The following is a 230,686-nucleotide window of genomic DNA, read 5'->3' as shown; positions in this document are numbered from 1 at the left end:
AGCTGCGGCTGATCCCCACTTTTTGCGTTGGGGCAGGGAGCCGTTCCATATTTCGACCCCCATCGAATAGTCAAGCTCGTAGGCTGGGGTCATGAAGCAGCACAGCTACGAGACTCAACTCCGCTGGAGTGGCAGCACAGGCAGCGGCTACCGCGGTTACGACCGCAATCACGAGCTGGTTGTTGCTGGCACCACACTGCGCGCCAGCGCGGATCCGGCGTTCCTCGGTGATCCGGCCCTTCCGAACCCAGAGCAACTGCTGCTGGCCGCAGCCAGCTCTTGTCAGATGCTGTCATTTCTGGCTCTTGCCGCACTCGCCAAAGTTGACGTCGTGGGCTACGCCGACGATGCTCGAGCGGTGATGCCCGAGACCGGAGTGTTAACGCAGATTACCGAGATCGAACTGAACGTCACGGTCACCGTGAAGAACGCTGACGAGCAAGAGGTTTTGCGGCTTATGGAGCCCGCTCACGAGCAGTGCTACATCGCCAACACGCTCAAAGCCGCAGTGACCGTGCGCACAACCGTGACGGTGATCGCATGAAAGACATCGCGATCCCCGCACCGAATGGGGCGCAATCTGTGGCAAAACTCGCGCGGGTTCTTGGTGACGCGGGTGTTGGGCTAGAGGGTGGCGGAATGTGGTCTGGTGTCGCCCACTATCTCGTTGATGACGGGGATGCTGCCCTGAGCGCGCTCACCGCAGCTGGGATCGGTGGCGCTCAACAGCGGGACGTGGTGATCGCCGAACTCGAGGCAGACGTGCCCGGTGCTCTGGGCCGAATGATGACCAAACTCGCTGACGCGGGTGTACAACTTGAAGGACAGTACAGCGATCACGACAATCGCAAGATTCTGCTCGTTACAGATGTGAGTGCGGCAGAGGCGGCGCTCGCGTGACAGAGCGACCGAGCCTGAGCGAGGTTGGCGCGGCGATTGCCGAGCCGGCGAGACTCCGCATACTGCAAGAGCTTCTTGCGGGCACACCGCTTCCGGCGGGCGCTCTCGCCGCACGGCTCGGTCTCTCACCGTCGACCGTGAGTTCGCACGTGGCGCGACTGCTCGACGCGAAACTGGTGTCGGTGACGTCGAGGGGGAGAACTCGGCTCGTCACGATCGCGACCCCTGAGGTCGCGGAGGCCGTCGAGTCCTTGCTCAGGCTCTCTGCTGAACCCGCGGTAACCTCTCTCGCTAAGCACACACAGAGAGCTGCGCTGCGCGAAGCACGCACTTGCTATGACCACCTCGCGGGGCGGTTGGGTATCGCGGTCGCCGATCTCGCCTTTGAACGGCAGTGGGTCATCGAACACGACGGATCCCTGCAACTGATAGCACAGAGCGACCTCGAATCAGGGTTGGGGATCACGCTCGAACTTCCCGCTGGTAGTCGCCCCGAAGTGAGGGGCTGCATGGACTGGACCGAACGCAGGCCACACCTCGCGGGAAAGCTTGGGGCGGCATTGCTGACCGCCATGCTGCGCGCGGGATGGCTGCGCACCCAGAGCGGGGGCCGGTCCCTGAACATCACGACCCTGGGCAAGGAGCGCTTCGCAACGCTTGGAATCGACTGCTGAGCTGGCAGCATCTAAGCTGATCCGATGTCGTTCACCGCTTTCACTCGCTATCTGAGGCTTGCAACCGAGCAGATCTCGAGTTACGAAGGCCCATGGCCAGAGGAGCAGCGCGGCGAGTACGAATCCGGCCTTGTGAACATCAACGGTGAACGATGGCGGATTCGCACGGCCCGCGTTACACCCACAAAGCCTGGCGCGTTTGTGGCGGTGTGGAAGCGCGACGAGAGTGGTGAAACCCGCCCGTTCGCTCGAGAAGAGGCTGAGACGGGGCTGCTGCTGTTTGTCGAGGACGGGGACCGTTTCGGTGTTTTTCGGTTTGGTGCCGCCCATCTTGAAGAGCTGGGAATCTCGAGCTCCGCAACGAAGCCCGGTAAGCGCGGTTTTCGTGTCTACCCGAGTTGGTGTACCGAGCTGAACCCCCAAGCATCACGAACCCAAGCGGCGCAGTCCCGCGCGTTTGCCGCTCTTGCGTAGCCCCGGCAGGTCTCAACTGACAGCCGCCAGCCAATAGGCTTAGTGCATGAACATTTTGCGGGTCACCTGGGGCATGAGTGCCTTCGTTTGGGCGGGCGTACTTCTGCTCAGCTGTATCTGGTGGGGCTGGCCCGCGGCGATTGTTGCCGTTGTGTTCTTGCTCGCGCCTGATCTCTCGCTGATCGGTGCGTTCGCAGAAAAGGGACGTCTGAAGACGAACTACGTGCGGCTCTACAACTCCCTGCACAACATGACCATGCCGGTCGTTTTGCTCGGGCTCGGGATCCTGCTGTTTTTCCTCACCGGTGGTTTCAGTGACGGGCTGTGGCAGCTCGCGCTTGCGGGGCTCGCCTGGTTCGTGCACGTTGCCGCGGATCGTGCCCTCGGGTTTGGTCTTCGCGCGCCCGACGGCAGCATGATTCCGGTGGGATACACGCTGTAGTTCGCTATTTCGTCGCGTCCGCCCGGTCAACGGCAAACGCGAGGTGAGGCATGTCTATCCCTCGGTAGTGCTTCACGAACCGCCCGCGAACCGTCATGCCCAGCCGGATCGCGACGTTCATCGAGGCAGTGTTTGTGTCGCGAATCTGAGCGTAGAGTCGGTCGACCTTCAACGATTCAAATGCGTAGTCGCGACAAGCTGCTGCCGCCTCAAGAGCAAATCCTCGATGCCAAAATGCTCGGTTGAACAGGTATCCCACCTCGACAACATCCTCATCCAGGATGTGCTGTACGGTGAGTCCACACTGGCCGATCATCTCGCCGGTGTCGCGGAGCACCACGGCCCAGAGGCCAAAGCCATCCTCGCGGTAGCGCGTCATCATACGCTCAAGCCACGCGTCCACCATCGCATCGTCGAACGCACCCTCGTACGCGACCATGGTTTCTTCGTCCTGCAGAATCGCGCTGAGCTGAGGCCGGTCACCCGGGGTCATTTCGCGCAGGATAAGGCGCGGAGTCTCGATGAGCATGGCACTATTCTGCCAATGCATGGTTGCACATGCGAAAGTGATGATGTCATCATTAGAGCATGTCCATGATTCAAGTGCGAAACGTTCCCGAAGAGTTGCATCGTCAACTTAAGATTCGTGCTGCCCGCGAGGGGATCACACTCTCTGATCTGGCACTGAATGAGTTGCGTCGACTGGTCGAGGTTCCTAGTCACTCTGAGCTGAGTGAGCGGCTCGCGTCGCGGAAACCGCGAACGTACAACGGAGAGACCGCGGCTGAGTCAACAAGGGCTGAACGAGAAGCACGTTGATAGTTCTTGACGCGTCGGCCGCGGTCGAGTTGTTGCTGGCATTACCTCTTTCGCGGCGGGTTCAAGATCGACTCGACCAGGGACACTGGCAGCTTGCCGCTCCGCAATTGCTTGTTGTTGAGATTCTGCAGGTATTACGGCGTCGAGTAGCGGCCGGGTCGACCTCGCTAAGTGATGCCGAAGAAGCCTTGGAACTCTTGCAAGAACTTGGCATCCGTTACTTTGACCATCAAGTACTTGCGGAGCGCGTCTGGCAGTTGCGAGGAAATTTGTCGGCGTACGACGCGAGCTACGTTGCGCTTGCTGAAGCGCTCGGTTGGCAACTCGTGACGACGGATGCGCGACTGGCCAACGCTCCTGGACATTCCGCTTCGGTATTGCTGGTGAATTGAGCGGACGTGCCTCGGCAAGATCTTGCCTGCAATCCGGTAATCTTGCGAGGGGCATTCGTTCTGTAGACCCGTAAAAAGAAGAAGGAGGCGGCGTGCATCTCAAGAGCCTCACGCTCAAGGGCTTCAAGTCCTTCGCACAGCCGACGACCTTCCAGTTCGAGCCCGGCGTTACCGCAATCGTTGGGCCCAATGGCTCGGGCAAATCGAACGTCGTTGACGCGCTTGCCTGGGTCATGGGGGAGCAGGGGGCAAAAACCCTCCGCGGCGGCAAGATGGAAGACGTCATCTTTGCCGGCACCTCAACCCGCGGTCCCCTCGGCCGTGCCGAGGTAAAACTCACGATCGACAACAGCGACGGGGCTCTGCCAATCGAGTACGCCGAGGTAACGATCAGTCGTACCCTCTTCCGTAACGGCTCGAGCGAGTATGCCATCAATGGCGAGAACAGCCGTCTGCTTGACGTTCAAGAACTCCTCAGCGACTCTGGACTCGGTCGAGAGATGCACGTCATTGTTGGCCAGGGGCAGCTCGACAGGGTGCTGCGGGCGACCCCTGAGGATCGAAGGGGTTTTATTGAGGAAGCCGCTGGCATCCTCAAACACCGCCGCCGCAAGGAGCGCACGCTCCGCAAGCTCGAAGCGATGGAGACAAACCTCACTCGCCTCAACGACCTAGCTGGCGAGATTCGACGCCAGTTGAAGCCACTGGGGCGCCAGGCCGAGGTTGCTCGCGCGGCCCAGGGGATCGCCGCCGAGGTGCGCGACGCGAAGGCGCGTCTGCTCGCCGACGACGTTGCCCGCCTGCGTGCCGAACTCGACGAACTCGCACGAGACGAGTCTGAGCGACACTCAGAACGTATTGTGCTGCAGGAGCAGGTCGAGCAGAAGCAACTGCGCATCCAACGGCTCGAACAAGACCAGCAGAGTGATGAGCTCGATACCGCGCGCCGCGTAACCATCGGCCTCGAATCAGCGCAATCGAAACTGCGTGGTCTCTACGCCCAGACACAGCAGCGGCTCACGTTCCTTGCTACTCAGGCCGAGGCCCCCGAGCACGCAAACCGCACGAGCCAGACCACCGTCGACGAAGCCGGAGTCGAAGCAAAACGCCTCGAGGCGCTCATTCCCGAGGCCGAGGCGCGTTGGCAGCAGGCCGGTAATGTCACCCGCCAGGCGCAGCAGTCGCTCGACGCCATCGATGAGCACATTGCCGCGCAGAGCGCCCTCGTCTCAAAGCACGACCTCAGGCTTTCGCAGCTGCGCGGTCGCACGGAGACCGCTGTGCAGAAGCGTGACACCGTTGCGCAAGAGATCTCGCGCCGCGAGCAGGCCGTTGCTCAGGCGGTCGCGCGTGCCGAAGAGGCCGACGAGGAGCTTGCCGACTTTACAGAGCAAGCCGAAGTTGAGACTCTGCCCGAGGCTGGCCTCGACGATAATTATCGCGCCGCCCAAGAAAAGCAGACCACCGCAGAGCAGCAGCGTGATGAGGCTCGCGAGCAACTACACGAGCTTGAGCAGGAACGCGCTGGGCTCGACGCTCGTGTGAGCGCCCTTACTCGCTCCCTCGACCAGCGTGATGCCTCCGCTGCGCTGCTTGCCGAAGCGCCTCGTGGCATCAGCGGTCGAGTCTCCGACCGGGTACGGGTGGCGGAGGGATATGAGGCCGCAGTTGGTGCAGCGCTGGGTGCGTTCGCCGAGGCTCTTCTCGCCGACACGGCGCAAGACGCGGAGGTCGCTGTTGAGGCGGCACGAGAGCAGGATCTCGGCAGACTGCGAGCGGTTGTAGCCGCGGCAGGATCCTCAATTGACGCTCCTAAGATCAAACACGCGGTTCGGGCTGGTGACGTCATCGAGGAGGCACCCGAAGGGGTGCGTGGGCTGCTCGCGACGGTCTATGTTGCGGATGACCTGACGGCGGCTCTCAACGCCGCTGAAGAGCTGCGTGAGAGCGGTCTCGATTTTACGGTGGTCACCGGAAGCGGCGATGTGCTCACACCGCACACGCTGAGCGGAGGATCCACACTTGCACCGTCGCGTATCGAGCTCACAGCTGAGCTGGAGCAGGCTCGGGATCGCCGCGATGTTGTCGCGGAAAAGATCGCCGAGACGGAGGCAACGCTTGCAGAGCTGCGTGCCGCTACGGTCGCAGCAAAGGAGGCTGCGCAGTATGCGTACGCCGACCTCCGCGCGGCCGATGCTCAGCTCGCCGAGGTTGCGAAGGAACGGCATCGGCTGACCGCACGTGCTGAGGCCGCGCGGGCCGAGGCTGATCGTGTGCGCCAGGCGCTGCAATCGGTGGCCGAGTCGGCGGGTGAGGCCACCCGCGAGGCCGAAGCCGCGGCACAGGCGTTTGCTGAGGCCGAGGCTTCGCCGCGACCGATCCTCGACGCGAGTTCGCGCGAGGGAGTCTTTGTTGAGCTCGAGAAGGCGCGAGCCGAAGAGGTCGAACTGCGACTCGCACTTGAGACCGCGCGCGAGCGCGCACGTGCCGCGAAGGTACACCGCGAGACCCTCGCAGAGCAATACGAGGCCGACCAGCAGGCTGCCGAGGAAGCTGCGCGCAGAGCGGTACTTCGTGCGCGGCAGGTTTCGCAGGCGGAGCGTGTTGCCGGCCTGCTGCCCGCGATCCTCGACGCTTGCGACCGTTCGCTCACCGAGGCAAGGCTGCACCAGCAACGAGCCGAACAAGAGCGCGCAAAACACAGCCAGGAGCTGACCCTGCTTCGCTCGGAAGAATCGGAGTTGCGACAGAAACTCGGGACGCTGACGGAGCGCGTACACGGCGCCGAGCTGAAGAGCTACGAACGCAAGCTGCAGTTGTCGGCTCTGCTTGAGCGATCTGGCAACGAACTCGGCCTTGTTGAGGATGTGCTGATCGCGGAGTTTGGCCCGGATCAGCCAATCCCGGTGCCGCGCGCGGAAGAGGCAGAGGCCAACGAGGCCGAACCGGCGACCACTCCGTTCGTGCGTGCCGAGCAAGAGCGTCGCCTTGCCCGCGCCGAGAAGCGCCTTACCGAGCTGGGGCGCATTAACCCGCTCGCGCTCGAAGAGTTCTCGGCGCTTGAGCAGCGACACCTCTTTCTCTCTGACCAGCTCAAGGATCTCACTAAGACCCGAACCGACCTGATGTCGATTATCGAAGAGCTCGACGAGAAGATGCAGGGTATTTTTGGGGCGGCGTTTGAAGACACTCGAATCGCTTTCGCTGAGGTCTTCCCGATCTTGTTCCCGGGCGGATCCGGCGAGATTACGCTGAGCAACCCCGATGATCTGCTCAACACCGGTATCGAGATGGTGGTGAAGCCAGCTGGTAAGAAGGTCGAGCGCATGTCGCTGCTCTCCGGCGGCGAGCGCTCACTCGCTGCCGTGGCGTGGCTTATGGCGATCTTCCAGGCTCGCCCTAGCCCGTTTTACATTGTCGACGAGGTCGAGGCTGCCCTCGATGACGCAAACCTCGGCCGATTGCTGCAGGTGTTCGAGCGGCTGCGCGAGAACTCGCAGCTCATTATGATCACGCACCAGAAGCGCACGATGGAGATCGCCGACGCGCTTTACGGTGTGTCGATGCGGCAGGATGGCATCTCTGCGGTCGTCGGGCAGCGAATTGGGCGCGAGGAATAACGGTCACTTTGTAGAGTCGCACAGACGTAGTGTCGAAGAATGCTAACGGTTTCATCTCAGCGCACTGTGAAATGTGGTGTTAAGTACTGGGAACGTTAGGCTCTTCTTCAAGTCCTAAAAGTGGGACGTTTCGATGACGAAAGGCAGTTGCCAATGAAGGCCACCTCCAAAAAAGCAGTTGGCGCACTCGCGCTCCTCGCGAGCGCAGCGCTCGTGCTATCGGGCTGCAGTAGCTCCTCCGACTCCAGCGACTCGAAAGACACCAAGTCTGAGGGCAGCAGCGAAGCTCTTCGCATCGGCACCCTGCTTCCGCAGACGGGCTCACTTGAGCACCTGATCTACGGACCCCAGGCAGCCGTGAAGCTTGCGATCTCAGAGATCAACGATGCCGGCGGCGTGCTGGGCAAAGATGTTGAGGTTGTTGTCGAGGCAAACGAGCACGACCCCACTGATCCGACCATCATGGCGAAGAGCGTCGACGAGATTATCAAGGCAAAACCGGCATTTGTGCTGGGTGCCATGGGAACCGGCAACACCAATGCGGCGATGCCGAAGCTGACCGAGGCGGGGATCCTGATGGGATCGCCCTCGAACACCGGCATCGCACTCGCGGGCATTAACAAGCTGTACTTCCGCACCATCGCCTCCGACATTATTCAGGGCCGTGCTCTCGGCAACCTGATTCTCAAGGACGGCAACGCCAAGGTTGCCGTGCTCACCCAGAACAACGACTACGGCAAGGGTCTGCGCGACAACCTGCAGTCCACCCTTGAAGACGGTGGCGCCGAGGTCACCTACGGCGCCAAGGGCAAGGGCGAGGAGTTCCCCGAGGCACAGACCGCTTTTGCGTCTGAGGTCACGGCTGCGCTCGCAACGAAGCCTGACGCCGTTGCGATGGTGAGCTACGTCGAGGCAAAGCAGGCGATCCCAGAGCTCGCCGCGCAGGGATTTGATCTCTCGAAGCTGTACCTCGTTGACGGCAACGCGGTTCCGTACCCCGAGTTTGACGCAGGGCTGCTTGAGGGCGCCCAGGCGACGACCCCGGGCCGTATCGCCGACAAGGAGTTTAAGGCAGCGCTTGAGAAGGCTTCACCAGACGTGAGCAAGAGCCTGAACTTTGCTCCTGAGGCCTACGACGCGGTTATGCTCGTTGCACTCGCTGCCGAGCAGGGTGGCGCGACCGACACCGAAACCATCGTGAAGAACCTGCACTCGGTCTCGGGTAGCGAGGGTGGCGACGATTGCGACACCTTCAAGACCTGCGCCGCGCTCATCAAGGACGGCAAGAAGATTCACTACAAGGGCCAGGCTGGTGGCGGCCCTCTGAACAAGGACAATGAGCCCTCGACGGCGCTCATTGGTCTGTACAAGTACGACAACAAGAACAACCCGGTCGCGGTTGGTGAGATCGAGGGTTAATTCACTCGGCACTAGCGAGCCGCGGGATTCCAAGTGGGTCCCGCGGCTCGCTATTGTGTGTATGGAGCGAGTGTGATGTACAGAGGAGGTGAGTGGTGATGCAGATATTGATCGTTGAAGACGATGCGCGTATGGCCGACGCGCTGAGCGCGTATCTTCGCAGGGATGGCTACACCACTCGTCAGGTTGGTGATGGTGCTTCCGCCGTTGCCGCGGTTGGTCCCGAAACTGAAGCGGTGATCCTCGACCTTGGACTTCCCGATATGGACGGGCTTGACGTGTGCCGACGCATTCGCGGTATCAGTGGGGTTCCGATCCTCATCGCAACCGCACGCAGCAACGTTGAGGCTCGCATCAAGGGTCTGCAGGCGGGTGCCGACGACTTTGTGGTGAAACCCTACGATGTGCGCGAGTTGATCGCCCGCATTGAGGCTGTCACCAGGCGCACTCGAACCGCTCCGATCACGCTGGTCGATCAAGCCGTTATTGAGATCGACGGGGTGGCCATCGACCTCACGGCTCGCCTGGTTCACGCTGACGGCCTCCCCGTTGAGCTCACCCCGAAAGAGTTCGACATTCTTGCGGTGCTCTCCCGATACCCGGGGGTCACGACGCCGCGCGACCGCATTATTCGCGAGGTGTGGGAGACGGATTGGTCGGGGTTTAGTCGCTCGCTTGAGGTTCACGTCGCCTCCATCCGGCGCAAGCTCAATCGCCCCGAGCTCATTGTGACGGTGCGCGGTGTTGGATACCGACTGATGGGTGCCTGACAGTGCGTCGACGCCTTGTTGTGGTTTTCCTCTTACCCGCGATACTCATACTGCTTGTGCTCTGTGGTGCATACGGCTGGAGCGCGGCCAGAAGTATTCAGCAGCACACTACCGCGCAGCTACTTGGGGATCTCAGCTACTTTGTGCCGGGTGCACGCCAGGCGCTGCGCGCAGAGGATCCGAACCTCATCGAGAGCGAACTACGCAGGTTTGGTTCGCTCTACGACACGCAGATCGTCATTTACGACCGCTCAGGCACGCCCTGGGTCAGCACGGGTGATGTTGCGGTCAACGAAGAAGACATGGAGCAGGTGCGACTTGCGCTGTCTGGGCGACGGGGCGATCCAGCCGAATCAGCGCTGCCGTGGGACCTCAACGAGACCGTGATTGTCGAACCCGTATTTGACGACAACAGCGTGATCGGTGCGGTGAGGATCTCTGCCGGGATCGAAGCTTCTCAGCGCGCCATTTTTACGCAGTGGGCGGTGCTGTTGCTCGGGGGAGCGCTCTGCGTAGCCCTCCTCATTTGGGCTGTGTACCGACTTGCAAGTTGGGTGCTCAAACCACTGCGCCGTGTCGACGCGGCCATGGCCGCCATCGAGAGCGGAGAGATGGGAGCGAGGATCACGGGTGACACCGGTCCGCCCGAGGTACAGCGTATGGTTCGTATGTTCAATCAGATGGCCGAAGAGATTGAGCGAGTGATGACTCGACAGCAGGAGTTCGTGCTGAACGCCTCTCACGAACTGCGTAACCCGCTTGGGGCCCTGCTCTTGCGGGTGGAATATCTCGCAACGGGGCTCGAAGAGGGATGGGACGAAGACATCGAACGGACCCGTGAAGAGGGCAAACGCATGTCCCGTATCTTGGACACACTGTTGAATGTCGCCCGAGTTGGCAAGACCGACTCCACCTTTGCGGCGGTCGATCTGCAGATGATGGCGGCAGATAGAGCCGCGGCCTGGCAAGACCGTGGAGCCGAGCAGGGGGTCGAGGTGCGCGCGAGTGAGGGGCCAGTGATGCTGAGTGTGACCGACCGCACAGGGGTTGAAAGCGCGCTCGATGCCATCATCGACAACGCTCTCAAGTTTGCCCCTGAGGGCACCGCGGTCGACGTAGCCGTTGCCGAGTTAGATGGTGAACATGTCATCACTGTGCGAGATCGAGGCCGCGGTCTCAGCACCGAACAACTCGAGCTTGCAACCGACCGCTTCTGGCGCAGCTCTCTCGACCAAAACCTGGCGGGGTCGGGACTTGGGCTCGCGATCGCCTCAGACCTGATGGACTCGCTTGGCGGCAGGATCGTGCTCGACTCGCCTCCGGGCGGAGGGCTCCGGGTGGCGCTCTGCCTGCCCGCGGAGAGCTCCCACCCGGGTCTCGCACCCGACACATCGGAGGCGGCGCGTGCGTAGTCTCAAACACACCCAAAAGTCGCGACTGCTCGCCCGGGCTGCGGCTGGCGTGCTCGTCTCCCTGCTTGCCGTCTCCGCGCTCGCGGGCTGCAGCGGTGTTGCTCGCAGCGCGGGGCCCCAAACGATTGCTGGGGGAGCCTCCACCGGCATCTATTACGCGTACAGCTCGGGTCTCGCGAAGCAGATGCGCGACGCCGGCTTTGACATCGTTGCTGAAGAAACCGGCGGCTCCGTCGATAACCTCAAGAGAGTCGGACGGGGAGAAGCTCTGCTTGGGTTTGCGCAGGCAGACACCGCCGCTGACGCCGTTGCCGGAGAAGGCGCCTTTGACAGCCCGCTTCCAATTACCGCGGTCGCCCGAGTCTACGACGAATATGTTCAGCTGGTCGTTCCCGCGAACTCGAAAGCTACCCGGGTGTCTGACCTTGCGGGTCTTCGCGTCTCCGTGGGGGAGGCGAACTCGGGGGTCATGGTGATCGCGGATCGTGTGCTGTCGGCGGCAGGGGTCTCGGAGAAGAGTTACGAGCGTCGTGAGTTCGGCCTGCACGGCTCCGTCGCGGCACTCGAGCAGGGCGAAATCGACGCGTTCTTTTGGGTTGGCGGTGTGCCCACCCCCGGTATCGAGACGCTCTCGAAGACCACACCGCTACGCATGATTCCCATCGGTCCCGAAACCGTCGAGCGCATGGATCTCGGCAGATCCAGTGTCTACCGGGTGTCAGACTTGCCGCTTGGCGCCTACGGCACCACGGGTAACGTGGAAACAATGATGGTTCCCAACTACCTGGTGACGTCATCGAAGGTTCCCGACGAGCTTGTGTACGAGGCCACAAAACTGCTGTTTGAATCGAGCGCGCAGATTTCTCACACGGTTCCCGCTGTTGCTCTTCTCGACCGAAGACAGGCCATTTTTACGTCGCCGGTTCCATTGCACCCCGGGGCTCAGGAGTACTACGTAGAGAGCCGAAACGCCTCTTAAACGCACAGAAATCTCGAACCTCAAGATTTGCTCAAGCCCAAACTCAAGATACCCTCAACACCCATGACCTCCGGCGGGTCGGCTCAGTAACCTGAGGCAGAACGGTTCGACGGTGAGCACACTTGCCCGAGCAACCTAGATAGTCAAATGGTTTGCCGAGGCAGCGCAGCACGCGCTCGTTCGCGGTCATGATCCAAAGGTGGAACAGGGATGAGTACGAGCGATCCACTGGTTGTCGTTGAGAACGTGCAGAAGCACTACGGTGAATTTCAGGCGCTAACGGATGTCAACCTTTCGGTCGAGCGCGGTGAGGTAGTTGTTGTCATCGGGCCATCTGGGTCAGGAAAGTCGACGCTGTGCCGATCCATCAACCGGCTTGAGACCATTACGAGCGGTTCGATCCGAATCGACGGCACCGAGCTTCCCGCAGAGGGCAAAAAGCTTGCGCATTTGCGGGCAGAGGTCGGCATGGTGTTTCAGTCCTTCAACCTCTTTGCTCACCTCACGATTCTCGAGAATGTGACGCTCGGCCCCATTAAGGTGCTCGGCTACTCAAAGGCCGATGCAAAGCGTGAGGCCCTGCAGATCCTCGCCAGGGTTGGCATCGAAAAGCAGGCCGATAAGTTCCCAGCGCAGCTGTCGGGTGGACAGCAGCAGCGCGTTGCGATCGCCCGGGCACTGGCAATGCAGCCCAAAGTGATGCTCTTCGACGAGCCAACGAGCGCGCTCGATCCCGAGATGATCAACGAGGTGCTCGACGTGATGGTTGGCCTCGCGAAAGAGGGCATGACCATGGTCGTCGTAACCCACGAGATGGGGTTTGCCCGCAAGGCTGCGGATCGCGTCGTGTTTATGGCGGACGGACAGATTCTGGAGACGGGCTCTCCTGAGGAGTTCTTCACGAACCCGAAGACTGATCGCGCACGCGACTTCCTCTCCAAACTCATTACCCACTAGTTAGACCCGGGGGTGCCCGTTTTGGCCCCCTAACCCCAACCGAAGGGAAACGCTTATGCGCTTCAAGAAAGTTTTTGCAACGATTGGCCTCGTGAGCGCCGCTGCTCTCGCCCTCACCGGCTGCACGAGTGGCAGCCCGTCTGACTCCAAGGACGGCGGTTCGTCGAGCGATAGCAAGAATCCGTGGACCGTGGCCGAGAGTGTATCTCTCGACGGCAGCCCGACGTTTGACGCGATGAAGAAGCGCGACAAAGTCATTATCGGTGTCAAGGAAGACCAGCCCAACCTCGGATACTTCGACAACGTCACCCAGGAGCGCAGTGGCTTCGATGTTGACATTGCCCGCTGGATCGCGGCCTCGCTTGGTTTTGACGAGAACAAGATCGAGTACAAGGCGATTGCCTCGGCAAACCGCGAGCAGGCCATCAAGAACGGTGACATCGACTACTACGTCGGCACCTACTCGATCAACGACAAGCGTAAGAACGACGTCGACTTCGCCGGTCCATACTTCGTCACCGGTCAGGGCCTCCTCGTGAAGAAGGGCAGCCCCGACTACCAGTCGCTCGAAGAGCTCAACGGCAAGACGGTGTGTTCGGCAACAGGATCGACGCCGATCCAGAACATCAAGGAAAACTTCCCCAAGATCAAGACGCAGGAGTTCGACCTGTACTCAGCGTGTGTCGAGAACCTCAAGAACGGTCAGGTTGACGCCGTCACCACCGACCAAGCGATTCTCATTGGCTACGCGGCGCAGGATCCTGACAACCTGATGGTGACGACCGGCCCTCTCCTCACGAAGGAAGAGTACGGCATTGGCCTTCCCAAGGGTGACGACGTACTGCGCGCTCACATGAACAAGACCTTGACCGACGGTGGCGACATCTGGACCAAGATCTTCGAGAAGAACCTGGGCGGCTCCGGCATTACGGTTGACCAGCCGAAGGTCAACGCTTACTAAAACCCCTAGTGCTCGGGAGCGGTCAAGCCGCTCCCGAGCTCCTACAGCACAGAAGGCAGACGAATGGACGTCATCTTCGGAAACCTGGATCTCTGGGGAACCGCGATTCAGAACACCCTGATCGTCTTTGTGGGTGGCGGCGTGTTTGCGCTCATCTTGGGAATCATCATCGGCGCGATGCGGGTTTCACCCGTACCGATTGCCCGCGGTGTGGGCATGGTGTACGTCAACATCATTAGAAACACCCCGTTGACGCTCGTTTTCTTCTTCTTTGTGCTTGGGTATCCGGCTCTCGGCTTGCCACGGCTCAGCCCGATGGTGCTCGGGATCATCGCCATCGGCATCTACACCGCAACCTATGTTGCGGAGGTGCTGCGAGCTGGCATCAACACGGTTCCCGTCGGTCAGGCAGAGGCCGCACGCGCGATCGGGTTGCCGTTTGGTCAGGTCATGACCTTGGTGGTGCTGCCGCAGGCGTTCCGTTCGGTTGTGCCTCCGATGATGAGCGTGTTTATTGCACTGCTCAAGAACACCACGATCGCGGCGGGCTTCTCTGTTTCGGAGCTTGCCGCCCTTCGCGCCACCGTCAATGACTCTGCCGGTCGCCCCGGTAGCCCCATGGAGGTCTTGCTGTTGGTCGCACTGGTGTTTGTGGTGTTGGTGTTGCTGCTGAGTGCGGTGCAACACCGCCTTGAGAAGAAGTGGAGGATCGTGCGATGAGCACCTCAGTTCTGTATGACGTGCCCGGCCCAAAAGCGATCGTGCGAAACCGCTTCATCGCGGTCGCCACAGTCATTGTTGTTGCCGCAGTTCTCGGGTTAATTGTGTACCGCTTTGCACTCTCGGGCCAGTTCTCGGCGGCGAAGTGGGGCATCTTTACCTACTCGGCAGTGTGGAACCAGATCCTCGTGGCCCTCGGCAAAACGCTTGCCGCGTTTGGGCTCGCAGCGGTGCTGAGCCTGGTCCTCGGCTTTGCGCTGGCGATCGGGCGTCTCTCAGAGCACCGCTGGGTTCGTGCTCCGATCACCACCGTGACGGAACTCTTCCGAGCGGTTCCCGTGCTCGTCATGATGATGCTGCTCTACTACGGGCTTCCCTCTGTCGGAGTGAAGATGGATCCGTACTGGGCCGTCGTTATCGCGCTCGTGGCGTACAACGGCTCCGTGCTTGCTGAGACCCTGCGCGCCGGTATCGAGTCGCTGCCGCGCGGACAGAAAGAAGCCGGCTACGCAATCGGTCTGCGTAAGAACGGTGTCATGCGGCTGATCCTTCTCCCGCAAGCCGTGAGAGTCATGCTGCCCGTGATCGTTGCCCAGCTCGTGGTCACTATGAAAGACACGGCGCTCGGCTTTATCATCACCTACCCCGAGCTGTTGTACTTAGCAAAGCAGCTGAGCAGCAATGGGCAATTCCAGCAGCCACTGCTGCAGTCTGCGTTTGTTATTGGCGGCATCTACGTCGTCATGTGTCTGATCCTGTCGGGTATTGCTCGCATGCTCGAGCTGCGGCTTCGACGCAGCAACAAAGCGCTCAGCACCCGCGGCTCACATACCGACCCCGCGCCGGTCGAGCCGGGAGACCCGCGCTTGCACCCGGAGGGTACGATTACCGAGGTTATCTCGGTGCAAGACCGGGAGTAGTGGGGCAACCTAGGCCTGATTCCCTAGCCCCACTACTCCCACCGAAAGCCGTTCTGATTGAGCCCGTTTTTCACATCGTTTGCGTTTGCCCCGGAAGGCCTTGACTGGCAGGGCATTATTCTCATCGTGCTCGCGGCGTTTGCCGCGGGCTGGATCGATGCGGTGGTCGGCGGAGGCGGCATGTTGCAGCTGCCGGCACTGCTGCTCGTGCCCGGGATCACACCGCTGCAGGCGCTCGCGACGAACAAACTTGCCTCTGTGTTCGGCACTGCGACGAGCAGTGTGAGCTATTACAGGAGCGTGCGGCCCAGCCTGCGCACCGTTCTTCCCATGGCCGGGATCGCCTTGGCGGCGGCTTTTAGCGGGGCATCGCTTGCGGCGTTTCTCCCGCCCGCGGTGTTCAAACCAATTATCTTGATCGCACTCGTCGGTGTCGCGCTTGTCACGATCTTCAAACCTTCACTGGGTGCGGTCACCAAGCTGAAGTACCACGGCGCCAAACACGTTGTTATCGCCGGTGCGGCCGGTGCAGTTATTGGGTTCTACGACGGCCTGATCGGGCCCGGCACCGGCACCTTCCTGATCATCACGCTGGTCGGGGTGCTGGGCTACGACTTTCTGATGGCGAGCGCCCAGGCAAAGATCGTGAACTTCGCGACGAACCTCGGTGCTCTTCTGCTCTTCATCCCGCTCGGGGTTGTACTTTGGCCTCTGGGGTTGGTTATGGGCGCTGCGAACATCGTGGGTAGTTATCTCGGATCGCGGATGGCGATTAAGCGGGGAGCAGGGTTCGTGCGTGTGCTCTTCCTCATCATTGTCGCGGGCCTCATCACAAAGCTCGGATTTGAGCTCTTCTCAGGGCCGAACTAGAAGTCAACTTCGGTTCATCAGACATGGTTATCTAGTCGACCAGTTACACGGGCCGAACTGCAGAATTTCGGTTACAGGGATCTGTAGAGAGCGGTTTTTACGTTCAGGATCGGTTCATCAACGGCGAGCCATGAAATGACTGAATCTGGATCAGGATCCCACGCAATGATTACATGAAACTCTACGGAGTCGTTCGGGTTCAAAGTTGGCAAATCCCAAATCATGCCTGGAGTTGAAGCCAGATATGGTTCAAAAGGCGAAGAATAGCCACTCAATGGTTCCTTCCAGTGGTCTGGCAAGGGGGGAAGTAGTGTCTTACTTACTCGATATTGAAGAATCTCGAGGTCGGCGGTGCCTATTGAGACGTTTGTCGTGGGATCGGAATAACGTGCCGCGACTAAATGCTCGCCTGAATTGTGTCCCCCTTCCCATTCGGGACCGATTGGCGGCGCCTGAAAAGTAAGGCGTAAGCCTGTAACCACCTGTTGAGCTTCAACCCGCCAGATTCCTGCCCAGCAGTCAGATACCTCGTAGGAAGTGGGGATCCTTCCCCACTCAAAACTGATTTGAGCTGCTTGAGGTGACTGCCATACCACGTGAGAAGTGAGCGCATCAACGCGCGACACGACCGGCCAAGGAGTAGCAAGCCCGTTCAAGGTCCAAGTTGCCTGAAATTTCCCCAACGGACTTGGGATCGTTTCGATGCCATTATTTGGTTCGAATATGTCCATATGTGCCACTATGGCATAGCCGTCTAATCATGCCAAGGTGGTGATTTGGGAACGCCCGTGCCTGGATTTACTGTCTCACTGGCCCGAACTAGTCCTTCGCTTTCGCCTCGACGTCTTGGGCGAGCGTACCGAGGTAGAGCTCGATGACTCGAGGATCGTTTGCGAGCTCGCGTCCCGGGCCCTCGTAGGCGTTGGTGCCCTGGTCGAGCACGTAGGCCCGGTCACAGATCTGGAGGCAGCGACGGGCGTTCTGCTCGACCATGATGATCGTGACACCGGTTTTGTTGATCTGGCGGGTGCGAATGAAGGTTTCGTCCTGTCGCACGGGGGAGAGGCCTGCACTCGGCTCGTCGAGCAAGAGCACACTCGGCTTCATCATGAGGGCGCGAGCCATGGCGACCGACTGCCTCTCGCCACCAGACAGCGATCCCGCGAGCTGCTTCCGGCGATCCGCGAGCATGGGGAACAACTCCCACATCTCGGCAGCGCGATCCACAAACTCCTTGGGCTTGAGAAAGAGGCCCATCTGCAGGTTTTCCTCGATGGTCAGCGAGGGGAACACGTTGTTGGTTTGCGGCACAAAACCGACACCAGCGCGCACAAACTCGTTCGTCTTGAGACCGGTCACGTCGCGATCCTCAAGCAGCACACGACCGCTGCGAATGTTGACGAGCCCAAAAAGCGCCTTCAACAGGGTCGACTTGCCGGCGCCGTTGGGGCCGATGATGCCAACGAGTTCACCGCGGCGCGCCTCGAGCGAGCAATCGTTGAGAATGTTGATACCAGGCAGGTACCCGGCGTCGAGGTGATCCGCGCGCATCACAATGTCAGTAGTCTCATTCATCGCGCTTCCTCCGCATCGTCCTGTGCCACTTCGTCGGCGATCTCGGACTCAATGGCGCGCATCAGCCCGGTTGTCAGCATGTCGTCATCACCGAGGTCACGATCGTGGTGAGCGCCCAGGTAGGCGTCAACAACGGCCTCACTGCCCATGACGTCTTCGGGAAGGCCCTCCGCGATGAGCTGACCCTGCGCCATCACCACGACCCAGTCCGAGATGTGGCGCACCATGTGCATGTCGTGCTCCACAAAGAGCACCGTGGTGCCCTCGTCGCGCAGCATCTGAATATGATCGAGCAGGCTCTGTGTGAGCGCAGGATTCACGCCAGCCATGGGCTCATCGAGCATAATCATCGACGGATTCGCCATGAGCGCACGCGCCATCTCGAGCAGCTTCTTCTGGCCGCCCGAGAGGCTGCCGGCCATGTCGTCGCGTTTCGCATCGAGCTTGAAGCGCCGCAGTAGCTCTTCAGCGCGCTCGATGTTCTCGCGCTCGCGTTTGATCCAGAGCGGCTTTATGAGACCAACAAAGAGGTTTTCGCCCGGCTGATCCCGAGCCCCAACCAGCATGTTCTCAAGCACCGTCATGCGACTGAGCGCTTTGGTGAGCTGGAAGGTGCGGATCATGCCCGCGCGTGCAACCTTGGTCGCGTTAGTGCGGCCGAGGCTCTGGCCCTCGAACGACCACTGCGCCTGGGGTGCACCACTTGTCTTCGAGGGGTGGTCAAAGCCCGTGAGCAGGTTGAAGAAGGTCGTTTTACCCGCTCCGTTCGGCCCGATGAGCGCGGTGATCGCGCCGCGCTGCACCTCAAGGTGCTTCACATCGACCGCCGTCATGCCGCCGAACTTGCGTTCGATGTTGTCGACGGTGAGGATCGCATCGGGTTTTGATACGCCCGGGGTCTGATCAAGCGTGCGCAGCGTCGAGCGCAGCGCCTCGCGGTCGTACGGGTAACCGGGAATGGTCTGCTGTGCGGAATCCGAAATGCTAGACATTGAACGACAGCTCCTTTTTGTTCCCGAGTATGCCTTGCGGTCTAAATATGACGAGCAGCATCAGCATGAGACCGATGAGAATCCACGACACGATCTCAGTCTGCTGCGCGCTCAGAATGGTGGAGGGCACGTACTCGGTGGCGAGGCTTGAAATGACGAGGCGCACAACAAAAAAGAGGATCGAGCCGAGGAGCGGGCCGAAGATGGTGGCGGCACCGCCGAGCAGCATGATCATCCACAGGTTAAAGGTTGTCGCGCGGCCCATACCGTCGGGATTGATCGCCGCGGGCATTGCCATGATGATGCCGCCAATGCCGCCCATCACGCCGCCGATCATGAGCGCCTGCATCTTGTACGAGAAGGTGCTCTTGCCGAGGCTGCGCACGGCGTCCTCGTCCTCGCGAATGCCCTTGAGCACGCGGCCCCACGGGCTGCGTATGAGCAACCAGGTCACCAGCAGGAAGAGTGCAACGAGGCCCCACGCTACGATTCGGGACCACCAGTCATCGACCCCGGTGTTGTTGTAGTCGAGGATCCCCAGCCCAAACAGGTCGGTGCGACCCTCAGGCAGGGGAGAGAGCGCATTGAATTCGATGCGGAACTTCGGGCTCTGGATGCCGCTCGGGCCGCCGGTAATGGCCGAGAGGTTCGCGAGCCTTGCGACCATACGCACGATCTCGGCGGCACCGATGGTCACAATAGCGAGGTAGTCGCCGCGCAGTTTCAGTGTCGGGATCCCGAGCAACAACGCAAACAGCATTGAGGCGATCACCGAGATCAGAATTGCGGGGAAGAACCCGAGACCGTTCATGACGGAGATGACGAAGCCGTAGCCGCCGATGAGCATAAAGCCCGCCTGGCCCATGTTCATGAGTCCGGTGTATCCGAAGTGAATGTTGAGGCCGATAGCGGCGATCACAAACGCGGCGGTTACCGGAGAAAGCGCGGTCTGCAGAATTGCCTGCAGGAGTTCGAGTGGGTAGCCCATGATTGTCCTTAACCGATCCGCTCTTTACGACCGAAGATGCCCTGTGGCCGAACCAGCAAGACGATGATGAGGATGAAGAGTGCCGCGGCGTGCTTAAGATCACCGGGCAGCCAGATATTCGCCATCTCGACGATCAGGCCAATAATCATGGCGCCAACCACGGCGCCGAAGGCGGTGCCGATGCCACCGAGCACAACCGCCGCGAAGAGCAGCAGCAAGAACTGCCAGCCTGTGTTCCAAGAGATGCCGTTGAGTACAAGACCGAGCAGCACACCGGCAAGACCCGCGAGCGCGGAGCTGGCGATCCACACCACTCGCACCACGCGGTTTACGTCGATGCCCGAGGCCTCGGCGAGGGCGGGATTATCTGACACCGCACGGGTTGCTCGACCAAATCTCGAGTACTTGAGCGCCAGACCGACACCGATGATTGCGACGAGCGCGATTCCCATGGCGATGTAAGACTGCACAGTTAGCGTGACGCCAAACAGCTGGACGGTCTTTGGTGTGCTCGGGTCGATACGCAAGACGTTCGCGCCAAAGAAGAACTGGAACACGTTTTGCAGCACGATCGAGAGGCCGATCGAGACGATCATGAGCTGCATGAGGCTCAGTCGTTTTCGCCGCAGAGGTTTCCACAGCACTGCATCCTGCAGCCAACCAAAACACGCCATGAGCAACACGGCGATGCCACCGGCCAGCCAGATGTTGCCGGTGAGAGACATAAAGAGGAAGGCGAGGATCCCGCCCATTGAGACCATCTCGGCGTGGGCGAAGTTGCTGAGACCCGTTGTGCCGTAGACGAGTGAGAGGCCCACCGCCGCGAGCGACAGCAGCAACCCCATGCGGATACCTGAAGCCGCTTGTTGCCACAGACGAGGCCACGAGAACTCGCCCGAGGCGGAGGTGGTTGCAGCGCCAGTCTCGGCCTGAGACGTGTTTGTCGAAGGCTTCGTAGTTTCCTTTGTGTCGTCGCCGCCCGCGGGAGCGGCGGCGGAAGCATCGTCCGTCAGCGGGAACAGGGCGCTGCCCGTGTTGAAGAGTTCGATTGAGATGGTGCGGGATCCCTGACCCTTGAGAAATTGCCCCTTCGGAAGGGTCGCGGGGTCAACCGTTACGACGTACTCGCCGGCCTTATCGATGGAGAACGACCAGCTGCCAGCCTCATCGGTCGTGACCTGCTGGGGGCCGGGTGCCTTCGTTGCTTTCAACTCCAGCTTGACACCGGCAGCAGGCACCCCCGCGCTCGTTTTGATGACACCCTGCAGACACGCGGTCGTGGGATCGGGTGCGCAGGTGACGGCGTGGGCCGCGGGTGAGGCCAACGAAGATAAACCCCAGACAGCGAGCAATCCGGTGAGAAGTAGGAGTATGAGGCGCCTGTATGGCGCCTGACTACCTGACACGGTGCGAATCACTAGACCTCCATCGGTCATTTCGAACTGTTCGAAAATCTCTGTGCCAACAAATTATCGTGCTTCCAGAAGAAACACATATGTTCAGAGAATATAGCGGAGCTTGGAGCCATCATCGTGCACAACTGACGGAATTGTTTGAACCGACACCAAAGTGCAATGTCGCGGCTGTGTCGTTCGCGCAAGATGATGACTCACCGAGGACGCCGGTAGGATCGAGGCATGGCAGAGCGATCGTGGTCCTTTTCGAACGTGTTTCGAGGCATTTTTAGTGGTTCCGAGCAGATCACAGACGACACCTGGGATGACCTGGAGACCGCGCTCATTACAGCAGACTTCGGCCCCGACGTATCCGAGTCGATTCTGGATCAGCTCCGCGCCGACGTGACACGGCATCGTGTCACCGAGGTGAAGGAGATGCGGCGCATGCTGCGGGACGCTATCGAAGAGCGGCTTGCGGCCTACGATCCGACGCTGAAGCTGTCTGAGCGGCCCGCCGTGATCCTTGTTGTTGGTGTGAACGGGGTTGGCAAAACCACCACTATCGGCAAGTTCGCGAACTACCTCAAGTCGTTTGACAAGCGGATCCTCGTGGGCGCCGCCGATACCTTCCGTGCCGCTGCCGTTGAGCAGCTGTCAACCTGGTCAGAGCGTGCTGGCGTCGATATCGTGAAGCCCCAGCAGCAGGGTCAGGATCCCGCGTCGGTTTCATTTCAGACCGTGCAGAAGGCGGTCGAAGAGAACTACGACATCGCCATTATCGACACCGCGGGGCGGCTGCAGACAAAGGGTGGGCTCATGGATGAGCTCGGCAAGATCCGGCGTGTGATCGAAAAGCAGGCACCTGTCTCCGAGGTGCTGCTCGTGCTCGACGCGACAACCGGTCAGAATGGGCTCGCGCAGGCGGAGGCATTCATTGAGCACGCCGGTGTCACCGGTCTTGTGCTGACGAAACTTGATGGCTCTGCAAAGGGCGGTTTTGTGCTGTCGGTGCAAGAGAAGACCGGACTGCCAATCAAGCTTGTCGGTCAGGGAGAAGGGATCGGGGATCTCACCGGTTTCACCCCGCACGTATTTGCACAGCAGCTTGTTGGCTAGCCGGGTAGACTGAACTCGCTATGGCTACTTTCGGAACTCTGTCTTCGCGGCTCACAGACACCTTCAAAAACCTTCGGGCGAAGGGCAAACTCTCGGCGTCTGACGTCGACAGCACGGTGCGTGAGATTCGGCGTGCCCTTCTCGAGGCTGACGTTGCGCTCGACGTTGTGAAGCAGTTCACCGCGACGGTGCGCGAGCGTGCCCTCGGTGACGAGGTCAACAAAGCGCTGAACCCGGCGCAGCAGGTCGTGCAGATCGTCAACGAAGAACTCGTTGCGATCCTCGGCGGCGAACAGCGTCGCCTGGAGTTTGCGAAGAACCCACCGACCATCATCATGCTCGCGGGTCTGCAGGGTGCCGGTAAGACCACCCTGGCGGGCAAGCTCGCGAAGTGGCTGAAGGACCAGGGGCACACGCCGCTGCTGGTCGCATGTGACCTGCAGCGACCGAACGCGGTCACCCAGCTGAGTGTCGTTGCGGATCAGGCAGGCGTTGCAGTCTTCGCCCCCGAGCCCGGCAACGGCGTCGGGGATCCCGTAAAGGTCGCCAAAAACGGTGTCGCCGAGGCCAAGAACAAGCACTACGACTTTGTGATCGTTGATACCGCGGGTCGTCTCGGTGTTGATGAAGAGCTCATGCGCCAGGCTGCGAACATTCGCAAGGCCATCGACCCCGACGAGGTCTTGTTTGTCATCGACGCCATGATCGGCCAGGACGCGGTTACGACCGCTCAAGCCTTCCAGGAGGGCGTCGACTTCACGGGTGTTGTACTGACCAAGCTTGACGGTGATGCCCGTGGTGGTGCGGCGCTGTCGATCCGCAGTCTCACCGGGCGCCCGATCCTCTTCGCCTCTACAGGCGAGGGGCTCGGTGACTTCGAGCCCTTCCACCCGGACCGTATGGCCAGCCGAATTCTTGACCTCGGCGATATTCTGACGCTGATTGAGCACGCGCAGCAGAACTTCGACGAAGAAGAAGCGCGCAAGGTTGCCGAGAAGATCGCGAAGGATCAGTTCACCCTCGACGACTTCCTCGGCCAAATGCAGCAGCTGCGCGGTGCCGGATCCATCAAGAAGATGATGGGCATGCTTCCTGGCATGGGCAAGATGAAAGAGCAGCTCGACAACTTTGACGAGCGCGAGATCGTGCGTACCGAGGCGATCATCCAGTCGATGACCAAGGACGAGCGCCAAAACCCGAAGATTCTGAACGGTTCGCGTCGTCTGCGCATTGCCAAGGGTTCCGGCATGACCGTGACCGAGGTCAACAGTCTGGTGCAGCGTTTTGAGCAGGCCGCCAAAATGATGAAGACCGTCGCACGCGGCGGAGTTCCCCAGGTGCCCGGCATGGGCCCCGTGCCCGGCATGGGTGGCCACGGCGGCAAGAAGAAGCAGCAGGCAAAGGGTAAGGGTGCCAAGCGCTCAGGAAACCCGGCGAAGCGCGCTGCAGAGATTTCGCAGGCTCCGGCTCCCGCCGCGGGTGGTTCAGGATTCGGGCTTGGTGGTGGCGCGGGTGCCGCACCGAGTGAAGAAGAGATGGCAAAGCTGCAGAAGATGCTTGGCAAGGGTCTGCGCTAGGGATTCTGCTTGACTCTCGGCGCGTCGGCCGGTGCTGGCAGTTCAGCCGGTCGGAAATGCAGGTTTCCGACCGGCTGACGTGTCTCCACCGGCTGACATGCTCAGGTTTTTAAACAAAACCCCTGGTCCCAACAAGAATTGTATTTTTGGGCGCAGTGTGGCAAACTTAATAAGTTCGCGCGAACCAGCGCGTCTAGGCTTTTGTGTCGTTCACCAAGAACGGCGCGACGTCAAGTTTCCCACTACATAGGAGTCACTCATGGCTGTCAAGATCCGTCTGAAGCGCTTTGGCAAGATCCGCGCACCTTACTACCGCATCGTCGTTGCTGACTCGCGCACCAAGCGCGACGGCCGCGTGATCGAGGAGATCGGTCACTACGATCCCACTCGCAACCCCTCACTCATCCAGGTTGAGTCGGAGCGTGCACAGTACTGGCTCAAGGTTGGCGCTCAGCCCACCGAGCAGGTTGCTGCAATCCTGAAGCTCACCGGCGACTGGGGCAAGTTCAAGGGTGAGGGCGAGACCGAGTCGCGCGTTCTCCAGCCCGAGGCAAAGGTTGCATTCGAGGCAGACGCTGCCAAGAAGCCCGTTCTGCGCCCCAAGGTAGAGAAGAAGGCTGAAGAGCCCAAGGCTGAGGAAGGTGCTGAAGCTCCCGCTGAAGAGGCACCGGCTGAAGAAGCTGCTGCCGAGACCACCGAAAGCTAATTGCCTTGGCTGAGCAGTCGCTTGTAGAAGCACTCGAGCATCTCGTAAAGGGGATCGTCGAGCACCAAGATCAGGTTCGAGTTGACACTCGCGAAACCGGACGCGGTGAGGTGCTTGAGGTGCGCGTGCACCCGAGCGATCTTGGCCGCGTGATCGGTCGCGGCGGACGCACGGCTCAGTCCTTGCGCACGCTTGTCTCCTCACTCGCGCTCGGCGATCGTGTTCGCGTCGATGTTGTCGACACCGACGACGCCGGCAGCGGCGCCGAGGTGAACGGCTGATGGCCGACGCTCCAAAGCGCGCAGAAGCTCCCCGTCCCGCTAGCGGGGCGGGGAGCTTGCGTGTTGGCCGCCTCACCAAGCCTCACGGCCTTAAAGGCGGTATGAAGCTTGAGATGTACACCGACAACCCTGAGCTGCGGTTCACGCCCGGGGCGGTTTTCCACCTGCAGGTACCCAAAGACTCGCAGTGGTTTGGGCGCACTCTGACGCTGCGCGAGCTTCGCTGGTTCAATTCGGTTCCCGTCGGTTTCTTCGATGAGCTCATCGACAGGACCGCAGCCGAGAGCATCGTGCGCGCGATCCTCTGGATTGACGAGGATGCTGTGGCTGAGGGCAAAGAAGACAACGCCTGGTATCACCACCAGCTCGTTGGTCTCGACGTGGTGCGCGAGGGTGTAAAGGTCGGCACGGTTGCTGAGATTCAGCATTTCCCGGCTCAGGATCTGCTCTCGGTGGCGACCCCTAGCGGAACAGTTCTTGTTCCGTTCGTTGAAGCCATTGTGCCGAGTGTTGACCTCGAAGCGGGCATCGTGCAGATCACGCCCCCGGCCGGTCTCTTCGAAGAACTCGAGCCCGACGCGTGAGAATCGACGTTGTCACGATCTTCCCCGGGTACTTCGACGCGCTTGAGCTCTCACTGCTCGGTAAAGCGAAGTCCCGGGGCTTGATTGACGTGCGTGTTCACGATCTTCGTGACTCCGCGCACGACAAACACCGCACGGTTGATGACACTCCGGCGGGCGGTGGCGCTGGCATGGTCATGAAGCCGGAGCCCTGGGGTGAGGCCCTCGACGGCATCCTCGAGGATGCCGATTCGGGTGCAGGAGCCGATCCCGTCATCATCTTCCCGTCACCCGCGGGCGAGGTTTTTAACCAGCGTATGGCGCGCGAGTTGGCCGAAGAGAAGCACCTTGTGTTCGGTTGTGGCCGCTACGAGGGGATCGACCAGCGCGTCTTCGACGAGTACTCCGCGCGTGGCCGAGTCAGGCTCGTGAGCATTGGCGACTACGTGCTGAACGGGGGAGAAGTCGCTTCCATCGCCATGATTGAGGCCATCGCTCGTCTACTTCCCGGAGTCGTTGGTAACCCCGAGAGCCTGGTCGAAGAGTCGCACGAAGAAGACGGGCTGCTTGAGTACCCGAGCTACACCAAGCCCGCAAACTGGCGCGAGCGTGAGGTGCCGCCGATCCTGCTCAGCGGTAACCATGCCGCGATTGCAAAGTGGCGCCGCGAGCAAAGCATCGAGCGCACCAAACGCGTGCGCCCGGAACTGTTGCCACGCGAACTGGATGAGGCTCCCCGTGGCCGCCACGCCGCACCCTAGCCGCATCGGCTCTACCGGCACGCCACTAGGCTTGTCGCATGCGTGATTTTTTCTCCGCCGTGACCGGTAAGACCGTGCGGCAGGTGGCCCGATTGCGCGGGGGTGGATCTGCGCTTCCGGGTCTTGTGGTTGAGCGTTTAGACCCGGGGTTCCTCGCCAGGGTGCTGCAGCGTTTGCCCTACGGCGTTGTCGCCGTGAGTGGCACAAACGGCAAAACCACCACCACCAAGATGATCGTTGAGATGCTTGAGGCGCGTGGGCTGCGTGTGTTCACAAACCGCACGGGATCCAATTTCTCTCGCGGGGTCATCGCTGCCGCGGTGCAGGAGTGCAGTATCACCGGCAAACTCGACGCCGATGTTGCGGTGCTTGAGCTTGATGAAGCCCACGCCATGTACTTTATTGAGCGCGTGAAACCACGATTTACCCTGCTGCTGAATGTGCTGCGTGATCAGCTCGATCGTTTTGGCGAGATTGACACCACCGCAAAGCTGCTGCAGCGCATTGCCGATGCCACGACCGAGGGTCTCGTGGTGAACCGCGAGGATCGGCTCATCGCTGAGATCGGTGAGCGCACGCGTGCTCGTACGGTGTCGCCGCCGAGCGTTCGCGAGTTCGGACTTTCGAACGCGCTGCTCTCGACCTTTCCGAGTGACGACGACTTCCACGCTGGTGCAACGGAAGTCGCGGACTCCGAGGAACGGCCCGACGCAGACGTCACGCTCATTGAACTTGGGGATCACGAGGCCGTCTTCCGCATTGACGGTCAAGACTTCCGCACCGAGCTGAAGCTCGAGGGGCTCTACAACACGTTCAACGCGGCGGCGGCGCTTTCGACCGTGCGGATGGTGACTCAGGCACCGGTTCTTCCGGGCCACCCCTCGAAATACAGCACAGAAACCACAAACGAAGACTTGGTGCAGGCGCTCGCGCAGGTGCGCCCGGCATTTGGTCGCGGCGAGCAGCTGATCCTCGATGGACTCCCACTCGACCTGGTGCTCGTGAAGAACCCTGCAGGGTTCCGTCTCGGACTGGCTTCATTCGATCCAACCGGGGTCGCGGTCATGATCGCGATCAACGACCAGTACGCTGACGGCCGTGACATGTCTTGGCTGTGGGACGTTGATTTCACCTCGCTCGCTGCGCAAGGAGTTTCCACGGTAAGTGGCACCCGTGCTTGGGACATGGCGTTGCGCCTTGAACACGATGATGTTGAGGTCGGAGCTGTTCACGAAAACCTGAGCGAGGCTCTGCGGGCATTCCGAGAGACGAGCCTGAACCAACCGCGCCGCATTTACTGCACCTACACAGCCATGCTTGCCCTGCGCAAAGAACTTGCCGAGCTGACCGAAGTGGAGAACGTCTGGTGAGTGAGACCCCTGAACTCCTGATCGCGTCGCTGTATCCGCGCGACATGAACATCTATGGCGACCGCGGCAACGTGCTCTCACTGGCACGACGCGTTCGTGCTCAGGGGTTCGCGCCGCGCGTCGTTGACGTAAACCCCGGCGACCCGTTGCCCGACGAAATCGACATCGTCATCGGCGGCGGCGGCCAAGACTCGGGGCAGAACCGTGTCGCGAAGGATCTGGCGCAGCGCGCTGACTCGATCCGAGCTCTCGCGGCAGACGGCACACCGATGCTCATGGTGTGCGGCCTGTACCAGCTCTTTGGGCACCGTTTCGTCACCCACACGGGCGACGAGCTCGTCGGCATCGGCGTGCTTGACGTCGAGACGCGCGGGGGAGCAGAGCGCATGATCGGCAATATCGTGCTCGACTCGGAAGAGTTCGGCGAGATTATTGGTTACGAGAATCACAGCGGCGACACAACCCTTGGTTCAGGATCGCGACCGCTCGGAAAGGTGAAGCAGGGCGCGGGCAATAATCCGCGTGACGGGGTGGAAGGTGCCCGATCCGGCAATGTGATCGGCACCTACCTGCACGGCTCTCTGCTGCCAAAGAATCCCGCGCTCAGCGACTTCTTGATTGGTGAGGCTGCGACGAGGCGCTACGGATCCTTCACCCCAATTGCGGGCGCGAACGAGACTGTTCTGCTAGCGCGAGAGAGCGCAAAGCGGCGGCCACGATAAACCGTCAAAAACTTTTTTAGAAACGCGGGAATATTCGCGCGCATGTATTAGTTGTGTCCTATTGCAAGTAACCACTCGTATGAAAGGCACAACATGACTATCACCGCTGAGCAGATCCCCGGCTACCGCGCAGGCACCTGGACCATCGACCCAACCCACTCCGAGGTTGGTTTCTCCGTACGTCACCTCGCGATCAGCAAGGTGAAGGGCAAGTTCGAGAACTTCGACGCAACGTTCGTGACCGGCGAGAACCCTCTCGACTCGTCAGTGACCGCCAAGGCTGAGGTTGCTTCTGTAACCACCAACCAGAAGGATCGCGACGCACACCTGCGCACCGGTGACTTCTTCGCCGCAGAAGAGCACCCTGAGCTCAGCTTCGTTTCCACCGGAGCACGCGCAGACGGCGGAGACTTCCTCGTTGATGGCGATCTGACGATGCGCGGTGTGACAAAGCCTGTCACCTTCAAGCTTGAGTTCGGTGGATTCGGCGAGGATCCTTACGGCAACTACAAGGCTGGATTCACGGCCTCAACCGTTGTTAAGCGCGAAGACTTCGGTCTCACCTGGAACGCACCCCTCGAAAAGGGCGGCGTGCTTCTCGGCTCCGACGTCACGATCAACCTCGACGTACAGGCTGCGCTTCAGCAGTAACGTGCCCGGGGGCCTACTCCAATTCGCCCGTGATCCTGCCGCGAACGCGGCGTAGATCTTCCATGAGGGATCCGATCAGCACCCAGTGATCTGGGTGCGGGCGAAGAATGATGTAGGGAGTGGTGAGTGCCGCCGGTTCCGTGGGCGTTTCGTCCGCGGAACCGGGGCGCACCAGCAATTCGAGATCGTGTGCCGCACGCCGCATCTCCTCAACCATGCCGATGACGGCAGGATCGGTTGTGAGGTCGGCCTGGTACAGATCGTAAATCGCACGAGACATGCCAATCACCTGCGTGACGATGGGCTGGAGGCGCTGGAACAGCGCGTCATCCTCTGCAAGACCCTGCCGGTGTCGATTGCTTCTGGGATTGAGCCGCAGGCTCTCCCGAGCTTGACGCAGCAGGCCGTGAACACGTTCGCGCTCCGCCTGCAATTTACGCGCGGAGGCGTGCATCTCTGTGAGCCACGCTCTATCGCGGGGCTCCGCGAGGCTGTCAGCCAGCGAGCGTAACACCTGCGCCGAGTGCTCCGCGAGATTCGTAATGGCTTCACGAACCGCCGAGGTGCGCACCGGAGCGACAACCAGAGCGTTGATGGCGAAGCCAATTGCCGCACCGATAGCGGTCTCGATCAGGCGCTCAAAGCCGTAGTTGAGCTGCAGCCCACCGAGCGCGATCATGAGCAGTGCACTAATTGCGACCTGGTTGGTGGACGTGGGGCTCATGCGCAGCATCCAGCCCACACACATCGATACGATGATCGCGGCGATGAACAGCCACGGTTGCGGGCCGAAGATGGCTCCAGCACCGAGTGCGACCGCGACACCGATCAAGACTCCGACCACACGCTCGATGCCGCGGGTGAGCGACTGGTCGACGTTGTCTTGGATCACGATGAGCGCGGCAATGGCCCCAAAAATTGGGAGCTGCTGCGGAAAGATCGCAAAGCACACAAACCAGGTAATGATGGCCGAGGCCGCGGCCTTCAGCAGCTGCAGCAGAGACGGCCGCATCGACACCGTAAACCTGCCTGTGAGACGTCGCTCGACACGACGCCACTGGCGGGTTGGTGGACTGCTCACAACAGATCCAGTTTTCGGAGTTCTTCTCGAAGCGTTGCGCCGTCTGGCCCGTACACCCACGGCACACCACTGGTGCTGCGGTGGAGGCGTGCCTTCGAGCGGCCGCCCGCGAGTACCGCCTCGCCGACAGAGAGCTGACGGATCGCCACCGCCGCCACGTTATTGGGGTGAGCGGTCGCAAACTCGTGGTATAGATCTTCGTCGTGCTGGCCGTCGTCGCCAAAGAGCACCCAGCGGATGTTGGGGAACTCGTTGACCAGGCGCTTGAGCTCGCGCTGCTTGTGTTCCCGACCGCTTCGGAACCAGCGATCGTGCGTCGGACCCCAGTCCGTGAGCAACAGCGGGCCCATCGGGTACAGGTTGCGCGCGAGGAAGCGGCTGAGCGCCGGGGCAGCGTTCCAGGCACCCGTCGACAGATAGATCACGGGTGATCCGGGGTGCTTCGACACGAGGTGGTCAAGCATGACCGCCATGCCGGGAGTCGCGGATCGCGCGTGCTCGTCGAGCACAAAGCTATTCCAGGCGGCCACAAACGGCTGGGGTAGGGCGGTCGTCAGAATCGTGTCATCGACATCTGAGATCACGCCGATGGTGGCGTTCGGATCGAGGATCTTCACGGGCGCATCGGCCGCTTCACTGTCGCCCGCCTGCAGTGTGACCGTGTGCCAGCCGGACGTGAGCTGTACAGGGACGATGGCGTCAATGACGCCGCCGCGATCCGCGACAACCTCGGTTACGGGTTTGCCATCAATGAGTACTCGAACTGGTTGGTGGGGGACCGGCAGGCTCGTAAAGGTGCGCCAGCCGCGCACGCGCGATACCTCTGCAACGTCCGGTCGAAAGCGCGTGTGCTCGCGGGTTTCGGGCTTGAGGTAGAGCACACGACCCAGGACCCTGACCCACTCCGTCGTGCCGTAGCCGATGTAGGGAATGACCGCGGGGGCCTTGCCTCGAGAGACGGCTCGCCGAGCGCGGCGTCCGTGAAACCAGTCCTCGAGTCGGGCAGCGAGCCGAGGACGGGTGTCTGGATGGTCTAGCGAGGTCACTCAGCCAGTCTAGAGGTGCAAAGCGGGGATTCACTCTTGATCTTGCCGTGAGCTGTGGTCTGGTCAAAATCATAAAAGTAGCTTCACGTCAAGAGGAATTCGCAGGTTATTCTCAGAAAGCGTAGAATTGGGTCAGCCGGTCGCCGACCGGTAGCTCCTGCGAGAACTACGTTTCGCGACGGAGCTCACTAAGGGAGTGTCGCCCCTCTTAGTGAGGAGCGGCGTTCTTCGTTCAGGAGCAACACATGAACGAAATTCTGGACCCGTTGGTCCTCGCCCGATGGCAATTCGGGTTGACCACGCTCTACCACTTCATTTTCGTGCCGCTCACGATCGGACTGAGCTTGCTCGTCGCGATCCTGCAAACCGTTTGGGTTCGCACCGGCAAGGTGAAGTACCTCAAGCTCACGAAGCTGTTCGGAAAGATCTTTCTGATCAACTTCGCAATGGGCATTGTGACCGGCATCGTGCAGGAGTTCCAGTTCGGTATGAACTGGTCCAACTACTCGCGCTTCGTCGGTGACATCTTCGGAGCGCCGCTCGCGATGGAGGGCCTGATCGCCTTCTTCTTCGAAGCGACCTTTATCGGCTTGTGGATCTTCGGCTGGGACAAACTGCCAAAGCGCCTGCACCTGATGACCATTTGGTTCACCTGGATTGGCACAACGGTCTCCGCGTACTTCATCCTCGCTGCAAACGCGTTTATGCAGAACCCGCAGGGTTTTGAGATCAACGCTGAGAAGGGGCGCGCAGAACTCCTCGACATCGGAGCGGTTCTGACGAACCCCATTGCGCTGAGCCAGTTCCCGCACACCATCTTCGCCGCGATTATGTTTGGCGGCACGGTCATGGTCGCGGTCGCCGCTTGGCACCTGAAGCGCAACCAGTACGTTGACGAGATGCGCACGGCACTTCGCTTTGGCGCGTGGACAAACATCGTTGCGTTCCTCGGTGTTGGCCTCACCGGCCACACGCTGGGCATGACGATGACTCAGGCGCAGCCAATGAAGATGGCGGCAGCTGAGGCTCTCTACAACAACGCCTCGGGCGCAGACGCATCGTTCTCGCTCTTCAGCTTGGGAACACCTGACGGTGCCCACGAGATCTTCTCGGTGCGAATCCCGTACCTGCTGTCATTCCTTTCGAACGGCACCTTTGACGGGTCGGTCGAGGGTATTCGTAACCTGCAGTCCGACTACACCGCTATGTACTGCAGCGGGCCCGACACGCTTCTGACCTGCCCGTCTGATGGTCAGTTCGCTCCTGTCATATGGATCACCTACTGGACATTCCGCTGGATGATCGGTCTGGGCGCCCTTGCCACGCTAGTTTCTGCAGTGGGACTGTGGATCACCCGCAAGAACAAAGAGCTGCCCAACTGGGTATGGAAGGTTGCGATCTGGACCGCTCCGATCCCGATGCTCGCATCGCTCGTCGGCTGGACCTTCACCGAGATGGGCCGTCAGCCCTGGATCGTGTTTGGGGTGATGACTACCGAACAAGGGGTCTCGCCGGGAGTGCCCGGCTGGGCGGTGCTCACATCGCTCATCGTGTTCACCCTGGTGTACGGCGGACTTGCCGTGGTCGAGTTCAAGCTGATTTTCAAGGCCGCAAAGGCTGGCTTGCCTGAGATCGAGCACCTCCCCGGTGAGGGCGGCGATGGCACCGGCGAACCGGACCCGCAAAAGCTGGCGACGGTCTACTAGGAGGACTTGATCATGGATTTAACAACTGTCTGGTTCTTGATCGTCGGAGTGCTGCTTATTGGCTACTTCGTTCTCGACGGCTTTGACTTTGGCGTCGGTATCTCGCTTCCCTTCCTGGGGAAGGACGATACTGATCGTCGGGTTCTCATCAACACAATTGGCCCGGTCTGGGATCTCAATGAGACCTGGCTGATCGTTGCTGGTGCGTCGCTGTTCGCGGCATTCCCTGAGTGGTACGCCACGATGTTCTCCGGCTTCTACCTTGCCCTGCTGCTGATTCTCGTCGCTCTGATTTTCCGTGGAGTTTCGTTCGAGTATCGCCACCAGAACAAGGGACAAAAGTGGACGCGCTGGTTCGACCAGTTCATCTTCTGGGGCTCAGTGCTTCCTCCCGTACTGTGGGGCGTTGCATTCGCAAACCTCGTGCAGGGTGTGCCGATTCGTCCGATGGACGGCGGCGGCTGGATCTACGAGGGAACGCTGCTCACGCTGCTGAACCCCTACGGTCTGCTCGGTGGTATCTGCATGCTGCTGCTCGTCTTCAACCACGGACTCGTGTTTGTCTCGCTGAAGACCATCGGTGACATTCGTGACCGCGCACAGGCCCTCGCAAAGAAGGTCGGCATTGCGACAATCGTCGTTGGTGCGGCCTTCCTGGTGTGGACCATCATCATGCGCCTTGAGAGTGAGAGCCTGCTGCTCATCGTGATTTGTGCCGCGGTCGCTGCGGTGGCACTGATCGGTGCGTGGATCGCGAACGCGGTCCGCCGCGAGGGCTGGGCTTTCGCCGGCAATGCGGTGGCAATTGCCTTCGCCCTGCTCGCGATCTTCATGGCGCTGTTCCCGAACCTGATGCACTCGAGTCTCGATCCCGCGTACTCGATGTCAATCGAGGGAGCTGCAAGCTCACAGAAGACGCTGGAACTCATGACCTGGGTCGCAGTGTTCACCCTGCCGCTTGTTCTGGCTTACCAGGCCTGGACATACTGGATCTTCCGCAAGCGCCTGTCGCGCGAGATGATCCCGGCTGCCGCACACTAGTGCTGCGATAGATTAGAACCTGGGCCCCTTCCGTTTCGGGACGGGCCCAGGTTTTTTCGTCCATAAAAGGGGACCCGAATGAAGCCGCTCGATCCGAGGCTGCTGCGCTATGCGAAGGCGGCCCGCGGAGTCTTTACTCTTGGCGCACTGCTAGGACTGCTGCGAACCGTTGCCATCGTGGCCTGGTCGTGGAGTCTGGCCCAGATGATCACGGCGGCGGTACTGCCGATCATCGGGAACCCCTCGGGGCGTGTGAGCGAGGGTGGGTTTGCGGCTGCGGATCTGCCCTGGTTGGCGCTGGTTGCCACCGCCGCGCTGATCCTGCGCTCATTCTCGGCCTGGGGTATGGACGTTGTTGCCGCCAGGGGAGCCGTGCGGGTGAAGGCTCAGCTGCGTGATGCGGCGCTGAACCGGCTTGATGCGGGATCACCGGAGCGTGGAGACGGCAAATCTGATGCGGAGCTTGCGACCTCGCTCGGTCGTGGTCTCGATGCCCTCGACGGGTACTTTTCTGGATACGTGCCGCAGCTGATCCTGACCGTTATCGCGACGCCGCTGCTTATCATCGCCGTGTTTCTCGCGGATCCGGTGAGCGCGATCACCGTATTGATCGTTTTCCCCGTGATTCCGCTCTTCATGATTCTTATTGGGCTTGCCACACAGGCGGTGCAGGATCGCCAGTGGTCGCAGTTGCAGCACCTGTCGGCGTCATTCTTAGACGTCGTATCGGGGCTCACAACGCTGAAGATATTTGGGCGCGAACAACGTCAAACCGAGCGTATTGCCCGCGAGACCGAAGAGTACCGCTCGCGCACAATGAAGGTGCTGCGGGTCACGTTCCTCTCCGGATTTGTGCTCGATCTGGCGGGCACCTTCTCGATTGCGCTCGTCGCTGTGACCGTAGGTACACGACTTGTGAACGGAGAGTTTCCGCTCTCTCTGGGGCTGTTTGTGCTTTTGCTGCTGCCAGAGGTGTTTATTCCGATTCGGCAGGTGGGGGCTGCGTTCCATGCCTCGACCGAGGGACTCTCTGCCTCAGCTGAGGTATTCGAGATCATCGAGAGCGACAATGCGCCCACAGATCGAGCCGAGCGAGCAACGGGCCGCAGTATTACCTTCAACCAAGTCGAGATCATGCGCGACGACCGCTCCATCGTGGAGCCCGTGAGCTTTGCGGTAGCCCCGGGCGAGGTTGTTGCCCTCGCGGGTCCCTCCGGGGCGGGTAAATCGACCCTACTTTCGGTTCTCCTGGGTTTTGTCGCCCCGAGCTCGGGCGCAGTTTCTCACCCGGAAGAGCTCGCCTGGGTCGGGCAGAAGGCGGGACTGCTGCAGGGAACGGTGGCGTCAAACGTCTCGCTCGGCGATCCTGAGCCTGATCCCGAGCTCATTTCTCGTGCTCTCGCGGCCGCCGCGCTGCCCGGGCTTGATCCCACTACCGCGCTTGGTGCCTCCGGCGCGGGACTCTCTGGTGGACAGGCGCAGCGAGTGAGTATCGCGCGATGCCTGTATCGCGCGTGGCGTCATAACGCCGGTGCAGTGCTTCTCGACGAACCAACCTCGGCGCTCGACGCGGGTAGCGAGGCCGTCGTGTGTGAAGCGCTGCGAGCGGAAGCAGCCGCGGGTCGCGCTGTGCTGGTCGTCAGTCACCGACCCGGTGTGTTGGAAGCCGCGGACCGAGTCGTCAGAGTAACGGCAGCAAGAAGCGGGGTGACGGCGTGAGCGAATCCGTGACGGTGCAGCCGAGTGCCAGGCAAGCCGTGCTGCAGCGAGCCATGCCGAGCAGGCGGCGCAGGTTTCCGGGGCAGAGCCTGGGTGTGCTCGCGGACGCGTGTGTTGTCGGGCTGCTTGCGCTGAGCATGTGGCTCATTGTGCGGGCGGGGGATCAACCGCCCATCTTGCACCTGACATTTGCGATCGTCGGCGTGCGCGCGCTTGCGATTGGTCGCGCGGCGTTTCGGTACACCGAGCGGTTGTTTAGCCACGATGCCGCGCTCGGGCAGCTCGCAAAGCTTCGGGCGGCCACGTTTGAAGCGCTCGTGCCGCGAGTGCCCGGCGCAATTGAGAGCCGGCGCCGTGGCGAAGTTCTCGCCGCGTTCGTCGATGACGTCGACCAGTTGCAGGATGAGCCTCTGCGGGTGCGACAGCCGATCGTGGTGAGCGCGGTGGTCGTTGGTCTGAGCCTGATCCTGGTCGGGCTCGCATCAATCCCAGCTGCGCTTGTGCTCGCAGCCTTTGTTGTACTGGGTGGCGCGCTTTCGGTTTGGCTCGCGAACAGGATCGCGGGCGCGAGCGACAGAGAGCTGAGTGCGGCGCGAGCCTCGCTCGTCGACGCGCTGCTCGAGCGTTTTGCGGCGTCTGAGGTGTTGGCTGCATTTGGTGCGCTCGACGTGCAGCGCGCCCGCATCGCTGACTGTGAGGATCGCCTTGCGCGTGTGCAGACCCAGCGCAGCCGTGCGGCAGGACTGACCGGAGCGATTCTGGCGTTGGCCTCGGGCGCGGCCTCGCTGCTGGTGCTGCTGGTGCTGCTGCCCGGTCTCGGTGAATCAATGACAACCGCACTGTTCGGCGCCATCGTCGTTGTTCCCGCGGCGGTCTTTGAAGTGTTTGCGCAGTTTCCTGCCGCGATGGCGGCGAGGCGAACGGTTCAGGCGAGCGCTGATCGAGTCGCTTCGCTCACCGAGGACACGATCCCCGCAGAGATTCCGTTTGACGTGTCCGGGCTTCATGAATCAGCCGCGGAAACACCGTTTGATCCTGAGGCCCCCGTGCTCTCGGTTGAAAACCTCTCCGCGCGACACCCCGGCGCTGCCCGCAGTGCGTTTTCTCACGTCAGTTTTGAACTGCGGCACGGCGAAACACTAGTCGTGACGGGGGAGAGCGGATCCGGCAAGAGTACCCTCGCGTTTGTGCTCGCGAGGTTCCTGGAATACCAGGGAAGCTATCGCTTGCGAGGTGTCGAGGCTCGTTCCCTTTCGGGTCGAGCGCTGCGTGAAACCGTTGGTCTGTGCGAACAAACCCCGCACCTGTTCGACGCGGATCTGCGCCAGAACTTGAAGTTTGCGCGAGACACCGCGAGTGATGAAGAGCTCGAGGCCGTGTTAGATCGAGTTGGTCTTGGAGATTGGGCTCGTGAGCGTGGTGGTCTTGATGCCCGGGTGGGGGAGCACGGATCGCTCGTGTCAGGTGGCCAGGCCCAGCGAATCGCGCTGGCACGTGCTCTGCTTGCAGATTTTCCGGTGGTGGTGCTCGACGAGCCGACCGCGGGAGTCGACCGCGAGCTCGCCGACAAGCTGCTCACTGACCTGATGGGGGCGGTTCCCGCGGACCGCGCGGTTGTGCTTATTACGCACACGGAGATACCCGCGGGGATCAACAGCGCTCGACTTGAGTTGCCAGTGCCCTCCGGCGCTGAGTGAAAGAGTGCCGCGTGGTTTACGCGGATACGGGTTCCCAGTAGCGGTCGAGCGCCTCTCTAAACCGTTCGAGCCGGGTGCTGTTTGGCTCTTGTGTGGGGAAACCATCGATCGCGGTGACGACGCGTATGCCGTGGAGAGCATTTACGGCCCACACCTCGTGAGCAGTGAGATTGCCGGGAGGGATGCGGCCCGGGGTGAGGCTCGTTTCGTTGAGCAGCAAACTCTCGGTGACTGAGCTCACGCGGCTGGCCCGATCCTGAACGACATGACCAGCTCGGGTAGCGCTATCCCACCAGACAAGGCTCGTTGTGGCGCCCTCCAGCACACGGCCTGCGCGGTCCACAAGCAGTGCTTCCGCACCGAGCCTGTGGTTGATCTCTGTGAGCCGGGCAATGTTCGGGCCCTTTCGGGCGGCATGCTCGAGAGTTACTCCCGGTGCGGTTGCTAACTCGAGTTCTGTCTGGAGTTGTGGCAACGGTCGCAGCGTGAAAGATAACTCCGGTGCCCGGTTTGGCTCGTGCCACAGTTCCAGACGCGGAAACCCTTCGCCGTAGTCGCGGATGGCGTGGGAGGCCTCGGACAGGAACCCTTCGACAACGGGCTGCTCTAGTTCGGGGGTCGCGTCTTCAACTCCCCTTCGAAAGCGGTCCAGATGCCTGCGCCAGCCGCGGACCTCGGCGCGACCGGTCGTGGCGTTCACCCGCACCCGAAAGGAGTCGGCCACGAGCAGCGCACGAGGTGCCCCGTTCACGCAAGCACCGAGTAGTTTGCGCTGAGTGATCCTCGTCCCGTCAGGGCAAAGAGTAGCTGCGTGCCGTCACCTCGAAGCACCGCCAGATGTTGGGCGATGGTGAGCGCTTCAGACAGAGCGGCCTCGGGAGGAGGGATTTCTTCTGCGGCGCTCACCCTTGTGAGTGCCGTTTGAATATCGAGGCCGTGTACAACGAGTTCGAACACGCGTGTGCGCAGGTACTGGCTGAGAGCGATGCCCCCGGCAACCGACATAACGGCCGGATCAGAGACGGACTGCACCGAAGCGAGGGCCTCAGCGTATAGCTTTCGGAACTGAGCCGCGGGATCCTCACCGAGCTCTCTGCCCGCGGCTATTCCGCGATCCCGAACCGAGTTTGCATCGGCCTCAGCAATTTCAGACACGGCACGGAAGTAGGACTCGGCGCTTGCGAGCTCGACGGTGTCGGCGGGTGCCCCAATAGCGCGCACGACGGTCGAGAGGGCGCGGCTGGTGTGGCCAACGAGTGCTCGCAGATCCCAGTCACCGAGAGCTTGCTCGTTCCAAGCGGTGCTGGGCACCCGCGAAACGGTGTCGACGCACCAGGCGGCTGCCTGCGAAAAGGTCTCTGTGATGGTGCGCTTTTCCATGCCGTGAGCGTATCACCGCCTTTGCAGGGCGCACTACGCTTGAGGGGTGAGCGAGGGGGATGGCCGCGGTGGCGGGCGCAGTGCAGAGACGCGAGTGCGGCAGATTCCGTTTCCGCGAAACGTTGAGGCTTTAGCGCGCTCGCTCGCTGAGGCCTGTCGCGACGCACCCGGCTGGTGCTGGCTCGATGGTGAAGCAGAGAGTGGTTGGAGCTACCTGGGCGCTGCCACGGAGGTGCGCCTTGCTGAGCCCGGTCGCGAGAGGGAGTTCTTGGATTCCCTGCGAGCAGATCACGTGTCGACGGAGTCCGGCTTTTCCGGGGGTTGGGTCGTCTCTTTGGGCTACGAGCTCGGTGTGGCGCTGCTTGGGGTTGAGCCCGCCTCGGACGAAGCGGCACCTGGTCTGGCCTTGCGGCTTGACGTGGTTCTGGCAATCAACGAAGCCGAGCAGCGGGCGGAACTGCGAGGGTTGAGCGAGGCCGGGCTCGATGCGTGGATCGAACGCTTTGGTGCGAGCCTGTTCTCTGGCTCGGAGATTTGCCCGAGTGTTCGCGAGACAACCCCGAGCGCTGCGAGCACAAGTGCGAGGTGGAGGCAGAGCGACGAGGCCTACCTGACCCGGGTCGAACAAGCGAAACGCTCGATAGCCGAGGGTGACGCCTACGTGCTGTGTCTCACCGACACCGCGACCGTGGTGGGCGAGTTCGATCCACTGGAGCTCTACCTCGATCTACGGCAGCGCGGAGCGGCAATTCGCGGTGGGGTTATCGTTACGAAGGAACGCGCACTCGTGAGCGCGAGCCCCGAGCAATTCTTGAGCGTGCGAGGCGGGACGGTATCAACTCATCCGATCAAGGGAACCCGCCCGCGTGGTGCGGACCGCGAAACAGATCGGGCGCTTGCTTCCGAGCTGGCTACTGATCCTAAAGAGCTGGCGGAGAACCTCATGATCGTTGACCTGATGCGAAACGATCTCAGCAGGGTGTGCGATCCGGGCAGCGTGCGGGTCGATGGATTTCGGCGGGTTGAGCAGCACCCGCACGTGCACCAACTGGTGAGCACCGTCTCGGGCCAGCTCAAAGAGGGGCTGGGGGCAAACGACGCCATTTTGGCATGTTTTCCGGGTGGATCAATGACGGGCACACCGAAGAAGCGTGCGGTTGAGATTCTCGCCGATCTTGAGTTGGGCCCTAGAGGACTGTATTCGGGCTGCTTTGGATGGCTCAGCGATGCGGGGAACGCGGAGCTTGCCATGACCATTCGTGCGGTTGAACTGCGGGATCGACACGGCGCGTGTTTTCGAGAGGCTCGTGTGGGTGCTGGTGGCGGCATCACAGTGGATTCGGACCCCGAAGCTGAACTGAAAGAGAAACAACTGAAAGCTGCTTCGCTGCTCTCGGCGCTCGAAGCGCACCGGCCTGGCGCGTAAGCGCCGGGCAACTCAGCACTGTATTCTTGAGGGATGTGTGCGTGTCCGCTAGAGCGGCGCGATCCCGAACCAAAATGAGGTGTGTGTGACTGAGCAGCAGGGACGCGAGTCCGAGGGCTACGACTTTCAGGCGATTCAGGATCGTTGGCTTCCCGTCTGGGATCAGATGAAGCCGTTTGAGGTGAGTGATGCCGACTCGGCTAAGCCGACGAAGTACGTTCTCGACATGTTCCCCTACCCCTCGGGCGACTTGCACATGGGACACGCGGAGGCTTTCTGTTTCGGCGACGTGCTCGCTCGTTACTGGCGCGGCCGTGGATACGACGTGCTGCACCCGATCGGATGGGACTCGTTTGGGTTGCCGGCGGAGAACGCGGCTATTAAGCGCGGCGTCGATCCTCGCGAGTGGACCTACGCGAATATTGCACAGCAGAAGGCATCGTTCCGTGTCTACGCACCCTCCTTCGACTGGAGCCGTGTATTGCACACGAGCGACCCCGAGTACTACAAGTGGAACCAGTGGATCTTCCTGAAGATGTACGAAAAGGGCCTCGCGTACCGCAAGGCCAGCTGGGTGAACTGGGACCCGGTAGATCAGACTGTGCTCGCGAACGAGCAGGTTCTTGCAGACGGCACCTCCGAGCGCTCGGGTGCGATGGTCGTGAAGAAGAAGTTGACCCAGTGGTACTTCCGCATCACCGACTACGCGGATCGCCTGCTCGACGACCTCGATCAGCTTGAGGGCAAGTGGCCCACCAAGGTGCTGAACATGCAGCGCAACTGGATCGGGCGCTCACGCGGTGCCGAGGTCGAGTTTGAGATCGAGGGCCGCGACGCAAAGGTGCCCGTTTTCACCACGCGCCCCGACACACTGCACGGCGCGACCTTTATGGTGGTCGCACCCGACTCTGATTTGGCGGCCGAGCTGGCCTCCGGCGCCTCGGCTGAGGTGCGCATGCAGTTCCAGGCTTACCTGGAGCAAACCCAGAAGCAGACTGAGATCGAGCGGCAGAACGCTGACCGCGAGAAGACCGGTGTGTTCCTTGACCACTTCGCCGTGAACCCGGTGAATGGCGAGCGTATTCCCGTTTGGGCATCTGACTATGTGCTCGCGGATTATGGTCACGGCGCGATTATGGCTGTGCCCGCGCACGACCAGCGTGACCTTGATTTCGCGCTGAAGTTCGGGCTCGCAGTGCGAGTGGTTGTCGACGTGCTTGATGAGGATGGTGTGTCGCTGCCCGATCCCGCAACGAGCGGTGTTGCCACGACCGGTGACGGCACTCTTGTGAACTCTGGTGAGCTTGATGGGCTCGGCAAGCAGGCTGCGATTGCGCGTGCCGTCGAGGTGCTCGAAGACCGTGGAACAGGACGAGCTGCGACGACCTACCGTTTGCGTGACTGGCTGATCTCACGCCAGCGTTACTGGGGCACGCCGATCCCGATCCTGCACGCTGAGGACGGTTCGATGCAGCCGGTGTCGGAAGCCGCATTGCCTGTCGTTTTGCCATCGACTGAGGGGCTTGACCTGAAACCAAAGGGCACTTCGCCCCTTGGTGGTGCCGAGGCGTGGTCGACCGTGGTTGATCCTGAGACCGGCGCCGAGCTGCGTCGCGACCCCGACACCATGGACACGTTCGTGGATAGCTCGTGGTACTTCTTCCGGTTCCTTTCCGCGAACGACGATACACAGGCCTTCGATCCTGCCGCCGCCAAGAAGTGGGCGCCCGTTGACCAGTACGTGGGCGGCGTCGAGCACGCGATCCTGCACCTGCTCTACTCGCGGTTCATCACGAAGGTGATGCACGACCTTGGCTACATCGATTTCGAAGAGCCTTTCATGGAGATGCTGAACCAGGGCATGGTGCTGCTCGACGGTGCGAAGATGTCGAAGTCGAAGGGCAACCTCGTCGAGTTTGCCTCGGAGCTTGAGGCACATGGTGCCGACGCGCTGCGCGTGACACTGGCGTTTGCGGGGCCGCCAGAGGATGACATTGACTGGGCAGATGTGTCGGTGCAGGGCTCGGCGAAGTTCTTGGCGCGTGCGTGGCGCATTGCTGACGACGTTGAGGCTTCGGGGGCCGCGAAGGGCGCCTCGTTCGCCGACGGTGATAAGTCGCTGCGCAAACACACGCATCACCTGCTTGCGGATGCACCGGGGCTCATCGAGTCTTACAAGTTCAACGTGGTGGTTGCTCGCCTGATGGATCAGGTGAACGTCACACGCAAGACGATCGACTCTGGTGCCGGGGCGGCGGACCCCGCAGTTCGCGAATCGGCCGAGGCGATCGCCGTGATCCTCTCGCTGTTCGCCCCGTATGCTGCTGAAGACATGTGGTCAAAGCTCGGCTACGAGCCGACGGTCTCACTGGTTGAGTGGCCTGTCGCTGATCCCTCCCTGCTGGTCGAGGACGAGGTCACGATGGTTGTGCAGGTCGATGGCAAGGTTCGGGATCGGCTCACGCTTTCCGCCTCCGTAACCGAGGCAGAAGCCGAAGCTGCTGCGCGCGCCTCGCAGGCGGTGCAGCGCTCGATCGGCGATCGCCAGGTTGTCAACGTGATCGTTCGACTACCCAAGATCGTGAGCATCGCGACAAAGCCGGCCTAACGATTCGCTCACAACGAGCCAATTTTGCCTAGAGCTGTCTGACTTATTCACATTCACCGGAATTGTGGGCGGGGGCCTGCGCGTGCGACTTAGCGTATGTGCATGCTCCCCATCACAGACGACCAGTCCATCCCGGAATCAGAATTTGATGCGCTCATTTCTGGGCCCTCTCGGCATGCCACGCTGACCTCAGAATCGTTGCTCAACAGCGGTTCTTGGCGTGCTCGCTCGGCGGCTCAGAAAGCGAGTTCAGAGCCAGCGCCGGCGGAACCTCTTGAATGGCACCCAGAGGTCACACTGCGGCAACGGATCATAAAGGCGGTGTCCGTGCCGGCCTTTGCTGGCGCCGCGGTGTTTGTGGTGGCCGTTATCATCGCGATCATCATGACGGTGCTGCAAAGCGGTGCTGCAATCGATACTCCGGCAGCATCGGCCCTGAGTGAAGACGGAAAAAGTGCGGGTGATACGAGTGATTCGCCCGCGCACATGCCGAGCGGCACCCGCGCTGCCTCACCAGCGGATACACCCGCCTCACAACCAACACCCGCCAAGATCTTCGTTCACGTCGTCGGGGAGGTGGCAAAGCCGGGGTTAGTGGAGCTGGCGCCAGGAACTCGTGTGGCCGAGGCAGTGACGGCGGCTGGTGGCGCGACACCTGCTGCTGTTTTGGACGCGGTAAACCTTGCCAGAGTCACCTCCGATGGCGAGCAGATAGTTGTGCCCAACGCCGAGCAGGTGGCGGCAGGCATACAAACTTCTCCTTCCGCAGTGCAGAGCACCTCAGAAGGGGCGAGCCAGGGCCCATCTGGCTCCCTCGTTAACCTCAATACGGCCGATGCTGCGCTTCTGGAAACCCTCCCACGCATTGGGCCGTCTTTGGCGCAGCGAATTCTTGATTGGCGGCAGGCAAACGGAGCCTTCGCAACGATCGATCAGCTCATGGAGGTGTCGGGTGTCGGAGCGAAAACCTTCGAGGGTCTTCGCGAGCGGGTGACAGTGTGAGCCTGCCGCCGCCCGGGCTCTGGCGGCTCCTTGTGCCCGCACTCATCGGCTGGGCTGTGGCCGCTTGGGCCGTGACCACCCCGGGAACCGGGCGCTGGATCTGGATCATGTCTCTGGCGCTGGGGTGTGCCGCGGGGCTAGCCGCGATGCGTAGCCTTCGATCCCGGAAACGTAATCGTGCGTATAGACGAGGCTGGGGCACGCAGTGGAGTTTGATTGCGGTGGCCTGTGCAACGCTGGTCGTGCTGGGGTCCCAAATCGACACTGGTGAGTGGCGCCGAGCCGATCCGGCCGTGGTGACCGCCGCCGAACAGAGTAAACAGCTTGAGATGCGCGTTACCGTTGTGAGCTTTGCGGCTGACGCTTCAAAGGGGTTTGGTGATCGATTCTGGGTTCGTGCGACCCTGCACGCCGGGAGGGGCGGCATTCCGGTGCTGCTGTGGCTCGAAGGCAAGGCAGACGAGCGCTGGGTTCCGGGGGCGACCCTTGAACTGACAGGTCGACCAGAGCTGCTGGACGCGGGTTCTTCAGCAGCATACGGCGTCACTGTGAGTGATACCTCGGGCGCAAGGTCGGTTGCCCCGGCGAAGGTTTCAATTGCCGAGCACGCAGGAAGGGTGGCGAGCGCGCTGCGTTTGAGGCTTCGCGACGCAACGTTGCGGATTGAGGGTGCGGAACTGCTGCCGGGGTTTGCGGTGGGTGACACATCCCTTGTCGGGGAAGACCTTCAGGACAACATGCTTGAAAGTTCGCTCACCCATTTGACCGCGGTTTCCGGGTCCAACTGTGCGTTGGCGACGAGTTCGGTTCTTTGGCTCAGTTCAATGCTGGGTGCGGGAAGGCGGGTCAGGCTTCTGCTGGCGGCCGTGGCGTTGACAGGGTTTGTGTTTGTGGTTGGGCCAGATCCGAGTGTGCAGCGTGCGGCAGTCATGGCGGCCGTGGTGCTGATCTCTGGTTACGGGGGTAAGCGCTCACACGCCCTGCCGAGTCTGGGAGTCGCGATATTGTTGCTGCTCGCGATAGATCCTTGGCAAGCGCTACAGCCCGGTTTCGCACTTTCGGTTGTTGCAACGGGCGGCATTTTGGTCGCGGTACCGACGCTTTGCGGGGGACTCAACCGGGTGCTGCGGATACCGCGCCCCCTCGCGCTTCCACTAGCGATGGCCTTGGCCGCGCAAATAGCCTGTGGACCGTTCCTTCTACTTCTACAACCGGGGCTCCCGGTAGCGGGCGTCCTGGCGAACGTCATCGCTGCGCCCGCCGCGCCGCTTGGCACAGGGATCGGTTTGCTCGCGATGCTGGTGCTTCCGGTCTCTGAGCCACTGGGGATGATGCTGATGCAGGTGGGGGCCGTGTCTGCACGATGGGTGGCGGCGACGGCTGAAATCTGTGCGGGCCTGCCGATGGCGCGGTGGCCATGGCCCGAGGGCTGGTCGGGAGCCGCGCTGCTCACCGTTGTGCAAGCGATTCCCGTGCTGGCCTGGGCTCTCCACACAGGGCGGCTGAAGTGGCCGTGGGGAGCTCGCTCAACACCGAGATCTCCCTGGCACAGAAGTCCAAGTGTTCCCCGAGGGGTGAGGCTCGGAGTCGCCGTTTTGCTGTGCGGGGCGAGTGGGGTATTTCTCGGACCGACTCTCGTAGCGCCACTGGCGCAGCGCGCGAGTGCTCCAAGCGACTGGGCCATCGTTGCCTGTGACGTCGGCCAGGGCGACGCGATCTTGCTGCGGGATCCGAGGACCAGCGGCAGCACCATCCTCGTAGACACGGGCAACGAGCCAGAACTCCTTCAAGAGTGTCTCGCCCTCTTTGGTGTGCAACGAATCAGCCTCCTAGTACTCACCCACGACGACGCAGATCACATCGGGGCATTAGGCGTGGTCATTGATCGGGTCGATGCCGCACTCGTGTCACCACCGAGCGTTGGGAACGGTGACAAGAGCCAGAGTGTCGATGGTCGCGAAAGCCGTGCGGTTTTGCAGGATCTCGAACGAGCTGGTGTCTCATACCGTGTAGTTGGCGCAGGGCAAACGGGAGAAATCGGGGGAGGAGCTTGGGAGGTGCTCTCTCCGCAACAGAACCTGATCCCAGCGAGCACAAATGCGGCGAGCATCGTGATGCGTGTCGACACAGGGGCTATCTCGGCGCTCTTGCTGGGCGATACGGGTGAGCAAGAGCACCGTAAGTTGCTCGCCAACGGAGATGATCTCAAGGTGGACGTCATTAAGGTAGCTCACCACGGGTCTCGCGACCAGGACCCCCGACTCGTCGCGGCGGCTAGCGCGATGATCGGGCTCATTTCGGTGGGGGAGAAGAACCGCTATGGCCACCCCACCGATGCGGCTCTCGGTGCGCTGCGGCGCGCGGGCACGACGGCACTGCGCACAGACCAGCTTGGTTCGATCGCTCTCAGCGGGAAACACGGAAACATTCGCGCCTGGAGCGTGCGGGCGCCTGCCGATGTCGGAGGTGAGCAGTAGGGTTAATGCGTGGCAACTGCACGAAGCACCAAAACGAAGATTCCTCAGCTGAGCTGGACCGAGGCTCAGCCGGCACCTGTGGTCCTGATCTCCGGGCCAGAGGGGTTTCTCGCCGATCGCGCCGGACAAATGATTCGCGAGGCCCTCAAACAAGAGCGGGCCGATCTTGAGGTGCACGATATCGATGCGGCCTCTTACAACGCCGGTGAGCTATTCACCTTCGCGAGTCCCTCGCTTTTTGCGGAGCCGCGGCTCATTCGTGTGGATAGCGTCGAGAAATGCTCAGATGCCTTCCTAGAAGACGCAAAAAAGTACGTCACGCAGCCCGCCGAAGACACAACCCTCGTGCTGCGGCACGGCGGGGGTGTGCGAGGGAAAGCCCTGCTCGATCTCATTCGTGGTGGCAACGGTGTTGAATTTGTCTGCGCTGAGGTAAAGAAAGATCAGGATCGCCTGACGTTTGTACAGAGCGAGTTCCGCCGGCTCGGCGCCCAGATTAGCCCGAACGCAGCTCGGATGCTGGTAGCTGCCTATTCGGGTGGCCTCGGAGAGCTCGCTGGAGCCTGCGAGCAACTGGTGTCAGACGTGGGCACACGAATCGATGAAGACGATGTCAACCGGGCCACCGAGGGTCGTGTCGAAACAAACGCCTTCAAGGTGGCAGACGCGGCAACGGCTGGTCGGGCCGCGGACGCACTGGTGCTGCTGCGGCAAGCTTTTTCGACGGGAACCGATCCAATCCCAATGCTCGCCGCACTCAACTTCAAAATGCGCGGGATCGCCCGCGCCTACGGTGCCACTGGCAGTGGCGGTCAACTCGCCAAAGACCTTGGCATGGCGCCCTGGCAGGCGGATCGCGCTGTGAAAGACGCTCGAGCCTGGCGCGAAGAAGACCTCGCCCGCTGTATCGAAATGGCGGCAGAGACCGAGTGGCTCCTAAAGGGCGGCAGCCGCGACCCCGAGTACGCACTTGAAAAGTACCTGCTGTTTATTGCCCGAAGAGGGCGAGAGCGGTAACTCTGGGCCACCGGTAACCCGGTAACTCAAAACGCGCGACCAAAACAAAGGTCCCCTGCTCCGAAGAGCAGGGGACCTTGTAAAGCTATGAACTCAAAGCTTAGAGTGCAGCAACCTTTGCAGCGATCTTCGACTTGCGGTTTGCAGCCTGATTCTTGTGGATAACACCCTTTGAAACGGCCTTGTCGAGCTTGCGCGTTGCAACCTTCAGCTTGGCCTCAGCGGTGGCCTTGTCGCCAGCGGTGATTGCCTCGCGTACGGCGCGGATGACGGTGCGCAGCTCGCTCTTGTAAGCGCGGTTGCGCTCGGTTGCCTTCTCGTTGGTCTTAATGCGCTTGATCTGCGACTTGATATTTGCCACGTTGGGTTGTGTCCTTAAAGTGTACGTATCTAACGGGATGTTCCGCGCGGCGGGTAGAGGGCACCTTGCGGGTTGTGTGGAGTAATCCACACGCAAGCCAAGAGTCAACTTTAGCAGATTCTCGCCTCACATGCGCGCCAAGAGGTAGTAAAGCTTACGTGTCGTAAAAACTGCGCAGCCCCGCCACGTATTCGGTGGGGGAGAGTGGGCCTTGCAGGGCAGTGTTGGTAATGAATCCCTGTGCCAGGGCCACGATAACAAAGGAGCTGCGATCCGCGAGGCTCTCGGCCTGCTCCTCGGAGGTGGAGCGCAGTCGTGCCCAGGGTAGAACGGCCTCTCGCATGGCCAGCCTCATTCGCAGGAGAAGATCTTGAATCACCACGCCGAGTGTTGGCTCCGTAATCGATTCGCTCCAAATCTGCATCACCACATCGAACAGCACGTTCTGGCTGAGCGCTCCCGTGAGCATCGCCTCGAGTAGATCCAGGGGAGCAGGTGTGCCACCGAGCGCTGCTATTTCCTGTAGCTCGGCCACCCGGGCTTCGAGAATGACTCCCGCTACGTAGTGTGTCATCTCGGCCTTGTTCTTGAAGTTTGAATACACGGAACCCGCCGAGGAATCGAGTTCCGCGATCACATCGGCCATGGTTGTCTTCGTGAATCCGCGGCGCCTCGCAACGGCAAGGGCCGCGAGCGCAATCTCCATGCGGCGCTCTTCGCGATAATCATCCGAAACCTTGGGCATGACAAACAGAATACTCGTTCTGTATAGTGAACTCAAAAGGTAAACAGAATACGTATTCTCTTTGGAGGCATCATGTCAATCTCAGTTTCCCCAGACCCGCGCACACGCTGGGGCAAAGGTGTGCTTTTTGGGCTGGGCGGTTCGCTTATTGTGAGCCTGATCGTGCTCGCATTTCTCTGGCCAGTTGCGACTTCGTCGCCGCGCGATCTTCCGCTGGTGATTGCGGGGCCGTCGGAGCAAACTGCTGCGGTTGAGCAGGCGCTTGATACGCAGAGCGACGGACTTTTTGCGTTCACCGAGGCGAAGGATCGGGCCGAGGCTGTCAGCGCGATTGAAAAACGCGAGGCCTATGGCGCAATTGTTCTGGGGCAAAAGCCTGAGGTGCTCGTTGCGTCCGCGGCCAACTCCGCCGTGGCGCAGCAGCTCACTGGCGTTGGCGCTAAGTTGCAGCAGATGCTGGCGCAGCAGGTCAAAGCGGCGGGTGGGGATCCATCCCAGCTTCAGGTTGCCGTGACCGATGTGGTGCCGCTCGCTGACACCGACCCCAATGGTGCAGGGCTTGCGGTTGCCTCGTTCCCGCTCACCCTCGGCGGCATCATCGGCGGCATGCTCGTTTCGTTCCTGGTGGTTGGTTCGTGGAGAAAACTCACCGCGCTCACGGTGTACGCGGTTGGTGCGGGGCTGCTTGTCGCCGCAATCCTGCAGCCCTGGTTCGGGGTTCTGCAGGGCAGCTTCATACTGAATGCCCTCGTTATTGGCCTGTCCATGTTTGCCACGGGCTCGCTCATCGTTGGGCTGCACAGCTTTCTGGGGCGCGGGGGCGCAGTGCTTGGGGCGATCCTCACCCTGTTTGTTGGCAACCCAATCTCGGCCGCCACCATGCCCCACCAGTTCCTTGCGGGAGCGTGGGGCGACATTGGTCAGGGTTTTGTGCCGGGAGCTGCCTCGACCCTGCTTCGCAGTGTGAGCTACTTCCCTGAGGCAGCAACGTCTGCGCAGTGGTGGACGCTTGTGATCTGGTCGGCGGCAGGCATCGTTCTGCTCACGCTGGGACGGCTCCGTCGCAGGGCAGCGGAAGCAAAGGGGGTCGTAACGGCCACCAGCGCCGCCTAGGCCGCCAAAATAAAAGCCACGGAGCGCCTGAATGGGCTGGTCAGCGAAGTAGTGAGATAATGGCAGGCAATGTCTCCACGCAGCGTAAACCCACAGATCCCGGCGTCAACCGACCCCGAAAGGATCCGCAACTTCTGCATCATCGCGCACATCGACCACGGTAAATCAACCCTGGCCGACCGCATGCTGCAGATCACTGGTTCGGTACCGGATCGCGAGATGCGCGCGCAGTACCTCGACCGCATGGATATTGAGCGCGAGCGCGGTATCACCATTAAGTCGCAGGCAGTGCGCATGGGGTGGGATCACGACGGCAAGTCGTACGCCCTCAACATGATTGACACTCCTGGCCACGTCGACTTCAGTTACGAGGTGTCACGCTCCCTCGCCGCGTGCGAGGGAGCGATCCTGCTCGTTGACGCGGCGCAGGGGATCGAGGCTCAGACGCTTGCGAACCTATACCTCGCGATGGAAAACGATCTTGAGATCATCCCGGTGCTCAACAAGATTGACTTGCCCGCCGCCGACCCCGAGCGGGTCTCGCGAGAGATCGCCGACCTGATCGGTGGAAACCCCGAAGACATTCTGAAGGTGTCGGGTAAGACCGGCATGGGTGTCGAAGAGTTGCTCGACAGTGTGGTTGCCCGTGTGCCCGCGCCGAAGGGTGACGCAAACGCGCCGGCCCGAGCCATGATTTTTGACTCGGTCTACGACTCCTACCGCGGTGTTGTGACCTACGTTCGAATGATCGACGGCAAACTCTCGCCGCGTGAACGCATCCTCATGATGTCGACCGGCACTGAGCATGAGGCGCTCGAGATCGGTGTTTCGTCTCCTGAGCCGAAGCCAACCAAGGGCCTCGCGGTTGGTGAGGTCGGCTACCTCATCACGGGCGTAAAAGACGTGCGCCAGTCGAAGGTCGGTGACACGGTCACGACCAAGATGAAGCCAGCGACCGATGCGCTGCCCGGTTACACGGATCCGAAGCCCATGGTGTTCTCAGGTCTGTACCCGATCGACGGCTCGGATTATCCCGTGCTGCGCGAAGCCCTCGACAAGCTCAAGCTCTCTGATGCGGCCCTTCAGTACGAGCCGGAGACCTCGGTTGCCCTCGGCTTCGGCTTCCGCTGCGGATTCCTCGGCCTGCTTCACCTCGAAATCATCACGGAGCGTCTGCGCCGCGAATTTGACCTCGACCTGATTGCAACAGCGCCAAGCGTTGTCTACCAGGTCACGACCGAAGACAAAAAAGAGATCACCGTCACGAACCCGTCGGAGTACCCGACGGGCAAGATTGGCAGTGTGCGCGAGCCCGTGGTGCGCGTTGCGATCCTCGCCCCGAAAGACTACGTCGGCACCATCATGGAGCTCTGCCAGTCAAGGCGCGGCAGCCTGATGGGCATGGAGTACCTGGGTGAGCGCGTCGAACTGCGCTACAGCATGCCGCTCGGCGAGATTGTGTTCGACTTTTTCGATCACCTCAAGAGCCGCACGCAGGGGTACGCCAGCCTCGACTACGAGCCCATGGGCGAGCAAGAAGCCGATCTCGTGAAGGTCGACATTCTGCTGCAGGGTGAGCAGGTTGACGCGTTCAGCGCGATTGTGCACCGCGACAATGCCTACTCCTACGGCACGATGATGACGGAGCGGCTGCGCAAGCTGATTCCGCGTCAGCAGTTCGAGGTGCCGATTCAGGCCGCAATCGGTTCAAGGATCATCGCGCGCGAGAGCATCCGTGCGATCCGCAAGGACGTTCTTGCCAAGTGCTATGGCGGCGACATTAGCCGTAAGCGTAAGCTGCTCGAGAAGCAGAAAGAGGGCAAGAAGCGCATGAAGATGGTCGGCCGGGTTGAAGTGCCCCAGGAAGCCTTCATTGCTGCCCTCTCAGGGGACGTTGAGGGTAAGGACGCGGCCAAGAAGTGAGCTCGACCGAAAACAACCGGCGCAGCAGTCACGTTGAGATGCCGGTGACCTACGCTGCCGTTGGTGCATCAAAACTTGCCGATGTCGTGCGCTTTCCCCCTGAGGGCACCGAATCGTACTTAGAAGCCCTGCAGCTTGGCAGCGGTCAGGAGCGCTTCGTCGCGGCATCAAGCCTGCTGATGACCTGGGGTGCCCAGCGCGGCGCGGGCATCGAGGTCAGCGAGATCGTTCGGGGAACCGACGAGGCCTATGTTGGGCCCGAGTTTGATGAGAGTGGTCAGGCCCAGGGTATTCGGGTTCGAGAAGAGCAGTTTGGCCCTGACGGCGAACCCTACATCGTGCCCGGTACCTCGGCCGTGTTTACCCTGTCCGGGCAGACACCGCGCAGTGTTCTCGTTGTGTACACCGTTGACGAGGATCAGATGGCGGGCTTCGCCTGGGGCACTCGCGACGAAGACGGCGTTGTGGGAGAGCAGCGGTTTACCGTCGAGATTCGCGAGGATCAAACAGTGTGGGCCGTCGCCCGCGGTTTTCTCGCCTCCCCGAAGAGCGGCCTGTTGGGACTCAAGGGTAAGGCGCTGATTCGCGAGGCGGTAGAGCTGGCCAAGGATCAGCTCGAAGCGTTGGCGCCGGGAGCTGCGGATCGTGCCCAGCGTTCTTCCTGAGGGTGACCCGGCCCCCGAAGACGGATCCCTCCCCGCGAGTGTGCTCGAGGGGGCTGAGGATCGCCGTTTCTGTGTCTACGTGCACGTGCCCTATTGCCGGGTGCGCTGCGGGTACTGCGACTTCAATACCTACACCGCGAGTGAACTCGGTGGCACTAGCCAGGCGGACTACGCCAGTCAGGTGCAGCGGGAGCTGAGCTTTGGGGCTGGTGTGCTTAAGGATGCTGGCCTGCCGGAGCGGCCGGTGTCCACCGTGTTTTTCGGCGGCGGTACACCAACCCTGCTGCCCGCTGGTGATCTTATCGGGATGCTCGACGGGATCCGGCGCGAGTGGAGACTGGCTGACGGCGCTGAAGTGACAACGGAGGCGAATCCCGACTCGGTCGACGAGGCCTACCTGCACGCACTTGCCGAGGCGGGCTTTACCCGAGTGAGCTTCGGTATGCAGTCCGCCGTGCCCCATGTTCTTCGCACGCTTGACCGGACGCACTCGCCCGAACGCGTGCCGCTCGTCACACGGTGGGCGCGCGAGGCGGGTTTGCAGGTGAGCGTGGATCTCATTTACGGTACGCCGGGGGAGAGTCTCGCTGACTGGGAGCGCTCAATCGAAGCCGCGCTTGCGACCGAGCCGGATCATATTTCGGCCTATGCGCTCATCGTCGAGCAGGGCACAAAACTGGCGGCCCAGATTCGACGTGGTCAGGTGCCCGAGCCCGATGAGGATCTGCACGCCGAGATGTACGAGCTTGCAGACGCACGGTTTCAGGCCGCAGGCATGAACTGGTACGAAATCAGCAACTGGTCTCGTTCGCCCGAGACTCGCTCGCGCCACAACCTCGCCTATTGGACTGGCGAGGACTGGTGGGCCGCTGGGCCGGGTGCGCACAGCCATGTCGGCGGAGTTCGCTGGTGGAACGTCAAACATCCACGCCCCTACGCGGAACGCATCGCAAAGGGTGTCTCGCCCGCCCACGCGCGCGAGATCCTCAAGCCAGAGGCGAAACGCGCCGAGCGGGTGCTTCTGGAAACGCGTATCGCGGATGGTCTACCCGCAGATGTGCTCACCGTAGACGAACGACGGGCGATCCCCGAGCTGATTGCTGAGGAGCTTATTGATGGCCGCGCGGCCATTCGCGGCAGGATCGTGCCAACGCTTCGCGGGCGTCTGCTTGCCGACACCGTGGTGCACCGCCTGCTCGGGTGAATTCGCTGGGTGAATGCGCAGAGTGTCTGCGTTCACCCTGCGCTAGACTTGGCACTCAGTAGTGTCGAGTGCCAATGAACTCGCGAGGTGTGGAAGGAGTTGCCGTGGTTTCCGAGCGAAGTCTTGCGGTGCTCCACGCCATCGTGAGCGATTATGTCTCGTCGAACGAGCCTGTTGGGTCGAAGGCAATCGTTGATCGACACAGCTTTGGTGTGTCGGCCGCGACCATCCGCAACGACATGGCGCTGCTTGAAGAAGATGAGCTGATCGCGCAGCCCCACACCTCGTCGGGCCGTGTGCCAACAGACAAGGGCTATCGCCTGTATGTTGACACCCTCGCGAAGATTCGCCCACTCACCTCGGCCCAGCGCGCCGCGATCGAGCGTTTTCTGGGGGAGTCGGCCGACCTAGACGACGTGATGTCGCGCACCGTTCGTCTGCTTTCCCAGCTCACAAACCAGGTCGCGGTAGCTCAGTACCCCTCTCTTCGGCGCACGATGGTGCGACACATCGACCTGGTCGCCGTCGCTGAGGATCGTATTCTGTGCGTTCTCATTCTTGGCAGTGGGGTTGTCGAGCAGCAGCTCGCGCAGCTCCCCGCGGCGAGAGTGACGGAGGCGTGGACCCGCGGGCTTCGCGACCGGATCGCCGGCGCAACGGTTGGCCACGACGTTGACACAGCCGCCGCGGGAATCACGGAGCTACTGAGCAGCATCGACAGCTGGGCGCAACCCGGCGAGACCGAGCTTGTCAGCCAGGTTCTGGCGGTCGTGAGCACGCAGCTGCAGGCGAACCGCAGCGACCGCATTGCGATCGCTGGGGCCGCAAACCTTTCGCGCTCGGGTGAACTCGAGGGATCACTCGGATCCGTGCTCGAGGCGATCGAAGAGCAGGTCACACTCCTGCGGCTCTTTGACGAGCTCGTGCAAGACGGCCGCGATGTGTCCGCCTCAATCGGTCGCGAGAACGAGCCGTATGGCCTGGCTGCGACCTCGGTGATTGCCTCCAGCTACGAGGCTGAGGGCACCTCGGTTTCCCGTCTGGGTGTGCTCGGCCCGCTCCGCATGGACTACGCCAGCAACATCGCAACCGTGCGCGCTGTCGCAAGGTATCTCAATCATTTACTCGGTGAGGATCAGTAGATCCCCTGTCCGATACACACTTTCTCAACCTGATCATCCACCCTGTGAGGAGCTAACCCGTGGCCGACCACTACGAGACCCTCGGCGTGACCCGTGAGGCGACACCCGAAGAGATCAAGAAGGCCTATCGCCGTTTAGCGCGTGAGCTGCACCCCGATGTCAACCCGAGCGAAGAGGCCTCGGAGCGCTTTAAAGGTGTGACCCATGCCTACGACGTGCTGAGCGATCCCGAACAGCGGCAGCGCTACGACATGGGTGGCGGCCAGTCCGACATGGGCGGCTTTGGTGACATCTTTGAAACCTTCTTCGGCGGCGGTGGGTTCGGTGGCGGCCAGCGCGGCCCTCGCTCGCGCGCCGAGCGCGGTGACGACGCCATGATCCGTGTCGACGTCAGCCTTGAAGAGGTCATCTTCGGCGTACAGCGTGAGGTCACGATCAACACGGCCGTGCTGTGTGGCGCGTGCCAGGGAAGCTGCTGCCAGCCCGGCACCCAGCCCGTCACCTGTGACGTCTGTAATGGCCAGGGACAGGTGCAGCGCCAGGTTCGTTCGCTGTTCGGCAACGTTGTGACGATGCACCCCTGCGGAAGCTGCCACGGCTACGGAACAGTCATCGAGCACCCCTGCGTCGAGTGTGCCGGTAAGGGTCGTGTGCGTGAGCGCCGCACCCTTCCCGTAGACATCCCGTCGGGCATCGACACGGGCACACGCATGCAAATGCGCGGTGGCGGCGAAGTGGGCCCCGGTGGTGGGCCCAACGGTGATCTCTTCATCGAGTTCAGGGTCACGCACCACGACATCTTCAGCCGTGATGGCAACGACCTGCTGTGCACGATGCAGCTGTCGATGACCGATGCCATTCTGGGTGTCGAGTCGACGGTTCCCGGCCTCGACGGCGATATCAAGGTTGAGGTTGAAGCGGGCATTCAGTCCGGCGACATCATCACCATTCGCGCACGCGGCATCCAGGGCCTCCGTTCAACCAACCGCGGTGATCTGAAGATCGCCGTGCAGGTAGCGACACCCGAGAAGCTTTCAAACCGAGAGAAAGATCTCGTTCGTCAGCTCGCCGCTCTTCGCAAAGACGAGGCTCCGCACCTGGGTGAATTCCAGCAGAGCTTCTTCGGCAAGATTCGCGACCGCTTCTTCCGCCAGGGCTAGTCTGTCGTGGCCAATCTGTACTTTGCCGAGGGACCCAGCTCTGAGGGTTGGGTTCCTGGTGCGCTCGTCACTATTACGGGTGACGAAGCACGGCACGCGGTGCGCGTGAGTCGTCTGCGCGTCGGGGAACAGATTCTGGTTGGCGACGGTGCCGGTGTGATCGGTGTAGGACCGGTGGCGAGTGTCACCAAAGACTCGTTTGCCGTGCAGCTCGACAGTGTTCGGCGCGATCCCGAGCCCGCGGCTCGTGTAGTGCTCGTGCAGGCCCTAGCCAAGGGCGATCGTGATGAGCGGGCCGTGGAACAGGCGACCGAGTTTGGGGTCGACGACATCGTGCCGTGGCAGGCGGAGCGCTCGGTTTCGCGCTGGAACGATCCCGATAAGGCCGCCAAGGGGGTCGCGAAGTGGGCGAGGATCGCGCGCGAGGCTTCAAAACAATCGCTGCGGGCGAGGATCCCGGTTGTTCAGGAGCCCGTCTCGCTCGACGGGCTGTGCGCGATTGCCGGGCGCGAGTCCTCTCGTGTTGTTGTGCTGCACCCGCGCGGGTCCAGTGCGCTGAGCGCGTGGAACCATGACACGGACGGCGACATTTATCTTGTGGTCGGCCCCGAGGGTGGCCTCTCTGATGCTGAACTAGATGCGCTCGAGGCTGCTGGCGCCGAGATTAAGGTGCTGGGCGACACGGTTCTGCGCACGTCCTCTGCAGGCCCGGCTGCTCTCGCGGTGCTCAACGTGGCTCTTGGCCGCTGGTAGCGAATCCCTGCCATGTTGTCTGACGGCAGCGCTAGACTTGCCTGCATGGCAGAAGAGACGGTATTCGGCAAGATTGTGTCGGGCGAAATCCCAGTTGAGATCCTCGCGGAGACCGACCGTGTGATCGCGTTCCCCGACATTAACCCGCAGGCGCCGGTGCACGTGCTGGTGATCCCGAAGGCGACTCAGTATCGCAATGTTGCTGAACTCGCTGCGGGCGATCCAGAGACACTCGCCGATATGGTGGCTGTCGCACAGCGTCTCGCAGATGAACTCGCAGATGGCGAGTTCCGTCTTATCTTTAATTCTGGCGCGGGCGTCGGCCAGACGGTTTTCCACGTGCACGCGCACGTGCTTGCCGGTGATCTCAAGGAGAATGCACTCGTTGGAAGCTGAACCAACACCCACCCCGCAGTCGGGAGTCGTCGACGATCCTGAGCTGCAACGCACCGTGCTTCTTGCCGGTGTTGATCTCGCTTCCCTGCTGGGGCATCGGGACCAGCTCATCGCTGACCTTGAATCGCAGCACCCCGGTGTGGTGTTCCACGTTCGCGACGAAGTTCTTACACTGCGCGGGCCCGCTCTCGAGGTCCGTGCCGCTGAAGAGGTTGTGCGCGAGATCCTTGAGCTGGCCAGACGCAGCGGCACGGTCTCACGACGTGACGTGAGCGAAGTTACTCGGATGGTGCACGAAGGTAACGGTCCGACAGCCGCCCAGGTGCTGAGCGAACCAATCCTTACTGTTCGCGGTCGTGCGGTTCGCCCGCAGACCGCCGGGCAGCGGGCGTACATTAACGCCATCGAGGCGAACACGATTGTGTTCGGCATCGGCCCGGCTGGCACGGGTAAGACCTACCTGGCGATGGCCAAAGCGGTGCAGGCCCTGCAGCGGCGCGAAGTGTCAAAGATTATTCTGACGCGCCCGGCTGTCGAGGCGGGGGAGCGACTCGGATACCTGCCCGGAACACTCGAAGAGAAGATCGATCCCTACCTCCGTCCGCTCTTTGATGCGGTGGGTGCCATGATGGATCCTGACCTGGTGCCGAAGCTGCTCGCGAGTGGCACGATCGAGGTCGCACCGCTTGCCTACATGCGAGGCCGCACGCTGAACGAGGCGTTTGTGATTCTCGACGAGGCTCAAAACACGACTCCCGAACAGATGAAGATGTTTCTGACCCGGCTCGGATACGGCTCAAAAATGGTCGTGACCGGAGACGCCACTCAGGTTGACCTGCCCGCGGCTGTCAGCGGACTGCGGGTGGTGCGTCAGATTCTCAAAGACGTCGAAGACATCCACTTTGCAGAGCTGAGCTCAGACGACATTGTTCGGCACAGCCTGGTCGGACGGATCGTCGACGCATACCAAACCTACGATGAAGCAAAAGAAGCGAGAACCCAGTGAGCGTCGAGATTAACAACGAGTCGGGCATTGAGGTAGAAGAGGCCCGACTGCAGCGCCTCGCCGCTTTTGTGCTCGAGTCACTGCACGTGCACCCCGACACCGAACTGGGCGTGATGCTGGTCGACGAGGCCGCAATCGAGCAGCTGCACGTGCAGTGGATGAATGAACCGGGCCCAACTGACGTGCTGAGCTTTCCCATGGACGAGCTGCGACCCGGTCGCGCCGATGCGCAGACTCCCGCTGGTCTGCTCGGCGATGTTGTGATTTGCCCTCAGGTCGCTGAGGCGCAGGCCGAGGCAGCCGGGCACGATCTGCCGCAGGAGGTCTCAGTCTTGCTCACCCACGGCATGCTGCACCTCCTGGGCTTCGATCACGCGACACCAGAAGAAGAGGCGGAGATGTTCGGGCTGCAGCGCGATCTGCTGCTCTCCTTCGCCATGCGCGAGCGAAAACAGTGAGTGGAATACTGATCGCGCTGTTCCTGGGAGCAGCGTTCATTTTGCTCGCGATCGCCGGCCTTTTGGCAGCGGCTGATGCGGCCTTGGGGGTGCGTTCGCGCGCTGAGCTCTTGGCCCTCGCCGAAGACTCTCCTCGCCGGGGCAATGCGATTCGAGCGATCGCCGATGATGAGGCCGCACACCTGAATGCGCTCAGCTTTGCCAGGGTGTTCACTGAGACACTCGCCGCCGTGCTCATCACGCTCGTTTTGGCATACTCCCTCGACGAACTCTGGCTTGAACTGGTCATCGCGACACTCGTCATGACCGCCGTCACATTTGCACTCGTCGGATCGAGCCCGCGCACGGTTGGAACACACCACCCCGACGCGGTGATCCGCTTCGCTGCGCCGACCATGCGTGCGCTGCGTTTGATCCTCGGCCCCGTTGCGACCTCGCTGATTCGCATCAGCAACCGAGTGACGCCGGGCCGAAGCACCGGTGGTGCGAGGATTCGTGATGAGCAGCAGCTGCTCTCGATGGTTGATCAGGCCGCAGAGCAGTCACTGCTCGAAAACGATGACCGCGATTACATTCACTCGCTGGTCGAGTTTGGTGACACGCTCGTGCGCGAGGTGATGGTGCCCCGCATTGACATGGTGACCGTCAGCAGCGAGTTGAGCGTGCGCGAGACGCTCGAACAGATGCTTGCTTCGCGGCACTCAAGAATTCCCGTTGTTGGCGGCGAGATCGATGATGTTGCCGGTGTCGCCTATCTTCGCGACGCGAGCAAGTTCATGCTGCGCCGTGCCGACGAGGTTGATAGCTCGAGGGTGACCCGCATCATGAAGCCCGCGATCTTTGTGCCCGAGGTGCAGCGCGCCGACAAACTGCTGCGCCGCATGCAGAGTGAGTCGAATCACCTCGCGCTTGTTGTTGACGAATACGGTGGTATCTCCGGTCTCGTCACCCTCGAAGACCTGATTGAAGAGTTGCTCGGCGAGATCAACGATGAGCACGATCGCGAGGAGCTTGAGGTGACACCCGAGGCAGATGGTGCCTTCTTGGTGAGCGCGAGACTCGGCGTTGAAGAGCTAGGCGAGCTCTTCGGGATTGAGCTTGACGATGACGAGGTCGACACCGTGGGCGGGCTTGTCGCAAAGCATCTCGGGCGGCTGCCCGAACCGGGCGATACGGTTGTGGTCGCTGGAGTCGAGTTGACCGCTGTTGAGACCGAACGGCGACGGCAGCGCCTGCTCACAGCTCGAGCCCGCTGGATTGGTAACGAAGACACTGACGGAGTTGAGAGCGAAGATGGCGCTCAGCTTTTAGGCAAGAAAGAGGACGAATCATGACAGATCACACAGAAACCGGCAGCGGTGAGTTCCGCGCGGGATTTGTCTCATTCGTCGGGCGCCCGAACGTCGGAAAATCGACGCTCACAAACGCTCTGGTCGGCGAAAAGATCGCCATTACGAGCCCCAAGCCACAGACGACGAGGCGTGCGATCCGTGGGATTGCGCACCGGCCCGACGGTCAGCTGATTATCGTTGATACGCCCGGGATCCACCGCCCGCGCACCCTCCTCGGCGAAAGACTGAACGCGCTCGTAGAAGCGACACTCGGTGATGTCGACGTGATCGGGTTCTGTGTTCCGGCGAACGAAAAGCTTGGGCCCGGAGACAAATTCATTAACGAACGCCTTGAAGACTTTCCCCGCGCAAAGAAGGTCGCGATCCTCACGAAGGTTGATGAGGCCTCGAAATCTGAGATCATCGACCAGCTCACGCGACTCGGCACGCTTCGCGAGTGGGATGCGGTGGTTCCGATCTCGGCCGTAACGCAGGAGCAGCTTGATGTGCTCTCCGATGTGCTTCTTGGACTCATGCCGATCTCGCCGCCGCTCTACGATGCAGAGCAAACAACCGACGAGAGCGAAGACGACCGGATCGCCGAGCTGATCCGCGAAGCAGCCCTTGAAGGTGCACGCGAAGAGTTGCCACACTCGCTCGCTGCGACCGTTGACGATCGCGAAGTTCGTGATGACGGTTTGCTTGAGTTGTACGCGTCCATTTACGTGGAGCGCGACAGCCAGAAGGGCATCGTGATCGGCAAGGGCGGATCGCGGCTGCGTGATGTGGGGGAGAAAGCCCGTCACGAAATCGAGGCTCTACTTGGTCGCCGTGTGTATCTCTCGCTTCGTGTGAAGGTGCTCAAGGAATGGCAGCGCGATTCGAAGGCACTCGGCAAGCTGGGCTTCTAGTCCGGTTTCAATCCGCGTCAAGCCCTGTTCAGCCAGTTTCTGACGTGGCTAGAATCTGGTCATGGACTACATCACTGATCAGGCGCAACTGACAACGCTGTTTCAAACCTACGGTGTCTTTGCGATTGCCGTTTACGTCGTCATTGCGATTGCGCTGTGGCGAGTGTTCACCAAAGCCGGGTACCCGGGGATTCTGGCGATCATTCCGATCGTGAACACCTTCATTTTGGTGAAGGTGGCAGGGTACTCCGCCTGGATGACCCTGCTCTACCTCATCCCGATCGTCAACTTCATATTTTCGATCTTTGTGGCCGTGCGGGTGGCGCAGCGGTTTGGCAAGGGCGGCGCGTTTGCGTTCTTCCTGCTGTGGCTGCTGCCCGTCATCGGCTACTTGATTATTGGCTTCGGAAGCGCGCAGTACCGGCCACGCTACTAGCGACCGCCCGAGAAGCCGCCACCTCCGCCGCCACCGGAGAATCCACCGCCGGTGGAGCCGCCGGAGCTGCTTGAGGTGTAGCTCGCCGATGAGGTGAGTGAACTGGTGAAGTCGGAGAGTGTGCTGTTGAAGCTTGAGATTCCGTGCAGGCCAACGGCGGGGTACCAATAGGGCACGTAACCCGGGCTCTCCTGGTACCTCGTTTCGAGGGTCTTACTCCACTCTCTTTCGAGGCCAAAGAGCATTGCGTAGGGCAGCAGCTTCTCATAGAGGTGCACAACGTTGATGGTTCCGTCTGGGAATCGCTCTGCGCCCTCGTATGACTGCAGCACTCGGATTCTGTCAGCCTCAGCGACCCGGATGAACTCGCGAACTCCCTCAAGGTACTCGCGAGTTTCCGCACCCAGGGGAGTGTGCACTCGCTGCCGGATAACGCCGACAAGCCCGAGCACCAGTCCCACCGAAGCGGCGGCGATTGCAATGAAGGGTGTCACGGAGTTGCGAGTCATGATTCCGATTACCGCAAATACCACGAGAATCGCGGTGACACCGAGGGTTACAAAGCCGAGCTTTCGGCCCACCGGGCTTGCAACGTTTTCAAAGTAGCCTCGTTTGAGTGCTTGGCTGGAGCCGAGGCTCTTCAGAACCGACATGCGTCGTGCGAAGATCTCGCTCTTCTGCGGGATCTCAACGACTTCTCCGACGGTCTGGCTCGGGAAGAGATCGCGTGTGGTCTCTGCGTCGAGTTCGTCACCGATTCGCGTGAGGTCCATGAGCCGGATGGCAGGCTTCGATTTCTTCTTTGACTCGGCCTCCTCGATGCGGGTCACGCCGCTCACCGCGAGGTGCACAAACTCGGCGGGCACGGGAGAAGCCATTGCGCCGACAATCGGGCCGGCGATGAGTGGCGGCAGCGTCGCGGGAACGTCGTACTGGGCAACCACCACCCCGCGGCTGACCCTGCGCTTCCTGCGGAATAGCAGGACAGCGATACCGGTTGCGATTCCCGATGCCGCAGTGATGCCGCCGATATACAGGGGGAGCGTGTCGAGTGCGAAGTTGGGGAGACGCGCGCCGGGCTGTGTGACAGCGCCGGGTGCGAGCCCAATGGCGACAGTCACGCCCTCTTGCGGGGCGAGTGGAATCCCGGGAACCGTGAACTCGGTTCCCGAATCATTGCGATTCATGTTGCACTCGTTGTTGGATCCTGCGGCACCCGCATAGCAGCGATAGTTTCCGTTCAGCTTCGAAGCGAGCTCGGGTGACAAAGAGATGTTTGCGCTGAATTGCTTGATCGGTTGTTCGTGTTCGAAGTCCACGAGATCCCAGTAGAACTCGTCGGCGGAGCCATCATCTCGCGCCAAGATGGTATCGCTCAGGGTGTAACTGATGACGTACGTTTGCACTCCGCGAACGTAGTCGTCGTTGCCGGTGAGTACCGCGATGAAGGTGTCGTCTTTCTCAAGTTCGAACGGGATCGGCTTCCCTTCGAGGTCGGTAACGCTGAAATCGCGGGGATCCGTTGAGGTGCCCTCATAATCGATTGGTAGGCCGCGTACGAGACCGCGGTTCTGGTCGAAATCGGGGAAGCGTGCGGTCAGCGTCTCTTTGACGTGGGTGATCGATCGACCGTCTTTGTCAGTATCGAGCTGATAGTCGACGTGCCAACTGTCGTAGCTGAAGTCGGAGGTGTCGGCCTGCGCCGCAGGTGCGACGGCAAGAACCGGTGCGAGTGCGGTGAGGAGAACGGCGATCCCGGCCAGTATCTGAACTGTTTTGCCCATGGTTGCAACCCTATCGGGGCGTCGAAAGGACACCTGCTCTATGCAGTTGAGCGAATCAATAGGCGGTAGTGTGGAAACATGAAGCTCGAACCCGGAACCCCCATTGGAATCGAAGAGCTTGAGGGTCTCGAGGCACAAGAGGTCGCGGGCACGTCGTCCAAGGAAGTTCTGATCGGGAGCTCGTTGGGGGTTGCGACTCTCGCCATATTTGTAGGGCTTGGAGTGTTGCTGGTGGTTTTTGGCATCCCGTCTTTATACATGCTGTTCATTTACGCCTGCATGTCTGGAATCATCGGCTGATCCTTCCGGGTGATCGAGGGTGCGCCGACCCAGTGGTATAGTGATTTCATGCTGTTCGGCTCGCTTCTCCTTAGCTGCCGCGACGAGTCCTAATTTCAAGGCCTCCCTCGTCGCGGTGTTTGTGTTTGGCTGAGCAAGAGTTTTAGACGAGGAAGACGAGCCCATGAAGAACACGCAACAGCCCTCAGGTATGCCGATTCACCGCTACCGCCCGTTCCACGAGATCATCAACGTGGAGCTGCCGGATCGCACCTGGCCGACCAAACGTATCGAGAAGGCGCCCCGCTGGTGCGCCGTTGACCTGCGTGACGGAAACCAAGCCCTTATCGATCCGATGAGTCCCGAGCGCAAGCGGATCATGTTCGATCTGCTTGTCAAGATGGGCTACAAAGAGATCGAGGTTGGTTTCCCGTCCGCAAGCCAGACGGACTTCGACTTCGTGCGGCACCTGATTGAAGACAACGCGATTCCTGACGACGTCACGATCCAGGTGTTGACCCAGGCGCGCGACCACCTGATCAAGCGCACCTACGAATCGCTGATCGGAGCGAAGCAGGCGATCGTTCACCTGTACAACTCCACGAGTATCCTGCAGCGCGACGTCGTGTTCCGGCAGGATCGTGCTGGCATCAAGCAGATCGCCATCGACGGTGCGAAGCTCTGCGTCGCGAGCGAGTCCATCTGTGCTGACACCGATATTTACTATGAGTACTCACCTGAGTCCTACACGGGCACCGAGTTGGAGTACGCGGCCGAGGTCTGCAACGACGTGCTCGAGATCTTCAAGCCGACTCCGGATCGCAAGGTCATCATCAACCTGCCTGCGACCGTCGAAATGGCAACTCCCAACGTCTACGCCGACTCGATCGAGTGGATGTGCCGCAACCTGAATCACCGCGAGAACGTGATTGTCTCACTGCACCCGCACAATGATCGCGGCACCGCCGTGGCCGCCGCCGAACTGGGCTACCTGGCCGGCGCGGATCGCATTGAAGGCTGCCTCTTCGGCAACGGTGAGCGCACCGGCAACGTCGACCTGATCGCACTGGGCATCAATATGTTTACGCAGGGGATCGATCCTCAGATCGATTTCTCACGCCTCGACGAGGTGCGCCGCACGGCCGAGTACTGCAATCAGTTGCGAGTTCCCGAGCGCAGCCCCTGGGCAGGCGACCTCGTCTACACGGCCTTCTCTGGCTCGCACCAAGACGCGATTAAGAAGGGCTTCGAGCGCATGGCGCAAGACGCCGAGGCCGCGGGTGTGGCCGTCGACGACCTCGAGTGGGCAGTGCCCTACTTGCCGGTCGACCCGAAGGATCTCGGTCGCTCGTACGAGGCCGTCATTCGGGTGAACTCGCAGTCTGGCAAGGGTGGCGTCGCCTACCTGCTGAAGACCGATCACAATCTCGATTTGCCGCGTCGCCTGCAGATCGAGTTCAGCTCTGTTGTGCAGGGTGTCACTGACACTGAGGGTGGCGAGGTCTCAAGTGATGAGATCTGGAGCATCTTCCAAGACGAGTACCTGCCGGCTCAGGATCCCGAGGCAGACCGCTGGGGACGCTATGAGATCTTCCGCACTTCGTCGGTGAGCGCTGGCGACGGCGTGACCGAACTCACGGTTGACTTCCGCATCGGTGCTGACGAGCAGCAGTCAACCTCCCGTGGCAATGGCCCCGTTGATGCGTTCTTGAACGCCTTGAATGACGGCGGACACACGGTCACACTGTTCGATTACGTCGAGCACGCGATGAGTTCCGGTGGTGACGCGGTTGCGGCATCGTACGTTGATCTAGAGGTTGACGGCCAGCGGTTGTGGGGGGTCGGGATCGACCCAGACACCAGTCGCGCAACGCTCAAGGCCATCATCAGTTCTGTGAACCGCGCAGTGCGAAATGTTTCGTCTGAGGCAGAACTGGCAAACGCCTAGCCTTCTCGCTATGGCGACGGCGCCACACCGATTATTCGTAGATATCTTCGAATGATCGGTGTGGCGAGTCTGCCAATGTCGGTGGCGCAACCTAGGCTAAGCGTGTGATTGCTTCGATACATGGTGAGGTGCTCTCGGCGGGAGCCGGCTGGGCAGTAATTGGTGTGGGCGGGATTGGCCTGCGCGTCGAGGTTCCGAGCGGCAGGGTGGCCCAGGCCCACGTCGGCGAGACGCTGTTTTTGCACACCTGGCTCGTTGTTCGAGAAGACGCACTGACGCTGTTCGGGTTCTCCACGGAAGATGAGCTCACCGTGTTTGGTCACCTGATTGCTGTCTCGGGCGTCGGTCCTCGCAGCGCCCTTGGTGTGTTGTCTAGCCTGACCCCCGCTGAGATCGTGCGTGCTGTGGCCAACGAAGACGCGAAACCATTTCAGAAGGTTTCGGGTATCGGCCCAAAAACCGCGAAGCTTCTGACGGTTTCGCTCGCGGGCAAACTGAAAGAGTTGAGCTTTGCTGATGCGGGGGGAGCCCCGACCGCGGTTGCTGATCCTGATCTGGTTGCGTCCGAGGCCGTGCGTGACGGCCTTGTCGGGCTCGGCTGGGGTGAATCTGAGGCGTGGCAGGCCGTTCAAGATGCGCGTGCTGCGGGTGCGCCCGCTGAGAGCGCAGCGCTGCTGCGCGCCTCCCTTGCACTGCTGCAGAGCGCCCGGCCAAGTGGTCGGAGTGGCCGATGACGGGGGAGTTGTCGCCGCAGGCGTCACCCTCCGAGGTCGGTTACGAGGGCGCGCTGCGCCCCGGCACGCTTGATGAGTTCATTGGGCAGTTCAAGGTTCGCAGCCAAATGAATCTGCTTCTCAGTGCTGCAACCATGCGGGGAGTTGCCCCCGATCACATCCTGCTTGCTGGCCCGCCCGGGCTCGGCAAAACGACGCTCTCGATGATCGTGGCAACCGAGCTTGATAAGCCGCTGCATCAGACCTCTGGTCCCGCGATCCAGCACGCGGGCGATCTCGCCGCTGTGCTCTCCGCACTGACCCCAGGCGAAGTTCTGTTTGTGGACGAGATCCACCGAATGGCCCGCAGCGCCGAAGAAATGCTCTACCTCGCGATGGAAGACTTCAAGGTCGACATTATGGTTGGCAAAGGCGCTGGCGCGACTTCCGTGCCCCTTGAGCTAGCCCCGTTTACCCTTGTGGGTGCAACCACACGTGCTGGCCTGCTTCCCAATCCATTGCGTGATCGCTTCGGGTTTACGGCTCACCTTGAGTTCTACTCTGAGGATGAGCTCGCCAGTGTTGTCAGGCGCGCAGCGCGGCTTCTCAACTTCGATATCTCCGAGCAGGGGATTGAAGAGATCGCCGGCCGCTCCCGCGGCACGCCACGTATTGCAAACCGCTTGCTGCGTCGAGTTCGTGATTACAGCCTGGTTCACGAGACCCCGGCAGACACCGCGAGTGTTGAGGCGGCGCTCACGCTCTACGATGTGGACAAGCACGGGCTGGATCGACTCGACCGCGAGGTGCTGCGCGCTGTGGTTGAGCGGTTTAACGGGGGACCGGTTGGGCTTTCAACACTTGCCGTTTCGGTTGGCGAAGAGGCCGAGACGATTGAGTCTGTGGTCGAACCTTTCCTCGTGCGTGCAGGTCTTCTGACGCGTACTCCAAGGGGGCGTGTGGCAACCCAGCTGGGTTGGGAACACGTCGGCCTGCACAAGTGAGACACAGAAACCTCGCAAGACTCGCAGTCCCAGCACCCTATTTTCAGTCACAACGCGGTAAGGTGGCAGAGTCTATGCGCGCAATGTGCATGATCCCGCTCGCCCATTGAAAGGTCTACTGTGCCTCTGGATCCGATTACTATCCTGATGTTCGGCCTCATCGCCGTGCTGATTTTCTTCATGTTCCGCAACGGAAAGAAGCGTCAGAAAGCGATGCAGGAGCTGCAGTCAGGCCTGCGCCCCGGCGCTGAGGTTATGCTTCAGTCCGGCATCTACGGCACGGTTGTCGAGATGAACGAAGAAGAAAACCGCGCAACAATTCAGAGCGGCTCATCGACGCTTGTGGTTCACCGCAACGCAATCTCGCAGATCGTTACAGCGGTTGATGCTCCGGCAGATGCTGCTGTGAGCCCCGATCTGGCTCCCGACGATGATCCCGCGTTTGGCGAGCGCATCGCTTCCGAAAACTCCGACGGTGTCACCGACGTTTCAAACACTGACGTGTCAAACGCCGACGCTTCGAACGCCGAGGTCAAAGATTCCGACGGCGAAAGTGATCAGACGCCTAAGGCGTAATCACTTGCGGTGAGCTGGTGCCAACGGGCCCGGCTCACCTTCAACGATATAGAGAAAGCAGTACTGTTTTGGCGTCCACACCTGCGGTGCGGAGGGCTCGTCGCTCCCTCATCTTCCTTCTGGTCATAGTTGTTGGCCTTGTCGGTCTTATTACAATCGGGGTTTCCCGAGGCGAGGCAACTTGGACCCCCAAGCTCGCACTTGATCTGCAGGGCGGAACTCAGATTTTGCTCGCTGCGGAGCAGACCGATGGTAAGGCTGTAAGCGGCGAGCAGCTGCAACAGGCCGTCTCCATCATTCGCCAGCGTGTTGACGCCGCTGGTGTGTCAGAGTCTGAAATCACTACCCAGGGTTCGCGCAACATCTCCGTTGCGATCCCGGGCAAGGCGGACAAAGAAACGCTGCAGCGCATCGAGGCTTCTGCGAAGCTCGACTTCCGGCCGGTGCTCGCTGTCGACGTTGGCACCACGGGTGCAGACCCTGATAACGCTGAGGCAGACACCGCAAAGGCAGACACTGCTGACGGAAGTTCGGCCGACACAAAGACGACAGACTCGAAAGAGGCTGACACCAAGTCGACGGACGCTCAAAAGACCGACACCAAGACCACGGATTCTAAAGACGCGGCCAAGACAGAGAATGTTGATCCCAACCCGCTTCCCAAAGAAGCAGGGGACCAGGCCTGGCTTACCCCCGGTCTTCAGCAGGAATTCGCTGACTTTACCTGTAAGTCGGACAGTGCTTTGGATACCCGTGATGCTCCCGCAGATCGGCCGCTGATCACCTGTGACGACACGGGTGTTATGAAGTACATTCTCGGCCCGGTTGAGCTCAACGGTGACGTCATCACAAACGCTGTCTCGCAGAAGGCGACCGACAGCCGTGGCAACACAACCGGTGGCTGGAACGTACAGATCACCATGAACGACAAGGGTGCCAAGCAGTTTGGCAAGATCAGCACCCGTCTCTACGGCGCGCAGCCGCCCTTCAACCAGTTCGCGTTTGTGCTCGATGGTTCGGTACTTTCCGCACCGACGATGCAGGGCCAGATCCTCGACGGTCGCCCGTCAATCTCCGGTGACTTCACCCAGGAATCGTCGAAGGCACTTGCGGATCAGCTGAAGTTTGGCGCACTGCCCATGGACTTCACCGTGCAGAGCCAGGAAGACATCTCCTCTACGCTCGGCGCGAACCAGCTGCAAGCTGGTTTGCTTGCAGGCCTCATCGGTCTGCTGCTGGTTGTCATCTACTCGTTCTTCCAGTACCGCGCGCTCGGCACTCTGACGATCGCCTCGCTGGCGGTTGCGGCGATCCTTACCTACCTGCTGCTCACGTTCTTCTCGTGGCGACAGGGGTACCGACTGTCGTTGGCGGGTATCGCGGGTATTATCGTCGCCGTCGGCTTCACGGCGGACTCCTTTATCGTGTACTTCGAGAGGGTGCGTGACGCCCTGCGTGACGGGTTCCCGATCGAGGGCGCGGTTGAAAATGGTTGGAAGCGTGCGTTCAGAACCGTTCTTGCATCTGACGGCGTGAACCTGCTTGCGGCCGTCATTCTTTACATCGTCGCCGTTGGCAACGTGAAGGGCTTTGCCTTTACCCTCGGTCTCACGACCCTGGTCGACGTCGCCGTTGTCGCGCTGTTCACGCACCCGATGATGGCTTTGCTCGCGCGCACTCGCTTCTACCGCAACGGCCATAAGTTCTCGGGTCTGGATCCGCGAAGCCTCGGCGCCGTTTACCGTGGACGCGCTCAGTTCCGCGAGCCAGTGGTCACGAGCAAGGGCGCGGGCAAGAAGAACGCTCGCAGCCAGCACGAGGCAGAGCGTCGCCAGACCATTGCAGAACGTAAGGCCGCTGAGGCCTCCGGAACTGTGGCCTCCAGCGCCACCGGAAAGGAGAGCTAACATGGCTCGCCGCTCATTCTCAGAGTTCGGAAACGCGCTCTACACCGGTGAAAAGTCGATCAACTTTATCGGTCGGCGCAAGACCTGGTACCTCATCTCACTGATCCTGATTCTGGTGTGCCTGTTCGGTGCGCTTCTGCGTGGTTCTCCAAACCTCGGCATCGAGTTCACGGGCGGTAGCCAGTTCCAGGTGCACCTCACAGAGGGGCAGGATCGTGACTCGGGCGCCGCTGAAAAAGTTGTGACCGACGTGGTGCCCTCGAGCAATCCGCGCGTCACCGAACTCGGCGCTTCTGACATTCGAGTTCAGACGGGGTCACTCAAAGACGACGAGAACCAGGAAGTCATCGCTGCCCTCGCTAAGGCTTACAACGTCGATGAGAGTGAAGTGACCTTCTCCTACATCGGCCCTGCCTGGGGACAAGATATTACTCGACAAGCCATCGTGGCTCTGATCGTGTTTATCGTCTTTGCGGCAGTGGTGATGGCACTCTACTTCCGCACCTGGAAGATGTCGCTTGCGGCCATGATTGCCCTCTTCCACGACCTCGTAATCACGGCGGGTATCTACCTCATAACCGGGTTCGAGATTACGCCCGCCGCGATGATCGGCTTCTTGACGATTCTCGGATACTCGCTCTACGACACCGTTGTGGTGTTTGACAAGATTCGTGAGAACACGTCAGCCGGCGAAGTGAGCGATCATCGTACCTTTGCTGAGTCGGTGAACCTTGGTGTGAACCAGACCCTGGTCCGCTCGATCAACACCTCGATCGTTGCGCTGCTGCCGGTCGCGTCGATTCTCTTCATTGGCGCGTTTGTGCTCGGTGCTGGAACACTGCGCGATATTTCGCTCGCTCTGTTCATCGGTATCTTTGCGGGTGCTTACTCGACCATCTTTGTCGCAGCGCCCATCTACTCGCAGTTGCGCGAGGGGGAGCCCGCGATCAAGGAGCACGACGCCAAGGTGTTGAAGCTGCGTGCACGCGAGGCGGAGAAGTCCGACGACGAAGAAACTGTGGAGGCAGAAGCGACCAAGTAGTCGCGCAGCCCTCTCTAGAATGAGATGGTGCTTAAGAATGGCGGGTTCCAGACGAATCCAACGTTCTTAGGCACCATCTTTTTCTGTGTTGGCGCCGACGGTGCGGCCCGTTTAGTAGGAATAGCGCCGTGTGGTGTAACGTTCAGTTTGTCAAAGGAGGTTGAACGTGGCGGTTAACGAAACGGCTCAAAGCGGTACAACCTCGCTCAGGCGTCTTGTACCGCGAATCTTTTCGCGCGGTAGCGCTCCAGGAGCGGTCGATCAGCTCATCCGCACTGTGCGAGGCAATTACCCACGCGCAGATCTTTCGATCATCGAGCGCGCGTACACGGTGGCGGAGCGAGCACACCGCGGCCAGAAACGCCGCAGCGGTGAGCCGTACATCACTCACCCGATTGCGGTCGCTCAGATCCTCGCTGACCTTGGCATCGCGCCAGTGGCTATTGCAGCGGCGCTTCTTCATGACACTGTCGAAGACACCGACTACTCGCTCGAGCAGCTCACGGCTGAATTTGGCGAAGAGGTCGCCATGCTTGTGGATGGCGTAACCAAACTCGACAAGGTGAAGTACGGCGACTCCGCTCAGGCGGAAACGGTGCGCAAGATGGTTGTTGCGATGTCGCGTGACATTCGGGTGCTTGTCATCAAGCTTGCGGATCGCCTTCACAACGCACGTACCTGGGGGTTCGTCTCGGGCGAGTCTGCCAAGCGTAAGGCTCAAGAGACGCTCGAAATCTACGCGCCGCTCGCGCACCGGCTCGGTATTCAGTCGATGAAGTCCGAGCTCGAAGACCTCTCGTTTGCAGTGCTCAAGCCAAAGCTTTACGCGGAGATTGAAAACCTCGTTTCGCAGCGCAACCCGCAGCGGGATGAGGTTGTCGGAGCGGTGATCCAGTCGATCGAGTCCGATCTGCGCGACGCAAAGATCCGTGGCGAGGTGACAGGACGCCCGAAAGAGCTGTACTCGATCTATCAAAAGATGATCGTGCGCGGCCGCGACTTCGATGACATCTACGACCTCGTAGGTATCCGTGTGCTGGTGAACTCGATCCGTGACTGTTACGCCGTTCTGGGGGCCGTACACGCGCGCTGGACGCCGATTCCGGGTCGCTTCAAGGACTACATCGCGACCCCGAAGTTCAATCTCTACCAGTCGCTGCACACGACCGTGATCGGCCCCGATGGGCGCGCGGTCGAGATTCAGATTCGAACTGTTGAGATGCACCAGCGGGCCGAATACGGTGTTGCGGCTCACTGGAAGTACAAGCAGCGGCAGCAGGGCCAGCAGGCGCCGAGTTCGAACGACATGGCCTGGCTCGCGCACATCTCTGACTGGCAAGCGGAAACTGAAGATCCAAGCGAGTTCCTGGACGCGTTGCGCTTCGAGATCGGCGCAAAAGAGGTCTACGTCTTCACGCCAAAGGGGCGCGTAGTGGGCCTCCCCGCTGGTGGAACTACGGTGGACTTCGCCTATGCGGTCCACACCGAGGTAGGCCACCGTACGATGGGCGCCAGGGTGAACGGGCGGCTTGTGCCGCTTGAGACGGCGCTTCAGAACGGCGACGTTGTTGAGGTCTTCACCTCAAAAGACCCGAACGCTGGTCCCAATAAGGCCTGGCTCAATTTCGTAAAGAGCAAGCGCGCGCAGAACAAGATTCGCCAGTGGTTCACTAAGGAGCGTCGCGACGAGGCGGCGGAGACCGGCAAGGTCGAGATCACCAAGGCGCTTCGCAAACAGGGCATGCCTCTTCACCAGGTCATGAACTCTGCCGCGCTGCAGCAGGTTGCGCTGCAGCTGCGTTACGCAGATGTCACGGCCCTCTACGCTGCCGTCGGCGAGGGGCACGTGTCGGCCCAGTCGGTCATCGAAAAGGTGTCGGCGCTTGTATTTGACGATCAGGTATCGACTGAGCCTGCTCTCGCGACGATGCCAATCATCGATTCACCGCGCGCTCCCAAAGCCGGCTCCACGAGTGGAGTGGTGGTCAAGGGTGCCTCAGACGTGCTCGCAAAGCTCGCAAAGTGCTGCACGCCGGTTCCCGGCGACGATATTCGCGGGTTCGTCACGAAGGGGCAGGGTGTCTCAGTTCACAGGACCGACTGCCACAACTTTGCTCAGCTGGAGAAGCAGGCCGATCGTCTGGTTGATGTTGAGTGGGCGCCCACCGAGAAGACCGTGTTTCTCGTACACATTCAGGTGGAGGCCCTCGACCGTTCAGGGCTGCTCTCGGACGTGACCCGCACGCTCTCGGAGCACCACGTGAACATTCTCTCGGCATCGGTGAATACCTCCTCTTCCCGGCTCGCAATTAGCCGATTCATCTTTGAGATGGCGAACGCAACCCACCTCGAACACGTGCTGAACGCTGTGCGACGCATTGACGGCGTCTACGACGTGTACCGCATTACGAACTAACAGCCGTCGCGCTCACCCCCTCTGATGCGAGTGAGCGCGACGTTGCGGTATGCCTGCGGTCCCTCAACGAGTCTTGCCGTCACCGCGTCCGCTCCTCCCGCAATGAGTGGCAGCAGCAGGCGATAGGCGGCTCTGCTCCGCGCGTCGAAGCCCTCGGGGTCCCGCAGCAGGTCTAACGCGGTGCGCAGAGGCGAGGTCACCGCGAAACTGTCGCAGTAGACCACGTCGCTGTCTGCAAGACGCAACTGCTGCAGCGTCATGATTGACGTGGAAACCATCTCTGCGCGGCGCCCGCCAAGCGTCGCAAACCGAAGTGGTTTGCCCGGGTGTCGAGTGGCTCCCCAAATCCAGGCGGCGCTCATGCGCACTGCGACTCGATGTTCCGTGTACCAGGGCGCAAGGGCCGTGGCGCGTATGCGGCTGGTCTCCGGCCATCCTACGGGGCGAGATCCGGGTCCGCAGTGCACCAGGGTGCCTCGCAAGATTTCAGCAGATCTGACCGCGACGGGCCAGGTGTAGATTGCGGGGATCTTTGGGAGCGTTAGCGTGGATCGTTCTGGCATAAAACCAGATTGCACGAGTTCAAGCGGCCACGGTCGAGGTTTTACAAATCTGTGGATAAGTCAATGAGAAAGGCCGTCTACCGTCGCTGTGAGCGAAGGTAGACGGCCTTAATGACGTCTCGAGTGACTAGTCGCCCAGTGCCGCGAGCCAGGACTGCTGCGTCTGCAGCTTCGCCTCGGCATCGGATTGCGCCTTCTTATCGCCCTTAGTCTTGGCCGCCTCGATTTCTGCGGTCAGATCTGCAATCGAGGTCTCGAGCTGCCCGCGCAGGCCCTCGCTGCGAGCTTTGGTCTCGGGGTTCGTCTTTTGCCAGTGCTCTTCTTCAAGGCCCTTAACGTGATCCTCAACCTTGCGCAGCCGACCCTCGATATCACGCAAAGCCTCACGTGGCACACGACCGACCTCGTCCCAGCGGATCTGAATATCAGTGAGCTGCTTTCGGGCCGCAACCTGATCCGAGATCTTCAGAATCGGCTCTGCTTCTTCAAGCAGTGCCTGCTTTGCGGTCAGGTTCGCTGCGTACTCTTCGTTGCTCTGCGCGACCTCTGCGGCCTTTGCCTCGTAGAGCACGTCGCCAGCAGCCTTAAACCGAGCCCAGAGCTGGTCATCGAGCTTGCGGCTCGCGCGACCGGCTGCCTTCCACTCGTCAAGCAGTGAGCGGTACGCGGGGATCGCATCGGTGCCCTTGGAAGCCAGAGCTTCGGCGGCAGCAATGATCTTTTCCTTGCGCTGCTTCACGTCTTTGTTGTTGGCATCCATCTGAGCGAAGTGGGTGCGGCGAGCCGTGTCAAACGACTGCCTGGCAGAACGGAACCGCTTCCACAGTGCGTCAGCCTGAGATTTCGGGACCTGGGGGCCGCTGCGCTGAATGGTCTGCCACTCGGTGAAGAGCTTCTCCAGAGCCATGCTGGTGTCTTTCCAGCGAATGGAGGTCTCCGGCTGGGCAGCCAACCTTTCTGCCTCTACAACAATTGCCTCGCGCTGGGCGAGAGCTTCCTGCCGGGCAGCCTCTCGCTCGGCCTGCTGCTTCTCAGAGAGCTCAGCAGCCTTGCCACCAAGCTTCTCGACGCGCGCGCGTAGCGATGCGAGATCGCCCACAGCGGCTGGCTCAACGAGTGACTCCTGAAGTTTCGCGACGGTTTCGGCAACGGAACCCTCGGCGGTGCCGCGCGCAATGCGGGCCTCAAGAAGTGTGACCTGGCCCTCAAGATCCGCGTACTTGCGAGCGAAGTAGGCGAGTGCCTCCTCGGCAGTTCCGTCAGGGAAGGAGCCTACGGCTCGTTCAGAGTCGCCCTCGCGAACGTAGACCGTGCGGTCTTCGTCAACTCGGCCCCAGGGCGTTTCTTTGCTCGTTTCGCTCACAGTGCTACTCACCTGTCGGTAGTGGGGTTGACTCATAGCCAACCAGATTGGACTCTCCCACTATGCCACAGCTCGGCACGGATAGCATGGTGGGGTGACCACCTCAGCTGTTCCCGGGCATACCGCACCTCTCGCCGTGCGCATGCGCCCGCGCTCTCTCGACGAGGTTGTGGGGCAGCAACACCTGCTGAAACCCGGCTCACCGCTGCGAGTTCTCGCGGCTGAGGGGGAGGCGCAGCGGGGCGCTGTGTCAATCATTCTGTGGGGTCCACCCGGTACCGGAAAGACAACGCTTGCTCAGGCAATCGCCCAGTCGAGCGGCCGCCGATTCGTCGAGCTCTCCGCGGTAACCGCCGGCATTAAAGACGTGCGCACCGTCATGGAACGCGCTCTGAACGACCGAGATCTCTTTGACATCGCTACGGTTCTCTTTCTCGACGAGATCCACCGCTTTACCAAAGCGCAGCAAGACGCGTTGCTGCCCGGCGTCGAAAACGGCTGGGTCACGCTCGTGGCCGCAACAACCGAGAATCCTTCGTTCTCTGTAATCAGTCCGCTGCTGTCGCGCTCGCTCCTGCTCACACTCGAGCCGCTGCAGGACGACGAGCTCCGCACGCTACTCACTCGTGCGGTCGAGGATCCCCGCGGTTTTGACAGTGCGATCTCCCTTGAAGATGAGGCGTTCGACGCCCTCGTGCAGCTCGCCTCGGGTGACGCTCGTCGCGCCCTCACCGGTCTCGAGGCGGCAGGGGCATCTGCCCTCGCCGGTAAAAAGGGCGCTGAGACACCCGTTGTCACCGCCGAAATCGTGTCGGTCTCTGTTGATCGTGCACTGCTGCGCTACGACAAAAATGGCGATCAGCACTACGACGTGATCAGCGCCTTCATTAAGTCGCTGCGCGGCTCGGACCCGGACGCCGCCATTCACTACCTCGCCCGCATGATCGAAGCGGGGGAGGATCCTCGCTTTATTGCGCGCAGGCTCATGGTGCACGCTGCAGAGGACGTTGGGATGGCGGATCCTCAAGCCCTGTTGATTGCGGTCGCCGCCGCTGAGGCTACGCAGCTCATCGGGCTGCCCGAGGCGCGCATCCCGCTTGCCGAAGCGACGATATACATCGCAACCGCACCAAAATCTAACGCCGTCATTACTGCCATCGACAGTGCCATCGCTGATGTCAAAGCCGGCCGCTTTGGTTTGGTGCCGATCCACCTACGTGATGGACACTACCCGGGTGCAAAGCGCCTCGGCCACGGCAAGGGCTACAAGTATCCCCACAATGAGGCAATGGGCGTCTCGAAACAGCAGCACCTTCCCGATGAGCTCTTGGATCGCGAATACTACAAACCCGTGCCGCGCGGTCACGAACGCGAGATCGCCGACCGCCTCGAGAAGATACGCAAGATTACCCGCGACATCTGATAAGCTTTCCGTTGGCCTACACCACTTCTTGCTGCTGGCTGCAAGCGAGAGGCGGGTGGCAGTCGCCCTGTAGCCGGGTTTCTGCGCTGGTCGTTCCCTCACCGAAGACGGTGTGCTGTGTCGCGTGCATTGCTGCTTGATCCTTGGATCTGGCCGGTCAATGCGGACACAGCGTGGCCGAGAGAACACGCGATTTCGTTAGAAGTCGCAAGAAATGTCAGAAACTCGAAAGGATACACGTGTCTACTACGTCGCGTACCCGCTCACAGACCCGCCGCTCGCGGGCACTGGGCATTGCACTTACCCCCAAGGCCGCCAAGTACATGGAGCGCCGTCCGTACGGCCCCGGTCAGCACGGACGCACCAAGCGTAAGAGCGACAGCGACTACGCTGTTCGTCTGCGCGAGAAGCAGCGTCTTCGCGCCCAGTACGGCATCCGCGAGAAGCAGCTTGTTATCGCGTTCAAGGAAGCCCGTCGTCAGGACGGCCTGACCGGTGAGAACCTGGTTGAGCTCCTCGAGATGCGCCTTGATGCCCTCGTGCTCCGTGCAGGCTTTGCCCGCACCACCGCACAGGCTCGCCAGCTGGTTGTGCACCGCCACATTCTTGTTGACGGCAAGATCGTTGACCGTCCCTCGTTCCGCGTCAAGCCGGGTCAGCTCATCCACGTGAAGGAGCGCTCCGAGGCTATCGAGCCCCTCCAGGTTGCTGCTGCTGGCGGCCACGCAGAGGTTCTGCCGAACGTTCCCGGCTACATCGAGGTTGAACTCGACAAGCTGCAGGCTCGCCTGCTGCGTCGCCCGAAGCGCGCTGAGGTCCCCGTGACCTGTGAAGTGCAGCTCGTGGTTGAGTACTACGCAGCTCGCTAAGACAGCGTCTCAAAATGGGGTACCGGTTCGCCGGTGCCCCATTTTTTGTATCTCCCTGTCGATCCCTGCCAATCGGGTGAAGTCATATTGCGGGTTGGCAAGCTCCCAACTAGCAATTTGGCCACACTCGATTGGGAGGGGCGGGAGGGGCGGGGAGGGGGAGCCGCAAACAGAGCCGAACCGCGCCGACGCGAGGCTGTTTGCAGAGGATCGGCGGCTCGTCCACACGATTCGCATAGGATCATCTGGCTGACTTAGAGGCATGAGAACACAAACGTCGCGCGAGGTAAACACCGCACGGGATCAGAAACCGCGCGTGCTTGTGGTTGACGACGAACCCGCGCTCTCCGACCTGGTCAGCATGGCGCTGCGTTACGAGGGCTGGGAGACGCAGGTCGCGAGTAACGGCGCGGACGCTTTGGCGGCAATCCGGGAGTTTGCACCCGATGTGCTTGTGCTCGACATCATGATGCCCGGTCTTGACGGGCTCGAGGTGCTGCAGCGCCTGCGCGACGAAGGCGACGGTGTGCCGGTGCTGTTCTTGACGGCACGAGACTCCATGCAGGATCGCCTCACCGGCCTAGACATTGGCGGCGATGACTACGTGACGAAACCCTTCAGCCTTGACGAACTCGTGGCCAGGGTGCACGCGCTCGCGCGACGATCTTCCAGCAAGCTGCGCGTCACAGATGACGCCGTGCTGCGAGTGGGGGATCTCTCGCTGGATCAGAACAGCTTTGACGTGCGGCGCGGTGACGACGTGATCGACCTCACGTCGACCGAACTGGAAGTGCTGCGTGTGCTGATGGAAAATCCAAGCCGGGTTGTGACGAAAGCCCACATTTACGAGAGCGTGTGGCACGGCGAGTTCGACGGCAGCTCTACCGTCGTTGAGCTCAATATTTCGTACCTGCGTAAAAAGATCGAGGCTGCAAAGCCCCCGATGATCCGAACCGTGCGCGGGGTTGGGTACATGATCAGGCCGGCAAGCGATGACTAGTGCGCAGGCCGCTGAAGGTCCCACAAAAACTGCGCCGCGTAAGCACAGCTGGTCGCTTCGCACACGAATCGTAGCGGCCCTCGCATTCACGGTGATCCTGCTCTCGGGCACGATCGCCGCTATCGGGCTGACATCTCTGCAAGCATCGCTCATACAGCAGCTTGACGGTGGGCTGCGTGCGCTCTCCTCACGAGTGATGGTGACGAGCGGAATGACCGGCCCTGATACGCCCGGAGGCCCGGGTGGCGACCTCGTCCAGCTCATCGACGGTCCGGGTGTTGCAAGCGGAGCCGTGCTGGTGCACGTCGATGCTAGTGGCGCGAGTGGGGTGTTGCTGGAAGAAGACTTTTCGACAAAACAGCTCTCAGCCGAACAGCTCACCGCCATTACCAGTGGGTGGAGCGACACACCGACGCGCAACATTACCCCGGGAGACGGCCTCGGCGACTATCGGTTCCACATTGAGCAGCGCGGCGGAGTCGCAATGATCGTCGGCCTGCCCCTCGCGTCCGTCGAGCAGACGATCTCTTCGCTCGGGATCAACATGGCGCTTGTGGCCATCGCCGGTTGTCTGGTGTTCGGTTTTCTTGCGGCCTGGTACGTGCGGCATGAACTGCGCCCACTCGAAAAGGTCGCAGATGCGGCCGAGGGCATCGCAGAGACCCCGCTCGAGCGTGGTGAGGTGCACCTGCAACACGCAGAGGAGCCCGGACCAAACGCAGCGGGAGAGGTCACGCGGCTCGTGTCCGGCTTCAACTCAATGATCGACCAGGTGACCCAGGCATTCCGCGCGCGGCACGACAGTGAGGAAAAGGTTCGGAGATTTGTGTCTGACGCCTCTCACGAATTGCGCACTCCGCTTGCTTCGATTCGGGGATACTCAGAGCTCACTCGCCGCATGAGTCTCGAGCTTCCGAAAGACGCCGAGTACGCGCTCGGTCGAATTGAGTCCGAGTCGGTGCGCATGACGGATCTGGTCGAGGATCTGCTGTTGCTCGCGCGGATTGACGAGGGCCAGGAGCTCACGAGCCAGCCTGTCGACCTCACAACGCTTGTTTCCGATGCCGTGAATGACGCGGCCGTTGCGGGTCCGGATCACGAGTGGCTTTTTGATCCCGAACAGAACGGCGCTGGCGCAGTAACCGTAACCGGCGATCCTGCTCGGCTGCAGCAGGTGCTCGTGAATCTTCTTGCCAACGCGCGTATTCACACTCCTGAGGGCACAACGGTGTCGGTCTCGCTGAGCGAAGACACAAACTGGGCGACAGTTTGTGTGCATGATGACGGACCGGGTATTCCGGCGGAACAACTGCCAAAGCTGTTCGAACGCTTCGCCCGTGGAGACGCCTCTCGCACGAGAGCGACCGGAAGCACGGGGCTTGGCCTCGCGATCATCGACGCAATCGTCGGCGCGCACGGTGGTGAACTTCGTGTCACGAGCGAGCCCGGAGACACGTCATTCATCGTGCGGCTGCCCAAAAAGTGATCCACAGCAAGGACTCCGCCCGCTGAATACTCCTACCGCTAAGCTTGTCGGGTGCCTTCCCGTTGCTTCGGTGGGGGCTTTCAAACGAAGGGATGGGAAGTTATGAGCAAGTTTCGTTGGCTCGTGACGGGTGCGGTTTTGGGTTTTGTTGCGGCCCACTTCGTGAACCAGACAACCGAGGGACGCCGGTTCTTTGACCGGCTCAACCGCGGGTTCGAGGAGTTCAATCGTGCTTTCGACCGTGGTTACCACGAGGCTGAGCCTGGTAGCGAAGACGATGTTGAGTCCGCTCTCGGCTCACTGAAGGCCAAGAGCGACCGCTAACGCGCCCCCGTTTTATCAACGCCCGATTTCCACGAAGGACACACCCGGATGAAGACCGCTGAGATCCACCGCCGCTGGCTCGACTTTTTTGAGAAGCGTGGGCACACCGTAGTTCCCTCCGCCTCGCTGGTGAGTGATGATCCAAGCCTGATGTTTACGGTGGCCGGCATGGTGCCGTTTGTGCCCTATCTGTCGGGCATGGTGCCAGCGCCTTACCCGCGCGCCACGAGCGTGCAGAAGTGCATTCGCACGAACGATATCGAAGAGGTTGGCAAGACCCCGCGTCACGGCACGTTCTTCCAGATGGCGGGTAACTTCTCCTTCGGTGACTACTTCAAAGAGGGCGCCATTAGCTTCGCTTGGGATCTGCTGACCACGAGCGAAGAAGAGGGTGGGCTCGGCTTTCGGCCTGAGGATCTCTGGGTCACAGTCTACGAAGAGGACGACGAAGCACTCGCACTCTGGAAGCAGCACTCGACGTTGCCGGACGAGCGGATCCAAAAGCTCGGCAAGGACACGAACTACTGGTCGACCGGCCAGCCCGGCCCCGCGGGCCCCTGCTCAGAGATCTTCTTCGACATGGGTCCCGAGTACGGCATCGACGGTGGCCCGATCACTGACGATGATCGCTACGTCGAGATCTGGAACCTCGTGTTCATGCAGTACCAGGTCGCAGATGTGAAGTCGAAGACCGACTTTACGATCCTGGGCGAACTGCCGAAGAAAAACATCGATACGGGGCTTGGCCTCGAGCGCGTCGCCTTCATCAAGCAGGGCGTGCAGAACATGTACGAGATCGACCAGGTGCGCCCGGTGCTCGACCGCGCGGCAGAACTGGCGAAGAAGACCTACGGCGCCAACCACGAGGACGACGTACTGCTGCGTGTTATCGCCGACCACGTGCGCAGCGGCCTCATGCTGATCGCCGACGGGGTGACTCCCTCGAACGAGGGTCGCGGTTACATTCTGCGTCGCCTGCTGCGCCGCGTCACCCGCTCAATGCGCCAGCTGGGTGTTGAGGGCCCGAGCTTCGCCGAGCTGTTCCCAGTATCGCGTGACGCCATGAAGGCCGCGTACCCCGCCGTTGAGCACGACTTTGATTTCATCGCGCGTGCTGCGTACGCCGAGGAGAAGACCTTCCTGCGCACACTCGCATCCGGCAGCCAGACGCTTGATACCGCGGTGGCCGAGGCAAAGCAGGCCGGGGGATCGGTCTCGGGCGAAACCGCCTTCCTGCTGCACGACACCTTTGGCTTCCCGGTCGAACTGACCCTTGAGGTCGCCGAAGAAGCGGGTGTCTCCGTTGATGCTGAGGTCTTCAAGACTCTGATGCAGGAGCAGCGCGACCGCGCGAAGGCCGATGCGAAGGCGAAGAAGGGCCAGCGCGCGGATCTCTCTGTGTACAAGGAGCTGCGCGGGCTCGGCGAAACGCTCTTTACCGGCTATGACGAGCTGACCCACGAGAGCCGTGTGCTCGGCATCGTGGTCGACGGCGCACCCGCGCGAGAGGCACACGAGGGCCAGGTTGCCGAGCTCGTTCTCGCGGAGACTTCACTCTGGGCCGAGTCTGGCGGACAGGATGCCGACCAGGGTCTCATTCTCGGAGACGGTTTTGAGGCCGAGGTACTCGACGTGCAGAAGCCCGTGCAGGGACTGATCGTGCACACCGTGCGTGTGCTTATTGGCACGATCGCTGTTGATGCGCGCGCTGAGACCCAGGTTGACGCCGACTACCGCCGCGGTGCCACGCAGGCTCACTCGGGCACGCACCTCGTGCACGCGGCGCTCCGCGATGTGCTCGGACCAAACGCGCACCAGACCGGCTCGTACAACAAGGCCGGCTACCTGCGACTTGATTTTTCTCACAGCGATGCGCTGTCGACCGAAACGAAGAGCGAGATCGAAGAGATCTCAAACCTCGCCATTCGCTCTGACTACGAGGTTGTGACACGGGAGATGGGACTCGAAGAGGCGAAGGCGCTCGGCGCAATGGCACTCTTTGGCGAGAAGTACGGCGATCGAGTTCGTGTCGTGGACATCGGCGGTGCCTGGTCGCGCGAGCTCTGTGCGGGCACGCACGTGTCGAGCTCGGCTGAGGTCGGCATGATCAGCCTGGTGTCCGAGAGCTCCGTTGGCTCGACGAACCGTCGCATCGAGTCACTCGTTGGCATCGAGGCGTTCCGCAACTTCGCCGCTGAGCGCGCGATTGTGCAGCAGCTGACGAGTGGCCTGAAGGTGCCGCGAACCGAGCTGATTACCAAGGTGCAGGATCTTGGAGCGCAGTTGAAGCAGGCCGAGAAGAAGATTGCCGCACTCGAGGCAGAGAAACTGGGGCAGCGTATCCCGGAGCTGCTCGCGGGTGCTGAGCAACTTGGCGGATCGCGAGTTCTGCTCGCCTCGCTCGGCAGTGTGGGATCGGCTGACGACGTACGTTCCATGGCGCTGCAGCTGCGTGAAAAGCTCGGCAGCGATTCCGCCGTTGTGGTGCTCGCGGGTGAGGCGGCGGGCAAGCCGGTCGTCATCGCGGCGACCAACCCGGCTGCGCGTGAGAACGGTGTGAAGGCTGGAGCGCTCGCGAAGCTGGCCGCGCAGGTGCTTGGCGGTGGCGGTGGCGGCAAGGACGACCTTGCTCAAGGCGGCGGCACTGATCCCGCGAAGATCGGTGATGCCCTCGCCGAAATTCGACGGACGCTCGGAGCGTAACGCTTGCAGGGTGAGATGCGCAGCGGAGTGCGGCTCGGCGTCGACGTGGGCAAGGCCCGCGTTGGTGTCGCGCGCAGTGACAACCACGGTATGCTCGCGACCCCGGTTGAGACCGTGGCTCGGGATCTGCCCAGCGGATCCGTCGCGCGAGTAGTTGAGATAGCGAGTGAACTCGAAGCCTTCGAGATTATCGTGGGGCTGCCCCTCAACATGCGGGGGGAACGAACACTGTCGACCGATGATGCCCAAGCGTTTGCCGAAGAGCTGGCGACAGCGTGTGCACCGAGCGACGTCTCGGTGCGCCTTGTTGACGAGCGACTCTCAACCGTCTCGGCCCAGTCGCAACTGCGCCAGGCAGGCAAAAAAACCAAGCAGAGCCGTAACATTATTGACCAGGCCGCCGCTGTAGTGATCTTGCAGCACGCGCTCGATATCGAGCGTGCTCGTGGTGAAGCAGCTGGAACTGAAGTGGAGCCGCAGAGCGGGCCGCTGGGAGAGGGAACACCAGAATGAACGCCCGGAAGAATAAGGCGCCAAAGACACCTGAGCAGCGCGCACGCACGAAGAAGCGCGTGATTATCTCGCTCTCGGTTGTGGTGGTGCTGCTTGGCGGCCTTGTCGCCGGTGGCGCCTACCTCTGGTCGCAGTTCGGCGAGGGAATCTCGAAGGCCATGGGCTGGGTGGACGACGACTACGAGGGGAACGGGCACGGAAACGTGCTGATTACCATCACCTCGGGCCAGAACGGTGCCGACGTCGCAGACACACTCGCTGCAGCCGACGTGGTGAAAACCGCCGACGCGTTCTACGCACTGCTGCTCAAGCAGGATCCCGAACCCGACTTTCAGGTTGGCACCTACCAAATGAAGTCCCAGATGAGCTCGAAGGCGGCGCTCAAGGCGCTTCAGGATCCGGCTAACCGCAAGGAACTCACCGTCACCATTCCCGAGGGTATGGCCGCGACGGACGCGCTTGATCGGGCTTCAGAGGTTCTCGGCATTCCGAAGGCCGATTTTGACAAGGCGATCGCCGATCTATCTGTGTACGGCATTCCGAAGGAGTTCCCGTCGATTGAGGGGTTCCTGTTCCCGGCGACCTACACGTTTGAACCCGAAGACACCGCGCAGACCGTGGTGCAGACCATGGTCGACCGTATGAAGCAGGCGCTCGCTGAGCACGGAGTTCCCGCGGGCGAAGAGTGGCGTGTGCTGACGCTCGCCTCGGTTGTGCAGCGTGAAGCCGGATCTAACCTCGAAGACTTCCCGAAGATTGCACGTGTCTTCCAGAATCGTTTGGACCAGGGCATGCTGTTGCAGTCCGATGCGACTGTGGCCTACGGTACCGGAAACACTCACACCGTGTGGACGACGGATGAGGAGCGTGCAGATGCTTCAAACAAGTACAACACCTACGCCAACCCAGGCTTGCCAATAGGCCCAATCGGCAACCCCGGTGATGTCGCCATCGAAGCAGCGCTGCACCCGGCCGAGGGGTCCTGGCTTTACTTTGTGCCCATCGATCTTGAGACCGGTGAGACAGTATTCTCCACGACCAAAGAAGAGCATGATGCGGCCGTCGCCAAGCTTGGCGAGTGGTGCACCGCTCACAAAGCCGCGGGAGGAACACGCTGTGACTAAGGCCGAGCAGCGCCAGCTTGCGGTGCTCGGTTCGCCGATCGCGCACTCGAAGTCGCCGCTCATCCACCGGGCAGCGTACGAGCTGTTGGAGCTGCCCTGGAGTTACGGCTCTGCCGAGCTCACTGCTGACGGTCTTGAGACTTTTCTCAAGAGCTGCGGAGCGGAGTGGCAGGGGCTCTCGCTCACGATGCCCCTGAAGGAAGAAGCGCACAGGCTCGCCGTGGTTCGGGATCCGGTCGCTGAAGAGAGTGGCGTGGTCAACACACTGTTGCGCCTCGCGGGCGACGCGGGGTGGGCCGGGTTTAACACCGACGTGGCCGGACTCGCGAACGCGATCGAAATGGCCGGGCTTGACGCCAGGCACACGGTTGTGCTCGGATCTGGAGCCACGGCAGTCTCGGCTGTTTTGGCAGTTCGGCGCCTCGGCGCTGAAACGGTGCGGATCCTCGCCAGGAATACAGCCGCCGCCGCGGATCTTGCTGATCGATTCGATCTCGGCCTGTTTGATGCGGGGGAGTCTGCGCCTGCGACCCTCGTGGTTTCGACCCTGCCAGGCCCCGCCAGCGCTACGGTTGATCTACCGGGTGAGCTGATGCAGATCCCTCTCTTCGACGTTGCCTATGACCCGTGGCCCTCACCCCTTGCCCTTCGCTGGGATGCAGCGGGAGGATCAGCGCACTCCGGTCTGGAGATGCTCGTGGAACAGGCCATCATTCAAATCAGGATCTTTCGCAACGGCGATCCCGACACCCCGCTTCCAGGGGAAGAGAACGTGCGCGCGGTGATGCAGCAGGCGGTCTAGGTTTAAGGGATCTAAGTCGCTTGAGCCCCGACCGTTAGAGTGAGTGTAGGGAACATTACTCACGCGCAGGAAGGCATCAACATGACTCCGGCTTCTGACGGCAAGGGCACGTTTTCAGCGCAGGAACGCGCCTCGATGAAAGAACGCTCTGCTGAGCTCAAGGCAGACGCGAAGCGGGCCAAGAATGCAGAGAAGGCGGCGGCTGACGCGGCTGACGTGCTCGACAAGATTGCCAAGATGTCTGACGGGGATCCAGCGTCTGCACGACATCGTCACGGCGGTGGCTCCCGAGCTGAAAGCCAAGACCTATTACGGCCAGCCCGGATACGCTCTCGACGGCAAGGTTGTGTGCTTCTTCCGCAGCGGCGACGGTGACAAGCTGAGATACTCCACTTTCGGTCTCAGCGTCAACGCCGCGCTCGACACGCCTGACGGATTCTGGCCCACGTCGTACGCGCTACACGAGCCGAGTGAAGACGTGTGGGAGCGTATTTCGGCTCTGGTTCGGCAAGCAGCCGGGCAAAACGCCGCCTAACGACACGAGTTTGGTGCCGGTCTGCGACCCTTCGCTCTCTCAGATATGGGAAGATGGTCGGTATGCTGCGTTGGCTTACCGCCGGGGAATCCCACGGCCCTGAACTCATTGCTGTCCTAGAGGGACTGCCCGCCGGTGTGCCGGTGTCGCTCGAAGAGATCCAGAAGGATCTGGAGCGGCGCAAGCTCGGTTATGGCCGTGGCTCCCGAATGAAGTTTGAGCAAGATGAGCTCCACCTTTCGGGGGGCGTCGTGCAGGGTGTCTCCATTGGTGGACCAGTCGCGATTCGGGTGGGAAACACCGAGTGGCCCAAGTGGACCGAGGTCATGAGTGCCGAGGCGACCGAGCTCTCGGAGAAGTCTCGCGGACGTGGGGCCCCGCTCACCAGGCCGCGGCCCGGACACGCCGATCTCGCGGGCATGCAGAAGTACGGCTTCGACGAGGCTCGTCCGGTACTGGAGCGCGCAAGCGCTCGCGAGACCGCTGCTCGGGTTGCCCTCGGTGCAGTCGCACGAGCGTTTCTCGGCGAGCTCGGTATTACCCTCGTGAGCCACACGGTGGCGCTCGGCGAGATCGAGGTGCCCGCCGGATCACCTTTGCCCAGGGCCTCCGATGTAGCGGCCCTCGACGCTGATCCGCTGCGCTGCTTTGACGCGGAGACGAGCGCGCGGATGGTCGCCGAGGTTGACGACGCCAAAAAGACGGGCGACACGATCGGCGGAATCGTTGAGGTTCTTGCCTATGGATTGCCACCTGGGCTCGGATCGTACGTGCACTGGGATCGACGACTTGACTCGCGCCTTGCCGGCGCCCTCATGGGTATCCAAGCGATCAAGGGTGTTGAGGTTGGAGACGGATTCGAGACGACACGCCGTCGCGGCTCGGCTGCGCACGACGAGTTGCACGTGTCTGATGGTGTCATCTCACGCGAGACCGGGCGCGCCGGTGGCATTGAGGGCGGCATGACAACCGGCCAGATTCTTCGGGTGCGCGCCGGCATGAAGCCGATCGCGACGGTTCCCCGCGCACTGCCGACGGTTGACGTTGCAACGGGGGAGGCCGCCACAGCTCACCACCAGCGCAGCGATGTGTCTGCGGTGCCCGCCGCTGGTGTTGTAGGTGAGGCAATGGTGGCGCTTGTGCTCGCAGACGCAATCTCGGAGAAGTTTGGCGGAGACAGCGTTGCAGAGACCCGACGCAACCTGCAGGCGTACCTCGCGGCAATTCCGGATCGACTCACCACCGCTATCGAATCGTGACCGGATCGAGGCGGGTGCACCTAGCGGCGGGCGCGCCGCTTCCTGAGCCTGACCCGACTCTCTCAGCGGAACCGACGCCAAAGCCCAAGCCTCCTCCACCGACTTCGCCGATTCTGCTTCCAGGCAGTGTCGACGGGGCCGCACAAGAGGAGCCCGCCACCGGTGGTCGCAGCGGAAACAGGCGACGGCGGCGGCGCAAGCGCGGGCCGAAGCTGCCTGATCGTGTGATCGTATTTGTTGGCCCGATGGCGGCCGGGAAGACGAGCCTCGGTAAGCGTGTTGCGCGCGAGCTCGGGGTTCCCTTCGTCGACAGCGACGCAGTGTTTGTGCGCCAGCACGGACCCATCACAGCCTTTTTCGAGACCCACGGGGAAGAAGACTTCCGGCGCATCGAAGCGGAACTCATTGCGGCTGAACTCGCCACCCCCGGGGTGCGGGTGCTCGCGCTCGGCGGCGGTGCGGTGCTGACGGATAGCACCCGCGAGTTGCTGAGTGGTTTTCCGGTTGTGCTGCTCACGACCACGCAGGAGGCCGTGTTGCGCACCGCAAACATTCAGCGGCGGCCGCTGCTGCGCAACGATCCAAATGCCTGGAATCGAATTTTCGAAGAACGCAGACCTCTTTACGAAGAAGTGGCCGACGTGAGCTATCGAACGGATCGCGCCACCAAAGAACAACTTGCCCGGCGTGTGACGCAGTGGGCGCGCAGCTTTAGGAAGGACACCAAATGACGAGCACCGTCACCACCATCCCCGTTACCGGAGACACCGAGTATGAGGTGATCGTTGGCCGGGGGATTCTGGGTCGTGTGCCCGATGCGCTGGGTGACCGGGTCAATAAGGTGCTCATTGTGCACACGCCAACCGTTGGGCGCCTTGCGGAGGAACTCAGGTCTTCCCTGCAGGAGAAGTATGCTCAGGTGCTGCTCGCCGAGGTGCCCGACGCTGAGGCCGCAAAGCGCGTCGAGGTTGCGGCGTTCTGCTGGCAGATTCTGGGGCAGGCCGACTTTACCCGCTCCGACGCCGTGATTGGCCTCGGCGGTGGCGCCGTCACTGACCTGGCGGGTTTCGTGGCGGCCACGTGGCTGCGGGGTGTGAAGCTTGTGCAGATCCCTACCACGGTGCTCGGCATGGTTGACGCGTCCGTTGGCGGCAAAACCGGCATCAACACTGCCGAGGGCAAAAACCTCGTGGGAGCGTTTTATGCACCCGCCGCCGTGCTCTGCGACATCGAGCTGCTGGCGACGCTGCCCAAAAACGAGATTCTCGCGGGCTTTGCCGAGGTTGCCAAATGTGGCTTCATCGCTGAGCCAGAGATCCTCGATCTGTTGGAGGCCGACGTTGAGCGCGCGACCGATCCATCGACCCCTGAGTTTCAGCGGGTGGTTGAGCTCGCGATTGGTGTGAAGGCCCGTGTTGTGTCAGAAGACTTCCGTGAGGGAGGGCTGCGCGAGATCCTAAACTACGGGCACACCCTTGGACACGCGATCGAGCACGCCGAGCGTTACCAGTGGCGCCACGGTGTCGCAATCTCCATCGGCATGATGTACGCGGCCGAGCTTGGGCGAATGGCTGGTTCGCTCTCTGATGAAGTCGTTGAACGGCACAGGAAGATTCTGGGATCGCTGACACTTCCACTCGCGTACCCAGCGGGACGCTGGCAGGGGCTGCTCGCGGCAATGCAGCGCGACAAGAAGGCACGCGCGGGTATGCTGCGCTTTATTGTGCTCGACGATATTGCGAAACCACGGGTGCTTGCCGGTGTTGACGAGTCGATGCTGCAGTTCGCCTATCAGGAGATCGCAAACTAGGGGTATGGCGCAATTTGAGAATTGCGCGTAGCCTGGTGATATGAGTATTGCGGTTCCGGTTCAGTCGGGTTTCGAAGACGGCCTGCGCATGCTGCTTGGCGCCGCCGGGAGCGGGGCGCTGCTCGCTGAACTCGTTGGGGTTACGCCTGCACAGGTGACCCGGTGGAAACAGGGTAAGCAGGTGCCTTCTGCCGAGGCGGCACGCACGGTCATGGATTTTGCCTACATCGTGACCCGTGCAGAATCGACCATGCACACCAAGGTCGTGCCCATCTGGCTTGACTCACCGAACCAGTTTCTTCGCGGTTCGACGCCCCGCGAGTGCGTCAGAATCGGCCGTGTTGCGGAGGTCATTGCCGCGATCGAGGCCGAAGAAGAAGGCGCGTACGCCTAACCATGGCCGAGTCGCTGCGCCTGTTTCGGTGTTACCCACGGGTGTCGGGTGCCCGCAAGGGAAAACCCGGGCACTGGTCGTTTGTGCCGCCGCACCAGGTACACGGGCGCTGGGACAACTCGGATCTGTACGATTCTTGGTACTTCTCTCGAACGCAGGTTGGGGCGATAGCCGAGAGCTTCTATAACAAGCAGCGCTGGATTCCCGAGGTGTTTCTGACTCCCACTGGAAGCCCCCGCGCCATCGCAGAGTTCAGTTATCAGGGCGCAATGCCGCTGAACCTCGACGATGCGGCAACACTGCTTGAGCTGCGGGTGCGACCGAGCGAGGTCGTGATCCGCAACCTCAATAGAACCCAAGCTCTCGCGCGCAGCGTCTACCAGGGCGGCGACGAGGTGGGCGGCGGGCTCTCTTGGTGGTCGTCGCAGGTTCCCTCTGAAACGTCAGTGGTTCTTTGGGGCGCGGAAGGCGCACCCCCGCCCGGCCTCAAGCTGGTTGGTATCCAGGCTTTGAGCACAGAGCACCCCGCCGTTATTGAGGCTGCTGCCCAGCTGTATCGCCGCCTGGGGTGATCACAGCGCGACAGGCGAGCTGGAGGGCCAATCGCGTCTCTGGCGAGCCGAGATCGGCTCCAATGAGCTCCTGGGCGCGCTGCACCCGCTGCATGACGGTGTTGCGGTGCACCCCGAGCGCAGCCGCCGTCGCTTGCACGCCCGACTCGTTGTCTAGATATGCCGCGAGGGTTGCAAGTAGCTCCGGCGCCTGAGTGATGATCGGAGCGAGCATTGATTCCGCTGCCGGCAAGAACGTGTCGTTGCCGGTCCAGGCGAGCAGCAGCTGGTCCAAGCCGAGGGTGTCGACCCGCACGAGATAACCGGTCGCGGATCGTGAGACCGCAATCTTCGCGGCGTCCGTAGCCTCGCTTAGCGTGCGTGAAAGACCAACTTCTCCGCTCTGTAGCGAACCGATGCCGAGCGCGACGTCGCGGGTTGATCTCAGCCGCTGATGAGTGTCGTGCAGTGAGTTCGCGTAGTGTTCCACGTCGCTCGGTGTCGGCGGTTCTGAGAAGCTCAGCCAGGCAAGCACACTCTGGCCATTCAGCGCAGCGTGCGACTCCGCGGAAATCTCGCTGAGCTCATAGGAGACGGCTCGCAGCAAACCGACCGGATCAACGCGGCCCCGGGGAGTGAACTGAAAGCCGAGGTGAAAGCCGCCCGTGCGCCAGCCCTTGTCCGTCATTCGACGCTGCACATCGGGATCCCGCGCGCCACGCAGATCCATAAAGTTTCGCAGCAGATCGGCTGAGGCCGACGCATCATTGACCGATGCGAGTTCGTCTATGAGTATCCGCGCTGCCACAGCAGGCATCATGATTTCGACGACCGTTGTGAGTGCGCGCAACTGGGCGTCGCCAATGCCCTCGCCGAACGCAACAAGCCTCAGACCGGGCCGCGTTGAACTGTCGACGCGCACCGAGGCTGCGGCCTGCTGCTCAAAACGGGCTGTGCTGATCCACGGTGAAAACTGGATGTGTTTGTGCAGCTCCGACGTGAGCTCACCACCGGCCTGTTGAACCGGACCCGCGGTGTCGATGAGGGCGAGACCGTGCCCGATAGCTGCGCACAGGTGCCGAAGGAGGTCCGTGAGATCGGCAGCTGGATACTCGAAGGCCTGCGCCACCTTTCTGACGTAGTCGATCGTCAGTGCATCTCGGGCCTGCTGCAGCTGCCAGCTCGCTCGAGCGAGATCAAACGGGCGGCTCACGCTGAGGAGCGTCAGGCCCAATCGCGTCGCCAGTTTGCGGGTTCCCGATCCAGCATCTTCCGCTCGCCGGATCGCAAGTGCGGTAAATCCCAGGTCGCGCACCCTGCGAACAAGCGCGTCCTGTTGCCAGGTGGCCTCAGGAACGCTTGCGGTGAGAATGAGTAGCCCGCTGCCGGGCTCATTCATTTCGTCGACGGTTACCTCGCGCCAGCCATCACTTTCGGGACCGACGACATAGACGAGGCCCCCGTTGTTCGGGTGCGCCAGCAGTGCGGGGAGGTCGAGAGTGAACCTCGGAGTAGCCTCATGCCCTATCAAGTTGGATCCAATCCGGGAATGCCGTAGGTCGAAGGAACTAATCGAGCTGATCGATCAGGTGAGGATCGCCACCACGAATCCGCGGGGAGCGTGACAACGGCGATATGCCGATTGGGTCGGAGGTCCGTCGCCTCAACAATCTCTCGTGATCGCACATCGATCGCGGCGATGTAATCGGGCGCCGCTGAAACCGCGACGCCGTCGACAACAACCGCAAGAAACTCGGACCGTGCGATGAGCCGCAGCACCTCGCCGTTCTGGGCCTCAATTTCGGCCGCGTGCACGTGAGGATCGTTGCTGCTCTGCGTGAGCTCAAGAATGCGACCCTGCCCGATAAGGGTCGCGCCGATCCTGGTCACGAATTGCTCAAGCGGTTCGCTGGCGGTTTCGGCCAGTGCCTTGCCGATGTGAAGTGAACGGACAAGGTGCCCGTGCAATGCGTGCGAAATAAGGTCACCGGCCGTGAAGCCAGAGAAGAGCACCGTGCCGGTGCCGCCGGCCTGGATCATCGCGGCGCGCATGAGCTGGTCTACATCTTCAGCTCGCTCAGACTGAATAAGTGAGAACCCGCCAGCCCCCGTGCTGCAGACAGCAAACACACCCGGAACCTTATCGATATAGAGGCTCGTTCGGTCAACCGTTGGAACGGCACGGCCGCTGCAGTCCGCATCAATAATGGTGTGCTCCGCAGAGAACAGGAACGGTGTCAGCGCGTTCATGCCGCCCGCTTCAAACGAGCAGGCGGCCTCGAGGCGCGCACCGAGCCATCGCTCCGCGATCCTGACCAGAGGAGAAAAGAGCTCGAACCCCGGAAGCCGCTCGCTGAGGAGAAGCGTTGAGCCAGCAAACGCGGGCGCAAAGCACATCGTGTCTGGAGAAACCTCCGTGGGGAGAAGCGCCTGGACCGGCGACTCAAACGCGCCTCGCACGAGTATTTCCGTGAACCGGGTAGATCCGCCGCCACCCGAACCGCAGAACGAAGCCCCGGCAGCCAGCCGTGGAAGGTCAGCCGTTGTGAGGGTGAGGCCCATGGCTACCAGAATAGGGGATTACGGGCCGCTGAGCTGCTCGACAGGAACGAACGAATCACTCAGACCAAACGCCTGCGGGCCAAACGTCTCAAGTGCGGCCTCTGAGCGCATCAGGTCTGGAGTGGAAATACCCAAGACACGAACCCGCTGCCCGTAGCGCAGACCCTCGGTGGTGATGGGCTCGGCTGTTTCGTGATCGACGATACAGATAAGGTCAGGCACGATCGCCAACAGCTCGTCGCCGCGGCGAGCGACAAGGTTTTCGTTCTGAAAGTTAATCTCGACCGGCACTCCCGTGTCATCAAGATTGCTGATCGTGGCTTTGCCCCGGGCAAATCCCTCCGTTGTGCGACGCTCTACGTCGACCACCTTGCCCACGTGCAACTCACGCACGTGGGAGTAGAGCGTCTGGGCAAGGGTGTCTGCGATGGCGGTAAAGGGCGAACGATGCTGTTCCCGTGCAAGGCGGATTGCCCGGCCGAGATTGAGCGCCATTGAGAGCGTGCGGGGCACCGCGGTGCGCCGCACGTCCGCCCCGGTCATTGCGTACTCGGCAATGTGGCCTACGCCACCAAGCCTGATGGTGACGGCGCGTGCAAAGGACTCCATCTGGCGATTATCGGCACCCGTGTCAATGATGACCTTTTCACCGCGCTCACCGGCGAGTGCGAGGGGTGAACCCTGCACACCATACACGGCAAACGTTTCCATGGAGAGCTCAGGGAACGCTCGTCCCATGCCGTCTGCATCGACCACGGGCAGGCCCGACTCCGCGGCAACGATGAGGGGGATCATCGAGTTGATGCCGCCGCACTCGATCGGCATGGTCGCCTCCGCCGTTCGCCCGAGGTGTGCTTCGAGCGTGCGCAGCGCCAAGAGCGGTTCTGTGCCGGCGGGGATTTTTTCGACCATCACGGTCGGTGCGCCCATTTGTGCGGTGGGGATCACAAAGAGTTCGTCCGCGATCTCCTCAGGGTCGAGAATGGTGATCTCACCATCGCCGAGCACCTGCTGAACAAGCATCTGGCCGATGTAGGGGTCGCCACCGCCACCCGTGCCGAGGAGCGTTGCTCCGCGAGCCAGGTCGGGTAGGTCGTGTGCGGTGAGCGTCCAACTCATGAAGCGATCCTGACTTCGCTGATCGAACGCCCCGGGCGAACCTGCCCGTCGAAGCGATGCGGCTCGAGATCGTAGCCAAAGTAGCGTGGCCCCACCATTTCGATCGCCTCCGGTGAGTGCCAGCGTTCGTCTGCCGGAGCCGCAATGACACGAACGCGCTGGCCGTAGTGCAGGCGCTCAGTAGTGATCGGTTCGCCGCTTTCGTGGTCGAGCACCATGATGAGGTCGGGAGTTGTGGCAAGCACACTGCCGTCGAGCTCTGCGATGAGGTGTTCGTTTTGAAAGGACACCGTGAGCGAGTTGGCACCCTCGGTAATCGTTGCCCGGCCGCGGGCGAACCCGGCACTCGTTGAGCGCTCCACATCGACAACCTTGCCGCCAAAGAGCACACGACCTCCGAGCATCTCGGCTACGCGCGCGACGGCATCTTGCTTGTCGGCGCGCGCCTCAACAATGGTGCGACCGATGTTTGTGCAGGTTGAGAGGGAATCTTTGACGAGAGCCTTCTTTGCGGTGGCGCCAGTCATGTGGAACCCGGAGAGCATGATCGAGCAGCCCATTTCGACGGCCGCAACACGAATGATGCGTTCGCCCCACGCGTTGTCAACGGTTCGGAGCACACCAACGTTGCCCTTCTCGTCTGCGTAGGAGAGCGGTGAGGCGGAGACTCCGTAGAGTGTGGGCAAGACCATCTGAAGTTCTGGAAACGCTCTGCCCATGCCGTCACCATCGATCAGCGGCAGGTTGAGGGCCGCCGCGGCCGCAACCGGAATGGTCGAGTTCACCCCGCCAACCTCGATGCACATGATGTGGGTGATGGGCCGACCGTAGTGCTCGCTGAGCTCCTTGACCGGCCGCATGATCTCGTCAAGGCTCGGCAGCTTTTCGACCATGACGGTCGGCGCGCCGAGCATCGAAACACACGCCACAACCGCGTCATCGGGGAGTTCGTCAAGCGACACCACGGTCACATTGCCGTACCGACGAAGTGCTTCCTTTGCCAGGAGGCCGCCGATGTAGGGATCGCCACCGCCACCGGTCCCAAGTACGGCGGAGCCCCTCGCAAGGTCGTCGATGTCTTCAACTGAAATGATGCGGCTCATCGTTACGCCTCCATACCGAGGTCGCCCACGGCCTTGACTCTGATCCTGGTCGCGTTGCCCGGGAGATAGGGGATCGGCACCTCGTCGAAATCAATGATCGAGACCGAACTGGGTGTCGCGCCGGCGGCAACAGCCTTTTCGACCGCTTCCGCCCGCACCTCGGCGATTGTCTGCTCTCGCTGCCCTGGCGCAACCGAACATACCTTGTCGATCTCACCGCTCACCTGCGCGATGGAGGCGCCGATGGCGTTTGCGACGGCGTAGTTCAGCGGTTTGGAGACCGCACCAAAGAGAGGAAGCGTGTCTGGCAACAAGATGGAGCCACCACCAACCGCTACAACCTCAATGGGCTCCGGTGACGTGCGCATACGATCCACGGCCTCTGAAATACGCTCGGCAATGCGATCGAGCACACGCTGCACAAACGCGGGGTCGAGGTGGGCAACCTTTGAACGGTCGCCAACCTCGGCCCTTCCCGCTGCCACCGCAATATCCGTGGCGGTCAGTGTGGTGCCACCAAACACAAGTGCTTCCGTTGAGAGGTTGTAGCCAACCGACTCGGGCCCAACCTCCGCGGTTTCCTCGTTCACGATGCTGCCACCGCCGATACCGAGTGAGAGCACGTCGGGCATGCGGAAGTTGGTGCGAACACCCGCGACCTTCACCTCGTTCGATGTTTCGCGGGGAAACCCGTTGATGAGCAACCCAATGTCGGCCGTGGTGCCGCCGACATCGATGACCGCGCAAGTTTGCAGCCCGCTGGTGAGAGCCGCGCCTCGCATCGAGTTTGTCGGCCCGGAGGCAAACGTGGCGACGGGGTAACGACGAACGTATTCCTCATCCATGAGGGTGCCGTCGTTCTGGCTCAGGAAGATCGGCGCTTCGATGCCCTCTGCCCGAACGGCAGCGGTGAGCCCGTCGACGATCTCCGAGGCGAGCTCGCGGAGCGCCGCGTTAATGACCGTGGCGTTCTCGCGCTCGAGAAGACCGATGCGACCAATCTCGTAGGAGAGCGAGATGGCCACGTCGTTTCCGAGCACCTCGCCGATAATGCGAGCGGCCTCGATCTCTAGATCGTGATTCACGGGGCTGAACACCGAGGAGATCGCAACTGACCGGATCCCGTGCTCGCGCATATCGGCCGCGTGGGCGCGAAGCTCGTCGGGGTCGAGCGGGCTAATCGGGCGACCATCAAACTCGTAGCCGCCGTGCGCGAGATACGCACGCGCGTGGATGGCCGAGGTGAGCTCTTCGGGCCAGTCAATCAGCGGCGGAAGCGCCTGAGTAGCGGGGAGCCCGAGCCTCAGCGCTGCCGTTGGCGCGAGCCGCTTCGCCTGTACAAGGGCGTTAATGAAGTGGGTGGTGCCGATCATAACGGCACTGATCTCAGCGCCCTCGAACCCGTGCGCGGCGCGCAGGTCAGAGATGGCCTGGATAATGCCGGTCGTCACGTCGGGGGTCGTTGCGTGTTTCGTGCCCGCGAGAGTTCGGGTGCCGTCCATCAGTACGGCATCGGTGTTGGTGCCGCCAACATCAATTCCAATGTGCATGGTGCTCGCTTTCTGAGTGCTGAATGTTGAGGGGTTCGTTATGACTTAGTGGGAGCCGAGCCAACGGCTCTCACCCAGCCGAGTTTGCCCGCGACGATGTAGAGAACCATCGAGATGATGAGCGAGAACACGGCCGGTATGCCCCAGGTGATGAAGTAACCAGCCACCGAAGAAATCGCCCAGATAATGAGGGTCGCGGGGACCAGGCGAGGCGCGAAGGCGGGCAGTACCCCAGCCGCTCGGGTTTCTTCGAGCTCACCACGCCAGCGCTTCACCACGAAGTACTCAGCGACCATAATTCCCGCAATCGGTGGGAAGGCCACCGACAGCACAACGAGAAATCCGGTGAACTGGCCGAGAATGCCCGCGGCGGCGAGAGCCGAACCCACGATGCCGAGCACGATCGTGGTGGTGACCCGGTTCAGGTTCTTACCAAAGGCCGTGGAGATGAAGTTCACCAGCCCGAGCGACGACGAGTAGAGGTTCCAGTCGTTGATCTTGAGCGTGCCGGTGATCACGATAATAAGACCCACGAGCCCAACTGAAGACGTAATGATCGCAACCACGTTGCCCGATGCGGCGGCATGCGCGAGCAGCACACCCGCCAGGCCGATAACAAACTCGCCGAGGGTGACACCAACGACGGTCTGCTTGACCACGTCGGCGCTCGAGCGGTTGAACCGAGTCATGTCGGCAGAGATGATCGCCCCGACGATGAGGCCACCGGCGACAATACTCGTTCCGGCCCAGACGCTCATCGTGGGGCCGGGAGCCGGACCTGTAAATAGCTCACCAATGTCGTGCTGAGTGAGCTCACTAATGATCGCCCAGCCGACCAACACGAGGAAGAGTGGCACCGTGATGTTTGCGAGCCACTGCATGCCCTTAAAGCCAAAGGCAACGATCGCGGTCACCACAAGCCCAAAGATGAGGCTCCAGAGCCACACGGGCATGATTCCCGGCATGAGGCTATCCAGGGACTCGGCCGAGATCGCGGACTGAATGCCGAACCAGCCAATAAGGCTGATGCCAATGGCGAGGCCAACGAGTGATGCCCCGATCTCGCCAAAGCCCGTCCAGCGGGCGAGTAGTGCCGTGTTGAGGCCCTCTCGCTGTCCGATGATGCCAACGAACACGATCACGACTTCAAGGATGATGGATCCGAACAGAAAGGCGAGCGCGGCCTCACCGAAGGTCATCGAGTAACCGAGGGTTGCCCCGAGTAGAAACTGCGAGAGCGCCGATACCTGACCGAATCGCTGAACCGCGATTCCGAACCAGTGTTTTCGAGAGGCGGCATCAACTCTGGTGAGGGCGAAATCGTCGCCGTGCGAGGTTCGAGACATGAGCATCCTTGCTGCTGGGTTTGGAACACTTGGGGGTCCAGCAAGAATACGTGGGTGAGCGAAGTCACAATATGTGCAATATGCACTATTTATCTTAATTCAAGTGCAATCTGCACACTCAGGCTAGTGCAGTCGAAAACCTTGACCCTCAAGAATGAGCGCGAGCACACGACGATCCTCGCGGTGCATCACGCCCTCAACAAAGCGGGTGAGCGCACGCTCAAGCGAAACGGTGCCCGCACTGCCGGCTACCTTCTGCAGGATCGCAACGAGGGTTCGCGGAGCGAGCACGGATTCTTCGAGCCCCGGTCGACCATCAATCTCCCGCTCCGTCGACACGAAGCTATCAAAGCCCTCGCCGTGAGCTCCCGCAAACACCTGCTGGCTGATGAATGCCGCCCGCGACACTCGCTGCAACTCGCTCACGGTAATGCCGGGAGGCAGCTCACCGCGCCGATCCACAATGGCGGCCGCCGCAAGTAACGCGTTCTCGACCGGAAACTCGGTGTAGTCCCTTCCCGTATCGGGGTAATGAACTCGATAGCTGTTCGCCCCAAAGCGGTTGACGAGCTCTGCGCTGAGGCGGTCGAGCCCGCGGTAGCGGTGGGGAGTTTGCTCGTTTGCTGTGGCAAGGATCGCGAACCCCCTCGCGATCAGCACCGGCCGCCCGGCATCCTCCTGAACGTTGAGCGTGTCACCGGGGCGCAGTTGCAGAATGCGATTGAGGCGCTTCAAAAACTCAGGTGGCATCGCGTTGACCTCGTCGAGGATCACCGGGCGTCCCTCCGCCATGGCCCGCAGCAGCGGGCCGGGCACAAACACGCTCACCGTAGCGCCTCCCTCGGCGCGAAGCTCGTGGCTGCCGATCAGCTGGGCACTCGTGATGTCTCCGTAGCCGGAGATGAGTTCGGGTTCGGCAGACGGATCCTCAACAACCCGGCGGCACATGTGCTCGGCGAGCGCGGTCTTGGCACCACCCGTTTCGCCTACGAGCAGCAGCGGTTCGCCGCGCAGAAGTGCAGGGACGGCCTCCGCAATAATGTTGCTCATCTGCTCGGTCATGAGAAGCCCGGATCGCAACTGTGCACTTGCGTCGCGCAGCCGGACTGACCCAAGCGCGGTGAGCACACCGTCTCGGATGCGCGCGGACGTGATCTCAGCCTTCCAAGCGGAATGATCGGACCCTGAACTTCGCAGTTGCTGAATCTTCTTCGTCTCACCGCTTGTCAGTGAGCGTCGGTCGGCGATCGCCCGCGCCACGATACTGTCGGCGGCGGCGATCCTGCCCGCATTTTCATCGGCCTCGCGCCTCGCTTGTGCCACAACACGTAACACTCCAGCGCGCTCGGTGAGAGCCTGATTGAGCGTCTCGCGATGCGCCGGATCAGACCACAGCTCTTCTCGCCGGTTCTGCAGTTCACGGAACTCTTGCTGCAGCTCCGGGTTTGGGTGGGAACGCAACGCCTCGCGCACTCGGCGGGCTTGTGTCGTGAGCTGCTGAGCTTCAAACAGGATCGGGTCGGCATCGATCGGGAGCATGTCGTCACGCTACCATCTACCCGCGCGCCGGTAGTGTGAGGGCATGACTCCTCAACCGGCGAACAACCCGCTGCGTGAGCGCCTGCTCGCGGCTGCGGCGGTCGTCGGTGTACCGCTCACCCTCTCTGACGACACCGAGTGGCGGGCAACTCGGGATGGAATTCAAGTTGGGCTCGGGTACTACGCCGTGCGCGGCCACAGCGACCAGGAAGCCGTCGCGCTCGCGATCCTGCAGCTGTGGGAGAGTGTGCGATTCAGCCAAACGGCGCCGGATCGCGCGCGACGTCGAGACTCAATCGCACAGCAGAGCCCGGGTATGGAGCCGCTGCTTGACGCGATCTTGAGGCTGCAGGCGGCGTCAGAGCTGCTGAGCGCATTGCCTGCGCTGCGGGACGACCTCGCGGCCGCAGCCACGCGAAGTCTGCCGGACACCCTCGTAGAGTGGCCACGGCACCTGCAATGGATCGGCTTGTTGCTCAACATCGGGTTGGCGAGACAACCCGGTCTGGCGGTGGCGCCCGAGGTGACCGAGGAGTGGCGAGCGCTCACTCAGCTTGGCGGGTCAGGCACCGATCCGCTGCGTCGTGTGTTGGCTCCGGATCCCGAGCGCACGCCCCTGCAGCGGTTTGAACGGGCGCTTGCGCTGCTGTTGCCGGCATATGAGCGCCTCACCGCGCTTGATGCGGCGGAGCGGGGGCTGGTCGACGCGGCACAAGCAGGGAGTGCGGACGAGTCGGCCGAGGGCTTAGAGGGTGCCGCCGGCAGCGACTCAGCCGAGGCTCAGCAAGGTGAGGGGGAGTCGAGTTCCGAGGCCGACACGGCGGCACCCGACCCGGCGACCGAACGAGCGCGGCGCGGGGAGGGACAGGATCGCTCCGAGGGCTCCGACCTGTTTGCGGCGGAGCAGGCCGGATTCGTCACGACCTTTCTGTCGACCCCCATGCCGTCGCAAACCGCGCTGCTCGAGGCCGACATCGACCTCGCCTCCGAGGCGCAAGCGACCGCGAGCTCCGAGACGGCGCGGCCCTTGGGTGGGAGTACCGGATCCGCCCAGTCAGCCCGCCGAGAGGCCGACTATCGCGAGCGCGCCACAGAACTCGCCGAGGCAATTGAGCGGATGCGCGACGTATGGTCAAAGGTCATTGTCGAGCGCATCGCATATCGAGCCGCTCCGCATCGACTACCTCAGGAAGATGGCGACACGCTTCACCCAGAAGCACTCGCGAGTGTGATCGCCGATGTGCACGCTGGTGTGCCCAACCCGCATGCGTTTGTTAGGCGTCGTGCCAGGCCAAGACGCACCCGTCGCAGCGGGAGCACCGACTACGTGCTGCTTATTGATCGATCGGCCTCGATGCAGGGCGCAGTTGCTGAGGCGGCGGCGGATGCAGCACTGATTATGTTGGAGGCGCTCGCTGGCGCCGAGCGGGACATTGCGTTCGCTGAGTCAACCACCGGGATTAGCCTGGACCTCGACATTCGCACGTCACTTATTGTGTTCGACGCCGTCGCTGAAACGGTGAAGCCGCTGTCGCGCGGACTCGATGACGCGGTGCGCCGCCGCATGGTCGCGGCGATTCACAGCACTCGAGGATCCACAAACGACGCGGCCGCCCTCGCTGAGGCTGCGGAGCAACTGGGGCTTGGCCGATCCCGAACCGGTAACGCCGCCACAAGTGACGGCATTGAGCGCCGCCGCATCGTCATATTTGTGGGGGATGGGGGATCGAACGATCCCGTGTCGGCCGCGATCGAGCTGAGGCGGCTCCACGCTGCCGGTGTGCACGTGTACGGCATCGGCATTCGCAGTGACGATGTGGCGCAGCGCTTTGCCCCCAGCAGTCGCCGAATTGATGATCCGCGAGACTTGCCCGCGGTGCTGCAAGATCTTATTGAGCGCGAACGAGTAGCGTGGAACTGACCACGGGCGGAAACAAGGGCGGCGACATGGAAATCACTTCACCGAATGATCAGCTGAGACTGGTGCGCTCACTGTTTCCCAACTTTGCGGAGACCCTCGACGCGGCGCACACGGAGCACGGCCTCGCCGAGGCTATACCCGATCAGAGTGGCGCAGGTTTCGATGCCTGGCTCGACGACGAGGCGAGGCAGCTGCGCGAGGGAGCGCTCGCTGGGGCGCCTTTCGCGACGCTGCCCGCTGCGGAGTCATCGCGGTTCGAGCGCGCTTTTGCTGCGGCTCGCCTCGTAGCCCAGCGCTCTCACCTGACCCTTCCCGAACCCGAGGCCTTTGTTGAGGCGGGGGCAAACCTATTGGCTCTCGCGAGCAAACTTGCGGCGGATCCCGCGCTCGTCCCGGTCATTGCACCCTATGGGCTCGGCCCCGAGCGCTGGCGCGAACTGTTTCGGGCAGCCGCTGAACAACAGGGAAGCCCACTGTCTGGGGGCGAACCACTGCTACTTGCGGCGGAAGCTGTTGACGGTTTTGCGATCCTTGATTCGATTCCCGATGTCACGTCGTCGCGAGTTGAGATCGCACTGCCCGAGGGTGGTTCGGTTACCTGGACGCTGCGGCTGATTCCATCATCGCCGAAACCGCCGTTGCTTGGGCTCGGCTTTGCTCACGGGCCGCACGTCTCACTGCCCGAGATTCTGATGCTGCAGTTGATGCGGATCGCGAGTGGTGAGCGCCCTGTTGACACCGAGAGCTTCACGTGGCTTGCGGGTTCGCTGGCAGACGGGCGACTTGCCGCTCGACACGTCTTTGACGAGAGTGAAGCGGTGATCCGGATCAGCTGCCGTGAAATTGGCAATCAGGGGCCGCACCTCGGGGCGCGGCCGCCCGTCAGCTGACGAGGGCTACCAGATGCTCGCGGCACTGTCGCGAGTAGACGGCAGGCGAGTGGCCTGCCCCCACGCGAGAATGTCGTCGGAGAGCTGGAAGTCCTCGGCGCGTGCTCCGGTCTTTTCGAGGATCTCAGCGACCGGAACGACACCGCCGCCGCGGCGCAGGATCCTCGCCCGCACGTAAGCACGGGCGTAAATCTCGGGTTTGCGGTCTGCGTCCGGGCGCACGAAGCGCTGCTCCATGTAGACGGCCTGCTCGTCGAAGCCGATGATCTTCGACTCGATCCAGAAGCGCTGCCACGGGTTGAGTGACTTGCGGTAGGAAATCGTCTGGCCCACAACAACGGGGTACCAGTTCTCTCGCTTGAACACCTTCATGGTGCCGTTGCGCTGGATCAGGTCGAAGCGGGCAACGTCCATGACCGAGAGGTACTTGCCGTTGTTCATGTGCTGCAGAAGGTCGAGATCCGTCGGCCACACACGAAAGCGGGAGCGGGAAAAGTCGCCGAAGGCCAGCTTGGAGCCTCGCGGACCCACAAAGAGCATGTGCCAGATGGTGCGGAAGAGCATGTGCATGAGGGGCAGCTTACGCTGTGCCGCGAACGATATGGAGAACTTCTGTGTCTCGTCCACAACACGCCCGCAGTCATCACCCGCTAGTATGGGTGGGCGCGATCCCGCGATCGAACTTGAACGACAGAACCCGGAGAACCACCGCATGGCAACCTCGAACGACATCAAAAACGGCACCGTCATTAAAGAGAGCGGCCAGCTGTGGAGCGTGATCGAGTTCCAGCACGTGAAGCCGGGCAAGGGTGGTGCATTCGTGCGCACCAAGCAGAAGAACGTTGTCTCGGGCAAGATCATCGACAAGACCTACAATGCTGGTGCCAAGATCGAGACCGCTAACGTCGATCGCCGCGACTTCCAGTACCTGTACCAGGATGGCGCTGACTTCGTCTTCATGGATCAGACCGACTACGACCAGATCACCGTTTCGGCTGTGGTTGTTGGCGACGCTTCCAAGTACATGCTTGAGAGCCAGCAGGTGCAGATCGCTCTGCACGAGGGCGAGCCCCTCTACCTCGAAATGCCCGCGTCAGTTGTGCTCGAGGTGACCTACACCGAGCCCGGTCTGCAGGGTGACCGCTCGACCGGCGGCACCAAGCCCGCAACCGTCGAGACCGGCGCCGAGATTCAGGTTCCACTGTTCCTCGAGACCGGCACCAAGGTCAAGGTTGACACCCGCACGGGTGACTACCTCGGCCGCGTCAACGACTAGTCGCATAGGTGTCTGCACGCACTAAGGCCCGCAAGCGGGCCCTCGACATGCTCTACCAGGCCGACGTTCGCGACGTGCCCGTCTTCGACATTCTGCATGCGGAGTCGAAGCGAGCGGCGAACGAGCCCGACCGTGCTGCGTCTTGGGCGTATGCTCGCGAGATCGTTGACGGTGTCACCGATCATCGTGAAGAGATCGACGAACTGATCTCGAGCTACGCCCAGGCCTGGACGCTGGATCGTATGCCCAACATCGACAGGGCGCTTCTGCGCCTCGCGTCGTGGGAGATCCTGCACAACCCCGAGGTTCCAGTGGCCGTAGCGATCGACGAGGCGGTGGAGCTCGCAAAGGAGTACTCGACCGACGACTCGGCACGCTTCGTCAACGGTGTGCTTGGCCGGATCGCCGATCACGCGAAGGCCTAGCAGTAGGGCACGGAGGTCTGCGGCCTACGCTAGACTTTTCGAGAACATCAGCACTTCTTTAACTACCGTCCCGTGAGGCGGAGAAGGGGGGCTCGGTATGAAGGAAACGCGAACGGTGCTGGAAAGCGCCGATATATCGCGGGCACTGACCCGAATCTCGCACGAAATAGTGGAGTCGAACAAGGGAGTCGACGGCCTCGTTCTCGTCGGCATTCCGACACGAGGTACGATCCTGGCCCAGCGCATCGCAGAGATCATCTCGCGCATCGACGGCTCAACTCCGGTCGCGGTTGGCAGCCTCGACATCACGCTCTACCGCGACGATCTCGCGCGCAACCCGATGCGGCCCTCGCAGCCAACAGAGATGCCCGTCACAGGCATCGACGGCACAACCGTGGTGCTCGTTGACGACGTGCTCTTCTCTGGCCGCACCGTGCGCTCGGCGCTTGACGCGCTGAACGATCACGGTCGCCCCAAAGTGGTGCGCCTAGCGGCACTTATCGACCGAGGGCACCGCGAGTTGCCGATCCGCGCCGACTTCATTGGCAAGAACCTGCCGAGCGCAAAAGACGAGCGCATCTCGGTGCGGCTCGAAGAGCTCGACGGTGAGGATTCGGTGACGATCTCATGAGGCATCTGCTCGACACGCGCACGCTGACGCGCGATGAAGCGATCCTGATTCTCGATATTGCCGAGGACATGTCGGCAACACAGCAGCGCGAGGTCAAGAAGCTCCCGACGCTGCGCGGCAAGACGATCGTGAACCTGTTCTACGAGGACTCAACGCGCACGCGCATCTCGTTTGAGGCCGCCTCGAAGCGACTCTCCGCTGACGTCATCAACTTCAGCGCCAAGGGATCGTCGGTCTCGAAGGGTGAGTCGCTGAAAGACACAGCACAGACCCTTCAGGCCATCGGCGCTGACGGCGTTGTGATCCGGCACCCGGCTTCGGGTGCGCCAGCGATGCTCGCCTCGAGCGGCTGGATCGACGCCGGCGTGCTGAACGCCGGTGACGGCACCCACGAGCACCCCACGCAGGCGCTGCTCGACGCGTTCACCATGCGCCGCAGGCTCTTTGGTGAGAACAGCCGTGGCCGCGATCTGGACGGCATCTCGGTCGTGATTGTCGGCGACATCATGCACTCGCGTGTTGCTCGCTCGAACCTCTGGCTACTGAAGGTACTCGGCGCAAACGTGAGCTTTGTCGCCCCCGAAACCTTACTGCCCTACGGCACACGCGAGTGGCCCGTCACGATCTACCACTCGCTCGACACCGCCATTCGCGAGGCGAACCCCGATGTCATCATGCTGCTGCGCATTCAGACGGAGCGCATGCACGCGGCCTTCTTTCCGAACGAGCGCGAATACGCGCGCAACTGGGGCCTCAACGATGTTCGGGTTGCGGGGTTGCAGGATCGCACGATCATCATGCACCCCGGCCCGATGAATCGCGGGCTCGAAATTTCCGCGGGTGCGGCCGATTCCGAGAGGTCGACCGTGCTCGAACAGGTCGCCAACGGTGTTTCGGTGCGCATGGCCGCCCTGTACTTACTGCTTTCTGGAGAACGAGGAGAATCCGCATGACCGCGTCACCCGATCTACTCATACGTAACGTGCGCCTTGCCGCCGACCTGACCGAGCGCGGGGCGGATCACCAGAGTGTCACTCCGGTTGACCTGCGTATTGTCGACGGACGCATCGTAGAGCGCGGCACCGCGCTCGAAGCCCGCGAGGGCGAGCGAGTCATCGAGGCCGACGGACTCGTCGCCATGACGGGGCTTGTGGATCTGCACACCCACCTGCGCGAGCCGGGTGGCGAGCAGTCGGAGACGGTTCTCACCGGCACCCGGGCTGCCGCGGCTGGCGGCTTCACGAGTGTGTTCGCCATGGCCAACACCATGCCGGTCGCAGACACCGCCGGTGTCGTGGAGCAGGTGAAGACACTCGGCGATGCCGCAGGCTACGCGACCGTGCGCCCCATCGGCGCGGTAACCGAAGACCTCGCGGGGGAGCGCCTCAGCGAGATTGGCGCGATGGCGCAGTCGCGCGCCGAGGTTCGTGTCTTCTCTGACGACGGCAAGTGCGTGCACGATCCGCAGCTGATGCGGCGCGCGCTCGAGTACGTGAAGACATTTGGTGGTGTGATCGCGCAGCACGCGCAGGATCCGCGCCTCACCGAGGGCGCCCAGATGAACGAGGGTGCGCTGTCAAGCGAGCTCGGACTCAAAGGCTGGCCCGCGGTCGCCGAGGAGTCCATCATCGCCCGCGACGTGCTGCTCGCCGAGCACGTCGGTGCGCGCCTGCACATCTGCCACCTCTCGACCGCTGGATCAGTTGAGGTGATCCGCTGGGCCAAGGCTCGTGGCGTCGAGGTGACCGCCGAGGTTACGCCGCACCACCTGATTCTCACGGAAGAACTCGTTCGCAGCTACGACGCTCGCTACAAGGTGAACCCACCCCTTCGTCGCGACGAAGATGTGCGCGCCCTGCGCCAGGCGGTCGCCGACGGCATCATCGACATCGTCGCAACCGACCACGCACCGCACCCGGTTGAGGCGAAGGAGTGCGAGTGGGATGCCGCCGCATTTGGCATGGTCGGGCTCGAGTCGGCGCTGCCGATCGCGCTGCTCACGCTGATTCAAGAGGGTCACGCGAGCTGGGCCGAACTCGAGACGCTGCTCTCGCAGAAGCCGGCCGAGATCGGCCTGCTTGAGGGACACCCCGCATCGCTGGCGGCAGGCGAAACAGCCGACCTCGTGCTCATCGACCCGACGGGCAGCAGTGAGTTCAATCTCGGCAGCCTGAAGGGCATGAGCGTCAACTCGCCCTACCTCGGCATGGAACTGCCCGGTCGCGTTGCCTACACGATCCGTCACGGCTACGTGACGCTCGACGACGGCGAGCTGGTGGCCCCCGAGGTTGTTGCCCAGGCCGCGGCCCGGGCAATTGCAACCGCTACCGCAACCGCCGGGAGCGCCCAGTGAGCCGCACAGCCTTCGCGTTCCTCATGGCGGGAATCGCGGGAGTGGTGCTGATCGCGATGGTTGTAGCCTGGCGCGCCCGCGTTCGCCGTGAGCCCGCCGTGCAGGGTCTCGGTGCGGCACCCACGGGAGCCGTCATCGTGAACTTTCCCAAGGCCAGCTACGTGTCGACCACCCCGGTGGGCGCACCGTTTGAGCGCGCGGTGATCCCCGGCCTGCAATACAAGGGTTACGCGGCACTCACTGTGCAGCGCGATGGCGTGACCATCGAGGTAACGGGTGAAGATCCCGTGCACATTCCAAGCGAAAACGTGGTTGGCAGCACAACCGCGGGCGGCAGAATCGGCAAGGTTGTCGAACGCGACGGCCTGTCGCTGCTCGTGTGGCGTGCCGAATCGTCCGGCACAGAACCCCGCGAACTTGAATCCAGTTTCCGCTTCAGCAACCCCGGCGAGCAGCAGACATTTGCAGAAGCGATTGAAAAAATGAGCAACAACACCACCCAGGAGGATGCGTGAACACCAACTCGATCGAAGTAACGGCCCCGCCGGCCGCTGCAGTACCAACCGGTGCCGCAGTGCTGGTGCTTGAGGACGGCACCCGATTCGACGGTCGCGCCTACGGTGCGACCGGGCAGACCCTCGGCGAGGTGGTCTTCTCGACCGGCATGACCGGTTACCAGGAGACGCTTACCGATCCCTCTTACGCGGGCCAGATCGTTCTGATGACGGCCCCCCACATCGGCAACACGGGCGTCAACGACACCGACATGGAGTCGCGCAAGGTGTGGGTCGCGGGTTTCATCGTTCGGGATCCCGCGCGTCGTGTCTCGAACTTCCGTGCAGAGCGCTCACTCGATGAGGATCTGGTCGCCGACGGTGTCGTCGGCATCTGCGGTGTTGACACCCGCGCCATCACCCGCCGCATTCGCGACGCCGGTGCCATGCGCGCCGGTGTGTTCTCGGGTGAAAAGCTTGAGCTTTCTGACGAGGATCAGCTGCAACTTGTACGCGAGCAGCCCAGCATGGCCGGTAAGAACCTGTCGGGTGAGGTCACGACCCCGGAGCGCTACGACGTTCCCGTTGCCGAGGGTGTTGAGCGTGTCGGCACAATTGCCGTACTCGATCTCGGCATCAAGCGTGCCACCGTGCAGTACCTCGCAGAGCACGGCTTCGACGTCGCGGTTCTCCCGGCGAGCAGCACGGCTGATGATATTCGAGCGACCAAACCCGATGCGCTCTTCTACTCGAACGGCCCCGGCGATCCCGCGGCCTCCGACGCCCAGGTTGCACTGCTGCAGGAGATGCTGCGCGAGGGGATCCCGTACTTCGGTATCTGCTTCGGCAACCAGCTGCTCGGCCGCGCGCTCGGCTTCGACACCTACAAACTGCCCTTCGGCCACCGCGGCATCAACCAGCCCGTGCTCGACAAGCGCACCGGCCGGGTCGAGATCACAGCGCAGAACCACGGCTTTGCCGTTGACATGCCGATCGAGGGTGAGTCCGTTTCACCAGCGGGCTTTGGCCGCGTGCAGGTGAGCCACTTCAGCCTGAACGATCAGGTGGTTGAGGGGCTCGAGTGCCTCGACATTCCCGCGTTCTCCGTGCAGTACCACCCCGAGGCAGCGGCTGGCCCGCACGACGCCTTCTACCTTTTCAACAGATTCCGCGAGCTGGTTGCGAACCGCTCCGCCAATTCAACCGGCGCTCACGCCCAGGAGGCCTAACCCGATGCCCAAGCGCTCAGACATCAATTCAGTTCTCGTTATCGGCTCCGGCCCGATCGTTATCGGTCAGGCGTGTGAGTTCGACTACTCGGGCACCCAGGCCTGCCGCGTGCTGCGCGAGGAGGGCGTGCGCGTCATCCTGGTGAACTCGAACCCGGCAACGATCATGACCGATCCCGACTTCGCCGACGCGACCTACGTTGAGCCGATCACCGCAGAGGTCATCGAGTCGATCATCATCAAGGAAAAGCCCGACGCGATTCTGCCGACCCTCGGCGGGCAGACTGCACTCAACGCGGCGATCGAGCTGCACGATCTCGGCATCCTCGAGAAGCACAATGTTGAGCTTATCGGCGCCAAGGTTGAGGCGATTCAGCGCGGTGAGGATCGCCAGATCTTCAAAGACCTCGTCATCGAGTCGGGCGCAGACGTTGCCCGCTCGCACATCGCGCACACGCTTGAAGAGGCGAAGGAGTTCGCGAAAGACCTTGGTTACCCGCTGGTCGTGCGCCCCTCGTACACGATGGGTGGCCTCGGCTCGGGCTTCGCGTACACCGAAGAGGAGCTCGTGCGCATCGTCGGTGACGGTCTGCACTACAGCCCGACAACCGAGGTGCTGCTCGAAGAGTCGATTCTCGGCTGGAAAGAGTACGAGCTTGAGCTCATGCGCGACACCTCCGACAACACGGTGGTCGTCTGCTCGATCGAAAACGTCGATGCGGTGGGTGTGCACACGGGTGACTCGATCACCGTGGCGCCGGCGCTGACGCTGACCGATCGCGAGTTCCAGAAGCTGCGTGATATCGGTATCGACATCATTCGCCGTGTTGGCGTCGACACCGGCGGCTGCAACATTCAGTACGCGATCGACCCGAAGACCGGACGCATCATCGTCATCGAGATGAACCCGCGCGTCTCGCGCTCGTCGGCGCTTGCGTCGAAGGCCACCGGCTTCCCGATCGCGAAGATCGCTGCGAAGCTGGCCCTCGGCTACCGCCTCGACGAGATCCCCAACGACATCACGCAGAAGACCCCGGCGAGCTTCGAGCCGACGATCGACTACGTGGTTGTGAAGGCTCCGCGCTTTGCGTTCGAGAAGTTCCCTGCCGCCGACGACACCCTCACCACAACCATGAAGTCGGTGGGCGAGGCGATGGCCATCGGTCGTAACTTCACGACGGCGCTGCAGAAGTCGCTGCGCTCGCTTGAGAAGCGCGGCAGTTCGTTCCACTGGAACGAGCAGACACGTTCCGTTGAGGATCTGCTCTCCACCATCGGTCGCCCGACCGACGGTCGTATCGTCGACGTACAGCAGGCGCTCCGCCTGGGAGCTACGATCGACCAGGTCTTCGCCGAGACGGCGATTGACCCGTGGTTCCTCGACCAGATCGTGCTGATCAACGAGGTCGCCGAGATGGTCAAGACCGCGCCGCTGCTCACTCTTGAGGTGCTGCGCGAGGCGAAGGATCACGGCTTCTCTGACGTGCAGATCGCCGCCATTCGCGGCGTCTCAGAGTCTGAAGTGCGCGGCCTGCGCCACGGACTCGGCCTGCGTCCCGTGTACAAGACCGTCGACACCTGCGCGGGGGAGTTCCCGGCGCTCACGCCGTACCACTACTCCTCATACGACCAGGAGACCGAGGTGACGCCGTCTGATCGTAAGAAGGTCGTGATCCTCGGATCCGGCCCGAACCGCATCGGCCAGGGCGTCGAGTTCGACTACTCCTGCGTGCACGCCTCGTTTGTGCTCTCTGACGCGGGCTACGAGACGATCATGATCAACTGCAACCCCGAGACGGTCTCGACCGACTACGACACCAGTGATCGCCTGTACTTCGAGCCGCTGACGCTCGAAGATGTGCTCGAGGTCATCTACGCGGAGCAAGCATCGGGCACACTGCTCGGTGTGGTGGTGCAGCTCGGCGGCCAGACCGCTCTTGGGCTTGCGCAGCCGCTGAAGGACGCTGGGATCCCGATCCTCGGCACGACCCCCGAGGCGATCGACCTCGCTGAAGAGCGCGGTGCGTTCTCCGGCATTCTGGAGCAGGCGGGCCTCGCCTCGCCCCGCAACGGCACCGCGATCGACAAGGAGGGCGCGATCCGCGTCGCCGAAGAGATCGGGTACCCCGTACTCGTGCGCCCGTCGTTTGTGCTCGGCGGCCGCGGCATGGAGATCGTCTACGACACGGCTTCTCTGCACGGCTACTTCGAGCGCATTGAGGGGCACGCCCTGGTCGGCCCCGGCCACCCACTGCTCGTCGACCGCTTCCTCGACGATGCGATCGAGATCGACGTTGACGCACTCTATGACGGCGAACAGCTGTACGTTGGCGGCATCATGGAGCACATCGAAGAGGCGGGTGTGCACTCGGGAGACTCAAGCTGCACGCTGCCTCCCGTGACGCTCGGTCATGACCAGATCAACCGCGTGCGCGAGGCCACTCACGGCATCGCCTCGGGCCTCGGCGTGCGCGGCCTGCTCAATGTACAGTTCGCGATCGCGCAGGGTGTGCTCTACGTGCTCGAGGCAAACCCGCGTGCATCGCGCACCGTGCCGTTTGTGTCAAAGGCGCTCGGGATCCCGCTCGCTAAGGCAGCCTCGCGTGTCATGGCGGGTGAGAGCATCCAGCAGCTGATCGACGCGGGTCTGCTGCCCGAACGTGATGGCTCGCGCACACCCATTGACGCGCCGATCGCCGTGAAAGAAGCCGTGCTTCCGTTCAAGCGCTTCCGCACGCCCGAGGGGCTCGTTGTTGACTCGCTGCTCGGGCCCGAGATGCGCTCGACTGGCGAGGTCATGGGTATGGACCGCGACTTCCCGACAGCGTTCGCCAAGAGCCAGTCGGCCGCGGGCAGTGAGCTGCCAACCTCCGGCACCGTGTTCCTCTCGGTCGCGGATCGCGACAAGCGTGCCATCGTGCTGCCCGCGCTGCGCCTGCAGGAGCTCGGCTACCGGATCCTCGCGACCCAGGGCACCCAGGTGGTGCTCGCACGCAACGGCATCAAGTCCGAGACCGTGCGCAAGCACTCAAAGCACAGCGAGGGTGAGACGATCGTTGATCTCATCAACAGCGGTGAGGTCGACATGATCATCAACACACCCTCCGGCTCCGGCAGTGATGCGCGCGCAGACGGTTACGAGATCCGCGCGGCTGCTGTTGCGGCTGACAAGCCGATCTTCACCACGGTCTCTGAGCTGTCGGCTGCGGTTGGCGCGATCTCCGCGCAGAGCGCCGGCTTCGACGTGAAGTCGCTGCAGGAGTACCAGGCTGACCGCGACGCTGCGCTTGCAGCTACCGGAGCATAGCCGTGGAGACATTCTCGAATCGCTTGGCCGCGCAGCTCGCGGCCAAGCGGCACCTGTGCGTGGGGATTGACCCCCACGCACCCCTGCTTGCTGACTGGGGGCTTGCTGACGACGCGGCTGGTGCCGAGCGCATGGGCCGCGAGGTGATCGCGGCCGCTGCCGGGGTTGCTGCGTGCGTGAAGCCGCAGATTGCGTTCTTCGAGCGCTTTGGCTCGGCGGGTTACGTCGCGCTCGAGCGGGTACTCGCTGATGCGCGCGAGGCCGGTGTGCTGGTGATTGCCGACGTGAAGCGCGGCGACATCGGCTCGAGCTTTGCGGCGTACGCCGACGCCTGGTTGACGCCCGGATCCCCGCTTGAAGCCGACGCGATGACCGTGGGTGCTTACCAGGGCTTTGGTAGCCTGTCGGGCGCCTTCGATCTGGTGCGCGATCACGGCAAGGGGCTGTTTGTGCTCGCCGCAACCTCGAACCCCGAGGCTCGCGAGGTGCAACGTGCTGTGCGCGAAGACGGTCGTATGGTCGCCCAGGCCGTGGTCGACGATGCGCTCGCGTTCGACGCGCCACACGACACCCACGTCAATTCAATCGGCGTCGTGCTCGGAGCGACACTGAACCTCGCCGACTTTGGTATCGACGTGACCCTGCCACCCGCGAAACCGGCTCTCCCGGTTCTCGCACCCGGTTTTGGGCACCAAGGTGCAAGAATTGAAGATGCGGCTCACACATTTGGTGGGCTGGGCTGGGCGCTTCTCGCGAGTGAGTCGCGCAGTGTATTGGCCGGGGGAGCCGAAGGGCTTTCCGACCGCGTTCGTGTTCGAGCGGAGACAATCGCAACGGCACTAACGGTTTCGAAGGGATAACAATGACGAGCAGCACTCCAGCTACCGCGCCGGTGATGCCAGAGGTGGATCGTGTAGCAGCGAACCGTGCGGCGATCGCCGCCCGACGCGCTCGCGCCGACCTGAAGCAGCGTCTGCGCAGCGGCGAGGTGTCACCATTGCGGGTGCTTGAGCAGTCTCTCGTACCGGGCACTCCCGCGGCCACGCTCCGCATCACTGATTTTCTGCTCTCGTTCCCGGCAATCGGGGCAACGAAGCTCGTTCGCCTGCTTGAGACCCTCGATATCTCGGATAAGAAGCGTCTCGGTGGTCTTGGCAAGCTGCAGCGCGAGCGGCTTGAGGGGTTTGTGCGTGACCGCCTCGGTGCGGTGCCGCAGGGTGAGCGACCGCCGCTGACCGTGCTCGCGGGCCCAACCGCCGTAGGCAAGGGCACCGTGGCGGCCTATATTCGCGATCACTACCCAGAGGTGCGGCTGTCGGTTTCTGCGACCACTCGTCCGCCTCGGCCCGGTGAGGTCGAGGGGCAGCACTACTTCTTCGTTGACGACGAGGGTTTCGATCGTATGCTCGCCGCCGACGAACTGCTTGAGTGGGCCACCGTGCACAACAAGTACCGCTACGGTACGCCGCGTGGCCCCGTGCTCGCGGCCGGTGAGGCGAACGAGCTGATGCTGCTGGAGATTGATCTGCAGGGCGCACGCCAGGTGCGCGCGAGCATGCCGGAGGCGCGACTCGTGTTTCTCGCTCCGCCGAGCTGGGACGAGCTTGTTAACCGCCTCGTCGGGCGAGGCACGGAAGACGAAGAGGAGCGCACCCGGCGCCTCGAAACAGCCAAGGTTGAGCTTGCGTCTGCGGAGGAATTTGACGAGATCATCGTGAACGATGAGGTGCCCAGGGCGGCCCTGCGACTCGTTGAACTGATGCGAGGATAGACGCTCGTGTTTGAACTCACCGCTCACCTCTCCGATGTGACAACACTCGACCCCAAACAGTTCTTGGGGATCCCGTTGGCGCTCGTGGGTGCCGTGCTACTCGCCTTTGGTGCGCAGTATCAGTCCCGCGGACTAAACAAGGTCGAGCGCATTGTGGGGCAGAGCGCGGGTGCCGGGCTCTCGCTGAAGCACATTGTGAGCCTGCTGAAACGTCCCTCCTGGGTCATCGGCACCTCTTTTCTGGGCCTCGCGGTGGTGTTTCAAATCGCATCCCTTTCGCTGTCACCGATTATCATCGTGCAGCCGATTGGGGTTGTTGGACTCGTCATCACCTCGATCCTCAACTCTCGCCTGAGCGGGGTGAAGCTCGACAAGCGGGTCAAGAGCTCGATTGGTCTGGCCGTCGCCGGAATCGTTATCTTTGTGACGATCGCCGCCTTCACCACTTCTGACAGCGTGGTGACCGACGGCAAGCTCATCGTCATCCTGGTGGCATTTGCGTGTGTGCTGGCAGCGGCACTGCTGCTCTTCCTGCTGTTCCGCCACTCGGGGATCGCGCTCATCTACATCGTTGGTGCGGGTGTGCTGTACGGCTTCGTCGCCACATTTGCGAAGGTTGTGCTTGGCCGGCTGCAGCAGGGCGAGTTCGAGTGGCTCACCTGGACCTGTGTGGCCGCCCTTCTGGTGGGCGCGCTGCTCGGCATGGTGTTCGTGCAGAACGCCTACTCTTCGGGCCCACCCGACCTGGTGGTTGCTGGTCTCACCGTGATCGATCCGATTGTCGCCGTGTTGATCGGCATCATCGTGCTTGGCGAGGCCGCGGGAGCACCGCTCTGGGCGGTTATTGGCTTCGTACTTTCGGGCGCACTCGCGGTCACCGGCGTGCTGGGTCTCGCGAAGTATCACCCGCAGACGGGTTCCTCTGCGCTGGAACAGGCAGTCGAACCCAACACCGATTAGTGGTGGTGTCGCGCCTCAAGTTCGTCGAGCTGCGCGTCGTCCATGCCCAGGTGCTGACCGATCTCACGGATCAGCGTGTTCCAGATCTCGCGCTTGAGTTCGTCAACATTGTGCGCGTGCGCGAGCATTGACTCGCGGTAGAGCACAATGTTGTCGGGCAGCGCCTCGGCGCCGAACTGCCCTCGCTCGTTGAGCGGAATACCGCTATAGACCGCGAGCACCTGAAGACTGCCGTCTTCAGGGCGATCCTGCACCGTAATGCTCACGTTATTGAGTTCTTTGCCAAGACCGTCGGGCAGTGCGTCCATCTGGTCGGCGACAAGCGATTCAAACTGAGATTCAGGAACTGACTGCATCTTCATACTCTCTCACACTACGGTAGTTGCGGGTTGGTTCGAGGCTGTTTTGGCACGGGCCAGACAACGGTTGAGCTGTACCCGGCATTCTTCAGGGCCACGTGCAGGTCCGTGAGCATCGCTGACACAACATCTGTGTCTGCGAGTGGGGCGTGCCACACCCGCAGTTCAAAGATGAAGAGGCGATCCGACAGACTCCGTGTCAGAGCAACCGGCTCGGGTGAGGTGAGCACCCCTTTTGTGAGCCTTGCTGCGGACTCAACGAGCTCTCTCACGCGCTCAACCGGGGCATCCGACATCACACGAACCTCAACGCTGCTGCGGCGGTTTCCGAGCTCGGAATGGTTGATCCACGAGTTGTTGAGAATGTCGATGTTGGGCACGTGGATGGTGCGGCCATCACGAGTCTCCATCACCACCGCACGACTATTCAGGTGCTTCACGACACCCGTGTTGCCAAGGACCTCGATTTCTTGCCCCAGGTGAATCGATCGACGCGACTGAATAATGACGGCAGCGCCGAAGTTTGAAGCCACACCTCGCAGCGCCAGGAATCCAACAACACCAACCAGGATCACGGTCGCCAGCAACGGCTGCACGTTCGCACCGAGGAGCGCCAGTACGACTCCGATGGCCACAAGGATGATCAGGTACTTGGTAACGCGCGCGAGCAGACTGAGTAGCTCGGGGTGCAAGCCGGGCAACTTTGGGGCGAGAGACTGCACTCCCTTTTTCGCGAAGTGGGCAATCACCAGACCCGCAACGATGATCAAGACGCTAAAGAGCGCGTCCCAGCCAGAGATAGTGTCAGGGTTGAATACATCCTTGAGCCAATCCACGGCGACCTCCTCGGGGTGTTGTGACTAGTAAAACTGCCACTAGCCGTTCGAACGCATTTCTATGACGGTTATTCCAAGTGAGGCGAGCCGTGCAAGCAGTTCATGGAGTTCGGCCTGATCCCGAACCGGTCCGCGGAGCAGTGAGGTGCCGCTCGCAATTTGTACAAGCGAGAGCTCAGGGAAAGCCGCCCTGATTGCAGGAGAGGGATCACACAGGATCCTGAATTCATACACGTGTGCCACGATCGACCTCGGTTCTGTCGTCCTATAGCACTAAGGATTCCGCCATGTGGGTGCGGAAGCATCCCCCAGAACGGGCGAGGGGTGGCAGAAATACTAAAGGAGTCCATGGCTACTCGCCGCCGCTACCGCTTCAGCACGACCAGTGACCCCGAGTTTTTGGTAGATGGACCGCAGGTGTGACTTGATAGTGTTGGGGCTCAGCTGCTGGTTACTCGCGATCATCGAGATGCTCTGGTGCTTTGGCAGCTCACGAAGCACCTCGTGCTCCTTATGAGTGAGCACCCCTATTCCGCCACCGAGGCCGGTGGCGCCGTGCCGCTGCTCGTGGAGAACCAGGATCGAGTCAACATATGGTTCGACCGCACCAAAGCGACCAGCGCGGTCCGCAAGCAACTTGGCACCCTGGCCCTCGTTGGCAATGAAGGGGAGACGGCAGCGAAGCGGACGTGATTCTCCGAGTGCGCGGGTGATGCGCGCGTCTGCGAGCGAGCTGCGGCCCGAGCTGTCTGCCCAGCTAGCCAACAGCAGCCAGCCATAAATGGAGGTTCCGAGCGCTCTGGAATGCCGATCGTGCGTGAGCCTGTGTTCAAGTTCTGTTTCGAGTTCGCGCTGCCGTGAGTTTCCCTCCGACAGCTTGGTCGTCACGACCTGTGCCTCGAGCGAATCGGGTCCGAGCGCATCCACAATGATCCCGAGAGCATCCTTCGCTTCGGCAAGCCCCCTGAGATGTAGGCACCGATCGATGTATCGATAGGAAGCGAGCGCGAGGCTCCGTGGAACAGCGCGGCCGCTCGTTCGAATCAGTTCGTCAAGCTCATCGAAAGCCTCCCGCTGATTCGCCTCCGCTTCCAGGCTCAGGAGCGCGCGCAGAAACTCGGCGGGAGTGTCAACCTGGAAACCTTCACCCGTGCCGCCGCGCGAGCGAAGATCTTCAACCTGGCTCAGGCTCAAGCTCTCACAGCGCAGGTAGCGCGTGACTGCCCAGTTCAGTCGCTCAGAGCGCACCAGCGCCGTGTCGCCGGTGTTTGAGTTGAGGGTGATTTCTGAGCGAACCGCGGCCGGAGCCGCAACGGAAGAACTCGGCAGAATTGATGAGATCCGATCCTGCACGGCGCTGAGTTCGTACCAGTGGCCCATCTCAAGTTCACACTTCGCGTGGAGCGAGTGAGCGAGGAGCGCGAGCCATGGGCGATCCGCGTCCTCGGCCCGGGCCGCGGCCTCTTGGAGCGCGTCGCTGCCCGTTTGCCACGAGCCGCCCAGCCTTGCCGCCCACCCCCGGGCAACATCGGCAAACATGACGGTGTCGACAATCACTCGTTCATCGGTGCGAGCGCTCAGTCTCTCACTTGAATACAGAGCGAGCACCTCGGTGAGTTTTGCGAGTTCAGCGTCGGGAGACTCGTTTGGCCTCGCGGCAATCACCCGCAGGGCGGCGTGAACCACCTGCATGGGCAGCGGGGCACGATCGAGCGTCACCTGCGCTCTATCCAGGTGAAGCCTTGCCGTGGTCGAACACGGATCAAACGGTAGTGCCAGCACGGCCGAAAGGATGTGGGTGGTGGCCGACTCGGATCGCGACTCGTGCAAAAACTGAATCGCCCGGTTGACCACAAACGAGTCTCCGCTGCACACGAGCCCGAAGCCCTCGGTGTCGAGTAACTCACGCACGGCGCTCGGACGTTCGGTCTTCAGCGCTTCTTCGACAGCAAGCACCGGCTGATCATGGGTGATGTACCACTCCTGAGCGACGGCATGGGCAGACAGGGCTGCCGCGTGATCGTGCGTGCGCAGATACATCCCCAGGTACGTTCGGAGCAGGGGGTGGTAGCTGTACACCTGTTGCTGACCGCTGTGCTGTTCCCTCACGAGATTGAGGTACAACAAACGATGCAAAATCTCGCCCGCGTCTTGGCGTCCGGAAAGCCGAACCGCAAACGGCACGGTCAGCTGCTGCGCGACGGAAGTCGCAAGCAGAAAGGCCGCCGTATCTTCTGGTAGAAGTTCGAGCAGGTGATAAACCAAAAAATCACCGAGGGCGTGCTCGTCGCGATCGAACTCGTCTAGAAAGCTCTCGCGATCCGGCACCAATCGTACGAGATGCGCAAAGAGGCTGATCGCGATCGCCCAACCGGCGGCGCGCTCGGCAACCAGGGTGTGTTCCGCGGGAGCCAAATGCACCCCAACCCGCTCCAGGTACTGTGCGGTTTCTTGGACGGTAAACGCGAGATCGGATTCTCGCAGCTCAATCGCCTCGAACTGCTCACCCTCGATGGTTGGCATGAATGGTGAATAGCGGCCTGCGACTCGAAGTTGCAACTCGGGCAGCCCTGCCGCCGCCAGCGCCATCAACCACTCGAGGTCTCGCCGGTTGTTCAGCAGGTGAACGTCATCGATGATGAGCGTCAGTGGGTGCCGTATGTCATAGACCGACCACCCGCGAGGCATCCTTGTCTGTTCGATACCGGGCTCAACGCGGTGGGCAGCGTGGTTGACGAGCGATTCAAGAGGGGGCGAGTTTCGAGGCAGTTCGGCGAGGTTGATGCAGACGAGCCCTCGCCCGGCATCATTGGCCAGCTGCGCCCACAAACTGAGCAGCGTTGTCTTGCCGGTTCCAGTCGGTGCCCACATGGCGACGGGGGAGTTGCGCTCATTCGGGAGGGCCGTTTCCGCGAGGCGGCCGCGTTCGATGACTATTCTTGGCCGCTGCGGCAGCGCAAATACTCCTGGATGTCGCCCCTCAAAAACTGTGTGCTTCTCCACGCTGTGCCCTCCCCAGTCACATATCGCGAAATCTGATCCACACCCTAGGGCACAATGTGTATTGGATGTAAGGGGGTTGTGTCTAGAACTTGCCGATTCCCTTTCCAATTTGAGAGACGCCGGTCACCAGCAACAGCACCGCCATAATCACCGCGTTGTTGGTGAGAAGCCACTTACGCATCCCCTCCAGGGCGGCCGATAGGCGGTCTGAGGCAACAAAGTATGCGATGACCGGGATCCCAACCGAAGCCGCCGCAACGATAACAAACAAGATCACGACCGTAATTGTTTGCCCGGTGTTCATCTTTCCCGCAGCAATTACGGAGCCAGCTGAGGCCGCCATGATCAGGTTCTTCGGGTTGAGCGCTGCGAGTGCGAAACCGAGGGCAAGGCCTCGCGGTGCGGTCATCGTGTCGATAGCGGCCATCCACTTGGGGAACGCCGGTTCTGCTCCGGGCCTCGGCCGCGAACGCCACTCGTGAATCGAGAGGAACAGCAGCAGCGCGCCAAGAATAATCGTTATGGTCCCAGCAATGGGCTTTGAGTCAGAGGCACCGTCTTCTGGAATGAGAGCCGACAACAGCGTAAACACCACGGTAGCGACAGCGATCCCAACCGCCCAACCGGCGAGGAAGCCGAGACTCGTTCGTCGCGCTTTCGGCGAGAGCAGCATCAAAATTGCGGCGATGATGGGGATCGGACTGATCATGATGCCGAGCGCGAACGGCAGTAGCTCTCCAATGACTGCGGTCATGATTCCCCCTGTTTTTATGGTTTTGCTCAAGTGTGCCCGTGTTGTGTGAGCGCGGCTTCATCCGATGCGGGTGATTACGAAGTCCTCGCCTGCAATGAAGATTGAGACAAACAACCTCTAGGGATCGGGGAATCATGGGCGAACTCTTGATCACACTGCTGCCGCTCGGGCTCGGAATTATCATGAGTCCACTCGCGATTATGGCTCTCGTGGCGGTGCTGGTTTCCCAAAACGCCAGGCGCAACGGCATCGCATTTTTGCTGGGGTGGATCACAGCGATCGTTCTCATCATGCTGCTCTGCTTCTGGATCTTCTCCTCACTCACACCGGGCGATCGTGGGCCTGCCGCAACCTGGGTCAGTGTGTTGAGACTTATTGTCGGTGTGTTTTTGGTTTTGTCGGCGGTGTACATGTGGCTTCGCGGCCGGCATCAGATTCGTGAGATGGCGGCCGCCGTCTCACCCACCGACGTTGTCGAGGCTGCGCCTCAACTGCCCGGATGGCTGCGGGCCGTCGACAAGTTCAATCCCGGACGGTCATACCTGCTCGGGATCGGCATTTTTGTGTTGAACCCGGTCGATCTTTCGTGTGCGGTCATCGCTACCCTCGATATTCACCTTGCGCAGCTCGACTTTGGGCCCACCCTCGTGACGTCACTTATATTCGGTCTTGTCGCGGCATCTCCGATTCTGATCCCGGTGATCATCGTGCTGGTTAAGGGGAAGGGCGCCGACGGCTTCTTGCAGGGCGCACGTACCTGGATCGCAGGCAACACGAACATCCTCAACGGCATCCTGCTGGCCATCATCGGCTTCATGCAGCTGTCGAAAGCAATTCAGGATCTGCTCGCATAGCGGTCTGTCACCAAGCCGATCGGAAGGATCCAGTCATGAAGTTTCGAGTGTTACCGGGACTGCACCGCAACAACGTTGCGCAGGAGGCACTTTCGGGTGTCACCCTGCTCGCGATAGCGGTGCCACTGAACATCGGATACGCCCAGATCGCAGGGTTACCCGCCACCGCGGGGCTCTACTCGCTCATTTTGCCCTGCATTGTGTTTGCGCTCATCGCTTCAACCCGGCAACTCATCGTCTCACCAGATGCGGCAGCGGCGGCACTTGTGGCGGCGTCACTCGGTGGTCTCGCGACCGCGGGCGACAAGGACTACATTCAGTTGGCGATGGCTCAGGCAATCATCGGAGCCGTGCTCTTCGGCCTGTGTGCGGTGTTCAAACTCGGTTTTCTCGCCAACTTTCTCTCCGAGCCGATCCTCGTCGGGTTTGTCGGGGGACTTGCTCTCGACATTCTGCTCAGCCAGGTTGCGAAGATGCTCGGTGTGCACGTAAACAGTGGCGACGAGTTCATTCCTCGAGTGGGGGAGCTGTTTGCAGGCCTCGGCACGACAAACGGCTGGTCCTTGCTCATCTCTGTGCTGGCAATTATGGTGCTCGTTGGAGGCAGGCGTTTGGCGCGGCTTGTGCCCTGGGCGCTCATCGTGCTTATCGTCGGTACCGTCGCGGTTGTGCTCACAAACGCGGAGTCAGCCGGGGTTGCGGTACTTGGCGCCGTCGAAGCGGGCCCTCCCGCCATCACGTGGCCTCAGATCACGTCGACGCAGTGGCTGCAGGTGACCCCGAGCGCCTTCGCACTCACGCTAGTAGCTGTTGCCGAGGGACTGCTTGTTGCACGGCGCTACGGCCAGAAACACGGCTACACAACGAGCCCGAACCGAGACCTCGCAGCGTTTGGTGCGGCCAACTTCGCGGCCGGTGTAAGTGGTGGGTTCACGATCGGTTCCTCAACCTCCCGCACCGCAGCGCTCGACGACGCGGGTTCGCGCACACAGCTGCCGGCGATCGTCGCGGCCCTCGGAACGCTGCTACTGGTGCTGTTTGGCACAGCACTGCTCGAGCACATTCCGTCAGCAGCCATCGGCGCGATTGTTGCGGTTGCGGTTCTTCCTCTGCTCGGGATCAAGGACCTCATTTCACTGTGGCGAGAACGGAAGTTCGAGTTTGCGGTTGCGGTTATCTGCTTCCTCGGCACCCTCCTGCTCGGGCCCATCATCGGTATCATGCTCGCGTTTGTGCTCTCACTGATAAACCTCGCGCGGCGGGCCGCGTCACCCAGGATCGATCTGCTGACCGAAGCTGAATCCGGTGGGATCACCGCGACACCGCTCACTCCGGAAGCCTCGAACGGCGGGTCAAACGTCGCCGTTGTGCGGTTCGCGGCTCCCGTGTTTTTTGCTAATGCCGGTGTGCTGAGCGATCAGCTCACAAGTCTCATCTTGGCCGGTTCGGCGAATGGCCTGCGTCATCTTGTCCTCGATTGTGAGGCAATCACCGATATTGATGTCACCGGAGCAAAGGCACTGCGGGAGGTCGAGTCGATCGCAGCAACCGCAAAGATCACCCTGCACCTCTCGCGTGTGCGCCCGGAAATAGCGAGTGCGTTCAGCGACTTCGGTCTATTCGACGGCGCCAGCACCTTTGTCACTAATGAGCAGGCAATCAGAACCCTCACACCCAGCTCACCCTAGGCGGGTGAGGCGCCAAAACGAGACGGACAGCAAGATGAGAATACCGGGCCTTCTCAAGAATGCTCGGCTCATCGATGCAAGTGAAAGGGACTCAACACCATGTCTGATCTCATCGTTTTCTCGTTTGATTCCGAATCCGAAGCCGAGGGCGCTTACGAGCGCATTCAGGGACTCCAGGACGACCTCGTCGTGGAGCTCGCGGGTCTCGCCCTCGTAAAGGTCGACGAGAACGGCAAGACACACGTTGAGAGTCCGGGTGCCGTCGGCAACATCGGGGTGGGCGCCGCGGGTGGAGCACTCTTCGGAACACTCATCGGGATCCTGTTCTTTGTGCCCTTCCTGGGTCTCGTGTTTGGTGGTGTCTTGGGTGGCCTCTTCGCAGGGCTCGACAAGACCGGGCTGAACAGCGAGTTCAGAAGCCGCGTGAAGGATGCCGTTGCTGAGGGGCGGTCGGCAGTTGTGCTCTACGCGGTGAAGCTGACCGAGGACAAGTTCGCGGATGCGCTCGCACCCTTCAACGGCACGATCGTGCAGACCTCACTCTCAGAGGCTGACGAAAAAGAACTCGCACACGATCTCGGTAGCAAGTAAACAATCGTCGCGGCGGCAAAGGGGTAAACCATGGATAAGAAATTTAACGGCGTCATCAACCTAGACGTCCGAGACTCCGTACCGGATTGGACCCCCTTTGTCGCCGACAAGGCGCCCGAGGGAGCACCGAATATTCTCATCGTGCTCTACGACGATACGGGGCTCGCGGCCTGGTCGACGTACGGCGGCGGCATCAATATGCCGACGCTCGATCGACTCGCGGCGAACGGCCTGACCTACACGCAGTGGCACACAACCGCGCTGTGCTCGCCCACGAGGTCGTGCATGCTGACCGGACGCAATCACCACGAGAACGGGTATGCCTCCATCTCGGAGGCCGCCTCGGGCTTTCCCGGTTACAACTCGCACATTCCCTTCGAGAACGCCTTCCTTGCTGAGGTGCTTCGAGAAAAAGGATGGAACACGTTCTGGCTTGGCAAAAACCACAACGTGCCCGTCGACGAGTGGGACATGGGGGCGACCAAACGCAACTGGCCGCTCGCTCGTGGCTTTGACCGCTTCTACGGCTTCCTCGGCGGCGAAACAAACCAGTGGTACCCCGACCTGACGGAGGACAACCACTTCACCGAACAGCCCTACCAGCCCGAGGACGGCTACCACCTCTCCAAAGATCTTGCCGATAAGGCCATCTCGTTTATTCGCGATTCAAAGCAGTCGCAGCCGAACAAGCCCTGGTTCACGTTCTTCTGCCCGGGTGCCAATCACGCGCCTCACCACGCGCCAGAGGAATGGATCGCGAAGTACAAGGGCAAGTTCGATGACGGCTACGAGGCCTACCGTGAGTGGGTGCTGCCTCGCATGATCGAGCGCGGAATCTTGCCAGCCGACACCGAGCTTACTGATCTCAACCCGATGCCGGAGGGCACGTTCACCGAGGCTGACACGGTGCTGCCGTGGGATTCGCTCTCTGACGCTCAGAAGAAGCTCTTCAGCCGCATGGCCGAGGTGTACGCCGGCTACTCCGAATACACCGATCATCAGGTCGGACGGATTCTCGACTACCTCGAAGAATCGGGTCAGCTCGACAACACCATCGTTATCTACGCGGCCGACAACGGCGCCTCGGCAGAGGGATCGCCCAACGGCTCGGTCAATGAGAACAAGTTCTTCAATGTGTTCCCGGATGATCTCGAAGAAAACCTGGCGATGCTCGACAAGCTGGGCGGTCCCGATACCTACGGGCACTACCCAACCGGGTGGGCTGCGGCATTCTCGACGCCCTTCCGCATGTTCAAGCGTTACTCCTACCAGGGCGGCGTTGCCGATCCTCTCGTGATCTCTTGGCCCGCGGGCATCAAGGCCCGGGGCGAGGTTCGCAGCCAGTATCACCACGTGGTCGACATCGTGCCGACGCTGTTGGAGGCGGTCGGTGTTGAGTTCCCTGAGAAGGTGAACGGCTATGAGCAGTCGCCACTCGCTGGTGTTTCGATGGCCTATTCGTTTGACGCGGAACCCGACGGGCCCACCCAGAAGGAGACGCAGTACTACGAGATGCTGGGTACACGCGCCATCTGGCACGAGGGCTGGAAAGCCGTGACGCTGCACGGACCCCAGCTCGACAAGGGCCGGTACGAGGAAGACGTCTGGCAGCTGTTCCACACCGACGTCGATCGCTCCGAGAGCACGGATCTCGCTGCGCAGCATCCCGAAAAGGTTGAGGAGCTGAAGGCACTCTGGATGGAGCAGGCGCTGAAGTACAAGGTGCTACCTCTGAGCGATCTCAGTCTGCAGGGGATTCTGGACATGGAGTTCAAGCTGCCGGTGCCGCCGAGCGGCCAATACACCTACTATCCGAACACACTTGAAGTGCCGGAGCGCCTCGCGGCCAACACCCACGGTGTCTCGTTCAAGGTGCTCACTGATGTTGAACTCACGCCAACGAGCGAGGGGGTGCTCTGGGCGCACGGATCCCGATTCGGTGGCCACACGCTGTTCGTGAAGGACGGCAAGCTCACCTACGGCTACAACTTCCTCGGGATCAAGCCGATCCAGTACGTGATTGCCGACGGTGTGCCGACCGATGGCCGACACATCATCGGAGTCGAGTTTGTGAAGGAGCGGATGGGGGAGCATCATGAGTCCTACGGCACCGCTCGCATCTATGTTGATGAGCAAGAGGTGGCATCAGCAGAGATCCGCACGCAGACCGGCCACTTCACCCTCTGCGGTGAGGGTCTCTGCATCGGCTACGACGGCGGCGACGCCGTTGTGCCCGATTACTCGGAGGGATTCCCGTTCACACACGGTGAGCTGCACTCGGTAACCTTCGACGTTGCTGACGACGCCTACATTGACGTCGAACGCCACCTCGCGGCTGCCTACATGCGGGACTGATCATGGCTACCGTCACCCGTCGCGCCCCGTGGTTTGCGCCGACTCTGCGAGGTTACAAGGCCTCGTGGATCGGCGGCGACATCATTGCGGGGTTATCGGCGGGTGCCGTGGTCATCCCGCAGGCGATGGCCTACGCCACCATCGCGAACCTTCCGGTCGAGCTTGGGGTCTACACCTGCATTCTGCCGATGATCGTCTACGCGTTCCTCGGTGGTTCCAAGGCCATGAGCGTCTCGACGACCTCCACGATTGCGACGCTGACCGCAACCACCATCGTCACCGCCGGGGTGGCCGCAGGATCGGCGAACACTACTGATCCAGGGGCCGCAGAACAGGCCGTGTTCACGCTCACCCTGCTTGTCGGGCTCATTCTCGCGGTGGCTCGGCTGTGCAACATTGGCTCGCTGGTGGAAAACATCAGCCAGGCGACACTGGTCGGCATGAAAGTGGGACTCGGGGCAACTGTCGCGCTCGGCCAGGTGCCGAAGATGCTGGGTGTCGATGTTGAGTTGAGCGGGCACGGCTTCATTAAAACGCTGAACGCGACCCTCGAGGCGGTCCCGGCACTGAGCATTGCGACGCTCGCGTTTTCTGCTGGCACGGTGGCCGTGTTGGTGTTGCTGCCGCGGATTTTTTCACGGATTCCTGCGCAGCTCGTTGTGGTGTTTGCGGGGATTCTACTGACGGCGCTCGTGCCGCCGGTTGTTTCGGGCATCGCCGTGATCGCGCCCGTGTCGACCGGACTGCCGCTACCCACGCTGCCGTCTTTCGAAAACGTGGGTGCACTCATGCCCGGCGCCCTCGCTATTGCGGTGATGGCGTTTCTTGAAACCGCCTCAGTGGCCCGGGCCATGAAGGCGCACCGCGATCCTCCCATCGACAGCAACCAAGAGCTACTGGCCTCGAGTGCCACCAACATTGTGGGTGCGTTCTTTCAGTGCTTGCCCTCCGCCGGTGGATTCTCGCAGAGCGCGGTGAACCAGCGCGCGGGTGCTCGCAGTCAGGCTGCCGCACTCGTGACGGCCGCACTCGCGGTGCTGGTGCTGCTGTTCCTCGCTCCCGTCTTGAGCCTATTACCGCAGGCCACCCTCGCTTCGATGGTGTTCGTGGCGGTCGTTGGGCTCATCGATGTGCGTGGGATGATGCGTCTGTTTCGACTGAGCAAGGTCGAGTTTTGGATCGCGGTCGTAACCGCGTTGGTCGGGCTGAGCGTGGGCCTGTTGCCCGCAGTGGCTGCCGGAGTTGTGCTCACGCTCGGTCTGGTGCTTCATGAACTGAACAAACCTCGAATCCGAGTGGCACCGATCTCTGCGGGCCTCCTCGAAATTCAGGTGCTCACCCCGCTCTATACGGCCAACCTGCTGTCGACCGCCCAGGCGGTTACGGCGGCGGCTCACACGGCCGATCCCGGCACCGCCATCGTGGTGGACCTCTCAGCGCAGAACGTCATCTCCGTGACCGTGCTCGACGGTTTGCGCGACCTCGACAGTGACCTCAGCGCCGACGGTTACACCGTGTGGTTTGTCAATCTGCCGCAGGGGGCTTTGACGCTCGCCGCGAAGACCTCGTGGTGGCAGCGTGTTGAAGCTGAGGGTCGGTCGGTACGCTAGCTCACACGTCGCGAGCGCACCGGAATCCGATGTGACTCGTTGCCGTGTCCTCTGACTGCGGGGAGCGCGCTGCCGGGCGGTACCGCAGGCAGTACTCGGGGGCGCAGAGGTGGGAGCCACCCTTGAGCGCGCGACGAAGCTGGCCGTCTGCGGAAGCCGAAGGTGACGGGCCACACTGGCACGACGAGGGCGTTGCGTGCCGCTCCGCAAACTCAGTGCTCGTCCACTCCCATACATTGCCGATCATGTCGACGAGGCCGTGATGGTTCGCCGGGAAGCTGCCGACGGGGGAGGTGCCAGCCCAGCCTTTCGCTCCCGTGTTGAGGTAGGGGAAGCGGCCCTGCCAGTTGTTCGCCATGAGTTCACCGTTCGGGTGCAACTCGTTGCCCCACGCGTAGGTGGCCGGGCCGTCAGGGTGCGTCGCTGCGAACTCCCACTCCACCTCGGTGGGCAAACGTTTGCCGGCCCAGGCTGCGTACGCGTTGGCATCCTCGTAAGACACGTGAATAACGGGGTGGGTTGGGCGATCCCGCACGTGTGACCGAGGCCCCGCGGGCTGCTTCCAGTTGGCTCCAGGTACCCACCGCCACCACTGCCGCCAGTCGTCAAGTCGCACGGGTCCGCTCGTTGGAGTGAACAGCAGTGCGCCGGGTGAGAGTTCGTGCTCGGGCAACTCCGGGAAGAGTTCAGGATCGAGCGGCCGCTCGGCCACGGTGACGTAACCGGTCGCGGCGACGAACTCGGCAAACTCCTCATTGGTGACGGGGTGCTGGTCGAGGTCAAACGTCTCGACGGTGCGCTCGTGAACCGGGCCTTCCTCGGGATAAAACTCGGTCGACCCCATCACGAAACTTCCGGCCGGAATGCGCACCATTTCTGTCATGGTGCTTAGCCTAGCCTCGCCTTGCTTGCGCCGTCCCAGAAAGTACGCGTACCGTTGAGGTAGTTCGAAGACTCGACCGAAGAAGGGGAATTCTCTATGGCTACCAAGCAGATTCAAGTCCCAGCCGCGCAAGGCGATCTCGGTCGCCCGAGCGGAGTCGCACAGTTTCTGAGCCCCGTCGTGCACGACCTCGTCGCCCTCGCGGTGAACGGCAAGCAGGCCCACTGGCACGTTCGCGGCGAAAACTTTATGGGTGTGCACGAGTTCCTCGACGAGATCGTGGCACACGCTCAGGACGCGTCCGACACCGTTGCGGAGCGGATCGTGGCGCTGGGTCTTCCCGTCGACGCCCGCATCTCGACGGTCGCAGCTCGCACCACCACTCCGACACTCACCGATGGCTTCCAGCAGTCAGATGTGACAGTGCGCGAGATTGTGGCGCAGCTCGATGCAGTGCTTGAGACGGTTTACAAGGCGGTCAAGGGACTCGATGACCTCGACCCCGTAAGCCAGGACATCGTTATCGCGATTGCCCAGCAGCTCGATAAGGATCGCTGGTTCATGTTCTCCCACTACGCGGGCTAAATTCTCGCGTTCAAAACGGCCCGGTTGCGGATCCAGTTGGATTCGCAACCGGGCCGTTTTGGTTATTTCTGGTTCTGAAAGCTATGCTTAGCTTCGATAATTAGGGTAGCCTTACCTTGATCACACGAATGACCAGGAGGCCGGATTACGTTGCTAGGAACGCTCATGATCGGCCTTCGAGAGGGGCTTGAAGCCGCACTGGTCATCGGAGTGTTGCTCGCGTACGTCCATCGCATCGGGCGGCCCGACGCTGCGAAGAAGATCTGGCTCGGTGTTGCAAGTGCCGTTGGCCTGTCGCTCATTCTCGGTGCGGTTCTCACCTACGGCGCGTACGGGCTGTCGTTCCAAGCGCAGGAGGCCATCGGTGGACTCCTCTCAATCGCCGCCGTGGTGATGGTGACCTGGATGGTGTTCTGGATGCTGCGCGCCGCCGGTGGCCTTAGTGGAGAGCTGCGCGGACAGGTCGATCGCGCTCTCGCCGGGAACGGCTGGGGTGTCGCCGCGATCGCCTTCGTGTCGGTGGGACGCGAGGGCCTCGAAACGGCACTGTTTATTTGGGCAACCACCCGAGCGAGTCAGATTTCCCCGCTCGCCGGTTTTCTCACCGCCGTGTCCGGGATCCTCATTGCGGTACTGATCGGGTGGCTGCTCTACCGCGGCATGCTCAAGATCAACCTCACACTCTTCTTCCGCTGGACGGGAGTGCTCCTGATTGTGTTTGCAGCGGGCGTGCTCGCCTACGGCATTCACGATCTCCAAGAGGCCGCGTTTCTTCCCGGTCCCTTCGTGCCGCCTCCCGCTGAGGTGAGCGGGTTTGCTGCCGCTTGGTTCGGCGACGCTGCCTGGGCCTTCCAGCTTTCACACCTGATTCCTCCGGACGGCATTCTCGCGACACTGCTCAAGGGAACCCTTGGATTCTCACCAGACATGACCAAACTCGAGGTGCTGGTCTGGATCCTTTACCTCGTGCCCGTTCTCACGATCTTCCTTCGCCGCTCGTTTGCGTCTCAGGCGCGCGTCAAAAAACCTCAGCTCCAACTCACCTAAGGAACTCCATTGACCAAGTCCCCAGTGATCCTGATTGCCACACTAGCGACCGCTTCACTCGCTCTGACAGGCTGTGTGCCCAATGCAGCGGCAGACACGCAGGCGATTGCCGTTACAGCGAACGACACGGACTGCGCCGTGGAAACCCCCTCCGCGGCGAGCGGAACGCTGGTGTTCTCGGTTAAAAACGAAGGCACTAAGGTCAATGAGTTTTATGTGCTCGGCTCGAACAAACTCACCATCGTGGGTGAAGTGGAGAACATTGCGCCCGGTGCGAGCCGAGACCTCACCGTTCAGGTTGGCCCCGGGGATTACTACACGAGCTGCAAACCCGGCATGATCGGTGAGGGCGTCGGTCAGGCGCCATTCGCCGTATCTGGCAAGGCCATCGAGTCCAGCCCGGAAGAATCGGCAGTGGTCGCGCAATACATCGGCTACGTGAAGTCGCAAACGGAAGAGCTCGTGCCTCAGGTGCAGGAGTTTGTTGACGCGCATGTCTCGGGCGACGATCAAAAGGCAAAACAGCTCTTTCCGCTTGCCCGCGTCAGTTACGAGCGCATTGAGCCCACGGCCGAGCAGTTTGGCGACCTTGATCCTAAAATTGACTACCGCAAACCCGGTGCCATCGAAGAGGGGATTCCCTTCACGGGCTTCCACCGCATAGAGCAGGACCTCTGGCTCGACGCCGCGGTCAAGAACTACTCAACGCCTGAGAAAGACCACTACCCGAAGGATGACCTCGTCGCGCTCACCCCAGACGAACGTGCCAAGTTGGGGCAGGAATTGGTCGACAATGTGACCTCGCTCAAAGAAAAGGTTGCCGACCCGAAGTTCACGCTCACGCTCGCCGATATTACCGAGGGCGCCAAGGGCCTGCTCGACGAGGTGTCGGCTCCCGACGGCAAACTGCCCGGCGAAGAAAACGAGTTTGCGCACACCGATCTCTACGACTTCTACGCAAACGTGGAGGGTGCTCAGGTCGCCTTTGACACCGTCCGCGGGGTGGCCGAGGCAAACGGTGAGAAGAAGCTCACGGAAGACCTCGACAAGCGATTCGCTGACATGTTCAAACTGCTCGATACCTACGGTTCTTACAAGGCCGGATTCGTATCCTACGACACCGTTGACGCTGCGCAGCGGAGCGAACTCGCTGCCAAGCTCAACGCCCTCAGTGAGCCAATGTCGCGGTTGACCGCGGCCGTCGTTCAGCAGTAGGCACCCCATGCCCGAGAAAGAATCAAGTGTGCCACCCGATGCTCCAACGCGGCGCGGCTTACTAGGGCTGGTTGGCGCCGGCGTGGCTGGCCTCGCCATTGGCGGCGTGGGCGGTGCTGGGATCGCGTCGGTGCTCGCAAAGGGTGCGGCGGCAGACGATGCTGCTGCCGACTCCGACGATGGAATCGTTACCTTCTACGGTGCCCACCAGGCCGGGATCACGACGCCCGCGCAGGATCGGCTGCACTTCGCATCGTTTCGAATGGTTGAGGGCGCGACCAGGGATGACCTCATCGCGCTATTCAAAGACTGGACCGCCGCCGCCGCGAAGCTCACGCGCGGCGAAGAACTTGGCTCGGGTCTCGAACCCGATAACTCCTACCTGCCGCCCGACGATACCGGCGAGGCGGAGGGCCTCCATGCCGGCCATCTCACCCTCACGTTTGGTCTCGGTCATGCCCTTTTTGTTGGCGAAGATGGCACGACCGATCCATTCGGCATCAAACACCAGTTACCGAAGCAGTTTGAGCCACTGCCAAACTTCGCGTTCGACCTGCTCGAGGGAACCCAGAGCGGGGGAGACCTGTGTGTGCAGGCGTGTGCTGACGATCCTCAGATTGCCGTGCACGCGATCCGTAACCTGAGTCGCATCGCCATCGGCCGAGCTCATCTCGTGTGGAGTCAGCTCGGATTCGGGCGCACCTCGTCAACTTCGCGCTCGCAAGACACACCCCGCAACTTGTTCGGCTTCAAAGACGGCACGATGAACATAATGTCGGAGGAGACCAAGGCACTTTCTCAACATGTTTGGGTGGGGGATAACGCGCCCGAGTGGCTGCGTGGCGGCAGCTATCTCGTTGCGCGCAAGATCTTAATGACGCTTGAATCTTGGGATCGTAGCTCGCTCAGGGAGCAGGAACGTGTGTTTGGGCGCACCAAGCGCAGCGGGGCCCCACTCTCGGGCGGCGCCGAGTTTGATCAGCCGGATTTCTCCGCGCAGCAGCAGTCCGGCGACCCGGCGATCGACGTGGCGGCCCACGTGCGGCTCGCGCACCCCGATAACAACGAGGGAACGCGGATCTTGCGCCGGGGCTACAACTTCGTCGATGGTTCGAACCCACTCGGCCAGATGGGCGGCGGGCTGTTCTTCATCTCGTTCCAGAGCGACCCGGCGGCGTTTGTGCGGGTGCAGAAGTCGCTGAAGCCGGACCTGCTGAACGAATACATCCGGCACGTTGGCTCCGGCCTGTGGGCTGTGCCGGGTGGTGTGAAGAAGGGCGAGTTTCTCGCGCAGGCGCTCTTTGAATAGCCAGTTTTCCTCGGGAACATCTGCCTGAGGAGACCGCGCTACGCTACGAGCAAGAATCGTTTTGGCGGTGGATCATCTTCCGCCCAAAGTCGACGAAAAATTAGCCGTCGTGGCAACGATGATTCACCTCCTCCAGGATCGTGCAGCACAAAGTCTTTCACCCCCTCCCGAGTAATTCGCCAGCCCCCATAATGAAGTTGCATGTGATGAAACCGGCAGAGCATGATTCCTCGATCAATATCTGTTTTGCCACCATTTGCCCATGTGTCAATGTGGTGCGCTTCGCAGTAAGAGGCTGGACGATCACACCCCGTCCATCTGCAACCACCATCGCGAACAGCGAGCGCGATTCGTTGCTTTGGAGTGAATAGTCGTGTTGTCCGACCCAGCTGTAATGGGTTTCCGAAGCGGTCTGTATCAATCACGACCGAGCCAGACACACATGTCTGTTGCTTCGCTACCCAGTCTGGCACCGCAACGATACCGTCCTCCGTGTATGCAACGCCGCCGCGGGTGTCCTGACGCGCATTGACGTCGGTTGTTTCGGACATGGTGGCAGCCGCAGTGGTGTTCGCATCGACTGGAAGGATGTTCACAAGCCGGACACCGGGCTGCCTTGCACCAAACACCGTTTCAGCTTCCGAAAGAGTTCCAGCTCTTACGACGTCGATAATCAGGTCAAACACAATTTGATCGTTTGTACGCGGATCCGCAAGCAGAGCCTCAGCGCGAGATTCTTCAGCGGGATTCACAAACCGTGGTCCTCCGCGTCGAGGACGCATGGCTGCGTCAATCATTGATCGCATCCAGGCCGCAGACATGTCGTCAAACGTCATGGCTGCTCGTGTGAGTCCCTCTCGATCCGTCCACATGCGAAACGACCGCGCTTCGAATCTCGCGAGGTAACGCTCTTCGGCTCCAACAGGGTCAACGAGGTCTCGTAGATGGCGGGCCGACCTTGCAAGATCTTCCACGGTCGCTGTTGCGGCTTCAGCGATGAGTTCATTCACCGCAAGAGACCAAGCCTCAACTTGCCTTGCCTTCTCAGCATCGTCGTCGTGGTATCGAGGTTCGCCGAGCCCACGGGTGATCGCGTCATGTTGCGCACCCGTAATTTCACCACTCAGGAGCGATCTCCTGAGAGAAGCACGCCACGCATCTGAAGGCACCAAACCATCCGACGCCAAGTTCCCGCTGTCAACGTCAACATGATGGTCGCTAAGGCCAGAGTCGTTCCCATCGCGATAGAGCGACTCACCAACTCGGATCTGTCGCATCGCCTCGGTTCGGCTGGTGCCCGCAGTCTTTTGAACAAGTGCCACAGCGTTTCGGTGTCCACGTGACTGTGCGAGCCCAGCGTGTGCTTTCTCGCGCGTTGATCGTTGCGAGATGACACCGGCTGCTGCCGTTTGTAATCGCTCAACGAAGCGACCGAGATCTGAGGCAAGCTCTAGGAGAGTAATCACGCTCGCACTATCGAGACCTCCAACCGCAGAAGGGAGATCGTTGGGATTGGTGACCTCACCGACGAGATCACGGATCGTTTGGATCCGTGATGCGTGATCGGTGAAGAATTCCATACATCATTTTCCCACACACTGGGAAAGGTTACCTAGGGATAACTCAATGTTTATTCATAAATATCGAGTCTTGTTAGCGAAGGTGTGCTTCTATTACGGGAGGGATCTTGCGACTCGCAGGCTCGCGCAGGATGACCATCAGCTGGCTCGCGCAGGATGACCATTAGCAAGCTCACGCAGGAAGCCAAAAACCCGAGTGTCAGGCGCTTTTTGAGTAGACCGCCGGAATCGAGGCGAGATACTCCTCGATAAAGCGCCCCAGCACCATGTGCGAGGCACGAACGTCTGCCCGCTCGGCGCCCTCTACGATCGCGTCAACCTCAACCGGGTCAAAGTAGCCGTGGTGGGCGTAGGTGCGCACCCGATCGGTAAACGCCGCGGTGTCTAGTTCGGGGTGGAACTGCGTGGCGTACACGTTACGACCGACTCGAAACGCCTGCACGGGACACGTGGCGGATCCTGCGAGCACCGTAATGCTGGAGGGAACCTCACTCACCGCTTCCTTGTGCCCAACAAAAGCGTCAAAGGTGACGGGAAGTTCACGAAACAGCGCATCTTCATGACCGGCGTCGGTCAGCGTAATGCGCACGGCCTGCGACGGTTCGCCGTAGGTGCGGTCGACGCGTGCACCCTGGTGTGCCCCGATCGTGCCGACGCCGTAACAGACTCCCAGAAAGGGAAAGTCACGCTCGATCACTTCGTCAAGCAGGGCGGCGAGCTCTCGCTCCACCCGCAACTCAGTCGCAGACTTCCGCTCGCTCGGCTCACTCACTGTGAAGGGACTACCGGCAAGGATGATGCCCGAGAAACGCGAAAAATCAACGTGCCCGAGAGGCTCCCGATCAATGCGACACCACTCAAGCTGTTCCGGGAGCAGCCCCGTCAGCCGGCAGTAGGCAGCGTGCTCTTCGGCAGCTACGTCATCCTCACCGCGCGAGGTCACGAGCAAAAACGGCTTCATGCTTCTAAGGTATCGCGTAGCGCTGAGAAGCATGAAGCCGTTGCAGTTTGTTGCGGCTCGCTGATCCTTAATCGACCGAGCGAATCGCCACCACAGCGTTGTGCCCACCGAACCCAAACGAGTTCGAGATGGCCAGCTGCGGCCCATCACCGAGCGGAATCGGCTGCCCCGAGATGGTGAGCGGGATCTCGGGATCCTGCTCCGAAATGTTGATCGTCGGGGGAGCAACGCGATTCTGCACCGCGAGCACCGTGAACACGGCCTCGAGCGCGCCCGTGCCACCGAGCAGGTGACCCGTTGCGCCCTTCGTTGCCGAGACCGGAATCGAGTCAACACGATCACCGAAGATGGAGCGCAGGGCGCCATACTCAGCGATGTCTCCGGTGGGAGTCGATGTGGCGTGCGCGTTGATGTGTGTGACCTCATCGACGGACGCGCCCGCCTGCTCCAGCGCCATACGCACGGCGCGGCTTGCACCCTTGCCCTCGGGCTCAGGAGCCGTGATGTGGTACGAATCAGCCGTCACGCCACCACCGGCGATCTCGGCGTAAATGCGAGCGCCACGAGCGAGCGCGTGTTCCTCTGTCTCGAGCACGAGCGCAGCGGCGCCCTCACCCATGACAAAGCCGTCACGGTCGATCGAGTACGGCCGCGAGGCGGTGCTGGGATCGTCGTTGCGCTTCGACAGTGCCTGCATCGACGAGAACGAAGCCAGCGTGATCGGGTGGATCGCGGACTCTGAGCCACCGGCGATAACCACATCAGCGTAGCCAGCCTGCAGGTGCTCGTAGGCGTTCACCAGCGACTCGGTGCTTGACGCGCAAGCCGAGGCAACCGTGCGGGCGTAGGCGCGCGCCTCGAAGTGCATCGAAACGGCGGCTGACGGCGCGTTGGGCATGAGCATGGGCACGGTCAGCGGCATAACGCGACGCGGGCCCTTCTCGCGAAGTGTGTCCCAGGCGTCGAGCAGCGACCACAGGCCACCGATGCCGGTAGCCCAGTCAACGCCCAGGCGCTCTGAGGGAAGTTCGGGGGAGCCCGCGTCTGCAAAAGCCTCCATCGCCGCGATCAGCGCAAACTGAGCTGACGGGTCGAGCCGCTTTGCGACAGGCCGGGCAAGTACTTCTTCTGGTCGCACAATCGCCTCTGCGGCGAAGTGCACGGGCAACTCGTACTGAGAAACCCACTCGTGTTCTAGCGTTCGAGTCCCGGATGCGCCTGCGAGCAGCGCTTCCCAGCTCTCTCGGGCCGTGCCGCCAATGGGCGACGTCGCGCCGATACCAGTAACGACAATCTTCTTCGTCATGTGTATGTGCTCCGCGTGATCGTGTGGTCCGATTAACAATGGTGATGCGTTGGGAGGCGGGCTAGACCCGCCTCCCACTCACAAAATTAGGCCTGAGCCTTGACGATGAAGTCGACTGCGTCGCCAACGGTCTTGAGGTTCTTGACCTCTTCGTCGGGGATCTTCACGTCGAACTTCTCTTCTGCGTTAACGACGATGGTCATCATCGAGATCGAGTCGATGTCCAGGTCGTCGGTGAAGGACTTGTCGAGTGCAACAACGTCAGCCGCGATACCGGTCTCGTCGTTGATGAGCTCCGCGAGTCCCGCGAGTACCTCTTCGTTGCTGAATGCCATTCTGTTTCTCCTTTTGATTGGATTGGGAACTGTTTAGGTTCTGGAAGATTCTACGGGTTTGTAGTCAGTGTCGAGGATTCGCTACGGCAATTCGACGATCTGCGCGCCATACACGAGTCCGGCGCCAAAGCCGATCGTGAGCGCGAGGCCGCCCGAAAGCTCAGGGTGTTCCTCAAGCAGGGCGTGCATTGCGAGGGGGATCGACGCGGCCGAGGTATTACCCTGCATTTCGATGTCACGGGCGACAACAACGCTCTCCGGCAGCTTCAACTGCTTCGCGAACTCGTCAACGATGCGCATGTTGGCCTGGTGCGGAATAAAGGCCGCGAGATCCGATGCCTCGACCCCTGATTCCTCGAGGGTGCGGCGTGCGGCCTTGGCCATCTCCCACACTGCCCAGCGGAACACGGTCTGGCCATCCTGGCGCAGCGTGGGCCACGGGATCTCACCGTTGCCGTGGCGGTACTCCTGGAACTTCGAGGTGACGCTGATCGCGTCCCACTTCTCGCCGTCGGAGCCCCACACGGTCGGACCGATCCCCGTGTGGTCGCTCGGCCCAACAACAACCGCACCCGCACCGTCAGCGAGCAAGAATGAAATGCTGCGGTCGGTAGGGTCGATGATCTCAGAGAGCTTCTCAGCACCGATAACGAGCACGTTCTTGCAGGTTCCGGATCGCACGAGGCTATCGGCCTGGGCGACGCCGTACACGTAACCGGCACACGCTGCAGAGATATCAAACGCGGCGGCGGGGGTGAGCCCGAGGCGGTATGCAGCCAGCGCGGCCATCGAGGGGGTCACGGCAACGTTCGAGATCGTCGAGATGATGACCCCGTCGATGTCTTCACGGTTCAAGCCTGAGCGCTCGATAGCCTCTTCACCAGCGGCGACAGCAAGATCTACCGCCTCAACGTCTGCACCCGCGCGACGACGCTGAATGATGCCGGTGCGCTGGCGGATCCACTCGTCTGAGGAATCGATGGGGCCGATGATGTCTTCGTTTGGAACGTTCAGTTCACCGCGGGCAGCGCCCACAGAGAGCAAACGCGTAAAAGCGGGCCCGGTGGGCTGATTGAGTTGAGCCATCTGCGAATTCCTTTCGGTTAGGCGGCGTCCGCGATGAGCGCGACCGCTGCCTCGAGATCTGCCGGGGTCTTCACGGCGACGGTGGGAACACCCTTCAGTGCACGCTTGGCGATTCCAGTAAGTGCACCAGCGGGTGCGAGCTCAATGAGACCGGTGATCCCGGCACTCTGGAAGCTCTCCATGCAGGCATCCCAGCGCACGGGGTTCGCGACCTGCGAGACCAGCAGCTTCACATAGTCTGCGCCGCTGGTGACGAGGGAGCCGTCGCTGTTTGTCCAGAGTGGGCGGTCCGGATCAGCCGCCACGATGCCGTCGGCCGCAGCCTGAAGAGCCGGAATCGCACCTGACATGTAGGAGGTGTGGAACGCACCGGCAACCTGCAACTTGATCACGCGCGCGCCTCGGGGTGCGTCGTCTGCGAGCGCATCGAGCGCCGACAGGGCGCCAGCGGCAACGATCTGGCCACCGCCGTTGCGGTTTGCGGGGGTGAGGCCGTGCGCTTCAATCTTCGCGAGCACATCGTCTTCAACACCGCCAACAACCGCTGCCATGCCGGTCTCGACCTGAGCAGCAGCCTCGGCCATCGCACGACCGCGCACGCCCACGAGCTGCAGGGAATCACCCTCGCCCAGCACACCGGCCGCAGCGGCCGCCGCAAACTCGCCAACGGAGTGACCCGCCACGCCTGCACCATCGAGTGCGGTCAGCGCAGACAGCTGATTCCAGGCGAGAAGGCTCGCCGCCACGATCAGCGGCTGCGCAATAGCGGTGTCGCGAATCGTGTCGGCGTCGCTCACGGTTCCGTGCTGGATCAGATCCACTCCGGCGCGTTCCGACGCGACACCGAGGGCCTCGCGTGCACCCGGTAAATCGAGCCACTCGTTCAAAAAGCCAGGGGTCTGAGAGCCCTGTCCAGGGCAGGCGATGACAATCACGTGTTCCAGTTTCTCAGATCATTGGCGAACTTCCTGCATATACGACACCACAAATTCGGGAAATCGTTGTAGGAAGTGCTCATTTTTTGGTGGTTACGGCGCGTTCTCTCGGCGTGGAGGAGCGGCGGGCTCCGTGCTGGGCGATGGAACCAGCGATGAGCGCGGACTGCAAGATAAGGGCCTCGCGCGCGCCGGTGGCGTTCCACCCGATAATCTCGGACACCTTCTTCAACCGGTAGCGCACCGTGTTGGGGTGCACAAACAACTCGCGCGCGGTTGCCTCGAGCGATCGCCCGTTATCGAGGTAACACCACAGGGTCTCCATGAGTTCGCCAGACTGCGCCGCGAGCGGTTCGTAGATCTGCTCGATGAGTGTACGCCTCGCCAATCCGTCGCCCGCGAGCGCGCGCTCGGGGAGCAGATCGTCGGCCAGTACCGGACGCGGCGAGTTGCGCCAGGCGCGCGCCACGGCGACACCGGCGAGCGCCGCACGGGCACTGCGGGAGGCCTCCACGAGGTTCTCAACCGTCGGGCCGAGCACCAGTGGGCCCTCAGAAAAACTGTCGGAGAGTCGCTGCGCGATTTCAAGGAAACTCAGCGGAACTGATTCAGCCCCGTTTGCATCCTTGACGGGAATCGCCATGCGTCCCAGTACCACCACGAGCCGAGTTCCTTGCAGGCCGATCAGCAGATCAGCACCGGCGTGTCGCGCGAGCCTGCGGAGCTGGTCGACGTCAACGAAGCGCTCCGAGGTGCCAACCAGCACCGCGGCCTCACCGTCTCCGTGCCAGCCGAGCGCCGCGATCCTGCTCGGCAGTTCGTCGTCAGACTCGCCCGTAAGGATCGAGTCGACGACGAGGGCCTCAAGGCGCGCGTCCCAGAGCCCACGGGCCTCTGCGGCTCGCGCATAGACATCGGCGGCCGCGAAAGCGACGTCACGAGAGTAGTGGAGGATCGCCTCGCGCAGCGCCTCGCTTCGAGGCGCCACGCGATCCTCAACCACCGACACAACAACCCGAATCAGCTGCAGCGTTTCCTGCAGGCTGATCGAGCGCAGTAGCTCGCGGGGCGCCGAACTGAACACGTCAGAGGCGATCCACGGGGTTGCCGAGGGGTTCTCGTACCACTGAATGAACGAGCTGATGCCGGTTTGGGCGACGAGACCCACCGCCGAGCGGCGGCTCGGCGGCATGTTGCCGTACCAGGGCAGGGTCTCGTCGAGCCGCGCGATGGTCTGCGTGGCGAGCTCACCCGCGATGGTGCGTAACCAGGCGAGCTCCTGTTCTTTTGAGCGCTCAGCCACGGATGCCCCGCCTAGGCCTCTCCGCCGGCGCCGCCGGTCGAACCAGCGTTGACGTCGTTGAGCTTGTACTGCTCGGCAGCCTTCGCCGGAATATCGGCGTCGATCTTGCCCTGAGCGGCGAGCCGCTGCAGTACCTTCACGACGACCGACTCGCGGTCGATGCCGAAGTAGCGACGTGCTGCCTGGCGCGTGTCTGAGAAGCCAAAGCCGTCAGCACCGAGCACCGAGTAGTCACCCGGAACATACGGACGGATCTGCTCGGGAACCAGCTTTGCCCAGTCGCTCACCGCAACAACGGGACCGTCGTGGCCGGCAAGCTTCTCAGCGAGATAGGGCACACGAACTGGCTTATCCATGTGGCGGAAGTTGTGATCCTCTGCGGCAACACCGTCACGGCTGAGCTCGTTCCAGCTGGTGACACTCCACACGTCTGCCGCAACGTTCCAGTCGCGAGCGAGGATCTCTTGTGCCTCGATCGCCCAGGGAACAGCAACACCCGAGGCGAGAATCTGCGCTGCGTGCGCACCCTCGGCGGCGGGGCTGACAAGGTGCATGCCGCGCACGATGCCCTCAACGTCAACGTTCTCCGGCTCTGCCGGGTGAACGATCGGCTCGTTGTAGATCGTGAGGTAGTACATCACGTTCGGATCCGAGTGCTCGCCACCGTACATGCGCTCAACACCGGAGCGCATGATGTGCCCGATCTCGTAGCCGTAGGCCGGGTCGTAGGCGATAACAGCCGGGTTTGTCGCGGCAAGCGCCATCGAGTGACCGTCGGCGTGCTGCAGGCCCTCGCCGGTGAGCGTGGTGCGGCCAGCGGTTGCGCCAAGGATGAAACCGCGCGCCATCTGGTCGCCCGCAGCCCAGAAGGCATCACCCGTGCGCTGGAAACCGAACATCGAGTAGAAGATGTAGATCGGGATCAGCGGCTCGCCGTGCGTCGAGTACGAAGTACCGACAGCGGTGAACGCCGCGGTCGCGCCGGCCTCGTTGATGCCGACGTGGAGCAGCACACCCTGCGGGCTCTCCTTGTAGGCGAGCAGCAACTCGCGGTCGACCGAGACGTAGTTCTGGCCGTGCGGGTTGTAGATCTTCGAGGTCGGGAAGTACGAGTCCATGCCAAAGGTGCGCGCCTCGTCGGGAATGATCGGCACAAAGCGCGAGCCCATGTTCTTGTCGCGCATCAGGTCCTTGAGCATACGCACGAAGACCATCGTGGTTGCGGCCTCCTGCGTGCCCGATCCCTTAGCAGCGATCGCGTAGCTCTTCGGCTCGGGCAGTGCCAGCTCAGTGTGCTTCGTGCGACGCTCGGGCAAGTAGCCACCGAGTTCACGACGGCGCTCGTGGATGTACTGGATCGCCTCGTCTTTCTCACCCGGGTGGTAGTAGGGCGGCAGGTACGGATCGGCTTCAAGCTGCGCATCGGAGATCGGGATGTGCATGGTGTCGCGGAAGAGCTTGAGGTCTTCCAGCGTCATCTTCTTCATCTGGTGGGTCGCGTTGCGGCCCTCGAAGTGCGGGCCGAGGCCGTAACCCTTAATGGTCTTGGCGAGGATAACCGTCGGGCGACCCTTGTGCTCGGTGGCAGCCTTGTAAGCGGCGTAGACCTTGCGGTAGTCGTGGCCACCGCGGCGCAGACCCCAGATCTGCTCGTCGGTGTAGTTCTCAACGAGACCGAGCGTGCGCTCGTCACGACCGAAGAAGTGCTCGCGAACAAACCCGCCACTCTCGGCCTTGTAGGTCTGGAAGTCACCGTCAGGGGTGGTGTTCATCAGGTTCAGCAGAGCACCGTCGGTGTCGCGGGCGAGCAGGTCGTCCCACTCGCGACCCCAGACAACCTTGATGACGTTCCAGCCCGCACCACGGAAGTAGCTCTCGAGCTCCTGGATGATCTTGCCGTTGCCGCGCACGGGACCGTCGAGGCGCTGCAGGTTGCAGTTGATGACAAAGGTGAGGTTATCGAGGCCCTCGTTTGCCGCGACCTGCAGCTGACCGCGGCTCTCAACCTCGTCCATCTCGCCGTCACCGAGGAACGCCCAGACGTGCTGGTCAGAGGCGTCCTTGATGCCGCGGTTCGTCAGGTACTTGTTGAGCTGCGCCTGGTAGATCGCGTTGATCGGGCCGAGGCCCATCGACACGGTCGGGAACTGCCAGAAGTCGGGCGCCAGGCGGGGGTGCGGGTAGCTGGGAAGGCCGCCACCGAGGTGCGACTTCTCCTGGCGGAAACCGTCAAGCTGATCCGCGCTGAGGCGTCCCTCAAGGAAGGCGCGAGCGTACATGCCGGGGGAGGCGTGACCCTGCACGAAGATCTGGTCGCCACCGCCGGGGTGATCCTGACCGCGGAAGAAGTGGTTGAAGCCGACCTCGTAAAGTGAGGCTGCTGAAGCGTAGGTCGAGATGTGGCCGCCGACACCAATGCCGGGGCGCTGCGCACGGTGCACAGTCATAGCTGCGTTCCAGCGAATCCAGGAGCGGTAGTTGCGCTCAAGAATTTCGTTGCCCTCGAACTCCGGCTCGTCGTCAGAGGCGATGGTGTTGACGTAGTCGGTCGTGGGCACCTGCGGCACGTTGAGGTGAAGCTGACGTGAGCGGTCGAGCAAGCTCGTCATAATGTCGCGGCCGCGACCTGCGCCACGCTCCTCAACAACCGCGTCGAGTGAATCGCGCCACTCAGCGGTTTCCTGCGGATCCAGATCGTCGTGATCAGGTGCGTACGGATCCTGTGTGTTCACAGCCAAGATTGTTCTCCATTCACCATGAGCCGTGGGCGCGAGATAGTGCACCCGTGCGCTACACGAGGGGGCCCGCTGGTCCGCGGGTCTCGATCAAGACTATCGAAAACCAACGACAAAACAGGGAATCTGCTGGAGAACTAGGTCAAAACTGTACAATCTTCGGCCTACTTTGAGGTTTCTTGCTTTGAAGTCGCTCGATAGTGTTAGTGCGACTCTTGTATAGGAATGGCGCTGCGGCGCCGGAAGGAGGCACCGTGGTGCTTCAGGTTGGCGCGGAAGCGCCCGATTTCACTCTGTCAGATCAGCACGGAGCAGAGCTCACGCTCTCTGAGCTTGTTGCCGAGGGCCCGGTCGCGCTGGTGTTCTTCCCGCTTGCATTCTCCGGTATCTGCACGGGGGAACTGTGCGAGCTGCGCGACAATCTTTCGGTGTTTGCCGACAGCAAAGTGCAGCTGATCGGCATTTCCGTCGACTCGACGTTTGCGCTGCGGGCCTGGGCCGAACAAGAGGGTTACGACTTCTCGATCGTGTCTGACTTCTGGCCGCACGGTGGGGTAGCGCAGGCGTATGACGCGTTTGTTGCAGAGCGCGGGATCGCAACACGCGCGACCGTGGTTATCGGCGCAGACCGCAAGGTACTCGCCTCGTTCGAGACCGAGCCCGGCCAGGCCCGTGACTTCGCCGCGTACCGCGAGGCGCTCGCGCTGGTCTAGCTGACGCTGGCTGGCCAACATGTCAGCCGGTACTGGCATCTCTGCCGGTTGGAATGATGCATTTCCAACCGGCAGACGTGTGAGAACCGGCTGACACGCGCGGGATTGCGCCCGCGCACCCGCACAATCACGCCGATTTCGTACCGCGCAAGTTTTTCCCCTAAGATAGGGGAGTTCGCTTCGCGGACGGAGGGCCTTTAGCTCAGCTGGTAGAGCGCCACGTTTACACCGTGGATGTCGTCGGTTCGATCCCGGCAGGGCCCACCAAACTACTGAATCACTGCTTACGCACCGAATACCGGTGCATCGTCACACCCTCGGGGAACGTGGCCTGCTCGAGCAAGTCGAGCACAACCGGCTTCTCCTGCGAGTCAAAGAGTGGCCGCCCCTGACCCAACACGGCCGGATGCGTGAACAACAACAGCTCGTCCAGCAGACCAGCATGCAGGAGCTGCGTCGCAATCGTGGCTCCGCCGACACCGATGTCACCCTCGGACTCCTCGCGAATCTTTGCAAGCTGCTCGATGGCGTTCTCGCCAATAACCTGCGTGTTGTGCTGCGCACTGGTGCGAGTGCGAGAAACGAGGTACTTCGGCATCGTCGTCCAGATCTCGCCGTACTCGCGCATGACCTCGAGCTCAGACTCGTCGTTACGCACGGCAGGCCAGTACGACTCCATGATCTCGTAGACCTTGCGGCCCTCAACGTTCGCGGTCAGTGCTGCGGCGCGCCGGTTGAACTCACGATGCAGGGTCTCGGTGATCCGCATCCAATCGCCACCCCCGTTCTCGGCATCGACGTATTCGATCTTGAGATCGAGCGATACGTTCATCCAGTACACGAATCGAGCGGACATGGCGCCTCCAAATTTTGATAGTGAAACCAGGTTAGGGAGGGCAGCTAATCCTCGCAATCACTTGCGCCTAAGATTTCTGCCGCTGGCACTCACTCCAGACAGCTAAGCCAATACGCGCTTCAGAATCTCGGGATATGCATCATCTGCAAGCTCCAAGGCCAGTGCCTCCTGCAGGGTGAACCACCCAAGTGAGTCGTGTTCTTCTGGTTCAGCGCTAACTACTGTTCCTCGCCACTCTTCAAAGATCCATACTTCCAGGTGAAGATCATTAGTTCGCCGCTGAAATATCGCTTCACCCGCTGGAATCGCAATTTCTACGTTCAGCTCTTCTTGAAGTTCACGAACAATAGTTTCCCGTCCATTTTCACCGGGTTCAATATGCCCTCCAGGAAAGTCCCACACATCTGGGTAATAGCTCCTAGAAGGGGACCGGTGCACAAGCAACACCCGACTCTCGGAAAAAAGCAACCCACATGAAACACGATGCTCTGGCCGGGGATCCATGATGTGAGTCTAATTTCAAGCAGACATCCTACGAACCCAACCATCTGCAAAAGTGCCATCATTAACCCATGGCAAATGCGGCGCTACCCACCGACAACGAACTTGTCTTGCTCGACGTAGAGGCGTGGCGAGCCTGGCTCGACGACAACGAAGATTCTTCAAGCGGCGTCTGGTTGAGGCTCGCGAAGAAGGGCACAACCAGTCCAACTAGCCTGAGCTACGCGGAAGCCCTCGACGAAGCTCTGTGCAGCGGCTGGATCGACGGTCAGCGCCGCGCCCACGACGAATCCACTTTCCATCAACGCTTCACACCGCGCAGACCGCGGTCGATATGGTCCGAGCGCAACGTCGGTCACATCGAGAGGCTCCGCGAGCAGAATCGCATGAGACCGCGCGGGGAACGGGAAATCGCACTCGCGCAGCAAGACGGCCGTTGGGAGCGCGCCTACGCAGGATCCGCCAGCGCAACAGTGCCGGACGACCTGAAGGCAGCGCTCGAATCAGACCGAGCGGCGCGCGACCGATTCGAGTCGCTCTCAAGCCAGGAGCGATACTCCGCCCTGCACCGTTTGATGACCGCCACAAACGAGGCGACCCGCGCACGGCGGCTACAGCGCATCATGGAGCAGTTGCAAAACCCGGCGGGCGATTAGCCCGAACCTGCGCCCCTATCCAAGTGGGCTTCACTTGACGCCTAACCAACCCAAGCGAGCGGCAATACCCTCAAAGTAACTTGAGTTACTTGCCAAACAACGAAGGGTAGAGCCAATGAAGGCCATGGTTGCTCGCGCGCTAGGCGCAGGTTGGGTTGAAGAAGACATCAGGATCGCAGATCCACTCGACAACGAGGTGCTCGTTGACGTGAAGGCCTCCGGCCTCTGCGGCAGCGATTTTATGGAGATGAGCCACGGTGTGATGCACCAGCCGCCCGTGGTGCTCGGCCACGAAATCGCGGGTGTGGTTGCCAAGGTCGGGTCGAGTGTTACGACCCTCAAGGTTGGCGATCATGTCGCAGGTTGCCTCGTGCAGTTCTGCGGCAAGTGCGCCCGCTGCCTCTCGGGCGACGTGGGACTCTGCCGCAATCCCGAGGAGGCGGTTCGCCCAGCGGGGGAGTCTCCCCGCCTCTCAGATGCGAACGGCAAGCCGCTAGACCAGGGCATGGCCCTCGGTGGTTTCGCACAGCAGGTGCTCGCGCACGAAAACATGCTGGTGAAGATCCCGAACGAAATGCCGTTCCCTCAGGCCGCGGTGCTCGGCTGCAGTGTGATCACTGGCACCGGCGCCGTGCTCAACGCGGCCAAGGTCGAGCGCGGCGAGATCGTTGCGATTATCGGGGCGGGCGGGGTTGGTCTCAACGTCATCAGTGGAGCTCTGCTCGCCGGTGCCTCAAAGATCATCGCCATCGACCTCAACGACGCGACCCTTGCAACCGCAAAGAAATTCGGGGCGACTCACGTTATCAACTCCGGCGAAACCGACCCCGTAGAGGCGGTCAAGGAGCTCACCGGCGGGTTTGGTGTGCGCTATGCCTTCGACGTCGTGGGTATCCCAGCGACAGTGCGTCAGGGTTACGACATGCTGGATCGCGGTGGCACGCTCTACCAGATCGGCATGGGCGGCAACTCGTTCGAGCTCGACAGCATGCCGAACATCTTCGGACGCAAGGCGATCCAGGGAGTCTTTATGGGCTCGGGGGTGCCGAAGCGCGACATCGCGGCGCTCGTTGATCTATACGTTGACGGCCGCCTCAACCTCGACGATTTGATCTCAGAGGAGATCTCGCTCAGCGACCTCAACGAGGGTTACACCAGGCTCAAGGATCCCCAGGTGAACCGCGTCGTCGTCACCGATTTCTCCTAGTTCCCCTGGTTCTCCTAGTTCCCCTGGCGAGGCTGGTTGGGGCGGCGCCCGCGAGTTCCGCGGTTACCGCCCCGGCCCCAGCGCATCTCTGAGAGGTCGATCACACTTGGCGCGCCGTCGTCTGAAGCGAAGACGCTCCAACGGCTGCCGTCACGAAGCATGAAGACCCACGGTGAGGATCCTTCGCGACTGCGAGTCCAAGCTCGAAAAATCTGGCTTGCATCTCGACCCGTGGTTTTCTCCCAGGCCTTGAGGTAGTCGCTCGGCGCAACATCCTCAAGCTTGATCCCGGATTCCGGCGTGTAAAAGACTCCTCGGTCGCCGTGACCGCCGGGTCCTCCGCCGCGCTGCCGCGGCGCATGAGATGTCTTGTGTTTGGCGTCCTGAAGCGCTTGCATCGCTTCTGACGGTGTCGGCCTGGTTCGAGGTTCGGGATCCAGCTCGGCCTTGCGTGGTGGCACAACCTCTGCAGCGGGTTCAGGGGTCGTGTCCGCAGATTGTTCCATCTCTTCCTCGTCAGCTGGCTCCTCAAGGGAAGCGGCCAGCTGCTCCTGCAAATCAGAAATGTGATCGAGCACCCGGTCGGTGTCTTGCGCGGTCAGCAGGTAGATAACGAGCGCGAGCGTCAGCCCCCAGATTGTTGCGGCAAGGCTCACAACCCCCAGAATGTCCACCGAATCGGGCTCCACAAAGAGCACCACGACTGTGAGCACCAGCGTCAGCGCAAACGATACGACCGTAACGAGTACCGGTCGACTCGACAGGCGCTGCATGAACGGGCTGAACGGGGAGCGAGAGTTTTCGGAGTCATCCTGCACAGTGCACAAGACTACGCCCATGCGGATTGCCTCTCCGCGCGAACAGTCTCGACCAATTGACCGCCTTAGCCAAAAGCTATACCCTCGTTCGAAGGGCGATCCCAAACGCCCGCCCGATCCGGCCCCACGCGCAGGATCACCGAGGGTAAAGGTGGCTCAGCTATCAGGGTTTCGGAATCACTCCATCACGTATGGATGCCGATAAGTGTGGCGTGGGCGCAACTCTCGGTGTCTGAAACGGATGAGAAGATGAATCACGAAATGTTGGAAGCGCTGTTCGAGGGAGCAGGGGCATGACCGAGCGGAAAGCGTTTAAGAAGCGCGTGCGTGAGCAGATGGAAGCCACTGGGCAAAGTTACGCGCAAGCAGCGGAGCAGCTGGAACGCACAAACCCTGCGTCACCAAAGCCGGCTGTAGCGGGCTCGGCCCAGCACACGCAGCCGGATCCTCACCCAGCCTCGGCGGTGGTTGTTCGTTTACTTAAAGAATCAGGGTTGGATCTCGACCCCGTAACCGCCTTCGGTATCGGCGGCGGTATCGGCTTTATGTACGCCCTCTTCCAGTACAAGCAGGTGCCCGCACCACTCCTGACGCTCGTCTGCCAGCATCACCCTGAGCCATGGGCGCTCGCGATCCTGAGCCGACTCGAGGTCGCGCACACGACCGCGAGAAACAAACGAGACACCCAGAAGCTGCTGGATGAAGGGCACGCGGTGATCCTGCCTCTCGCCCGCGGCTCAGTGCCCTGGGCGAAGCAGATCGAGTTTGCTGAGAGGGATGAACTCGTTGTGGTGGCTATCTCGATGCGAGAAAGTGACGAACTCAGCGTCTTCGACGGTGCTACGGAACACCGCATGACACGAAGCGAACTGCTCGATGCATACGCCGCATCTCAGCGCAAACACCCCACCATCGCGATCGAGCCAGGTGCCCAGCTCCCCGCCGATCTCACTCCTGCTCTGCGCAAGGGCTTCGCCGCGACGGTGAACGCGATGACCGGCCCCGTGCTCGGCAACCCCTTCGACGTCAACTTTGGTCTGAGCGGCTTGCGCAAGTGGGCCGAGAAGGTCTTGGGCAGCACAAAGGACGGATGGAGCAAGGCCTACGGCGACGACGATTCTTGGCGATCGCGCCTGGTCGAGTGCATCGACCACGAGCACACCGCAAGATCGGCCGGTCGGCCGCTTTTCGCGCGGTTGCTCGCGGAGCAGGGGCTCAGCGCGGCAGCAGATTATTTCGAGCGCTCAGGCACACTGTGGCGGGGGATCGCGGACCGCTCTGGTGAACTCTCGTATGAGCAGCTCGCAGAGATCGTAGGCCAGATCGCCGAGGAAGAAGCTCGCGGGATCACAGAGCTGACGCAAGACAGCGGTCTCCAGACACAGCTCTAGCGCGCCGGATACATTAGTCACATGGAAAAGCTGAGCGGCTCGCGGGCCTTTGAACAGGCGCGGGCAGCACTTCAGGCCGAGGCGGATCCTGCCAGGGCCGCTCAGCAGCGTGCGTACATGAAGGATCAATTCGAGTACTTCGGCGCGGCCACGCCGGTTATGCGGCGCGCAACCAAAGCAGTGCTCAGCGATCTGAAGGGCGCGGTCGACTGGGAGTTCGTGGCGCTGTGCTGGCAGGCGCCGCAGCGCGAACTCCAACATGTTGCCGCCGATCACCTCCGAATGAACGCGAAGCTCTTGAGCAGCTCTGACCTGCCGCGCCTGGCCGGATACATCCAAGAGAAGTCGTGGTGGGACAGCGTGGATCACCTAGCCCAGACGGTTTCCGTTGTTGTGAGGGCAGACAGCGCAAGTAAGGGTGTGATGCGCGAGTGGTCAGTGCACGAGAACCTCTGGATGCGCAGGAGCTCGATTATCTGCCAGCTCGATTCAAAGGGCGTAACCGACACTGATCTGCTCACTGATGTGATCTTGGCGAATACTGGGTCGAAGGAGTTTTTCATTAACAAGGCGATCGGCTGGGCGCTTCGGCAGTACGCGCGCGCAGAGCCGATGTGGGTGGGCCGGTTCCTTGAGGATCGCGGCAGCACACTCGCGCCGCTCAGCGTGCGCGAAGCGGCCAAGCACCTTTCGCCTGAGCAGTATCAGCCCTAGCGCAGTGCGCGCGCTCTTGGGGCGCAACAGCACTGCACCCTTCGACGGCACATTCGCTCACAGCCAGCAGATTGTGCGAGTTATCCCCAGATTTCGTTTCCCAGGCCTATGAGCCGGTGAGATCAGATGTACTTGAATGCATGACGCATTCATCGGCTACTTATTCCAGTGATACTTACCGTTCGCATCCGGCCCGTTCCCACCGCAGGTATAGCTCCGGCCATTCGCCGCCGTGCCGACCACCCCCGGTGTTGAACAGAATCCGCCCGGGTTGACACCCGTTACTGCCGGCTCCGGTGCAGGCTCTGGAGCAACAGGTTCAGGTTCGGGCACAACCTCCGGCGCTGGTTCAGGCACGGGCGCCGGAGCGGGCTCTGGCGCGGGTGCCGTCGTTGCGGGGGCCTTAGTTGTTTGGGAATCAGAACTTGATGACTCTTTGAGTTTTGGGGTGAAGGGTGAACTCTGCGCTGGTTCTTTCGCGCACTTGCTCAGCACCTTCTTCATGGCGGCCTTTTCGGCCTTGGTGACCCAGAGATCATAGGTCGCTTTGACAGAGACTTGCTGCGCAACGTATTCGCAGCGGTACGCGGTGTTTTCTGGCAACCAGTCCGCAGCGTTGCGTCCATCTTTGATCGTCGCGCTCGCTCCATTCACCGCGCGGAGATTGAGTGGATCGTTCGCGAGGCTTTCACGCTGGGCCTGGGAGAGCTTCTGCGCACCTGTCTGCCAAGCGTTTCTGAGCGAGACGATGTGGTCGACCTGAACGAGGCTCGAAGTCTCGTCGCCACGAGCAAAGTCAAGTTTCGCCCCCAGGTACGGGTCACTGAGCTTGCCACTCAGAACCTGGCAGCCTTTGGCCTTTACCTCGGTGAGGTCACGGGCAAGCACTTCGTTTCGGGTATCGCACCCTCTGCCACCGACATCAAGCCAGGCAACACCAAACTTCTTAACCCGGTCGTACTTGCGGTCAGACTTTTGTTTCTTCACTGCCAGTGAATCGAGCAAAACGAGCGCAGTGCCAGTGGTCTCGGAAGTGTCTGCAATGGCCACCTTCGGAGCCTTCTTGGGCACCGTGAGCTTTGCAGGTACATCCGGAGATTCCGGGGTGAAATAGCCTTGAAGTTCGTTCGCCGCTGTCAACACTGCTGCGGGCGCAGTGGCAGCAACGGCATCAGCTGAAGCTCCATGGGCCGCTGCGGCCTCCGGAGCCGCGACCGTGCCGAGCAGTGCGGGAATCGAAAGCAGAGCAAACGCGAAAGAAAACACCCGTGTCTTATTCATGATGTTGCCATCGTGACACGGATGTTTCTTTAGCGCCAATTTCAGCTTAAGCGGCGGCGATACTTTGCGACGGCAAAACCGTAGGCAACCACCAGGATTCCCAACAGCCAGGCGAGAGCGATCCAGATCTCACCTCCGACGGCTTCGCCTGCGAACAGCGCACGAATCGTATTGACGATCGAGGTCACCGGCTGATTCTCCGCGAACCAGGCGACAGGTCCCGGCATGGAACTTGTCGGCACAAACGCTGAACTAATAAACGGAAGGAAAATCAATGGGTAACTAAACGCGCTCGCACCATCGACAGTCTTTGCCGAGAGTCCCGCAATCACGGCGATCCAGGTGAGCGCCAGTGTAAAGAGAACAAGGATTCCCGCGACAGCCAGCCAGGCCCCAACGGAAGCCCCGGTTCGAAAACCCATCAGCAGAGCAACCCCTGTGACGACCACAATCGACACCAGATTGGCCGCCAGTGAGGTGAGCACGTGCGCCCACAGCACACTCGAGCGCGCGATCGGCATGGACTGGAACCGTTCGAAGATGCCACCCTGCATATCGAGGAACAGCCGATAGGCAGTGTAGGCGATCCCGGACGCGATCGTGATGAGCAAGATTCCGGGCAGCATGTAGTTGATGTACGACTGGCTAGACCCGGTGTTGATGGCGCCGCCCAGCACGTAGACAAACAACAGCATCAGGGCAATTGGCGTGATGACCGTGGTGATGATGGTGTCGGGGCTGCGCAGAATGTGTCGCAGCGAGCGACCGGTGAGAACACCGGTATCGCTGAGCATGTGCGTGGTCATCATGACTCCTTTCCTGCGCCGCCGACATCGGCTGCATCGGCCGCATCGGAGGCACCCTCACCAACTAGGGCGAGGAACACCTCTTCGAGTGAAGGTTGTTTTTCGACATACTCAACCTTCGCGGGCGGTAGGAGCCGGCGAAGCTCGTCAAGCGTGCCATTTTGAATGATGCGGCCACCGTGCAGAATCGCGATGCGATCCGCGAGGTGTTCCGCCTCGTCGAGGTACTGCGTGGTGAGCAGCACGGTGGTGCCGCTGTTGGCCAGTTTCTTCACGGTTTGCCACACTTCAATGCGGGCTTGCGGATCAAGACCGGTTGTGGGCTCATCAAGAAAAATGATGGGCGGATTGCCGATCAAGCTCATGGCGATATCAAGTCGGCGACGCATGCCACCCGAGTAGGTGCCAGCTTTGCGCTTTCCTGCCTCGGTGAGCGAAAACCGCTCGAGCAGCTCGTCTGCCACGGCACCGGGATTCTGAAGGTGGCGCAGCTGAGCAACAAGCACGAGGTTCTCGCGCCCCGTCAGCACATCGTCAACAGCGGTGAACTGACCCGTGAGACTGATCGACTCTCGCACACTCTCAGCTTGCGCGGCAACGTCAAATCCGTGAACCGTTGCGGAGCCCGCGTCAGCCTTCAACAGGGTGGAGAGGATTCGCACCAGCGTGGTTTTTCCCGAGCCGTTCGAACCGAGCAGCGCAAAAATGCTCCCCGGGGCGACCTCAAGGTCGACCCCCTGCAGCACGTGCAGATCCTTAAACGATTTTTCTACGCCCCTGACCCGCACGGCGGGCTCAGGGATTTGATTGTTCGACATTTCATGTTCTCCCCTCAGCAGTGAGGATCAGGACTCGCTCACGGCCTTGTCGATTGAGTCAGTGAGGCGCTTCCGCTCCTTGTTGACCCAGCGGCCGTCTTCGTAGTTCAGCAGGAACGCTTCAGCGAACTCGACCGGGTTGTCGCCAACGATGTCGCGGATCGGCGTCGCATCTGCGGCGGCCTGCTCGATCAGGTCAAGCAGATCCTCCATCATCTGCATCATGATGTCGCCCTTCACAATCGCGCCAGCGTACATAAAGTAGCGCTCGAGCCCGTCTATTGCGGTGCGGTAGTTCTGCGGCAAGTTCTGCTTGCGGGCCTTGTACTGCCGCCAGCGCTTCTTATCTTCGAACGAGCCGGTTACTGTTTCAATCCATCCTGCAGCCATGATTACTTTCCTTCTCCATCGAGGTGACTACTTGTGTTGCGAAGCTCTTCGATCCGCTCGGAAAGAAAGCTCCAGGTTGTCCAAAATTCATCGAGATACTCACGACCCTTGGCGTTCAGGGTGTAGACCTTGCGAGGCGGCCCCTTCTCAGAGGGCACCTTTGCAACGTCGACAAAACCACGCTGTTCGATGCGCACGAGCAGCGCGTAGATGGTGCCCTCGACAATGTCGGAGAAACCGTGGTCGCGCAGCTGCGAGGTGATCTCGTAGCCGTAGGCCGGCCTGTCAGCGAGGATCGCAAGCACGATGCCGTCGAGTGTGCCCTTCAGCATCTCGGAGATTTGTTTTGCCATAGCTCCCTTCCTCTACTCTGTGTTACTAGCTACCACTAGATAGTACCACCGAGTACCGGTAGATAGCAACACCAAGTACCGCCCATGTTGCCACGGGCGGTGGAGCATGCCAGATCGGCTGCTTAGCGGGGGAGAGCCGCCTCAATCACGGAGATAACGGCGGGATCATCGGGCACGACAGCGGGGCGAAAACGACTAATCGAGTTGTCGGGTGCAATCACGAACTTCTCGAAGTTCCACTTCACACGACCCTTTTTACCGTCCGCGTCACGCACGTTTCTCAGCACGTCATACAGCGGGTGCCGGTGGCGACCATTGACTTTGATCTTCTCCATGAGCGGGAAGGAGACCCCGTAGGTCATGGAGCAAAACTCCTTGATTTCTTCGGCAGTTCCCGGCTCTTGGCCAAGGAACTGGTTGCAGGGGAAGCCCAGTACGGTGAAGCCGCGATCCTTGTACTTCGCCTGCAGCTCTTCGAGGGTTTCGTACTGTGGTGTCAGCCCGCACTTCGAGGCCACGTTGACGACCAATACGACTTCGTCGGCATACTCAGCGAGCGTCGTCTTTTCGCCATCGATGGTCAGGAATGGAATCTCTCGCAGCTTCATATTGCCAGCGTACTCCGGGTAAGCATCCGCGGGAATGATTACATTGATCCTGTAGTTGCAATCACAGGTAGAGAAATATCGAGATGTCCACGAAGGGTCAGTTACGAATGAGCTTCACGCAAGACGGATCACCTGCGCCGGTTGAATTTGACGGGGCGGATGCCCTCAAACGCGCCTTCCGAGAGCACCCGGCCGGCATCTCTTTGATCACGGCACAGACCCCGGAGGGCCCGGTGGGGCTCACCGCATCGAGTGTTGCCTCCGTGGGAATTGATCCACCCGCCCTCTCGTTTTCGGTCACTCGAGCCACGGGAAGTGCCGGTGGCATTCTCGGCGCGGATTCGTATCTCGTCCATCTGCTCGACAACCGTCACGCGGATATCGCCCAGTTGTTCGCGGTGTCGGGCTCCGAGCGGTTCACCGACGATCAGGGCTGGGAGTACCTAGAAACGGGCGAGCCGTTTCTGCGTGACACCAGGGTTGCTCTGCGCTGCCGCACCCTCCACTCGCTCGGAGTCGGATCGTCGGTGATTGTTGTGGCTGAGGTTCTTGGCGCACACTTTGGATCGAGCAGTGCCCCGATGGTGTACCACGACCGCGTGTTCCACTCGCTGCCTTGGAACGAAAACAACCTCGGCTGAGGTTGTCACACTGGGTCATCTGAACGGATTGGCCTGGTGCCGTTCGAGATAATGTGCAAGTGAAGAAACGAATCCTCTCAGCCGCGCTTGCTGCGGCCACACTTCTCGCTCTCGTTGGTTGCGCAGGATCCTCGTCCGCAGACTCGACCCCAGAACAGAAGAGCGCAACGACTGCGGGCAGCTCCGACAGCGCACGAAGCTGGGCAGACATTCAGAAGTCTGGGGTGCTGCACATTGGCACGATCACCGATTATCCGCCCAACGAGTTCAAAACTGACGACGGCACACCAACGGGCTGGGCCGTAGAACTCGTTGAGGCAATTGCGAAGAAACTCGACCTCAAGGTTGACTACGAGCTGCTTCTTTTCGACAACATCCTGCCCCGCATCGAGGGGGGAGCCATTGACCTCGGCGTCGGATCCTTCACCGACACCCGCGAGCGCGAAAAGGTCGTCGACTTCGTCAACTACTACTCTGCCGGGACTCTCTGGGCGGCGCCCAAGGGAAGCAAGGTTGATCCTGACAACGCCTGCGGCCTGAAGATCGCCGTTATGACCGGCGCAACTCAGCAGCTGACCGAGCTGCCGGAGCGAAGCAAAAAGTGCGAGTCGGCTGGCAAACAGCCCATCGAAATTCTTCCCTACACGGGGCAACCGGAGGTCACAAACGCCGTTCTCATGGGAGCAGCGGACGCCTTCTCTGCTGATTCACCCGTGACGATCGACGCAATCGACGCCCTTGACGGAAAACTCGAGATCGTCGGCGACATGTTCGACACTGCACCCTATGGCTTCCCAGTACCTCGCGGCAGCGAACTTGCTGAGCCTGTGCGCGGCGCTCTGCAAGAGCTGATCGATGACGGCACCTACGAAAAGCTACTCAAGAAGTACCACTCCGAGTCGGGGGCCGTGACTGAGGCGAAGATCAACGCGGCATCTGAGTAGTCGGTTCAGGATCGCGGCTGCGTCGTTGCAGCCGCGATCGCCGCAAGCTCGGCCGTATCGACCCGGCAGCAGCCGCCGATGAGTTTGACGCCCAGCTCACGCCAGCCGGGCACGTACGATGCGACGGAACTGGCCGATCCCGACCAGCTTCGCGACTCCGCATCCCACACCTCACCGCTGTTTGGGTAGGCGATCAGCGGTAAGCCACTCGCCTCCCGCATGATGCGAAGCGCACGATCCGTGTCTGCCACGGAAGAGCAGTTCACGCCAACGGCCAGGATACCCGGAATAGTTTCTGCGATGCGCACTGCTTCCGCAAGGGACTCACCCGAGCGCAATCGCCCCTCGGCCACGGTAAAGCTCAAGATTACGGGTGTGGCAAGGTCTCCGAGCGCATTACGCAGGGCCCGTGCCTCAGCATTACTCGGAATCGTCTCACACAGCAGCGCATCTGGGCTCGCAGCATCGAGTACCTGAAGGCGGCGCTCGTGCCAGACAGTCAACTCAGCCTCGCTGAGGTCGTAGTCGCCCGTGTATTCGCTGCCGTTGCCAAGAGACGCCCCATAGGGCCCCACAGACGCCAGCACCCACGCATCAGCGCCCGTTAGACCGCTCTCTACGCGAGCCTGTTTCGCCACCTCGACACTTCTCACCAGCAGTTCGTCGACGATTTCTGCGTCAACGCCAATCTGGGCGTAGCCGTTGTAGCTGACCTGATAGGAGGCGGTCGTCGCGACCCGCGCGCCCGCGTCAAAAAAGTCGCGGTGTGCCGCCCGAACTTCCTCGGGGCGCAGCCGCAAGATCTCGGCCGACCAGAGGGCGGAGGAAACATCGTTTCCGCGAGTTTCTAGCCGCGTGCCAAGCCCGCCGTCAAGAACAACCGCGCCTCGCTCAAGTACCGCGTGCAGGCCCGAGCCGTTATCAGCCACGCGCGAGCCAGGCCTCTAGCGACGGTTGCTCGGCAGCGATCGAGGTGCTGTCGCCGTGCCCGGGGTTGACGCCCATTGCGCCCGGCAGCGTGAACAGGCGGGTACGGATCGACTCAACAATCTGCGGAAAGCTTGAGTATTCCCAGCGGGTCGCCCCCGGACCGCCCTGAAACAGTGTGTCCCCTGAGAAAACCGTGCCGAGCCCGGAGGCCACAAAACACACGGATCCCGGCGTGTGCCCGGGAGTGTGAACCGTCGCGATGTCGACTCCCGCGACCATAAACGAGGCACCATCGCTGAGCTCAAAGTCTGGTGGTGTGTCACCGTAGAACTCCTGCCAGAGAAACAGGTCACTCGGGTGAAGGTAAATATGCGTATCCAGCGCCTGTGCAGTGGCGACTGCCGCGTTGATGTGATCCTCGTGACCGTGGGTGAGCAGGAGGCCCAAGACCTCACGCTCGCCCACGGCACGAACAATCGCATCGGCGTCGTGGGCCGCATCAATGATGAGCACTTGCTCATCGTCGCCCACTAGCCAGACGTTGTTCTCAAGTTCAACGCCCTCCGGTGGCAGCCCGGGTCGACCCGCACCAAACATACCGACGGTAACGAGCCGTTCAATCCGAGCTGCCATGTGTGTTCTCCCTTATGCTCGCGTCACGATGACGGGGCAGGGGAGCGCCTGCAGCACGCCGTGGCTGACGGACCCGAGCAGCAGACGGGTGAGGCCACCGCGACCGCGGCTGCCCACGACCAGCAGTTCGGCACCCTCGGCAGCCTGCACAAGGGCCGCAACAGGCGGCGCCTGCACGATCTCGCGCTGAATGACCAGATCGGGGTAGCGCTCCGCGAGACCCGCAACACCAATGGCGATCGCTTCCTCGGCAGCCGAACGCTGCGAGTCCACGAGCTCTTCGCTCCACAGGTACTCGAGCCCCGGTGTGAGCGGTGGCATCCACGCATACACGGCGATGAGGGGAACCCCGCGGAACGAAGCTTCCTCAGCAGCGTAGGCGATCGCAACCTTCGAGGCGTCAGAACCGTCGATGCCAACAACCACACCGGCGTTTGGCCGCACATCGGTCTTCGGAATCACGGCGACGGGGCAGTGAGCCGTAGCCGCTGCCTTCACCGCGCGGGTACCAAAGAACGAGCCGGCGAGACGGCTGCCGCTGTGCGCGCCAAGGATCAGCAGATCCGCGCGGCGCGAGGCCTCCTCGACCTCTGAGATCGGGTGGCCCACAACCGCGGTACCGGTTACGTTTCCGGTGAAGCCAATGCTGCGGGCGTGCTCAATCTCTGCCGCGAGCATTTGCTCGGAAGCCTGCTGAGCCTCCGAGAGAAAGGCCACACTCTCAGACAAGAATGAATCGTCTGCGACGTGAAGCAGCTCGACATCAGCACCACGCTCGGTGGCCCGTGCGAGCCCCCAGGCGAGTGCGACCTGGCTCTGTTCAGATCCGTCGACTCCAATGAGATATTTCTCGGACATATCCGGCCTTTCTCTCTTCTTCGGGTGTTGCTCGGAAAGCGCTACTCGGGGCTATTTCTTAAGACTACGCCTCCAGCGCAGGAAGATGCGCAGGGTGGCTGCCAGCAAGCTGTTCAATGATGCGAACGACCTGGCAGCTGTAGCCGTACTCGTTGTCGTACCAGACGTAGAGAATCGCGGTATTGCCGGTCACGATCGTCGCGAGACCGTCAACGATGCCCGCGCGGTTTGAGCCGACAAAGTCGGTCGAAACAATCTCGGGCGATTCAACGTAGTCGATCTGCGTGCGCAGTGCGCCCGTCAGCGACACCTTCTCGAGGAACGCGTTGATCTCGTCGCGGTCGGTCTCGGTCTCAAGCTGCAGGTTGAGCACGGCCATCGACACGTCGGGTGTGGGAACGCGAATCGCGTTGCCCGTCAGCTTGCCCTCGAACTCGGGGAGAGCCTTGGACACGGCCTTTGCGGCACCGGTCTCAGCAAGCACCATGTTGAGCGCTGCCGAGCGGCCGCGGCGATCGCCCTTGTGGAAGTTGTCGATCAGGTTCTGGTCGTTTGTGTACGAGTGCACGGTCTCGACGTGCCCCTGCTTGACGCCGAACTTGTCGTTGATCACCTTCAGCACGGGGGTGATGGCGTTGGTCGTGCAGGAGGCGGCACTGAGGATCGTGTGCGCGTCGGTGATCTTGTCGTTGTTGACGCCGTAGACCACGTTCAGCATGTCGCCCTTGCCGGGTGCGGTGAGCAGCACACGAGAGATGCCCTTGGTGTGCTCGAGGTGCTGAGAAAGCCCCTCGGCATCGCGCCAGCGGCCGGTGTTGTCAACGAGGATCGCGTTTTCGATGCCGTACTCGGTGTAGTCGACCGTCGCGGGGTCGTTCGAGTAGATGACCTGAATGCGCACACCGTTTGCGAGGATCGCGTTCTCGTCTTCAAGTACCTTGATGGTGCCGTTGAAGGGGCCGTGCACCGAGTCACGGCGCAGCAGGTTTGCGCGCTTCACGAGGTCGTTCTCGGCGCCCTTGCGCACCACGATGGCGCGCAGGTTGAGGCCATTACCACTGCCCGAGTGGTCAATGATGATGCGGGCGAGCAGACGACCGATACGACCGAAGCCGTACAGCACCACGTCGGTGCCGGTGCCGGGCTGGGCGCCGATCGCGGGGGCAAGCACTCCACGCAGGTAGCCCTCGAGATCCTGCGATCCTGAAGCCCTGAATTCGTTCGCGAGCAGCGCGAGGTCAACGGACACCGGGCCTGGCTGAATCGTGGCCAGCGCCTCAACAATTGCGGAGGTTTCGGCGAGCGGCAACTCAACCTCGTCGATCTTGCGCGCGTAGCTGTGCGCGCGGATGATGTCGATCGCGGAGCGACCAACAAGGCTTCGCCCGTGCACGGACATCACCACATCGTGATCGCGGTAGAGCTGGCCAATGAGCGGGATCATCCGCTCGGCGAGTTCTTGCTTTGATTTCCACGCTTCAAGATGAGACACGGCTCGCTGGTTCATGTGAACGGAGGGTTCCTTTCAAGGAGTGAGCTTCGGCCTGCCCGCCGGCGCCGATTCGGCGACACCACCAGTATCCCATGCTTCACCTGCGTACCTGGATGACACTGTGTGACAGCGAAATTTCGCAGGCTTGTAGAGGTACGCCAGGCTTGAAACGTATTCAACACGTTCAATCCAACTTTAGGAACACGATGACTTTCAAGAAGCGCGGCGTAGTCGCCGCCTCCATTGCCGCCCTCGCGCTGATCCTGACCGGCTGCTCCGCTCCCGCGTCCGACAGCGGCAAGTCCGACAGCAAGAGTGACTCCTCTGAAACGGTGCGCATCGGTGTTGTTGGCGCGAGCGACCCCTACTGGAAGACGTTCACCAAGGCCGCAGCCGACGAGGGCATCAAGGTTGACCTTGTTGACTTCACCGACTACAACCAGCCGAACCCTGCGCTGAGCGCCGGTGAACTCGACCTCAATCAGTTCCAGCACATCGTCTACCTCGCCGACTACAACGTGGCAAACAACGATGACCTGGTTGCGATCGGTTCGACCGCCATTTACCCGCTGGCGGTGTTCTCAACGAAGCACAAGAAGCTCGACGAGATCCCGAAGGGTGGTTCGGTCGCCGTTCCGTCGGACCCCACCAACCGTGCTCGCGCGCTAAACGTGCTGCAGTCGGCAGACCTTATCAAGCTCAAGGATGGCGGCACGCTGTTCTCGACGCCCGACGACATTGATGCCGGCGCCTCTAAGGTGAAGGTAACCGAGATGGACGCGTCGTTCACCGCTACCTCCCTCGCAGACGTCGACGCAGCCGTTGTGAACAACGACTTCGTCACCGACGCTGGCCTGAAGTTCTCGGACGCGCTCTACCAGGATGACCCGGAAGACGAGGGCGCCAAGTACTTCATCAACATCTTTGCGGCCAAGGCCAAGGATGCTGACAACCCGACGTACAAGAAGCTCGTTGAGATCTACCAGACGAACAAGGACGTGCAGGCTGGCGTGCTCGAGAACTCGGGCGACAGCGCGATCATGGTCAAGACGCCAACCAGCGAGCTCAAGGAGATCCTCAAGGATTCCGAGGATCAGGTTCGCAAGAACAAGTAATTTCGTCACACACCACATAGGATCGGGGCGTTCGGTTTTCGAAGCCCCGATCCTTTGTCGGTGCCTGGTGGTAAGAACTTAAGCGTCAAGCTTGAGGGAGGGAGACGCGAGTGACACGCGTACAAATGATCGGGGTCGGTAAGCGTTACCCCGGCCGCGGCAAGGATGCAGATCCCATCGTTGCGGTCGATGACGTCTCCATAGATGTCGCCTCGGGGGAGATCCACGCCGTCATCGGTTACTCGGGAGCCGGCAAGAGCACCCTCCTTCGACTAGTTAATGGTCTTGAACGTGCGACCTCGGGCAAGATCCTGGTCGGCGACGACGAGATCACGAGCCTGCCCGAGTCTCAGGTGCGGATTGTGCGGGGTGGGATCGGCATGATCTTCCAGCAGTTCAATCTGTTTCACTCGAAGCGAGTCGCTCGCAACGTCGAGTACCCGCTCATCGTTGCAAAGGTGCCGCCGACTGAACGCAAGAGACGTGTCGCCGAGCTGCTCGACTTTGTCGGGCTCACCGACAAGGCAAACGCCTTCACCGATCAGCTCTCGGGCGGCCAGAAGCAGCGTGTCGGCATCGCGCGCGCGTTGGCCACGAACCCGGGCGTACTGCTGGCGGACGAGGCGACGAGCGCCCTCGATCCGCAGACCTCACAAGAGGTGCTCGCACTTCTGCGTCGGGTTAATGAGGAGTTTGGCATCACGATCATTCTCATCACGCACGAGATGGAGGTCGTGCGCGAAATCGCTGACCGAGTGACCGTCATGGACGGCGGCCACGCGGTCGAACAGGGTGACGTTTTTGATGTGTTCTCAAGCCCAAAGACGGAGACCACCCGTCGGTTTGTTGCCACGGCGCTCCCGACCCAACCCGAGGCGGAGCACCTTGAAGAACTGCGACGTCGACACCGCGGCAAGCTCATCACACTCACGTTCAGAGACGGCGACGTGGATCAGCCGGTCGTGTTCCAAACCCTCGCCGATCGCGGCGTTGGCGTGAGCATCGTGCACGGCGGTGTCACCGACGTTGGTGGGCGCAGCTTCGGCAAGCTGACCCTGGAACTCATCGGCGACGACCTGAAGGTTGAGCACGCTGTTGCGGCTCTCGCGCAGCAGGCTGACCTGGAGGTGCTCGCATAATGGATCAGCTCATCGAACTTTTTAACAGTGGCAAGTTCTTAGAGGCCACCATCCAAACGCTGACCTATGTGCTCTTCGCCATGGGTGTTGGTGGCATCCTCGGACTGATCCTTGGCATCTTCTTAACCGTGACGCGCAAGGGCGGCATTCTCGAGAACAACCCGACCTACTGGATTCTCAATTTCCTCGTTAACTTTTTCCGTCCGATTCCGTTTGTGCTGCTGATCTTCGCGCTGCAGCCCCTCGCGCGGGCGGTTATTGGAACAGGAATCGGCGATCCGATGATGCTCTTTGCGCTCACATTTGCCGCGAGCTTCGGAATCGCTCGCCTGGTGGAGCAGAACCTGCTGACCGTGTCACCCGGGGTCATCGAGGCCGCTCGCGCAATGGGAGCCGGCCCTCTCCGCACCATCCTCACCGTCCTGATTCCCGAGGGCCTCGGACCGGTTGTGCTCGGTTACACCTTCGCGTTTATTGCGGTGGTCGATATGACTGCGATGGCCGGCATTATTGGCGGCGGCGGTCTCGGTAACTTTGCGATGCAGTACGGTTACCGCCAGTTCAACCCGTGGGTCACCTGGTCGGCCGTTCTGATCATTATCCTGATCGTTCAACTCGTGCAGGTTATTGGCAACTGGATTGCTCGCAAGCTACTCAGGAGGTAGACGTGTCAGAGAACTACACGATCGCAGATGTTCGCCGTGTTGCTGAGGAATTCTGGCCGGTAGCGACAGCCGAGAGCTGGGATCGCGTCGGCCTTGTCTCGGGAAGCGATTCATCGCCGTTGCGGCGGGTGCTGCTCGCGGTAGATGCCGTTGCGGCCACGGTCGATGAGGCCCTGGAGTGGGATGCAGACCTGCTTTTGACGCATCACCCGCTATTGCTGCGCGGAGTGCACTCAGTGGCCGAAGACACGGCAAAGGGCGCGCTGCTGGCACGGCTCATTCGTGGCGAGTGTGCGTTGCTCGCGGCGCACACAAACGCGGATGCCCCCGAGGGGGGAGTCTCCGATGTGATTGCGCAGCGGCTAGGGCTTTTAGAGGCCCTGCCGCTTGTGCCCGGAACCGACCCGGCAGCGGGCATCGGTCGTGTCGGGGTACTCCCGGCTCCCGTGACACTTAGAGTGTTCGCCGAGCAGGTTGCGGCGATCCTGCCCGCCACCGTGAGTGGTGTGCGCGTTGCCGGTGATCCCGAACGAACGGTGCAGCGCATTGCCCTCCTCGGCGGCGCTGGCGACAGTTTGCTCGATCACCCGCTCGTCAGAAGCGCCGATGTCTACCTCACGAGCGACCTACGGCACCATCCCGCACAGGAGTCCCTGGAGCTCTCGACGGCAATCGGAGGACCAGCACTAGTCGACGTCGCCCACTGGGCAAGCGAGTCGCTGTGGCTGCAGGGCGCAGCGGATCGACTCGCAGCACGACTGCCCGGCGTTGAGTTTCGTGTTTCCGAGCTACGCACGGATCCCTGGAGCTTTGCCGTCTGATGAATAGCAAGTTGCCACTAGGCTTACTGACATGAAGGCCAGCACCCGCCAGCAGAGACTGCTGCTTGATCTCCAAGACCTCGACAACACGCTGGCGCGTCTGCGCCGCAAACGAAGCACACTGCCCGAACGCGCGGCAATCGAGGGACTCGGTGACGAGACCGGCGCGGCGCGCGACGGGTTTATGAAGGCCCAGCGCGAGCTCGACACCCTTCGGGTTGAACTCGAACGCATTGAAGCCGACGTGGCGACCGTGCAGCAGCGACGAGACCGCGACAACGAAATGCTGGCGGTCAGCACCTCGAGCAAAGAGGCGCAGGCGTTGCAGAGTGAGCTTGAGACTCTGGCGCGCCGGCAGAGTGAGCTGGAAGATCGTGAACTAGAACTCATGGAGTCCGTTGAGGCCGCGCAAGCCTCGTTTGCAGCTGCAGAGACTGTACTCGCGGGTGTCGACGGTCGCCGCGCTGAGCTGCAGTCTCAGCTGGAGACCGCTGAGCAGGCCATTGACGCTGAGCTGGCTGTTGACTCAAAGGAGCGAGACGGGGTTGCTGCTGAGCTGCAGCGGGATCTGCTCGACCTGTACGAGTCGATTCGCGCCCGCACCGGCGTCGGTGCCGCCCGTTTGCGCGGCAATGTTTCCGAGGGCAGCAACATGGCGCTCGCCCCCGCTGAACTCAGCGACATTCGCGCAACGGCTCCCGATGAGATCGTGTACTGCCCGGGCAGCGGCGCGATCCTGGTACGCGACTTCGAGGACTAGCACTAGACTTGAACCCGGAATGGGTCGGTGAGGCGGTCGCGTCACGGCATCGCGCAAGCGGTGGATGTGCCGAGGAACGTCCGGGCTCCGCAGGGGAGAACGGTGGGTAACACCCACCCGGGGCAACCCGCGAGAAAGTGCAACAGAGAGTAGACCGCCAGATTCGGCTTGCCGATTCTGGTAAGGCTGAAAGGGTGGTGTAAGAGACCACCGGCGTTCGTGGCAACACGGGCGGCCAGGTAAACCTCGTTCGGAGCAAGGCCAGACAGAAGATGATGACGCTCCCCGCCGAGTCTTCGGGTAGGCCGCTAGAGGGTACTGGTAACAGTGCCACGAGAGAGATGACCGTCACCGCTGGCTTTTACGCCAGCGCGACAGAACCCGGCGTATGATCCGGCCCATTCCCTACACGCGATTACTCCGAGAGCGTCAGAATCTCGAAGCCGTCCTCGCGCACAACAATGGTGTGCTCGAACTGCGCCGTTACTGACTTGTCGCGGGTTGTGATCGTCCACTCGTCTTCCCACTGATCCCAGAGGTGCGTGCCGAGGGTCAGCATCGGCTCAACGGTGAAGACCATGCCCGGCTTGATCACATCGCTGTACATCGGCGCAGAGTCGTAGTGAGGAATGATGAGCCCGGTATGGAATGAGGATCCGACGCCGTGCCCGGTGAAATCACGGATGACGCCGTAGCCAAATCGCTTCGCGTAGGTCTCGATCACACGACCAATCACGTTGACCTCGCGCCCCGGCTTTGCGGCCTTGATGCCGCGCATCATCGACTCGTGCGTGCGCTCGACAAGCAGGCCGACCTCTTCGCTCACCTCTCCGACGCAGAAGGTGCGGTTGGTGTCGCCGTGAAAGCCGTCGAGGTAGGCCGTGACGTCGACGTTCACAATGTCGCCCTCACGCAGCACGGTGTCATCGGGAACGCCGTGGCAGACAACCTCGTTGACGGAGGTGCAGCTTGACGCGCGATAGCCGCGGTACCCGAGCGTCGAGGGGTAGGCGCCCTGCGACACCACATACTCGTGCGCGATGCGATCAAGCTCGGCGGTGGTGACACCGGGTTTCACTGCCGCTTCGACTGCGTCCAGGGAACGCGAGGCGATCCTGCCCGCTGCACGAATCTTGTCGATCTCTTCTTCGGTGTAGGTGTTGTCACCGGTGTATCGCGGTGGCTCGCTCAAGCCAACGTAGGGCGGGCGGGTAATGTTGCTCGGCACCGTCCTCACTGGTGGCAGCGAACCCGGAACAAGAAACCCCTGTACATCAAATGGCATGCCTCTAGTCTAGGAGTGGGGCGGGTATCGGTGCTCGCCAAGACTGAAGGGACGTGCAATCATGGGCAAGCGCGACTGGGGCGTCGAGGATCCGCAAGAGACTTACTGGTTTAACACTCGAACTGGCGAGGTAGAGGACGGCCCGCAGTCGCTCTCGGTTGATCGACTCGGCCCGTTCAGCACCCGTGAAGAGGCGGCCAGGGCCAACGAGATCGTTGCTGAGCGTGCACGCAAGTGGGCCGAGGAAGAGGCAAACGAAGATTAGCCGCGTCAATCATCAGGATCACGAAACACGATTGTTACGTCAGGCGCGATAGTCTGAGCATGGCGTAACGAACGGAGCGAGTGTGAGCAAGCAGCGTGATTTTGTTCTTCGGACCATCGAAGAGCGTGGCGTAAAGTTCGTACGACTGTGGTTTACCGACGTGTCAGGAACACTCAAGTCGGTGGCACTGGCACCCGCTGAGGTTGAAAATGCCTTCAGCGAAGGGATCGGGTTCGACGGCTCCGCGATCGAGGGTCTGACGCGCGCGTACGAGTCAGATCTGCTCGCGGTACCAGATCCCTCAACTTTCCAGCTTCTGCCCTGGCGCAGCCTGAGCGAACCCACGGCTCGCATGTTCTGCGACCTGAGTACGCCCAATGGTGAACCGGCGGTAGCCGATCCTCGCCACGTACTGAAGCGCACGCTCGCTCGCGCAGCCGAGCAGGGCTTTACGTTCTACACGCACCCCGAGGTTGAGTTTTACCTGCTGGAGTCCAAGACCTTTGGCGCAGGGGGACCGGTTCCCGTCGATCGGGCCGGCTACTTCGACAACGTGCCCGGTGGCACGGCCCACGACTTCCGGCGCGAGAGCGTCAACATGCTCGAAGATCTCGGCATCTCTGTCGAGTTCAGCCACCACGAGGCGGGCCCCGGGCAGAACGAGATCGACCTGCGGTACGCAGACGCGCTCACAACGGCCGACAATCTCATGACCTTCCGTTCGGTCGTGAAGGAGGTCGCAATCGCTCAGGGAGTGCACGCGACATTTATGCCGAAACCGCTGGTGGGGCAACCAGGATCGGGCATGCACACTCACCTCTCGCTCTTCGAGGGCGACACCAACGCGTTTTACGATCCCGGCGCCAAGCACCAGCTCTCGCAGACCGGGCGCCGCTTCGTGGCGGGCCTGCTGCGTCACGCTCCCGAAATTACCGCCATCACGAACCAGTACATCAACTCGTACAAGCGGCTCTGGGGCGGCGACGAGGCTCCATCGTTCGTCAGCTGGGGCCACAACAACCGCTCGGCGCTCGTGCGCGTGCCGATGTACAAGCCAGGCAAGGGCGGCGCTGCGCGCGTTGAGTATCGCGGCATGGACAGCGCGGTGAACCCCTACCTCGGTTTCTCCGTGTTGCTGGCCGCCGGCCTCAAGGGCATCGAAGAAGAGTACGAGCTCCCGCCCGAGGCCGAAAACAATCTCTGGGCGCTGAGCGACGGCGAACGCCGCGCGATGGGCTTTGACGCACTGCCTTCAAGCCTCGACCACGCGCTCGCTGTGATGGAGCGTTCTGAGCTTGTCGCCGAAACGCTGGGGGAGCAGGTGTTTGCCTATTTCCTCCGCGATAAGCGTCGTGAGGTTGCCGAGTACCGTGCGCAGGTGACGCCGTACGAGCTTTCCTCGATGCTCGATACCGTTTAACGAGAGGCAGGAGTGGCACGCAAGCAGGGAGAACTGCGGCTCGCAGACATTGCGCGGGCGGGGTTCCAAGAGCTCACTTCGTCGCGGGATCAACTGGCAGAGGTTGCGCAGTGCCTTGAAGTTGCCGTCGAGCCGCTTCTCGCAGCGTTTGCCCACGCTGCCGATCCGGATGCCGCGCTCATGCGCGTGCGTTTGCTCGCCGAGCAGCACCCCTCGCTGATCTCTCACTTGGACGGCCCCAAGTTCGACAGGCTGTGCCTGTTATTGGGAACCTCGCCGGCCCTCGGGGATTTCTTTGTGCGCCACCCCGAGCGGCTCGACAGCATCCTCGCCTCCGACGGTCGTCTGATCCCTCGCGAGGAGGCGGTTGCCGAACTGCTCGCAGCGGTGGACGATGACTCGGGTGAAGTCGGCTGGCAGGCGCTTCGGGTGCGCTACCGTGAGTTGCTCGCGGAGCTGATGCTCTTCGACCTCAGCGAAGCCCGACATGGTCGCGCTGAGCAAGCTTTCGAGGGTGTTGCGTTGTCGCTCTCGGTGCTCGCGGAGGGCGCGGTTGAGGCGTCGCTTGCCGTAGCGCGAGCGTCACTCGCGGCTGGTCTTTCAGGGCCAGCGGTAAGCCCAGAACGACTCGGGCAGTGCGCCTCGCGGTTGTTGCCATGGGCAAGTGTGGTGCCGAAGAGCTCAACGTGGTCTCCGACGTCGACGTGATGTTTATCGCCGAGAGCAGCGATGAAGAGGTTGTTGACGGCGATGCCCTCATTCGCATCGCCACGAGACTCGCCAGTGAAACGATGCGCGGGATCCACGACCCCGGTCTTGAGCCACCACTCTGGCAGCTGGATGCCAATCTTCGCCCCGAGGGCCGCCACGGCGCGCTCGTGCGCACGCTCGGCTCGATGCTCAGTTATTACGAGCGCTGGGCAAAAGGCTGGGAGTTCCAGGCGCTACTCAAGGCGCGGCCGCTCGCAGGGGATCGAGAACTCGGCGAAGAGTTTGTGCGGTCCACAAGGCAACTTGTCTGGGCTTCTTCTTCGCGTGAGGACTTTGTCGGTTCGGTGCAGCGCATGCGCGAGCGAGTAACCGAGCACATCTCTGATGACGATCTTGAGGTGCAGCTGAAACTGGGCCCCGGTGGCCTGCGCGACATCGAGTTCAGCGCGCAGCTACTGCAGCTGGTGCACGGTCAATACGACGACCAGTTGCACGTTCGCGGCACGCTGCCCGCCCTGCGGGCGCTCGTCGAAGGCGGCTATGTGGCACGAAGCGATGGGGATCGCCTGGCCTCCGACTACCGCCGCCTCAGAGTGCTTGAGCATCGTCTGCAACTGCGCGAGCTGCGCCGCACCGCCATCATGCCCCGGGACGAAGAGGGGCTACGTGTACTCGCCCGCGCGAGCGGCCTTGCAGACACCGCTTCCGCGTTGCTCAAGCTCTGGGAAGGTATCAAGCGTGAGGTTCGGGATCTGCACCTCAAGATCTTCTACGCGCCGCTTTTGAGTGCCGTCGCAGCGCTCCCGGAAGAAGAGCTGGTGCTCGGCAGCGATGCCGCACGGGTGCGGCTCAGCAGTATCGGGTTCCGCGATCCTGACGGCGCCATGCGACACCTGAGCGCGCTGACACGCGGCACTTCCAGGCGGGCTATGATTCATCGCAACCTCATGCCGGTCATGCTGCAGTGGCTCGCAGAAGGGATCGACCCAGACTTTGGCCTCGTTTCATTCAGGCGCGTGAGTGAAGCGAACGAGCGGGCCCCCTGGTACCTGCGGCTGCTCCGTGACGGCGCCGAGGCCGCCGAACGCCTTGCCCGAGTGCTGTCGAGCTCGAAGTTTGCGGCCGACCTGCTCGAATCGATCCCGGAGGCAGTCGAGTGGCTCGAGCGGGATTCTCGCCTGCAGCCGGTGAGTCTCGAGGCACTACTCGAAGAGATGCGCGCCCTCGCCTCGCGTAGGGGATCCGTCGAAGAGGCAGCGGTGGCGCTGCGCGCGGTGCATCGCCGAGAGGTCTTGCGCCTCGCGCTTGGCAGGATCACCGGAGTGATTGACGACGCAGCAGTATCTCTCGGGCTCGACGCCGCGCACACCGCGCTGCTCGACGGGCTGCTCATCGCGCTGACCGCAGAACAGGCGAAGGACCCCGCGTCCGCCCCCGTGCGGGTGGCACTCATCGGCATGGGGCGCTACGGCGGCCGTGAGCTTGGCTTCGCCTCCGACATCGATATTGTGGCGGTGTTCCGCGCGGCTGCAGACGTGCCCAACGACCAGGCTTCCCGTGCCGCTACGCGGCTCATCTCAGAGCTGCGGCGACTCGTCTCAGACCCCAGATTCCCGGTCGATCTCGACTTCGATCTGCGGCCAGAGGGCAAAAATGGAGCGATTATCCGCAGCCTCGACGCCTACCGTTCGTACTACGAGCGCTGGTCGGTGACCTGGGAAGCTCAGGCGCTGCTGCGCGCGCGACACGTTGCCGGTGACGTCGACCTGGGAGCGGACTTTATCGCGCTCGCTGATGAGATCCGCTACCCGCGCGAGTTTGGCGAGGAAGAGATCCGGGAGGTTCGTAGGATCAAAGCTCGTGTCGAGGCGGAGCGGCTACCTCAGGGAGCTGATCGCCGACGCCACTTGAAGCTCGGGCCCGGCGGCATCAGCGATGTTGAGTGGCTCGTCCAGTTGCTCCAGCTGCAGCAAGGCCATAAGCACCCATCACTGCGGACCTACTCGACAACGGCAGCACTCGACGCCGCGAGTAGCCTCGAGCTGCTGACAGCAGAAGAAGCCGAACACCTGGCTGACTCCTGGCACTTCGCAAGCAGCGTGCGATCCGCACTGAAGCTTTGGACGGGGCGAGCGTCTGATCTGCTGCCAACTGACTGGACCAGCCTTGAGGCGATCGCCGCACTGCTGGACATCCCGTTTGCGCAGACTTCAGAGCTCGAAGAACGCTGGTTTGCGGTCTCACGTCGCGCTCGTACCGTGTTTGAGCGCGAGTTTTTCGGATACTCCGATGCGGAGAGATTTCCGCGCGTGTGAACGCATCACGCTCGGGACACCAACGATTTACGTAATGTTCGCACAAAACACTAGCCAGGCCGTTATCAAAGCGTTATGGTTTTGGTGTGAACTACTTACAGACATTTCTGGAGGCCTTGCTCACCGAAGACGGGGCCGAGCTTGAAGACGAGCTCGACTCCTAGTCTCTGACACGGAAAACAATTGCGGTACAACAAAGCCCGCCCCTAAACCAGAGGGGGCGGGCTTTGTTGTTGTGTGAGACGCATCAATACGTGACGTCGGCGTGTGAGGACTCAATAAACTGCTTCATATCGTTGCCCTGCTTGCCAAATTCTCCACCACCACACATCGCTGAGGCGATGAGCGCAAAGTCACCGTCACGGAGCGCGTAGACGACACCCTCCACCTCTGGGTTATCTGGGACAGTAAACCGGACCCTCGCAAAGTCGAGTTCGGAGCTTAGTTTTCCCTCGTTGATGCTGGCTCCAATCTTGACCGGGTCGAGGGGCGACACCGTCACTGCAACACCAAGCCCCTTCTCACCAAACTCGGTTGCTACGTCGTGCGCCACGGTAGCTGACTCTGGAGTTGACTCGAGGCCCATGTTTGCGGGCTGCCGGAAATCAATGAGGCATGTGGACGATACCTTCACCTGCACCACCCCGGGCTCGTCGTCGATAGGAAGCTGCGACCAGCCTTTTGGCATTGAATCGGGGAAAGCCCAGAGCATGTCGGTCGGCGGCGCGCCCGCCAACAAACTTGCCATAAGGTCTGTTTCTTCGGCGCTCGGCGCGTCACTCCCTGCGTCTTCCGCGCTGGACGATGATTTTGCCGTATCCTCCTTTGCCGTTGGCAAGACAACACCACAGCCGCTTAACGCAGCGACCACAGTTGCTGCCACAAGTATTCCCGTCAAGCGCCACCCAAATCTCATCATGTTTACCAATTTATCGGCCTTGCCAACGCGACGTGAAAATCGTTCAAGCCGCCCGCGGTGGTGAATCACCCATCCCAGATTCGTATGAGTTTCGCCGCAGGGCCACCGCTGCGATGCGAAGTATGCTCAGATAATGGAGAATCTTGCAGTTGCGGTTGACTCGTGCCCCCTCGATTACATGGTCGACGACATCATCCATAACTTGGTAGCCGGCGGCGAAGCTCCATCACTCATTGGAATTGATCATTCAGCAGCGTGGTATTCGCCGAGCTTTGGTGAAGAAATGAGCTTGAACACTGACGACGCTGTGGGCATGATCCTCGCTGTCATCAACAGCCGAACCTTGTTTCGAATAGTATCCGGCGACTCAGAGTTCGGGATAACGCTGTTGCGCTCCTCATTTCTACAGCGACTCCCGGTTCTGCTTGCCGTGAGCGACGATCAGGAATCACAGCTCAACAACGCAGATTGGGCCGCAGTCGCGGACTTTCTCGCGGCCACGGATGCGAAGTGGCTTGACCTGTCGGACGGTTCGATCCGGGCAGCACGTGAGGCACACCCGCCGGCTTTGGAGTTCGACGAGGAAGCCACATACTTGGACCCGCTGTACTGGGCAGAACCCCGACGTTGGGCCTCTCACTAGCCCCAGCTCTATCGGGTTGACGTGGGCTGCTAGAAACCTGTGACACCCGCCAAGAAGGTTGTCAGCAAGTACTAGTAGCGAAACGGGTAGCACTCCATCAACGCACCGCCCAAGCCCGATGCCAGTCTATTTAAGATGACCAGGGCAAAAAGGCCGGTGTACGAATGAAGATATTACTTCGGGCTTACGTACTTAATCCAAGTGCGGCGGGCGACAATGTTGGCGCGAATGGCTGCGATTATTAACACGATGATGTCCAGGCCAAGAAGCCCAAAGCCGATGAAGATTGCGATGTTGTCAGCACTCCCCGCTGTGGCTACTAGGGTTATGGTGCCGACGATAACGACGACAATCGAAAGGCCAAGAAGTATTGGCGTTGCGGCCCGGTGCGCCTCTGTCCAGGTTTCGTCTGTGCGTTGGATGGAGAATGTGCGAATTCCCACAACACCGTTGTTTGGTATTTTTCCGTGTCCCGCAAGGATGGTGATGACTGTTGCGAATACTGCAATAGCCATGGCGTTCCAGATAACCATGAAAACTCCTTTTCGGGTGCATTTGCCCTCTTCCCCAACCTAGACAGAGCGGCGGGGCTGCGGCTCTGTCTAGGTGGTGTGAGGGTGGGTTGAGACCACAGTCATTCCAGACTCCTGCGAGCGCTCCATTGGCAGTGAGGGGTATTGCCCCCGTTACGACTACACGAGCCCTGGGTCTCAATTTGCGACATAGGACATGCGATCGTGTCGAGAATTGCTCCCGGGCTCTGAAAGCCAGCACTCCGCCTCCAAACTCCGCTCACACAGCACCGATATGGATTCTGCAGTCAGAACCAACAACCCAATCGGCGCCATCGCCAGTCATTTCGCGCCACGGCTTCAAGCGCGCTTAGCCCTACGCGGACGTGCAACATAAAATCAGGTAAATGAGAAAACTACAGAAGCTTGTGGCGCCACTTGTTCTCGCAATGGCGCTAGTCGCCGCATCCGCTGTGCCGGCTTCGGCGGCGTCATTGAAGTATTACAAAACTATGTCCACCACTGGTGCGCGTGTGACATTTACAGTCAGCAAGAGCGGAGTCGGTCGTTTGAGCGTCCTTGACACAAAACGTGATGGCAAGAGCGCGTTTGCGTCGATCTGGGGCTTACCAAATGGTAGCCACAACCTATCGAACAGCAAGGGTGTCGGTTCAGTTACTGGAATGAACGTTGCTTACAAGCCTGGAACGCATCTAACTCTGGATGTGTGCACCTTTAACGCCTCGGGGCATTCAAGCCATGCGCGCACCGGCTGCAAAACTGCCAAGTTCACTATGCGCTAGACCACGCATCACCACAGCTGGGCCGTCGGGCGAAGGCCTCAGCGCCCTCATACTCCTTGTTTGGGGGCCATTCATTTTGTTATATCTGGGAGCACAGCTCCGAAGACAAAAATCCCCCTCGTGGCTTAAACCACGAGGGGGATTCGCGTATCTACTTCGAAAAGCTCAGCTCACCGAGCCCCAAAACTAGTGTCTAGACGCCGTAGTACATCTCGAACTCGTACGGGTGCGGCCGCAGGGCCATCGGAGCGATCTCGGTGTCGCGCTTGAGGTTGATCCAGGTCTCGATCAGCTCCTCTGTAAACACGCCACCCTCAAGCAAGAACTGGTGGTCGGCCTCGAGGGCCGCCAGAGCTTCCTCGAGCGAACCGGGCACCTGAGGAATGTTCTTTGCTTCCTCGGGAGGCAGTTCGTAGAGATCCTTGTCGATGGGCTCCATCGGCTCGATGCGGTTGCGGATACCGTCGAGGCCAGCCATGAGCTGCGCAGCAAACGCGAGGTACGGGTTGCCCGAGGCATCGGGAGCACGGAACTCGATGCGCTTGGCCTTCGGGTTTGAACCGGTGAGCGGGATGCGCACGGCGGCTGAGCGGTTGCCCGCCGAGTAAGCAAGGTTCACGGGAGCCTCGTAACCCTTGACCAAGCGGCGGTAGCTGTTGATCGTGGGGTTCGTGAATGCGAGCAACGCGGGTGCGTGGTGCAGGATCCCGCCGATGTACCAGCGGGCAATGTCTGAGAGGCCCGCATAGCCGTTCTCGTCATAGAACAGCGGCTCGCCGCCCTTCCAGAGCGACATGTGGGTGTGCATGCCCGATCCGTTATCGCCAAACACTGGCTTCGGCATGAACGTTGCCGTCTTGCCCCACAGCTCGGCCGTGTTCTTCACGATGTACTTGAACTTGAGCACGTCGTCAGCCGCGTGCAGCAGCGTGTCGAAACGGTAGTTGATCTCAGCCTGACCCGGAGCGCCGACCTCGTGGTGCGAGCGCTCAAGGTGCAGCCCGGCCTCGATGAGGCGCAGGGAGATGTCGTCGCGCAGATCGGCCTGCTTGTCGACGGGGGAGACGGGGAAGTAGCCGCCCTTTTCGTGAGTGGTGTTGCCGAGGTTGCCGCCCTCAATCTTGCGAGCGGAGTTCCAGTGTGCTTCTTCTGAGTCAATCTCGTAGAAGGTGCGTTGCGGGGTGGTTTCGTAACGCACCGAATCAAGAATGTAGAACTCGGCCTCGGGCGCGAAGAATGCGGTGTCAGCGATCCCCGTCGACGCGAGGTACTGCTCTGCCTTCTTGGCGACCTGACGGGGATCTTTCGCGTAGATCTCTCCGGTGCGGGGGTTGTAGATGTCAAAGACAAGAACAAGCGTGCGCTCGGCACGGAACTGATCGAGGTACGCCGTCGTAACGTCTGGGATCAACTGCATGTCCGACTCAGCGATACCCGCGAACCCGCGAATCGAAGAGCCGTCAAACATCTGGCCAACCTCAAAGAAATCGAGGTCTACCGTGGCCGCGGGGATATTGAAGTGCTGCTGCACCCCTGGAAGATCGGTGAACCGGATGTCAACGAACTTGACGTCGGTTTCCTTGATGAAGTCGATGACTTCCTGCGGGGTCTTGAACATACTGCTCCTCCTGCTGGTGTACTGAACCGTTCACTCGTAACAACTGTATTTGGGTCTGATTTCAAAAACGTGAGTCGAATGTTTCGCGAATGTTTCGGGCCAGCAGGGCGAGGGTTACGCCCGAATGAGCACCGTACCCGCAATCTTGTCGTGAAAACCGCGCTGATCTGAATCCCAAACGAGCACCGGGATCACAATCACCAAAAGAAGTGTGCGCACGGCGGGGCGCCAGAATCCGACCCAGCCGCCAGAGAGCGGCACAACACGCAGGCCGAGAATTCGGTGCCCGATTGAACCGCCGATCGTCGGGATAAAAATCATCTGCATGAGCGCAAACACAAGCAGGGTGACCCAAGACGTCGCGGGTCCACTTGCGATCAGGTTACCGATGAGTAAAGCGATGCCCCAGTCGATAAGGATCGCGAAAATCCGTCGACCGGCGCGCGCAACTGAGCGGAAGCCCTGCTCAGGAAGACCAAGCCGTTCGCCAGGCCACTTACTCGGTTCTAGATCGCCAAACTTCTTTGGCGCGGTGGTTGCCATCGGAGCCGGTTAGCGAGGACGCTGGGGACGCACGCGGTTCGGATCCATGCCCTTCGGAATTCCGACGGGAGTGGACTGCAACGACGAAAGGCGGTTGTACACGGCCCCGACCTCGGCGCGGCTGAGCTTTGGCTTCAGCTTGACGAGAGCCCTTGAGAGTTTGTGAAGGGGGATGCCAAGCTTGCCATCGGCATCGAGGTCTTCCCCGACATAGAGGTGAACAACCTCGACGTTCTTCATCGCGCGCTTAATCTTGCGCTCTTCGTCAGCCGCCATGCGCTCTGTGCGAGAACGAGAGCCCTCAGAGATCAGCACAACGCCACCTCGTCCTACAACGCGGTAGATCGCGTCTTGGCTGCGGTTAATCGACACGGGAACCTCGGAGCCGCGCCATGAGCGCCTCAGTGCATTCTGAATGACCGCACCCACCGCGCCAGGGCGTCCCTCAATCTGCTGATACGCAGACTTCTCTGCTCGGCGACCGAGAACGATCATGACAAGCAGGATTCCAACCAGGAGTCCGCTGAGCGGCCAAACGATCCAGTTGAGCCAGCTGCCCGGCAGAACCCAGGCGAGGGCCACCGAAATCAGAACCGGCACGATGAAGGACACCAGCAGGGCAGGTGTGAGTCCCTTATCTCGAACCCGTGTGGTCCGATAGATCTCCACCATCTGCTTGATGCGACCTGTACGTTTCGCTTTCTCCGCTGCCATGCATACAAGGGTATCGCGTCAGGGCCGTGCTTGATGACCGGGTTGCGTGTCACTCTCGTCTGTTCGCTCACAGCCGCTGAATTTGAAGAGCTGTCCACAGATTTCTGTCACGGCTCACGACACCCCGCGCGCTGCGAGAGGATCGGTTGCAAAGGAGGAAGCAGTGTCGGCACAGAAACGAAAGGCCGTTCAAGGTGGGTTGTCCGCGAGTGAAGTCGCTTGGCAACTTGAACAATTGTGCAGCTGGGGTATTTCGCTGCGCGCTCGTGGGCAATGCGCAAGTGAGTTCTCTCGTCCGCCACATGACCGGACACACACCCGAAACGGGCACGATGCGGGGTGTTTTGCACTGGGCCTGCCGGTGCCGCTGGTGGAGGACAGGATCGCGGAGTGGGACGGCGTTGGCATAAAAAGCCTACTTCTTGAGGCCTTTTATGAGTCCGTTGCAGAAGTCAACATCGAAGTGTCACAGTTGGGTGCCTGGCAAGAGCGTTCAGTGAGGGATTCGATTACGCATGCGATACGACGCCGCATCACGCCCCGGTCAGAGCCCCAGAGATTACGAGCGGGTTCCTTGACGGAACCGCGTAAACAACGCAGAAAGCGGGGGCCGCGGCTCAAACTTCAGCCGCGACCCCCGCCGTCAAATCGAGCTCTCTCGAGCGCTGGAATTAGTATCCGAGGTTACCCGCGAAATCGCCAGCCTCAAGACGCTGCTTCACCTGAGTAAGGAACCGGGCAGCGTCCGCGCCGTCTACGATCCGGTGATCGTAGGAGAGCGCAAGGAATACCGTCGAGCGGATCGCAATGCTGTCACCCTCGGGGCCCGAGATGACGGCAGGCTTCTTCACGACCGCGCCGGTGCCCAGGATTGCAACCTGTGGCAGGAACACGAGAGGAGTATCAAACAGCGCGCCACGCGATCCGGTGTTGGTGAGCGTGAACGTACCGCCGCTGAGCTCGTCCGGCGTCAACTTGTTGTCGCGAGTGCGAGCAGCCAGGTCGGCGATCTCTGCGGCGATGCCTGAGAGATCCTTGTCGCCAGCGTTGCGCAGCACGGGAGTGAGGAGTCCACGCTCGGTGTCTACCGCGATGCTGATGTTCTCAGTCTCGGGGTAGGTGATCGAGTCGCCCTCAACAGTTGCGTTGATGATCGGGTAGCTACGAAGTGCCTCTGCCGCCGCAAGAGCAAAGAACGGCAGGAACGAGAGCTTGTTCCCGGTCTTCGCGAGAAACTCGTCCTTCTTTGCCTGGCGGAACTGTGCCACGCGTGTGACGTCCACCTCAACCATGGTGGTGAGCTGAGCCGTTGTCTGCATTGAGACGACCGCACGCTCGGCGATCACCTTGCGCAGGCGACTCATCTTCTGAGTAGTGCCGCGCAGCGGTGAGACCTCAACGACGGGAGCAGCTGTGGCAGAAGCTGGCTGTGCAGCCTGCGAGCTCGATGCAACTCGCTCTGCTGCCGCAACAACGTCTTCCTTACGAATGCGCCCGCCAACACCGGTTCCGGTGACGGTGGCGAGATCCACTCCGCGATCGTTTGCAAGTTTGCGAACGATCGGGGTCACGTAACCCGAAGACAGGGTGTCGGCTGCCGGCTCGGCCGGAGCTGCCGGCGCCGGGGCCGGGGCCGGGGCCGGGGTTGCCGCAGGAGCAGGAGCAGGAGCAGCGGGAGCTGCCGCAGCCGGCGTGGGAGCTGGAGCTGCCGGTGCTGCAGGGGCTGCGGGAGCAGCAGCCGGCGCAGCGGGAGCTGCTGCAGCTGCAGGAGCACCGCTTCCAACACGAGCGAGCACGCCGCCAACCTCTACCGTGTCATCCTCGTTCGCGAGGATCTCCTGGAGCACACCCGCGATCGGCGAGGGCACCTCAGTGTCAACCTTGTCGGTCGAGACCTCGAGCAGCGGCTGGTCCACCTCTACAGACTCGCCAACGGCCACGAGCCAGCGTGTCACCGTACCCTCGGTGATGCTCTCGCCAAGCGAGGGGAGAACAATGTCTTGAGTCGCTCCGCCAGCCGCGGGTGCTGCAGGCGCTGCCTCTGCCGCAGCAGGTTCAGCGGGAGCAGCCGGGGCTTCCTGCGGAGCGGCCACAGGCTCAGGTGCAGCAGCGGGCTCAGCGGGGGCGGCTGATCCTGAGCCGCTTCCGTCACCAATTCGTGCGAGCACGGCGCCAACCTCGGCGGTCTCGTCTTCTTGCACGAGGATCTCTTCAAGAGTTCCAGAAATTGGTGAGGGAATTTCGGTGTCGACCTTGTCCGTCGAGACTTCGAGCAGCGGCTCGTCTACCTCGATGGTGTCACCGACATTTTTCAGCCAGCGAGTCACCGTTCCCTCGGTCACGCTCTCACCCAGTGCGGGGAGGACCACCGATTCACTCATCGTGTATCTCCGTTCGTTTTCAGTCTGTTCGCAGCGACTAGATCGCGTGCAGTGGCTTGCCGGCGAGCTTCAGCATGGTCTCGCCGATGGTTTCGTTCTGGGTGGGGTGGCCGTGAATGAACGGTGCCACGTCTTCTGGGTATGCTTCCCAGTTCACGATGAGCTGCGCTTCACCAACGAGCTCGCCAACGCGTGCCCCAATCATGTGCACACCGACCACGGGGCCGTCGTTGACACGCACCGCCTTCACGGTTCCAGCGGTGCCCAGGATCGAGCTCTTTGCGTTGCCCGCCAGGTTGTACTCGTAGCTCGAGACCTTGTCGGCGCCGTACTGTTCCTTGGCCTTGGCCTCGGTCAGGCCAACAGAAGCGATCTCGGGGTCGCAGTAGGTCACCTTGGGAATGTTGACGTCAGAAACGACCACCGGAGCAAGTCCAGCGATCTCTTCGGCGACGAAGATGCCCTGCTGGTAGCCGCGGTGCGCGAGCTGCAGGCCGGGAACAATGTCGCCAATTGCGTAGACGCCAGGAACATTGGTCGCGAGGCGCTCGTTTGCAAGAACGAAGCCACGATCCATTTCGATTCCGACCTCTTCGTAACCCAGGTTCTGGGTAACCGGGCCGCGACCCACAGCGACCAAGAGGTAGTCGGCAGCAATGGTGGTGCCGTCTTCGAACGTGACGGTGACGCCGTTGGCGTCTTGAGCCACAGACTGGAAACGAACGCCGAGCTTGAAGTCAATCCCGCGACGGCGGAACGCGCGCTCGAGCTGCTTCGAAACAGACTCTTCCTCGTTCGGAACCAGGTGGGGGAGTCCCTCAACGATGGTGACCTCAGCGCCAAAGGAGCGCCAGACGCTCGCGAACTCAACGCCGATCACGCCGCCGCCGAGGATCACGACCTGCTTCGGAACCTCCTGCAGCTCAAGTGCCTGCTCGCTCGTAATGACTCGACCCTCGATCTCAAGCCCGGGAAGTGAGCGTGAGTAGGATCCTGTCGCGAGCACAATGTTCTTACCCGTGATTCGGTCGCCAGCGACCTCAACGGTGTTTGCAGAAACCAAACGACCCTCGCCTGCAATGACGGTGATTCCGTTTGCCTTCAACAGACCCTGTAGGCCCTTGAACTTGCCGGCCACGAGGTTCTCGCGGTAGGCATTCACACGGGCCATATCGATGCCCGCAACGCTGGTGAGCACGCCGTAGGTCTCACCGTCACGGGCAACATCTGCAACCTCTGCTGAGTGCAGAAGCGCTTTGGTGGGAACGCATCCTCGATGCAAACATGTCCCGCCGAGCTTGTCTTTCTCAATGACAGCTGCGCTGAAACCCAGCTGCGTGGCACGGATGGCTGCGGCATAACCCGCGCTGCCTCCGCCCAGGACGACTACATCAAACTGCTGATCGGCCAAGTGGGATCTCCCTCGGATTGTTCGCGTTAATTTGGGCGGTCCCTATTGAGCGGCTCACACCGCTTGGTTCACACGTTGTACACGGTCACCGGACACACTGAGTAAAGCCTACACCTGCGCGATCCTCGGCATAGTGGGTCTGCGCCTGGGGTGTCAGGGTTCGCTAACGGCGTGACGAATCCGGGGCACAGTTGCAGCCCACGTTCATAGGATGGGTGTGTGACCGATTCCATATTCTCAGCCGACTATGCCGAGCGACGCGCCCAGGTACCGCGTGGTTTGCCACTCATTGTTGCAATGCAAGGCCTGAGCGACGCTGGTGGTGCGGTTTCTCAACTCGAAGAGCACCTGTGGGAGCAGTATGAACCGGAAGAACTACTCAGGTTCAATGCGGATCTGCTGCTTGATTACCGCTCCAGGCGCCCCATCATCACCTTCGAAGAAGACCACCTGACTGACTACCAGCCGGAGGAACTCTCTCTTACGCTGGTACACGACGAGCTAGGAAAGCCTTTCCTCTTGCTCAGTGGCTTTGAACCCGACTTCAGGTGGGAGCAGTTCATTGACACCGTACTTATGCTGGTGCACGAGTTTGAGGTCTCAACAACCGTCTGGACGCACGCGATCCCGATGCCCGTTCCGCACACCCGCCCCATGACCACCACGATTAGTGGATCGCGCGACGACCTCATCGAAGCGCGTTCCGTCTGGCGTCCGACCACCAAGCTCTCTGCCTCGGCAGCTCACGTGCTGGAGTATCGACTGCACTCACTCGGTGAGGAAGTAGTGGGGATCGCGCTTCTTGTTCCGCACTATCTCGCGAACACCGAGTACCCCGAAGCCCTTCTCGTTTCACTCAACGGCATCATGGCTGCGACTGGCCTGATCCTCTCGACTGACCGTGTCAGGGACGCTTCGCGCGAGTTCCACCAAAAGGTCAACGACCAGATCTCAGAGAACGAGGAGTCTCTCGAGATGGTTCGCACTCTTGAGCAGCGGTACGACGCCTATATGGAGGATCAGACAACTCAGTCACCGCTCGTTCGCGAGGACGGCACGATCCCAACGGCCGACCAGATCGCGAGTGAACTCGAGCGGTTCCTAGCCGAACAGCACCCGAGTCCGGGCGACGAAAACGACTCGCCGAATAAATAGACGAGAGAACCTAGCAGTACAGCGGTTCTGAGGCAAGCCCCTCGGCCAAATGGTAATTCTCAACTGAACTCCATGCAATAATTGAGGCTCAACCCATTCAATTCGGATGCCATTCTCGCTCGCGGGAATAATCCGGGCTTGACATGGGTTTTAGCTGTGTGAGCGCTTATCCGCCGAAAATCGGTGAGTGCACCAGGATTCATACGGCAAGCAAGATTCACAGCACGAATCCGAAGAAAGAAGGGGTCTGCGTGGCAACTGTATCCGCGACCAAAGCTCGAGCAAAGACTTCGAAGGCCACGGAAGAGGTACCCGAAGAGCAGGGGGCCGAGGCGGTCGTTGACGCGCCCGCTAAGAAGGCACCTGCCAAAAAGGCAGCGGCAAAGGCAGCTCCAGCGAAGAAGGCAGCGGCAAAGACGCCCGCCACCCGCAAGGCTGCGCCCAAGGCCGCCGCAAAGAAGACCGTTGAAGAAGAGCCAGAAGACGTCGAAGAGATTGATGTCGAAGACGAGGCCGCAGAGGCAGAGAAGACCGCGGCTCCCGCGGAGCCCCTGCCCACGGGCGCAATCGTTCTGAAGGCTTCTGACGAAGAAGACGTTCCCACTGTCACGACCCTTATCCCGGGCGCCACGGCCGATCCTGTCAAGGATTACCTGAAGCAGATCGGTAAGGTCGCGCTGCTGAACGCCGCAGAAGAGGTTGAGCTTGCGATGCGAATCGAAGCTGGCTTGTTCGCCGAGGAGAAGCTCGCAACCGAGCAGGGCCTGCCCAAGAAACTGGAGCGTGAGCTCAAGTGGGTCGCCCGTGACGGCCAGCGCGCAAAGAGCCACCTTCTTGGCGCGAACCTGCGTCTTGTTGTGTCGCTCGCCAAGCGCTACACCGGTCGCGGCATGCAGTTCCTGGATCTTATCCAGGAGGGCAACCTCGGTCTGATCCGCGCCGTTGAGAAGTTTGACTACACCAAGGGCTTCAAGTTCTCGACCTACGCAACCTGGTGGATCCGCCAGGCCATCACTCGCGCCATGGCTGACCAGGCACGTACGATTCGTATTCCGGTCCACATGGTTGAGGTCATCAACAAGCTTGCACGTGTGCAGCGCCAGATGCTTCAGGATCTCGGTCGCGAACCCACTCCCGAAGAGCTGAGCCGCGAGCTCGATATGACCCCTGAAAAGGTCGTAGAGGTCCAGAAGTACGGCCGCGAGCCAATCTCACTGCACACGCCGCTTGGCGAAGACGGTGACAGCGAGTTCGGTGATCTGATCGAAGACACCGAGGCTGTCGTGCCGGCAGACGCGGTTGGCTTCACGATGCTGCAGCAGCAGCTCGAGCAGTTGCTCGATTCGCTCTCGGAGCGCGAGGCTGGCGTGATCCGCATGCGCTTTGGCCTCGGCGACGGCATGCCGAAGACCCTCGACCAGATTGGTGACACGTTCGGCGTCACCCGCGAGCGCATCCGCCAGATCGAGTCGAAGACGATGGCGAAGCTGCGCCACCCATCACGCAGCCAGCAGCTGCGCGACTACCTCGAGTAGACAGCACACAGAAAAGGCCCCGGGAGCGATCCCGGGGCCTTTTCTCGTTGGTGAGGTTAATCTGTGCGATCGAGACTCACGCGGTCAGCTTGTGACTTTCGTCGTGCCACACCTCAGCGATCGGGCGGAGCTTAGCTTCGTGCTTGTGAGCGTGGTGTGCACAGAACAGGAGCTCGCTGCCGTTCAGTACGGCGCGAACATATGCTTGGGCTCCACAACTGTCGCAGCGGTCGAGTCCATTAAGTGGACGGTCTGCTGATTCAATGGTGGTGGCGTTAATGGTGTCGTGCTCGAGCGTTGTCATGATAACCTCCCGTTCTCCTTTTGATTACCCCAATCAAAGCACGTCTGACTTGAAAAGAGATTGCGATACGGTTGCGGTTCGCTCACCGCGTAGCTTTGCCCTCTGGGGTTGCGCACTCGCCGAGCGCATGGCGATACTCTGTCGGTGGTCTGCTCTACAGTAAGTTGAGTCAGCAAGCAAGAGGAGATCTCAGTAGTGGCAGAGTCATCGCGAGCAACCAAACCGGTCGAGTCAAATTACTCCGCGCGCCACCTCACCGTCCTTGAAGGGCTTGAGGCGGTTCGAAAGCGTCCGGGCATGTACATTGGCACGACCGACTCTCGGGGCCTCATGCACTGCCTCTGGGAGATCATCGACAACTCGGTCGACGAAGCGCTCGCGGGTTACGGCAACGACATTCGCATTACCCTGCACGCAGACAACAGCGTGACGGTCTCAGACAATGGTCGCGGTGTTCCCGTTGATATTGAGCCGAAGAGTGGACTCTCCGGTGTCGAGCTGGTGTACACAAAGCTGCACGCTGGCGGCAAGTTTGGTGGCGGCGGTTACGCCTCTTCGGGCGGCCTCCACGGCGTTGGCGCATCGGTCGTCAACGCACTTTCATCGCGACTTGATGTCGAGGTGGATCGCGACGGCAAAACCTGGGCGATGTCGTTCAGACACGGAGAACCCGGTGTCTTTTCAGGAGACGGCCCCGACAGCCCTTTTAAGCCGTTTGAAAACGCTTCTGAGCTACGGGTCGTGGGCAAGGTCAAGAAGGGTGTGACGGGCACCAGGGTGCGCTACTGGGCTGATCCTCAGATCTTCCTCTCCACCGCCCGCTTCGAACCGGACTCGCTCGTCGCGCGAGCCAGGCAGACAGCTTTTCTCGTGCCGAATCTCGCAATCGAGATCACTGATCAGCGCCCCGAATCGCAGGATGAATCCGGTGTGGCTCCGGTGCACCGCTTCCAATACGAGGGCGGGCTCTCAGAGTTCGTTGATTTCCTCGCCGTTGATGCGCCGATCACCGACACCTGGCGGGTGACAGACTCGGGCACCTTCACGGAGACCGTGCCCGTCATGGATGAGGTGTCGGGCGGCCTTGTGTCTCGCGAGATCGAGCGCCGCTGCGAGGTCGACGTTGCACTGCGCTGGGGCACCGGCTACGACGTTGAGGTGCAGAGCTTCGTCAACATCATCGCGACCCCAAAGGGCGGCACGCACCTCGCCGGCTTTGAACAGGGCCTCACCCGGTTCTTCCGAAAGCAGATCGAGGCGAACGCTCGCAAGCTCAAAGCCGGCACCGATAAGCCAGACAAAGACGACATCCTGACAGGGCTCACCGCCATTGTGTCGGTGCGCGTGCCCGAGCCGCAGTTCGAGGGCCAGACCAAAGAGGTGCTCGGCACCGCAGCGGTACGATCGATCGTCTCGAAGGCGATCGTGCAGGGCATGACCGAGCGCTACGAGTCCACCAAAAAGCCCGACAAGACTCAGACCGCCGCACTGCTCGAAAAGATGGTCTCCGAGATGAAGTCGCGGATCGCGTTGCGCGCGCAGCGCGACACCGCACGCCGCAAGAGCTCACTTGAGAGCTCTTCTCTGCCCGCGAAGCTCATCGATTGCCGCTCAAAAGACGTTGCCGACACCGAACTCTTTATTGTGGAGGGCGACAGCGCGCTGGGAACAGCGCGCCCGGCCCGCGACAGTGAGTTCCAGGCGCTTCTGCCGATCCGAGGCAAGATCCTCAACGTGCAGAAGGCATCGGTTGCCGAGATGCTCGGTAACGCGGAGTGCGGTGCCATCATCAAGGTCATCGGGGCAGGATCGGGTCGCGACTTTGATATTGACTCGGCCCGCTACGGCAAGGTCATCCTGATGAGCGACGCCGATGTTGATGGCGCGCACATTCGCACGCTGCTGCTCACGCTCTTCTTCCGCTACATGCGACCCATGCTTGAGGCCGGGCGCGTCTACGCGGCGGTGCCACCGCTGCACCGGGTCATCGTGCAGAACGCGGGGCGCAAGCCAAACGATGTCATCTACACCTACAGTGAGCGCGAACTGCAGACGCTGCTCAGCGATTTGAAGCGTCGCAACAAGAAGTACCAGGAGCCGATCCAGCGCTACAAGGGCCTCGGTGAGATGGACGCGGATCAGCTCGCGGAGACCACGATGGATCGTGAGCACCGCGCGCTTCGGCGAGTTCGCCTGGAAGACGCGCACGCGGCTGCTCAGATGTTCGAGCTGCTCATGGGCAATGATGTTGCCCCACGCAAGGAGTTCATCGTCGAGAACGCTGACGACCTCGATCGCGAGCGCATCGACGCTTAGTTCTGCAGGTACTCCTGCACGCGAGGAATGCGGGGAAGGGCTGCCGCCTTTCCCCGCATTCCTTTTGAGCCGACCTAGTGCAGGGCTATTCGACGTTGCATGAGTGTTTTGACACTGAGCCTGCGCTCCACCGCCGAACATGCAGTTCCAAGCCGCAGGCTCGGCAGTGGGATGCAGACTCGGCGAAACGCGGGAATGCACCCAGCTGCGATTCACCATGTCAGGTCATGTCATGCCATGTCAGGTCACTTCAAACCTTTGATGAAGTTGACCCCGCGTAGGGTGCCCGCTTTACGGCGCTTGGCCAACAAACGCGGCGGCACCGTCGATCGGCTGCCCTGATCCGTCTCGCTTGCCAAGTTCCGCGGGCAGCTTACGGGCCGCACCGTCAGCCGCAAGAGCGCGAGGCTCACCCGTGCCGACCCAGGCGCAGGCGATCTGGTCTTCCCACTTGAGGAAACGCTGGGCCCGCACACCGCCGGTGGCGCGGCCCTTCGCGGGAATTTCAGCCCAGTCGGTGACCTTGGCGGTCGCAACATCGGTGCCGGGAAGGGTGATCGAGCTGTCCGCGACGGTCACCACCCGCGCCTCAGCACCCTCGGGCACGGCGGTGGCAAACACCACTCGTGCTTCGGCCCCAAGCTTCATGCCTGCCATGCCACCCGCTGGGCGACCCTGCGGGCGCACCGAGGCGGCAGGGAATCGCAGCAGCTGCGCATCACTGGCCACAACGGCAAACTCTGACCCGTCGGGTGCCGGGAAAGCGGAGAGCAGCTGGTCGCCGGCCTTCAGCGAGATGACCTCAAACTCGGGTCGCGCCGGCAGCTCCGTGAGAACCACACGCTTGACGGTGCCCTGCAGCGTAAAGAGCCCGATCGGGGTCTCGGTGTCGAGCGGCACGAGCCCCACCACACGCAACTTTTTATCGGTCACGCCGATGTAGTCGAGAAGCTTGACACCTGCAGAGAACGCGACGCTCGCGCCGGGCACGAGCGGCAGATCGACGGGGGTAAAGCGGTGGAGTGTGCCGTCAGAGAGCACGGCACCGAGTTCACCCCGAACCGTGCCGTCAACCGTTGACATCACCGCGCCGTGTTTTGTCGCCCGCGAGGTTCCGCGGGGCGATTCAAGCGCTTCGGGATCCCGATCCAAACGCAGCGCGCGGCCCGTTGCCGAGAGAAGCACGGTGCAGGGGGTATCTGCAACCTGCAGCGCCGCAGAGCTCGCAGCGGAGCGTGTGGGGCGGATCACCGCACCGGTCAGCACCGTGCGTCGGGGAGTGCCGAACGCCTCGGCTGCCTGGTCCATTTCGTTCGACACCACGGCGCGCAGCTTCTCATCGCTGCCGAGAATCTCGAGCAACGCCTCGATCTCGCGCTTCAGTTCGTCGCGCTCGCTCTCGAGCTCAACACGTGAGAACTTCGTGAGGCGGCGCAGACGCAACTCAAGAATGTACTCGGCCTGCAGCTCTGAGAGGTCAAAGACCTGCATAAGCCGCGACCGCGCACCCTCGGCGTCGTCGCTCGTGCGAATGAGCTGGATGACCTCGTCAATATCGAGGATCGCGATGAGCAAGCCCTCAACAAGGTGCATGCGCTCGCGCCGCTTTCGCAGGCGGTACTCGGAGCGGCGCTTAATGACCAGGATTCGGTGGTCAATGAAGACCCGCAGCATCTCGCGCAGGCCAAGGGTCTGCGGCTGCCCGTTGACAAGCGCCACCGAGTTAATGCTGAACGAGTCTTCGAGGGGCGTGTAACGATACAGCTGCTCAAGCACGGCCTCGGGGGAGAAGCCGGTCTTGAGCGTGATGACGAGCCGCATGCCGTTTTTGCGGTCGGTGAGGTCGGCCACATCAGAAATGCCCGAGAGCTTCTTCGCGTCGACACCCTGTTTAATCTTTTCGATGACGCGCTCTGGGCCGACGAGGTGCGGCAACTCTGTAACAACAAGCCCCGTGCGACGGGGGCTCAGCTGCTCAACCGACACCTTGGCGCGCGTGCGGAACGCGCCGCGGCCGCTGCGATACGCGTCTTTGACTCCATCGAGCCCGACAATAATGCCGCCGCCCGGCAGGTCTGGGCCGGGGATAAACTCCATGAGCTCATCGACGGTGGCGTCGGGGTTGTGCAGTAGATGCTTTGCGCCATCAACAACCTCGATGAGGTTGTGCGGTGCGAGGTTCGTCGCCATGCCAACAGCGATGCCACTCGCACCGTTCACGAGCAGGTTGGGCACTGCCGAGGGCAGCACGTCGGGCTGCATGATCTGGTTGTCGTAGTTCGGCACGAAGTCGACGACGTCTTCATCGAGTGACTCGGTCATCGCAAGCGCGGCACCAGCGAGGCGCGCTTCGGTGTACCTGGAGGCAGCTGGACCATCGTCAAGCGAACCGAAGTTACCGTGGCCGTCAACGAGCGGCAGGCGCATGGCGAAACCCTGAGCCAAGCGCACGAGGGCATCGTAGATCGAGGAGTCGCCGTGCGGGTGCAGCTTACCCATCACCTCGCCGACAACACGCGCCGACTTCACGTGGCCCTTTTCAGGGCGCAACCCCATGTCTTGCATCATGAAGAGGATGCGGCGCTGAACCGGCTTCAAACCGTCACGGGCATCGGGCAGGGCGCGCGAATAAATGACCGAGTAGGCATACTCGAGAAACGACCCCTCCATCTCTTTCGAGATGTCGATGTCTTCAATGCGCTCACCCGCGGTTTCGTGGGCTAACTGTGAAAGGAGTGCTGAGCTCTCAACGGAGCCTTCTGCGGAGGAATCTACAGAGCCGTCAGCGGGGCCACTTGGTGCTTCGGTCATAATGGTTTTTATGCTACCTACTGCCACCGACAACGGTGCGAGGCTTGCCGCAATTCTGCCAACTGGGATCGCCGCGGTCGCTCACGGACTGGGCCAAGATCCCGGCGCTGCACTCGACACCATGCTGGGTCCGGTTCTGAGCGATGGGGGAGCATCCGAGGCATCATCTCAACTCGCCAGCCTCCCTCCGATCCGTTCACTCGTGGTTGTGGTCGTTGACGGACTCGGTCACGCCAATCTCAAGGCGCGAGCGGGGCACGCACCGGCACTCGCCCGCTTACCCCAGCGCCGCATAGAAACGGTCGTGCCCTCAACCACCGGCGCAGCGCTCACAACCATCACCACGGGTCGGCTACCGGGCACTCACGGTCTCGTGGGCTACCGCATCCGCCACCCCAAGTTGGGGATGGTCTCGACGCTCAAGGAGTGGCAGGGGATCGAGGATCGCCGATCCTGGCAGCTCGCCACACCCTTGTTTGCAGCCGCCCGCGAAGTAGGGGCCAGGCCCGTCGCAATCGGCCGCCCCTCTCACGCTCAGGGAGGACTCACCGAGGCGATCCTGACGGGTGCTGACTACCAAGCCGGGCAGCGCATCGAAGATCGCTTCGCCGTCGCCTCCGCGCTCATACGCGAGCAAGAACCTGTCGTCATATACCTGTACATCGATGAGCTCGATAAGGCCGCTCACGAGCAGGGGTGGCAGAGTGGCGCGTGGGTCCGTCGCCTCGAACAGTTCGACGCGGCGCTAGACGGGTTTTTGCGCGGACTCCCCGGCAACGTTGGAGTCGTTATTACAGCGGATCACGGCATCGTCGACGTTCAACCGCACCAGCAAATACTGCTCGATTCGGATCCCGAACGACTCAAAGATGTCGTCGATATCGGGGGAGAGCCGCGCTTTCGTTCGCTCTACCTGCGCGAGGGCACGGATCCCGAACCCATCGCTCGGCAGTTTGAAGAATCAGAGCGAGGTCGCGCCTGGGTTGCGACTCGCGCTGAGGCTGTCGCGTCGGGCGCATTTGGCCCGATGGCGCCGGGGGTGGCCGATCGCCTCGGTGACATCATCATCGCCGCGCGCAAGCAGGTTGCCTACTACTGCAGTGACGACGATCCGCGAGCCCGCGCCATGGTCGGTCAGCACGGCTCACTGAGTGAAGATGAGCGCGGGGTACCGCTGATTCTCGGCGGGGCTCTTGCTGGGACAGGAATCGCGAGCGTCGTCACCGAGGTGGCGCGCTCGCGAATCCCGCTGCCCGGGTCAGCCTAGGCGGGATCCTCGTCGCTGCGGGTTCCGAAGAGAATGTCGTCCCAGCTCGGGATCGACGCGCGACCCTTTCGAGGGGACTTCTCCGGGTCGAGTTTGGGCTCAGCCTTATCTTGCTCTGCTGCCGGCGCGACCGGATCGGCAACAGGCTTCAAGGTGGGTGGACCACTAGTGGTTGAGGGTGCCGGGGAGGGCGTCGCTTGCCCGGAAACCCCGGCGGCACCCCAGATGCTGCGAGGGGGCGTGACTACGGGCTCGTCTGCCACCGCGGGAGGATCAGCGACCGGCGCTGCAGGCTGAGCGTTCTCTGCTTTGCTATCGCTCACCCGAGAACTCTGCTCACGCTCGCCGCGCCGCTTTCGAAGCGCATCGAGAAGATCAGCAGTCTGACTCAGGTCGATTTCTTCGCTGTCGTCTGTTTTGATCGCGCGGTGGTCAATCTCTTTGCGACGCTCGTACTCCGCATTGGCGTCCGCCAGCGATGGAGCAGGATCCGCGACCCGCGCACTGTCGTCGGATGACTCAGCATCGACCGCGGACTGCTCGCCCGCCTGCAGCTCTTCACTATCGCTATCGGTGTCGGTCATTGGAAGCTGCGAATGATCGAAGGCGCCCGAGTCAAAACGCCCGGTCTTCTCTTCGCTGTCGACGGCGCGCAGCTTCGGGATCAACCGATCGCCGACCTCACCCTGCTTTGAGAGGTTCACGGCGTCTGAGTTCACTGGCGCCAGCGTGCCCTTACGGTGCGCAAACGCCCAAATAGCGCGGTGCGAAACCTCGTGGGCGACGAAGTCGAGACCGATCATCCAGCCGGTCTCTTCGTCTTTCCAGGAGTTCCAGTCGCTGTCTTCGACGCCAAGACCAATGAGGCGTTCAGCAATAACACCACCGAAGTGCTGATCGGAATCGTCGTTCACGTCCGTTCGCACTGGGACAGCCTGAGCAAGCTCCAGAATGTACCGACGCTCCGCGAGAACCGGTTCTTCGAAGCGCTCAATATCTGCTTCTTCAAGACCGGTTTCTTCGGCAACCTGAGCGCGAGACTTTCCGGCGCGGATGAGCGCTTGAATCTCCCTCGGTCGCACCTTCCCGGCTTGACGATCCCGCTTAGCGAGATGCCTGAGTTCACTCAGCACTGTGTCGTCGACGACGAGGCGAAATTCTTCGTCAGCCCCGTTTACAACAATTAGAGCCTGATCTTCACGTCGCACAAAGCGCAATTCGTCCATTGGCGGCATCCCTTCACAGTTCGCGACCTAGGGTGACACAGGCTGGCGAGTTTATGTCGCATTGACGTGGGCGCGTGGCAAAGTCGTGCGGACCTGATTTTGCGCTGAGAGAAATTTAGCAACAGAGTTTGCGTAAGTGCAGCAAGTTAGGGCAGACTATGGCCGCTCGCAGGTTGATGTGTCCAGGGGACACGGGAATGCAGGAGAAGATGGCCACAGATTACGACGCCCCGCGTAAGTCCGAAGAAGAAGCAGAGTCAATTGAGGCTCTGAAAGAGCGCGGCTCTGCCAAGGGCGGCTCCGCAATTGATTCTGAGGATGCGGACAACCCAAGTTTTGACCTCGGGGGTTCAGATCTGTCAGATGTGGAGCTCGACGTTGTTGTGCTGCCTCAGCAGGACGACGAGTTCACCTGCGTGAGCTGCTTCTTGGTGCGACACCGCTCGCAGCTGGACCACCAGAGCGATCTGGGTCCGGTTTGCGCAGAATGTTCAGTGTAAATCGCGCCAGCGATTTACTACATTCTGCGCTGCCGCCACAGCGGCAGGAATGCTCGGTATAAAACGCGCCAGCGTTTTATCGCATTCTGCGCTGCCGCCACAGCGGCAGGAATGCTCGGTATAGCCGAACCGCCTAAAGGTCACTTTGCTCACGCAGAATGACCTTTAGGCCAGACTTTACGCCCGCTTCGCCGCCTCGATCGCAAGCGCAAGCTGCTCGGGGTGGCGGCTGGTGAGCACCCACTGGGGTGCAGGATCCGCTGGATCGATGTTCTCGACCCGCACGCCGCGGTGGATCCACCCTCGAACCAACAGATAGCTACGGGCATCTGTTCCAGGACCAATCGCGCGACGAAGCGCGTCAGATCCGAGCAACTCAACCTCACCGAGTTGGTCCACCGGAATCTCCGCACGGCCCGCGGTCAGGCGGCCATCACGCACGAGCAGACTCGGGCTCAGCACCAAAAAGCTGCCGGCGATCAGCACGTACATTGCTATGCCGGTTGGGAGCGCAAGCTGCGGGTTAATCGGTGTCATGACGAGTGCGACCGCCGGTATCAGCAGGAGCAGAGCGACAAACAAGCTCGGTCCAGGCAAGAGTCGTTCACGGTAGTCCTGGGGAGGCGCCTCAACTGTCATGGCTCCATTATCCCTCTCAAGAGATATGCATTTCGTCAATGCCCCACAGTCAGTGTGGTCTGAGCGCTTCGATCCGGTAGCCTGTCCGGGTGACCGATGTTGTAGAGATTCCAATTCGAGCTGAAATTCCCCCGAGCTATGCGCACGTGGGTGATGCGGGCGCCGACCTGCGTTCATCCGAGGCTGTGCAGATTGCTCCCGGGAAGCGTGTCCTCGTGGGTACGGGTGTTTCCATTGCGCTGCCAGAGGGGTACGCCGCGTTTATTGTGCCTCGAAGTGGCCTCGCCGCCAAGCACGGCATTACTGTGCTGAACACTCCTGGAACGGTCGACGCCGGATACCGCGGTGAGATCAAGGTGACACTGCTCAACACCGACACAGAGAATACCTTTGCGGTTGAAGTGGGGGATCGCATCGCCCAGATGATTGTGATGCCTGTTTCGCGAGCGGTGTTTGTTCCGGTCGAAGAACTTTCGGAGAGCGCGCGGGGCGCAAACGGCTTTGGATCCACGGGGATCAGCAGCTAGCTTCTGCGCGAAATCTTCGACACAATTTAAGAAAGCCCGAAGGGGCACGAGCAAGGAGATTCTCAGCCATGAGCAGAGAAAAGAAAAAAGACGCTAAGGCTGCTGAAGCCGCGACTTCTCAGTCTGATTCTGAGAACACGGAGTCTGCCGACGCGGTTGAACTTCACGAAAACGCCGGAGCGAACGTCGTTGAGATCGACGATTCGAAGTCAGCACCAGAAGATCGCGCCACTGCAGGTCCCTTTGACGTCTCAGAGGTCCCCGCAATGCGTCCGTATGTAGACCTCGGCGGCATTAAGGTTGCGCCTCGTGAGGGGCTGCAGCTTCGCCTTGAGGTGGACGAGCGGGCAAACCGCGTTGCGGCGGTTTCGCTGGACTACGAAGATTCGCTCTTGCAGGTGCAGGCGTTCTCTGCACCAAAGTCGTCGGGTCTGTGGGGCGAAGTTCGCGCCGAACTCATCCAGCAGATGACCGCCCAGGGTGCTGAGGTCTCCGAAGAGGAGGGCCTGCTCGGCCCCGAGGTCGTTGTGAACACGCCGGTACCGGCTGATCAGGGCGGCGGCACACGCCTTGCTCGCTTCCTCGCCGTCGATGGCCCCCGCTGGATGCTTCGCGGAGTCATCATGGGCAAAGCTGCTACCGATGTCGCAACCCGCGAACTCGTGATCGATCTCTTCCGCGAACTCGTTGTTGTGCGCGGCGACCAGCCGATGCCTCCAAGCGAGCTCATTCCGCTGCGCGTTCCCGCTGGAGTGCAGACAGATGCACCGGGCGAGGCTCAAGAGGCGTGAGTAACACAGGAGCGGCTGCTGATCCCGAGCCAGAGGACTCTGTGGGTGCCGAGCCTAGCGACGGCACTCCAGAGCCCACGAAGCTGAGCGCAGATGCCCTGGGCAGTCTTTCACTGAGCGGCGGCATGGGTAAAGCCGTGCAGGCGGGCCTCAGTGGAGAGGCTCTCTCGGGACGCGGTGTGCTTGACGCCATTGGTGGCTGGCGCGGGATCGCAGAAGCTCTCGTGCCGGGACTGCTGTTTCTGATTGTCTACTCGTTCACCAAAGACGAGAAGCTTGCGGTTATTGCGCCGGCTGCCCTCGCGATTATCGCGGTGGCGATTCGTCTGATTCGCAAGGAGTCGCCGATCTCGGCGATTTCTGGCGCAATCGGGGTCGGGATCGCCGTTGCCGCAACACTGATCAGCGGGGAGGGCCAGGGGTACTACCTCCCGGGATTCTGGATCAATGCCGCTTGGACGCTCGGCCTCCTCATCTCCATTGCCGTGAGGTGGCCGGTGCTCGGGTTTGCCATTGGCGCGTTTCGTGGCGGTTTGACCTCTTGGAGGCAAGACCGTTCGCTGCGGCGGGTTGCGCTGTGGCTCACCGTGCTGTGGCTCGCGATGTTTGTCGCGCGGCTCGTGATCCAGCTGCCGCTCTACTACTCCGGCAACGTTGAGGCCCTAGGCATTGCTCGTCTTGTCATGGGCACACCGCTATTCGCCCTGGTGATCATCTTTACGTGGATGGTGCTCAATCGCTTGCGGCAATCATCCGATGATTCAACGATCGAAACCGTTGAAAATACGGGGGAGACACCGCCCGCTGCCTGATTTCTCCGCCCTTCGATTCGGTGTAGACTTATCTTGACATCGAGACACTTTACGTGATCGGGATCGCCGATCGAAGGACTCAGGAGGAGCCTCATGGGAGCCGTCAATAGCTTCGGTGCGAAGAGCACCCTCACCGTTGGTGAGAAAGACTACGAGATCTACCGGATCGATCAGATCCCAGGCCACGAGCGCCTGCCCTACAGCCTCAAGGTGCTGTTGGAGAACCTGCTGCGCACCGAAGACGGCGCGAACGTCACGAAGCAGCACATCGAGGCGCTTGGCGGCTGGGATTCTGCCGCTGAGCCCGACACCGAGATTCAGTTCACGCCCGCCCGCGTCATCATGCAGGACTTCACCGGCGTTCCCTGCGTCGTTGACCTTGCCACCATGCGCGAGGCAGTTGTTGACCTCGGTGGTTCGCCCGAGCAGATCAACCCGCTCGCACCGGCCGAGATGGTCATTGACCACTCGGTTATCTCCGACGTGTACGGCACCGCTGACGCGGCCGCCCGCAACGTTGAGATCGAGTACCAGCGCAACGGTGAGCGCTACCAGTTCCTCCGCTGGGGTCAGGGTGCCTTCGACGAGTTCAAGGTAGTTCCCCCGGGCACCGGTATCGTGCACCAGGTCAACATCGAGTACTTGGCACGCGTTACGTTCACCCGCAACGTCGACGGTGCACTCCAGGCCTACCCCGACACCTGCGTCGGTACCGACTCGCACACCACCATGGAAAATGGCCTCGGTGTGCTCGGTTGGGGCGTCGGCGGCATTGAGGCCGAGGCGGCCATGCTCGGCCAGCCCATCTCGATGCTGATCCCGCGTGTTGTTGGATTCAAGCTCTCGGGCCAGATTCCCGCTGGCGTCACCGCAACCGACGTGGTGCTCACCATCACTCAGATGCTGCGCAAGCACGGTGTGGTCGGCAAGTTCGTTGAGTTCTACGGTGAGGGAGTCGGCTCGGTGCCGCTCGCAAACCGCGCCACCATCGGCAACATGAGCCCCGAGTTCGGTTCAACCGCGGCAATGTTCCCGGTCGACGACGTCACACTCGACTACATGCGCCTCACCGGTCGCCCCGACGAGCAGATTGAGCTCGTCAAGGCATACACCCAGGCACAGGGCATGTGGCACGATCCCGCCAAGGAGCCCGAGTTCAGCGAGTACCTTGAGCTCGATCTGTCGACCGTTGTGTCGTCGATCGCCGGCCCGAAGCGTCCGCAGGATCGCATCGAGCTGACCAGCGCGAAGACCCAGTTCGAGCAGGATCTGAAGAACTACGCTCAGGCAGCCAACCCCGCAAAGGTGAAGGATCAGCAGGGCCGCGAGTTCGAGCTCGATCACGGCGCGGTGACCCTCGCATCGATCACCTCCTGCACCAACACCTCGAACCCCTCGGTCATGCTTGCGGCGGGTGTACTCGCACGCAACGCTGCCGCCAAGGGCCTCAAGGCCAAGCCGTGGGTGAAGACCACGCTCGCACCGGGATCCAAGGTTGTCACCGACTACTACGAGAAGTCGGGCCTCAATGCCGATCTCGAGAAGCTTGGCTTCTACACCGTCGGCTACGGCTGCGTTACCTGCATCGGTAACTCCGGCCCACTGAACGAGGAGATCTCGCAGGCGGTCAACGACAACGATCTCGCCGTCACCGCGGTGCTCTCGGGCAACCGCAACTTTGAAGGTCGCATCAACCCCGACATCAAGATGAACTACCTCGCCAGCCCTCCGCTGGTGATCGCGTATTCACTCGCCGGCACGATGGACTTCGATTTCGACACTGAGTCGCTTGGTCAGGATCAAGACGGCAACGACGTCTTCCTGCGCGACATCTGGCCCAACGCGACCGAGGTGCAGCAGATCGCTGACGCCTCGATCGACTCCGACATGTTCAAGTCGAAGTACGCCACCGTGTTTGACGGTGACGAGCACTGGACCTCACTGCCGACACCCGATGGCAACACCTTCGCGTGGGATGAGAACTCGACCTACGTGCGCAAGGCTCCCTACTTCGATGGCATGCAGCTCGAGCCGTCACCCGTCACCGACATCGCTGGCGCACGTGCGCTCGCAAAGCTGGGCGACTCGGTCACGACCGACCACATCAGCCCCGCCGGCAGCTTCCGCGCGGAGACTCCCGCCGGTCGCTACCTCGTCGAGAACGGGATCGCGGTGCGCGACTTCAACACCTACGGCTCACGCCGTGGCAACCACGAGGTCATGATCCGCGGCACCTTCGCAAACATCCGCCTGCGCAACCAGCTGCTCGCAGCTGAGAACGACGGCGCCGGAGTCGAGGGTGGCTTCACCCGCGACTTCACGCTTGAGGGTGGCCCGAAGTCGTACATCTACGACGCAGCACAGAACTACCAGGCAGCTGGCATTCCACTCGTCGTGCTCGGCGGCAAGGAGTACGGCTCAGGATCCTCCCGTGACTGGGCGGCAAAGGGTACGAGCCTGCTGGGCGTCAAGGCGGTCATTACCGAGAGCTTCGAGCGTATTCACCGCTCGAACCTGATCGGCATGGGTGTGCTGCCGCTGCAGTTCCCCGCTGGTGAGAGCGCCGATTCGCTGGGCCTCGACGGCACCGAGACGTTCGACATCTCGGGTGTCACCGTACTGAACGAGGGCAAGACCCCGAAGTCGGTTGCTGTGAAGGCAACCAAGGCTGACGGTTCTGTTGTCGAGTTCGACGCTGTTGTGCGCATCGACACCCCGGGTGAGGCGGATTACTACCGCAACGGTGGCATTCTGCAGTACGTGCTGCGCTCCTTGGTGTAAATAACCAAACGGCAATGTCTACCCAGGCATTGCCACACAAATAAAGTTCGCCCACACGGCAGTGCCGTGTGGGCGAACTTCGTCTCGCGTGGGGCTCATTAGCACCTCAGTTCGAGACGATACCTACTTACTGGGGCGATAGTCCAGCACTAGCCGGTAGATGAACGCGGCCATCGCCTGACGCGACAGGTCGTCCTTCGGCCAGTATTCCTTGGTGTTGCCCACCTTGTTACCGGTTGAAAGCTTCTCGCTGTACATCCACGAGATCTCCTTGTAGAACGACATCCCTGGCTTCATATCAGCCATCGGCGACACCTTCGGTGCCGTGTAGTTCTTCGGCGCTTCGAGGCGGTAAATGAACGCCGCCATCGCCTCACGCGACAGCGAATCGTGCGGACGGAACGTCGGCTTCCCGCCAGCTTCCCGGTACCCGGTCGATAGCTTCGACTCGTACATCCACGCGATCTCCTTGTAGAAGGAATCCCCGGGCTTCACATCGGCAAATGGAGACACCGCAGGTGCCTGGTAGTTCTTCGGGGCTTCCATGCGGTAGATGAACGCGGCCATCGCTTGACGCTCCAGGTTGTCGGCCGGCTTGTACAAGGGCTTTCCCGACGGCTGGCGCCAGCCGGTGGAGTACTTCATGCACGCCATCCAGTCGATCTCCTTGTAGAACTTGTGGCTCACCGGAGTATCGGCAAACACCGGGGTCTTGCGAGCCACAGTGCACTTACCGTCAACCGCGGTCTTCTTCCATCCCGCGTAGATGGTGGTGTTTGCGGTAATCGGCTTCGTGAAGTCGTAAGCCGTCCCACCACCGTTCACCCAAGTCGTAAACGTGTATCCACTACGAGCGGGTTTGGACTTTGGGGCACTGATGACCGCACCATTGGCAACGGTCTGCGCCGGGAACGATCCTGTACCACCCGCAAGATCGAAGGTCACCGTGTGATTGACGACGGGCACTGGGTCCTTTGTCCACTCAGCAACGATCGTTATGTCGGCAATGATTGGGAGTCCGAAGTTGTAGAGCAACCCACCGACGCCGACCCAAGCCTTAAACGTATACCCCGCGCGAGTGGGTACCGCCGCCGGAGCACTGATGACAGCTCCAGCTGCCACGGTCTGCGCCGGGAACGATCCTGTACCACCCGCAAGATCGAAGGTCACCGTGTGATTGACGACGGGCACGGGGTTCTTTTCCCACTCAGCAACGAGAGTGATGTCTGCGAGAACTGGAAGGCCGAAGTCATAGAGCAATCCGCCGAGACCGACCCAGCCCTTAAACGTATACCCCTCACGAGTAGGTACCGTCGAAGGGGCGCCGAGAAGAGCTCCGAGGGTCAGCGTCCGCGCAGGGAACGATCCTGTACCACCCGCGAGATCGAAGTTGACCGTAACATCGAGGATCGGTAACGCCTGTTTATTGGGCGTAGGGTCGGGCGTTCCCGCACTTGCTGTGGACGCGTAAGGAGAGCCCTCAGTGGCCATCGCTGCCGCCGAGCCAACGCTAACTCCAGACACGGCCACGAGCGAGGTAACAACTATTGCGATCAGTCGCCGCGGGGACGACCTCTGTGGTTTTTGCACTGTAGTAGACCTAACTGCTAAAAATTGCCAAATTGCGACCCTGCCGCTCAACAATCACCAGATACAGCGGACTTGGTGGCGGCGGTACCAAGCAGGATGGCCGTCATAGGCCTACTGCAAAATCGATGCACCATTGGATCTCTCCCCAAAAATCCACCAACGACGATCATTAGACCAACAAAAGTCGGCAGTCGATGAGTTCGACTGCTTAGCGGGAAGCCTATTCACATCCAAGTGAGTCCTACAAGCCCCTACCGAGTCAAAAATATGCTTTAAGCACAACCTTACATTCGTCGTTCTGCATTGCTCGTTGATACATGACGAGTGATAAATAGTTTTCTTAGTGCGCGCGTCAATGCACCGCCAAACTAAATACATGGTTTCGCGTTGTTTTTCCGGGCCAGTCCCTTCCGTCACTAGCAGGCGAACGTCAAATCTGTCGGAGTTAAAACCCACACCGACCCGTTAGGAATCATCCTTCAACACGTCCGCAACAAGTTCGAGACTCGTGACCAAAAATGCCACAGGACTGTCAATTTACGACGGGCCCACCGCAGGGGCTCTTCAACGACCACTCGAGCACGCCCTTGCGAGAGAGTTCCAATTGATTGAAGGCTTGCCGTCGCAGTCGTTGAGTTTTACTGACCTGCGATCGATACTTGCTTCGTGCGTACCTTTTACCCGTCGTGGACAATCATGCGCGTCTCGCTGTCTGATCTGGCTCTTTGGAGCCACGATGAGGACCGGCTTCTCGGTGCCCAACCCGAACTCGCAAAGCTCTGCAAGGCTCTCGGGCTTGATTGGGACGTCAACACTTTTGCGCGAGAGCACTTTGGCGACCCTGGCGACGCTGGTACGGGTGACGTCTATCTATGCAAGAGCGCTTCTGCAGAAAGCCTTGTCGCACTCGACTTATGCACCCACCCCACCGACCAGTACGACATCGTAACCCTTGCCTACCGCTGCGACGCGAATAGTTATGAAGCAAGCCTGGCGGCCGCGCGTCGCATCTTTGATCAAGCGGAATACCCGGTGTCGTTTGAACAGGGTCATGTAGTTGCCAAAGCGGAGGAACTCACGGATCCTGCGAACTTCCCCCGTCAGCTGAGCTGGGGTTACACCCAACGGCTGCACATCGTAGATATTTGAGGCACTGGGAGATCTTGGCGAAATCTCGCCAATGCAGGTTCGTCCAGTGCCCGGGGCTAAGATTGTGGGGTGTCCTCTGCCACTGCAGGGGATGGGGAAGGAATGGTAACGGGTGTCGATCCTGGAGCGAATTGAGGGACCTCGTGACCTCGACGGTTTGAGCCCCGAAGAGTGTCGCGCCCTCGCAGCCGAGATCCGCGAGTTTCTTATCGCCGAGGTTGCGAAGACCGGCGGCCACCTGGGCCCCAACCTGGGTGTCGTTGAGCTGACCATCGCCATGCACCGCGTGTTCGAGTCGCCTCGTGATCCCATCGTCTTTGATACCGGGCACCAGAGCTACGTACACAAGATCCTCACCGGGCGGCGCGACTTTTCGGGCCTGCGCCAGCGCGGAGGGCTAGCCGGCTACCCGCAGCGCGCCGAGTCTGAGCACGACATCGTTGAGAGCTCACACGCCTCAAGCTCCCTGAGCTGGGCCGACGGCATCTCCCGCGCCTTTTCGCGCACGGGCCAGCAGGATCGCCACGTGGTCGCGGTGGTCGGCGATGGTGCCCTCACGGGCGGCATGACCTGGGAAGCCCTCAACAACATCACCGACGACAACGACCGCAATCTCGTCATCATCATGAATGACAATGGCCGTTCTTACGCTCCCACCATCGGCGGCATGGCGCGTTTCTTGAACTCCGTGCGGGTCACGGGCGGTTACCGCGATCTGCAGGAGGGGAGCGAGCGCCTCTTCGGCCGCTTCGGCAGCCCCGGTCGTATTGTCTATCGCGCCACTCGCGGCGCGATGCGCGGCTTTGTGAGCCGCGCCTCCGGCAACCAGGATCTTTACGCCAATCTCGACATCAAGTACGTGGGTCCCGTTGACGGCCACGATCTTGAAGCACTCGAGCTGGCGATGCACCAGGCAAAAGACTACGGTCGCCCGGCGCTCGTGCACGTGATTACCGAAAAGGGTCGCGGGTACGCGCTGGCAGAGAACGACGAGGCCGATCAGTTCCACGCGATTGGGCAGATTGATCCCGACAGCGGCGTGCCGGTCAAGCACTCTTCGGGGCCGAGCTGGACCTCGGTGTTTAGCGAACGCATCGTCGAACTCGCCGAAGAAGACGAGCGTATCGTCGCGATTACGGCCGCCATGCTTGCCCCGACCGGCCTCGACGCCATGGCCAAGCGATTCCCGGAGCGCGTCTACGACGTCGGCATTGCCGAGCAGCACGCGGTCACGAGCGCTGCCGGCCTTGCTTACGGCGGGCTGCACCCGGTCGTCGCCATGTACGCGACCTTCATGAACCGCGCCTTCGACCAGCTCCTCATGGATGTGGCGCTGCATCGGGCGGGTGTCACCTTTGTGCTCGACCGGTCAGGCATCACGGGCCCCGACGGCGCGAGCCACAATGGTGTCTGGGATCTCGCCACCCTGCAGGTTGTGCCGGGAATCCGAATCTCTGCGCCCCGCGACGAGCCGACCCTTCGAGAGCTGCTCGCTGAGGCCACACAGATCAACGATGGCCCCACCGTACTTCGGTACCCGAAGGGCTCCATCGGCCCGGAGATCCCAGCGCTGCGCCGCACAGAAGACGGCGTAGACGTTCTTCGTGAGGGCGCGAAGGCCGGCGGTACCGCAGATGTGCTGTTTGTTGCCGTTGGTCCGATGTCGCGCGTCGCCCTTGATGCCGCGGATATTCTTGCGGAGCAGGGGATCACCTCAACGGTTATTGATCCTCGCTGGGTGGTTCCCGTTGCAACCTCGGTCGTAGAGATCGCTCGGGATCACCGACTGCTCATCAGCATCGAAGACGGCATTCGGGTCGGGGGAGTTGGCACACGCATCCGCCAGGCCATGCGCGACGCTGGAGTCGATACCGCCGTCAGCGAGCTTGGCACTCCCGACGAGTTCCTGGAGCACGCAACTCGCGAAGAACTTCTCCTCGACGCCGGTCTGACGGCGGAGCAGATCGCCGCCGACGTGATTGAGCAGGTGCGCGGCACGCGGATCCCGATCGCGCGGCCGGAGTAAACCTGTGGCCAGGTCACGCAAGACCGATTTCCCAACGCTTTCCCCGCTCTTTCTGCCAGAGCTGGAGGCGGGGGATCCCGAGCTACTGACCATACGTGGCAGTTACGAACTCACCCGGTTTGCGGATGCAGATGTCTCGGAGCGGGATCTCTCGGGGGTCACGTTTTCAGAGTGCGAGCTAATCGGGCTATCCGCTAACAACTCTTCGCTGCGAGGGGCACGTCTGCTTGAGACACGCGTCGAGCAACTGAACGCGCCCGTGTTTCCGGCACCGCGTGTGCAACTGCGAGAGGTCGAGATTACACACTCGCGCCTCGGTGCGGCTGAAATGTACGATGCCGTGCTGCAGCAGGCGCTCTTTGCACACTGCAAGCTCGGCTGGGTGAATCTTCGCGCGAGTGACCTTTCGAACGTGGTCTTTCGAGACTGCGTGATCAGCGAGCTCGATCTCGTCGATGCCCGTCTCAAGCGCGTTTCGTTCGAGAACTGCCGGGCTGATGTGATCCATCTTTCCGGGGCCAAACTTGAGCACGTCGACCTGCGCGGCCTTGAAATCGGCACCCTCAGCGATGCCGCGTCGCTGCGCGGGGCAACTCTCAGTTCTTCGCAGGCGGCGTCGCTCACCCGCGTCTTCGCTGAGCACCTCGGCATTCTCGTCGAGGATTAGACTCAGATTCGCCCCTCAACGCATCGAGCCTGCGTTTCAGTGCTGAGACTGCGGTCAGAGGACGCAGGCTCGGCGCTGAAACGCAGGCTCGGTGTTGGGCGGTAGGGAGCAGCTACTCGCTGCGGCCCGCAATCCTTGGGTCGTGGAAAGCGGCTCCGAAGACCCGTTCGCTCGCCCCAACCCGATCGAGATAGGGTGTCGCACCGCCGGCCTGGAACGGCCAGCCCGCACCCAGGATCAGGCAGAGGTCGATGTCCTCAGCCGCTGCGACCACACCCTCGTCGAGCATGATCTTGATCTCGCCAGCAAGCTCGTCTTCGACCCGGCGCAGAATCTCTTCTTCAGAAACCGCGGTCTTGCCCAGCTTGACGGCTTTTTTGCCGGCCTTCGACAGGTCTTCAACCTTGCCGAGCTTCGTCTTCGCGAGAGGCTCGGTGACCTCCGCAAGAGCGTGCAGATTTGGCGAAGCGTAGAAGCGCTCGGGGAACGCGGCCACCATCGTGTCTTGCACGTGTGCGGCAACCTTCCAACCGACCAGGTCGATGAGCTCAAACGGCCCCATCGGCAAACCGATCGGTGCGAGCGCCCGCTCAACAACGGGCATTGGTGTGCCCTCGTCGAGTGCACGGGCTGCCTCACCCATCACCTTTGCGAGCAGACGGTTCACAACGAAGCCGGGGCGATCCGCCGTAATCACAGCGCTCTTGCCGAGCTTCTTTGCAACCGTCATGGCCGTGGCGAGTGTCTCGTCGCTCGTGGTGTCGACCTTCACGACCTCGATCAGCGGCATCACCGCGACCGGGTTGAAGAAGTGGAAGCCAACGAGACGCTCCGGGTTCTTCAGGTTCGCGCCGATCTCTTCGACCGAGAGCGACGAGGTGTTGGTGGCGAGAACAGCGGTCTCCGAGATGATCGGCTCGATCTCGGCAAAGACCTGCTGCTTGACACCCAGTTCTTCAAAGACAGCCTCGATGACCCAGTCACAGTCGGCGTAGAGCTTCTTGTCGGTGGTTCCACTCACGAGCGCCTTGATCTGGTTTGCGTCGTCGCGCGACAGGCGCCCCTTCTCCTGCATCTTGTCGACCTCACCGCGAATGTAGTCGAGGCCCTTGTCGACGCGCGACTGGTCGAGGTCGGTAATGAGCACTGGAACCCGCAGTTTGCGAGCGAAGAGCAACGCAAACTGGCTCGCCATGAGGCCTGCACCAATGACGCCGACCTTTTTCACGGGCTGCGCGAGTGAACGGTCGGGAGCACCCGCCGGGCGCTTTGCACGCTTCTGCACGAGATCGAAGGCGTAGATCGAGGCGGCGAACTGATCACCCGAGATGAGCTCAGTGAGCGCATCGTCTTCGCGCTCAAACCCGCGCACGCGGTCGTTATCTTTTGCCGCGTTCAGCAGGTCAAGCGCAACATAGGGCGACTTTGCGGCCGTGCCAATACGCGCCTTGAGCGTGTCGCGCGCGATCTTAATCGCGGCGGGCCACTTGGTAAGGCGCTCAAGCTTGCCCGGCTCATTGGGGCGCTCAACCTTGGTTGCACCCGTCAGCACTCCGTCGGCCCAGACCACGGAACGCTCCAAGAAGCTCGCGGCACCAAACATGGTGTCGAACAGCCCCATTTCCAGTGCCTGTGCGGGCTTCAGCATGCGGTTGTTCTTCAGCGGGTTCGAGACGATAATCTCGAGCGCCTTTTCGATGCCGATGAGGTTCGGAACAATCGTTGCGCCACCCCAGCCCGGGATGATCCCGAGGAACACCTCGGGGAACGCGAGCGCCGCGGTCGATGAGTCGAGCGTGCGGTAGTCGCAGTTCAGGGCAATCTCCATCGCACCGCCGAGCGCGAGGCCATTCACGAAGGCAAAGGACGGCACACCGAGCGAGCTGAACTTGCCCAGGATGTGGTGCCCGAACTGCGCCATGAGGCGCGCGTTCGCGGGGGTGGCGAGCGTCGAAACCTTCGAGAGGTCAGCACCGGCAGCAAAGATGAACTGCTTGCCGGTGACGGCAACGGCCTTAATCTCGCCCGCAGCAGCGCGAGCCTTCTGCTCGTCCAGCACCTTGCCCAGCGCGTCAAGCGTGCGCGGGCCGAGCGTGTTGGGGCGAGTGTAGTCGCGCCCGTTGTCGAGGGTGATGAGTGCGAGAGTGCCACCCGATGGCAGCGCAACATCGCGCACGAACGACTCGGTGACAACCTCGTCGGCAGATGCCGCGAGCAGCGGCGCAAAATCGATCTTGGTGTAGTCGGTCATCTTGAAGTTACTTCCTCTTCTTGCCGTCGAAGTGGGGGTTTTCCCAGATCATGGTGCCGCCCTGGCCAAGCCCAACGCACATTGCGGTGATGCCGTAGCGAACATCAGGACGCTGCTCGAACTGGCGTGCGAGCTGAATCATCAGGCGAACGCCGCTCGCTGCGAGCGGGTGTCCGATGGCAATAGCTCCGCCCCAGGGATTGACGCGAGGATCTTCGTCGGCGATCCCGAAGTGATCAGTAAACGAGAGCACCTGAACCGAGAATGCCTCGTTTAGCTCGAAGAGACCAATGTCGTCGATGGTCAGGCCCGCGCGACGCAGCGCCTTCTCTGTGGAGGGCACGGGTCCAATGCCCATGACCTCGGGCTCTACTCCGGCGTAGGCAAAACCGACCATGCGCATCTTGGCTTTCAGCCCGAGCTCGCGCGCGGTGTCGCCACCGGCGAGCAAGGAAACCGTAGCCCCATCGGTGAGCGGTGAGGCGTTACCCGCGGTCACACGACCGTGCGGGCGGAACGGGGTCTTCAGCGTTGCAAGGCCCTCCATCGTTGTTTCGGGGCGACGGCCCTCATCTTCGGTGGCGAGTCCCCAACCAGCGGCAGAGCGCAGGGCAACCGGCACAAGATCAGGCTGAATATCGCCGCGATCGTAGGCTGCCTGCACCTTCTGCTGACTGAGCATGCCAAAGCGATCAGCACGCTCCTTCGTCAGCTCAGGAAAGCGGTCGTGCAGGCGTTCGGCAGTATTGCCCATGTTGAGCGCATCGGGACTGACCAACTTCTCTGCCACGAAGCGGGGGTTCGGATCCGCATCGAGCCCAATGGGGTGACGCCCCATGTGCTCAACTCCGCCTGCGATCGCGAGGTCGTACTGGCCGGCACCAATGGCACCGCCCATCATCGACGCCACGGTCAGCGCACCCGCGCACATGCGATCGAGCGCGTAGCCCGGCACGGTCACGGGAAGCCCAGCGAGCATTGAAACGGTGCGGCCAAGGGTCAGCCCCTGATCACCCTGCTGCGTTGTTGCCGCGATTCCCACGTCATCGATGCGATCAAGCGGCAGATCAGGATTGCGCTCAATCAGCCCCTGCAGAGCCTTCACCGCCAGATCGTCGGCGCGCGTTCCCGCGTACATACCCTTTTCGCCAGCGCGTCCGAACGGGGTACGAACCCCGTCTACGAACACAACTTCTCTCATTGCGGCCACTTCGCCTCCATCAGGTGTGTTGTCATACTTCTACCCCCCATCCTAGGGACGGAGTCTCACCGTCGGGTGAGCACGTGCAGAATCAACGCGAGATCGCGTCAGAGACCGAAGACCTTTATACGCTCTCTACAAAAGCGGCGGCAAGAATTGGTGCAGTTAGTGCAGCCTGCCAGTCGCGCGCGCCAACCTCTTTGAGACGCAGTGCGATGCTCTCGGGGGAGAGATCCTCCGGCGGATTCCAGGCCAGCTTGCGCACAAAATCGGGAGTAATCAGGTTCTCGGCCGGCATATTCTGCCGCTCCGCCTCAGCCTCGACTCCCGCGCGTGCGGCGGCAAGGCGGGCAGCTGCCTCAGGGTAGCGCTGCGACCAGCCGCGGTGGTGCGGGATCGCACCGGGATCGCGAGGGCGAGGGCCGGGCAGGTCTTCAGTGGTCTTGCCACGCAAAATGGCCTGCCACCAACGGTCGATCTCTGTGCGGCTCGCACGACCGCGAAACGTTGACAGCTTGGCAAGGTCACCCTTGGAACGCGGGTTTGCCGCTGCCGCGGCGACGATCGAGCGGTCCGGAACCAATCGACCGGGGGCAATGTCTTGAGAGCGAGCGAGTTCGTCGCGCGCCAACCACAGCTCACGCGCAAGCGCCAACGCACGCGGGGAGCGCAGCGACTGCCCGTTCGACAGGTTGCGCCACGGCTCGGGGTTCTTCGGTTTCTCTGGCTTGTTGCGCACCGCCTCAAACTCGGCAGAGGCGTAGTCTTCTTTGCCCTGTTCGGCGAGGTCTTTGGCCACCGCATCGCGCAAATCCGGCAGCAGTGCAACGTCGAGCGCCGCATACTCCAGCCACGGCTCGGGAAGCGGGCGCTGCGACCAGTCAGCGGCCGAGTGCGCCTTCTCGAGTTTTACGCCCAGCAGCTGCTCAACCACGGCGCCGAGCCCGACGCGCTCATAGCCGAGCAGTCTCGCGGCGAGCTCCGTGTCAAAGATGCGCGGCGGATGCAGACCGATCTCGTCGAGACAGGGGATGTCTTGTGAGGCGGCGTGAAAGATCCACTCCTCGCCCTCGATAGCCTCCGCGAGGGGCGCGAAGTTTTCGATGCCAACCGGATCAAACAGAAACGTGCCGGATCCTCGCCGAAACACCTGAACGAGATAGGCCTCGGAGCCGTAGGTGAACCCCGAGGCGCGCTCGGCGTCTACTCCTACCGGACCGTTGCCCGCGGCCAACAGAGCGGCCGCCTTTTGCACTCCGGCATCGTCCGTAACCATTGACCACGAGGTCTCGAGCTCTGACTGCTCAACCATGTCGCTCATGCGCCCGTAAGCCCCTGTCGTGTGCGTCTAGCGGTGAGCGATTCGACGCCCTCTTGATGCGGCAGTCCCGCGAGCAAACACAGTAACTCAGACCATGCCTCAGCGTGCACGGCGAAGTTATCTCCGGTCGGGGTCCAGGAGGCACGCAGCTCAATCTGCGCGGCGTCACCCTGCGCCTCAAGCGATCCGAAGCCACTCGAAAGGGTTTTGGTCGCTGTGCCCGACAGGTAGGTGTAGTTGGCACCGCGTGAGTCGAGCGCATCGACCAACCAAGACCAGGCGACGTCAGAGATGAAGGGATCCACGCCGATCTCAACCTCAAGTGGGGCCTGCGCGAAACACACGATCCTGAACGGACCGCCCCACTCCTCGGAAGATTCGGGGTCGTACATCAGGATGATCCTGCCAGCCCCGTAGGCCGAGTCGATCACGTCGTCCGCGGTGTCGTCTTCGGCGCCGCGCGCAACACCCGCCGCAAGGGCGATGGAATACGGTGCGATGCGCTCGGGGGCGGGTATCTCGCGCATCTTGAGTTCGCGCCGCAGTGTTGCCCCGCGAATTTGATCGGCGGCGGCGGTGAACTCTAACGGTTGCCCCGCGATCGTTGCCATCACACAGGGAAGACTAGAGTTTGCTGTAAGTGAGTTGCGGTTGCCACGCCGGTAAGCGCCGATCTCAAGGGAGGTACATCATGGCAGAAGCCGAGAAGAGCGCCTGGAGAGAGTGGTGGGGCCGCGGTGCGGCCATCGCCGGGGGCGCAGCTGCCATCGGCGTTGCGGGAGCGGTCGCGGCGGGCGTGACCCTGGCCCGCAAGGCCGTGGTGCCGAGAGACGCAAGCATGCCGATCATCGTGGATCAGATGAAACAGTCGGAGTCTCGGCAGTACGTGTGGCTGCTGGGGCAGGACGCGGATCTGCCGGGGCGCTACTCGTTCCGCTTCGACAATGATGCGGGTCACGCGCGTCTCGGCCCGGTACTCGAGGCGCGGGGCGGCAGGGTTGTGCGTGAGGTCTTGCAGGTGGATCGAGGATCGCTGACCGTTGGAGCCCGGGGGCGCATCGGTGGCTGGTGGTTCACCTCACCAGAGGAACTCGGGTTCCGTGTTGAGCACATCACGTACCCAACGGAACTCGGCGACGCTGACGCTTGGCTGATCCACCCCCGCCGCGCGAAGAAGAAGCGCTGGGCGGTGCACGTTCACGGCAGGGGCGCCCTGCCAGAGGAAACTCTTCGTGGGGTTGCGCCGCTCGCCCGGGCGGGGATCACGAACCTCGTCATTAGCTATCGCAACGATCCGGGCGCGCCCGCGGGGGAGAACGGTCGCTACGGGATTGGGATCGCCGAGAGTCGCGACGTCGATGCCGCAATTGCTGAGGCGCTGCGCCGAGGCGCCGCGCGCGTCACATTGTTCGGCTGGTCGATGGGCGGCACGGCGAGCCTGGTGTCGGCGACCAGCGGCGAACACAGCGGTGTGATTGACGGACTGATCCTCGAATCACCGGCGGTCGATTGGACCACACTGCTGCGGTACCAGGCAAGCTTGTTTTACGCTCCAAAAGCGATCGCTGACATCGGAATCCGGCTGCTCGACGCGGGTGTTGTGCGCGGCGGCGAACCCGAAGGCATCGCGTTCGCAAAGCTCACTCCCGAGTCGTTTGCGCGTCAGCTGACGGTTCCCGTGCTCATTCACGCGAGCAAGGGCGACACGTTTGTGCCGTGCGAGAGCGCGCAGCGACTGGCCGCCGCACGACCCGATCTTGTGCAGCTGCGACTGCAAGAAGAGGGCGAGCACGTGAAGCTGTGGAACGTTGATTCGGAACCGTGGGAGCGCGTAACGGAGCAGTTTGCCCGATCGTTGCCCCGCCCACCATGGCGTGGTGAGTAAGCAAGAAGGTAACACTGAGGCAGCTTGCACCGGCATCCGGCTACACTAGCTCCGATGCCCTCCGAGACTCAGCTCCCCGAAACAGCCCAGCGAAGCTCTGCCCGCCTTGTCGATCGCAGTCCGAGCATTTCCGGCGCCGAACTGGTGGCGACGCTTGTGCCACCGCCACAGTTCGACCACGCGACTTTTGATTCGTATCGCCCGGATGCCGAGTACCCCTCGCAGGCTGAGGCTCGGGACGTGCTTCGTGCCTTTGCTGAGCCCGAGGCGCCCGTGGCCCGTGGTGGCCTGTTCGGTTTCGGTCGCAAGAAGCAGGCCGCGCCCGCAACGGCGGCACCCACCAAGCCCGGCGTGTACCTCGACGGTGGTTTTGGAGTTGGCAAGACTCACTTGCTCGCGGCAACGTGGCACGCAACCGCGGGGCGCAAGTATTTTGGCACCTTCATTGAGTACACCGCGCTCGTTGGTGCACTGGGTTACAACGGCGCCATCGGTGTGCTGCAGGGCGCTCGCCTCATCTGCATTGACGAGTTTGAGCTCGATGATCCGGGCGACACCATGCTCATGACCCGCATGATCAAGGACCTCACTGAATCGGGTTCAAAAATCGTCGCGACCTCAAACACGCCACCGAACGCCCTCGGTGAGGGTCGGTTTGCGGCGTCTGACTTCATGCGAGAGATCCAGGCGATGTCTGCGCGGTTCACAACAATCCGTATCGACGGCACCGACTATCGCCAGCGCGACATCGAGGGTGACGCCGTGACGCTCTCGGACGATGCCTACCTCTTTGCGCTCGCTGATTCAGCGGCCGCTGGTGAGCGCATGACCGACGATGACTTCGACGCCTTTGTTGCTCACCTCGCGACCGTTCACCCGTCGAGCTACGTCGGCATGCTCGGTGGCATCCAGGCGATTGGGCTGCGTGGCGTGCACGAGCTGACGGATCAGTCGGCCGCGCTGCGCGTCGTTGCGTTCATTGACCGCGTCTATGACGCACAGATCCCGATCCGCGCGACCGGCATTCCGCTGACCGACATCTTCGGCGGTGGCATGCTCGACGGCGGCTATCGCAAGAAGTACCAGCGCTGCATGTCGCGCCTCAACGCGCTGACCGCGGGCGAGCGCAGCCTCTAACCCACGACAGCTATTTCACCGTGCAGAACGGATGACCCGCGGGGTCAAGGTACACGCGGAAGCCCTCGTGAGCCTCGATAAAACGGGCACCAAAGGCGACGATTCTGTCGTGCGCCTCTTCGATGTCTCCCACCGAGATGTCGAGGTGTGACTGCTGGTCACCGTCATCGCTCGGCCAGCGAGGTGGCACGAAGCCCGGTGAGGGCTGGAAGCTGAGTCGCGCACCGTTTCCTGGCAGGATCAAATCCACCCACTCATCGTCTTGCTCGATTCGCCCGCCCAAAAAACTGCGATAAAACTCGGCGAGTGCTGCAGGATCGGGGCAGTCGAGAACGACGGCGTACAAACTTCCAATCACGGTGGCTCCTTTGCTCAGCTGATTGCGGTTGCGTCACCTATCGTCACACTTCTGTGCCTGCCGCGCTAGGGGTTATTGCGATCCAACCCAGCGCGGCCGACCGCAACCCCTTATCTCGGCGCGTTTTCGGTTCTACACTGCGAACATGTCAGAGCTGCATGATGAAAACCCGTTCAAGATCCTGGTGACGGGTGCGGGTGGATACATTGGCGGGCGTTTGGTTCCGTTGCTGATTGAGGCTGGCCACAGCGTGCGAGTGCTCGTGCGTGATCCGAACCGCCTACGCGACATTCCCTGGGTTTCTGACGTCGAGGTATTCGAAGGGGACCTGCTCCATCCGGCAACTCTCGCCGCCGCCTTCGAGGGCGTCGATGCCGCCTACTACCTTGTGCACTCGATGGGTCCGGGCGCCAGCCGCAAGACCTTCTCTGACATCGAACAGGAGTGCGCGACGAACTTTGTGACGGCCGCGGAATCCGCCCGCGTCGCGCGCCTCGTCTATCTGAGCGGGCTGCACCCCGACGGGCCGCTCTCACGGCACCTTCGCTCGCGCACGGCCGTGGGAAACGTGCTCTTGGAGTCGACGATTCCGGCTGTTGTGCTGCAGGCGGGGGTGGTCATCGGTTCAGGATCCGCGTCGTTTGAGATGATTCGGCACCTGACCGAGGTTCTGCCGTGGATGCCCGCACCAAAGTGGGTAAGAAACCGCGTGCAACCGATTGCGGTTCGTGATGTGCTCTACTACCTCGTACACGTGTTGGACATTGATCCTCACACAAACCGAACCTTCGACATCGGCGGCCCTGATGTGCTGAGCTACGCGGACGCCATGAACGGCTATGCCGCAGAAGCGGGGCTGCCCAAGCGCTTGATACTTGCATTGCCGGTGCTCACGCCGCGACTGGCCGCGCACTGGGTGAACCTTGTCACACCAATCCCGCACAGTCTGGCGGGCCCGCTCGTTGAGTCATTGCAGCACAGCTGCGTCGTGCGAGAGCGAGACCTCGATGCGCTCATTCCCGAACCCGAAGGCGGACGCACCGGCTACCGCCAGGCGGTGCGTCTCGCGCTCGGCAAGATGCGTGACGGTCAGGTCGTGACGAGCTGGCAAAACGCGTCCGTCGCCGGAGCGCCCAGCGATCCTCTGCCCAGCGATCCCGACTGGGCAGGGCACAGCGTCTACACCGACCTGCGCAGCCGGGAGTCCGAGGCCTCGGTTGATCAGCTGTGGCGCGTTATTGAGGGGATTGGCGGGGAACGCGGCTGGTATTCCTTTCCGCTCGCTTGGGCACTGCGGGGCTGGATGGACAAGTTCGTCGGCGGGGTCGGGTTGCGGCGAGGCAGGCGACACCCCGACACCCTGTTCGTTGGCGAAGCGCTCGACTTTTGGCGCGTCGAGGGGTTGGAACGCGGTCGCCTGCTGCGCCTCCGCGCGGAGATGAAGGTGCCCGGGCGAGCCTGGCTTGAGCTGAGCGCCGAGCCCGGTGATGATGGCCAGGGGTGTCGTTACCAACAGCGTGCCATCTTCTTTCCACGCGGGCTGTTTGGCCGGCTCTACTGGTTTTCCATTCTTCCCTTCCACGGCATAATCTTTAGCGGTATGGCAAACCGAATCATTCAAGCCGCAGGAGCCAAAAACGGTGAGTAAACCCGACAGTTCACCCGTGAGCTTGGTGTGGCTACGCAACGATCTACGTCTCGAAGACAACCCCGCTCTCGTTGCTGGTATCGAGGCCGCGGGGGATCATGGCGCCGTTGTCGTTGTGTATGTACTCGAAGAGCCCGATGCCGCGGAGTATCCGTTACCCTTCCAGTCAGCCTCACAGGAAGAGAACTCCGAAGAGGCACGCCAGTCCGTGCCCAACTCGAACGCGCCTCGGCCATTGGGAGGCGCCTCGCGGTGGTGGCTGCACCACTCGCTCACCGCACTGGCCTCGAGCCTGCGCGCGATCGGGGGCGAGCTCGTCTTGCGCCGCGGCAACGCTGCGTCAGTGATTCCCGAGCTCGCACACGAGGTGAACGCCACCGGGGTCTACTGGAACCGTCGGTACACAAACGCCCGCGCTGTCGACGGCGTCATTAAGTCGCGCCTGCGCACCTCGGGAATCGACGCGCACAGCTTTCAGGCAAACCTGCTTCACGAGCCCTGGACAGTCAGCACAGGATCGGGCACTCCCTTTCGAGTCTTCACGCCCTACTGGCGCGCCTGCCTGAGCAGGCCGCTGCCACGCGCGCCCTTGCCCGCTCCAGAGCGGATCACAACGCCCCTTACGGCCGTTGCCAGCGACGATCTGTCGTCTTGGAACCTACTGCCGCAAAATCCCGATTGGGCCTCGGGGCTGCGCGAGACCTGGCAGCCGGGGGAGCAGGCCGCCCTGACACGTTTGAGCGCGTTTCTTGAGGTCGGGCTGGCCTCGTACCACCGCCGCGATGAACCATCCGAAGCGGTGAACTCCATGCTCAGCCCGCACCTGCGGTTCGGCGAGATCAGCCCATTCCAGGTGTGGCACGCGGTGGACTCGGCGAGGCGAACTGAGCTCTCCGGGCAATCACTCGATAACGCGGCAAAGTTCCTGAGCGAAATTGGGTGGCGAGAGTTCAATGCCAGCATCCTGTTCTACATGCCGTACCTTCGCGACCAGAACGTGCGCCCCGAGTTCGACGCGTTCCCCTGGAAAGAGACGGATCCGCACCAGTTGAAAGCCTGGCAGACGGGGCAAACTGGAGTGCCTCTTGTTGACGCGGGCATGCGCGAACTGTGGCACACGGGCATCATGCACAACCGGGTCAGAATGGTCGCGGCCAGCTTTTTGATCAAGAACCTTTTGGTTGACTGGCGCATCGGTGAAGCTTGGTTCTGGGACACACTCGTTGATGCAGACGAGGCGAGCAACCCGGGAAACTGGCAGTGGGTTGCTGGCAGCGGAGTGGATGCAGCGCCGTACTTTCGAGTGTTCAATCCGGAGACGCAGGCGAAGAAGTTCGACCCCGAGGCTCACTATATTCAGCGCTGGGTCCCCGAGTTTGAGGGGGACGCTGCGGGCAAGCGTGCGCCCGGGGCCGAGACGCTGTTTGGCGGGTCATACCCCGCCCCGATTGTTGATCTGCGCGAAACGCGCGTAGCCGCGCTTGCCGCCTACGACGAGATGCGGGCCGTTGGGTTGTATCGAGGGAGCCAATAGTCATGGGGAAGCAGAATAAGCGCCGGTCTGTCACACGGCGCAGACGCGGCTTGGCCAGAAGCAAACGCCAGTATGAAAGCCAGCATCCAGGGGGCAAGGCCAAAGTCGGGTTTGGTATTGGCCCGAGGAACTGGGCTGCGTTGTGGGTTCTTGGCGGGTTCGTGCTGCTCGGCGCTCTGTTCTCGTGGTACCTGATTTCTCCGATGCTGACGGGGGAGGCCGACTACGACGGGCGCGAGATGTTCTTCCCGTTCTCGTTCCTCGCTCTGATGGCAGTGCTCGCCAGCGTGCTCCCGCACGCCTTCGTTTCTGAAGACGGCACCATACCGACGTACACCGACGACCGCTACTCGCCCGCCCTGTTCTGGTATCTCGTGGGCATGATGGCGCTCTGCGGTCTACTGATTGCACTGGCACCGGCCATGGCGCTTTTTGACGGCTACGACCTGAGCGCGTACGTCCAAGTTCCGAGGACTCGTTCCTGGGAATCCAGCACCGCTCCGCTGTGGCTCGTGGCACCACCGTACTGGGCTGGGTCCGCTGTGCTGTTCTTCTACATTGTCCGAGGCGTGTGGCGGCGCTTCACCCGACCGATCCCGTTTCGTTCTTACCGTGGGGCACGAAAGTAGGCCCGGTTCGGCCCGTGAGGGGCTCTCGAAGTTTGCCTAGCGGCTCGCTCGGAAAGCTTCAAAGGCCTCGGCGGAGGTTTTGCTCGGGGTGTATCCGAAGCGCTCTATGAGCGCCGCATTGCTCAGCACCGGGCGATAGCGCACGAAGTTTACGCGGGCCGCCGTGTGCGGGGTCAGGCGCAACGCGTGGCCAACCGTGAGTCCCGCTGAAAGCAGCCAGGCCGGCAGCGTCAGATTGCGCTTGCCCATGCGTGCGGCAATGTTCTGGATCGTGAGAGCGCCGGTTCCCGCCACGTTGAAGATGCCGGTAACCGGGCTTGTCACGGCCTTAGCAAGTACCGCTGCCACGTCACTGTGCCAGATGAACACGTAGGGGGAGTCACTGCCCGCAATCGCGAGCACCCGCTTCGCATCGAACAGTGCGGTGATCTGGTTCTGCAAGCCCTCTCCGAGGATCGTGCCGATCCTGAAGATGCTCTGCTCGAGCTCCGGGTGCTGCTCACCGCACTCAGCCAGCATCTCTTCGACAAGGCGTTTGTGTTTGCTGTACGAAAACTCGTCGTTGCCGCGCAGCGGGTCCGACTCAGTGAGCCACTCGGGGTTGTCGGCGTGGTACCCGTAGGCAGCGCCGCTCGAGGACACGATGATGCGCTGCACTCCCTCTGTGAGGCAGGCGTCAATCGTGTTGCGGCTGCCGGTGACATCGACCGCGTACTCCTGCGCCTCGGTCGTCTGTTTGCCGGGATTGACGATCGAGGCGAGGTGGATCACGGTTGTGATCCGGTGCATGCGCAGTAGCGGCGGCAGCGCGGCCGCGTCCGTCACATCGCAGAGTTCATAACTCACGTTCGGGATCCGGTCTCCGTCGGCGGGCAGGCGAATATCTGCGCTCACCACGTGTTCAACGCCAGCGAACCTGCCCGCACCACACAGTTGCTCGATGACGGAGCGCCCCAGAAACCCGTTACCACCGGTAATGAGCACGCGGCGACCCGTCTTTGCCGCCTCAGCGTTCACGCCGCCACCTCCGTTCGCGCAACCTTGCGCGCCTCATATCGAGCGCTGTAGCGCGCCCAGAACGTTGCGAGGATCAGCCCCGCGATGATGTCCCAGATGCCCCACCAGCCGGCCACAACCGCCATGCCACCGAGCCCTCCGAAGAACGTGAACACCAGGCCGAGGCCCAGGCCAGCATTGCGAATGCCCAGCTCAAACGCCATCGCACGTCGAGCTTTGGGAGGCAGCCCGAAGCCGCGGGCAATACCCCAGCCGAGCGCGAGCGAAATTGCCTCGTGTAAGAACACCGCCACAAGCACCAGCCCAACATAGGTCATGAACAACTGCAGATTTCCCAGCAGGGCCGCCAGCACAAAACCGAGCAGAGCCAGCAGGCTGAGGCGCTTTGCCCAGGGCTGCACCCTCGCTGCAAACCGCGGCCAGCGGTGGGCGATAAAGAGCCCGAGCGCAAAAGGTGCACCGATAATCAGGGCGATCTCGATCAGCATTTGCAGCGGCTCAAGGCGCACCGACTTCAGTATCTCGTGCGCGGTTGGATGCAGCCCACCCCAAAACGCGAGGTTCGCCGGCATCGCGAAGATTGCGATCACGTTTGAGATGGCGGTCATTGACACCGAAAGCGCCACGTCGCCCTTGGCGCGATAGGTCAGCACCTGTGAGACGTTGCCGGGTGGGCAGCAGGCGACCAGGATCAGGCCCAGCGAGACCGAGGCCGATAGCCCCAGCAAGATGGTGAGTCCAAACGTGATCGCAGGCAGCAGCAAAAACTGGGCCGCAATCGCAACGATAATCGCCTTCGGGTTTTGGAGCGCCCGTCTAAAGTCTTCGAGTTTGGTGTCGAGGGCGATCCCGAACATCACAAACGCGAGCACGGCGCTGAGTGCGATCAGCGATCCGGGGGTGAAGTTCACCGCGGCCTCGTCGATGTTCATGACTGTTCCACCAGTGTGCGTGCCGGTGCTGGTGCCTCTGCGCGCTTCTTCGCGAGTTCCGCGGTCAGCGCCTTCACGGTGGTGCGGTAGGTGTGCTTGTCGACGTAGTACGACATGCGGTCGAGCCCGAGGTAGCGGTAGCCGCCCGTCAGGTCGGGCCAGGGTGCCGCTGCACGATCCCGAACCACCTCGGCCGTGCCGTCTTGCGCGTCGACCCCCGCGAGATAGCTCGCGAGCAACTCCGCCTGCTCGGCGCGGCCTTCCCACCCGATGCCGGAGGCCTCGATCATGCCAAGCACGTAGATACCGTTGAAATTAGGGGTAAACATGTTGAGAAAGAGTTTGGGGCAGGCACCGATCCAGTTAAGGTGCTTCTTTTCGATGTAGGGGTAGTCGAGCACGTAACCGGTTGCGAGCATCACGAGGTCGTAGTCGGCTCGGGATCCGTCAGCGAAGGTTGCGGTGTGCCCCTCGAAGCGGGTGATGTCGGGTCGGATCTTCACGTCGCCCTGACCCGCGTGGTGCAAGATGAGGGTGTTGACCACCGGGTGCGACTCGTAAATGCGGTACTTGGGTTTCGGAAAACCGAAGCGCTCAGGTTTGCCGGTGAAGGCTTTGAGCAACCGGGAATCCACGGCCTGCTTGATGGGACGGGGGAGCGGCTTGCCCTGAGTGAGGGTGTCGGTCGGTTTACCGAACATGTATTTGGGCACAAAGTAGTAGCCTCTGCGCACGCTCATGTCGACCGACTTCGCGTAGTGCACCGCGTCAACCGCGATGTCGCAACCGCTGTTGCCGGCGCCGATCAGCAGCACGCGTTTGCCCTCGAACACGCGCGGGTGCTTGTAGTCGGCGGTGTGCAGCAGCTCGCCGTCAAACTCCCCCTTGAGTTTCGGGATCGAGGGGTGCGCGAGGGTGCCCGAGGCGAGAATGACTCCGTCAAACGTGTCTGCGTGCTCGCCGCTCTCGTCTTGGTAGTTGACCTGCCAGCGGTCGCCTTCGGGCTCTACCGAGTTGACCGTAGTGTTGAAGCGGAAGTGCTCGCGGAGATCGAAGGCATCGGCAAAGTCGTCGAAGTATTCTTTGAGTTCGCGGTGGTTCGGGTAGTCCGCGCGCACCTTGGTCATCGGGAAGTTTGCGAACTCGGTTGTGTTGCGCGACGAGATGAGGTGGGCTGACTCGTAGACGGTGCTGCGAGGGTTCGTGATGTCCCAGAGTCCGCCCACGCCGTTCGACGATTCGAACCCGACAAACTCGACGCCCTTCGCGAGCAGTTTCTGAGCTGCCGCGAGACCGGTCGGCCCCGCGCCGATCAGTGCGTATCGTTTGGGCTGGGCTAGCATTGGCTACTCCTTCGTGGCCGGATTTCCGTGTTCGACGCTGCCCGCTGACGGGCGCATCACACCAACATAGTGGATGCCACTCCATACCGCGGCCACCTGCGTTAGGAGCCTCGCGTTGCAACGAAGGTTAAGGGAGGTCAATGCGCGGCCAACTTTGGTTCCCGTGCGGCTGGAACTAATCACTCAGAGCCACTGTCGGCGAAACACGTGCCGCACGCCAAGCTGGATAGATACCCGCAACCGTTCCGACCGCGAGTGTCGCACCAACCGCAGCAGCTGGTACAAGCGGCGGAATTGCAATGGGCCACCCGTTTGCAAGCGCAAACGCAGCAGTTGCAATTGCACCAACCCCGACTCCGGCCAGACCTCCCATGGCCGAGAGCAGCAAGGCTTCACCAAGAAACTGTTGCCTGATGTGTTTGCGTAACGCGCCCAAGGCCCGCCGCAAACCGATCTCGCGTCGCCGCTCCATAACCGAGATGATCATCGTGTTTGCGACTCCAATGCCACCAACGAGCAACCCGAGCGAACCAAGCCCGAGCAACAAACCCGTGAAGGCATCATCTGCCGCATCTTTGGCGGCAAGCGCGTCCGAAGGTCGCGACACAGCAACACTCTCGGGCATCTTGGGATTGATCGTTGCGGGTAGAAGCTTTCGAACAGCGGCCACCTGGTTCTCCGCCGATCTCAGATAAACACGCGTTGGCTGCTTGTCGTACGCGAGTCGCTCAGCGGCAACGTCAGCGCCCACGAGAGCGGAGGTATCGAGTTCGGGCGCAAGCGGAATCTCTTCAAGAATCCCGATAACAGTGAACCACTGATTACCAAGCCACACCTGGGTACCGGGGGTATCCACACCAAGTCGAGTTGCAGCCTTGGCTCCAAGAACGACGGTCGGATACTCGTCTGTCGCAGCGCTCAGCCACGCTCCTGCTCGAACCTTTGCGCCCGTAACGTCCAGAAGATCCTTATCCGCGGCTTTCACCTCGAGCCCACCCGTCTGTGCTGGGTTTATGTACGAATTGCGATAGATGAAGGCCCCAGGAACGTTCCCAACGCCGGTTGCGCTGCTCGCCCCCGCAATTCGAAGCGCGCGCCCAACCGCATCCTCAACGAGGGGAGTATCCCGCCCAAAGGCGTCTTGTCCGCCCTCGATCGTGAGCAGGTTGGTGCCAAGCGCGTCAAGTTGTTGCTGCAGTTTCGCCTGGCTCGACGAAGAGATTCCAATAACCGCGACCATAGCCGCGATCCCAATCGCAATACCCAGCGCCGAGAGAATCGCGCGCACGGGCCGCGCCCGCATGCCAGCGATGCTTAACCGAACAAGGTCGGTGCTGCGGAGCCGTGAGCGCTCCGTGGGGATTCTGCTTCGCCGCCGCGAGGCCGCCGGTCTCCAGGAGGTTCGTTTGCGGATCATTTCTTTGCCTCCGCTTCTACAAGCAAGCCGTCGCGCACTTGCACGCTACGCGGTAAAGATGCCGCGAGTTCGCGGTCGTGAGTGATCATGACAATTGTGGTTCCCACTCTGTTAAGTTCGTGAAGAATTCGCATCACTGCTGCGCCCGAAACGCTGTCGAGATTGCCCGTGGGCTCGTCAGCGAGCAATATCTCGGGCTTGCCCACGGTTGCGCGTGCAATGGCCACGCGCTGACGTTCCCCTCCCGACAGCTGTTGAGGCTTGTGGTTTAGCCGATGTCCCAGCCCCACCTGTTCGAGCGCACGTGCCGCCGCCGCAATTCGTTCTCCGCGGCGCAGTCCCCGATACAGCAGGCCATCCGCGACATTCTCATGAGAAGTCCTGCCCTCATTGAGATGAAACTGCTGAAACACAAAGCCGATCCGGTTCGCCCGAAGCCCCGAGAGATCATCGTCACTCAGCGACCCAACATCTTGAGACGCGATCGAGACCTTCCCAGAAGTCGGGCGATCAAGTGTGCCAAGGATATTGAGGAGCGTTGACTTACCGGAACCAGAAGGTCCGACAATGCCAACAAACTCGCCGCGTTCAACCCGGAAGCTCACACCTCCAAGCGCCTGGGTCGGGGGTGAACCGTAACTGCGGGTCACCCCTTCAAGCACAATCATGCTTCCGGCACCACGACTGTGGTGCCCTCCGCTATCTCGTCACCCGATACTTCGACCATGCCCCCGGCAAACAGTCCTGTCTCAACAGGCACCTGTTTGGTTGTTCCGTTGGATCGCACGATCTCTACCCCGGTACCGCCGCCACGAAGGGCGAGCAGAGCGCTCACTGGCACGGAGAGCACATCGGGTTTAGTCTCGCTCGTGAAGAACACGCGGACAGTAGCCTTATCGAAGCCTTCTGCCTCGTCTGGCTGGTCAAGCGTGATTGAAACTGGGATGATCGTCGGTGCTTCTCCGTCACTCGGATTGTTTGTTTCTTGCTCGCGCGGCGGATCCACTGCGGTCACGGTGCCACCGGTGCGTTTACCACCCGGCAGCTCCACTTCAACCTTGGAATCGAGGACAGCTAACTGTTGCTGTGCCAGTTTGACCTCAACCGACACGGCCTTTTGGATGGAGGTTGCGCTTATGACCGAGACACCGGGACCGGTGGCGGATCCCGAAGGCAGTAAAACGCTCGCAATTCGTAGTGGCCCGGGGGAGAACACAACCTCACCAAGCCCGATCTCTCCGGTAACTTCGCGATCATTCGCCTCCTGCCAGAGTCGAATGCCGTAGCGGGTATCAGCATCAAAATATTCATCGGGTTCCGACCAGAAGAATCCGAGATCCCGCAGCGCAGTTTCTAGTTGAATCACGTCGGGGCCGGGTTCCATCTCGATCGCAAAGGAACGCCACTGAGGCAACTCACCGATGAGGAGGATTACGGGAACATTGTCGACAGCAAATAGCGTCTCACCCTGGTGCACAATAGCGCCCGGGGCCGGGTGAGAGGTAAGGATGCCAGCCGGCCCCTCGATCTTTTGTTCGCCGATGTAACTGAGCGTTCCTGAGATGAGCGTTTGCTCAACCAGGTCGCCGCGAATCACCTTTACGGTGTTCCTCTGGGGCATCTTCTCGGATCGGCCCTCGACCGGCACGCTTGACAGTGTGACCCAACTCATTCCTCCTGCAAGGGCGAGCACAATTGCCGTGCCCGAGATCACCAGTAGCCAGCGCCGGCGAGCGCGCTTTTGGGGAGCGTCCGCGCTCACAACAATGCCGCTCATCGCTACTCTGCCGTACTCATGGTGATCGAGCCCGATCCACACTTTTCGAACAGGTCAGGCGAGATGCCCTGTGGCAGGTCGAGCATGCTTCCTCGCGTTGGGTCTTCAACGTCGACGCCCTGCTCTCGTAGGCACTTCGCGAGTTCTAGATTGTTCTTAAACATCTCCTCCTCGTTTGGCATGTTGCGCTTCGGGCCCTTCGCCATCGGTGGGTCACCGAGCTTGCCACGGCAAACGCCGTCGGCGGCGCTAAAGGCATCCATGCCGCCCAACGATTCGATGTCCAGAGCCGCCGCTCCCTGTGAAGGATCGGAGGGAGGGTCGGGATATTTGATGCCTTCTTCTTGCATGCAGGCCGAGTAACTGATCGACCAAGCTTGAAGATCTCCCTCGTCGGTTTTTGTGGATTCATTCTTTTTACTCTCGGGGCCGCGGTTGAGCATGCCGCGAGCGCAAACACGATTGTTGGCACGACCAAGAGTGCTGCGAGTCGGCGGGAACGGTGTGGCTTCATCATGGTTATCTCCTCTGGGGATTGCTGTGTGTGGAGGGCGTTGGTTCGCCCAAAACCCATTTCACTGAACCAGCGGTCACGGGAGCATTAGGGAAATCGCAGATCTTTTCTTAACCCCTCCCGTGCTTAACTGAAGGCGGAGGTAACACGTGCGTGTATTGATAGTTGAAGATGAGGGATACCTCGCTGAGGCCATTCAGACGGTACTCAGGCGAGAGTCCATCGCGGCCGATGTAGCACTTGACGGCACGGCAGCGCACGAAACGCTGAGCCACACCTCGTACGACATCGTGATACTCGATCGCGATCTTCCGGGTATGCACGGCGATGATCTCTGCGCGTGGATCGCGCAAGAGCTACCAGAAACACGGGTACTCATGCTCACCGCCGCCGGTGGTATGCAGCAGAAAGTCGATGGGTTCTCGATAGGCGCTGACGACTATCTGGCAAAACCATTCGATTTTCCAGAGCTCATTGCTCGCCTCAACGCACTCAAACGAAGGACCACACCTGCGCTCCCACCCATACTCGAAGCGCACGGTGTGACGCTTGACCCGTTTAGGCGCGAGGTGTTTCGTAAAGGCCGCTACGTAAAGCTAAGCCGCAAAGAGTTTGCTGTGCTTCGAGTACTGATGGAAGCAAGCGGCGGGGTAGTGAGTGCTGAACAGCTACTCCAGCGCGCCTGGGATGAGAATGCCGACCCCTTCAGCAATGCAATTCGCGTCACCGTGTCGACACTGCGCAAGCGCCTCGGTGAGCCACCATTTATTCATACTGTGCCAGGCTCGGGCTACCGCGTCGGTTCGCCCGAGATGCCCCATGCATAAGCGATTCAGGCTCACGATCAGAGCGCGGCTCACACTAAGTTTCGCCCTGTTGTTCGCGGTTGGCGGTGGACTGATTGTGACTCTTCTGAACGTCTTCATGCGTTTCGGCCCAGTGTGGTCACTCACAGGAGCACCTGCGCAGAGCGCGGATCCCTCGACCGCACCCACCGCTCCAGATAGCCTCCCGTTTCAAGATCTCAATGACGGCACCAGCATGACAACATCGATGGCACCAAACATCGAGATTCGTAACTCAAGCGACGTATTGAACACCCTCATGTGGTCGTCGATCATTGCGCTCATTCTCATCGTGGCAATCGGATCGGTAGCCGCGTGGTTTCTTGCCGGCCGTTTGCTGGCCCCACTTCATACGATCAACGAAGCGGCGCGATCTGCAACGCCCGACAGGCTCGACCGCAGGGTCGGCTTGACCGGCCCTCGTGATGAACTCCGCGAACTATCTGACACGCTCGACGAGATGCTTGCCCGGATCGAGCGAGCGTTTACGGCACAGCGGTTGTTCACCTCAAATGCCTCGCATGAGCTGCGCACCCCGCTCGCAACCGAGAAGGCGATGCTCGATATGTTGCTCGACGGGCCGGCACCCTCTGAGACGGAGTATCGTGCCGTCGCCGAGCGACTACGCGAGGTCAATGCGCGCAGCATCGCGATGGTCGGAGCGCTCCTCGAACTCGGTCGAGCGCAGGGGCTGCGCGTCGCGAGCGGTGTTGGCGAGGGGCCTTTAGAGGGCTCAGCGAACACCGAGGGCATCAATCTGCACAACCAACATGCGTCTCAATTGCTCGCCGATCCACTTGCACGATGCAGGGAAAGCGCAGCAGAAATTCGGATCGCGGTTCACGTTGACGTGTCGGACCACATGGTCGCTGCCCATCGGCAACTGGTGGAACAGCTACTCGACAATCTGTTGCAGAACGCAGTGCGCCACGGCCTAACGGGTGGCGATATGTGGATCAACTGGTCTGCGAAAGGTGAGGTATCGATTCTGAGGGTGAAGAACGTTGCCAACCCGATACCAACCGCAGAACGCGAGCGCCTGCTTGAACCCTTTGTACGAGCTGAGGCCCGAGTGCGCGGCGCGGGAGGCAGCGGGCTCGGGCTCGCGATCGCGAGCGCCATCGCCGAAGCCCACGGCGGCACTCTCCTCATCGAGAAAACTGCACCCGACAGGTTCGCGGTCCGCGTCGAGTTGCCACTTTCCGAGCAGTCAGTACCGGCTCCCGAGTAGGTCGCGTAGCTCAACAGCACTCCCAAGAAACTGATGGAGCGGCCACGGCGGAGTTTCCGATTTCCTTGACCAGGTCAAATGAACGAGCACTGTCTCATCTTCAGCCGTTGCCAGCACGTCGTCCTGAGGTTCAACTTCCGCGATCACTTTCCAGTATCGACCGGCAAGAGGGTGCGTATCGACTATCTCCTTTGACAATTCCTTAGCAAGCATCGCCGCGCGCTCCGGATCATTCTTTAGGTCAATAAAGGGTGCGGAAATTTCAAAGGATTCAACCCAGCTCATGTTTCAAGAGTAGAGGTGATATTGCTGAATAACCCAGGGAGTGTGTTAGTTCGTTTAGGGGCGAAGAAAGCTCGAGGGATCCTCGTAAATTGGCAGGTTCGCCAATGGGGAGACATCCGCCACAGGACAGTTGCTCAGATCGAGGTAGGTGAGGTTTGTTAACTGCGCCAGCGGAGTCACGTCGGTGATTTCCGTGCTGCTGAGATCCAGACTGACGAGGTTTGTGAGCCCGGCAAGCGGAGTCAGGTCATGGACTTGAGTTTCTGCAAGATCAAGGTCGTACAGATTGATCAGTGCGGCCAGGGGAGTCAGATCAGTGACGGACGTGTCCCACAGTCTCAAGTCTTCAAGCGATCGTAACCCCGCTATTGGGGAAAGGTCGCTGATGTCTGTACGCACACAATTGAGGGTGCGTAGTGAGTGCATTCCAGCGAGGTCGCGAAGGGATGTCACCGTCGTGTCACTCATGTTAAGAGTCTTAAGATTGAGCTCCGCCAACGGTGCGAGCTCGGATACGTTGGTTCCCTTGAGATATAGCGTTGAGAGCTTGCCAAGTGCCGACAGAGGCGTCAAATCTGTTGCTGGACAGCCTGAAATATTCAGGGTTGTGAGCTCGGTGAGTTCACGCAGGGGCGTTAGATCCTGGACCTGAGAATTGTTCAGGTGCAATTTACTTAAGCGCTTGAGGTTGTTTAGCGGACGAAGGTCAGAGACTGGGTTCCCACTGAGAAAGAGTTCCTCAAGATTGATGAGCGCGGCCAGCGGCCTCAGATCCGTAAGTTGGTTGCCCTCTACTCTCAGAGTTGTAAGTGTCGTCAGATTGCCTATCTTTGACACATCTGCAAGCTTGTTGCCCGACAGATCGAGTATCCTCAGGGCTTTGTACCGTTGCAACCCCGTAAGTCTTGGTACTGGGCGCCAGTATCCGAGGGAAAGCTCTTCAACCTGTTCTGCTGGCACACCGGGGTGGAATGAAGCAAGGGACTGTCGGCGCGGAGTCCGTGCACCGTTCTTAGGACGACCCCACTGCCACCCGAAAATCGCGATGGCCGCAAGTGCACCGATCAACGCGATCTGCGCAGTAACGAGGCTGTTCACGTGACGAGTCTACGCAGCAGAAGTGAGGATCAGCCCCGCTCCCGCGCACCTGCCGCAGGCGCTCCAGTGCAGTAGTTGCTCCCAGCCCGTGGTGGCATGCTGGTTCGAGGCATGACCTGCCCACCAGAAAGTAGTTCCAATAGATGATGGATTCCTTCCCCCTGCAGAAGGCGACAACCAAGTCCCGCCGCGTCCGTTCAGTCGCAGCGGCCCTGGTGGCCCTGATCCTGGGGCTCGTGCTGACCGGTTGCGCACCACAGTGGTTCTCCTCTGCTGTTGAGTCTGGCGAACTCACTTACGGATTCGGCGGCCCCGCGTCGCCAAGTTCCGATCTCGGCCGTCTCGAGCTGTCATTCGACAAGGACTCCTTTGTTCTCGTTGCGCGCTCAGGGATCGACGAGATCTCCATAACCGGTACCCCGCAGCGGGTTCAGGAGGCGCTGAAGAACCTTCAAGACGAGGGTCTTCGACAAGCCCGCCCCGATCCAAACAGCTGCCAAGACTGTGGATTCGGCGAGATCCTCGTACGCAACCAAGCAGGCACAGTCTTCACCAGCTACCCGCGCGGAAGCGAGGAAGACATCGTGCGCGAAGCCATTGAAGAAATCGTCGGCGCGAAGGCGATGAAGCAGGTGTACGAGCGCTTCCAATAACCAAATCCTTTCAGGGTCGCCCCGTAGCATCGAAGTATGGGACTTTTCCGACGCGGTAACCGTGACAAGAACACTCAAAAGCGGAACACTGAGGCAACTGCGGCGGCGCCGACCGTAACCCAAGAACAGCTGCTGAATGAGGCAGCCGCTTCGGTTCTTCCGGGGTTCCGCACGAAGGCTGAGGCGATCGACAGTGTTCGCGAGAATCTCGAGCTCCCGCTCGAGGACCAGCGTGTGGAGCAAACTGTCGAGGATGTGTGGGCTCGCCGGATCGCAGAACAGACAACCTGGGTAGGAGAGTCGGACTACGAAAAGCTCCGCTTGGCGTTTGAAGACCTGGGAGAGCAGGGGGTCATTGCGCGCATGGACTTTACCTGTTGCCAGACGTGCGGCACAGACGAGATCGACGATGAACGAACCCCGATAGAGGTTGCCGAAGGATATCCGTTCCTTGAGCGGGAGTACACCTTCTTTCACCGGCAAGATGCGGACAGGCTCGCGGATGATCCGGCGCAGCTGTTCCTTACTTACAGCTCGTGGCGCCCGGCCGATGACATCGATCCGCAGCTGCTCGAGATGGCGCGCGCCGGCGATGAGGATGCGCGATCCGAAGTCGTTGTCTTGACCGATACCGGAGTGGGCCAGCGGGTCAGCGCCGCTCTTCGCTCGCGAGGGCTCGACGTTCGCTGGGATGAAGACGTAAAAAACAGGATCGCCGTCCAGATCACTGACTGGCGCAAGCCGCTCCCGGCCTAGGCTGGCGGCCGCGGGTCTCCCGACGAAGCTCCACATCTATCTCTCGAACGGACGCTGATATGACTGATCTGACTGACGAAACCGGAACAGAACTTTGGATCCGCGCCGCCCGCGCTCTTCGCGCGGAGGCCCCTCCTGGAACCGCGGTGTCACAGTTCAGCGGCACAGTGAGCAGATCTTCGTGGGGTGGTTCATACGAGGACGACGGTGACTTTTCAGCACGATCCGACCGCTCTTCAGACGACGGTTTTATGGACGCTCTCTCCGCCGTGAATGAGGCCCAGGAGGATCGCCAGGTCGGGGTGAATATCCGGATCGAAGCCACTGGCAAAGGTGAGGTCACGCTTCTGAGGTTCCCTGCCTCGGTCGAAACCGGATCAAGCCGACCGATCAATTCGATTGTGCTCGTGCCGGGTGCGATGCCCGAAACGTTTCGACGTGAGGCTGTGCTGCCTGAGCAGCCGACTATCGAACCCAAGAGCGAGTACGTTCAGCGCATCACCGAACTCGTAGAACGACGAATGCCCGACGCGGTGGGAGCACCCGACACCCTCATTGAAGCGGTGGAACAGCGCCTCGGCGTCCCGCTTCCCGCGGAGGTCCGTGCCCTGTACAGAGCCGCGGCGAGTGGCGATCTTATTCTGAGTGACGATGAGGATGCCACCGGGTTCTACGGGTTCGACATCATTGCTCTTGACGACACCGAACAACGCGACGCATACACCCCAGAAAACCGCTTTTTCGGCTGGGCATCTAACGCAACCGAGGTGGCGGCAACGGCTCCGAGTGGTGCGGTGCAGCCTCTCGCTGGATCACCCTATTGGTTTCCTCTTGCCAACGACTGGGGCGGAAACATGTACGCCGTCGACCTCGCACCGGGGCCAGAGGGTGTTGTCGGCCAGATCCTTTTCTTAGATCATGAGCAATCTGCGGGCGCCGTTCGAATCACGGAAAGCCTGGGTGAGCTGTTGTTGGCCGACGAAGCGCCTAAGATTCCATGGGCGGAGAACCAGAATCCTGTTGTGTATGTGAATGATCGCTCCGGTAAGACCATCGCCGAGATCGCCGACGAGCCAATCGCTTCGCTCAACATCGGAGAGGTCTCAGAACCCGTTGATCTTGAACCTCTTCTCAGAGAGTCCTCACCGGCCGTTTCTAGCCTCCGCTACCTGAAAGTTGCAGCCGGAAGTCTAGCTTCACCGCAGCAGGTCTCCTCGTTCACGAACCTTGAATTTCTTGAGCTTGCGCCCGCTGAATGGAGGTTGCTGCTCGAACACGATGCGGTGCCACCAACCCTGCTCGCAGCTAGCGTGAGCGGCAACGATTTACTCACCACCGCCGAGCTGTCGAACCGACTACTCGCTGCGCGATCGCAGCCTCTCATCAGTTCCAGGGTTATTCAGGTTGACCTCGGGGCGGAAGATGCTGATCATTCAGCGGCGCCCGGTTCACAGATAGCACCGCCGAAACCACGGAAACGCCGCTGGTTCGGGCGGGGCTAACCTAACGATTCACCTCGATCGACGGATAAGTCGCGAACACCCGCGTCGTGTGGTTGGCAGGCCAGCGGCCGCAAACGATGCTCCTGTGGGACCCGATACAAACTGTTCAAAGAGGTCACCCTCCGCGAGTAACGCCGCAAGATAGCGGCTCTGTTCCGGGCTGAGCAGGTCAAGCTCCTGGTTGTCAGTGCGGAGGGGGAAGACACGAGGCAGAAAACGAGCGGTCTGATACAAGCCTGTTCCTGTTTGCCCCGTCCACCGCAGGCAACCGATAGCAGCGTCCACCAAAAGTTCCGGAGCAATATTCGCTGAAGTGAGCTGAGCAATCATGTTGGGCAAGTTGAGGTATACCGAGCGATACTCGGGCCGTTCGAGCAGCGGTTCCAGATCGGCCGCCCGCTCAAGTTCCCTGGCGAGCAGCGTGAGCGCACGTTCATCCTGCTTCAGCAACGGAGACAACGCCGCGGCGATCCTGCTGAGTCTGTCGGCATCATCCAAGTACTCAACTGGGGATTCGAACGTACCCAGCGCTCGAACCAGCACCGGACGACCGTCGGAGCTCGCAGCGGGCATCGTTGTCAGCAGCCACCTGAGCCGTTCCGCTGTTGCTTCCAAAACAGACGGCTCGCAAAGAGTTGCGAGTCTCGCCAGGGCGTAGCCCGCCGCGCCAATGGCAAGCGATGACGGTGAGGTCTCGCCGTTTTGAGTTCCGCCGCACCCCGCTAAGAACCGATCCACTTGACTCCACCAGGATCGGGCGTGCGCAAAGATCTCCTCAAACCCCCAGGCCATGCCGACCTCAAGAAGAGCTTCACCCTCATCGCCGCCCAAGCCACCGCGTCGAGTGAGGTCGACAAGTATTTCTCGCTGGTCCACCCCGTCAACAACCAGGATGCTGGACAGGTCTTCATCCACAGGCATCCCCGTGTCAGAGGGCGCGTCGGCAACGTCTGACACGAACCCAAGGATCACCGAAAGCTGATCACGCAGCGTGGGATCCTCGATTGAGCGAAGCAATAATTCCACGACCGTCGCGGTGACTGCCGACGGAGTGCTCTGGTGCAGAACTACTCCGTTGAGATAGGCTCCGGCAGCACGACGATCAACAGTATCTCCGGCAAGTCCCGCAAGCTGCTTGGCAGCGTCGTTTGCTGGCCCATAGGCGTGGCTCAGCCCAGAGAAATCGGTGGACTTCAGGAGTTCAGTGAACGGCAAGCTCCTAGCCTCTACGCCAAGAAAACACCGGGTCACTCCCGGCGAGTGCACTCGATGTTCTCCAGGCATAACTTCGCTCGCATACGAATCGTTCATGGGTGACATTCAGATATTCTGGCAGGGCCAAGACTTACCGCGCTAACCAGAAGGAGTTAGGGCATGGGTTCTCATCGATTCTCCCCGCTCGCGCCGCCGTCGACCGTGGGTGACCTCTTTACACGCATGCCCCCTCGCTTCGGGTTGCGCGGCGACACCTACCTGTGGGGAGAACTCAAGGATGTTCTGGCCGATACTCCGTTGCCCGACAACCAGTGGGATCTGCGGAAGATTCTCGAAGGCGCCTGGGAGTCCGCGACGGGAACGGCGCTCACAAACACTTCGACATCGTTTTACGTCGAGCGATTCGACCCGGGGCACGGTATGTCCGCCGGACAGGTGATGCCCTCCTGGTGGTTGCAAACGGGCATGGACATCCTGATTGATCGATTCTGCGCCTTTTCTGGCGAGCAATGAGGCCTCGTCGGTCCCGGCAACATATCTTGAAGAACGCGGGTTCTTAGCAAAATTCGGTGGGGCAGTCCATGCGTAGAAATTTGGGCTTCAATGCGGGATACTGATCGTGCTTTTCAGGCGCTGCAACACGCTGGTGCGTGAGACAGGCTGCAACGAGACGATGGAGTTGGGCATGAGGGTTTCTGAACCGGCAGGTCGGGTGAGTTTATTGACCGTGTCACTGTTGCTTGGTGGCGCGGCAACACTCGGTGTGAGCTCGGCGGCCATAGCCGCACCGGTCGGCTGCGTCCCTGATCCCGGCTATGTCGGATGCGTGGAGTTCTCCACTCCGGCAGAAGCAGAGACCTTCGTTGTTCCTGCCGGGGTGACCAGGCTTCTGAGTTCTGCCGCGGGGGCCGGGGGAGGCATGGGCACGGATCCCGTGAGCGGTGGACTTCGCGGTGATGGTGGGATCGGCGGCGCAGCCTCGGGGATCATCACGGGTCTTACTCCGGGCAGTACCCTCTGGGTGACGGTTGGAGGATCTGATGGCACCGGGGGTGGCGGCAACGGCGCAACAGACTCGACCGCTGGCTACTCTTCAGGGGCCGGTGGTGGGCTTTCCGGAGTGTGGTCAAGTGACCCACTTGGACCCGCACCGACACCATTACTCATCGCCGGGGGTGGCGGCGGTAGCGTTTCAGTCACGGCGGTTCCGCAGATTCCGTCCGGTGGAGACGGCGGCGGCGAAGTCGGCACCGCCGGAACTCACCAAAACCTCGACCCAGACCCCGCGCTTCGAGGCCAACCGGGAACCCAAACAGGCGGTGGGGCAGCAGGTCAGGGCGGTAATCCAGGTACCGCGTTCCGAGGCGGAGATGCCGTTACTAACATCAGCGTTGTGAGCGGTGGTGGCGGTGGCGGGTACTACGGAGGCGGCAGCGGAGGGCTCGCGCCCGACGCTGGAGGCGGGGGTGGTGGATCCGGGTTTCTCGCTTCGTCGGTGACGGGCGGGGCTCTGACGACGGGTGGTGGAGCAGCGACTGAAACGAATGGTTCGGTTCGTCTGCAGTGGGCGGCCCTTACCGGCCAGCTCTCGGCAGCCCCAGGCCAAGTCACGTTTGACGAGGGAAAAACCGGCGTCTCAACAATCACGCTGAGCGTTTCCGAGGGCGGCGTACCTGACCAGCGGGGCGGGCGCTCCGTTGCGTTTACCTCAGACTTTGGCACCCTCAGTGGCGTTATCGACCACAGCGACGGCACCTACACAGCAACTCTCAGTGGAACCTCGGATGGAACCGCCCGGGTGAGTGCAACGGTTGATGGTCAATCAGCCGGCGACACTTCCGTTGTGTTTGACGCGGTCGCGGTGCCAGGCACGCCCACGCCGACGCCCACGCCTACGCCTACGCCGGGGCAAGCAGGGATCAAACAACCAGAGCTCCCGGAGACCGGTTCTGCTGCCCTTACTCCCGCGGTGTTGACCGCGGTGACGCTGCTACTCACCGGATTATTGACCACTCTTTTGCGACGCACTTCACGAAGGCGCAGCTAAGTGCGGTCTCTCAGACGCCTAAATATTGCAGGAGCGCAGCGGCAGCGGGGTTGCTCGGCTGCTGTTCTCGAGCGAGCAGTGCAACAGTGCGGTGGGGGCGCGGGGCTACAAAGGGGATGGAGGCAATTTCAGGGTGCTGCGCAAGGCTCGCTGGGATGATTGCCGCACCGAGACCTCGTGCGACAAGCTCGATGAGTAGCTGAAGCTGGGCCGTATGGACAACGATCGTCCGTTCAATGCGCGCATTAGCGCAATACCGCGAAACAACGGCCTCAAGGCCGGCACCGGCCTCGAAGTTCACGAAAGGAACGCCAGCGAGTTCCGCAATGGCGACCTCGTTTCGATCCGCAAGCGGATGATGCTTCGACACAACAACAACCAGCTCTTCGTCGTGCGAGCTGAGAGTAACCAAGCCCATAGGTTTCGGATAGTGGTCTCGGGCAACAACGGCAAGGTCGATATCGCCAGCCAGCAGGCTGTCGGTGAGTTCATCGACGGGCGCCTCCCGAACAGTAATGCTGACCCCCGGGTGATCAGTGTGAAAGCGACCGAGCGCGGCCGGAAGGTCAATCCAGGTAAGGGCCTGGATCGTTCCGATATTTACCTGCCCCTTGCGATGGCCCATAACAGCAGCAACGGCACCCCGCGCCGCGTGGGCATCACCAATCATACGAATCGCAAGTGGCAGCAGTGCCTGCCCCGCCACTGTGAGCGCAACGCGCCGCGTTGTTCGTTCGAAAAGCGCAGTTCCGACGTCTTGTTCGAGGCGATTGATCGCAGAACTGAGCGTCGATTGTACGGTGTGGACCTCTCGTGCTGCCCGTGTAAAGCTGCCGTGGGTAGCGACAGCGATGAAGTACTCGAGTTGACGCAGTTCCATAAGCCCAATATATCGACAAAAGCGATAGAAGTCATCACAAGAATTCGCGTCAATTCAATGGTTTCGGTGAAAATTGATCGAAACATTAGGGATAATAGAAGCGGGGAGGTAGGACTCGCCAGTACTGCAGGACTGGTGACTCTCGATTGAAGATAAACCACTCGTAGAAGGAGACCATCATGGTCTATACCCGAATTACTGCAGAACCGTTCGATCTTGAACTTGATACAGATTCAACGGCCTTGCTCATCATCGACATGCAGCGCGACTTCGTTGAGCCGGCTGGATTTGGTGAGATGCTGGGCAACGACACTTCACCGCTTCAGGAAACAATTGAGCCCACGCGTCGAGTGCTTGAAGCAGCCCGCAAGGCAGGCATGTTTGTGATCCACACGAGGGAGGGCCACCGCCCCGATCTCGCGGATTGCCCACCGGCAAAACTGACGCGTGGCGGCACCACGTTCATTGGCGAAGACGGCCCAATGGGCAGGGTCCTTGTTCGCGGCGAGAAGGGCCATGACATTGTGCCCGAGCTTGCCCCGATCGAGGGTGAGCCGATCATCGACAAGCCTGGCAAGGGCTCCTTTTACGCCACGGATCTTGACTTGATTCTGCAGAACAAGGGCATCAAAACGCTTATTGTTTGCGGAGTGACACTTGAGGTTTGCGTGCACACGACGGTGCGCGAGGCAAACGACCGCGGCTACGAGTGCGTGGTGCTCTCTGACTGCACCGGCTCGTACTTTCCCGAGTTCCAAGAGGTCGGCCTGAAGATGATCAAAGCACAGGGTGCGATCTTCGGTTGGGTCTCGGACTCGGCTGCGGCTCTTCGCGTTCTGAACAGCTAGCACGACCATGTCGGCGATGCCCCTTCTCAACAAGGAGGCAAAGCGCCACGAACGTGCCCTCTCTCGCGGCCACGCGGTACCAGAGGGCACGTTCACCGGAGTCGTGCACAGCGTCTTTGCACACTCCTGCAATCTGGCAGTTGCCGGAACGCTCCTGACGCTGCAAGACAGCGCCAACCTACACTCCCCAACATCGATTCGAATAGCCGGGCATGCTGGTCGCCGCTGGCAGCCCTCGGTCGCTCCAGGCCAACCAGTTTGGTTGGCCGACGGCCTGATCCGCATTGGCGGATCGGGGGAGAGCACCTACACCCTCGATATATCTGGCGCGGAGGTATGGCGCCCGCATCACGCGCTACAGTTTGCGACGCTGAACACCGCTACCACGGTTCAGCTTCGCAGGGTCGTGCACGAGCACCCGGTAGGCGGCGGAAATCGACCGGATCTGTGCGCCGCGGTCGACGCCCTGCGCAAGATTCTCGCGCAAAACGCGACCTGCTCGGCAACGAGCGACGAGCTGGCCACCGCGGTGGGGGCCCTCATCGGTCTGGGGCCAGGTCTGACTCCTTCGGGGGACGATCTGCTGGTTG

Annotated in this window: 215 protein-coding genes, 1 tRNA gene and 1 other RNA gene (1 of these 217 only partly in view); 139 read left to right on the top strand and 78 right to left on the bottom strand. The window is 61.3% G+C overall.

Annotation, left to right across the window (positions count from 1 at the left end):
• Positions 1–91: 91 nt before the first annotated feature.
• From G7068_RS02180 to G7068_RS02160, 5 genes are read left to right on the top strand one after another with little or no spacing between them, the layout of a single operon-like run.
• On the top strand, positions 92–544 hold the full coding sequence (locus G7068_RS02180) for an OsmC family protein (RefSeq protein WP_166288228.1): 453 nt from the start codon (positions 92–94) through the stop codon (positions 542–544).
• Positions 541–900, top strand: a complete 360-nt coding sequence (locus G7068_RS02175; protein WP_166288225.1) for an amino acid-binding ACT domain-containing protein — start codon at positions 541–543, stop codon at positions 898–900. The genes G7068_RS02180 and G7068_RS02175 overlap by 4 nt, the downstream gene beginning before the upstream one ends.
• The gene (locus tag G7068_RS02170; protein ID WP_166288222.1) at positions 897–1,574 is read left to right on the top strand and encodes an ArsR/SmtB family transcription factor; all 678 of its coding nucleotides are present in this window, start codon (positions 897–899) and stop codon (positions 1,572–1,574) included. The genes G7068_RS02175 and G7068_RS02170 overlap by 4 nt, the downstream gene beginning before the upstream one ends.
• 24 nt (positions 1,575–1,598) lie before the next feature.
• Positions 1,599–2,048, top strand: a complete 450-nt coding sequence (locus G7068_RS02165) for a MepB family protein (protein ID WP_166288219.1) — start codon at positions 1,599–1,601, stop codon at positions 2,046–2,048.
• A gap of 46 nt (positions 2,049–2,094) precedes the next feature.
• Positions 2,095–2,490 (top strand): DUF4260 family protein, encoded by a 396-nt coding sequence (locus G7068_RS02160; protein WP_166288216.1) that lies wholly within the window; start codon positions 2,095–2,097, stop codon positions 2,488–2,490.
• 4 nt (positions 2,491–2,494) lie between these two features.
• On the opposite strand, the gene G7068_RS02155 is transcribed toward G7068_RS02160, so the two are convergent.
• The gene (locus tag G7068_RS02155; protein ID WP_166288213.1) at positions 2,495–3,019 is read right to left on the bottom strand and encodes a GNAT family N-acetyltransferase; all 525 of its coding nucleotides are present in this window, start codon (positions 3,017–3,019) and stop codon (positions 2,495–2,497) included.
• A gap of 59 nt (positions 3,020–3,078) precedes the next feature.
• Here G7068_RS02155 and G7068_RS16630 point away from each other — a divergent pair, with 59 nt between their 5' ends.
• The 12 genes from G7068_RS16630 (at position 3,079) to G7068_RS02100 (ending at position 16,329) form a co-directional block, all read left to right on the top strand.
• Positions 3,079–3,309: a FitA-like ribbon-helix-helix domain-containing protein gene (locus tag G7068_RS16630; protein ID WP_425280490.1), complete on the top strand. Its 231-nt coding sequence runs from the start codon at positions 3,079–3,081 to the stop codon at positions 3,307–3,309.
• A complete protein-coding gene (locus tag G7068_RS02150) occupies positions 3,306–3,701 on the top strand; it encodes a type II toxin-antitoxin system VapC family toxin (RefSeq protein ID WP_166288211.1) in 396 nt (131 codons plus the stop codon). The genes G7068_RS16630 and G7068_RS02150 overlap by 4 nt, the downstream gene beginning before the upstream one ends.
• 92 nt (positions 3,702–3,793) lie before the next feature.
• A complete protein-coding gene (gene smc, locus G7068_RS02145; RefSeq protein WP_166288208.1) occupies positions 3,794–7,321 on the top strand; it encodes a chromosome segregation protein SMC in 3,528 nt (1,175 codons plus the stop codon).
• A 153-nt stretch (positions 7,322–7,474) separates the two neighbouring features.
• Entirely contained in the window at positions 7,475–8,740 is a 1,266-nt protein-coding gene (locus G7068_RS02140) for an ABC transporter substrate-binding protein (RefSeq protein ID WP_166288205.1), read from the top strand.
• Between the two features lie 98 nt (positions 8,741–8,838).
• Positions 8,839–9,510, top strand: coding sequence for a response regulator transcription factor (locus tag G7068_RS02135; protein WP_166292953.1), 672 nt, complete (start codon positions 8,839–8,841; stop codon positions 9,508–9,510).
• Between the two features lie 20 nt (positions 9,511–9,530).
• The gene (locus G7068_RS02130) at positions 9,531–10,922 is read left to right on the top strand and encodes a sensor histidine kinase (protein WP_244304617.1); all 1,392 of its coding nucleotides are present in this window, start codon (positions 9,531–9,533) and stop codon (positions 10,920–10,922) included.
• Positions 10,915–11,901, top strand: a complete 987-nt coding sequence (locus tag G7068_RS02125) for a TAXI family TRAP transporter solute-binding subunit (protein ID WP_244304616.1) — start codon at positions 10,915–10,917, stop codon at positions 11,899–11,901. Before G7068_RS02130 ends, G7068_RS02125 begins: the two co-directional genes overlap by 8 nt.
• Before the next feature lie 210 nt (positions 11,902–12,111).
• Positions 12,112–12,858 carry an amino acid ABC transporter ATP-binding protein gene (locus tag G7068_RS02120; RefSeq protein ID WP_166288199.1) on the top strand — a complete coding sequence of 249 codons (747 nt, stop codon included), beginning with the start codon at positions 12,112–12,114 and terminating at the stop codon, positions 12,856–12,858.
• 55 nt (positions 12,859–12,913) lie between these two features.
• Positions 12,914–13,819 (top strand): glutamate ABC transporter substrate-binding protein, encoded by a 906-nt coding sequence (locus G7068_RS02115; RefSeq protein WP_166288196.1) that lies wholly within the window; start codon positions 12,914–12,916, stop codon positions 13,817–13,819.
• 63 nt (positions 13,820–13,882) lie between these two features.
• A complete protein-coding gene (locus tag G7068_RS02110) occupies positions 13,883–14,539 on the top strand; it encodes an amino acid ABC transporter permease (RefSeq protein WP_166288193.1) in 657 nt (218 codons plus the stop codon).
• Positions 14,536–15,459 (top strand): amino acid ABC transporter permease, encoded by a 924-nt coding sequence (locus G7068_RS02105; protein WP_166288190.1) that lies wholly within the window; start codon positions 14,536–14,538, stop codon positions 15,457–15,459. The genes G7068_RS02110 and G7068_RS02105 overlap by 4 nt, the downstream gene beginning before the upstream one ends.
• Before the next feature lie 57 nt (positions 15,460–15,516).
• The gene (locus G7068_RS02100) at positions 15,517–16,329 is read left to right on the top strand and encodes a TSUP family transporter (protein ID WP_244304615.1); all 813 of its coding nucleotides are present in this window, start codon (positions 15,517–15,519) and stop codon (positions 16,327–16,329) included.
• Between the two features lie 71 nt (positions 16,330–16,400).
• Here the strand turns inward: G7068_RS02100 and G7068_RS02095 are convergent, their stop codons facing one another.
• From G7068_RS02095 to G7068_RS02075, 5 genes are all read right to left on the bottom strand, one after another.
• Positions 16,401–17,060: a hypothetical protein gene (locus G7068_RS02095; RefSeq protein ID WP_166288187.1), complete on the bottom strand. Its 660-nt coding sequence runs from the start codon at positions 17,058–17,060 to the stop codon at positions 16,401–16,403.
• 88 nt (positions 17,061–17,148) lie between these two features.
• The gene (locus G7068_RS02090) at positions 17,149–17,904 is read right to left on the bottom strand and encodes an ABC transporter ATP-binding protein (protein WP_166288184.1); all 756 of its coding nucleotides are present in this window, start codon (positions 17,902–17,904) and stop codon (positions 17,149–17,151) included.
• Entirely contained in the window at positions 17,901–18,896 is a 996-nt protein-coding gene (locus tag G7068_RS02085; protein ID WP_166288181.1) for an ABC transporter ATP-binding protein, read from the bottom strand. The genes G7068_RS02090 and G7068_RS02085 overlap by 4 nt, the downstream gene beginning before the upstream one ends.
• Positions 18,889–19,884: a branched-chain amino acid ABC transporter permease gene (locus tag G7068_RS02080; RefSeq protein ID WP_166288178.1), complete on the bottom strand. Its 996-nt coding sequence runs from the start codon at positions 19,882–19,884 to the stop codon at positions 18,889–18,891. The genes G7068_RS02085 and G7068_RS02080 overlap by 8 nt, the downstream gene beginning before the upstream one ends.
• Positions 19,885–19,892: 8 nt before the next feature.
• Complete coding sequence (locus tag G7068_RS02075; protein WP_244304614.1) at positions 19,893–21,209, bottom strand: branched-chain amino acid ABC transporter permease; 1,317 nt, start codon at positions 21,207–21,209, stop codon at positions 19,893–19,895.
• A gap of 312 nt (positions 21,210–21,521) precedes the next feature.
• On the opposite strand from G7068_RS02075, the gene ftsY reads away from it, so the two are divergent.
• The 9 genes from ftsY (at position 21,522) to G7068_RS02030 (ending at position 29,028) form a co-directional block, all read left to right on the top strand.
• A complete protein-coding gene (gene ftsY / locus G7068_RS02070) occupies positions 21,522–22,397 on the top strand; it encodes a signal recognition particle-docking protein FtsY (protein WP_166288172.1) in 876 nt (291 codons plus the stop codon).
• A gap of 20 nt (positions 22,398–22,417) precedes the next feature.
• Positions 22,418–23,974, top strand: a complete 1,557-nt coding sequence (gene ffh / locus G7068_RS02065; protein WP_166288169.1) for a signal recognition particle protein — start codon at positions 22,418–22,420, stop codon at positions 23,972–23,974.
• A 259-nt stretch (positions 23,975–24,233) separates the two neighbouring features.
• Positions 24,234–24,680 (top strand): 30S ribosomal protein S16, encoded by a 447-nt coding sequence (gene rpsP / locus G7068_RS02060; RefSeq protein ID WP_166288166.1) that lies wholly within the window; start codon positions 24,234–24,236, stop codon positions 24,678–24,680.
• A 5-nt stretch (positions 24,681–24,685) separates the two neighbouring features.
• The gene (locus tag G7068_RS02055; protein ID WP_166288163.1) at positions 24,686–24,961 is read left to right on the top strand and encodes an RNA-binding protein; all 276 of its coding nucleotides are present in this window, start codon (positions 24,686–24,688) and stop codon (positions 24,959–24,961) included.
• Positions 24,961–25,545, top strand: coding sequence for a ribosome maturation factor RimM (rimM, locus tag G7068_RS02050; RefSeq protein ID WP_166288160.1), 585 nt, complete (start codon positions 24,961–24,963; stop codon positions 25,543–25,545). Before G7068_RS02055 ends, rimM begins: the two co-directional genes overlap by 1 nt.
• Positions 25,542–26,285: a tRNA (guanosine(37)-N1)-methyltransferase TrmD gene (gene trmD / locus G7068_RS02045; protein WP_166288157.1), complete on the top strand. Its 744-nt coding sequence runs from the start codon at positions 25,542–25,544 to the stop codon at positions 26,283–26,285. Before rimM ends, trmD begins: the two co-directional genes overlap by 4 nt.
• 38 nt (positions 26,286–26,323) lie before the next feature.
• On the top strand, positions 26,324–27,655 hold the full coding sequence (locus tag G7068_RS02040; RefSeq protein WP_166288154.1) for a Mur ligase family protein: 1,332 nt from the start codon (positions 26,324–26,326) through the stop codon (positions 27,653–27,655).
• A complete protein-coding gene (locus G7068_RS02035) occupies positions 27,652–28,377 on the top strand; it encodes a type 1 glutamine amidotransferase (protein ID WP_244304613.1) in 726 nt (241 codons plus the stop codon). Before G7068_RS02040 ends, G7068_RS02035 begins: the two co-directional genes overlap by 4 nt.
• Positions 28,378–28,470: 93 nt before the next feature.
• Entirely contained in the window at positions 28,471–29,028 is a 558-nt protein-coding gene (locus G7068_RS02030; protein WP_166288151.1) for a YceI family protein, read from the top strand.
• A gap of 13 nt (positions 29,029–29,041) precedes the next feature.
• Here the strand turns inward: G7068_RS02030 and G7068_RS02025 are convergent, their stop codons facing one another.
• Both G7068_RS02025 and G7068_RS02020 read right to left on the bottom strand, forming a co-directional pair.
• Positions 29,042–30,109, bottom strand: a complete 1,068-nt coding sequence (locus G7068_RS02025) for an FUSC family protein (RefSeq protein WP_166288148.1) — start codon at positions 30,107–30,109, stop codon at positions 29,042–29,044.
• A complete protein-coding gene (locus G7068_RS02020; protein ID WP_166288145.1) occupies positions 30,106–31,155 on the bottom strand; it encodes an App1 family protein in 1,050 nt (349 codons plus the stop codon). The genes G7068_RS02025 and G7068_RS02020 overlap by 4 nt, the downstream gene beginning before the upstream one ends.
• Positions 31,156–31,400: 245 nt before the next feature.
• On the opposite strand from G7068_RS02020, the gene G7068_RS02015 reads away from it, so the two are divergent.
• From G7068_RS02015 to cydC, 4 genes are all read left to right on the top strand, one after another.
• Positions 31,401–32,861 carry a cytochrome ubiquinol oxidase subunit I gene (locus G7068_RS02015; RefSeq protein WP_166288142.1) on the top strand — a complete coding sequence of 487 codons (1,461 nt, stop codon included), beginning with the start codon at positions 31,401–31,403 and terminating at the stop codon, positions 32,859–32,861.
• Between the two features lie 12 nt (positions 32,862–32,873).
• A complete protein-coding gene (gene cydB / locus G7068_RS02010) occupies positions 32,874–33,902 on the top strand; it encodes a cytochrome d ubiquinol oxidase subunit II (RefSeq protein WP_166288139.1) in 1,029 nt (342 codons plus the stop codon).
• Between the two features lie 78 nt (positions 33,903–33,980).
• On the top strand, positions 33,981–35,621 hold the full coding sequence (gene cydD / locus G7068_RS02005; RefSeq protein ID WP_166288136.1) for a thiol reductant ABC exporter subunit CydD: 1,641 nt from the start codon (positions 33,981–33,983) through the stop codon (positions 35,619–35,621).
• A complete protein-coding gene (cydC, locus tag G7068_RS02000; RefSeq protein WP_244304612.1) occupies positions 35,618–37,318 on the top strand; it encodes a thiol reductant ABC exporter subunit CydC in 1,701 nt (566 codons plus the stop codon). The genes cydD and cydC overlap by 4 nt, the downstream gene beginning before the upstream one ends.
• A 16-nt stretch (positions 37,319–37,334) precedes the next feature.
• Here the strand turns inward: cydC and G7068_RS01995 are convergent, their stop codons facing one another.
• A complete protein-coding gene (locus G7068_RS01995) occupies positions 37,335–38,069 on the bottom strand; it encodes an aminotransferase class IV (protein WP_166288133.1) in 735 nt (244 codons plus the stop codon).
• Positions 38,066–38,698: a maleylpyruvate isomerase N-terminal domain-containing protein gene (locus G7068_RS01990; RefSeq protein WP_166288130.1), complete on the bottom strand. Its 633-nt coding sequence runs from the start codon at positions 38,696–38,698 to the stop codon at positions 38,066–38,068. The genes G7068_RS01995 and G7068_RS01990 overlap by 4 nt, the downstream gene beginning before the upstream one ends.
• Before the next feature lie 46 nt (positions 38,699–38,744).
• Here G7068_RS01990 and G7068_RS01985 point away from each other — a divergent pair, with 46 nt between their 5' ends.
• The 5 genes from G7068_RS01985 (at position 38,745) to holA (ending at position 47,228) form a co-directional block, all read left to right on the top strand.
• Entirely contained in the window at positions 38,745–40,124 is a 1,380-nt protein-coding gene (locus G7068_RS01985) for an anthranilate synthase component I family protein (protein ID WP_244304611.1), read from the top strand.
• Positions 40,125–40,209: 85 nt separating this feature from the next.
• Entirely contained in the window at positions 40,210–42,732 is a 2,523-nt protein-coding gene (gene leuS, locus G7068_RS01980) for a leucine--tRNA ligase (RefSeq protein WP_166288127.1), read from the top strand.
• Between the two features lie 102 nt (positions 42,733–42,834).
• The gene (locus G7068_RS16370; RefSeq protein WP_244304610.1) at positions 42,835–43,734 is read left to right on the top strand and encodes a ComEA family DNA-binding protein; all 900 of its coding nucleotides are present in this window, start codon (positions 42,835–42,837) and stop codon (positions 43,732–43,734) included.
• A complete protein-coding gene (locus G7068_RS01970; RefSeq protein WP_244304609.1) occupies positions 43,731–46,211 on the top strand; it encodes a ComEC/Rec2 family competence protein in 2,481 nt (826 codons plus the stop codon). The genes G7068_RS16370 and G7068_RS01970 overlap by 4 nt, the downstream gene beginning before the upstream one ends.
• A 9-nt stretch (positions 46,212–46,220) precedes the next feature.
• The gene (holA, locus tag G7068_RS01965; RefSeq protein WP_166288124.1) at positions 46,221–47,228 is read left to right on the top strand and encodes a DNA polymerase III subunit delta; all 1,008 of its coding nucleotides are present in this window, start codon (positions 46,221–46,223) and stop codon (positions 47,226–47,228) included.
• Between the two features lie 100 nt (positions 47,229–47,328).
• On the opposite strand, the gene rpsT is transcribed toward holA, so the two are convergent.
• Both rpsT and G7068_RS01955 read right to left on the bottom strand, forming a co-directional pair.
• The gene (rpsT, locus tag G7068_RS01960) at positions 47,329–47,589 is read right to left on the bottom strand and encodes a 30S ribosomal protein S20 (protein WP_166288121.1); all 261 of its coding nucleotides are present in this window, start codon (positions 47,587–47,589) and stop codon (positions 47,329–47,331) included.
• 154 nt (positions 47,590–47,743) lie between these two features.
• Entirely contained in the window at positions 47,744–48,334 is a 591-nt protein-coding gene (locus G7068_RS01955) for a TetR/AcrR family transcriptional regulator (RefSeq protein WP_166288118.1), read from the bottom strand.
• A 72-nt stretch (positions 48,335–48,406) separates the two neighbouring features.
• On the opposite strand from G7068_RS01955, the gene G7068_RS01950 reads away from it, so the two are divergent.
• The 13 genes from G7068_RS01950 to G7068_RS01890 all read left to right on the top strand — a co-directional run bounded on the left by G7068_RS01950 (position 48,407) and on the right by G7068_RS01890 (position 60,832).
• Positions 48,407–49,447 (top strand): hypothetical protein, encoded by a 1,041-nt coding sequence (locus G7068_RS01950; RefSeq protein WP_166288115.1) that lies wholly within the window; start codon positions 48,407–48,409, stop codon positions 49,445–49,447.
• A gap of 69 nt (positions 49,448–49,516) precedes the next feature.
• Positions 49,517–51,370 carry a translation elongation factor 4 gene (lepA, locus tag G7068_RS01945; protein ID WP_166288112.1) on the top strand — a complete coding sequence of 618 codons (1,854 nt, stop codon included), beginning with the start codon at positions 49,517–49,519 and terminating at the stop codon, positions 51,368–51,370.
• Positions 51,367–52,035 (top strand): DUF1990 family protein, encoded by a 669-nt coding sequence (locus G7068_RS01940; RefSeq protein WP_166288109.1) that lies wholly within the window; start codon positions 51,367–51,369, stop codon positions 52,033–52,035. The genes lepA and G7068_RS01940 overlap by 4 nt, the downstream gene beginning before the upstream one ends.
• Positions 52,016–53,239 carry a radical SAM family heme chaperone HemW gene (gene hemW / locus G7068_RS01935; RefSeq protein ID WP_166288106.1) on the top strand — a complete coding sequence of 408 codons (1,224 nt, stop codon included), beginning with the start codon at positions 52,016–52,018 and terminating at the stop codon, positions 53,237–53,239. Before G7068_RS01940 ends, hemW begins: the two co-directional genes overlap by 20 nt.
• A 104-nt stretch (positions 53,240–53,343) precedes the next feature.
• Entirely contained in the window at positions 53,344–54,381 is a 1,038-nt protein-coding gene (gene hrcA / locus G7068_RS01930) for a heat-inducible transcriptional repressor HrcA (RefSeq protein WP_166288103.1), read from the top strand.
• Between the two features lie 59 nt (positions 54,382–54,440).
• The gene (gene dnaJ / locus G7068_RS01925; RefSeq protein ID WP_166288100.1) at positions 54,441–55,541 is read left to right on the top strand and encodes a molecular chaperone DnaJ; all 1,101 of its coding nucleotides are present in this window, start codon (positions 54,441–54,443) and stop codon (positions 55,539–55,541) included.
• 6 nt (positions 55,542–55,547) lie between these two features.
• The gene (locus G7068_RS01920) at positions 55,548–56,294 is read left to right on the top strand and encodes a 16S rRNA (uracil(1498)-N(3))-methyltransferase (RefSeq protein ID WP_166288097.1); all 747 of its coding nucleotides are present in this window, start codon (positions 55,548–55,550) and stop codon (positions 56,292–56,294) included.
• A gap of 45 nt (positions 56,295–56,339) precedes the next feature.
• Positions 56,340–56,690 (top strand): histidine triad nucleotide-binding protein, encoded by a 351-nt coding sequence (locus tag G7068_RS01915; RefSeq protein WP_166288094.1) that lies wholly within the window; start codon positions 56,340–56,342, stop codon positions 56,688–56,690.
• Positions 56,671–57,696 carry a PhoH family protein gene (locus G7068_RS01910; protein WP_166288091.1) on the top strand — a complete coding sequence of 342 codons (1,026 nt, stop codon included), beginning with the start codon at positions 56,671–56,673 and terminating at the stop codon, positions 57,694–57,696. Before G7068_RS01915 ends, G7068_RS01910 begins: the two co-directional genes overlap by 20 nt.
• Positions 57,693–58,154, top strand: coding sequence for an rRNA maturation RNase YbeY (gene ybeY, locus G7068_RS01905; protein ID WP_166288088.1), 462 nt, complete (start codon positions 57,693–57,695; stop codon positions 58,152–58,154). The genes G7068_RS01910 and ybeY overlap by 4 nt, the downstream gene beginning before the upstream one ends.
• A complete protein-coding gene (locus tag G7068_RS01900; protein ID WP_244304608.1) occupies positions 58,151–59,488 on the top strand; it encodes a hemolysin family protein in 1,338 nt (445 codons plus the stop codon). The genes ybeY and G7068_RS01900 overlap by 4 nt, the downstream gene beginning before the upstream one ends.
• Entirely contained in the window at positions 59,485–60,396 is a 912-nt protein-coding gene (gene era, locus G7068_RS01895; protein ID WP_166288085.1) for a GTPase Era, read from the top strand. The genes G7068_RS01900 and era overlap by 4 nt, the downstream gene beginning before the upstream one ends.
• Before the next feature lie 61 nt (positions 60,397–60,457).
• Positions 60,458–60,832: a DUF5684 domain-containing protein gene (locus G7068_RS01890; RefSeq protein WP_166288082.1), complete on the top strand. Its 375-nt coding sequence runs from the start codon at positions 60,458–60,460 to the stop codon at positions 60,830–60,832.
• Here the strand turns inward: G7068_RS01890 and G7068_RS01885 are convergent.
• A complete protein-coding gene (locus tag G7068_RS01885) occupies positions 60,829–62,616 on the bottom strand; it encodes a DUF2207 domain-containing protein (RefSeq protein ID WP_166288079.1) in 1,788 nt (595 codons plus the stop codon). The two genes, G7068_RS01890 and G7068_RS01885, sit on opposite strands and share 4 nt — an antisense overlap.
• Positions 62,617–62,694: 78 nt before the next feature.
• Here G7068_RS01885 and G7068_RS01880 point away from each other — a divergent pair, with 78 nt between their 5' ends.
• The 8 genes from G7068_RS01880 to G7068_RS01845 all read left to right on the top strand — a co-directional run bounded on the left by G7068_RS01880 (position 62,695) and on the right by G7068_RS01845 (position 72,501).
• Positions 62,695–62,916 (top strand): hypothetical protein, encoded by a 222-nt coding sequence (locus tag G7068_RS01880; protein WP_166288059.1) that lies wholly within the window; start codon positions 62,695–62,697, stop codon positions 62,914–62,916.
• Positions 62,917–63,079: 163 nt separating this feature from the next.
• Positions 63,080–64,843, top strand: a complete 1,764-nt coding sequence (gene leuA, locus G7068_RS01875; protein ID WP_166288056.1) for a 2-isopropylmalate synthase — start codon at positions 63,080–63,082, stop codon at positions 64,841–64,843.
• Positions 64,844–64,947: 104 nt separating this feature from the next.
• Positions 64,948–65,577, top strand: coding sequence for a Holliday junction branch migration protein RuvA (ruvA, locus tag G7068_RS01870; RefSeq protein WP_166288053.1), 630 nt, complete (start codon positions 64,948–64,950; stop codon positions 65,575–65,577).
• Positions 65,574–66,560, top strand: coding sequence for a Holliday junction branch migration DNA helicase RuvB (gene ruvB, locus G7068_RS01865; RefSeq protein ID WP_166288050.1), 987 nt, complete (start codon positions 65,574–65,576; stop codon positions 66,558–66,560). Before ruvA ends, ruvB begins: the two co-directional genes overlap by 4 nt.
• A 147-nt stretch (positions 66,561–66,707) precedes the next feature.
• Entirely contained in the window at positions 66,708–67,136 is a 429-nt protein-coding gene (gene yajC / locus G7068_RS01860) for a preprotein translocase subunit YajC (RefSeq protein WP_244304606.1), read from the top strand.
• 68 nt (positions 67,137–67,204) lie between these two features.
• A complete protein-coding gene (secD, locus tag G7068_RS01855) occupies positions 67,205–69,043 on the top strand; it encodes a protein translocase subunit SecD (protein WP_166288044.1) in 1,839 nt (612 codons plus the stop codon).
• A gap of 1 nt (position 69,044) precedes the next feature.
• Entirely contained in the window at positions 69,045–70,085 is a 1,041-nt protein-coding gene (secF, locus tag G7068_RS01850; protein ID WP_166288041.1) for a protein translocase subunit SecF, read from the top strand.
• 166 nt (positions 70,086–70,251) lie between these two features.
• Complete coding sequence (locus G7068_RS01845) at positions 70,252–72,501, top strand: RelA/SpoT family protein (RefSeq protein ID WP_280116208.1); 2,250 nt, start codon at positions 70,252–70,254, stop codon at positions 72,499–72,501.
• Here the strand turns inward: G7068_RS01845 and G7068_RS01840 are convergent.
• A complete protein-coding gene (locus G7068_RS01840; protein ID WP_166288035.1) occupies positions 72,498–73,064 on the bottom strand; it encodes a hypothetical protein in 567 nt (188 codons plus the stop codon). The genes G7068_RS01845 and G7068_RS01840 overlap by 4 nt on opposite strands.
• A 127-nt stretch (positions 73,065–73,191) precedes the next feature.
• Positions 73,192–74,463 (bottom strand): DUF349 domain-containing protein, encoded by a 1,272-nt coding sequence (locus G7068_RS01835; protein ID WP_166288032.1) that lies wholly within the window; start codon positions 74,461–74,463, stop codon positions 73,192–73,194.
• 106 nt (positions 74,464–74,569) lie between these two features.
• Here G7068_RS01835 and G7068_RS01830 point away from each other — a divergent pair, with 106 nt between their 5' ends.
• The 15 genes from G7068_RS01830 to G7068_RS01760 all read left to right on the top strand — a co-directional run bounded on the left by G7068_RS01830 (position 74,570) and on the right by G7068_RS01760 (position 89,241).
• Complete coding sequence (locus tag G7068_RS01830) at positions 74,570–75,850, top strand: replication-associated recombination protein A (RefSeq protein WP_166292944.1); 1,281 nt, start codon at positions 74,570–74,572, stop codon at positions 75,848–75,850.
• A 239-nt stretch (positions 75,851–76,089) separates the two neighbouring features.
• Entirely contained in the window at positions 76,090–76,719 is a 630-nt protein-coding gene (gene rpsD / locus G7068_RS01825) for a 30S ribosomal protein S4 (protein ID WP_166288029.1), read from the top strand.
• Positions 76,720–76,981: 262 nt separating this feature from the next.
• Complete coding sequence (locus tag G7068_RS01820) at positions 76,982–77,719, top strand: response regulator transcription factor (protein ID WP_166288026.1); 738 nt, start codon at positions 76,982–76,984, stop codon at positions 77,717–77,719.
• Positions 77,712–79,205 (top strand): sensor histidine kinase, encoded by a 1,494-nt coding sequence (locus tag G7068_RS01815; protein ID WP_166288023.1) that lies wholly within the window; start codon positions 77,712–77,714, stop codon positions 79,203–79,205. Before G7068_RS01820 ends, G7068_RS01815 begins: the two co-directional genes overlap by 8 nt.
• 102 nt (positions 79,206–79,307) lie before the next feature.
• The gene (locus G7068_RS01810) at positions 79,308–79,529 is read left to right on the top strand and encodes a hypothetical protein (protein ID WP_166288020.1); all 222 of its coding nucleotides are present in this window, start codon (positions 79,308–79,310) and stop codon (positions 79,527–79,529) included.
• 48 nt (positions 79,530–79,577) lie between these two features.
• Positions 79,578–82,232 carry an alanine--tRNA ligase gene (gene alaS / locus G7068_RS01805; RefSeq protein ID WP_166288017.1) on the top strand — a complete coding sequence of 885 codons (2,655 nt, stop codon included), beginning with the start codon at positions 79,578–79,580 and terminating at the stop codon, positions 82,230–82,232.
• A gap of 15 nt (positions 82,233–82,247) precedes the next feature.
• Positions 82,248–82,745: a Holliday junction resolvase RuvX gene (ruvX, locus tag G7068_RS01800; RefSeq protein WP_166292943.1), complete on the top strand. Its 498-nt coding sequence runs from the start codon at positions 82,248–82,250 to the stop codon at positions 82,743–82,745.
• Entirely contained in the window at positions 82,742–83,869 is a 1,128-nt protein-coding gene (mltG, locus tag G7068_RS01795; RefSeq protein WP_166288014.1) for an endolytic transglycosylase MltG, read from the top strand. The genes ruvX and mltG overlap by 4 nt, the downstream gene beginning before the upstream one ends.
• Positions 83,862–84,671, top strand: coding sequence for a shikimate dehydrogenase family protein (locus G7068_RS01790; RefSeq protein ID WP_244304602.1), 810 nt, complete (start codon positions 83,862–83,864; stop codon positions 84,669–84,671). The genes mltG and G7068_RS01790 overlap by 8 nt, the downstream gene beginning before the upstream one ends.
• Before the next feature lie 184 nt (positions 84,672–84,855).
• Entirely contained in the window at positions 84,856–85,206 is a 351-nt protein-coding gene (locus G7068_RS01785; RefSeq protein WP_244304600.1) for a DUF1801 domain-containing protein, read from the top strand.
• 62 nt (positions 85,207–85,268) lie between these two features.
• A complete protein-coding gene (gene aroC, locus G7068_RS01780) occupies positions 85,269–86,465 on the top strand; it encodes a chorismate synthase (RefSeq protein ID WP_166288008.1) in 1,197 nt (398 codons plus the stop codon).
• Positions 86,462–87,196: a shikimate kinase gene (locus G7068_RS01775; RefSeq protein WP_244304598.1), complete on the top strand. Its 735-nt coding sequence runs from the start codon at positions 86,462–86,464 to the stop codon at positions 87,194–87,196. Before aroC ends, G7068_RS01775 begins: the two co-directional genes overlap by 4 nt.
• A complete protein-coding gene (gene aroB / locus G7068_RS01770) occupies positions 87,193–88,275 on the top strand; it encodes a 3-dehydroquinate synthase (protein WP_166288005.1) in 1,083 nt (360 codons plus the stop codon). The genes G7068_RS01775 and aroB overlap by 4 nt, the downstream gene beginning before the upstream one ends.
• A gap of 40 nt (positions 88,276–88,315) precedes the next feature.
• Positions 88,316–88,669: a helix-turn-helix domain-containing protein gene (locus G7068_RS01765; protein ID WP_166288002.1), complete on the top strand. Its 354-nt coding sequence runs from the start codon at positions 88,316–88,318 to the stop codon at positions 88,667–88,669.
• A 2-nt stretch (positions 88,670–88,671) separates the two neighbouring features.
• The gene (locus G7068_RS01760) at positions 88,672–89,241 is read left to right on the top strand and encodes an RES family NAD+ phosphorylase (RefSeq protein WP_166287999.1); all 570 of its coding nucleotides are present in this window, start codon (positions 88,672–88,674) and stop codon (positions 89,239–89,241) included.
• On the opposite strand, the gene G7068_RS01755 is transcribed toward G7068_RS01760, so the two are convergent.
• The 7 genes from G7068_RS01755 to G7068_RS01725 form a co-directional block, all read right to left on the bottom strand.
• On the bottom strand, positions 89,201–90,751 hold the full coding sequence (locus tag G7068_RS01755; RefSeq protein WP_244304596.1) for a PucR family transcriptional regulator: 1,551 nt from the start codon (positions 90,749–90,751) through the stop codon (positions 89,201–89,203). The two genes, G7068_RS01760 and G7068_RS01755, sit on opposite strands and share 41 nt — an antisense overlap.
• Positions 90,748–91,782: an S-methyl thiohydantoin desulfurase domain-containing protein gene (locus G7068_RS01750; protein ID WP_166287996.1), complete on the bottom strand. Its 1,035-nt coding sequence runs from the start codon at positions 91,780–91,782 to the stop codon at positions 90,748–90,750. Before G7068_RS01750 ends, G7068_RS01755 begins: the two co-directional genes overlap by 4 nt.
• 18 nt (positions 91,783–91,800) lie before the next feature.
• Positions 91,801–92,901 (bottom strand): DUF917 domain-containing protein, encoded by a 1,101-nt coding sequence (locus tag G7068_RS01745; RefSeq protein ID WP_166287993.1) that lies wholly within the window; start codon positions 92,899–92,901, stop codon positions 91,801–91,803.
• Positions 92,898–94,004: a DUF917 domain-containing protein gene (locus tag G7068_RS01740; protein ID WP_166287990.1), complete on the bottom strand. Its 1,107-nt coding sequence runs from the start codon at positions 94,002–94,004 to the stop codon at positions 92,898–92,900. The genes G7068_RS01745 and G7068_RS01740 overlap by 4 nt, the downstream gene beginning before the upstream one ends.
• 2 nt (positions 94,005–94,006) lie before the next feature.
• Positions 94,007–95,554 (bottom strand): hydantoinase/oxoprolinase N-terminal domain-containing protein, encoded by a 1,548-nt coding sequence (locus G7068_RS01735; RefSeq protein WP_166287987.1) that lies wholly within the window; start codon positions 95,552–95,554, stop codon positions 94,007–94,009.
• A 38-nt stretch (positions 95,555–95,592) separates the two neighbouring features.
• Complete coding sequence (locus tag G7068_RS01730) at positions 95,593–96,900, bottom strand: purine-cytosine permease family protein (protein WP_166287984.1); 1,308 nt, start codon at positions 96,898–96,900, stop codon at positions 95,593–95,595.
• 123 nt (positions 96,901–97,023) lie between these two features.
• On the bottom strand, positions 97,024–98,439 hold the full coding sequence (locus G7068_RS01725; RefSeq protein WP_166287981.1) for an AAA family ATPase: 1,416 nt from the start codon (positions 98,437–98,439) through the stop codon (positions 97,024–97,026).
• A 43-nt stretch (positions 98,440–98,482) separates the two neighbouring features.
• Between G7068_RS01725 and G7068_RS01720 the strand changes: the two genes are divergently transcribed.
• Together G7068_RS01720 and G7068_RS01715 are read left to right on the top strand one after the other, a co-directional pair.
• Positions 98,483–100,360 carry a vWA domain-containing protein gene (locus G7068_RS01720; RefSeq protein WP_166287978.1) on the top strand — a complete coding sequence of 626 codons (1,878 nt, stop codon included), beginning with the start codon at positions 98,483–98,485 and terminating at the stop codon, positions 100,358–100,360.
• Positions 100,351–101,250, top strand: a complete 900-nt coding sequence (locus tag G7068_RS01715) for a hypothetical protein (protein ID WP_244304594.1) — start codon at positions 100,351–100,353, stop codon at positions 101,248–101,250. The genes G7068_RS01720 and G7068_RS01715 overlap by 10 nt, the downstream gene beginning before the upstream one ends.
• A 6-nt stretch (positions 101,251–101,256) precedes the next feature.
• Here G7068_RS01715 and G7068_RS01710 read toward each other — a convergent pair whose 3' ends face one another.
• The gene (locus G7068_RS01710) at positions 101,257–101,820 is read right to left on the bottom strand and encodes an acyl-CoA thioesterase (protein ID WP_166287975.1); all 564 of its coding nucleotides are present in this window, start codon (positions 101,818–101,820) and stop codon (positions 101,257–101,259) included.
• 142 nt (positions 101,821–101,962) lie between these two features.
• Between G7068_RS01710 and efp the strand changes: the two genes are divergently transcribed.
• The 11 genes from efp to G7068_RS01655 all read left to right on the top strand — a co-directional run bounded on the left by efp (position 101,963) and on the right by G7068_RS01655 (position 113,696).
• The gene (gene efp / locus G7068_RS01705) at positions 101,963–102,526 is read left to right on the top strand and encodes an elongation factor P (protein ID WP_166292939.1); all 564 of its coding nucleotides are present in this window, start codon (positions 101,963–101,965) and stop codon (positions 102,524–102,526) included.
• An 8-nt stretch (positions 102,527–102,534) separates the two neighbouring features.
• A complete protein-coding gene (gene nusB / locus G7068_RS01700; RefSeq protein WP_166287972.1) occupies positions 102,535–102,951 on the top strand; it encodes a transcription antitermination factor NusB in 417 nt (138 codons plus the stop codon).
• A gap of 97 nt (positions 102,952–103,048) precedes the next feature.
• A complete protein-coding gene (gene pyrR, locus G7068_RS01695; RefSeq protein WP_166287969.1) occupies positions 103,049–103,582 on the top strand; it encodes a bifunctional pyr operon transcriptional regulator/uracil phosphoribosyltransferase PyrR in 534 nt (177 codons plus the stop codon).
• A complete protein-coding gene (locus G7068_RS01690) occupies positions 103,579–104,535 on the top strand; it encodes an aspartate carbamoyltransferase catalytic subunit (RefSeq protein ID WP_166287966.1) in 957 nt (318 codons plus the stop codon). The genes pyrR and G7068_RS01690 overlap by 4 nt, the downstream gene beginning before the upstream one ends.
• Entirely contained in the window at positions 104,532–105,935 is a 1,404-nt protein-coding gene (locus G7068_RS01685; RefSeq protein ID WP_166287963.1) for a dihydroorotase, read from the top strand. The genes G7068_RS01690 and G7068_RS01685 overlap by 4 nt, the downstream gene beginning before the upstream one ends.
• Positions 105,932–106,450: a PH-like domain-containing protein gene (locus tag G7068_RS01680; protein WP_166287960.1), complete on the top strand. Its 519-nt coding sequence runs from the start codon at positions 105,932–105,934 to the stop codon at positions 106,448–106,450. The genes G7068_RS01685 and G7068_RS01680 overlap by 4 nt, the downstream gene beginning before the upstream one ends.
• Positions 106,447–107,658, top strand: a complete 1,212-nt coding sequence (gene carA / locus G7068_RS01675; protein ID WP_205881330.1) for a glutamine-hydrolyzing carbamoyl-phosphate synthase small subunit — start codon at positions 106,447–106,449, stop codon at positions 107,656–107,658. Before G7068_RS01680 ends, carA begins: the two co-directional genes overlap by 4 nt.
• Before the next feature lie 4 nt (positions 107,659–107,662).
• Positions 107,663–110,965, top strand: coding sequence for a carbamoyl-phosphate synthase large subunit (carB, locus tag G7068_RS01670; RefSeq protein WP_166287957.1), 3,303 nt, complete (start codon positions 107,663–107,665; stop codon positions 110,963–110,965).
• A gap of 2 nt (positions 110,966–110,967) precedes the next feature.
• On the top strand, positions 110,968–111,825 hold the full coding sequence (pyrF, locus tag G7068_RS01665) for an orotidine-5'-phosphate decarboxylase (RefSeq protein ID WP_425280489.1): 858 nt from the start codon (positions 110,968–110,970) through the stop codon (positions 111,823–111,825).
• 2 nt (positions 111,826–111,827) lie between these two features.
• Complete coding sequence (gene gmk, locus G7068_RS01660; protein WP_244304592.1) at positions 111,828–112,736, top strand: guanylate kinase; 909 nt, start codon at positions 111,828–111,830, stop codon at positions 112,734–112,736.
• A gap of 6 nt (positions 112,737–112,742) precedes the next feature.
• Entirely contained in the window at positions 112,743–113,696 is a 954-nt protein-coding gene (locus G7068_RS01655) for a DMT family transporter (RefSeq protein ID WP_205881329.1), read from the top strand.
• On the opposite strand, the gene G7068_RS01650 is transcribed toward G7068_RS01655, so the two are convergent.
• The 4 genes from G7068_RS01650 to G7068_RS01635 all read right to left on the bottom strand — a co-directional run bounded on the left by G7068_RS01650 (position 113,693) and on the right by G7068_RS01635 (position 118,648).
• Entirely contained in the window at positions 113,693–114,058 is a 366-nt protein-coding gene (locus G7068_RS01650) for a metallopeptidase family protein (RefSeq protein WP_166287954.1), read from the bottom strand. The two genes, G7068_RS01655 and G7068_RS01650, sit on opposite strands and share 4 nt — an antisense overlap.
• Before the next feature lie 11 nt (positions 114,059–114,069).
• Positions 114,070–114,891, bottom strand: coding sequence for a mechanosensitive ion channel family protein (locus G7068_RS01645; protein ID WP_166287951.1), 822 nt, complete (start codon positions 114,889–114,891; stop codon positions 114,070–114,072).
• A 336-nt stretch (positions 114,892–115,227) separates the two neighbouring features.
• Positions 115,228–117,894, bottom strand: coding sequence for a helix-turn-helix transcriptional regulator (locus G7068_RS01640; RefSeq protein ID WP_166287948.1), 2,667 nt, complete (start codon positions 117,892–117,894; stop codon positions 115,228–115,230).
• A gap of 82 nt (positions 117,895–117,976) precedes the next feature.
• Positions 117,977–118,648, bottom strand: a complete 672-nt coding sequence (locus G7068_RS01635) for a GAP family protein (protein ID WP_166287945.1) — start codon at positions 118,646–118,648, stop codon at positions 117,977–117,979.
• A 134-nt stretch (positions 118,649–118,782) separates the two neighbouring features.
• Here G7068_RS01635 and G7068_RS01630 point away from each other — a divergent pair, with 134 nt between their 5' ends.
• The 5 genes from G7068_RS01630 (at position 118,783) to G7068_RS01610 (ending at position 125,746) form a co-directional block, all read left to right on the top strand.
• Positions 118,783–119,502 carry a GAP family protein gene (locus tag G7068_RS01630; RefSeq protein WP_166287942.1) on the top strand — a complete coding sequence of 240 codons (720 nt, stop codon included), beginning with the start codon at positions 118,783–118,785 and terminating at the stop codon, positions 119,500–119,502.
• 35 nt (positions 119,503–119,537) lie between these two features.
• Positions 119,538–121,190: a SulP family inorganic anion transporter gene (locus tag G7068_RS01625; RefSeq protein ID WP_166287939.1), complete on the top strand. Its 1,653-nt coding sequence runs from the start codon at positions 119,538–119,540 to the stop codon at positions 121,188–121,190.
• Positions 121,191–121,289: 99 nt separating this feature from the next.
• The gene (locus G7068_RS01620) at positions 121,290–121,781 is read left to right on the top strand and encodes a DUF1269 domain-containing protein (protein WP_166287936.1); all 492 of its coding nucleotides are present in this window, start codon (positions 121,290–121,292) and stop codon (positions 121,779–121,781) included.
• Positions 121,782–121,811: 30 nt separating this feature from the next.
• On the top strand, positions 121,812–124,136 hold the full coding sequence (locus tag G7068_RS01615) for an arylsulfatase (RefSeq protein ID WP_166287933.1): 2,325 nt from the start codon (positions 121,812–121,814) through the stop codon (positions 124,134–124,136).
• Between the two features lie 2 nt (positions 124,137–124,138).
• On the top strand, positions 124,139–125,746 hold the full coding sequence (locus G7068_RS01610) for a SulP family inorganic anion transporter (RefSeq protein WP_166287928.1): 1,608 nt from the start codon (positions 124,139–124,141) through the stop codon (positions 125,744–125,746).
• A 1-nt stretch (position 125,747) separates the two neighbouring features.
• Here G7068_RS01610 and G7068_RS01605 read toward each other — a convergent pair whose 3' ends face one another.
• Positions 125,748–126,629: a formylglycine-generating enzyme family protein gene (locus tag G7068_RS01605; protein WP_166287922.1), complete on the bottom strand. Its 882-nt coding sequence runs from the start codon at positions 126,627–126,629 to the stop codon at positions 125,748–125,750.
• A gap of 96 nt (positions 126,630–126,725) precedes the next feature.
• Here G7068_RS01605 and G7068_RS01600 point away from each other — a divergent pair, with 96 nt between their 5' ends.
• The 4 genes from G7068_RS01600 (at position 126,726) to efeB (ending at position 130,785) form a co-directional block, all read left to right on the top strand.
• Positions 126,726–127,214: a Dps family protein gene (locus G7068_RS01600; RefSeq protein ID WP_166287919.1), complete on the top strand. Its 489-nt coding sequence runs from the start codon at positions 126,726–126,728 to the stop codon at positions 127,212–127,214.
• 165 nt (positions 127,215–127,379) lie between these two features.
• Positions 127,380–128,261, top strand: a complete 882-nt coding sequence (gene efeU, locus G7068_RS01595) for an iron uptake transporter permease EfeU (RefSeq protein ID WP_244304590.1) — start codon at positions 127,380–127,382, stop codon at positions 128,259–128,261.
• Positions 128,262–128,270: 9 nt separating this feature from the next.
• Positions 128,271–129,476 (top strand): iron uptake system protein EfeO, encoded by a 1,206-nt coding sequence (gene efeO / locus G7068_RS01590; RefSeq protein WP_166287913.1) that lies wholly within the window; start codon positions 128,271–128,273, stop codon positions 129,474–129,476.
• A 7-nt stretch (positions 129,477–129,483) separates the two neighbouring features.
• Positions 129,484–130,785 carry an iron uptake transporter deferrochelatase/peroxidase subunit gene (gene efeB, locus G7068_RS01585; protein WP_166287910.1) on the top strand — a complete coding sequence of 434 codons (1,302 nt, stop codon included), beginning with the start codon at positions 129,484–129,486 and terminating at the stop codon, positions 130,783–130,785.
• A gap of 38 nt (positions 130,786–130,823) precedes the next feature.
• On the opposite strand, the gene G7068_RS01580 is transcribed toward efeB, so the two are convergent.
• From G7068_RS01580 to aceE, 8 genes are all read right to left on the bottom strand, one after another.
• Complete coding sequence (locus tag G7068_RS01580) at positions 130,824–132,365, bottom strand: HNH endonuclease signature motif containing protein (protein ID WP_166287907.1); 1,542 nt, start codon at positions 132,363–132,365, stop codon at positions 130,824–130,826.
• A gap of 199 nt (positions 132,366–132,564) precedes the next feature.
• Positions 132,565–133,326, bottom strand: coding sequence for a glutamine amidotransferase (locus tag G7068_RS01575; protein ID WP_166287904.1), 762 nt, complete (start codon positions 133,324–133,326; stop codon positions 132,565–132,567).
• Between the two features lie 67 nt (positions 133,327–133,393).
• Positions 133,394–134,632 (bottom strand): beta-ketoacyl-[acyl-carrier-protein] synthase family protein, encoded by a 1,239-nt coding sequence (locus tag G7068_RS01570; RefSeq protein ID WP_166287901.1) that lies wholly within the window; start codon positions 134,630–134,632, stop codon positions 133,394–133,396.
• Positions 134,633–134,718: 86 nt separating this feature from the next.
• Complete coding sequence (locus G7068_RS01565) at positions 134,719–134,967, bottom strand: acyl carrier protein (RefSeq protein ID WP_017794148.1); 249 nt, start codon at positions 134,965–134,967, stop codon at positions 134,719–134,721.
• A gap of 81 nt (positions 134,968–135,048) precedes the next feature.
• On the bottom strand, positions 135,049–136,053 hold the full coding sequence (locus G7068_RS01560; protein ID WP_166287898.1) for a beta-ketoacyl-ACP synthase III: 1,005 nt from the start codon (positions 136,051–136,053) through the stop codon (positions 135,049–135,051).
• Positions 136,054–136,070: 17 nt separating this feature from the next.
• Positions 136,071–136,988, bottom strand: coding sequence for an ACP S-malonyltransferase (locus G7068_RS01555; protein WP_166287895.1), 918 nt, complete (start codon positions 136,986–136,988; stop codon positions 136,071–136,073).
• Positions 136,989–137,067: 79 nt separating this feature from the next.
• Positions 137,068–138,291 (bottom strand): PucR family transcriptional regulator, encoded by a 1,224-nt coding sequence (locus G7068_RS01550; protein ID WP_166287892.1) that lies wholly within the window; start codon positions 138,289–138,291, stop codon positions 137,068–137,070.
• Positions 138,292–138,302: 11 nt separating this feature from the next.
• Positions 138,303–141,029 carry a pyruvate dehydrogenase (acetyl-transferring), homodimeric type gene (gene aceE, locus G7068_RS01545; protein WP_166287889.1) on the bottom strand — a complete coding sequence of 909 codons (2,727 nt, stop codon included), beginning with the start codon at positions 141,027–141,029 and terminating at the stop codon, positions 138,303–138,305.
• Between the two features lie 251 nt (positions 141,030–141,280).
• Between aceE and G7068_RS01540 the strand changes: the two genes are divergently transcribed.
• Positions 141,281–141,739, top strand: coding sequence for a peroxiredoxin (locus G7068_RS01540; protein ID WP_166287886.1), 459 nt, complete (start codon positions 141,281–141,283; stop codon positions 141,737–141,739).
• 191 nt (positions 141,740–141,930) lie between these two features.
• A tRNA-Val gene (locus tag G7068_RS01535) sits at positions 141,931–142,006 on the top strand.
• Positions 142,007–142,016: 10 nt separating this feature from the next.
• Here the strand turns inward: G7068_RS01535 and G7068_RS01530 are convergent.
• Together G7068_RS01530 and G7068_RS01525 are read right to left on the bottom strand one after the other, a co-directional pair.
• The gene (locus tag G7068_RS01530) at positions 142,017–142,595 is read right to left on the bottom strand and encodes a dihydrofolate reductase family protein (protein WP_166287883.1); all 579 of its coding nucleotides are present in this window, start codon (positions 142,593–142,595) and stop codon (positions 142,017–142,019) included.
• 102 nt (positions 142,596–142,697) lie between these two features.
• A complete protein-coding gene (locus tag G7068_RS01525; protein WP_166287880.1) occupies positions 142,698–143,099 on the bottom strand; it encodes an NUDIX domain-containing protein in 402 nt (133 codons plus the stop codon).
• 68 nt (positions 143,100–143,167) lie between these two features.
• On the opposite strand from G7068_RS01525, the gene G7068_RS01520 reads away from it, so the two are divergent.
• Both G7068_RS01520 and G7068_RS01515 read left to right on the top strand, forming a co-directional pair.
• Positions 143,168–143,752, top strand: a complete 585-nt coding sequence (locus tag G7068_RS01520; RefSeq protein WP_166287877.1) for a YdeI/OmpD-associated family protein — start codon at positions 143,168–143,170, stop codon at positions 143,750–143,752.
• Between the two features lie 115 nt (positions 143,753–143,867).
• Complete coding sequence (locus G7068_RS01515) at positions 143,868–144,959, top strand: zinc-binding dehydrogenase (RefSeq protein WP_166287874.1); 1,092 nt, start codon at positions 143,868–143,870, stop codon at positions 144,957–144,959.
• Positions 144,960–144,973: 14 nt separating this feature from the next.
• Here the strand turns inward: G7068_RS01515 and G7068_RS01510 are convergent, their stop codons facing one another.
• Complete coding sequence (locus tag G7068_RS01510; RefSeq protein ID WP_166287871.1) at positions 144,974–145,798, bottom strand: hypothetical protein; 825 nt, start codon at positions 145,796–145,798, stop codon at positions 144,974–144,976.
• A gap of 272 nt (positions 145,799–146,070) precedes the next feature.
• Here G7068_RS01510 and G7068_RS01505 point away from each other — a divergent pair, with 272 nt between their 5' ends.
• Together G7068_RS01505 and G7068_RS01500 are read left to right on the top strand one after the other, a co-directional pair.
• On the top strand, positions 146,071–147,168 hold the full coding sequence (locus tag G7068_RS01505; protein WP_166287868.1) for a DUF4872 domain-containing protein: 1,098 nt from the start codon (positions 146,071–146,073) through the stop codon (positions 147,166–147,168).
• A gap of 21 nt (positions 147,169–147,189) precedes the next feature.
• Positions 147,190–147,882, top strand: a complete 693-nt coding sequence (locus G7068_RS01500; RefSeq protein ID WP_166287865.1) for a DNA alkylation repair protein — start codon at positions 147,190–147,192, stop codon at positions 147,880–147,882.
• A gap of 156 nt (positions 147,883–148,038) precedes the next feature.
• On the opposite strand, the gene G7068_RS01495 is transcribed toward G7068_RS01500, so the two are convergent.
• The 6 genes from G7068_RS01495 to G7068_RS01470 form a co-directional block, all read right to left on the bottom strand.
• Positions 148,039–149,163: an HNH endonuclease family protein gene (locus G7068_RS01495; protein WP_166287862.1), complete on the bottom strand. Its 1,125-nt coding sequence runs from the start codon at positions 149,161–149,163 to the stop codon at positions 148,039–148,041.
• 41 nt (positions 149,164–149,204) lie between these two features.
• Positions 149,205–149,969 (bottom strand): ABC transporter permease, encoded by a 765-nt coding sequence (locus G7068_RS01490; protein WP_166287859.1) that lies wholly within the window; start codon positions 149,967–149,969, stop codon positions 149,205–149,207.
• Positions 149,969–150,787 carry an ABC transporter ATP-binding protein gene (locus tag G7068_RS01485; protein WP_280116207.1) on the bottom strand — a complete coding sequence of 273 codons (819 nt, stop codon included), beginning with the start codon at positions 150,785–150,787 and terminating at the stop codon, positions 149,969–149,971. Before G7068_RS01485 ends, G7068_RS01490 begins: the two co-directional genes overlap by 1 nt.
• A 27-nt stretch (positions 150,788–150,814) precedes the next feature.
• Complete coding sequence (locus tag G7068_RS01480) at positions 150,815–151,177, bottom strand: DUF1048 domain-containing protein (protein WP_166287856.1); 363 nt, start codon at positions 151,175–151,177, stop codon at positions 150,815–150,817.
• A 2-nt stretch (positions 151,178–151,179) separates the two neighbouring features.
• Positions 151,180–151,530 (bottom strand): PadR family transcriptional regulator, encoded by a 351-nt coding sequence (locus G7068_RS01475; RefSeq protein WP_166287853.1) that lies wholly within the window; start codon positions 151,528–151,530, stop codon positions 151,180–151,182.
• 122 nt (positions 151,531–151,652) lie between these two features.
• Positions 151,653–152,138: a glutathione peroxidase gene (locus tag G7068_RS01470; protein ID WP_166287850.1), complete on the bottom strand. Its 486-nt coding sequence runs from the start codon at positions 152,136–152,138 to the stop codon at positions 151,653–151,655.
• A 107-nt stretch (positions 152,139–152,245) separates the two neighbouring features.
• Between G7068_RS01470 and G7068_RS01465 the strand changes: the two genes are divergently transcribed.
• Together G7068_RS01465 and G7068_RS01460 are read left to right on the top strand one after the other, a co-directional pair.
• Complete coding sequence (locus tag G7068_RS01465; RefSeq protein ID WP_166287847.1) at positions 152,246–152,779, top strand: flavin reductase family protein; 534 nt, start codon at positions 152,246–152,248, stop codon at positions 152,777–152,779.
• A 59-nt stretch (positions 152,780–152,838) separates the two neighbouring features.
• Positions 152,839–153,723 carry an ABC transporter substrate-binding protein gene (locus G7068_RS01460; RefSeq protein WP_166287844.1) on the top strand — a complete coding sequence of 295 codons (885 nt, stop codon included), beginning with the start codon at positions 152,839–152,841 and terminating at the stop codon, positions 153,721–153,723.
• Between the two features lie 5 nt (positions 153,724–153,728).
• Here G7068_RS01460 and mmuM read toward each other — a convergent pair whose 3' ends face one another.
• From mmuM to G7068_RS01440, 4 genes are all read right to left on the bottom strand, one after another.
• Complete coding sequence (gene mmuM / locus G7068_RS01455; protein WP_205881328.1) at positions 153,729–154,652, bottom strand: homocysteine S-methyltransferase; 924 nt, start codon at positions 154,650–154,652, stop codon at positions 153,729–153,731.
• Positions 154,645–155,286 carry an MBL fold metallo-hydrolase gene (locus tag G7068_RS01450; protein WP_166287841.1) on the bottom strand — a complete coding sequence of 214 codons (642 nt, stop codon included), beginning with the start codon at positions 155,284–155,286 and terminating at the stop codon, positions 154,645–154,647. Before G7068_RS01450 ends, mmuM begins: the two co-directional genes overlap by 8 nt.
• 12 nt (positions 155,287–155,298) lie before the next feature.
• On the bottom strand, positions 155,299–156,144 hold the full coding sequence (locus G7068_RS01445) for a universal stress protein (protein ID WP_166287838.1): 846 nt from the start codon (positions 156,142–156,144) through the stop codon (positions 155,299–155,301).
• 64 nt (positions 156,145–156,208) lie between these two features.
• Positions 156,209–157,651: a glyceraldehyde-3-phosphate dehydrogenase gene (locus G7068_RS01440; protein ID WP_166287836.1), complete on the bottom strand. Its 1,443-nt coding sequence runs from the start codon at positions 157,649–157,651 to the stop codon at positions 156,209–156,211.
• Positions 157,652–157,842: 191 nt separating this feature from the next.
• On the opposite strand from G7068_RS01440, the gene G7068_RS01435 reads away from it, so the two are divergent.
• From G7068_RS01435 to rnpB, 6 genes are all read left to right on the top strand, one after another.
• Entirely contained in the window at positions 157,843–158,751 is a 909-nt protein-coding gene (locus G7068_RS01435; RefSeq protein WP_166287833.1) for a MetQ/NlpA family ABC transporter substrate-binding protein, read from the top strand.
• Between the two features lie 110 nt (positions 158,752–158,861).
• A complete protein-coding gene (locus G7068_RS01430; RefSeq protein WP_205881327.1) occupies positions 158,862–159,890 on the top strand; it encodes a methionine ABC transporter ATP-binding protein in 1,029 nt (342 codons plus the stop codon).
• Positions 159,890–160,555 (top strand): methionine ABC transporter permease, encoded by a 666-nt coding sequence (locus tag G7068_RS01425; RefSeq protein ID WP_166287830.1) that lies wholly within the window; start codon positions 159,890–159,892, stop codon positions 160,553–160,555. The genes G7068_RS01430 and G7068_RS01425 overlap by 1 nt, the downstream gene beginning before the upstream one ends.
• 2 nt (positions 160,556–160,557) lie before the next feature.
• Positions 160,558–161,376, top strand: a complete 819-nt coding sequence (locus G7068_RS01420) for a Nif3-like dinuclear metal center hexameric protein (RefSeq protein WP_166287827.1) — start codon at positions 160,558–160,560, stop codon at positions 161,374–161,376.
• A 31-nt stretch (positions 161,377–161,407) separates the two neighbouring features.
• Positions 161,408–162,136 (top strand): zinc ribbon domain-containing protein, encoded by a 729-nt coding sequence (locus G7068_RS01415; RefSeq protein ID WP_166287824.1) that lies wholly within the window; start codon positions 161,408–161,410, stop codon positions 162,134–162,136.
• A gap of 20 nt (positions 162,137–162,156) precedes the next feature.
• Positions 162,157–162,541, top strand: an RNA gene (rnpB, locus tag G7068_RS01410) — RNase P RNA component class A.
• A gap of 10 nt (positions 162,542–162,551) precedes the next feature.
• Here rnpB and map read toward each other — a convergent pair.
• Positions 162,552–163,421 carry a type I methionyl aminopeptidase gene (gene map, locus G7068_RS01405; protein WP_166287821.1) on the bottom strand — a complete coding sequence of 290 codons (870 nt, stop codon included), beginning with the start codon at positions 163,419–163,421 and terminating at the stop codon, positions 162,552–162,554.
• Positions 163,422–163,482: 61 nt separating this feature from the next.
• Here map and G7068_RS01400 point away from each other — a divergent pair, with 61 nt between their 5' ends.
• The 4 genes from G7068_RS01400 (at position 163,483) to G7068_RS01390 (ending at position 168,132) form a co-directional block, all read left to right on the top strand.
• The gene (locus G7068_RS01400; protein WP_166287818.1) at positions 163,483–163,686 is read left to right on the top strand and encodes a methionine aminopeptidase; all 204 of its coding nucleotides are present in this window, start codon (positions 163,483–163,485) and stop codon (positions 163,684–163,686) included.
• A gap of 82 nt (positions 163,687–163,768) precedes the next feature.
• Positions 163,769–165,106 carry a type I glutamate--ammonia ligase gene (gene glnA, locus G7068_RS01395; RefSeq protein WP_166287815.1) on the top strand — a complete coding sequence of 446 codons (1,338 nt, stop codon included), beginning with the start codon at positions 163,769–163,771 and terminating at the stop codon, positions 165,104–165,106.
• Positions 165,107–165,118: 12 nt separating this feature from the next.
• Positions 165,119–165,814 (top strand): hypothetical protein, encoded by a 696-nt coding sequence (locus G7068_RS16615; protein ID WP_341873756.1) that lies wholly within the window; start codon positions 165,119–165,121, stop codon positions 165,812–165,814.
• On the top strand, positions 165,742–168,132 hold the full coding sequence (locus G7068_RS01390; RefSeq protein ID WP_341873755.1) for a bifunctional [glutamine synthetase] adenylyltransferase/[glutamine synthetase]-adenylyl-L-tyrosine phosphorylase: 2,391 nt from the start codon (positions 165,742–165,744) through the stop codon (positions 168,130–168,132). Before G7068_RS16615 ends, G7068_RS01390 begins: the two co-directional genes overlap by 73 nt.
• A gap of 247 nt (positions 168,133–168,379) precedes the next feature.
• On the opposite strand, the gene G7068_RS01385 is transcribed toward G7068_RS01390, so the two are convergent.
• Entirely contained in the window at positions 168,380–168,880 is a 501-nt protein-coding gene (locus G7068_RS01385) for a hypothetical protein (RefSeq protein ID WP_166287812.1), read from the bottom strand.
• A 304-nt stretch (positions 168,881–169,184) separates the two neighbouring features.
• Between G7068_RS01385 and G7068_RS01380 the strand changes: the two genes are divergently transcribed.
• Entirely contained in the window at positions 169,185–169,694 is a 510-nt protein-coding gene (locus G7068_RS01380; RefSeq protein WP_166287809.1) for a hypothetical protein, read from the top strand.
• A 173-nt stretch (positions 169,695–169,867) separates the two neighbouring features.
• Here the strand turns inward: G7068_RS01380 and G7068_RS01375 are convergent, their stop codons facing one another.
• Entirely contained in the window at positions 169,868–170,227 is a 360-nt protein-coding gene (locus tag G7068_RS01375; protein WP_166287806.1) for an SdpI family protein, read from the bottom strand.
• A gap of 386 nt (positions 170,228–170,613) precedes the next feature.
• Here G7068_RS01375 and G7068_RS01370 point away from each other — a divergent pair, with 386 nt between their 5' ends.
• Complete coding sequence (locus tag G7068_RS01370) at positions 170,614–171,009, top strand: hypothetical protein (RefSeq protein WP_166287803.1); 396 nt, start codon at positions 170,614–170,616, stop codon at positions 171,007–171,009.
• A gap of 193 nt (positions 171,010–171,202) precedes the next feature.
• Here G7068_RS01370 and glnA (G7068_RS01365) read toward each other — a convergent pair whose 3' ends face one another.
• The 5 genes from glnA (G7068_RS01365) to lpdA all read right to left on the bottom strand — a co-directional run bounded on the left by glnA (G7068_RS01365) (position 171,203) and on the right by lpdA (position 177,676).
• Positions 171,203–172,627: a type I glutamate--ammonia ligase gene (glnA, locus tag G7068_RS01365; protein ID WP_166287800.1), complete on the bottom strand. Its 1,425-nt coding sequence runs from the start codon at positions 172,625–172,627 to the stop codon at positions 171,203–171,205.
• Between the two features lie 114 nt (positions 172,628–172,741).
• Positions 172,742–173,170 carry an RDD family protein gene (locus G7068_RS01360; protein ID WP_166287797.1) on the bottom strand — a complete coding sequence of 143 codons (429 nt, stop codon included), beginning with the start codon at positions 173,168–173,170 and terminating at the stop codon, positions 172,742–172,744.
• A 9-nt stretch (positions 173,171–173,179) separates the two neighbouring features.
• The gene (locus G7068_RS01355) at positions 173,180–173,884 is read right to left on the bottom strand and encodes a DUF4191 domain-containing protein (RefSeq protein ID WP_166287794.1); all 705 of its coding nucleotides are present in this window, start codon (positions 173,882–173,884) and stop codon (positions 173,180–173,182) included.
• Between the two features lie 671 nt (positions 173,885–174,555).
• Entirely contained in the window at positions 174,556–176,265 is a 1,710-nt protein-coding gene (gene sucB, locus G7068_RS01350) for a 2-oxoglutarate dehydrogenase, E2 component, dihydrolipoamide succinyltransferase (RefSeq protein WP_166287791.1), read from the bottom strand.
• A 37-nt stretch (positions 176,266–176,302) separates the two neighbouring features.
• The gene (gene lpdA, locus G7068_RS01345) at positions 176,303–177,676 is read right to left on the bottom strand and encodes a dihydrolipoyl dehydrogenase (protein WP_166287788.1); all 1,374 of its coding nucleotides are present in this window, start codon (positions 177,674–177,676) and stop codon (positions 176,303–176,305) included.
• 219 nt (positions 177,677–177,895) lie between these two features.
• On the opposite strand from lpdA, the gene G7068_RS01340 reads away from it, so the two are divergent.
• Positions 177,896–178,831: a proteasome assembly chaperone family protein gene (locus tag G7068_RS01340; protein WP_205881326.1), complete on the top strand. Its 936-nt coding sequence runs from the start codon at positions 177,896–177,898 to the stop codon at positions 178,829–178,831.
• Between the two features lie 251 nt (positions 178,832–179,082).
• A complete protein-coding gene (locus G7068_RS01335; RefSeq protein WP_166287785.1) occupies positions 179,083–180,366 on the top strand; it encodes an RNA polymerase sigma factor in 1,284 nt (427 codons plus the stop codon).
• A 76-nt stretch (positions 180,367–180,442) separates the two neighbouring features.
• Here the strand turns inward: G7068_RS01335 and G7068_RS01330 are convergent, their stop codons facing one another.
• Entirely contained in the window at positions 180,443–180,670 is a 228-nt protein-coding gene (locus tag G7068_RS01330) for a DUF7455 domain-containing protein (protein ID WP_205881325.1), read from the bottom strand.
• Positions 180,671–180,865: 195 nt separating this feature from the next.
• Here G7068_RS01330 and G7068_RS01325 point away from each other — a divergent pair, with 195 nt between their 5' ends.
• Positions 180,866–182,986: a DNA gyrase/topoisomerase IV subunit B gene (locus G7068_RS01325; protein WP_166287782.1), complete on the top strand. Its 2,121-nt coding sequence runs from the start codon at positions 180,866–180,868 to the stop codon at positions 182,984–182,986.
• Between the two features lie 291 nt (positions 182,987–183,277).
• Here G7068_RS01325 and G7068_RS01320 read toward each other — a convergent pair whose 3' ends face one another.
• Positions 183,278–185,797, bottom strand: a complete 2,520-nt coding sequence (locus tag G7068_RS01320; RefSeq protein ID WP_166287779.1) for a DNA gyrase/topoisomerase IV subunit A — start codon at positions 185,795–185,797, stop codon at positions 183,278–183,280.
• A 10-nt stretch (positions 185,798–185,807) separates the two neighbouring features.
• On the opposite strand from G7068_RS01320, the gene G7068_RS01315 reads away from it, so the two are divergent.
• Complete coding sequence (locus G7068_RS01315) at positions 185,808–187,064, top strand: alkaline phosphatase family protein (protein WP_166287776.1); 1,257 nt, start codon at positions 185,808–185,810, stop codon at positions 187,062–187,064.
• On the opposite strand, the gene sepH is transcribed toward G7068_RS01315, so the two are convergent.
• Positions 187,061–188,290, bottom strand: coding sequence for a septation protein SepH (sepH, locus tag G7068_RS01310; protein ID WP_166287773.1), 1,230 nt, complete (start codon positions 188,288–188,290; stop codon positions 187,061–187,063). The two genes, G7068_RS01315 and sepH, sit on opposite strands and share 4 nt — an antisense overlap.
• 209 nt (positions 188,291–188,499) lie before the next feature.
• On the opposite strand from sepH, the gene G7068_RS01305 reads away from it, so the two are divergent.
• Positions 188,500–188,790 (top strand): DUF4193 domain-containing protein, encoded by a 291-nt coding sequence (locus tag G7068_RS01305; protein ID WP_166292929.1) that lies wholly within the window; start codon positions 188,500–188,502, stop codon positions 188,788–188,790.
• Positions 188,791–188,967: 177 nt separating this feature from the next.
• Here the strand turns inward: G7068_RS01305 and G7068_RS01300 are convergent, their stop codons facing one another.
• Positions 188,968–189,429, bottom strand: a complete 462-nt coding sequence (locus tag G7068_RS01300; RefSeq protein WP_166287770.1) for a DUF3093 domain-containing protein — start codon at positions 189,427–189,429, stop codon at positions 188,968–188,970.
• A gap of 89 nt (positions 189,430–189,518) precedes the next feature.
• Between G7068_RS01300 and dut the strand changes: the two genes are divergently transcribed.
• From dut to acnA, 4 genes are all read left to right on the top strand, one after another.
• Positions 189,519–189,956 carry a dUTP diphosphatase gene (gene dut / locus G7068_RS01295; RefSeq protein WP_166287767.1) on the top strand — a complete coding sequence of 146 codons (438 nt, stop codon included), beginning with the start codon at positions 189,519–189,521 and terminating at the stop codon, positions 189,954–189,956.
• 68 nt (positions 189,957–190,024) lie between these two features.
• Complete coding sequence (locus tag G7068_RS01290) at positions 190,025–190,747, top strand: DUF3710 domain-containing protein (RefSeq protein ID WP_166287764.1); 723 nt, start codon at positions 190,025–190,027, stop codon at positions 190,745–190,747.
• Positions 190,744–191,559, top strand: coding sequence for a DUF3159 domain-containing protein (locus tag G7068_RS01285; protein WP_244304588.1), 816 nt, complete (start codon positions 190,744–190,746; stop codon positions 191,557–191,559). Before G7068_RS01290 ends, G7068_RS01285 begins: the two co-directional genes overlap by 4 nt.
• A gap of 93 nt (positions 191,560–191,652) precedes the next feature.
• Positions 191,653–194,340 (top strand): aconitate hydratase AcnA, encoded by a 2,688-nt coding sequence (acnA, locus tag G7068_RS01280; protein ID WP_166287761.1) that lies wholly within the window; start codon positions 191,653–191,655, stop codon positions 194,338–194,340.
• Positions 194,341–194,463: 123 nt separating this feature from the next.
• Here the strand turns inward: acnA and G7068_RS01275 are convergent, their stop codons facing one another.
• Positions 194,464–195,864: an InlB B-repeat-containing protein gene (locus G7068_RS01275; protein ID WP_166287758.1), complete on the bottom strand. Its 1,401-nt coding sequence runs from the start codon at positions 195,862–195,864 to the stop codon at positions 194,464–194,466.
• Between the two features lie 732 nt (positions 195,865–196,596).
• Here G7068_RS01275 and G7068_RS01270 point away from each other — a divergent pair.
• From G7068_RS01270 to G7068_RS01260, 3 genes are all read left to right on the top strand, one after another.
• The gene (locus tag G7068_RS01270) at positions 196,597–197,079 is read left to right on the top strand and encodes a hypothetical protein (RefSeq protein WP_166287755.1); all 483 of its coding nucleotides are present in this window, start codon (positions 196,597–196,599) and stop codon (positions 197,077–197,079) included.
• A 112-nt stretch (positions 197,080–197,191) separates the two neighbouring features.
• Positions 197,192–199,105: a 1-deoxy-D-xylulose-5-phosphate synthase gene (gene dxs / locus G7068_RS01265; protein ID WP_166287752.1), complete on the top strand. Its 1,914-nt coding sequence runs from the start codon at positions 197,192–197,194 to the stop codon at positions 199,103–199,105.
• Between the two features lie 4 nt (positions 199,106–199,109).
• A complete protein-coding gene (locus G7068_RS01260; protein WP_166287749.1) occupies positions 199,110–199,772 on the top strand; it encodes a pentapeptide repeat-containing protein in 663 nt (220 codons plus the stop codon).
• Between the two features lie 112 nt (positions 199,773–199,884).
• Here the strand turns inward: G7068_RS01260 and G7068_RS01255 are convergent, their stop codons facing one another.
• From G7068_RS01255 to G7068_RS01240, 4 genes are all read right to left on the bottom strand, one after another.
• Positions 199,885–202,023: a 3-hydroxyacyl-CoA dehydrogenase NAD-binding domain-containing protein gene (locus G7068_RS01255; RefSeq protein ID WP_166287746.1), complete on the bottom strand. Its 2,139-nt coding sequence runs from the start codon at positions 202,021–202,023 to the stop codon at positions 199,885–199,887.
• 7 nt (positions 202,024–202,030) lie between these two features.
• A complete protein-coding gene (locus G7068_RS01250; protein WP_425280505.1) occupies positions 202,031–203,224 on the bottom strand; it encodes a thiolase family protein in 1,194 nt (397 codons plus the stop codon).
• Positions 203,225–203,348: 124 nt separating this feature from the next.
• Positions 203,349–204,536 (bottom strand): HRDC domain-containing protein, encoded by a 1,188-nt coding sequence (locus G7068_RS01245; RefSeq protein ID WP_166292927.1) that lies wholly within the window; start codon positions 204,534–204,536, stop codon positions 203,349–203,351.
• Between the two features lie 5 nt (positions 204,537–204,541).
• A complete protein-coding gene (locus G7068_RS01240) occupies positions 204,542–205,156 on the bottom strand; it encodes a DUF3000 domain-containing protein (RefSeq protein ID WP_166292926.1) in 615 nt (204 codons plus the stop codon).
• Between the two features lie 80 nt (positions 205,157–205,236).
• Here G7068_RS01240 and G7068_RS01235 point away from each other — a divergent pair, with 80 nt between their 5' ends.
• Positions 205,237–206,430: an alpha/beta hydrolase family protein gene (locus G7068_RS01235; RefSeq protein WP_166287740.1), complete on the top strand. Its 1,194-nt coding sequence runs from the start codon at positions 205,237–205,239 to the stop codon at positions 206,428–206,430.
• Positions 206,431–206,484: 54 nt separating this feature from the next.
• Positions 206,485–207,567, top strand: a complete 1,083-nt coding sequence (zapE, locus tag G7068_RS01230) for a cell division protein ZapE (protein ID WP_166287737.1) — start codon at positions 206,485–206,487, stop codon at positions 207,565–207,567.
• A gap of 10 nt (positions 207,568–207,577) precedes the next feature.
• Here zapE and G7068_RS01225 read toward each other — a convergent pair whose 3' ends face one another.
• Entirely contained in the window at positions 207,578–207,925 is a 348-nt protein-coding gene (locus tag G7068_RS01225) for a VOC family protein (RefSeq protein WP_205881324.1), read from the bottom strand.
• A gap of 145 nt (positions 207,926–208,070) precedes the next feature.
• Here G7068_RS01225 and G7068_RS01220 point away from each other — a divergent pair, with 145 nt between their 5' ends.
• The 3 genes from G7068_RS01220 to G7068_RS01210 all read left to right on the top strand — a co-directional run bounded on the left by G7068_RS01220 (position 208,071) and on the right by G7068_RS01210 (position 211,736).
• The gene (locus G7068_RS01220) at positions 208,071–209,573 is read left to right on the top strand and encodes an SDR family oxidoreductase (protein WP_166287734.1); all 1,503 of its coding nucleotides are present in this window, start codon (positions 208,071–208,073) and stop codon (positions 209,571–209,573) included.
• Positions 209,566–211,107, top strand: a complete 1,542-nt coding sequence (locus tag G7068_RS01215) for a cryptochrome/photolyase family protein (RefSeq protein WP_166287731.1) — start codon at positions 209,566–209,568, stop codon at positions 211,105–211,107. Before G7068_RS01220 ends, G7068_RS01215 begins: the two co-directional genes overlap by 8 nt.
• Before the next feature lie 140 nt (positions 211,108–211,247).
• Positions 211,248–211,736: a hypothetical protein gene (locus G7068_RS01210; protein ID WP_166287728.1), complete on the top strand. Its 489-nt coding sequence runs from the start codon at positions 211,248–211,250 to the stop codon at positions 211,734–211,736.
• Positions 211,737–211,772: 36 nt separating this feature from the next.
• Here the strand turns inward: G7068_RS01210 and G7068_RS01205 are convergent, their stop codons facing one another.
• The 7 genes from G7068_RS01205 to G7068_RS01175 form a co-directional block, all read right to left on the bottom strand.
• Positions 211,773–212,753 (bottom strand): NAD-dependent epimerase/dehydratase family protein, encoded by a 981-nt coding sequence (locus G7068_RS01205; protein ID WP_205881323.1) that lies wholly within the window; start codon positions 212,751–212,753, stop codon positions 211,773–211,775.
• On the bottom strand, positions 212,750–213,685 hold the full coding sequence (locus tag G7068_RS01200) for a bile acid:sodium symporter family protein (protein ID WP_166287725.1): 936 nt from the start codon (positions 213,683–213,685) through the stop codon (positions 212,750–212,752). The genes G7068_RS01205 and G7068_RS01200 overlap by 4 nt, the downstream gene beginning before the upstream one ends.
• Positions 213,682–215,028, bottom strand: a complete 1,347-nt coding sequence (locus tag G7068_RS01195; protein WP_166287722.1) for a flavin-containing monooxygenase — start codon at positions 215,026–215,028, stop codon at positions 213,682–213,684. The genes G7068_RS01200 and G7068_RS01195 overlap by 4 nt, the downstream gene beginning before the upstream one ends.
• A 175-nt stretch (positions 215,029–215,203) precedes the next feature.
• Positions 215,204–216,331, bottom strand: a complete 1,128-nt coding sequence (locus G7068_RS01190) for an ABC transporter permease (protein ID WP_244304586.1) — start codon at positions 216,329–216,331, stop codon at positions 215,204–215,206.
• Positions 216,332–216,441: 110 nt separating this feature from the next.
• Complete coding sequence (locus G7068_RS01185; RefSeq protein ID WP_166287716.1) at positions 216,442–217,113, bottom strand: ABC transporter ATP-binding protein; 672 nt, start codon at positions 217,111–217,113, stop codon at positions 216,442–216,444.
• Positions 217,110–218,222, bottom strand: coding sequence for a peptidoglycan-binding protein (locus G7068_RS01180; RefSeq protein ID WP_166287713.1), 1,113 nt, complete (start codon positions 218,220–218,222; stop codon positions 217,110–217,112). The genes G7068_RS01185 and G7068_RS01180 overlap by 4 nt, the downstream gene beginning before the upstream one ends.
• Before the next feature lie 2 nt (positions 218,223–218,224).
• Entirely contained in the window at positions 218,225–218,665 is a 441-nt protein-coding gene (locus tag G7068_RS01175; protein ID WP_166287710.1) for a hypothetical protein, read from the bottom strand.
• A gap of 220 nt (positions 218,666–218,885) precedes the next feature.
• Between G7068_RS01175 and G7068_RS01170 the strand changes: the two genes are divergently transcribed.
• Complete coding sequence (locus tag G7068_RS01170) at positions 218,886–219,563, top strand: response regulator transcription factor (protein WP_166287707.1); 678 nt, start codon at positions 218,886–218,888, stop codon at positions 219,561–219,563.
• Positions 219,556–220,812, top strand: a complete 1,257-nt coding sequence (locus tag G7068_RS01165) for a HAMP domain-containing sensor histidine kinase (RefSeq protein ID WP_166287705.1) — start codon at positions 219,556–219,558, stop codon at positions 220,810–220,812. Before G7068_RS01170 ends, G7068_RS01165 begins: the two co-directional genes overlap by 8 nt.
• On the opposite strand, the gene G7068_RS01160 is transcribed toward G7068_RS01165, so the two are convergent.
• A complete protein-coding gene (locus G7068_RS01160) occupies positions 220,792–221,097 on the bottom strand; it encodes a hypothetical protein (RefSeq protein ID WP_166287702.1) in 306 nt (101 codons plus the stop codon). The genes G7068_RS01165 and G7068_RS01160 overlap by 21 nt on opposite strands.
• Before the next feature lie 54 nt (positions 221,098–221,151).
• Positions 221,152–222,195 (bottom strand): leucine-rich repeat domain-containing protein, encoded by a 1,044-nt coding sequence (locus G7068_RS01155; RefSeq protein ID WP_166287699.1) that lies wholly within the window; start codon positions 222,193–222,195, stop codon positions 221,152–221,154.
• Between the two features lie 146 nt (positions 222,196–222,341).
• Here G7068_RS01155 and G7068_RS01150 point away from each other — a divergent pair, with 146 nt between their 5' ends.
• The 3 genes from G7068_RS01150 to G7068_RS01140 are packed head-to-tail and all read left to right on the top strand — an operon-like array spanning position 222,342 to position 225,106.
• Positions 222,342–222,848, top strand: a complete 507-nt coding sequence (locus G7068_RS01150) for a hypothetical protein (RefSeq protein ID WP_166287696.1) — start codon at positions 222,342–222,344, stop codon at positions 222,846–222,848.
• Positions 222,849–222,884: 36 nt separating this feature from the next.
• A complete protein-coding gene (locus G7068_RS01145; RefSeq protein ID WP_166287693.1) occupies positions 222,885–223,604 on the top strand; it encodes a DUF6891 domain-containing protein in 720 nt (239 codons plus the stop codon).
• A gap of 59 nt (positions 223,605–223,663) precedes the next feature.
• Positions 223,664–225,106, top strand: coding sequence for an SMI1/KNR4 family protein (locus tag G7068_RS01140; protein WP_166287690.1), 1,443 nt, complete (start codon positions 223,664–223,666; stop codon positions 225,104–225,106).
• A gap of 9 nt (positions 225,107–225,115) precedes the next feature.
• On the opposite strand, the gene G7068_RS01135 is transcribed toward G7068_RS01140, so the two are convergent.
• On the bottom strand, positions 225,116–226,321 hold the full coding sequence (locus tag G7068_RS01135; RefSeq protein WP_166287687.1) for a hypothetical protein: 1,206 nt from the start codon (positions 226,319–226,321) through the stop codon (positions 225,116–225,118).
• A gap of 159 nt (positions 226,322–226,480) precedes the next feature.
• Here G7068_RS01135 and G7068_RS01130 point away from each other — a divergent pair, with 159 nt between their 5' ends.
• Entirely contained in the window at positions 226,481–226,834 is a 354-nt protein-coding gene (locus G7068_RS01130) for a hypothetical protein (protein ID WP_166287684.1), read from the top strand.
• Positions 226,835–227,006: 172 nt separating this feature from the next.
• Entirely contained in the window at positions 227,007–228,368 is a 1,362-nt protein-coding gene (locus tag G7068_RS01125) for an Ig-like domain-containing protein (RefSeq protein ID WP_166287681.1), read from the top strand.
• 10 nt (positions 228,369–228,378) lie between these two features.
• On the opposite strand, the gene G7068_RS01120 is transcribed toward G7068_RS01125, so the two are convergent.
• Positions 228,379–229,248 carry a LysR family transcriptional regulator gene (locus tag G7068_RS01120; RefSeq protein ID WP_166287678.1) on the bottom strand — a complete coding sequence of 290 codons (870 nt, stop codon included), beginning with the start codon at positions 229,246–229,248 and terminating at the stop codon, positions 228,379–228,381.
• Positions 229,249–229,427: 179 nt separating this feature from the next.
• Here G7068_RS01120 and G7068_RS01115 point away from each other — a divergent pair, with 179 nt between their 5' ends.
• Positions 229,428–230,096: a cysteine hydrolase family protein gene (locus G7068_RS01115; RefSeq protein WP_166287676.1), complete on the top strand. Its 669-nt coding sequence runs from the start codon at positions 229,428–229,430 to the stop codon at positions 230,094–230,096.
• Positions 230,097–230,112: 16 nt separating this feature from the next.
• Positions 230,113–230,686: the 5' portion of an oxamate carbamoyltransferase subunit AllH family protein gene (locus tag G7068_RS01110; protein WP_166287673.1), read on the top strand. The gene runs 335 nt beyond the window's last position; the window shows 574 of its 909 coding nt (coding positions 1–574); its start codon is at positions 230,113–230,115; its stop codon lies beyond the right edge, outside the window.

It is taken from the genome of Leucobacter viscericola (genome assembly GCF_011299575.1).
GTDB lineage: Bacteria > Actinomycetota > Actinomycetes > Actinomycetales > Microbacteriaceae > Leucobacter > Leucobacter viscericola.
This window is presented reverse-complemented; position numbering and strand designations above follow the sequence as displayed.

Bases quoted from the DNA above. Each gene is read 5' to 3' on its own strand.
- G7068_RS01735 (WP_166287987.1), bottom strand. From the start codon at position 95,554: ATGCACATTGGAATTGATGTTGGCGGCACCAACACCGATGCCGTACTG.
- G7068_RS01885 (WP_166288079.1), bottom strand. From the start codon at position 62,616: ATGGGCAAAACAGTTCAGATACTGGCCGGGATCGCCGTTCTCCTCACC.
- G7068_RS01565 (WP_017794148.1), bottom strand. From the start codon at position 134,967: ATGGCATTCAGCAACGAAGAGGTACTCGCGGGACTCGCGGAGCTCATC.
- G7068_RS01760 (WP_166287999.1), top strand. From the start codon at position 88,672: ATGGCCGAGTCGCTGCGCCTGTTTCGGTGTTACCCACGGGTGTCGGGT.
- G7068_RS01685 (WP_166287963.1), top strand. From the start codon at position 104,532: ATGACCGCGTCACCCGATCTACTCATACGTAACGTGCGCCTTGCCGCC.
- G7068_RS01400 (WP_166287818.1), top strand. From the start codon at position 163,483: ATGGGCAAGCGCGACTGGGGCGTCGAGGATCCGCAAGAGACTTACTGG.
- G7068_RS01650 (WP_166287954.1), bottom strand. From the start codon at position 114,058: ATGAAGATGCAGTCAGTTCCTGAATCTCAGTTTGAATCGCTTGTCGCC.
- ruvB (WP_166288050.1), top strand. From the start codon at position 65,574: ATGACGGGGGAGTTGTCGCCGCAGGCGTCACCCTCCGAGGTCGGTTAC.
- G7068_RS01370 (WP_166287803.1), top strand. From the start codon at position 170,614: ATGAGAAAACTACAGAAGCTTGTGGCGCCACTTGTTCTCGCAATGGCG.
- G7068_RS01730 (WP_166287984.1), bottom strand. From the start codon at position 96,900: ATGTCTCGAACCTCGCACGGCGACGATTTCGCCCTCACCAGAGTTGAT.
- G7068_RS02160 (WP_166288216.1), top strand. From the start codon at position 2,095: ATGAACATTTTGCGGGTCACCTGGGGCATGAGTGCCTTCGTTTGGGCG.
- G7068_RS01475 (WP_166287853.1), bottom strand. From the start codon at position 151,530: ATGGCAAAACAAATCTCCGAGATGCTGAAGGGCACACTCGACGGCATC.
- G7068_RS01620 (WP_166287936.1), top strand. From the start codon at position 121,290: ATGTCTGATCTCATCGTTTTCTCGTTTGATTCCGAATCCGAAGCCGAG.
- G7068_RS01570 (WP_166287901.1), bottom strand. From the start codon at position 134,632: ATGACGAAGAAGATTGTCGTTACTGGTATCGGCGCGACGTCGCCCATT.
- G7068_RS16370 (WP_244304610.1), top strand. From the start codon at position 42,835: ATGCTCCCCATCACAGACGACCAGTCCATCCCGGAATCAGAATTTGAT.
- G7068_RS01740 (WP_166287990.1), bottom strand. From the start codon at position 94,004: ATGAGCCGCATCATTTCAGTTGAAGACATCGACGACCTTGCGAGGGGC.
- G7068_RS01120 (WP_166287678.1), bottom strand. From the start codon at position 229,248: ATGGAACTGCGTCAACTCGAGTACTTCATCGCTGTCGCTACCCACGGC.
- G7068_RS02105 (WP_166288190.1), top strand. From the start codon at position 14,536: ATGAGCACCTCAGTTCTGTATGACGTGCCCGGCCCAAAAGCGATCGTG.
- efeB (WP_166287910.1), top strand. From the start codon at position 129,484: ATGCCCGAGAAAGAATCAAGTGTGCCACCCGATGCTCCAACGCGGCGC.
- G7068_RS01245 (WP_166292927.1), bottom strand. From the start codon at position 204,536: ATGGTTGAGCAGTCAGAGCTCGAGACCTCGTGGTCAATGGTTACGGAC.
- G7068_RS02040 (WP_166288154.1), top strand. From the start codon at position 26,324: ATGCGTGATTTTTTCTCCGCCGTGACCGGTAAGACCGTGCGGCAGGTG.
- G7068_RS01305 (WP_166292929.1), top strand. From the start codon at position 188,500: ATGGCCACAGATTACGACGCCCCGCGTAAGTCCGAAGAAGAAGCAGAG.
- G7068_RS01360 (WP_166287797.1), bottom strand. From the start codon at position 173,170: ATGGCAACCACCGCGCCAAAGAAGTTTGGCGATCTAGAACCGAGTAAG.
- G7068_RS01440 (WP_166287836.1), bottom strand. From the start codon at position 157,651: ATGAACCAGCGAGCCGTGTCTCATCTTGAAGCGTGGAAATCAAAGCAA.
- carB (WP_166287957.1), top strand. From the start codon at position 107,663: ATGCCCAAGCGCTCAGACATCAATTCAGTTCTCGTTATCGGCTCCGGC.
- G7068_RS01415 (WP_166287824.1), top strand. From the start codon at position 161,408: ATGAAGGCCAGCACCCGCCAGCAGAGACTGCTGCTTGATCTCCAAGAC.
- gmk (WP_244304592.1), top strand. From the start codon at position 111,828: ATGACGAGCAGCACTCCAGCTACCGCGCCGGTGATGCCAGAGGTGGAT.
- G7068_RS01490 (WP_166287859.1), bottom strand. From the start codon at position 149,969: ATGACCACGCACATGCTCAGCGATACCGGTGTTCTCACCGGTCGCTCG.
- G7068_RS01130 (WP_166287684.1), top strand. From the start codon at position 226,481: ATGGGTTCTCATCGATTCTCCCCGCTCGCGCCGCCGTCGACCGTGGGT.
- G7068_RS02015 (WP_166288142.1), top strand. From the start codon at position 31,401: ATGAACGAAATTCTGGACCCGTTGGTCCTCGCCCGATGGCAATTCGGG.
- alaS (WP_166288017.1), top strand. From the start codon at position 79,578: ATGAAGACCGCTGAGATCCACCGCCGCTGGCTCGACTTTTTTGAGAAG.
- G7068_RS01720 (WP_166287978.1), top strand. From the start codon at position 98,483: ATGACTCCTCAACCGGCGAACAACCCGCTGCGTGAGCGCCTGCTCGCG.
- G7068_RS01115 (WP_166287676.1), top strand. From the start codon at position 229,428: ATGGTCTATACCCGAATTACTGCAGAACCGTTCGATCTTGAACTTGAT.
- G7068_RS01465 (WP_166287847.1), top strand. From the start codon at position 152,246: ATGAGCTTCACGCAAGACGGATCACCTGCGCCGGTTGAATTTGACGGG.
- G7068_RS01515 (WP_166287874.1), top strand. From the start codon at position 143,868: ATGAAGGCCATGGTTGCTCGCGCGCTAGGCGCAGGTTGGGTTGAAGAA.
- G7068_RS01480 (WP_166287856.1), bottom strand. From the start codon at position 151,177: ATGGCTGCAGGATGGATTGAAACAGTAACCGGCTCGTTCGAAGATAAG.
- G7068_RS01165 (WP_166287705.1), top strand. From the start codon at position 219,556: ATGCATAAGCGATTCAGGCTCACGATCAGAGCGCGGCTCACACTAAGT.
- G7068_RS01425 (WP_166287830.1), top strand. From the start codon at position 159,890: ATGGATCAGCTCATCGAACTTTTTAACAGTGGCAAGTTCTTAGAGGCC.
- G7068_RS01630 (WP_166287942.1), top strand. From the start codon at position 118,783: ATGGGCGAACTCTTGATCACACTGCTGCCGCTCGGGCTCGGAATTATC.
- G7068_RS01180 (WP_166287713.1), bottom strand. From the start codon at position 218,222: ATGAGCGGCATTGTTGTGAGCGCGGACGCTCCCCAAAAGCGCGCTCGC.
- G7068_RS01785 (WP_244304600.1), top strand. From the start codon at position 84,856: ATGCAGAGAAGGCGGCGGCTGACGCGGCTGACGTGCTCGACAAGATTG.
- G7068_RS01145 (WP_166287693.1), top strand. From the start codon at position 222,885: ATGGGACTTTTCCGACGCGGTAACCGTGACAAGAACACTCAAAAGCGG.
- pyrR (WP_166287969.1), top strand. From the start codon at position 103,049: ATGAAGGAAACGCGAACGGTGCTGGAAAGCGCCGATATATCGCGGGCA.
- G7068_RS01185 (WP_166287716.1), bottom strand. From the start codon at position 217,113: ATGATTGTGCTTGAAGGGGTGACCCGCAGTTACGGTTCACCCCCGACC.
- G7068_RS01495 (WP_166287862.1), bottom strand. From the start codon at position 149,163: ATGAATAAGACACGGGTGTTTTCTTTCGCGTTTGCTCTGCTTTCGATT.
- aroB (WP_166288005.1), top strand. From the start codon at position 87,193: ATGACGAGCACCGTCACCACCATCCCCGTTACCGGAGACACCGAGTAT.
- G7068_RS01820 (WP_166288026.1), top strand. From the start codon at position 76,982: ATGAGAACACAAACGTCGCGCGAGGTAAACACCGCACGGGATCAGAAA.
- yajC (WP_244304606.1), top strand. From the start codon at position 66,708: ATGTTCGGCCTCATCGCCGTGCTGATTTTCTTCATGTTCCGCAACGGA.
- G7068_RS01510 (WP_166287871.1), bottom strand. From the start codon at position 145,798: ATGGGCGTAGTCTTGTGCACTGTGCAGGATGACTCCGAAAACTCTCGC.
- zapE (WP_166287737.1), top strand. From the start codon at position 206,485: ATGCCCTCCGAGACTCAGCTCCCCGAAACAGCCCAGCGAAGCTCTGCC.
- G7068_RS02135 (WP_166292953.1), top strand. From the start codon at position 8,839: ATGCAGATATTGATCGTTGAAGACGATGCGCGTATGGCCGACGCGCTG.
- G7068_RS01175 (WP_166287710.1), bottom strand. From the start codon at position 218,665: ATGCTCAACCGCGGCCCCGAGAGTAAAAAGAATGAATCCACAAAAACC.
- G7068_RS01160 (WP_166287702.1), bottom strand. From the start codon at position 221,097: ATGAGCTGGGTTGAATCCTTTGAAATTTCCGCACCCTTTATTGACCTA.
- sepH (WP_166287773.1), bottom strand. From the start codon at position 188,290: ATGGACGAATTGCGCTTTGTGCGACGTGAAGATCAGGCTCTAATTGTT.
- G7068_RS01355 (WP_166287794.1), bottom strand. From the start codon at position 173,884: ATGGCAGCGGAGAAAGCGAAACGTACAGGTCGCATCAAGCAGATGGTG.
- cydD (WP_166288136.1), top strand. From the start codon at position 33,981: ATGAAGCCGCTCGATCCGAGGCTGCTGCGCTATGCGAAGGCGGCCCGC.
- G7068_RS01240 (WP_166292926.1), bottom strand. From the start codon at position 205,156: ATGGCAACGATCGCGGGGCAACCGTTAGAGTTCACCGCCGCCGCCGAT.
- G7068_RS01580 (WP_166287907.1), bottom strand. From the start codon at position 132,365: ATGGAATTCTTCACCGATCACGCATCACGGATCCAAACGATCCGTGAT.
- G7068_RS16630 (WP_425280490.1), top strand. From the start codon at position 3,079: ATGTCCATGATTCAAGTGCGAAACGTTCCCGAAGAGTTGCATCGTCAA.
- G7068_RS01725 (WP_166287981.1), bottom strand. From the start codon at position 98,439: ATGCTCCCGATCGATGCCGACCCGATCCTGTTTGAAGCTCAGCAGCTC.
- G7068_RS02175 (WP_166288225.1), top strand. From the start codon at position 541: ATGAAAGACATCGCGATCCCCGCACCGAATGGGGCGCAATCTGTGGCA.
- aroC (WP_166288008.1), top strand. From the start codon at position 85,269: ATGCTGCGTTGGCTTACCGCCGGGGAATCCCACGGCCCTGAACTCATT.
- era (WP_166288085.1), top strand. From the start codon at position 59,485: ATGACAGATCACACAGAAACCGGCAGCGGTGAGTTCCGCGCGGGATTT.
- G7068_RS01765 (WP_166288002.1), top strand. From the start codon at position 88,316: ATGAGTATTGCGGTTCCGGTTCAGTCGGGTTTCGAAGACGGCCTGCGC.
- G7068_RS01505 (WP_166287868.1), top strand. From the start codon at position 146,071: ATGACCGAGCGGAAAGCGTTTAAGAAGCGCGTGCGTGAGCAGATGGAA.
- ruvX (WP_166292943.1), top strand. From the start codon at position 82,248: ATGCGCAGCGGAGTGCGGCTCGGCGTCGACGTGGGCAAGGCCCGCGTT.
- G7068_RS01450 (WP_166287841.1), bottom strand. From the start codon at position 155,286: ATGGCAGCTCGGATTGAACGGCTCGTTACCGTCGGTATGTTTGGTGCG.
- G7068_RS02030 (WP_166288151.1), top strand. From the start codon at position 28,471: ATGACTATCACCGCTGAGCAGATCCCCGGCTACCGCGCAGGCACCTGG.
- G7068_RS01375 (WP_166287806.1), bottom strand. From the start codon at position 170,227: ATGGTTATCTGGAACGCCATGGCTATTGCAGTATTCGCAACAGTCATC.
- G7068_RS01150 (WP_166287696.1), top strand. From the start codon at position 222,342: ATGGATTCCTTCCCCCTGCAGAAGGCGACAACCAAGTCCCGCCGCGTC.
- G7068_RS01605 (WP_166287922.1), bottom strand. From the start codon at position 126,629: ATGACAGAAATGGTGCGCATTCCGGCCGGAAGTTTCGTGATGGGGTCG.
- G7068_RS01530 (WP_166287883.1), bottom strand. From the start codon at position 142,595: ATGTCCGCTCGATTCGTGTACTGGATGAACGTATCGCTCGATCTCAAG.
- G7068_RS01435 (WP_166287833.1), top strand. From the start codon at position 157,843: ATGACTTTCAAGAAGCGCGGCGTAGTCGCCGCCTCCATTGCCGCCCTC.
- G7068_RS01255 (WP_166287746.1), bottom strand. From the start codon at position 202,023: ATGACCGACTACACCAAGATCGATTTTGCGCCGCTGCTCGCGGCATCT.
- G7068_RS02155 (WP_166288213.1), bottom strand. From the start codon at position 3,019: ATGCTCATCGAGACTCCGCGCCTTATCCTGCGCGAAATGACCCCGGGT.
- G7068_RS02080 (WP_166288178.1), bottom strand. From the start codon at position 19,884: ATGGGCTACCCACTCGAACTCCTGCAGGCAATTCTGCAGACCGCGCTT.
- G7068_RS01315 (WP_166287776.1), top strand. From the start codon at position 185,808: ATGCTACCTACTGCCACCGACAACGGTGCGAGGCTTGCCGCAATTCTG.
- G7068_RS01300 (WP_166287770.1), bottom strand. From the start codon at position 189,429: ATGACAGTTGAGGCGCCTCCCCAGGACTACCGTGAACGACTCTTGCCT.
- sucB (WP_166287791.1), bottom strand. From the start codon at position 176,265: ATGAGTGAATCGGTGGTCCTCCCCGCACTGGGTGAGAGCGTGACCGAG.
- G7068_RS01910 (WP_166288091.1), top strand. From the start codon at position 56,671: ATGCACTCGTTGGAAGCTGAACCAACACCCACCCCGCAGTCGGGAGTC.
- G7068_RS01250 (WP_425280505.1), bottom strand. From the start codon at position 203,224: ATGAGAGAAGTTGTGTTCGTAGACGGGGTTCGTACCCCGTTCGGACGC.
- G7068_RS01955 (WP_166288118.1), bottom strand. From the start codon at position 48,334: ATGCCCAAGGTTTCGGATGATTATCGCGAAGAGCGCCGCATGGAGATT.
- rimM (WP_166288160.1), top strand. From the start codon at position 24,961: ATGGCCGACGCTCCAAAGCGCGCAGAAGCTCCCCGTCCCGCTAGCGGG.
- G7068_RS01445 (WP_166287838.1), bottom strand. From the start codon at position 156,144: ATGTCCGAGAAATATCTCATTGGAGTCGACGGATCTGAACAGAGCCAG.
- G7068_RS01830 (WP_166292944.1), top strand. From the start codon at position 74,570: ATGCGCCCGCGCTCTCTCGACGAGGTTGTGGGGCAGCAACACCTGCTG.
- G7068_RS01610 (WP_166287928.1), top strand. From the start codon at position 124,139: ATGGCTACCGTCACCCGTCGCGCCCCGTGGTTTGCGCCGACTCTGCGA.
- G7068_RS01330 (WP_205881325.1), bottom strand. From the start codon at position 180,670: ATGACAACGCTCGAGCACGACACCATTAACGCCACCACCATTGAATCA.
- G7068_RS01880 (WP_166288059.1), top strand. From the start codon at position 62,695: ATGAAGCTCGAACCCGGAACCCCCATTGGAATCGAAGAGCTTGAGGGT.
- G7068_RS02165 (WP_166288219.1), top strand. From the start codon at position 1,599: ATGTCGTTCACCGCTTTCACTCGCTATCTGAGGCTTGCAACCGAGCAG.
- efeU (WP_244304590.1), top strand. From the start codon at position 127,380: ATGATCGGCCTTCGAGAGGGGCTTGAAGCCGCACTGGTCATCGGAGTG.
- mltG (WP_166288014.1), top strand. From the start codon at position 82,742: ATGAACGCCCGGAAGAATAAGGCGCCAAAGACACCTGAGCAGCGCGCA.
- G7068_RS01320 (WP_166287779.1), bottom strand. From the start codon at position 185,797: ATGACCGAAGCACCAAGTGGCCCCGCTGACGGCTCTGTAGATTCCTCC.
- G7068_RS01950 (WP_166288115.1), top strand. From the start codon at position 48,407: ATGTCAATCTCAGTTTCCCCAGACCCGCGCACACGCTGGGGCAAAGGT.
- G7068_RS01200 (WP_166287725.1), bottom strand. From the start codon at position 213,685: ATGAACATCGACGAGGCCGCGGTGAACTTCACCCCCGGATCGCTGATC.
- ffh (WP_166288169.1), top strand. From the start codon at position 22,418: ATGGCTACTTTCGGAACTCTGTCTTCGCGGCTCACAGACACCTTCAAA.
- G7068_RS01745 (WP_166287993.1), bottom strand. From the start codon at position 92,901: ATGAGTTGGACGCTCACCGCACACGACCTACCCGACCTGGCTCGCGGA.
- G7068_RS01485 (WP_280116207.1), bottom strand. From the start codon at position 150,787: ATGTCGAACAATCAAATCCCTGAGCCCGCCGTGCGGGTCAGGGGCGTA.
- G7068_RS01235 (WP_166287740.1), top strand. From the start codon at position 205,237: ATGGCAGAAGCCGAGAAGAGCGCCTGGAGAGAGTGGTGGGGCCGCGGT.
- cydB (WP_166288139.1), top strand. From the start codon at position 32,874: ATGGATTTAACAACTGTCTGGTTCTTGATCGTCGGAGTGCTGCTTATT.
- G7068_RS01525 (WP_166287880.1), bottom strand. From the start codon at position 143,099: ATGGATCCCCGGCCAGAGCATCGTGTTTCATGTGGGTTGCTTTTTTCC.
- G7068_RS01385 (WP_166287812.1), bottom strand. From the start codon at position 168,880: ATGGCAAGTTTGTTGGCGGGCGCGCCGCCGACCGACATGCTCTGGGCT.
- G7068_RS01625 (WP_166287939.1), top strand. From the start codon at position 119,538: ATGAAGTTTCGAGTGTTACCGGGACTGCACCGCAACAACGTTGCGCAG.
- G7068_RS01635 (WP_166287945.1), bottom strand. From the start codon at position 118,648: ATGACCGCAGTCATTGGAGAGCTACTGCCGTTCGCGCTCGGCATCATG.
- G7068_RS01815 (WP_166288023.1), top strand. From the start codon at position 77,712: ATGACTAGTGCGCAGGCCGCTGAAGGTCCCACAAAAACTGCGCCGCGT.
- G7068_RS01710 (WP_166287975.1), bottom strand. From the start codon at position 101,820: ATGCACATGCTCTTCCGCACCATCTGGCACATGCTCTTTGTGGGTCCG.
- lepA (WP_166288112.1), top strand. From the start codon at position 49,517: ATGTCTCCACGCAGCGTAAACCCACAGATCCCGGCGTCAACCGACCCC.
- acnA (WP_166287761.1), top strand. From the start codon at position 191,653: ATGGGAGCCGTCAATAGCTTCGGTGCGAAGAGCACCCTCACCGTTGGT.
- G7068_RS01380 (WP_166287809.1), top strand. From the start codon at position 169,185: ATGGAGAATCTTGCAGTTGCGGTTGACTCGTGCCCCCTCGATTACATG.
- G7068_RS01290 (WP_166287764.1), top strand. From the start codon at position 190,025: ATGAGCAGAGAAAAGAAAAAAGACGCTAAGGCTGCTGAAGCCGCGACT.
- G7068_RS02085 (WP_166288181.1), bottom strand. From the start codon at position 18,896: ATGTCTAGCATTTCGGATTCCGCACAGCAGACCATTCCCGGTTACCCG.
- G7068_RS01125 (WP_166287681.1), top strand. From the start codon at position 227,007: ATGAGGGTTTCTGAACCGGCAGGTCGGGTGAGTTTATTGACCGTGTCA.
- G7068_RS01810 (WP_166288020.1), top strand. From the start codon at position 79,308: ATGAGCAAGTTTCGTTGGCTCGTGACGGGTGCGGTTTTGGGTTTTGTT.
- G7068_RS01190 (WP_244304586.1), bottom strand. From the start codon at position 216,331: ATGCGGGCGCGGCCCGTGCGCGCGATTCTCTCGGCGCTGGGTATTGCG.
- G7068_RS02095 (WP_166288187.1), bottom strand. From the start codon at position 17,060: ATGGACATATTCGAACCAAATAATGGCATCGAAACGATCCCAAGTCCG.
- G7068_RS01690 (WP_166287966.1), top strand. From the start codon at position 103,579: ATGAGGCATCTGCTCGACACGCGCACGCTGACGCGCGATGAAGCGATC.
- secF (WP_166288041.1), top strand. From the start codon at position 69,045: ATGGCTCGCCGCTCATTCTCAGAGTTCGGAAACGCGCTCTACACCGGT.
- G7068_RS02180 (WP_166288228.1), top strand. From the start codon at position 92: ATGAAGCAGCACAGCTACGAGACTCAACTCCGCTGGAGTGGCAGCACA.
- G7068_RS01615 (WP_166287933.1), top strand. From the start codon at position 121,812: ATGGATAAGAAATTTAACGGCGTCATCAACCTAGACGTCCGAGACTCC.
- G7068_RS01195 (WP_166287722.1), bottom strand. From the start codon at position 215,028: ATGCTAGCCCAGCCCAAACGATACGCACTGATCGGCGCGGGGCCGACC.
- ftsY (WP_166288172.1), top strand. From the start codon at position 21,522: ATGGCAGAGCGATCGTGGTCCTTTTCGAACGTGTTTCGAGGCATTTTT.
- G7068_RS02090 (WP_166288184.1), bottom strand. From the start codon at position 17,904: ATGAATGAGACTACTGACATTGTGATGCGCGCGGATCACCTCGACGCC.
- G7068_RS02115 (WP_166288196.1), top strand. From the start codon at position 12,914: ATGCGCTTCAAGAAAGTTTTTGCAACGATTGGCCTCGTGAGCGCCGCT.
- G7068_RS01560 (WP_166287898.1), bottom strand. From the start codon at position 136,053: ATGGCTCAACTCAATCAGCCCACCGGGCCCGCTTTTACGCGTTTGCTC.
- map (WP_166287821.1), bottom strand. From the start codon at position 163,421: ATGCCATTTGATGTACAGGGGTTTCTTGTTCCGGGTTCGCTGCCACCA.
- G7068_RS02110 (WP_166288193.1), top strand. From the start codon at position 13,883: ATGGACGTCATCTTCGGAAACCTGGATCTCTGGGGAACCGCGATTCAG.
- G7068_RS01750 (WP_166287996.1), bottom strand. From the start codon at position 91,782: ATGGGCCTCACCCTCACAACGGCTGACCTTCCACGGCTGGCTGCCGGG.
- G7068_RS02120 (WP_166288199.1), top strand. From the start codon at position 12,112: ATGAGTACGAGCGATCCACTGGTTGTCGTTGAGAACGTGCAGAAGCAC.
- G7068_RS01835 (WP_166288032.1), bottom strand. From the start codon at position 74,463: ATGAGTCAACCCCACTACCGACAGGTGAGTAGCACTGTGAGCGAAACG.
- G7068_RS01990 (WP_166288130.1), bottom strand. From the start codon at position 38,698: ATGGAAAAGCGCACCATCACAGAGACCTTTTCGCAGGCAGCCGCCTGG.
- rpsP (WP_166288166.1), top strand. From the start codon at position 24,234: ATGGCTGTCAAGATCCGTCTGAAGCGCTTTGGCAAGATCCGCGCACCT.
- G7068_RS01220 (WP_166287734.1), top strand. From the start codon at position 208,071: ATGTCAGAGCTGCATGATGAAAACCCGTTCAAGATCCTGGTGACGGGT.
- efp (WP_166292939.1), top strand. From the start codon at position 101,963: ATGGCAACCTCGAACGACATCAAAAACGGCACCGTCATTAAAGAGAGC.
- glnA (WP_166287800.1), bottom strand. From the start codon at position 172,627: ATGTTCAAGACCCCGCAGGAAGTCATCGACTTCATCAAGGAAACCGAC.
- G7068_RS01500 (WP_166287865.1), top strand. From the start codon at position 147,190: ATGGAAAAGCTGAGCGGCTCGCGGGCCTTTGAACAGGCGCGGGCAGCA.
- leuA (WP_166288056.1), top strand. From the start codon at position 63,080: ATGAAGAACACGCAACAGCCCTCAGGTATGCCGATTCACCGCTACCGC.
- G7068_RS01915 (WP_166288094.1), top strand. From the start codon at position 56,340: ATGGCAGAAGAGACGGTATTCGGCAAGATTGTGTCGGGCGAAATCCCA.
- G7068_RS01600 (WP_166287919.1), top strand. From the start codon at position 126,726: ATGGCTACCAAGCAGATTCAAGTCCCAGCCGCGCAAGGCGATCTCGGT.
- G7068_RS01470 (WP_166287850.1), bottom strand. From the start codon at position 152,138: ATGAAGCTGCGAGAGATTCCATTCCTGACCATCGATGGCGAAAAGACG.
- G7068_RS02140 (WP_166288205.1), top strand. From the start codon at position 7,475: ATGAAGGCCACCTCCAAAAAAGCAGTTGGCGCACTCGCGCTCCTCGCG.
- G7068_RS01890 (WP_166288082.1), top strand. From the start codon at position 60,458: ATGGACTACATCACTGATCAGGCGCAACTGACAACGCTGTTTCAAACC.
- G7068_RS01575 (WP_166287904.1), bottom strand. From the start codon at position 133,326: ATGAAGCCGTTTTTGCTCGTGACCTCGCGCGGTGAGGATGACGTAGCT.
- G7068_RS01520 (WP_166287877.1), top strand. From the start codon at position 143,168: ATGGCAAATGCGGCGCTACCCACCGACAACGAACTTGTCTTGCTCGAC.
- G7068_RS01840 (WP_166288035.1), bottom strand. From the start codon at position 73,064: ATGCCAGAACGATCCACGCTAACGCTCCCAAAGATCCCCGCAATCTAC.
- G7068_RS01140 (WP_166287690.1), top strand. From the start codon at position 223,664: ATGACTGATCTGACTGACGAAACCGGAACAGAACTTTGGATCCGCGCC.